General features: G+C 71.1%; 214 protein-coding genes, 7 tRNA genes and 2 pseudogenes (2 of these 223 only partly in view). 94 read left to right on the top strand and 129 right to left on the bottom strand.

What is annotated here, in order from left to right; genetic code table 11:
• Window positions 1–580 carry the 3' portion of a hypothetical protein gene (locus ACIHFE_RS02445; RefSeq protein WP_400103728.1) on the top strand. 104 nt of this gene lie to the left of the window's left edge, so the window shows 580 of its 684 coding nt (coding positions 105–684); the start codon falls outside the window, past its left edge; its stop codon occupies window positions 578–580.
• Window positions 581–652: 72 nt separating this feature from the next.
• Here ACIHFE_RS02445 and ACIHFE_RS02440 read toward each other — a convergent pair whose 3' ends face one another.
• The gene (locus ACIHFE_RS02440) at window positions 653–2722 is read right to left on the bottom strand and encodes a bifunctional glycosyltransferase 87/phosphatase PAP2 family protein (RefSeq protein ID WP_400103726.1); all 2070 of its coding nucleotides are present in this window, start codon (window positions 2720–2722) and stop codon (window positions 653–655) included.
• A gap of 304 nt (window positions 2723–3026) precedes the next feature.
• Here ACIHFE_RS02440 and ACIHFE_RS02435 point away from each other — a divergent pair, with 304 nt between their 5' ends.
• Window positions 3027–3353, top strand: a complete 327-nt coding sequence (locus ACIHFE_RS02435; RefSeq protein ID WP_400103724.1) for an antibiotic biosynthesis monooxygenase family protein — start codon at window positions 3027–3029, stop codon at window positions 3351–3353.
• Between the two features lie 140 nt (window positions 3354–3493).
• Window positions 3494–4096 (top strand): GNAT family N-acetyltransferase, encoded by a 603-nt coding sequence (locus tag ACIHFE_RS02430; RefSeq protein ID WP_400103722.1) that lies wholly within the window; start codon window positions 3494–3496, stop codon window positions 4094–4096.
• On the opposite strand, the gene ACIHFE_RS02425 is transcribed toward ACIHFE_RS02430, so the two are convergent.
• Window positions 4087–6153: a DHA2 family efflux MFS transporter permease subunit gene (locus ACIHFE_RS02425; protein WP_400103720.1), complete on the bottom strand. Its 2067-nt coding sequence runs from the start codon at window positions 6151–6153 to the stop codon at window positions 4087–4089. The genes ACIHFE_RS02430 and ACIHFE_RS02425 overlap by 10 nt on opposite strands.
• A 306-nt stretch (window positions 6154–6459) precedes the next feature.
• Here ACIHFE_RS02425 and ACIHFE_RS02420 point away from each other — a divergent pair, with 306 nt between their 5' ends.
• Entirely contained in the window at window positions 6460–7035 is a 576-nt protein-coding gene (locus ACIHFE_RS02420) for a hypothetical protein (protein ID WP_400103718.1), read from the top strand.
• A gap of 206 nt (window positions 7036–7241) precedes the next feature.
• On the top strand, window positions 7242–7526 hold the full coding sequence (locus ACIHFE_RS02415; RefSeq protein ID WP_400103716.1) for a winged helix-turn-helix transcriptional regulator: 285 nt from the start codon (window positions 7242–7244) through the stop codon (window positions 7524–7526).
• On the opposite strand, the gene ACIHFE_RS02410 is transcribed toward ACIHFE_RS02415, so the two are convergent.
• The gene (locus tag ACIHFE_RS02410) at window positions 7520–8896 is read right to left on the bottom strand and encodes an SMI1/KNR4 family protein (protein WP_400103714.1); all 1377 of its coding nucleotides are present in this window, start codon (window positions 8894–8896) and stop codon (window positions 7520–7522) included. The two genes, ACIHFE_RS02415 and ACIHFE_RS02410, sit on opposite strands and share 7 nt — an antisense overlap.
• Window positions 8897–9045: 149 nt before the next feature.
• Window positions 9046–10494, bottom strand: coding sequence for an MFS transporter (locus ACIHFE_RS02405; RefSeq protein ID WP_400103712.1), 1449 nt, complete (start codon window positions 10492–10494; stop codon window positions 9046–9048).
• A gap of 146 nt (window positions 10495–10640) precedes the next feature.
• Here ACIHFE_RS02405 and ACIHFE_RS02400 point away from each other — a divergent pair, with 146 nt between their 5' ends.
• Both ACIHFE_RS02400 and ACIHFE_RS02395 read left to right on the top strand, forming a co-directional pair.
• Window positions 10641–11477: a helix-turn-helix transcriptional regulator gene (locus ACIHFE_RS02400; RefSeq protein ID WP_400103710.1), complete on the top strand. Its 837-nt coding sequence runs from the start codon at window positions 10641–10643 to the stop codon at window positions 11475–11477.
• Window positions 11478–11605: 128 nt separating this feature from the next.
• Complete coding sequence (locus ACIHFE_RS02395; protein ID WP_400104395.1) at window positions 11606–12253, top strand: HAD-IA family hydrolase; 648 nt, start codon at window positions 11606–11608, stop codon at window positions 12251–12253.
• A gap of 14 nt (window positions 12254–12267) precedes the next feature.
• Here the strand turns inward: ACIHFE_RS02395 and ACIHFE_RS02390 are convergent, their stop codons facing one another.
• Window positions 12268–12849 (bottom strand): TMEM165/GDT1 family protein, encoded by a 582-nt coding sequence (locus ACIHFE_RS02390; RefSeq protein WP_400103708.1) that lies wholly within the window; start codon window positions 12847–12849, stop codon window positions 12268–12270.
• Window positions 12850–13030: 181 nt separating this feature from the next.
• Window positions 13031–13855 carry an ABC transporter permease gene (locus ACIHFE_RS02385; RefSeq protein ID WP_400103706.1) on the bottom strand — a complete coding sequence of 275 codons (825 nt, stop codon included), beginning with the start codon at window positions 13853–13855 and terminating at the stop codon, window positions 13031–13033.
• A gap of 156 nt (window positions 13856–14011) precedes the next feature.
• Here ACIHFE_RS02385 and ACIHFE_RS02380 point away from each other — a divergent pair, with 156 nt between their 5' ends.
• Window positions 14012–14485, top strand: coding sequence for a DoxX family protein (locus ACIHFE_RS02380; protein ID WP_400103704.1), 474 nt, complete (start codon window positions 14012–14014; stop codon window positions 14483–14485).
• A 160-nt stretch (window positions 14486–14645) separates the two neighbouring features.
• Window positions 14646–15266 carry a DedA family protein gene (locus ACIHFE_RS02375; RefSeq protein WP_400103702.1) on the top strand — a complete coding sequence of 207 codons (621 nt, stop codon included), beginning with the start codon at window positions 14646–14648 and terminating at the stop codon, window positions 15264–15266.
• 119 nt (window positions 15267–15385) lie between these two features.
• On the opposite strand, the gene snpA is transcribed toward ACIHFE_RS02375, so the two are convergent.
• Window positions 15386–16084, bottom strand: coding sequence for a snapalysin (gene snpA, locus ACIHFE_RS02370; RefSeq protein WP_400103700.1), 699 nt, complete (start codon window positions 16082–16084; stop codon window positions 15386–15388).
• Between the two features lie 204 nt (window positions 16085–16288).
• Between snpA and ACIHFE_RS02365 the strand changes: the two genes are divergently transcribed.
• The 5 genes from ACIHFE_RS02365 (at window position 16289) to ACIHFE_RS02345 (ending at window position 21375) form a co-directional block, all read left to right on the top strand.
• Window positions 16289–17359, top strand: a complete 1071-nt coding sequence (locus ACIHFE_RS02365; protein ID WP_400103698.1) for a LysR family transcriptional regulator — start codon at window positions 16289–16291, stop codon at window positions 17357–17359.
• Window positions 17360–17793: 434 nt separating this feature from the next.
• The gene (locus tag ACIHFE_RS02360) at window positions 17794–18435 is read left to right on the top strand and encodes a GntR family transcriptional regulator (RefSeq protein WP_400103696.1); all 642 of its coding nucleotides are present in this window, start codon (window positions 17794–17796) and stop codon (window positions 18433–18435) included.
• Window positions 18436–18559: 124 nt separating this feature from the next.
• Entirely contained in the window at window positions 18560–19315 is a 756-nt protein-coding gene (locus ACIHFE_RS02355; protein ID WP_400103694.1) for an SDR family oxidoreductase, read from the top strand.
• A 174-nt stretch (window positions 19316–19489) separates the two neighbouring features.
• On the top strand, window positions 19490–20599 hold the full coding sequence (locus ACIHFE_RS02350; protein ID WP_400103691.1) for a glycosyl hydrolase family 18 protein: 1110 nt from the start codon (window positions 19490–19492) through the stop codon (window positions 20597–20599).
• 35 nt (window positions 20600–20634) lie between these two features.
• Window positions 20635–21375 (top strand): 3-keto-5-aminohexanoate cleavage protein, encoded by a 741-nt coding sequence (locus ACIHFE_RS02345; RefSeq protein ID WP_400103689.1) that lies wholly within the window; start codon window positions 20635–20637, stop codon window positions 21373–21375.
• Here ACIHFE_RS02345 and ACIHFE_RS02340 read toward each other — a convergent pair.
• Window positions 21354–21962, bottom strand: coding sequence for a GTP-binding protein (locus tag ACIHFE_RS02340; RefSeq protein WP_400103687.1), 609 nt, complete (start codon window positions 21960–21962; stop codon window positions 21354–21356). The two genes, ACIHFE_RS02345 and ACIHFE_RS02340, sit on opposite strands and share 22 nt — an antisense overlap.
• A 118-nt stretch (window positions 21963–22080) precedes the next feature.
• Between ACIHFE_RS02340 and ACIHFE_RS02335 the strand changes: the two genes are divergently transcribed.
• Window positions 22081–22551, top strand: coding sequence for a hypothetical protein (locus tag ACIHFE_RS02335; protein WP_400103686.1), 471 nt, complete (start codon window positions 22081–22083; stop codon window positions 22549–22551).
• Between the two features lie 224 nt (window positions 22552–22775).
• Here the strand turns inward: ACIHFE_RS02335 and ACIHFE_RS02330 are convergent, their stop codons facing one another.
• From ACIHFE_RS02330 to ACIHFE_RS02315, 4 genes are all read right to left on the bottom strand, one after another.
• Window positions 22776–23093: a hypothetical protein gene (locus tag ACIHFE_RS02330; protein WP_400103684.1), complete on the bottom strand. Its 318-nt coding sequence runs from the start codon at window positions 23091–23093 to the stop codon at window positions 22776–22778.
• Between the two features lie 531 nt (window positions 23094–23624).
• A tRNA-OTHER gene (locus ACIHFE_RS02325) sits at window positions 23625–23687 on the bottom strand.
• Between the two features lie 119 nt (window positions 23688–23806).
• Window positions 23807–24493 carry a class I SAM-dependent methyltransferase gene (locus ACIHFE_RS02320; protein ID WP_400103682.1) on the bottom strand — a complete coding sequence of 229 codons (687 nt, stop codon included), beginning with the start codon at window positions 24491–24493 and terminating at the stop codon, window positions 23807–23809.
• A gap of 73 nt (window positions 24494–24566) precedes the next feature.
• Window positions 24567–25043, bottom strand: coding sequence for a glycine-rich domain-containing protein (locus ACIHFE_RS02315; RefSeq protein WP_400103680.1), 477 nt, complete (start codon window positions 25041–25043; stop codon window positions 24567–24569).
• 619 nt (window positions 25044–25662) lie between these two features.
• On the opposite strand from ACIHFE_RS02315, the gene ACIHFE_RS02310 reads away from it, so the two are divergent.
• Window positions 25663–26013, top strand: a complete 351-nt coding sequence (locus ACIHFE_RS02310) for a hypothetical protein (protein ID WP_400103678.1) — start codon at window positions 25663–25665, stop codon at window positions 26011–26013.
• A gap of 1223 nt (window positions 26014–27236) precedes the next feature.
• On the opposite strand, the gene ACIHFE_RS02305 is transcribed toward ACIHFE_RS02310, so the two are convergent.
• Together ACIHFE_RS02305 and ACIHFE_RS02300 are read right to left on the bottom strand one after the other, a co-directional pair.
• A complete protein-coding gene (locus ACIHFE_RS02305) occupies window positions 27237–27659 on the bottom strand; it encodes an ATP-binding protein (RefSeq protein WP_400103676.1) in 423 nt (140 codons plus the stop codon).
• Window positions 27660–27705: 46 nt separating this feature from the next.
• On the bottom strand, window positions 27706–28113 hold the full coding sequence (locus ACIHFE_RS02300; protein WP_400104394.1) for an NUDIX hydrolase: 408 nt from the start codon (window positions 28111–28113) through the stop codon (window positions 27706–27708).
• 112 nt (window positions 28114–28225) lie between these two features.
• Here ACIHFE_RS02300 and ACIHFE_RS02295 point away from each other — a divergent pair, with 112 nt between their 5' ends.
• Entirely contained in the window at window positions 28226–29014 is a 789-nt protein-coding gene (locus tag ACIHFE_RS02295; protein ID WP_400103674.1) for a GntR family transcriptional regulator, read from the top strand.
• Between the two features lie 70 nt (window positions 29015–29084).
• On the opposite strand, the gene ACIHFE_RS02290 is transcribed toward ACIHFE_RS02295, so the two are convergent.
• A tRNA-Val gene (locus tag ACIHFE_RS02290) sits at window positions 29085–29156 on the bottom strand.
• Window positions 29157–29340: 184 nt separating this feature from the next.
• Here ACIHFE_RS02290 and ACIHFE_RS02285 point away from each other — a divergent pair.
• From ACIHFE_RS02285 to ACIHFE_RS02275, 3 genes are all read left to right on the top strand, one after another.
• Window positions 29341–30105 (top strand): DUF4097 family beta strand repeat-containing protein, encoded by a 765-nt coding sequence (locus ACIHFE_RS02285; protein ID WP_400103672.1) that lies wholly within the window; start codon window positions 29341–29343, stop codon window positions 30103–30105.
• Window positions 30106–30264: 159 nt separating this feature from the next.
• Window positions 30265–31536 carry a hypothetical protein gene (locus ACIHFE_RS02280; RefSeq protein ID WP_400104393.1) on the top strand — a complete coding sequence of 424 codons (1272 nt, stop codon included), beginning with the start codon at window positions 30265–30267 and terminating at the stop codon, window positions 31534–31536.
• 109 nt (window positions 31537–31645) lie between these two features.
• Entirely contained in the window at window positions 31646–31855 is a 210-nt protein-coding gene (locus tag ACIHFE_RS02275; protein ID WP_400103670.1) for a zinc ribbon domain-containing protein, read from the top strand.
• Between the two features lie 2 nt (window positions 31856–31857).
• Here the strand turns inward: ACIHFE_RS02275 and ACIHFE_RS02270 are convergent, their stop codons facing one another.
• The 4 genes from ACIHFE_RS02270 to ACIHFE_RS02255 are packed head-to-tail and all read right to left on the bottom strand — an operon-like array spanning window position 31858 to window position 37018.
• Window positions 31858–32523 (bottom strand): O-methyltransferase, encoded by a 666-nt coding sequence (locus ACIHFE_RS02270; protein ID WP_400103668.1) that lies wholly within the window; start codon window positions 32521–32523, stop codon window positions 31858–31860.
• 24 nt (window positions 32524–32547) lie between these two features.
• Complete coding sequence (locus ACIHFE_RS02265) at window positions 32548–33375, bottom strand: HAD family hydrolase (RefSeq protein ID WP_400103666.1); 828 nt, start codon at window positions 33373–33375, stop codon at window positions 32548–32550.
• On the bottom strand, window positions 33372–35837 hold the full coding sequence (locus ACIHFE_RS02260) for a phosphoribosyltransferase (protein WP_400103664.1): 2466 nt from the start codon (window positions 35835–35837) through the stop codon (window positions 33372–33374). Before ACIHFE_RS02260 ends, ACIHFE_RS02265 begins: the two co-directional genes overlap by 4 nt.
• Window positions 35838–35851: 14 nt before the next feature.
• Complete coding sequence (locus ACIHFE_RS02255) at window positions 35852–37018, bottom strand: HpcH/HpaI aldolase/citrate lyase family protein (protein WP_400103662.1); 1167 nt, start codon at window positions 37016–37018, stop codon at window positions 35852–35854.
• A 190-nt stretch (window positions 37019–37208) separates the two neighbouring features.
• Here ACIHFE_RS02255 and ACIHFE_RS02250 point away from each other — a divergent pair, with 190 nt between their 5' ends.
• Entirely contained in the window at window positions 37209–38045 is an 837-nt protein-coding gene (locus tag ACIHFE_RS02250) for a TerD family protein (RefSeq protein ID WP_400103660.1), read from the top strand.
• A 64-nt stretch (window positions 38046–38109) separates the two neighbouring features.
• On the opposite strand, the gene ACIHFE_RS02245 is transcribed toward ACIHFE_RS02250, so the two are convergent.
• The 6 genes from ACIHFE_RS02245 to ACIHFE_RS02220 all read right to left on the bottom strand — a co-directional run bounded on the left by ACIHFE_RS02245 (window position 38110) and on the right by ACIHFE_RS02220 (window position 42661).
• Window positions 38110–38850, bottom strand: coding sequence for a Tellurium resistance (locus ACIHFE_RS02245; protein ID WP_400103658.1), 741 nt, complete (start codon window positions 38848–38850; stop codon window positions 38110–38112).
• Window positions 38851–38952: 102 nt separating this feature from the next.
• On the bottom strand, window positions 38953–40080 hold the full coding sequence (locus ACIHFE_RS02240; protein ID WP_400103656.1) for a DUF475 domain-containing protein: 1128 nt from the start codon (window positions 40078–40080) through the stop codon (window positions 38953–38955).
• 56 nt (window positions 40081–40136) lie between these two features.
• On the bottom strand, window positions 40137–40712 hold the full coding sequence (locus tag ACIHFE_RS02235; RefSeq protein WP_400103654.1) for a TerD family protein: 576 nt from the start codon (window positions 40710–40712) through the stop codon (window positions 40137–40139).
• Between the two features lie 144 nt (window positions 40713–40856).
• A complete protein-coding gene (locus ACIHFE_RS02230) occupies window positions 40857–41432 on the bottom strand; it encodes a TerD family protein (RefSeq protein ID WP_400103653.1) in 576 nt (191 codons plus the stop codon).
• Window positions 41433–41602: 170 nt separating this feature from the next.
• Window positions 41603–42061, bottom strand: coding sequence for a peroxiredoxin (locus tag ACIHFE_RS02225; protein ID WP_400103651.1), 459 nt, complete (start codon window positions 42059–42061; stop codon window positions 41603–41605).
• 177 nt (window positions 42062–42238) lie between these two features.
• Window positions 42239–42661 carry a DUF3052 domain-containing protein gene (locus ACIHFE_RS02220; protein ID WP_400103649.1) on the bottom strand — a complete coding sequence of 141 codons (423 nt, stop codon included), beginning with the start codon at window positions 42659–42661 and terminating at the stop codon, window positions 42239–42241.
• Between the two features lie 467 nt (window positions 42662–43128).
• On the opposite strand from ACIHFE_RS02220, the gene aceE reads away from it, so the two are divergent.
• Window positions 43129–45861, top strand: coding sequence for a pyruvate dehydrogenase (acetyl-transferring), homodimeric type (gene aceE, locus ACIHFE_RS02215; RefSeq protein ID WP_400103646.1), 2733 nt, complete (start codon window positions 43129–43131; stop codon window positions 45859–45861).
• 57 nt (window positions 45862–45918) lie between these two features.
• On the opposite strand, the gene ACIHFE_RS02210 is transcribed toward aceE, so the two are convergent.
• Window positions 45919–47511 (bottom strand): MFS transporter, encoded by a 1593-nt coding sequence (locus tag ACIHFE_RS02210; RefSeq protein WP_400103644.1) that lies wholly within the window; start codon window positions 47509–47511, stop codon window positions 45919–45921.
• Window positions 47512–47625: 114 nt separating this feature from the next.
• Between ACIHFE_RS02210 and ACIHFE_RS02205 the strand changes: the two genes are divergently transcribed.
• From ACIHFE_RS02205 to ACIHFE_RS02185, 5 genes are all read left to right on the top strand, one after another.
• On the top strand, window positions 47626–48291 hold the full coding sequence (locus ACIHFE_RS02205) for a TetR family transcriptional regulator (RefSeq protein ID WP_400103642.1): 666 nt from the start codon (window positions 47626–47628) through the stop codon (window positions 48289–48291).
• Between the two features lie 96 nt (window positions 48292–48387).
• The gene (locus tag ACIHFE_RS02200; protein ID WP_400103640.1) at window positions 48388–49617 is read left to right on the top strand and encodes an alpha/beta hydrolase; all 1230 of its coding nucleotides are present in this window, start codon (window positions 48388–48390) and stop codon (window positions 49615–49617) included.
• 56 nt (window positions 49618–49673) lie between these two features.
• Complete coding sequence (locus ACIHFE_RS02195; RefSeq protein WP_400103638.1) at window positions 49674–50531, top strand: DUF4429 domain-containing protein; 858 nt, start codon at window positions 49674–49676, stop codon at window positions 50529–50531.
• A 174-nt stretch (window positions 50532–50705) separates the two neighbouring features.
• Window positions 50706–52010, top strand: a complete 1305-nt coding sequence (locus ACIHFE_RS02190) for a sensor histidine kinase (protein WP_400103636.1) — start codon at window positions 50706–50708, stop codon at window positions 52008–52010.
• Window positions 52007–52684, top strand: a complete 678-nt coding sequence (locus tag ACIHFE_RS02185; protein WP_400103634.1) for a response regulator — start codon at window positions 52007–52009, stop codon at window positions 52682–52684. Before ACIHFE_RS02190 ends, ACIHFE_RS02185 begins: the two co-directional genes overlap by 4 nt.
• A gap of 7 nt (window positions 52685–52691) precedes the next feature.
• Here the strand turns inward: ACIHFE_RS02185 and ACIHFE_RS02180 are convergent, their stop codons facing one another.
• Window positions 52692–53711 carry an aldo/keto reductase gene (locus tag ACIHFE_RS02180; RefSeq protein ID WP_400103632.1) on the bottom strand — a complete coding sequence of 340 codons (1020 nt, stop codon included), beginning with the start codon at window positions 53709–53711 and terminating at the stop codon, window positions 52692–52694.
• A 5-nt stretch (window positions 53712–53716) separates the two neighbouring features.
• Complete coding sequence (locus ACIHFE_RS02175) at window positions 53717–54175, bottom strand: MerR family transcriptional regulator (RefSeq protein ID WP_400103630.1); 459 nt, start codon at window positions 54173–54175, stop codon at window positions 53717–53719.
• 137 nt (window positions 54176–54312) lie between these two features.
• Between ACIHFE_RS02175 and ACIHFE_RS02170 the strand changes: the two genes are divergently transcribed.
• Window positions 54313–55125, top strand: a complete 813-nt coding sequence (locus tag ACIHFE_RS02170; RefSeq protein WP_400103628.1) for a serine hydrolase domain-containing protein — start codon at window positions 54313–54315, stop codon at window positions 55123–55125.
• A 24-nt stretch (window positions 55126–55149) separates the two neighbouring features.
• On the opposite strand, the gene ACIHFE_RS02165 is transcribed toward ACIHFE_RS02170, so the two are convergent.
• A complete protein-coding gene (locus tag ACIHFE_RS02165) occupies window positions 55150–55824 on the bottom strand; it encodes a pirin family protein (protein ID WP_400103626.1) in 675 nt (224 codons plus the stop codon).
• 56 nt (window positions 55825–55880) lie between these two features.
• On the opposite strand from ACIHFE_RS02165, the gene ACIHFE_RS02160 reads away from it, so the two are divergent.
• The 5 genes from ACIHFE_RS02160 (at window position 55881) to fabF (ending at window position 60828) form a co-directional block, all read left to right on the top strand.
• Window positions 55881–57056 (top strand): PucR family transcriptional regulator, encoded by a 1176-nt coding sequence (locus ACIHFE_RS02160; RefSeq protein WP_400103624.1) that lies wholly within the window; start codon window positions 55881–55883, stop codon window positions 57054–57056.
• 98 nt (window positions 57057–57154) lie between these two features.
• Window positions 57155–58117: an ACP S-malonyltransferase gene (locus ACIHFE_RS02155; RefSeq protein ID WP_400103622.1), complete on the top strand. Its 963-nt coding sequence runs from the start codon at window positions 57155–57157 to the stop codon at window positions 58115–58117.
• 13 nt (window positions 58118–58130) lie between these two features.
• Entirely contained in the window at window positions 58131–59135 is a 1005-nt protein-coding gene (locus ACIHFE_RS02150) for a ketoacyl-ACP synthase III (RefSeq protein ID WP_400103620.1), read from the top strand.
• Between the two features lie 114 nt (window positions 59136–59249).
• Window positions 59250–59498, top strand: a complete 249-nt coding sequence (locus ACIHFE_RS02145; RefSeq protein ID WP_400103618.1) for an acyl carrier protein — start codon at window positions 59250–59252, stop codon at window positions 59496–59498.
• 67 nt (window positions 59499–59565) lie between these two features.
• Window positions 59566–60828: a beta-ketoacyl-ACP synthase II gene (gene fabF, locus ACIHFE_RS02140; RefSeq protein WP_400103616.1), complete on the top strand. Its 1263-nt coding sequence runs from the start codon at window positions 59566–59568 to the stop codon at window positions 60826–60828.
• A 101-nt stretch (window positions 60829–60929) separates the two neighbouring features.
• Here the strand turns inward: fabF and ACIHFE_RS02135 are convergent, their stop codons facing one another.
• Together ACIHFE_RS02135 and ACIHFE_RS02130 are read right to left on the bottom strand one after the other, a co-directional pair.
• Entirely contained in the window at window positions 60930–61814 is an 885-nt protein-coding gene (locus tag ACIHFE_RS02135; protein ID WP_400103615.1) for an NAD(P)-dependent oxidoreductase, read from the bottom strand.
• A gap of 54 nt (window positions 61815–61868) precedes the next feature.
• Complete coding sequence (locus ACIHFE_RS02130; protein ID WP_400103613.1) at window positions 61869–62363, bottom strand: DUF3145 domain-containing protein; 495 nt, start codon at window positions 62361–62363, stop codon at window positions 61869–61871.
• A gap of 288 nt (window positions 62364–62651) precedes the next feature.
• Here ACIHFE_RS02130 and ACIHFE_RS02125 point away from each other — a divergent pair, with 288 nt between their 5' ends.
• Window positions 62652–63518 carry an SGNH/GDSL hydrolase family protein gene (locus tag ACIHFE_RS02125; RefSeq protein ID WP_400103611.1) on the top strand — a complete coding sequence of 289 codons (867 nt, stop codon included), beginning with the start codon at window positions 62652–62654 and terminating at the stop codon, window positions 63516–63518.
• Between the two features lie 147 nt (window positions 63519–63665).
• Here ACIHFE_RS02125 and ACIHFE_RS02120 read toward each other — a convergent pair whose 3' ends face one another.
• Window positions 63666–64418: an MgtC/SapB family protein gene (locus ACIHFE_RS02120; RefSeq protein ID WP_400103609.1), complete on the bottom strand. Its 753-nt coding sequence runs from the start codon at window positions 64416–64418 to the stop codon at window positions 63666–63668.
• An 89-nt stretch (window positions 64419–64507) separates the two neighbouring features.
• Here ACIHFE_RS02120 and ACIHFE_RS02115 point away from each other — a divergent pair, with 89 nt between their 5' ends.
• Both ACIHFE_RS02115 and ACIHFE_RS02110 read left to right on the top strand, forming a co-directional pair.
• Window positions 64508–65812: a pyroglutamyl peptidase gene (locus ACIHFE_RS02115; RefSeq protein WP_400103607.1), complete on the top strand. Its 1305-nt coding sequence runs from the start codon at window positions 64508–64510 to the stop codon at window positions 65810–65812.
• A gap of 10 nt (window positions 65813–65822) precedes the next feature.
• On the top strand, window positions 65823–66533 hold the full coding sequence (locus ACIHFE_RS02110) for a carbon-nitrogen hydrolase family protein (RefSeq protein WP_400103605.1): 711 nt from the start codon (window positions 65823–65825) through the stop codon (window positions 66531–66533).
• Between the two features lie 102 nt (window positions 66534–66635).
• On the opposite strand, the gene ACIHFE_RS02105 is transcribed toward ACIHFE_RS02110, so the two are convergent.
• Window positions 66636–67064 carry an organic hydroperoxide resistance protein gene (locus tag ACIHFE_RS02105; RefSeq protein WP_400103603.1) on the bottom strand — a complete coding sequence of 143 codons (429 nt, stop codon included), beginning with the start codon at window positions 67062–67064 and terminating at the stop codon, window positions 66636–66638.
• Complete coding sequence (locus ACIHFE_RS02100) at window positions 67064–68086, bottom strand: NADP-dependent oxidoreductase (protein ID WP_400103600.1); 1023 nt, start codon at window positions 68084–68086, stop codon at window positions 67064–67066. Before ACIHFE_RS02100 ends, ACIHFE_RS02105 begins: the two co-directional genes overlap by 1 nt.
• Window positions 68087–68174: 88 nt before the next feature.
• On the opposite strand from ACIHFE_RS02100, the gene ACIHFE_RS02095 reads away from it, so the two are divergent.
• The 3 genes from ACIHFE_RS02095 to ACIHFE_RS02085 all read left to right on the top strand — a co-directional run bounded on the left by ACIHFE_RS02095 (window position 68175) and on the right by ACIHFE_RS02085 (window position 69922).
• Window positions 68175–68621, top strand: a complete 447-nt coding sequence (locus ACIHFE_RS02095; protein ID WP_400103599.1) for a MarR family winged helix-turn-helix transcriptional regulator — start codon at window positions 68175–68177, stop codon at window positions 68619–68621.
• 30 nt (window positions 68622–68651) lie between these two features.
• Window positions 68652–69248, top strand: a complete 597-nt coding sequence (locus ACIHFE_RS02090) for a hypothetical protein (RefSeq protein WP_400103597.1) — start codon at window positions 68652–68654, stop codon at window positions 69246–69248.
• A gap of 110 nt (window positions 69249–69358) precedes the next feature.
• Window positions 69359–69922 (top strand): sortase domain-bontaining protein, encoded by a 564-nt coding sequence (locus tag ACIHFE_RS02085; RefSeq protein WP_400103595.1) that lies wholly within the window; start codon window positions 69359–69361, stop codon window positions 69920–69922.
• A gap of 7 nt (window positions 69923–69929) precedes the next feature.
• On the opposite strand, the gene ACIHFE_RS02080 is transcribed toward ACIHFE_RS02085, so the two are convergent.
• Window positions 69930–70355, bottom strand: coding sequence for an OsmC family peroxiredoxin (locus ACIHFE_RS02080; RefSeq protein WP_400103593.1), 426 nt, complete (start codon window positions 70353–70355; stop codon window positions 69930–69932).
• 110 nt (window positions 70356–70465) lie between these two features.
• The gene (gene trxA, locus ACIHFE_RS02075; RefSeq protein WP_400103591.1) at window positions 70466–70861 is read right to left on the bottom strand and encodes a thioredoxin; all 396 of its coding nucleotides are present in this window, start codon (window positions 70859–70861) and stop codon (window positions 70466–70468) included.
• 208 nt (window positions 70862–71069) lie between these two features.
• Here trxA and ACIHFE_RS02070 point away from each other — a divergent pair, with 208 nt between their 5' ends.
• The gene (locus tag ACIHFE_RS02070) at window positions 71070–72077 is read left to right on the top strand and encodes a DUF1259 domain-containing protein (protein WP_400103589.1); all 1008 of its coding nucleotides are present in this window, start codon (window positions 71070–71072) and stop codon (window positions 72075–72077) included.
• Between the two features lie 46 nt (window positions 72078–72123).
• On the opposite strand, the gene ACIHFE_RS02065 is transcribed toward ACIHFE_RS02070, so the two are convergent.
• The 6 genes from ACIHFE_RS02065 to ACIHFE_RS02040 form a co-directional block, all read right to left on the bottom strand.
• Complete coding sequence (locus ACIHFE_RS02065; RefSeq protein ID WP_400103587.1) at window positions 72124–73488, bottom strand: nitrate/sulfonate/bicarbonate ABC transporter ATP-binding protein; 1365 nt, start codon at window positions 73486–73488, stop codon at window positions 72124–72126.
• Between the two features lie 13 nt (window positions 73489–73501).
• A complete protein-coding gene (locus ACIHFE_RS02060; RefSeq protein WP_400103585.1) occupies window positions 73502–75265 on the bottom strand; it encodes an ABC transporter permease in 1764 nt (587 codons plus the stop codon).
• Window positions 75266–75323: 58 nt separating this feature from the next.
• A complete protein-coding gene (locus ACIHFE_RS02055; RefSeq protein WP_400103583.1) occupies window positions 75324–75767 on the bottom strand; it encodes a hypothetical protein in 444 nt (147 codons plus the stop codon).
• Between the two features lie 168 nt (window positions 75768–75935).
• Window positions 75936–76009: transfer RNA gene (locus ACIHFE_RS02050), tRNA-Ile, on the bottom strand.
• A gap of 178 nt (window positions 76010–76187) precedes the next feature.
• Window positions 76188–76260: transfer RNA gene (locus ACIHFE_RS02045), tRNA-Asn, on the bottom strand.
• Window positions 76261–76265: 5 nt separating this feature from the next.
• Window positions 76266–76338, bottom strand: a tRNA-Asn gene (locus ACIHFE_RS02040).
• A 171-nt stretch (window positions 76339–76509) separates the two neighbouring features.
• Here ACIHFE_RS02040 and ACIHFE_RS02035 point away from each other — a divergent pair.
• On the top strand, window positions 76510–76797 hold the full coding sequence (locus ACIHFE_RS02035; RefSeq protein WP_400103581.1) for a YtxH domain-containing protein: 288 nt from the start codon (window positions 76510–76512) through the stop codon (window positions 76795–76797).
• A 24-nt stretch (window positions 76798–76821) separates the two neighbouring features.
• Window positions 76822–78261 (top strand): FGGY family carbohydrate kinase, encoded by a 1440-nt coding sequence (locus ACIHFE_RS02030; protein ID WP_400103579.1) that lies wholly within the window; start codon window positions 76822–76824, stop codon window positions 78259–78261.
• Window positions 78262–78268: 7 nt separating this feature from the next.
• Here the strand turns inward: ACIHFE_RS02030 and ACIHFE_RS02025 are convergent, their stop codons facing one another.
• The 4 genes from ACIHFE_RS02025 to ACIHFE_RS02010 form a co-directional block, all read right to left on the bottom strand.
• Window positions 78269–79318 (bottom strand): RNA polymerase sigma factor, encoded by a 1050-nt coding sequence (locus tag ACIHFE_RS02025; protein WP_400103577.1) that lies wholly within the window; start codon window positions 79316–79318, stop codon window positions 78269–78271.
• A 277-nt stretch (window positions 79319–79595) separates the two neighbouring features.
• Complete coding sequence (dnaG, locus tag ACIHFE_RS02020; RefSeq protein ID WP_400103575.1) at window positions 79596–81497, bottom strand: DNA primase; 1902 nt, start codon at window positions 81495–81497, stop codon at window positions 79596–79598.
• 32 nt (window positions 81498–81529) lie between these two features.
• Window positions 81530–82792 carry an NAD(P)/FAD-dependent oxidoreductase gene (locus ACIHFE_RS02015; protein WP_400103573.1) on the bottom strand — a complete coding sequence of 421 codons (1263 nt, stop codon included), beginning with the start codon at window positions 82790–82792 and terminating at the stop codon, window positions 81530–81532.
• A 161-nt stretch (window positions 82793–82953) separates the two neighbouring features.
• A complete protein-coding gene (locus ACIHFE_RS02010) occupies window positions 82954–84282 on the bottom strand; it encodes a deoxyguanosinetriphosphate triphosphohydrolase (protein ID WP_400103571.1) in 1329 nt (442 codons plus the stop codon).
• A gap of 107 nt (window positions 84283–84389) precedes the next feature.
• On the opposite strand from ACIHFE_RS02010, the gene ACIHFE_RS02005 reads away from it, so the two are divergent.
• Window positions 84390–85049, top strand: coding sequence for a vancomycin high temperature exclusion protein (locus ACIHFE_RS02005; protein ID WP_400103569.1), 660 nt, complete (start codon window positions 84390–84392; stop codon window positions 85047–85049).
• Window positions 85050–85056: 7 nt separating this feature from the next.
• Here ACIHFE_RS02005 and ACIHFE_RS02000 read toward each other — a convergent pair whose 3' ends face one another.
• The 3 genes from ACIHFE_RS02000 to ACIHFE_RS01990 all read right to left on the bottom strand — a co-directional run bounded on the left by ACIHFE_RS02000 (window position 85057) and on the right by ACIHFE_RS01990 (window position 87774).
• A complete protein-coding gene (locus tag ACIHFE_RS02000; RefSeq protein ID WP_400103568.1) occupies window positions 85057–85977 on the bottom strand; it encodes a trypsin-like serine peptidase in 921 nt (306 codons plus the stop codon).
• A 286-nt stretch (window positions 85978–86263) separates the two neighbouring features.
• On the bottom strand, window positions 86264–87052 hold the full coding sequence (locus tag ACIHFE_RS01995; RefSeq protein ID WP_400103566.1) for a sulfite exporter TauE/SafE family protein: 789 nt from the start codon (window positions 87050–87052) through the stop codon (window positions 86264–86266).
• Between the two features lie 62 nt (window positions 87053–87114).
• Window positions 87115–87774, bottom strand: coding sequence for a maleylpyruvate isomerase N-terminal domain-containing protein (locus tag ACIHFE_RS01990; RefSeq protein WP_400103564.1), 660 nt, complete (start codon window positions 87772–87774; stop codon window positions 87115–87117).
• A gap of 188 nt (window positions 87775–87962) precedes the next feature.
• Between ACIHFE_RS01990 and ACIHFE_RS01985 the strand changes: the two genes are divergently transcribed.
• A complete protein-coding gene (locus ACIHFE_RS01985) occupies window positions 87963–88895 on the top strand; it encodes an oxidoreductase (protein WP_400103562.1) in 933 nt (310 codons plus the stop codon).
• Between the two features lie 49 nt (window positions 88896–88944).
• On the opposite strand, the gene ACIHFE_RS01980 is transcribed toward ACIHFE_RS01985, so the two are convergent.
• A complete protein-coding gene (locus tag ACIHFE_RS01980) occupies window positions 88945–89556 on the bottom strand; it encodes a hypothetical protein (RefSeq protein ID WP_400103561.1) in 612 nt (203 codons plus the stop codon).
• Between the two features lie 245 nt (window positions 89557–89801).
• Here ACIHFE_RS01980 and ACIHFE_RS01975 point away from each other — a divergent pair, with 245 nt between their 5' ends.
• From ACIHFE_RS01975 to ACIHFE_RS01965, 3 genes are all read left to right on the top strand, one after another.
• A complete protein-coding gene (locus ACIHFE_RS01975) occupies window positions 89802–91679 on the top strand; it encodes an APC family permease (RefSeq protein WP_400103558.1) in 1878 nt (625 codons plus the stop codon).
• A 106-nt stretch (window positions 91680–91785) separates the two neighbouring features.
• Entirely contained in the window at window positions 91786–92271 is a 486-nt protein-coding gene (locus ACIHFE_RS01970; RefSeq protein WP_400103556.1) for a hypothetical protein, read from the top strand.
• A 752-nt stretch (window positions 92272–93023) separates the two neighbouring features.
• Window positions 93024–93608 (top strand): XRE family transcriptional regulator, encoded by a 585-nt coding sequence (locus ACIHFE_RS01965; protein WP_400103555.1) that lies wholly within the window; start codon window positions 93024–93026, stop codon window positions 93606–93608.
• Here ACIHFE_RS01965 and ACIHFE_RS01960 read toward each other — a convergent pair.
• The 3 genes from ACIHFE_RS01960 to ACIHFE_RS01950 all read right to left on the bottom strand — a co-directional run bounded on the left by ACIHFE_RS01960 (window position 93605) and on the right by ACIHFE_RS01950 (window position 97757).
• On the bottom strand, window positions 93605–94906 hold the full coding sequence (locus ACIHFE_RS01960) for a cytochrome P450 (RefSeq protein ID WP_400103553.1): 1302 nt from the start codon (window positions 94904–94906) through the stop codon (window positions 93605–93607). The two genes, ACIHFE_RS01965 and ACIHFE_RS01960, sit on opposite strands and share 4 nt — an antisense overlap.
• On the bottom strand, window positions 94903–95658 hold the full coding sequence (locus tag ACIHFE_RS01955; RefSeq protein ID WP_400103551.1) for an alpha/beta fold hydrolase: 756 nt from the start codon (window positions 95656–95658) through the stop codon (window positions 94903–94905). Before ACIHFE_RS01955 ends, ACIHFE_RS01960 begins: the two co-directional genes overlap by 4 nt.
• Before the next feature lie 92 nt (window positions 95659–95750).
• Complete coding sequence (locus tag ACIHFE_RS01950; protein ID WP_400103549.1) at window positions 95751–97757, bottom strand: glycosyltransferase family 2 protein; 2007 nt, start codon at window positions 97755–97757, stop codon at window positions 95751–95753.
• Between the two features lie 212 nt (window positions 97758–97969).
• On the opposite strand from ACIHFE_RS01950, the gene ACIHFE_RS01945 reads away from it, so the two are divergent.
• From ACIHFE_RS01945 to ACIHFE_RS01935, 3 genes are read left to right on the top strand one after another with little or no spacing between them, the layout of a single operon-like run.
• Window positions 97970–99244, top strand: coding sequence for an ABC transporter substrate-binding protein (locus ACIHFE_RS01945; protein ID WP_400103547.1), 1275 nt, complete (start codon window positions 97970–97972; stop codon window positions 99242–99244).
• Window positions 99245–100162, top strand: a complete 918-nt coding sequence (locus tag ACIHFE_RS01940; RefSeq protein WP_400103544.1) for a carbohydrate ABC transporter permease — start codon at window positions 99245–99247, stop codon at window positions 100160–100162.
• Between the two features lie 4 nt (window positions 100163–100166).
• Complete coding sequence (locus ACIHFE_RS01935) at window positions 100167–101003, top strand: carbohydrate ABC transporter permease (RefSeq protein ID WP_400103542.1); 837 nt, start codon at window positions 100167–100169, stop codon at window positions 101001–101003.
• A gap of 20 nt (window positions 101004–101023) precedes the next feature.
• Here ACIHFE_RS01935 and ACIHFE_RS01930 read toward each other — a convergent pair whose 3' ends face one another.
• From ACIHFE_RS01930 to ACIHFE_RS01915, 4 genes are all read right to left on the bottom strand, one after another.
• Window positions 101024–102052, bottom strand: a complete 1029-nt coding sequence (locus tag ACIHFE_RS01930) for an ArsR/SmtB family transcription factor (protein WP_400103540.1) — start codon at window positions 102050–102052, stop codon at window positions 101024–101026.
• A 402-nt stretch (window positions 102053–102454) separates the two neighbouring features.
• The gene (gene ppdK / locus ACIHFE_RS01925) at window positions 102455–105319 is read right to left on the bottom strand and encodes a pyruvate, phosphate dikinase (protein WP_400103538.1); all 2865 of its coding nucleotides are present in this window, start codon (window positions 105317–105319) and stop codon (window positions 102455–102457) included.
• Between the two features lie 253 nt (window positions 105320–105572).
• The gene (gene dusB / locus ACIHFE_RS01920; protein WP_400103536.1) at window positions 105573–106721 is read right to left on the bottom strand and encodes a tRNA dihydrouridine synthase DusB; all 1149 of its coding nucleotides are present in this window, start codon (window positions 106719–106721) and stop codon (window positions 105573–105575) included.
• A gap of 80 nt (window positions 106722–106801) precedes the next feature.
• Complete coding sequence (locus ACIHFE_RS01915; RefSeq protein WP_400103533.1) at window positions 106802–107764, bottom strand: helix-turn-helix transcriptional regulator; 963 nt, start codon at window positions 107762–107764, stop codon at window positions 106802–106804.
• Window positions 107765–108018: 254 nt separating this feature from the next.
• Between ACIHFE_RS01915 and ACIHFE_RS01910 the strand changes: the two genes are divergently transcribed.
• The 3 genes from ACIHFE_RS01910 to ACIHFE_RS01900 all read left to right on the top strand — a co-directional run bounded on the left by ACIHFE_RS01910 (window position 108019) and on the right by ACIHFE_RS01900 (window position 111155).
• Window positions 108019–109344 carry an MFS transporter gene (locus ACIHFE_RS01910; RefSeq protein ID WP_400104392.1) on the top strand — a complete coding sequence of 442 codons (1326 nt, stop codon included), beginning with the start codon at window positions 108019–108021 and terminating at the stop codon, window positions 109342–109344.
• 110 nt (window positions 109345–109454) lie between these two features.
• Window positions 109455–110456 carry an aldo/keto reductase gene (locus ACIHFE_RS01905; protein ID WP_400103531.1) on the top strand — a complete coding sequence of 334 codons (1002 nt, stop codon included), beginning with the start codon at window positions 109455–109457 and terminating at the stop codon, window positions 110454–110456.
• Window positions 110457–110573: 117 nt separating this feature from the next.
• Window positions 110574–111155, top strand: coding sequence for a TetR family transcriptional regulator (locus ACIHFE_RS01900; protein WP_400103529.1), 582 nt, complete (start codon window positions 110574–110576; stop codon window positions 111153–111155).
• Window positions 111156–111316: 161 nt separating this feature from the next.
• On the opposite strand, the gene ACIHFE_RS01895 is transcribed toward ACIHFE_RS01900, so the two are convergent.
• Both ACIHFE_RS01895 and ACIHFE_RS01890 read right to left on the bottom strand, forming a co-directional pair.
• Window positions 111317–111961 (bottom strand): response regulator, encoded by a 645-nt coding sequence (locus ACIHFE_RS01895; RefSeq protein WP_400103528.1) that lies wholly within the window; start codon window positions 111959–111961, stop codon window positions 111317–111319.
• Entirely contained in the window at window positions 111949–113208 is a 1260-nt protein-coding gene (locus ACIHFE_RS01890) for a histidine kinase (RefSeq protein WP_400103526.1), read from the bottom strand. The genes ACIHFE_RS01895 and ACIHFE_RS01890 overlap by 13 nt, the downstream gene beginning before the upstream one ends.
• Before the next feature lie 163 nt (window positions 113209–113371).
• Between ACIHFE_RS01890 and ACIHFE_RS01885 the strand changes: the two genes are divergently transcribed.
• Window positions 113372–113836: a hypothetical protein gene (locus ACIHFE_RS01885; protein ID WP_400103524.1), complete on the top strand. Its 465-nt coding sequence runs from the start codon at window positions 113372–113374 to the stop codon at window positions 113834–113836.
• Window positions 113837–113896: 60 nt separating this feature from the next.
• A complete protein-coding gene (locus ACIHFE_RS01880; RefSeq protein WP_400103523.1) occupies window positions 113897–114499 on the top strand; it encodes a Uma2 family endonuclease in 603 nt (200 codons plus the stop codon).
• 71 nt (window positions 114500–114570) lie between these two features.
• Here the strand turns inward: ACIHFE_RS01880 and ACIHFE_RS01875 are convergent, their stop codons facing one another.
• Window positions 114571–115953, bottom strand: a complete 1383-nt coding sequence (locus ACIHFE_RS01875) for a glycine--tRNA ligase (RefSeq protein ID WP_400103521.1) — start codon at window positions 115951–115953, stop codon at window positions 114571–114573.
• A gap of 209 nt (window positions 115954–116162) precedes the next feature.
• Between ACIHFE_RS01875 and ACIHFE_RS01870 the strand changes: the two genes are divergently transcribed.
• The 4 genes from ACIHFE_RS01870 (at window position 116163) to ACIHFE_RS01855 (ending at window position 119322) form a co-directional block, all read left to right on the top strand.
• Window positions 116163–117140, top strand: a complete 978-nt coding sequence (locus ACIHFE_RS01870) for a metal ABC transporter substrate-binding protein (protein ID WP_400103519.1) — start codon at window positions 116163–116165, stop codon at window positions 117138–117140.
• A 26-nt stretch (window positions 117141–117166) separates the two neighbouring features.
• The gene (locus ACIHFE_RS01865) at window positions 117167–117934 is read left to right on the top strand and encodes a metal ABC transporter ATP-binding protein (protein WP_400103517.1); all 768 of its coding nucleotides are present in this window, start codon (window positions 117167–117169) and stop codon (window positions 117932–117934) included.
• On the top strand, window positions 117934–118809 hold the full coding sequence (locus ACIHFE_RS01860) for a metal ABC transporter permease (protein WP_400103515.1): 876 nt from the start codon (window positions 117934–117936) through the stop codon (window positions 118807–118809). The genes ACIHFE_RS01865 and ACIHFE_RS01860 overlap by 1 nt, the downstream gene beginning before the upstream one ends.
• 102 nt (window positions 118810–118911) lie before the next feature.
• On the top strand, window positions 118912–119322 hold the full coding sequence (locus tag ACIHFE_RS01855) for a Fur family transcriptional regulator (RefSeq protein ID WP_400103513.1): 411 nt from the start codon (window positions 118912–118914) through the stop codon (window positions 119320–119322).
• Between the two features lie 71 nt (window positions 119323–119393).
• Here ACIHFE_RS01855 and ACIHFE_RS01850 read toward each other — a convergent pair whose 3' ends face one another.
• The 5 genes from ACIHFE_RS01850 to leuA all read right to left on the bottom strand — a co-directional run bounded on the left by ACIHFE_RS01850 (window position 119394) and on the right by leuA (window position 124242).
• Window positions 119394–119915, bottom strand: a complete 522-nt coding sequence (locus ACIHFE_RS01850) for a YcxB family protein (RefSeq protein WP_400103511.1) — start codon at window positions 119913–119915, stop codon at window positions 119394–119396.
• A complete protein-coding gene (locus tag ACIHFE_RS01845; protein WP_400103509.1) occupies window positions 119912–120733 on the bottom strand; it encodes an isoprenyl transferase in 822 nt (273 codons plus the stop codon). The genes ACIHFE_RS01850 and ACIHFE_RS01845 overlap by 4 nt, the downstream gene beginning before the upstream one ends.
• A 14-nt stretch (window positions 120734–120747) precedes the next feature.
• Window positions 120748–121500 carry a DNA repair protein RecO gene (recO, locus tag ACIHFE_RS01840; RefSeq protein WP_400103507.1) on the bottom strand — a complete coding sequence of 251 codons (753 nt, stop codon included), beginning with the start codon at window positions 121498–121500 and terminating at the stop codon, window positions 120748–120750.
• A gap of 43 nt (window positions 121501–121543) precedes the next feature.
• Window positions 121544–122221, bottom strand: coding sequence for a TerB family tellurite resistance protein (locus tag ACIHFE_RS01835; RefSeq protein ID WP_400104391.1), 678 nt, complete (start codon window positions 122219–122221; stop codon window positions 121544–121546).
• A gap of 233 nt (window positions 122222–122454) precedes the next feature.
• The gene (leuA, locus tag ACIHFE_RS01830; RefSeq protein WP_400103505.1) at window positions 122455–124242 is read right to left on the bottom strand and encodes a 2-isopropylmalate synthase; all 1788 of its coding nucleotides are present in this window, start codon (window positions 124240–124242) and stop codon (window positions 122455–122457) included.
• A gap of 291 nt (window positions 124243–124533) precedes the next feature.
• Between leuA and ACIHFE_RS01825 the strand changes: the two genes are divergently transcribed.
• The 3 genes from ACIHFE_RS01825 to ACIHFE_RS01815 are packed head-to-tail and all read left to right on the top strand — an operon-like array spanning window position 124534 to window position 126536.
• Window positions 124534–125589 (top strand): M4 family metallopeptidase, encoded by a 1056-nt coding sequence (locus ACIHFE_RS01825; protein WP_400103503.1) that lies wholly within the window; start codon window positions 124534–124536, stop codon window positions 125587–125589.
• 29 nt (window positions 125590–125618) lie between these two features.
• Window positions 125619–125888 carry a protealysin inhibitor emfourin gene (locus tag ACIHFE_RS01820; protein WP_400103501.1) on the top strand — a complete coding sequence of 90 codons (270 nt, stop codon included), beginning with the start codon at window positions 125619–125621 and terminating at the stop codon, window positions 125886–125888.
• Window positions 125889–125945: 57 nt separating this feature from the next.
• Window positions 125946–126536, top strand: a complete 591-nt coding sequence (locus tag ACIHFE_RS01815) for a hypothetical protein (protein WP_400103499.1) — start codon at window positions 125946–125948, stop codon at window positions 126534–126536.
• Between the two features lie 17 nt (window positions 126537–126553).
• On the opposite strand, the gene ACIHFE_RS01810 is transcribed toward ACIHFE_RS01815, so the two are convergent.
• Window positions 126554–127408, bottom strand: coding sequence for a hypothetical protein (locus tag ACIHFE_RS01810; protein WP_400103497.1), 855 nt, complete (start codon window positions 127406–127408; stop codon window positions 126554–126556).
• 360 nt (window positions 127409–127768) lie between these two features.
• Here ACIHFE_RS01810 and ACIHFE_RS01805 point away from each other — a divergent pair, with 360 nt between their 5' ends.
• The 7 genes from ACIHFE_RS01805 to ACIHFE_RS01775 are packed head-to-tail and all read left to right on the top strand — an operon-like array spanning window position 127769 to window position 130924.
• Window positions 127769–127960: a hypothetical protein gene (locus ACIHFE_RS01805; RefSeq protein WP_400104390.1), complete on the top strand. Its 192-nt coding sequence runs from the start codon at window positions 127769–127771 to the stop codon at window positions 127958–127960.
• Window positions 127944–128468: a DUF6879 family protein gene (locus ACIHFE_RS01800; RefSeq protein WP_400103495.1), complete on the top strand. Its 525-nt coding sequence runs from the start codon at window positions 127944–127946 to the stop codon at window positions 128466–128468. Before ACIHFE_RS01805 ends, ACIHFE_RS01800 begins: the two co-directional genes overlap by 17 nt.
• The gene (locus ACIHFE_RS01795) at window positions 128465–129295 is read left to right on the top strand and encodes a helix-turn-helix domain-containing protein (protein WP_400103493.1); all 831 of its coding nucleotides are present in this window, start codon (window positions 128465–128467) and stop codon (window positions 129293–129295) included. Before ACIHFE_RS01800 ends, ACIHFE_RS01795 begins: the two co-directional genes overlap by 4 nt.
• A gap of 32 nt (window positions 129296–129327) precedes the next feature.
• The gene (locus tag ACIHFE_RS01790; protein WP_400103491.1) at window positions 129328–129597 is read left to right on the top strand and encodes a hypothetical protein; all 270 of its coding nucleotides are present in this window, start codon (window positions 129328–129330) and stop codon (window positions 129595–129597) included.
• 42 nt (window positions 129598–129639) lie between these two features.
• Window positions 129640–129864 (top strand): DUF397 domain-containing protein, encoded by a 225-nt coding sequence (locus tag ACIHFE_RS01785; RefSeq protein WP_400103489.1) that lies wholly within the window; start codon window positions 129640–129642, stop codon window positions 129862–129864.
• A 58-nt stretch (window positions 129865–129922) separates the two neighbouring features.
• Entirely contained in the window at window positions 129923–130384 is a 462-nt protein-coding gene (locus ACIHFE_RS01780) for a hypothetical protein (RefSeq protein WP_400103487.1), read from the top strand.
• 21 nt (window positions 130385–130405) lie between these two features.
• Window positions 130406–130924 carry a DUF6879 family protein gene (locus ACIHFE_RS01775; protein ID WP_400103485.1) on the top strand — a complete coding sequence of 173 codons (519 nt, stop codon included), beginning with the start codon at window positions 130406–130408 and terminating at the stop codon, window positions 130922–130924.
• Window positions 130925–130945: 21 nt separating this feature from the next.
• Here the strand turns inward: ACIHFE_RS01775 and ACIHFE_RS01770 are convergent, their stop codons facing one another.
• The 4 genes from ACIHFE_RS01770 to ACIHFE_RS01755 form a co-directional block, all read right to left on the bottom strand.
• Window positions 130946–131755, bottom strand: a complete 810-nt coding sequence (locus ACIHFE_RS01770) for an SDR family oxidoreductase (RefSeq protein WP_400103483.1) — start codon at window positions 131753–131755, stop codon at window positions 130946–130948.
• Between the two features lie 79 nt (window positions 131756–131834).
• A complete protein-coding gene (locus tag ACIHFE_RS01765) occupies window positions 131835–132230 on the bottom strand; it encodes a hypothetical protein (RefSeq protein ID WP_400103481.1) in 396 nt (131 codons plus the stop codon).
• Window positions 132227–132511 carry a hypothetical protein gene (locus ACIHFE_RS01760; RefSeq protein WP_400103479.1) on the bottom strand — a complete coding sequence of 95 codons (285 nt, stop codon included), beginning with the start codon at window positions 132509–132511 and terminating at the stop codon, window positions 132227–132229. The genes ACIHFE_RS01765 and ACIHFE_RS01760 overlap by 4 nt, the downstream gene beginning before the upstream one ends.
• 7 nt (window positions 132512–132518) lie before the next feature.
• Window positions 132519–133376 (bottom strand): helix-turn-helix transcriptional regulator, encoded by an 858-nt coding sequence (locus ACIHFE_RS01755; RefSeq protein WP_400103477.1) that lies wholly within the window; start codon window positions 133374–133376, stop codon window positions 132519–132521.
• A gap of 147 nt (window positions 133377–133523) precedes the next feature.
• On the opposite strand from ACIHFE_RS01755, the gene ACIHFE_RS01750 reads away from it, so the two are divergent.
• On the top strand, window positions 133524–134324 hold the full coding sequence (locus tag ACIHFE_RS01750; protein ID WP_400103475.1) for an alpha/beta fold hydrolase: 801 nt from the start codon (window positions 133524–133526) through the stop codon (window positions 134322–134324).
• A gap of 45 nt (window positions 134325–134369) precedes the next feature.
• Here ACIHFE_RS01750 and era read toward each other — a convergent pair whose 3' ends face one another.
• From era to ACIHFE_RS01735, 3 genes are all read right to left on the bottom strand, one after another.
• The gene (gene era, locus ACIHFE_RS01745; RefSeq protein WP_400103473.1) at window positions 134370–135311 is read right to left on the bottom strand and encodes a GTPase Era; all 942 of its coding nucleotides are present in this window, start codon (window positions 135309–135311) and stop codon (window positions 134370–134372) included.
• Between the two features lie 81 nt (window positions 135312–135392).
• Window positions 135393–135746: a cytidine deaminase gene (locus ACIHFE_RS01740; RefSeq protein ID WP_400103471.1), complete on the bottom strand. Its 354-nt coding sequence runs from the start codon at window positions 135744–135746 to the stop codon at window positions 135393–135395.
• A gap of 26 nt (window positions 135747–135772) precedes the next feature.
• Window positions 135773–136594 carry a helix-turn-helix transcriptional regulator gene (locus ACIHFE_RS01735; protein ID WP_400104389.1) on the bottom strand — a complete coding sequence of 274 codons (822 nt, stop codon included), beginning with the start codon at window positions 136592–136594 and terminating at the stop codon, window positions 135773–135775.
• 186 nt (window positions 136595–136780) lie between these two features.
• Here ACIHFE_RS01735 and ACIHFE_RS01730 point away from each other — a divergent pair, with 186 nt between their 5' ends.
• A complete protein-coding gene (locus ACIHFE_RS01730; protein ID WP_400103469.1) occupies window positions 136781–138217 on the top strand; it encodes an MFS transporter in 1437 nt (478 codons plus the stop codon).
• Window positions 138218–138242: 25 nt separating this feature from the next.
• Here ACIHFE_RS01730 and ACIHFE_RS01725 read toward each other — a convergent pair whose 3' ends face one another.
• The 6 genes from ACIHFE_RS01725 to ACIHFE_RS01700 all read right to left on the bottom strand — a co-directional run bounded on the left by ACIHFE_RS01725 (window position 138243) and on the right by ACIHFE_RS01700 (window position 143351).
• Window positions 138243–138662: an SRPBCC family protein gene (locus ACIHFE_RS01725; protein ID WP_400103467.1), complete on the bottom strand. Its 420-nt coding sequence runs from the start codon at window positions 138660–138662 to the stop codon at window positions 138243–138245.
• On the bottom strand, window positions 138659–139135 hold the full coding sequence (locus ACIHFE_RS01720; protein ID WP_400103465.1) for a DoxX family protein: 477 nt from the start codon (window positions 139133–139135) through the stop codon (window positions 138659–138661). The genes ACIHFE_RS01725 and ACIHFE_RS01720 overlap by 4 nt, the downstream gene beginning before the upstream one ends.
• Before the next feature lie 169 nt (window positions 139136–139304).
• Window positions 139305–140597 carry a hemolysin family protein gene (locus tag ACIHFE_RS01715; RefSeq protein WP_400103463.1) on the bottom strand — a complete coding sequence of 431 codons (1293 nt, stop codon included), beginning with the start codon at window positions 140595–140597 and terminating at the stop codon, window positions 139305–139307.
• Entirely contained in the window at window positions 140594–141091 is a 498-nt protein-coding gene (gene ybeY / locus ACIHFE_RS01710; protein WP_400103461.1) for an rRNA maturation RNase YbeY, read from the bottom strand. Before ybeY ends, ACIHFE_RS01715 begins: the two co-directional genes overlap by 4 nt.
• A gap of 12 nt (window positions 141092–141103) precedes the next feature.
• Window positions 141104–142096: a PhoH family protein gene (locus tag ACIHFE_RS01705; RefSeq protein WP_400103459.1), complete on the bottom strand. Its 993-nt coding sequence runs from the start codon at window positions 142094–142096 to the stop codon at window positions 141104–141106.
• A gap of 94 nt (window positions 142097–142190) precedes the next feature.
• Window positions 142191–143351 carry a PfkB family carbohydrate kinase gene (locus ACIHFE_RS01700; protein WP_400103457.1) on the bottom strand — a complete coding sequence of 387 codons (1161 nt, stop codon included), beginning with the start codon at window positions 143349–143351 and terminating at the stop codon, window positions 142191–142193.
• Between the two features lie 69 nt (window positions 143352–143420).
• On the opposite strand from ACIHFE_RS01700, the gene ACIHFE_RS01695 reads away from it, so the two are divergent.
• Window positions 143421–144743 (top strand): 6-phospho-beta-glucosidase, encoded by a 1323-nt coding sequence (locus ACIHFE_RS01695; RefSeq protein ID WP_400103455.1) that lies wholly within the window; start codon window positions 143421–143423, stop codon window positions 144741–144743.
• Window positions 144744–144843: 100 nt separating this feature from the next.
• Entirely contained in the window at window positions 144844–145620 is a 777-nt protein-coding gene (locus ACIHFE_RS01690) for an HAD family acid phosphatase (protein ID WP_400103453.1), read from the top strand.
• Between the two features lie 28 nt (window positions 145621–145648).
• Here the strand turns inward: ACIHFE_RS01690 and ACIHFE_RS01685 are convergent, their stop codons facing one another.
• Window positions 145649–146557 carry a ribonuclease Z gene (locus tag ACIHFE_RS01685; RefSeq protein ID WP_400103451.1) on the bottom strand — a complete coding sequence of 303 codons (909 nt, stop codon included), beginning with the start codon at window positions 146555–146557 and terminating at the stop codon, window positions 145649–145651.
• 4 nt (window positions 146558–146561) lie between these two features.
• Window positions 146562–146921: a histidine triad nucleotide-binding protein gene (locus ACIHFE_RS01680; protein WP_400103449.1), complete on the bottom strand. Its 360-nt coding sequence runs from the start codon at window positions 146919–146921 to the stop codon at window positions 146562–146564.
• Between the two features lie 212 nt (window positions 146922–147133).
• Between ACIHFE_RS01680 and ACIHFE_RS01675 the strand changes: the two genes are divergently transcribed.
• The 4 genes and pseudogenes from ACIHFE_RS01675 (at window position 147134) to ACIHFE_RS01660 (ending at window position 152995) form a co-directional block, all read left to right on the top strand.
• Window positions 147134–148390, top strand: coding sequence for a glycosyltransferase (locus ACIHFE_RS01675; RefSeq protein WP_400103447.1), 1257 nt, complete (start codon window positions 147134–147136; stop codon window positions 148388–148390).
• The gene (locus ACIHFE_RS01670; RefSeq protein WP_400103445.1) at window positions 148387–150081 is read left to right on the top strand and encodes an ArnT family glycosyltransferase; all 1695 of its coding nucleotides are present in this window, start codon (window positions 148387–148389) and stop codon (window positions 150079–150081) included. Before ACIHFE_RS01675 ends, ACIHFE_RS01670 begins: the two co-directional genes overlap by 4 nt.
• Before the next feature lie 65 nt (window positions 150082–150146).
• Window positions 150147–150578, top strand: a pseudogene (locus ACIHFE_RS01665) (GtrA family protein); the annotation flags it as partial.
• Complete coding sequence (locus tag ACIHFE_RS01660) at window positions 150578–152995, top strand: galactose oxidase-like domain-containing protein (protein ID WP_400103443.1); 2418 nt, start codon at window positions 150578–150580, stop codon at window positions 152993–152995. The pseudogene ACIHFE_RS01665 and the gene ACIHFE_RS01660, both read left to right, overlap by 1 nt.
• Before the next feature lie 38 nt (window positions 152996–153033).
• Here ACIHFE_RS01660 and ACIHFE_RS01655 read toward each other — a convergent pair whose 3' ends face one another.
• Window positions 153034–153621 (bottom strand): TetR/AcrR family transcriptional regulator, encoded by a 588-nt coding sequence (locus ACIHFE_RS01655; protein ID WP_400103440.1) that lies wholly within the window; start codon window positions 153619–153621, stop codon window positions 153034–153036.
• Between the two features lie 68 nt (window positions 153622–153689).
• Here ACIHFE_RS01655 and ACIHFE_RS01650 point away from each other — a divergent pair, with 68 nt between their 5' ends.
• From ACIHFE_RS01650 to ACIHFE_RS01640, 3 genes are all read left to right on the top strand, one after another.
• Window positions 153690–154187 (top strand): FBP domain-containing protein, encoded by a 498-nt coding sequence (locus ACIHFE_RS01650; protein ID WP_400103438.1) that lies wholly within the window; start codon window positions 153690–153692, stop codon window positions 154185–154187.
• Between the two features lie 74 nt (window positions 154188–154261).
• The gene (locus ACIHFE_RS01645) at window positions 154262–154537 is read left to right on the top strand and encodes a DUF6191 domain-containing protein (protein ID WP_400104388.1); all 276 of its coding nucleotides are present in this window, start codon (window positions 154262–154264) and stop codon (window positions 154535–154537) included.
• Window positions 154538–154567: 30 nt separating this feature from the next.
• Window positions 154568–155092, top strand: a complete 525-nt coding sequence (locus ACIHFE_RS01640) for an NUDIX hydrolase (RefSeq protein WP_400103436.1) — start codon at window positions 154568–154570, stop codon at window positions 155090–155092.
• On the opposite strand, the gene ACIHFE_RS01635 is transcribed toward ACIHFE_RS01640, so the two are convergent.
• Window positions 155043–155654 (bottom strand): TetR/AcrR family transcriptional regulator, encoded by a 612-nt coding sequence (locus tag ACIHFE_RS01635; RefSeq protein WP_400103434.1) that lies wholly within the window; start codon window positions 155652–155654, stop codon window positions 155043–155045. The genes ACIHFE_RS01640 and ACIHFE_RS01635 overlap by 50 nt on opposite strands.
• A gap of 74 nt (window positions 155655–155728) precedes the next feature.
• On the opposite strand from ACIHFE_RS01635, the gene ACIHFE_RS01630 reads away from it, so the two are divergent.
• A complete protein-coding gene (locus ACIHFE_RS01630) occupies window positions 155729–156475 on the top strand; it encodes an SDR family oxidoreductase (RefSeq protein WP_400103432.1) in 747 nt (248 codons plus the stop codon).
• A 168-nt stretch (window positions 156476–156643) separates the two neighbouring features.
• Here the strand turns inward: ACIHFE_RS01630 and ACIHFE_RS01625 are convergent, their stop codons facing one another.
• Window positions 156644–157225: a TetR/AcrR family transcriptional regulator gene (locus ACIHFE_RS01625; protein WP_400103431.1), complete on the bottom strand. Its 582-nt coding sequence runs from the start codon at window positions 157223–157225 to the stop codon at window positions 156644–156646.
• Between the two features lie 65 nt (window positions 157226–157290).
• On the opposite strand from ACIHFE_RS01625, the gene ACIHFE_RS01620 reads away from it, so the two are divergent.
• From ACIHFE_RS01620 to ACIHFE_RS01610, 3 genes are all read left to right on the top strand, one after another.
• Window positions 157291–157782, top strand: a complete 492-nt coding sequence (locus tag ACIHFE_RS01620) for an SRPBCC family protein (RefSeq protein WP_400103429.1) — start codon at window positions 157291–157293, stop codon at window positions 157780–157782.
• A gap of 95 nt (window positions 157783–157877) precedes the next feature.
• Window positions 157878–158300, top strand: a complete 423-nt coding sequence (locus ACIHFE_RS01615; protein ID WP_400103427.1) for a hypothetical protein — start codon at window positions 157878–157880, stop codon at window positions 158298–158300.
• Complete coding sequence (locus tag ACIHFE_RS01610; protein ID WP_400103426.1) at window positions 158260–158919, top strand: helix-turn-helix domain-containing protein; 660 nt, start codon at window positions 158260–158262, stop codon at window positions 158917–158919. The genes ACIHFE_RS01615 and ACIHFE_RS01610 overlap by 41 nt, the downstream gene beginning before the upstream one ends.
• A gap of 7 nt (window positions 158920–158926) precedes the next feature.
• On the opposite strand, the gene ACIHFE_RS01605 is transcribed toward ACIHFE_RS01610, so the two are convergent.
• From ACIHFE_RS01605 to hrcA, 4 genes are all read right to left on the bottom strand, one after another.
• The gene (locus ACIHFE_RS01605) at window positions 158927–159676 is read right to left on the bottom strand and encodes a 16S rRNA (uracil(1498)-N(3))-methyltransferase (protein WP_400103424.1); all 750 of its coding nucleotides are present in this window, start codon (window positions 159674–159676) and stop codon (window positions 158927–158929) included.
• Complete coding sequence (locus ACIHFE_RS01600) at window positions 159673–160773, bottom strand: nitronate monooxygenase (RefSeq protein WP_400103422.1); 1101 nt, start codon at window positions 160771–160773, stop codon at window positions 159673–159675. Before ACIHFE_RS01600 ends, ACIHFE_RS01605 begins: the two co-directional genes overlap by 4 nt.
• Before the next feature lie 104 nt (window positions 160774–160877).
• Window positions 160878–162014 (bottom strand): molecular chaperone DnaJ, encoded by a 1137-nt coding sequence (gene dnaJ, locus ACIHFE_RS01595; protein ID WP_400103420.1) that lies wholly within the window; start codon window positions 162012–162014, stop codon window positions 160878–160880.
• Entirely contained in the window at window positions 162015–163031 is a 1017-nt protein-coding gene (gene hrcA / locus ACIHFE_RS01590) for a heat-inducible transcriptional repressor HrcA (RefSeq protein ID WP_400103418.1), read from the bottom strand. It abuts the gene before it with no gap.
• Window positions 163032–163228: 197 nt separating this feature from the next.
• On the opposite strand from hrcA, the gene ACIHFE_RS01585 reads away from it, so the two are divergent.
• The gene (locus ACIHFE_RS01585) at window positions 163229–163978 is read left to right on the top strand and encodes an MBL fold metallo-hydrolase (RefSeq protein ID WP_400103416.1); all 750 of its coding nucleotides are present in this window, start codon (window positions 163229–163231) and stop codon (window positions 163976–163978) included.
• A 27-nt stretch (window positions 163979–164005) separates the two neighbouring features.
• Window positions 164006–164833: a DUF3097 domain-containing protein gene (locus ACIHFE_RS01580; protein ID WP_400103414.1), complete on the top strand. Its 828-nt coding sequence runs from the start codon at window positions 164006–164008 to the stop codon at window positions 164831–164833.
• On the opposite strand, the gene ACIHFE_RS01575 is transcribed toward ACIHFE_RS01580, so the two are convergent.
• The 4 genes from ACIHFE_RS01575 to lepA form a co-directional block, all read right to left on the bottom strand.
• The gene (locus ACIHFE_RS01575) at window positions 164827–165402 is read right to left on the bottom strand and encodes a Uma2 family endonuclease (RefSeq protein WP_400103412.1); all 576 of its coding nucleotides are present in this window, start codon (window positions 165400–165402) and stop codon (window positions 164827–164829) included. The genes ACIHFE_RS01580 and ACIHFE_RS01575 overlap by 7 nt on opposite strands.
• Window positions 165403–165502: 100 nt before the next feature.
• A complete protein-coding gene (gene hemW, locus ACIHFE_RS01570) occupies window positions 165503–166735 on the bottom strand; it encodes a radical SAM family heme chaperone HemW (protein WP_400103410.1) in 1233 nt (410 codons plus the stop codon).
• Between the two features lie 46 nt (window positions 166736–166781).
• Window positions 166782–168671 (bottom strand): AMP-dependent synthetase/ligase, encoded by a 1890-nt coding sequence (locus tag ACIHFE_RS01565; RefSeq protein ID WP_400103408.1) that lies wholly within the window; start codon window positions 168669–168671, stop codon window positions 166782–166784.
• A 163-nt stretch (window positions 168672–168834) separates the two neighbouring features.
• Entirely contained in the window at window positions 168835–170718 is a 1884-nt protein-coding gene (gene lepA, locus ACIHFE_RS01560) for a translation elongation factor 4 (protein ID WP_400103406.1), read from the bottom strand.
• A 206-nt stretch (window positions 170719–170924) separates the two neighbouring features.
• On the opposite strand from lepA, the gene rpsT reads away from it, so the two are divergent.
• On the top strand, window positions 170925–171185 hold the full coding sequence (gene rpsT, locus ACIHFE_RS01555) for a 30S ribosomal protein S20 (protein ID WP_400103404.1): 261 nt from the start codon (window positions 170925–170927) through the stop codon (window positions 171183–171185).
• A 303-nt stretch (window positions 171186–171488) separates the two neighbouring features.
• Here the strand turns inward: rpsT and holA are convergent, their stop codons facing one another.
• The gene (gene holA / locus ACIHFE_RS01550; RefSeq protein WP_400103402.1) at window positions 171489–172475 is read right to left on the bottom strand and encodes a DNA polymerase III subunit delta; all 987 of its coding nucleotides are present in this window, start codon (window positions 172473–172475) and stop codon (window positions 171489–171491) included.
• 100 nt (window positions 172476–172575) lie between these two features.
• Here holA and ACIHFE_RS01545 point away from each other — a divergent pair, with 100 nt between their 5' ends.
• Window positions 172576–172818 (top strand): hypothetical protein, encoded by a 243-nt coding sequence (locus tag ACIHFE_RS01545; protein ID WP_109281928.1) that lies wholly within the window; start codon window positions 172576–172578, stop codon window positions 172816–172818.
• Between the two features lie 13 nt (window positions 172819–172831).
• Here the strand turns inward: ACIHFE_RS01545 and ACIHFE_RS01540 are convergent.
• The 3 genes and pseudogenes from ACIHFE_RS01540 to ACIHFE_RS01530 all read right to left on the bottom strand — a co-directional run.
• Window positions 172832–175291, bottom strand: a pseudogene (locus ACIHFE_RS01540) (ComEC/Rec2 family competence protein); the annotation flags it as partial.
• Entirely contained in the window at window positions 175288–176040 is a 753-nt protein-coding gene (locus tag ACIHFE_RS01535) for a helix-hairpin-helix domain-containing protein (protein WP_400103400.1), read from the bottom strand. The pseudogene ACIHFE_RS01540 and the gene ACIHFE_RS01535, both read right to left, overlap by 4 nt.
• A gap of 494 nt (window positions 176041–176534) precedes the next feature.
• Window positions 176535–177800 (bottom strand): MFS transporter, encoded by a 1266-nt coding sequence (locus tag ACIHFE_RS01530; protein WP_400103398.1) that lies wholly within the window; start codon window positions 177798–177800, stop codon window positions 176535–176537.
• A 98-nt stretch (window positions 177801–177898) separates the two neighbouring features.
• On the opposite strand from ACIHFE_RS01530, the gene ACIHFE_RS01525 reads away from it, so the two are divergent.
• Window positions 177899–178276 (top strand): ArsR/SmtB family transcription factor, encoded by a 378-nt coding sequence (locus tag ACIHFE_RS01525; protein WP_400103396.1) that lies wholly within the window; start codon window positions 177899–177901, stop codon window positions 178274–178276.
• 30 nt (window positions 178277–178306) lie between these two features.
• Here ACIHFE_RS01525 and ACIHFE_RS01520 read toward each other — a convergent pair whose 3' ends face one another.
• The 4 genes from ACIHFE_RS01520 to ACIHFE_RS01505 form a co-directional block, all read right to left on the bottom strand.
• The gene (locus ACIHFE_RS01520) at window positions 178307–179152 is read right to left on the bottom strand and encodes a DegV family protein (RefSeq protein WP_400103394.1); all 846 of its coding nucleotides are present in this window, start codon (window positions 179150–179152) and stop codon (window positions 178307–178309) included.
• A 47-nt stretch (window positions 179153–179199) separates the two neighbouring features.
• Window positions 179200–179916, bottom strand: coding sequence for a hypothetical protein (locus tag ACIHFE_RS01515; RefSeq protein WP_400103392.1), 717 nt, complete (start codon window positions 179914–179916; stop codon window positions 179200–179202).
• A 152-nt stretch (window positions 179917–180068) separates the two neighbouring features.
• The gene (gene leuS / locus ACIHFE_RS01510; protein WP_400103390.1) at window positions 180069–182945 is read right to left on the bottom strand and encodes a leucine--tRNA ligase; all 2877 of its coding nucleotides are present in this window, start codon (window positions 182943–182945) and stop codon (window positions 180069–180071) included.
• A 228-nt stretch (window positions 182946–183173) separates the two neighbouring features.
• The gene (locus tag ACIHFE_RS01505; RefSeq protein ID WP_400103388.1) at window positions 183174–185141 is read right to left on the bottom strand and encodes a protease pro-enzyme activation domain-containing protein; all 1968 of its coding nucleotides are present in this window, start codon (window positions 185139–185141) and stop codon (window positions 183174–183176) included.
• Between the two features lie 306 nt (window positions 185142–185447).
• Between ACIHFE_RS01505 and ACIHFE_RS01500 the strand changes: the two genes are divergently transcribed.
• Together ACIHFE_RS01500 and ACIHFE_RS01495 are read left to right on the top strand one after the other, a co-directional pair.
• A complete protein-coding gene (locus ACIHFE_RS01500) occupies window positions 185448–186257 on the top strand; it encodes a hypothetical protein (RefSeq protein WP_400103386.1) in 810 nt (269 codons plus the stop codon).
• Window positions 186254–187822 (top strand): NADH-ubiquinone oxidoreductase-F iron-sulfur binding region domain-containing protein, encoded by a 1569-nt coding sequence (locus ACIHFE_RS01495; RefSeq protein WP_400103384.1) that lies wholly within the window; start codon window positions 186254–186256, stop codon window positions 187820–187822. Before ACIHFE_RS01500 ends, ACIHFE_RS01495 begins: the two co-directional genes overlap by 4 nt.
• Before the next feature lie 39 nt (window positions 187823–187861).
• Here the strand turns inward: ACIHFE_RS01495 and ACIHFE_RS01490 are convergent.
• The 3 genes from ACIHFE_RS01490 to ACIHFE_RS01480 all read right to left on the bottom strand — a co-directional run bounded on the left by ACIHFE_RS01490 (window position 187862) and on the right by ACIHFE_RS01480 (window position 190035).
• Window positions 187862–187934 (bottom strand) — tRNA-Ala (locus ACIHFE_RS01490).
• Between the two features lie 162 nt (window positions 187935–188096).
• Window positions 188097–188330, bottom strand: a complete 234-nt coding sequence (locus tag ACIHFE_RS01485) for a hypothetical protein (protein ID WP_109281115.1) — start codon at window positions 188328–188330, stop codon at window positions 188097–188099.
• A 226-nt stretch (window positions 188331–188556) separates the two neighbouring features.
• The gene (locus ACIHFE_RS01480) at window positions 188557–190035 is read right to left on the bottom strand and encodes an MFS transporter (RefSeq protein WP_400103382.1); all 1479 of its coding nucleotides are present in this window, start codon (window positions 190033–190035) and stop codon (window positions 188557–188559) included.
• Between the two features lie 111 nt (window positions 190036–190146).
• On the opposite strand from ACIHFE_RS01480, the gene ACIHFE_RS01475 reads away from it, so the two are divergent.
• Window positions 190147–191073 carry a helix-turn-helix transcriptional regulator gene (locus ACIHFE_RS01475; protein ID WP_400104387.1) on the top strand — a complete coding sequence of 309 codons (927 nt, stop codon included), beginning with the start codon at window positions 190147–190149 and terminating at the stop codon, window positions 191071–191073.
• Between the two features lie 81 nt (window positions 191074–191154).
• Here the strand turns inward: ACIHFE_RS01475 and ACIHFE_RS01470 are convergent.
• From ACIHFE_RS01470 to ACIHFE_RS01440, 7 genes are all read right to left on the bottom strand, one after another.
• A tRNA-Ala gene (locus ACIHFE_RS01470) sits at window positions 191155–191227 on the bottom strand.
• A 111-nt stretch (window positions 191228–191338) separates the two neighbouring features.
• On the bottom strand, window positions 191339–191992 hold the full coding sequence (locus ACIHFE_RS01465; protein WP_400104386.1) for a histidine phosphatase family protein: 654 nt from the start codon (window positions 191990–191992) through the stop codon (window positions 191339–191341).
• A complete protein-coding gene (gene rsfS / locus ACIHFE_RS01460) occupies window positions 191989–192420 on the bottom strand; it encodes a ribosome silencing factor (protein ID WP_400103380.1) in 432 nt (143 codons plus the stop codon). The genes ACIHFE_RS01465 and rsfS overlap by 4 nt, the downstream gene beginning before the upstream one ends.
• A 110-nt stretch (window positions 192421–192530) precedes the next feature.
• Complete coding sequence (locus ACIHFE_RS01455; protein ID WP_400103378.1) at window positions 192531–194192, bottom strand: LytR C-terminal domain-containing protein; 1662 nt, start codon at window positions 194190–194192, stop codon at window positions 192531–192533.
• 42 nt (window positions 194193–194234) lie between these two features.
• Window positions 194235–194846 (bottom strand): nicotinate-nucleotide adenylyltransferase, encoded by a 612-nt coding sequence (nadD, locus tag ACIHFE_RS01450; RefSeq protein WP_400103376.1) that lies wholly within the window; start codon window positions 194844–194846, stop codon window positions 194235–194237.
• Between the two features lie 56 nt (window positions 194847–194902).
• Entirely contained in the window at window positions 194903–195064 is a 162-nt protein-coding gene (locus ACIHFE_RS01445; RefSeq protein WP_400103374.1) for a hypothetical protein, read from the bottom strand.
• Between the two features lie 105 nt (window positions 195065–195169).
• Complete coding sequence (locus tag ACIHFE_RS01440) at window positions 195170–195334, bottom strand: hypothetical protein (RefSeq protein ID WP_400103372.1); 165 nt, start codon at window positions 195332–195334, stop codon at window positions 195170–195172.
• An 81-nt stretch (window positions 195335–195415) separates the two neighbouring features.
• Between ACIHFE_RS01440 and ACIHFE_RS01435 the strand changes: the two genes are divergently transcribed.
• Window positions 195416–196510: a M48 family metallopeptidase gene (locus tag ACIHFE_RS01435; RefSeq protein ID WP_400103370.1), complete on the top strand. Its 1095-nt coding sequence runs from the start codon at window positions 195416–195418 to the stop codon at window positions 196508–196510.
• A 36-nt stretch (window positions 196511–196546) separates the two neighbouring features.
• Here ACIHFE_RS01435 and ACIHFE_RS01430 read toward each other — a convergent pair whose 3' ends face one another.
• The 5 genes from ACIHFE_RS01430 to proB form a co-directional block, all read right to left on the bottom strand.
• Window positions 196547–197620, bottom strand: coding sequence for a hypothetical protein (locus ACIHFE_RS01430; RefSeq protein ID WP_400103368.1), 1074 nt, complete (start codon window positions 197618–197620; stop codon window positions 196547–196549).
• 71 nt (window positions 197621–197691) lie between these two features.
• The gene (locus tag ACIHFE_RS01425; protein ID WP_400103366.1) at window positions 197692–198291 is read right to left on the bottom strand and encodes a hypothetical protein; all 600 of its coding nucleotides are present in this window, start codon (window positions 198289–198291) and stop codon (window positions 197692–197694) included.
• 73 nt (window positions 198292–198364) lie between these two features.
• Window positions 198365–199666 carry a glutamate-5-semialdehyde dehydrogenase gene (locus ACIHFE_RS01420; protein ID WP_400103364.1) on the bottom strand — a complete coding sequence of 434 codons (1302 nt, stop codon included), beginning with the start codon at window positions 199664–199666 and terminating at the stop codon, window positions 198365–198367.
• Between the two features lie 149 nt (window positions 199667–199815).
• Complete coding sequence (locus ACIHFE_RS01415; RefSeq protein ID WP_400103362.1) at window positions 199816–200277, bottom strand: hypothetical protein; 462 nt, start codon at window positions 200275–200277, stop codon at window positions 199816–199818.
• Window positions 200278–200484: 207 nt separating this feature from the next.
• Window positions 200485–201576: a glutamate 5-kinase gene (gene proB / locus ACIHFE_RS01410; RefSeq protein WP_400104385.1), complete on the bottom strand. Its 1092-nt coding sequence runs from the start codon at window positions 201574–201576 to the stop codon at window positions 200485–200487.
• A 314-nt stretch (window positions 201577–201890) separates the two neighbouring features.
• Here proB and ACIHFE_RS01405 point away from each other — a divergent pair, with 314 nt between their 5' ends.
• Window positions 201891–203936: a hypothetical protein gene (locus tag ACIHFE_RS01405; RefSeq protein ID WP_400103360.1), complete on the top strand. Its 2046-nt coding sequence runs from the start codon at window positions 201891–201893 to the stop codon at window positions 203934–203936.
• Window positions 203937–204011: 75 nt separating this feature from the next.
• Here ACIHFE_RS01405 and obgE read toward each other — a convergent pair whose 3' ends face one another.
• The 14 genes from obgE to ACIHFE_RS01335 form a co-directional block, all read right to left on the bottom strand.
• A complete protein-coding gene (gene obgE / locus ACIHFE_RS01400) occupies window positions 204012–205451 on the bottom strand; it encodes a GTPase ObgE (protein WP_400103358.1) in 1440 nt (479 codons plus the stop codon).
• 126 nt (window positions 205452–205577) lie between these two features.
• Complete coding sequence (gene rpmA / locus ACIHFE_RS01395; protein ID WP_400103356.1) at window positions 205578–205832, bottom strand: 50S ribosomal protein L27; 255 nt, start codon at window positions 205830–205832, stop codon at window positions 205578–205580.
• Between the two features lie 14 nt (window positions 205833–205846).
• Window positions 205847–206167, bottom strand: coding sequence for a 50S ribosomal protein L21 (gene rplU / locus ACIHFE_RS01390; protein ID WP_351476150.1), 321 nt, complete (start codon window positions 206165–206167; stop codon window positions 205847–205849).
• Between the two features lie 234 nt (window positions 206168–206401).
• Complete coding sequence (locus tag ACIHFE_RS01385) at window positions 206402–210262, bottom strand: ribonuclease E/G (RefSeq protein ID WP_400103353.1); 3861 nt, start codon at window positions 210260–210262, stop codon at window positions 206402–206404.
• Between the two features lie 219 nt (window positions 210263–210481).
• Window positions 210482–211252: a TIGR03936 family radical SAM-associated protein gene (locus ACIHFE_RS01380; RefSeq protein WP_400103351.1), complete on the bottom strand. Its 771-nt coding sequence runs from the start codon at window positions 211250–211252 to the stop codon at window positions 210482–210484.
• A gap of 167 nt (window positions 211253–211419) precedes the next feature.
• The gene (locus ACIHFE_RS01375) at window positions 211420–212844 is read right to left on the bottom strand and encodes a tyrosinase family protein (protein WP_400103349.1); all 1425 of its coding nucleotides are present in this window, start codon (window positions 212842–212844) and stop codon (window positions 211420–211422) included.
• A 204-nt stretch (window positions 212845–213048) separates the two neighbouring features.
• Window positions 213049–213804 carry a hypothetical protein gene (locus ACIHFE_RS01370; protein ID WP_400103347.1) on the bottom strand — a complete coding sequence of 252 codons (756 nt, stop codon included), beginning with the start codon at window positions 213802–213804 and terminating at the stop codon, window positions 213049–213051.
• Between the two features lie 370 nt (window positions 213805–214174).
• On the bottom strand, window positions 214175–216100 hold the full coding sequence (locus ACIHFE_RS01365; RefSeq protein WP_400103345.1) for a TIGR03960 family B12-binding radical SAM protein: 1926 nt from the start codon (window positions 216098–216100) through the stop codon (window positions 214175–214177).
• 94 nt (window positions 216101–216194) lie between these two features.
• Window positions 216195–217712, bottom strand: a complete 1518-nt coding sequence (locus tag ACIHFE_RS01360; RefSeq protein WP_400103343.1) for a CHAD domain-containing protein — start codon at window positions 217710–217712, stop codon at window positions 216195–216197.
• Between the two features lie 68 nt (window positions 217713–217780).
• A complete protein-coding gene (rodA, locus tag ACIHFE_RS01355; RefSeq protein WP_400103341.1) occupies window positions 217781–218983 on the bottom strand; it encodes a rod shape-determining protein RodA in 1203 nt (400 codons plus the stop codon).
• Window positions 218980–221124 carry a penicillin-binding protein 2 gene (mrdA, locus tag ACIHFE_RS01350; RefSeq protein ID WP_400103339.1) on the bottom strand — a complete coding sequence of 715 codons (2145 nt, stop codon included), beginning with the start codon at window positions 221122–221124 and terminating at the stop codon, window positions 218980–218982. The genes rodA and mrdA overlap by 4 nt, the downstream gene beginning before the upstream one ends.
• A complete protein-coding gene (gene mreD, locus ACIHFE_RS01345) occupies window positions 221121–221795 on the bottom strand; it encodes a rod shape-determining protein MreD (protein ID WP_400104384.1) in 675 nt (224 codons plus the stop codon). Before mreD ends, mrdA begins: the two co-directional genes overlap by 4 nt.
• Window positions 221796–221804: 9 nt before the next feature.
• On the bottom strand, window positions 221805–222743 hold the full coding sequence (gene mreC, locus ACIHFE_RS01340) for a rod shape-determining protein MreC (RefSeq protein WP_400103337.1): 939 nt from the start codon (window positions 222741–222743) through the stop codon (window positions 221805–221807).
• Between the two features lie 91 nt (window positions 222744–222834).
• Window positions 222835–223454 carry the 3' portion of a rod shape-determining protein gene (locus ACIHFE_RS01335; protein WP_004950903.1) on the bottom strand. It continues 400 nt past the right edge of the window, so only the last 620 of its 1020 coding nucleotides appear in the window; its start codon lies beyond the right edge, outside the window; its stop codon occupies window positions 222835–222837.

Raw genomic sequence — 223454 nt, 5'->3', positions numbered from 1 at the left:
GGACGCCCCTTCGACCACCGTGGGGCCGGCCGGGCACTCCTTCGCGGCCACCCTCAACGGCAGCGCCACCTTCACCGCCGGGAGCGTCACCGTCACCTGCAACACCTCCAGCACCGCGCCGGTCAGCGGCAGCAGCAACAACCAGATACCGGCGGCACCGGGCAATGCCAACCCGGCCGGGCCGGTGGCCAGTGCGCTCAACCCGCCGGTCTACTCGGACTGTTCGACCAATGTGCCCGGCGTGGACGCCTCGGTGACCACCTCCGGCACCTGGGGCATCTCCGTGCAGAACGGCTCCTCGATCACCGCGTCCTTCACCATGCCGGCCGGCAGCTTCGTCCTGCAGACCACCGGCCTGGCCACCTGCACGGTGACCGCGGCGCCCAATGGACCGGCGACCTTCGACTCGACGTTCACCAATGGCACGCCCTCGCAGATCAGCGTCGCCAACGCCAGTATCCCGGTGATTGTCACCGGCGGCTTCGGCTGCCCGACGGCCGCCACCACATCGACCTTCAACGCGGTGTATGACGTCACGGACGTCACGGACCCCGCACAGCAGATCACCGTCGGCAGCTGATCGGCACCCAACTGCCGTCGCCTGGGCCCCGGTTAGCCGTTCGCGGCGGGACCGGGGCCGTCACCTACGCGGTCAGCTCCCGACCCGCTCCGTTCGCACCGGCTCCGCGGACTCCCCCGGCTCCGGAGGCCCCGCCTCACCCGCCTCACCCGCTTCACGCGCCCCCGGAATCCTGGCCAGCGCCTGCCGGCCCGGCCCGGTGAGGACGTACTGGATGGCGAAGCCGCAGGCGACCACCGTGGCGCCGCCCAGCGCGTCCAGCACATAGTGGTTGGCGGTGCCGACGATCACCGTGAAGGTGAACACCGGGTAGAGCATGCCCAGTGCCTTCATCCACAGCTTGGGCGCCACCATGGCGATCACCACGCCGCACCACAGTGACCAGCCGATGTGCAGCGAGGGCATGGCGGCGTACTGGTTGGACAGCTCGGTCAGCGCGCCATAGTCCGGATTGTCCAGGTCCTGCGGCCCGTTGGCGGTGTCGATAAAGCCATGGCCCGGCATCAGGCGCGGCGGCGCCAGCGGGTAGGCCCAGAAGCCGATCAGCGCCAGCAGGGTGGTCAGGGCCAGGGCCGTGCGCGCCCAGCGGTAGGTGGCCGGGCGGCGCAGATAGAGGAAGCCCAGCAGCGACAGCGGCACCAGGAAGTGGAAGGTGCCGTAGTAGTAGTTCATGGCATCGGCGAGCCAGTCCATGCCGGCCACAAAGTGGTTGAAGCCATGCTCGATGTCGATGTGCAGAAAACCCTCGATGCCGAGGATCTGCCGGCCGTGGTGTTCGGCGGGGCTCCGTTCGTCGGGGGCGTTGCCGCGGATATACGAGTAGACGAAGTAGCCCACTCGTATCAGCATCAACTCCAGCAGTAGATTGGGCCGGTTGAGCGGGCGGCGCCAGAAGCCCAGCAGCGGCACCCAGGAGAAGCGGCCGCGCTGTGACTCGGACAGCGGGGTGGGTGTGGGGCGGTCCCAGGCGGCCGAGGAGCGGGAGAGGAAGGGCACCAGACAGGCCGCGGCCAGTGCCGCCAGCAGCGGGGCGTTGTCGCCGACCGGGCCCAGCACCGGGTTGTCCGGCACCAGTACCCGGCTGGTCAGGGTCATCACCAGGACCACCAGCACCGGCCACACCATCCGGTCCGCCCGGCGCTTGCCCACCCGGCCGCAGACCGCCAGCAGGATCCACAGTTGCTGGTGCTGCCAGGCGGTGGGCGAGACCGCCACCGCCACACAGCCGGTGATGGCGGTGGCCAGCAGCGGCTGACCGTCCTGGGCGTAGCGCACCGCCCGGCGCAGGCCGGCCACCGCGACAGCGGCGGCGAGCAGCAGATAGAGCACGATCTCCACCGGGCCGTGCAGCCCGATGCGCAGCAGCAGCCCGTGCAGCGACTGGTTGGCCAGCGCGTCGGCCTTGTCGCCCAGCCCGGCGCCGGCCAGGTGGTGCACCCAGTAGGTCCAGGAGTCGTCCGGCACGGCGGCCCAGGCCAGCACGGTGAGCGCGGCGAAGGTGCCACCGGTGGTGGCGGCGGCGCGGCGGCGGCCGGTGAGCCAGAGCAGTGGGACGAACAGCAGTACGGCGGGCTGCAGCGCCGCCGCGATACCGGTCAGGACCCCGCTGCCGTGCCCGGAGCCGTTCGCCAGGCGCGGCAGACAGCAGGCGAGCAGTACCAGCAGCACCGGAATGATGCTGGTCTGGCCCAAGTTGAAGGTGCTGCGTACGGGCAGCGAGAGCACCGCCAGGATCACCGCGACGGGGGCGGCGACCAGGCCGGTGCGCCGGGACACCGGCCCGGGCAGGGCGCGGGCGGCGACCAGGGCGAGGGCGACCACCAGCGATAAGGTGCCGAAGGTCCAGACGATGCCCAGGCTGTGCTCGGCGGCCGCGGTGAGTGGTTTGAGCACCAGGCCGGCGAAGGGGGTGCCGGTGAACTGGTCGGTGTCGTAGAAGGACCCGCGTGCCCGCAGGACGCCGTGGTCCCCTATCCAGGTCGCGAGGTCGGTGAACCGGCGGTCCGGCGGCCGCCGCAGTACCACCGCGGCCTGACGGGCGGCCAGCAGCCCGGCGACGAGCCACAGCGCGCCCAGCGCCAAGACGGTTCGGGAGCCCGCCCTCGGCGGACTCGCCAGCCCGCCCTGTTCTGCATTCGCCACGCCCCGCTGCTCCTCCAGTCGCCCACCTCGGTCACCCTCGTGGGGCTCTACGAGCCTTACAGGACCTTACTGAGTCCTGGGGGACAGACGCAGGTCACCCCCCGGTCACCTGAAGCCGTTCGGCGGCGTGGCCGGAAGTCGATGCCCCAGCGCGCAGGGCGCTCAGCGCCCCTTACCCACCGGTCACCTGCGGCGCGTTCACGCCCCGGCTCACCCGGGCGTCGGAGGGGCGACGTTGACGTTGGCCGATTGTGATCCCTGGGTGGGCTCGGAGGACTTCCGGCTCTGCGGCAGGATGGGTCTTATGAGCATCGTCAAGATCAATGTGCTGACCGTTCCGGCCGAGCAGCGGGAGGTTCTGGAGCAGCGCTTCGCCTCCCGGGCCGGCGCCGTGGAGAACTCGGACGGCTTCGAGTGGTTTGAGCTGCTGCGTCCGGTGGAGGGCACCGACCAGTACCTGGTCTACACCCGCTGGCGCAGCGAGGAGGACTTCCAGGCCTGGATGGAGGGCCCGATGAAGGCCGCCCACCAGGGCGGCGGCGAGGGTGCGCCCCAGCAGCGGCCGGCCGCCTCGGGTTCCACCCTGTGGTCCTTCGAGGTAGTGCAGCAGGCGGCGCCCAAGCGGGGCTGAGGGCGCGCTGGGGTGGAGGGGCGCCGACGCCGGACGCCGGAACGCCCTTCTCTCCCCGGGGGTCCCGGAAGCCCGGCAAGCCCAGGAAGCCCTGGGGAAATCCCTGGCCCGGCAGGGGGCGCCATGTGAGCATGCACCGCATGACGCCGACCTCGCCCACCTCTCCCATCTCACCCGCCTCGCCGAACTCGCCTGCCTCGCCGGCCACTTGGACCGTCACCCGCCGCCCCGTGCACGACCCCGCGTCCGCCGCCCTGCTGCGGGACTACCTGGTGGACGTGGCCGACCGCTGGTACGTCCTGCATCACGGTCGTACCTGCACGCCCGAGGAGATCGAGCGGCACCTGGCCGAGGACCCCAGCGACGATCTCGACCCGCCGAGGGGCGTACTGCTGGTCGCCGAGTACGAGGGCCGGGCGGCGGGCTGCGCCGGGCTGCGGTGGCTGGATCCGGAGACGTCCGAGGCGCCGGAGACCGCCGAGGTCAAGCGGATGTTCATCCGGCCGGAGTGGCGCGGGCTGGGTGGCGGTACGGCGCTGCTGGACGCGCTGGAGGCGGTGGCCCGGGGCTGGCGGGCGCGACGGCTGGTGCTGGACACCAGGCAGGACCTGGTGCAGGCCCGGGCGCTCTACGCCCGGCATGGCTTCATGGACATCCCGCCGTACCGGACCGGCCGCTACAGCGAGGTCTGGCTGGGCAAGGAGCTGGACCTGGACAAGGGGCTGGACACCGCTCAGGGATGACGGTGGTTGGCCTGGGGCCCGCCCTCGTCCTCCTCATGCGGCTGTTCCGCGTCGGAACCGGACAGTTCCTGGCACAGCTCCTTGACCAGTGCGTCCAGGTCCTGCGGCCGGTCCGCCGTCCACCAGTCGCCGAGCAGCTCGGCCAGCGACTCCTCCCGGGCCCGCAGCAGGAGTTCGGCCTGGCGGGCGCCCTCCTCGGTGAGGCTGATCTGCAACCCCTCACGGATGACCAGCCCCCGGCTCTCCAGCTGCCGGTCGGCCTCGGTGATGGCCCGTAGGGGTACGTCCACCCGCTCGGCGAGCAGGGCGGGTTCCACCGCTCCATAGCGCCTGATGCGCACCAGCATCCAGCCGGCGGCGGGCAGCAGGTCCAGCCGGGCGCGCTCGATGATGTCCTGGTAGATCTTCTTGCGGCCCTCCCGGCTGCTGAGCAGCGACAGGGCCCGGGCGACCTCGTCGCGCGAGGAGCGCTGCACCGGGTTGCTGGAGACCACCTCGCTGGCGTCGGGGGCGGTGACGCTGGCCCGCAGCGGCTCCTCGCGGAGCAGCCAGGCGAGCAGGAAGGCCAGTAGTCCGACCGGCGCGGCGTAGAGGAAGACATCGGTGATCGAGGTGGAGTACGCGTCGAGCACCGCGGCCTTGGCGGTGGGCGGCAGCTTGGCGACGGCGCGCGGGTCGGCGCTGAGGCTGCCGGGGGTGACGCCCGGCGGCAGCCGCACCCCGGCCAGGGCGTCGGCGATGCGCGGCCCCAGCTTGTTGCTGAAGATCGTGCCGAAGATGGACACCCCGAAGGAGGCACCGATGGACCGGAAGAAGGTGGCGCCCGAGGTGGCCACGCCGAGGTTCTCGTACCCCACCGAGTTCTGCACGATCAGCACCAGCACCTGCATCACCAGGCCCAGCCCGAAGCCGAACACAAAGAAGTAGACGCTCATCATGGCGGTGCTGGTGGAGGGGGTGAGCTGGTGCAGCAGAAGCAGTCCGACGACCATCACCCCGGTGCCGGCGATGGGGAAGACCTTGTACCGGCCGGTGCGGCTGACCAGTTGGCCCGAGGCGGTGGAGGAGATCAGCATGCCGGCCACCATGGGCAGCATATGCACGCCGGACAGGGTCGGGCTGACGCCATGGACCACCTGCAGGAAGGTCGGCAGATAGGTCATCGCCCCGAACATGGCGAAGCCGACGATAAAGCCGATCACCGAGCAGAGGGTGAAGGTGTGGATCCGGAACAGGGTCAGTGGCAACACCGGCTCGGCGGCGCGGTGTTCGACTGCCACAAAGGGTGCCAGCAGCAGTACGCCCAGCACTCCCAGCAGCACGATCTGCCAGGACGACCAGGGGTAGCTCACCCCGCCCAGTGAGGTCATCAGCACCAGGCAGACGGCCACCACGGCGATCAGGAAGGTGCCCAGGTAGTCGATGCGGTGCGGGGTGCGGCGGCTGGGTATGTGCAGTACGGCGGCGATCACGGCCAGCGCTATCACGCCCACCGGCAGGTTGATGTAGAACACCCAGCGCCAGCTGAGGTGGTCCACGAAAAGCCCGCCGAGCAGCGGCCCCAGCACACTGGTGCCGCCGAACACGGCGCCGAACAGGCCCTGGTAGCGCCCCCGGTCCCGGGGCGGGACGATATCGCCGACGATCGCCATGGACAGCACGATCAACCCGCCGCCGCCCAGGCCCTGGAGCGCCCGGAACCCGATCAACTCCGGCATGTTCCGGGCCAGTCCGCACAACACCGAGCCGATCAGGAAGATCACGATGGCGGTCTGGAAGAGCTTCTTGCGCCCGTACTGGTCGCCCAGCTTGCCCCACAGCGGGGTGGCGGCGGTGGAGGCGAGCAGATAGGCGGTGACCACCCAGGAGAGGTGGGACAGTCCGCCCAGGTCGCTGACGATGGTGGGCAGCGCGGTGGAGACGATCGTCTGGTCCAGCGCGGCCAGCAGCATCCCGAGCAGCAGGGCACTGATGGCGACCCACACCCCGCCCTGGGCCTGCCCCGCACCGGGCGCGGCCCGCGCCGCCACCGCGCGGTCGGGGGTGTCCTTCGCCATGGGACCTCCTCAGGTGCGGCTGGAGTGCGGCCGGGGGCGCACGGCGCCCGGCGCACGAACGAACCGTGCGCGAACTGTGCGCGAACCGTGCGACACCTCAGATCCATCCTGAGTCGCTCGCCTGCCCTCGGCCCGCCGAGATAGGCCATCGGATGCCCCTCCGGCTCCGGAAAACCGGCGGTGACCTGGGGCGTTGGCGTGGAGCCCCGGATTTTTTGTATCGTTGAGAAACAAAGTGGCCCCGCCCGCACTCCCTGACCGGCGGTCGGGGCCGCTTGTTCTCTTTTTGGTGAAAAGCTAATGGCCATGACAAGAGATCAGGTCGGCAGGCTCATCGGCGGCATCTTCGGCACCGTCTTCATCCAGATGAACGCCGGTGCCCTGCCGAAGGGCGTCGGCATCGCCCTGCGCGTGCTCGCGCTCGTCGCCCTCCTCGGACTGCTGATCGTGCGGCGGCGCGGCGGCGGCACGGTCGAGCGGAGCGCGGAATCCGGGCCGGGGACGAGCACAGGCTTCGGGCGCCGCTACTGGTATGTGGCGGCCGTCGAGGCCGTGGCACTGGTGGCCGGACTGTTCGTGATCAACGGGGTGCTGCACGCCCAGCACGCCACGGTGGGCTGGATCGCCCTGGTGGTCGGCGTGCACTTCTTCGGCCTCGCGGCCGTCTGGCGCAGGCCGTCGCTGAACACCCTCGCCGGCGGGATGACCCTCTGCGGCCTCGGCGCCCTGGCACTGGCGGCCTGCGGCGCCTCCGCCGCCGTCATCGCCACCGTCGGCGGAATCGCTCCCGGCGTACTGCTGCTCGGCTCCATCTGGTGGGGCGCCCGGACCGGATCCGCGCCGGCCGCCGGGGCGGATCCGGTCCGGAACGGTACGGCCTGAGTACGGGATGGGTGCGGGCTGAGTACGCACTGCGGTACGCGTACGGGCCGGCGAGGACCGCATGGGCCTCAAGTGCAGCCGCCCGCCGCCGAGTTACCGCTCACATCGACAAGCGAGACGGAGGGTTACGACGACAGCCAGGACCGGCCACCGACCCGGCAGTCCTAGCCCCTGAGGACAGCAAGGCGAGCAAACTCCCACGGGTCGTGTGCGCTGAAGACCGTGACCGCATCCGCGCGGTCGCGGTGAAGGGCGCGCAGCCGGTCGCGAGCCACCACGCGAGCCACGGCATCGGTCTGTGCTCCTTGCTGGACCGGCTCGCCCAGTTGACCGGTGCAGGCGTCATCGAACGCCATCGCCAACCCGGTTGGCCTCCCCGAGTCCGCTATGTTCTGACCAGCCAGGGCCAGGCGCTGGAGCCGGTGGTGCGGAGCCTTTGGGAGTGGGGTACGGCACAACAGGACGCCCTCGCCCCGAACCCCACCTACTGATCACCGACCGTCGGCCGTGCCCGCCGGGGCATCGAGAGGAACTCCCGCCCCCGCTCCTCTGTGAGCATCTCGGCGAAGACCGGCTCGGCCAGCAGCGACACCGGGGCTATGTGGTCCTCGGTCAGCGGACGCCACAGCCGTAGCGCCGCTCTCAACTCCGGCCAGGCGGCGTCCAGCAGGAGACGTCTGTCCTCCTCGGACGGCTGGTCATCGCCGGTGCCGCCCGCGACCAGCGTGGCCTGGACGCTCACGGTGAGCATCAGCCGTTCCGGGTCCCGGACCGGTGCGGCCGGCTCCGGCACCTGGAACGCCGGGTCCACGGTGAGCCGGTCGAGGAGGCGATGTACGGCGGCGTCGAACTCGGGGTTGCCGAAGCACGTCCGGAAGCCGGAGGCGCGGCGGCGGGTCTCGTAATCGGCCAGCGTCAACCGCAGCGGCTCCGGCCGGAGTTCGGCGAGATGGTCGCTGATCTCCTCGGCGGCAAGCAGGGGGAGCAGCTCGGCGGCGAACAGGGGGTTGCGCAGCAACAGCCCGTCCTGGTCATGGTCGGTCAGCCGGCCCAGCGGCAGGGTGTGCCGGTCACCGAGCATGGCCAGGGCCTGGAAGCGCAGCAACTCGGCCCGGTCATGGCCGAATCGGGACGCCTGCTCCAGCACCGCCAGCGGCTCGTCGGTCTCACCGCCGAGCAGGGCGAGGCGGGCCGCTTCCACCTTGGCGTCCCACTCGTCCCGGGTCTCGCCCGGCGGGTGGCGGAGGGCATGGAAACCGGCGAACTTGTCGTACATCAGGTCACGGAAGGAGTCATGGCGCTCCGGCCCGCTCCCGGACCAGGAGCAGAGCCAGTAGGCGGCCCACTCGCCGTGCTCGTCCACGTCCTCGGGATCGAGGAGGACGACTCCGGCATCGGCTTCGAGGGAGAGGCGGAGGGAGCGGCGGACGATGGCCGCCTCGTTGATTGCGTCCAGGTCGTCGCCGAGGTCGTCGATGTCGTCCGCGTCATCGAGTTCGTCGTCGTCCTCGTCGTCGAGCTCGTCGTCCTCCCCCGCCAGCTCCTCATAGATCTCGATCCAGTGGGCGTCATCCGTATCGGCCAGCCACGCCAGCTCATCCGCCCCCGCGAGCCGGTAGACAAAGCAGCCCGCGTCCCGCCAGCCGTCGGTGACCGCGAGGAACTCGCGCAAGGAGGGCGGCAGCGGGCGGCCCAGGCGGGTCTCGGCGGCGGTGAGCTGGGCCTCGCCCGCCGGGGCGAAACCGAGCCAGCGGTCCCGGACCACCGCCTCGTCCAGGGGCGCGTCCTTCTCCGGGTCATGGCCACGGATCCACTCCTCGCTCCAGCGCTTGAGGAACGGTTGCCACTGTGTTCGGTTCATGGGGTCAGACTGCCCTACGGCACTGACAATGCGGTCAGGTGTGCGCTCTCCTGCCGGTACGCCCCTGGCCGCCCCGGCGGCGCCGGTCCGTCGTGCGGTCACGATGTACGACGGGCTTCCGGCCCCCGGCAACAGCAGACGAACAGGCGCTAGCGGGACGCGCCACCACGGCGCCCCCTGGACAGCAGCGGCAACAGCAGCAACATCGCGGCGCACAGCGCCAGATGGAAGCCGAGTGCCACCGCCAGCGCGTGACCGTAGGCGCCCGCGTCACCGTGCCGGGCGCCGCCCAGCGTTCCGTAGTAGAGGACGCCGACCACCGCCACGCCCACCGCGCCGCCGACCTGCTGGCCGGTGGACAGTACGCCGGAGGCCATGCCCGCTTCGGCGGGCGGGACGCGGGAGAGCACGGTGTTGATCAGAGGGGTGACCAGCAGACCGTTGCCGGCGCCGATCAGGACGAAGGAGGGGGCCAGGTCCCAGGCGGCCAGGGACGGTCCCTGGTGGACGCTCACCGCGATGGCCAGGGCGTAGCCCAGGGCGGCGAGCAGGGCGCCGGCCTGGAGGATCCGCGCGCCGTGGCGGGTCAGCCGGCCGGCGGCCAGGCTGCCGGTGAAGAAGGCCACCGCGAACGGGATGTAGATCAGTCCGGCTCCCATGGTGTCCAGGCCCAGGCCGTCCTGCTCGGTGAGGGAGAGGACGAGGAAGAAGGAGTTGATGCCGAAGTAGGCGAGCAGCACCAGGGCCATACCCACCACAAAGGAGCGCCGGCGCAGCAGACCCGGACGGATCAGGGGGGTGCCGCCCCGTGCTTCCACGCGCCGCTCCACCAGGAGGAAACCGGCCAGGGCGAGCACGGCGGCGGCCAGGCTGAGCCAGGTCCACAGCGGCCAGCCGGCCTGGCGGCCCTCCACCAGCGGGACCACCAGCAGCAGGAGGGCGACGGTCAGCACGGCGGCGCCGGCCAGGTCCAGCCGCTGGGCGCCGGGGGCGCGGGACTCGGGTACAAAGGCGGCGGCCAGCGCCAGGGTGAGCAGGCCGACCGGGACGTTGACCCAGAAGATGGGCCGCCAGGAGGTGCCGAAGAGGTCGGCGGAGACCAGGACGCCGCCGAGCAACTGCCCGGCCACTCCGGCCAGTCCGATGACGGCGCCCAGCACGCCGAAGGCGCGGGCCCGCCGTTCCGGGGGCAGCAGTACCTGGATCATGGAGAAGATCTGCGGGAACATGGCGGCCGCGCCCAGCCCCTGCACCACCCGGGCGGCGATCAGCGCGGCGGGCCCGGGGGCGGCGGCACAGGCCGCCGAGGCCAGGGTGAACAGGGCCAGCCCGGAGAGGAACATCCGCCGGCGGCCCACCAGGTCGCCCAGCCGGGCGCTGGTGATCAGGGCCACGGCGTAGGCCAGTTGGTAGCCGGCCAGCACCAACTGCACGTCCGCGTCGGTGGCGTTGAGGTCGCGCTGGATGGCGGGGGTGGCCACCAGCACGATGAAGGTGTCCAGTACGGCCATGAAGACTCCGGCCAGGACGACGGACAGCGCGCGCCAGGGTGCGGCGGTGGGCGGCGCTGGGGCCACGGGGAACTGCGTCTGGGTCATGGATCGAGAGGGCATGGATAGAGGTTCGGGCCGGGCGCGGGGGCTATACAGGGGGCACTTATGCTGGTGGCCTCGGTACCCCCCTGGGGCGAGCAGGGCCCGTACCGTTCTGCCGTCCAACCGCCCACCGCCTGCCGAGGAGCCCCGTGGCCGACCTGGAACACCGGCGCGCCCTCGCGGAGTTCCTGCGTTCGCGGCGGGAGCGCGTCACCCCGCACCAGGCCGGGATCCCGGCGGGACCCCGGCGGCGCACGCCGGGGCTGCGGCGGGAGGAGGTGGCCCAGCTCTCGGGTGTCAGTGTCACCTGGTACACCTGGCTGGAGCAGGCGCGGGACATCACCGTCAGCCGGCAGGTGCTGCACAGCCTGGCCCGGGTGCTGATGCTGTCCCCGGTGGAGGCCCGGCATCTGTTCACGCTGGCGGGTGAGGGGGCGCCGCCGGTGCCGGCGGTGCGGCGGGAGCCTGGGCCGGCCCTGCAGCGGCTGGTGGACGCGCTGGATCCGCATCCGGCGTATCTGGTGGCGCCCAACTGGGACCTGGTGGCGTGGAACCGGGCGGAGGCGGGGCTGATCGGTGACCCGGAGCGCTGGCCGGAGGGTGAGCGCAATCTGGTCCGGCAGGTTTTTCTGGACGCCGGGCTGCGGGAGCTGCTGGTGGACTGGCCGGGACAGGCGCGGGCGCTGCTGGAGCAGTACCGGGCGGAGGCCGACCGGCACCTGGGGGATGCCTCCTTCGCCGCGCTGACCGAGGAGTTGTGCACCCGCAGCGCGGAGTTCCGGGCCTGGTGGGACACCCATGACGTGGCCGAATTCCGGTCCGCCCGGCGGGAGTTCGCGCATCCCGGGGTGGGCCGGCTGGCCTTCGACTACCTCAAGCTGGCGGCGGTGGACGCACCGGGGCTGAGCCTGATCGCCTGTATGCCGGCGGACGCGGAGACGGCGGCGCGGCTGCCGGAGCTGGCGGGGCGCGCCGCCGCCCGCTGAGCGCCCCCTTGAGTGCCCGGGCCGCGCGCGGACTGCCTTGGCCCGGGGCCCCGCTCTTTGTATCGTGGATGAACAAAGTGCCCACGGTCCAGGACCGCGTGCCCACCCTCGACCCCGGGAGTACCGATATGCCCACCCTCGCCTGCCAGGCCGTACTCCTCGACATGGACGGCACCATCGTCAACTCCGACGCGGTGGTGGAGCGCTGCTGGCGCGGCTGGGCCGCCGAGCACGGCCTGGACGGCGACAAGGTGATGAAGGTCGTCCATGGGCGCCAGGGCTACGCCACCATGGCCGTCCTGCTGCCGGACCGCCCGATGGAGCTCAACCACGCCGACAACCGGCGCATGCTGGCGGCCGAGACCGCCGATGTCGACGGAGTGGTGCCGGTGACCGGCGCTCCCGCCTTTATGGACGCCCTGGCCCAGCTGCCGCACGCCCTGGTCACCTCGGCCGACGGCAAGCTGGCCGGGGCCCGGATGAACGCCGCCGGGCTGCCCATGCCGCCTGTCATGATCACCGCGGAGTGCGTCAGCGCCAGCAAGCCGGACCCGGAGGGCTTCCTCAAGGGCGCCGCCGAGCTGGGCTTCACTCCCCAGGACTGTGTGGTCTTCGAGGACTCCGAGGCGGGCATCGCGGCCGGCAAGGCGGCCGGGATGCGGGTGGTGGGCGTGGGCCCGCGCGCCGCCGCGCATGCCCCGGACGTCCACGTCATGGACCTGGCCGGGGTGCGGGTGGCAGCCGCCGCGGACGGCGGCCTGCTGCTGCACCTCTGACCGCTGGACGGGCCTCAGCCCATCGCCGCCTCATAGAGGCTGAACCCGGCCAGCGCCAGCATCACCAGCGCCGCCACCTTGGTGATCAGCGCCAGCGGTACATGCTTCATCAGGGTGCGCCCGCCCACGATGCCCAGGCCCGCGACCGCCCACAGGCCCAGCACCGCGCCCACCCCGACCGCGACCGGGTCGTTGTAGCGGGCGGCCAGGTTGGCGGTCATGATCTGGGTGAGGTCGCCGAACTCGGCCACCAGGATCAGCATGAAGCCCGCCCCGGACACCTTCCAGAAGGACTGGTCGGCGGGCTTGGTGATCTCTTCCTCGTCGTCGTCCTTCTTCAGCAGCAGCATGGCCGCGCCCAGCAGGAAGGCGGCGCCGACGATCGCCTGCAGCAGCCGGTGCGGCAGCAGGGTCAGCAGGCTGCCCGCCGCGATGGCCAGCGCCACATGGACGGCGAAGGCCGCGGCGACACCGGCGAACACATAGGAGGCGCGGTAGCGGGTGCCGAGCATCAGGGAGGCGAGCGCGGTCTTGTCCGGCAGTTCGGCCAGGAAAATCACGCCGAAGACCAGCGCGGCGACGGTGAAGCTGAACACGGGTTCCCTCTGTCGGTGGGGGCCGCCGCACCGAGTGTCCCGCGTGGATCAGGGGTCGCTTCGGCACGGCAGCGTCATGGACACTGCGGCCGAAGGTCTCGCTGGCGCACGGCCATGAGCCGGGTGCCTCCGGGCGCCGGCCGAGCGGGGCTCGGCAGTATGTCGACGGTCCGGCGAAGAGCTACTCCCCTTCTGCTCCCCTCAGGGTACGTGACCGCCGGGACGGCCGCCGCCGGGAAGCGTCCCGGTGCAGCCGCCCCCGGGCGATCAGCTCCAGCACCACGGCCACCGCCACCGCCTGCACCGCCAACAACGCCACCAGCACAAACAGCTGGACCGCGCCCGCCTGCACCGGCGAGGCCCCGCCCAGCAGCATGCCCACAAAGGCGCCGGGCAGGGTGACCAAGCCCACCGTCCTGGTCTGGTCCAGCCCCGGCAGCAGGGCGTCCGAGGCGGCGGGCCGGGCGACCTCCAGCCGGGCGTCCCGCTCCAGCAGGCCCAGCGCCAGGCCCGCCTCCACCTCGCCCCGGCGGGTGCGCAGTTCGTCCAGGGCCCGCCGGCCGGCCAGCACGGTGGCGGTCAGCCCACCGCCGATGAGGATCCCGGCCACCGGGATCAGCGCCACCCCGCGGAACGGCACCAGCCCGGTGAGCAGCAGCACCGCCACCACCGGGCCCACCCCGGCGGCGATCGGCAGCGCCGCCCACACCCAGGTGCGGTTGTCGGTGATCCGGCGCCCGGCGGTCCATGCCGCCACCCCGAACATCAGCAGGACAAAGCCCACCAGGGAAGCCGCCCGGTGCACCACCCAGCCGATCAGCGTCGAGACCACCGCCAGCTGGACGGCCGCCCGCAGCCCGGCCAGGGCCACCGCCCGGGCGTAGCCGCGCTCCCGGTGGTCGGCCAGCCGGGCCAGCGCGGTCACCGTCACGGCGGTGACCAGCAGCAGGGCCAGCACCACGGCCAGCGTGCGGTTGACCGGGAGCAGGGTGGCGGCGGCAAGCACGGCGCCACCCTAGCGTCGCACTCCGTCACCGCGAAGGTGCCGAGAACGGAAGGACCAGGGAAAACGGTCAAGAAGCTTGAACTTGCAAGTACTCTGAGGGATACCTAACCTGTGAGACCGCTCGTTGTTTCCCGTCCCTGCCACGAGGAGCCAGGCATGTCCCCCACCACCACCGGTACCACCACGGCCGCCGCCTCCCCCACCGCCGCGGCCGGCCCGCTGGGCGAGCGGCTGGACGCCGCCCGTCCCTATGTCCTGTCCGCCTTCCGGATCGTGGTCGGCCTGCTCTTCGCCTGCCATGGCGCGGCCTCGCTGTTCGGCGTCCTGGGCGGCGCGGTGGGCGGCGGCAGCATCCCGGCGGGCACCTGGCCGGGCTGGTACGCGGCGGTGATCCAGCTGGTCGGCGGCGTACTGGTGCTGCTCGGCGCGGGCACCCGCGGCGCCGCCTTCATCTCCTCGGGCTCCATGGCCTACGCGTACTTCAATGTCCACCAGAGCCACGCCCTGTGGCCGATACAGAACGGCGGCGAGGCCTCCGTGATGTTCTGCTGGGCCTTCCTGCTGCTGGTCTTCACCGGCGCCGGCCCGCTCTCCGTGGACCGTCTGGCGGCCCGCTCCCGCCAGAGCTGACGCCCGGCGCACGCAACCCATGGGGCAGGTGATGCAGCTCGCATCCCATGCCCCATGCACATTTCGCAGCAGCCCCAGGCGTACTGTGTACGGTTGTGAAGGCCGCTCCTGCCGCTCCCCTGCGACATCGCGGCGGGGGACCGTACCAGGAGATCGGGTCGTGCTGGAGCAGTTGGGGGCGTTGGCCAACACGCCCTGGATATACGTCGTGGTGGGACTCTCCGTCCTGCTCGATGTCTTTCTGCCGGTGCTGCCCAGCGGCGTACTGGTCATCACCGCGGCGACCGCCGCGGCCGGTTCGGCGGTCGGCGGCGACCACCCCCGCCCCGATCTGGCGGAGATGTTCGCGCTGGTGCTCTGCGCCGCCACCGCCTCGGTCGCGGGTGACCTGGTCGCCTACCGGCTGGCCTGGCGCGGCGGCGACCGCTTCGACCGCGCCATCGCCCGCTCCCGCCGGCTGACCGCCGCCCAGGAGAAGCTGGGCACCGCGCTGCTGCGCGGCGGCGGCGCCCTGGTGGTAGTGGCCCGCTTCGCGCCGGCCGGACGCTCGGTGGTCAGCCTGGGCGCCGGAGTGATGCACCGCCGGGTCCGCGACTTCCTGCCCTGGTCCGCGCTGGCCGGACTGACCTGGGCCTCGTACAGCGTGAGCCTGGGCTACTTCGGCGGCCGCTGGCTGGGCGCCACCTGGATCGGCACGGCCGTCTCGGTGCTGGCGCTGTTCCTGGCCGGTGCCGGGGCGGCGTTCCTGATACGGCGCCCACGGGAGGCCGAGGCGAGCTAGGCGCTCGCGCCGGTGCCCCGCGTCTCCGACGAGGCGCGGGGCACATCTGTCATCGGGCCCGGTCAGCTCAGTGAGCTCAGTGGCTCAGTGAGCTCAGTGGCTCAGTGAGCCCGGTGGGCTCAATGAGCCTTGGCCCGCAGCCCCTTGTCGGCTCCGGCGCTCAGCCCGTTCGCCCAGAGCGTGTCAACCCGCCGCCGCTCATTGGAGTTGGGGTACGGGTTGGTGCAGGACGGGCCGGGACCGCCACCCGACATCAGCTCGCTGCACGGCCCGGAGTAGTGGTCCGGCAGGCCCAGCACATGGCCGGTCTCATGGGCGGTGACCCGGGTGGAGTCGAACTCCTGATTCTGCTGGTAGTCCAGGAACACATAGCCGTGCCCATGGCCGTCGGTGCTGGCGTAGGAGCCATTGGCGTCATTGCCCTCGTAGTAGCTGAAGTCGGCGTTGCCGCCCTCCTGCAGCCGGACGTTGTGCACCGAACCGTTCCAGATCCGGGCCGCGTTGGCTATCTCGCCGGCGAAGCTCGGCGCCTGGCTGGGGTCATAGGTGACGGTCACGGTACGCAGCCCGGGCTGGGCCTTCTGCTTGGCCAGCGCGGACTTCATCACCGCATCGAAGAACGCCTTGTTGTTGACCGCCTCGGCCCGGGATCCGGCGTACGCCGCTCTGGACTTCGCCGTGGAGACCTGCTGGTGGCTACTTGCCGCCTGGGCCGGTACCGCCGCGACGGCGGCCGCCAGACCAAGGCCCAGGGCGGCGGTCAGTACCATGGAGGAGCGCTTGAGCGCAGGGTGGAACGTGCTCATGGAGCGGTTCATGTGGGGGACTCCATCCATACGGAGGTCCCGGTGACCGCCGGGTGGGACAGCGGTCCGGGACGCACCGGAACTTTCGGTTTCGCAGAGTGTCCGCCACACACCGCCGTTGCGGATGATGCCAGTTGGCGATAGCTCCGTCCCATCACCCCGGACCGGCCGCACGGTTGCCCGAGATGTGCCTGGTGTGGCCAACGAGGCGCGGATATGCTCCCGTCTGTGGAGCTTGAGGTCAGACACCTCCGAGCGCTTTGTGCCATTGCCGACACGGGCAGCGTACGGAAGGCCGCGGTGCGGCTCGGCATGACCCAGCCCTCGCTCACCACCCAGCTGCGCCGCATCGAAACCGCCATCGGCGGGCCGCTGTTCACCCGTGGACGGGCCGGCAGCCAGCCCACTCCGCTGGGCCAGACCGTGCTCTCCCGGGCCCGTCCCATCGTGGCCGAGATGACCGCCCTGGTGGCGGCCGCCCGGGACGCGGCGGCGGCCGGTCTGGGCGGCCTTCGGCTGCGCATCGGCGGCATCGGCAGCCGGGCGGTGGCCGGTTGGCTGCTACGCATCCACAAGAGGCTGCCGGAAGTGGACACCACCGTTCACATAGATGTCTCGTCCACCACTCTGGTGCAACTGCTCTGCGCCGGCCGGCTCGACCTGGCCCTGCTCCATGAGCCGGCCGGATTCCCCCTACACCTTCCCGACGGCCTGCAACGACTGGTGGTCGTCCCCCTCGAACCACGCTTTATCGCCCTGTCAGCCGCCCATCCGGCGGCGGAGCAGTCCTCGGTGCCACTGGCCCAACTGGCCGAGGACGCCTGGATCGTGGACCCGGCGGCGGACCATGACTGCGCCGCGCTGCGCCATGCCTTCACCCTGGCCGGGCTCAGCCCCCGGCTGCTGAACATACGCGACCACTTCATCGCGGGCGATCTGGTGGCCGCCGCCGAGGCGGTCCGCCCCTGCCAGCCGCTGGACGAGCCGGCCGCCGGCACGGTCGTACGCCCGCTGCGGGACGACCCGCTGACCGGACGGCTGCTCCTGGCAGCCCGGCCCGGCGCGCTCTCCCGCACCGAACTGGACGAGCTCTGCGGGGACTTACGCGAGGCGTACGGCGAACTGGTGGCCGCGAACGCGACCTATCAGGGATGGCTGGAACGCCATGGCTCCACACTCTTCGATGAGGTGTGGCCTTGGCCGACGGGAACCGGCCATACCTGCCGCACTACTGTCCCCAAGTCCCCCATCTGTGGCGGCTCCAGCCCGCGGATCAGCGCGCCATAGTCGGTGAACCGCCGCACCCCACAGGCCCGGCAGCTCTCGGCGCCGCGCCCCTCCATGACCCAACCCGCCACTTCATGGCGGCAGTTCACCCGGGATGGGACCACCGCAGATGCCGCCCCATCGCGGCGATCGCCAACTCCCCCGCCCGGACGTCCCTCCGCCGCACGGCTGCGCCGAACTCGCGCCTGAGTTCCCCGCAGCGTCCACAGGGAGCCGGCCGGTTTTCCGCCCGTTCGCCCTGGCCGTCCCGGCCGGCGGCCGGTTCGCGCGCGGCCCGACCGCACGCTGTCGCCGCCTGTTTGCGCAATGCCCCTCACCACGCCCCCACAGTGTCTAGAGCCACGAGTAAATTGAAGCAGTCTGTCTCTATACATGGCAAGAGGCATCGCGACTTCCCTCTACGCTGTTCTCCTCCAGAGAGAGGTGATCGCTTTATGGCCAACCCGGGCACCAGCCGCCGCCCCAAGTACCAGCGGATCGCGGCCGATTTGCGGCAGGCGGTCCAGGCGGGCGAGTACCGCCCCGGCGATCGCCTGCCCGGCGAGAACGACCTGATGGCCGCCTACCAGGTGGCCCGGATGACGGCCCGCCAGGCGCTGGGTGTGCTGCAGACCGAGGGCCTCGCCGAGGCGCGCAAGGGCGCCGGCGTCTTCGTCCGCTCATTCCGGCCACTGCGCCGCCGCGGCGGCCCCGATGGCATCGACACCCATGCGGTGGCCCTCGACGGTGCCGTCGAGGAGCAGCGCACTCCCCCGCCCACCGTGGCCGACGCCCTGGCCCTGTCGCCGGCCGCGGTCATCCCGGTGCGCGATCACCGCTTTGTACGGGACGGCAAGCCGGTGCTGCTCTCCACCTCGTACCGGCCCCAGCCCGGGCTGGTGGCGGTGCGCTTCCGGGAGGAGATCCACTGCCGGATGCCGTCCTCCGAGGAGGCGCAGCAGCTCCGGCTGCCGCCGGGCACGCCGGTGATCCAGATCCGTCGTACCGGGTTCGCGCCCGACGGGCGGGCCATCGAGGTCAACGAGCTGACTCTGGACGCCAGTTCCTACCTCCTTGAATACGAGTTCGACGTCTGACTCACGGCATACCGGCCACCAACTCCCCCTTGGGGACAGCCGGCACTTCCCGGTCCATTTGCGAGTGCGCGCCCGCCGGGCGACCGTGGAGGGGATGGTGTCCTTCGAGCGCCCGGGAGTTCCCATGCCCACTCGCACCCTCAAGGACAAGGTCGTCGTCATCGGCGGCGCCTCCCGCAATCTCGGCAGCCTGATCGCCCGGGAGATCGCACCGGACGGCCCCAAGCTGGTGGTCCACTACAACAGCGACTCCTCACGCGACAAGGCGGAGGACACGGTCGCCCAGTGCGAGGCCGCCGGGGCCGAAGCGATCAGCCACCAGGGCGACCTCACCGAGGTCGCGGAGGTGGAGCGGCTCTTCGACGCCGCACACAAGGAGTTCGGCAAGGTGGACTGCCTGGTCAACACGGCCGGCATGGTGATCAAAAAGCCGATGGTGGAGACCTCGGAAGAGGAGTTCGACCGGATGTTCGCCGTCAACACCAAGGCGGCCTACTTTATGATGCGCGAGGCCGCCAAGCGGCTGGAGGACGGCGGCAAGATCATCACCGTGGTGACCTCGCTGCTGGCCGCCTACACCGGCCTCTACTCCGTCTACGCGGGCAGCAAGGCACCGGTCGAGCACTTCACCCGCGCCCTGTCCAAGGAACTCTTCGGCCGCAGGATCTCGGTCAACAACATCGCCCCCGGGCCGATGGACACCCCCTTCTTCTACCCGGCCGAGACCGATGACTCCATCGCTTACCACAAGTCCTCTGCCATGAACGGCGAGTTGACGAAGATCGAGGACATCGCGCCCTGCGTGAAGTTCCTGCTGACCGACGGCTGGTGGCTCAACGGCCAGACGCTCTTCATCAACGGCGGCTACACCACGCGTTGAGCGCGGCCCGTAAGGGTCGCGGGGCAGCCCAGCCGCGTCATGCGGCTCCGCCGCGTGGGCGCGACCTGTCACGGCCGGCCCGCACCCGGCGGTGACACGCCGCCCCGCCCACCGGTCTACCGTTGATCGCCCGCAGTCCCGCCCCGCCGCAGAGAGCCCGCAGAGACCCCGAAGATGCCCCGCACCCCCACCCCCCACCGCGCCATGCGCGCCGCCATAGCCCTCGCCATGACCGCCGCGGGACTCGCCGCCTGCGGCCATGGCCCCTCAGCGCACCACGCGGCGAAATCCGCTACCACCCCGGCCCTGCAGGCCTGGGTCCATCCCGGTTCCGCCGGTGACCCCGCCTGTACCGCTCCCGCCGAGTACCGGGACGGGCGCCTGCGCGAGGGCACCCTGAAAGCCGAGTACTGGCAGGTGGACGCGGACGGCGCACTGGTTCTGCAATCCGCCGATGAACTGCCCTGCAACGGCTTCAGCGAGGCCAACGCCGCCGAGATGAAGCGGAATTCGGCGCACCAGTACACCACCGTCTCCGCCATGGACCACACCATGGTCGCCGCCCTGGTCAATGACCCGGCCCGCCGAACCAAGGCCGTCGGTCAACTCACCGACCTGGCCAAGCGGATCGGCTTCACCGGAGTGGACATCGACTTCGAGGACTTCTGGAGCTGGTCCGCGCAGGACGAGCGGGGCTTCACGGCCTTCCTGGCCGAACTGGCCCGCACCCTCCACTCCGCCGGACTCAAACTCCAGGTCGACGCCCCCGCCGAACTCCACGACCACGACTCCCCGTTCGACTTCAAGCACGTACTCGGCGCCGGCACCGACCAGCTGGTGGTCATGGCCTACGGCCGGGTCTTCAACTCCCCCGGCAACGACCGCTGCCTGCCCATCGCCCCGGACGACTGGGTACGGGACGCGGTCGGCTACGCCCGCTCACAGGTCCCCGACCCGGACCGGCTGGTCATCGGACTGCCCTCGTACGGCATCAGCGCACCCGACCCCTGCGACCCCAAGCACATCCAGGACAGCCAGGCGATGTCGGTGACGCGCCGGCAGCCCGGCTACTCCGAGGATCCCCAAGTGGTGCGCCGCCGCCGCGACCCCGGCTCGGGCGAGGTGCGCTGGGTCGACCACAACACCCTCTACGACTACGCGGACCAGTCCACCATGGACGCCCGGCTGGCTCAGCTGACCCGGCTCGGGGTGCGCCATGTCTCGGTCTGGGTGCTGGGCGGCGGCAACCCCTGGTTCTCGGCGAAGGCGCTGACCGGGCGCTAGGCATCACCGCTCAACCCCTCTGCCAGCATGGGCTCATGCTCCAGGTATGCCTCAATGGCCCGCACACCCCCGCCGGTCACAACCGTATCCCTGTCATCCCTGTCACCCCCGTCACCCCGGACGAACTGGCCGCGGCCGCCCGGGAGGCAGTGGCGGCCGGAGCGGAGGACGTCCACCCCCACCCCAAGGACGCCCAGGGCCGCGACTCCCTGGCCCCCGCCGAGGTCGCGGCGGCGGTGACGGCCGTACAGTCCGCCGTCCCCGGAATCCGGGTCGGGGTCACCACCGGGGCCTGGGCCGTACCGGATCCGGTGGAGCGGGAGCGGCTCGTCCGGTCCTGGACCGTGCTGCCCGACCACGCCTCGGTCAACTGGCATAAGGACGGCGCCGCATCGGTGACCGATGCCCTGCTGGAGCACGGCGTGGGCATCGAGGCCGGAATCTTCTCCGGCACGGACGCGGCCCGCCGCTTCCTGGCCTGGCCCCGCGCGCACCGTGTGCTGCGCGTCCTGGCCGAGGTGATGGACGAGGACCCGCACACCGCCCCGGCCACCGCCGCCGCACTCCTCCGACAGCTCACTCCCGCCGCCGAGTTGGGGATCCTGCTGCACGGCCAGGGCGCGGCGGCCTGGCCTGTGCTGCGGATGGCGCTGGCGCGCGGGCTGCACACCCGGATCGGGCTGGAGGACGCCTCACAGCTGCCGGACGGTGCGCCCGCGCCGGACAACGCGGAGCTGGTGCGTGCCGCGCGGCGCTACGCCCCGTCGGGCACGTAGGAGTCCAGGGCGGCCGCGAGCTGGAGGACGGCGGCCCGGTCCTCATCCTCCTCCAGCGCCCTGAGCGCCGACCCCACCAGCACGGGTGCCTGGTCACCGGGGTATCCGGCCTCCGTGAGAGCCGTCCGGATCTCCGCCTCCACCACGTCCAGCATTCCCTCGTCCGCCAGGTCGCTCTTGTTGAGGAAGGCCACCACCCGGCGGATGCCGATCTCATGGGCGAGCCGCAGATGGTCCCGGCCCTGGGCGGTCACCCCGTCCGGGGCGGCGACCACCAGAATGGCGGCGTCCAGCCGGGCACCGCCCTCGGCCAGGCCCTTGAGGTCCTCGGGCTTGGGGCAGTCGATGTGCACATAGTGGCGGGCCGCGGTGTCGTACTCGACATGGCTGGCATCCACGGCGCCCTCACGCGCCTGCTCGTCCGGCGCCCGGTCCACCGCCTGGAAGTGGCTGTGCCGCCCCCCGTACTCCTTGGCCAGCACGCGGGCGAGAGCCACGGTCACCGTGGTCTTGCCATGGTCCACATGGCCAAGGGTGCACACATGCACGGTGCTGGGCTGGGCGCGTTCGGGCTGCTGCTCGGCCATGGGGTGCCTCGATTCCTCTGCTGCGGCGACTGGTCCTTGGCCAACGATGCAAAGCCGGGCCGGGTCACGTAGGCCCCTTGGGCCACAGGGCTTTGGCACCAGCGGCTAGGGTCCTGTCATGGACTGGGGGACTCTGGTGGGCACCGGATTCGGCGCCGTGGTAGGCGTCGGCTCCACCTTGCTCTCCGACCGGGTGCGCTGGCGGCGCGACCACGCCGCCCGGCAGCAGGATGTGAAGCGGCAGCTCTACGGCGAGTACCTGGCCGCCCTCACCCGGACGCGGACCGATCTCAAGGAGGTGGTCCGCACCACGGCCTCCGCCGGGGAGGAACGCGCCCGCAGGGCCGGGGACGCCTACCGGGACGGCGGCGCCTATGAACTCCGCTACCAGATGGCGATCATCGCGCCGGGGCGGGTCGTCGATCCCTCCGAGACCGCGCTGCGTCTGCTGCGCGACGTCCGCGACCACATCCGCGACGGCGCCGACCAGGCCCGGCTGGACAGCGAGTTCGGCAGACTCACCGCTGCCGTCAAGGAACTCCGTGATGCGATGCGGGCGGATCTGGGGGCGGATGAGTGGGCGGGGTGAGGGCGGACACCGGCGTCGATGCCGCCGGGGGAGCTGGGAGCCGAGATCATGGTGCGGCGTGCCCCATCAGCCGGCCGGCGAGCGGCCCCATATGGGCAGTTGCGCCTGCGGTTGTTGTGGTGAGGATACGGACGGGATGGCGGGAAGGCCGGCGAGGTCCCGACAAAGCGAGCCCCGCCGTCTGCGATTTGGCAATGCCCCCTCATGAGAGCGGACAATGTGGGCTACTTGGCGCGTACCTTACGGCCCTTTGGCGGCTCGCATTCCTTCGCGGCCGCGATGAAGGGCTTGAGCGCGTCATGGAGCTTGTTCAGTGAGTCGGGCCCAAGCTCGATCTGGTAATACTGGACAGAGGGCACCAACCTGGTTTCGAATTCGCCGCTTCCGTCCTCATCATTCTTCGCCGCCCCTACCCGCACCTCCATACCGGGGACTGCGAAGGTGTGCAGATGGACGTCCCCCGTCACGGTCGGATCGAGGTCATCGTAAGCCTCAACCTTCACCCAGGTCTCCTGGGTGAAGGACTGGTCTCCCACCGTCAATGTTCTGCCTCCCTTCCGCACACCCGGCTCACCTCGCCGCGATTCGTCTACCTCAATGAATCTGGTACCCATCAGCGCCCCTTCCCAGGAAAGACCAAAGCGTAGCCGCTGTTGGGGAGTTGCACTCAATCGGGAAGACGTCAGGATGCCTCTGCTGTTCCCGGACACCCTTTTACCGCCGTTGTGCAGGTTCGCGCCGGAATCGCCGATGAAGGCGTTCCGGCAGCCATTACTGCCTCGCCGGGCGGTGGCCGAGCGGGAGGAACAGCACTGGTGGCAAAGTCCAGTTGAGCTGCATGCCGCCTCGGGTCACGGAGCGGGCGCAGGAGTTCGGCGGTCACCGTATGCCCCTCTTCGTTCCGGCCGGGCCGCCAGGCGGGTCGCGAGGACTACGACCAGGGCGAGGCCGCGCTTACCGGCCGCCGGCCACCTGGCGGGACCCGGTCACCAGGGCCGGCCGTTCCGGTGTGACGCGCCCCCCTGAAGAGGGAAAGGCCCCCAGCCGATCAGGACTGGATGCCTCCGCACCGGTGGGCGCAGCTGGGATCGAACCAGCCACATCTGCTTTGTAAGAGTCTTCTGGGACCTGCGCCCCACCTGCGGATACGCATCCATAGGCCCCCTGGTCTGCGGAAATGGCATCACTGGCTATCACCCGGAATCCCGGCCGATCAGGGGGGCATATGTACCGAATGTGTACGGCATGCTGCGGCTCAGGAGGGGCCGGCCGGAGCCATGGCTCGGACCAGGAGTGTCCCGGTCGTCCACCCCTCGGGGGCCGGAATCTCGATGGCCAGTGGGTCACGGAACCCATGCTGATCCAGTTGGGCGACCCACTTTTCGGCGGTGTAGTCCCAGCGCTTGACGACCAGGGGGTTCGGATCGTCAGCCTGATTGATATAGGACGCCTGACAGCCGTAGCAGCCTTCCACGGGCGGCCGCTGGGAGAAGGCCAGGACTCCACCGGGTCTGAGTACGTCGCGCACGGCGGGGAGCATCTGCTCCGGATCAGTGAACCAGACCGCTCCGAACACGGAGAACACCGCGTCGAACCGCTCCTCGGTATCGCTCATGAAGTCGAGCGCCTCCCGCTGGTGGAGTTCGAGCCCGGTGAGTTCACCCCACCGTTCCCGGGCCGCATCGAGCTGCACGGGGGAGACATCCAGCCCGACCGCGCGATGACCGATGGTGGCGAGGTGGGCGAGGTTACCGCCCGTGCCGCACCCCAACTCCAGAATGGGGCTGCTCCGCTCCGCCCCGAGGACTTCAGCGCCCGGGCCGTGGTCGGGGTACTGAGTCCAGTTGAACCAGGTCGTCTCGCCCTTGGCGTTCGTCAACCGACGGCCACCCGGCTTCTTGCGAGCGTAGGTGTCCCATGCGGTGGTGGTCGTGTCGGTCACATGCTCTCCCGTCGTTGGCCAAGGGTGGCCAGCCGCCCCTCCCGGGGACGGCTGGCTTCAACGTCTGCCGTGCTCAACCAGCCTGGGCGATGTTCTGCACCGGGCTGTTGTGGCAGTTGGCGTGGCACTGCGAACAGTCGGCGATCTCCAGCTCAGGCCAGAACTCCAGATCCACCGCGTACCCGGCCGCCATGATGGCCTCCACGGTCCGGGCGCGAAGTGCCTTTCCGCCACCGTGTTCCTCGCGGCTGAGGAACCCAGGCTGGTGGTGAACGAACTTGCCGAATGCCGCTTGACAGAAGTCGGCGTAGTCCTTGGTGCGCAGGACGAACGCGTGCCAGAAGTCGTCTACCAAGGGAGACGGACTGAGCGGCTTGTCGGTGGCGGCGCTGGCGGCGAGGAACGCCAGCATCTGTCCCACGCCCCGGCCGGCCACATCAGCCGTGATGTGTCCGTACTTGGCCCGGACGTCAGACGCGATGGTCTCCCGCAGTTCGTCACTGACCAGTGTTCCTGCATCAAGGACGGGTCGTTCGCGAACGGTTGTCACGCCTTGCCTCCTCTGTCGGATAGTGCTCGGACGTGAGCCCGCTTCGGCCGCCGACCCGGGAATGGGTGAGACGACGGCCGAAGCGCGCGGTTACTGGCCGGCAACGACGGCCGGCCGCCGTTGGCCAACCGCACTTCCCTTGCTTCCACTCGCCCACTGTCAACCCCCGGTAGTCCAGCGCCACCTGTCGACAACCAGCGTGCGTGGCCGTGCAGTCGTAGCCGAGGGCGCATGGCAGGCGGCATCCGGGCCCCACGCGTACGCGGTCAGTACATCCGGAGCATCTCTTCGATGTGCACGCTTTCCAAGTCTGTTGGTGAAGAAGCAGGGTGCGGCCGTGGCCGTTCACCTGCGTTCATGGCGAACGAGGGCTGGGCTGGTCGCTGGCGACGGGCCCGTCTGTATGGCGGTGAACGTAGCTGGATGAGACGGAAACTGAGACGACCTGGCACAGGGCCAGACTGTCTCTACCTGGCGCGACCTTCTGATCCGTAGCTCTAAAGAGATCGGTCACGGACGGTCATACAGGTCGCCCTTCGGCTGCACTGGGACGCTACGGAGTGGGGCCGGTTGCTGTGGTTGCTTTATCCGGCTGCTGTACAGCAGGATCCTGGTGGGGGTGGGCGGCGTGGAGCGGGAAGTACTCGAACGGCTGCTGGTTGGCGACGACGAGGCGTCCGTGGCCGCTCTGGCTGCGCTCCGCTGCAGCGGTTCCCACGTGCTCTGGGAGGGGACTGCGTCTGCTGAGTCGCTAGCCCTTGTCTATGGACGCCGGCTGCGGCACACGCGCCGCCGGGGAATCGAGACCAAGAACCTGGCATGCGCCGTGGAACTGCTCGGCCGGCATCCACAGCCGGTTCGTCTGGGGCAGATCAGGGCTACCGATGGCTCCTGGACCTTCATGCTGTTTCTGACCGAAGACGGCGGGAGGCTGATCGCGTGCACCGGCGTTCGGCGGACCCGTGCCTGAACCTCAGCTGACGAAAGTCAGCCACGATGGCGGGTGCGCCGACCGATCAGGCGCGCGCATGTCTCGCTGTACCCCACGGGGCTCAGCCACGCTGCTGATGCCGTCGACCAGAGCAATCCACGACAGCCGATGCGTGGCCGCGGCGCCGGAGTCCTCAGCTTGAGAAGCTGCGATCACTTGGGTCGGTGCGGTCGTTGACCTGGGTGTACGGTCCGAGCGTGGCCCCGTCTCGGCTGGTCGCTTTCATCGTGATTTCCCGCTGTTCCTCGCTCGATCTGGTGCGCTTGTGGTGCAGAGGCAGATGGCGTGCCTGCGACTGTGACGGGGGCGGATGGTCAGATGACCAGTGGACTTTCAGGCTCAGCGGCAAGGCGAAGACGCTCAAAAAACTGAAGAGCACCCTCTTTAGGGATGAGTTGCGGCGATCGCCGGTGCTTGATCTGGAAAAACTCGGGCACGCGGGCTTGGGCGCAGAGTGAGGTCGGCGTAGCGGCTTTGGGGGTGGCGCTGCTTCGGCGCGAGTGATCACGGCCCCGTAAGCTTGCGGCGCGTCGGGCAGTCTGTGGACCTGCCCGGTAAAGCACGACGTTAGGGCCATGATCTTCGAGGCTCGCGCCAAAGTGACTCCGAAAGCCGTGGAGCCGACCCAGCCACGATGTACCCCTTCTCTGGCCTCAGGCGGCTGATTGCTGTGCGCGCGGCACGGGCGCTGGCCGGGCTGGGGCGGGGTGGAGACATGAGCGCAGGCCCGGCCGGGGGCCGGGCCGCGCGCGGTGAGCGGAGCGAGCCGCCTTGAACTCGTAGAGAAGGTTGTTACTCAACTCCCCGACAGACGGCGGGCGGTGAGAAGAGGTACGTGGCGAGGGGGGCGGAGCATGATGGGGTGTTGCGCCTCGGGCCGTGGGCGAGTGGGAGGAACAGCACTGGCCGCAAGGTCCAGTTGACTCGCATGTCACCTCGGGTCACGGTGTAGGCGCAGGCGTGTCCGCCGATGAGTGAGTGCGTGGCCAGGGCCCTGTCGAACGAAGCCCGTGCCGCTTCGGCTTGCTCCGCGGCAGAGTCGGGCATCAGCCTCTGCATCGCCACAATGACACCGACGACTGCCTCCGAGGCACTGCCGGCGCCGAAAGCCGTGACGGCCATGGGGCCTTGCTCGCTGTCGATGGTGGAGACCGTGCATTCGCACCAGTAGCCGGTCTGCAAGCGGGCTCCGGAGGGGTTCTTCATCGGGCGTCTCCCTGGGTGCTCGTCGGCAGGAGAAGTTCGGCGGTCACCGTGTGCCCTTCTTCGTTCCGGCGGACCGCCAGGCGGGTCGCGAGGTCGGCGACCAGGGCGAGGCCGCGCCCGTTGGTGGCTGTCGGTTCCGCGCGCTCAGCGATTGGTGCGTCTGCGGCTCCGCCCGAGTCCATGACGGAGACGGCGACCACCCGCTCCGAGAGGGTCAGGACTACGTGGAAGTACCCCTCGCCGCTGTCGGTGTGCATGACGGCGTTGGTGCTCAGCTCGCTCACGATCACGGCGACGTCATCGACGCAGGCGCAGTGCCGCAGGACGTCACGGGCCCAGCGCCGGACGCGGCCAACTTCTTCTGCCGAACCTGGGCAAGTGAGCCCCCAGAATCGCGGACAGCTCGTATACTCATCCATACAAGTTCCTTTGCGCTGGTGGGACGCTATGGACAGTGGGATTCGGTTAGACGAGTTTCACGCCGTCGTGGGCCCGGACGGCCGGCGGGGTTGCTGCGTCAAGGGCGTCCAGGACGCGTATGGCGTATGCCTCGTCGGCGAGCTCTATGACCTCGTCGCGCGTCACCCAGCGCAGTTCGCGGGTCTCGGCGCCCGTGGTCGGGTTCCCGTCGATCGCTTCGCAGCGGAAGACGAGGGCGATGATCAGGCCGGTCATGTTCTTGTACACGCCGGTCAGGACCGCCGGGGTAGCGATCTTGATTCCGGTCTCTTCGAGCACTTCGCGCTCAAGAGCATCGGGGATGGTCTCGCCAGCCTCCAGTACGCCGCCGGGCGGCTCCCAGCGGCCGTTGTCCCGCCGCTTGATCAGCAGCGCGCGGCCCTGGTCGTCCACGATGATCCCGGCGACGCTCACGGAATGGGGGCGCTCTGTGCTCACGTTCCTCGGTCCCCTTTGGCTGACTAGGCTCTCCACCGTAGCAACCGGACTCAACTACTCGTCTAGACACTCAAAGGAGTGCATGCTCATGGCCGCCCTTCCCTCCGGTTTGCTCGGAGCGTTGGATCCCACCAGCGATCGCGCGGTGTTCCGCCAGATCGCCGACCAACTGCGGGAAGCCATCTGCAAGGGCCAACTTCAAGCAGGCGAAAAGCTACCTTCGGAGGCCGAGTTGGTGGAGCACTACTCCGTCTCACGGATGACGGTGCGCAACTCGCTGTCCACCCTTCAGGGTGAAGGGCTGGTACTGGCCGAGCACGGCAAGGGTGTCTTCGTCCGGTCGCGGCCACCCGTGCGTCGTCTGGCATCCGACCGGTTTGCCCGGCGGCATCGGGAACAGGGTAAGTCCGCCTTTACCGTGGAGGCGGAGACTGCGGGCAGCCACCCCGAGGTGGACCGGTTGGAGGTGCGGGAAGAGCGCGCGTCAGCTGATGTCGCCGCCCGACTTGGTGGAGCGCGCAGGGTGTTGGCCCGTCGGCGCCGTTATCTGCTCGACCGACGGCCGATCGAGATTGCTATCTCGTACATCCCTCTCGACATCGCGCGCGGGACACCGATCGCCGAACCGAACCCGGGGCCCGGCGGGATCTACGCACGACTTGAGGAACTCGGGCACCGGCTGGACCACTTCGACGAGGAGCTTCGCGCAACGATGCCAACTCCGGCGGAGGTCAAGGAGCTCCAGCTCGCCTCCGGCGTACCCGTCATCCGCCTGATCCGCACCGCGTACGACACCGAGGACCGGGCCGTCGAAATCTGTGACACGGTCATGTCTGCTGACGCATATGTACTGGCCTACCGACTACCTGCCACCTAGCAACTGAATGGGCGCGCCCCTGAAAAGGGAAAGGCCCCCAGCCGATCAAGACTGGAGGCCTCCGCACCGGTGGGCGCAGCTGGGATCGAACCAGCGACATCTGCTTTGTAAGAGCAGCGCTCTACCGCTGAGCTATGCACCCGGGTGGAGAGGACAGCCTACATGGCCCCGCCCGCCTCCCCGCAAACCGATACGGGTACCGATACAGAAACCGGTACCGGGGGTTATCCCTACCCCCAAGGCGGTAGCGGGCAGGATCGCGGGGGGCTTGATCAACTCCATACAGTGAGGGACGTAACGAAGTCCCGCCGAAGACGGAGATGACCATGCCTCGCCTCGCCCGTGCCGCCCGACTGACGCTGCTGGCCGGTGGTGTCGCTCTCGCGGCGGTAGCCGTTGCCGGATGTGGGTCGGCGGATCTGGACAAGGCCAAGGCGGAGCACCGGGCGTTCGCGCTCAGTGGGCGGACGCTCACCGTGGACTCGGACAACTCGGAGCTTCAGCTGGTGCCGGGGAGCGGCAAGGATGTGCAGGTCACCCGGTGGTTCGCCGGGTGGTCGATGGGCGGGGAGACCAAGGCGGCCTGGGAGATGGACCAGGGGACGCTCAAGCTGCGGGAGCACTGCGGCGGGATCAGCCATGACTGCCAGAGCCGGCACCGGATCGAGGTGCCGCGTGGGGTGGCGGTCGTGGTGAAGGACGACAACGGCAAGGTCACGGTGCGGAACCTGGCCGGCGATGTGCGGGTGACCTCGCACAATGGGCGGATCGTGGCCCAGGACATCAAGGGCGGTGTGGACCTGCGGTCCGGCAATGGCGAGGTGACGGGCGAGGGGCTGGACGCCCGGCAGGTGCGGGCGGAGTCCGACAACGGGCGGATCCGGCTGACGCTGAACCGGGCGGCGGACCGGGTCACGGCGAGCAGCCACAACGGCGAGGTCAAGGTCACCCTGCCGGAGGGCAAGTACCAGGTGGACGCGGGCAGCCACAACGGCAGGGTGAAGATCGGCGTCAAGCGGGACGACGACAGCCCGCACGCGGTGTCCGTGCACACCGACAATGGCGCGGTCACCCTGGACAGCGCCGGCTGACCGGCCCTCGGGCTCTCGCCGGGCGGATGGGAGAATGGCTCCGGGCCTGGGGAGAGCAACGGGAGAGGCAGGCGGCGCGTGACGGCTACCTTGGCGCGGTCGGTACGAGCGGTACGGGAGACCCTCGCCCTGGTGGTGCTGCCGTTGCCGCTGCTGGCGATGGCCTCCTCGGCCGCCTTCGCCGGCGGCGGGACGCGCCGCTGGGGCTGGGGGCGCGGCGAGGGCCAGCGGGCCGAGGCACAGGCGGCCAAGGACGCGGCGGCCGCGGCCTTCTACGAGCTGGACACCGCCCAGCGGGAGCTGCGGATCTCCATCGAGACCATCACCGCGGTGGACGGTTCGCCGGCGGCCCGCAAGGCCGCGGCCGACTTCGAGGCTTATGGGGCGCGGATCGATCAGGTCTCGGGCGCGTATATCGACACGGTGGACGCCCATGATCTGGAGCGGGAGGACCTGGACGGGGCCGCCGCCGCACGGGCGCGCGCCGAGCTGAGCCGGGCCCGGGACGAGCTGCTGGGCGTCAAGGCCGATCTGGAGCGGTTCGGGCAGGGGCTGGGTCCGCTGCTGGCCCGGGCCGAGCAGGAGCTGGCCCGGGTGGCTCCGGCGGTGGAGCGGGCCCGGCAGGGGCTGCTGGCGGCGAGCAACGCGCTGGACGCGGTGCGGGCTTCGGGGCTGCGGGCCGATGAGCTCGCGGCCCGGCTGGCCGCGCTGGGACCGGAGCTGACCAGGCTCAACCAGGGGGCCGGGCAGCACGGGGTGCGGCAGACCGTCGCCCGCGCCGAGCAGGTGCTGCGCGAGGCGGAGGCCATCGGTGCCGAGGCGGAGCAACTGCCGCAGCGGGCCGCCGAGATCGACAAGCGGCTGGTGTCCCTGGCCACCCGGGCCCAGGCGATCAGCACCCGGGCCGCGGGCGTCGCCCCGGTGCTCAGCGAGCTGCGCCGCCGCTACAGCCTGGCCTGCTGGCAGGACCTCCAGCAGGTGCCGGAGCAGGCCGAGCGGGCGGTGCGCCGGGCGGAGGAGACGCTGCGCGAGGCCCGTACGGCCCGGCAGGAGCAGCGCTGGGCGGATGCCACCTCGCTGCTGGCCACGGTGCGTACGCTGCTGGCCGACACCGATACCGCGGTGTCGGCGGCCGGTGACCGGCTGCGGCAGCTGGACGCGGTGTCGGCCGACCACCGGCAGGAGGTGGAGCGGACCCGGTTCGCGCTGCGGGACGCCCAGCGGCTGGCGATGGCGGGCCGCAGCACCCCCGATCCGCGCGATGCGGGCCCGCTGGACGAGGCGGTGGCCCGGCTGGAGGCGGCGGTGACGGCCCTGGAGGGGCGGCATCCGGACTGGTGGCGCTTCCTCACCGAGCTGGAGGCGGTGCGGGCGGCTGCCGCCGGGGTGGTGCAGCGGATCCGGGAAGAGCGTGGGGGCTCCGCCCGTTAGGCCATGTCTTCTGGGTGCGGGCCGTCGGTGGCTGGTCGCGCCCACGCGGCGGAGCCGCATTGAGCATCGGCCCCGCGCCCCTTACGGGGCGGCGGTTATGCTGCCCGGCATGCCTCGTTACGAATACCGCTGCAAGGCCTGTGGTGACACCTTTGAGCTCAACCGGCCGATGGCCGAGTCCTCGGCGCCCGCCGTGTGCCCCGAAGGGCACACGGACACCGTGAAGCTGCTCTCCACGGTCGCGGTCACCGGCACCGCGGGACCGGCCAAGTCGGCTCCGTCCGGCGGGGGTTGCTGCGGGGGCGGCTGCTGCGGCTGAGTTCAGCCGCGCTTGCGGGCCAGGGTCAGGCCGTCCGCGACGGGGAGCAGGACGCTCTCCATCCGGCCGTCGGCCCTGACATGTGCGTTGAAGGCCCGGACGGCGGCGCCCATCGGGTCGCCGCCCGAGGGGTCCAGGACGGTGCCGTGGAACAGGACGTTGTCCACCACCAGCAGTCCGCCGGGCCGCAGTCTGGGCACCAGCTCCTCCCAGTAGCCGATATAGCCGTCCTTGTTAGCGTCCAGGAAGGCCAGGTCGATATGCGGCTCGGCGGGCATGACGCGCAGGGAGTCCAGGGCGGGGCCGATCCGCAGTTCGATGCGGTCGGCCACCCCGGCCTTGGCCCAGGCGTCATGGGCGGGCCCGGTCCATTCCTCGGATATGTCCAGGGTGATCAACTTGCCGTCGGCGGGCAGCGCCTGGGCCATGGCCAGGGCGGACAGTCCGGTGAAGGTGCCCACCTCGACCAGGTGCCGGGCACCGGTGAGCCGTACCAACAGGGCCAGCAGCGGCCCCTGTTCCACCGGGATCTGCTTGCCCGCTACGCCGGGGAAGCGGGCCCGGGTGGTGTCGATCAGCTCGCGCTGCACCGGGTCCGGCTCCGGGTTGTGGGCGAGTACATAGGCGTACAGCTCGGGGTCGAGCCAGTGGCTCTTTCCTGCGGCCATCGGGCCTCCTCGGTTCCCAACTGCTCAGTGACCCTTTGAGGTTACGTCCCGGCGGGCCGCCGCCAGGAACGATCTGAGGATCTCCTCGCCCGCCAGTACCCCGCCGGTCTCCAGCGCGGTGACCCGGGGCGCCGTCCAGCCGGTGGCCGCCAGTTCGCCGTGTCCGGGCCGCCAGCCCTGGTCCGCGGCCAGCAGCAGCTCCGCGTCCAGCAGGGAGTCGCCGGCCGCCAGCAGCCGGGTGGCCCCGGTGCGGCGGACCACCTCGGCCACGGCGGCGCTCTTGGTGAGCGGCCGGGGCACCGCATAGACCTTGCGGCCCTGGAGGGACACCTTCCAGCCGCGTTCACCGGCCCAGTGGACAAGCTCCGCCAGCCAGGCGGCGGGCAGCCGTTCCCGGTCGACCACCAGATAGGCGAAGAGGCCGTCGGCGGTGCGCTCCTTGAGCAGCCAGGAGGGGTCCGCGCCGTGCAGCAGCCGGGCGCGCATCTCGGCCAGCGGGGCGCAGCCCTCGGCCAGTGCGCCGTTTACCCCGGCCCGCCAGGCGGGGTCCGGTTCGCCGTGCACCAGCAGTTCCCCGCCGTTGGCGCAGACCGCGTACTCGGGGACGGGGCCGGGCAGCCGGATGCGGGCGTACTGCTCGCGGGTGCGGGTGGTGGCGGGTACGAAGCGTGCGGTGCGGGCCAGTTGGGCCAGCAGGACGGCGGCGGTCTCGGTGAGGTAGGACAGCGGCCGCTGCCGGTAGGTCTCCACACAGAGCAGGCGGGGGGCCTGGGTGTCGGGCATGGTCAGGCCCAGGGCGGCGGCGGAGTAGACCAGGGTGCGGTCCAGGTCGCTGGCGACGAGTACGCTCACCGGTCGCGCACCGCCTGGCCGTCGGCGCCGGTGGCGCCCCTGGTGTAGCGGGGGTGGATCAGGCCCACGCAGTTGTACGGGAGACCGTCCACCTCGGCCACCGGGACGCCCCGCTGTTCCGCGAGCAGCCGGATATGGCCGAGTTCGGTCCCGGCGCCGCGCCGGGCCAGGATCTTCCAGGGGACCCGGCGCAGCAGGACCCGGGTGGTCTCCCCGACGCCGGGCTTGACCAGGTTGGTGTCGCCGATGCCGTACTCCTCGCTGATCCGCTCCACGGCGGCCCAGCCGCTCCAGGTGGGGGTGCGGTCGGCGGCGGCCAGCTTCTTGACGGCCAGGGTGACCTCCTCGTGGACGTCCGGGAAGCGGGCGGTGACGGTCTCCAGGAAGGAGCGGGAGACATCGGCTCCGGCCAGTTCCCGGTAGAACTTGGCGCCGTGGAAGTCATCCGGGCCGACCAGGTCGGGCCGGAGCACGGTGCGCGATATCAGGCCGGAGACGGTGGAGTTGAGGCAGGCGGAGGGGATCAGGAAGTCGTCCCGGGTGCCATAGGTCTCCACACAGTGGCCCGGGTCGGCGAGCACGGCCGGCCGTGGGTCGAAGGGGGTGCCGCGCAGGGCCTGGGCCAGTTCGCGGGTGATGGCGCCCTTGCCGGTCCAGCCGTCCACGAAGACCACATCGGCGGGGTCGTGGTGGCCGGCCAGCCAGCGCAGGGCGGCGGTGTCGATGCCGCGGCCGCGGACGATGGAGACGGCGTAGTGCGGCAGGTCCAGGCCGTGGGCGTGCCGGGCCCAGCGGCGCATCAGGATGCCGACCGGGGTGCCGGCCCGGGCCAGGGAGACCAGGACGGGCCGCCGGGACCGTTCGGCGAGCACGGTTTCGGTGACGGTGCCCACGGCTTGGGCGACGCGGGTGGCCGAGGCGTCCAGTGCCTCGCGGTAGAGCGCCTGGTAGCGCTCGCTGGGCTGGTACTCCATGGGCAGCGACTCGGCGTAGTGGGCGCCGCCGCTCTGGATGGCCTCCTCCCGTTCCTCGGTGGGTGCCTCCAGGGTCAGCCGGGAGAGGTCCTGGAGCAGCCAGCCGACGTCCTCGGGGTCATAGGAGGAGAAGGCCGGGCCACGCAGGGGTTCGGGGCGTGGGCGCGGGCGGTACGAGGGGATCACGGCGAGCAGCACCTTTGCGGTATGTGCGGCGAGGGTGGTCAGGAGGCCGCCGGGGGCGTGCAGTCGGGGGGTGTCGGCGGTGTCGTCGACCAGGGTGACGATGGCGTCGAAACGGGTGTCCGGGTCCGCGATGTTGTAGGCGTAGCGCTCGCCTTCGGAGCCGTCATGGGCGGGGAAGGTGAGGCGGGAGCGGATGGCGTAGCCGGGGTGGCCGATGGGCACGACCGGTGAGCGGGTGGTGGTGGAGAACCGTATCTCCGCCTGGGGGAGCCGGTGTTGGAGCTCCTCCGCCAGGCGGAGGGGGGTGTACATCAGCTCTTCGGTGCCGAGCAGGAGGATGCGGTGGGGCTGCGCGCCGTCGCCGTTCGCGGGTGCGGGTTCCCGGTCTTCGGCCGGGCCCCCGAGCGCGGTTGCCAGCTGTCGCGCCAGGTCCGGCAGCGCGGCTTCCAGCAGCTCGCGGTGAGCGGGGGTGAAGCCATGGCGGCCGCCGTCGGGGAGACCGGCGGGCCAGTCGAGCTCTACGCGTGGGGCGGTCGCGTCCTCGGTCCCGCCCCTTCCCGGAACCGGGGGCGCCGGCGCGTCCCCGGACGGCGACGGCGCGCGATGGGCACGCTCCTGCTCGGAGACCAGCGCGCTGCCGCGCTCCAGCACATCGTCCGGCAGGGCGACCTCACCCGTGGCTAGCGCCACCACATCCACCCGCGCGCCCAGCTCCGCCGCGAACGCGGCCAGTTCGGCGCGGTCGGCCGCGTCCCGTACGTCCACCAGCGCGGCGACCACATACCGCTCCCGTGGCGCCCCGGCATGCAGTGCCGCGATGGTGTTGCGCACCGTACGCCCCGTGGAGAGCTCGTCGTCCACCAGCACCAATGGCCCGGCGCCGGTCAGCAGACCCGGGTCGGACGGCAGCAGCAGATGCGAGGTGGCATGACTGTGCTCCTCCTCGAAACCGCCGACCGGTGTCATCCCCGGCACCGCCCGCCGGGTGGAGTGCAGATACCGGGCGGAACCCAGGCCGTCCGCCACACAGTGGCCCAGCCCCGTCGCGGTCTCCGCGTAGCCCAGCACCACGGCATCGGCGGCCGGACCGAGCAACTCGCCCACCCGGGCGCCCAGTTCCAGGCCGGCCCGCCGGATGACGTCCGGGCGTTGCGGTACATGCTTGCCCAGCACCGTGGAGACCAGCAGATGGGCCCGCCGGGGATTGCGCCGCAGGGCGAGGCCCAGCAGCTCCGGCAGCCGGGCGTCGCCGGTCAGCCGCACTCCGAGCCGGTCCGCCACCCACTGACCCGGCCACACCATGCCGTCGCCCCTCCTCATGCCGGCTGTCCGACGCTCGCCGCCAGCAGTTCCACAAAGCCCACGTCCTCGCGCGCCACGCCGAAGACCTCGGCGCGCAGCAGGGTGCGCTCGGCCCAAGCCCGGTGCGGCTTGGCCTCGTTCATCTTGTTGGTGTAGGCGGAACGCAGCACTCCGCCGCCGTCCCGCGCCGAGCGCAGGATGTCCCGCGCATCGCTGAACTCCTCATGGCTGACCACCGACAGCGCATGGACCGGTGCCACATGCGAGGGATGGATACAGGTCTTGCCCTGCAGGCCGTTGGCGCGGTCGAGCTCCAGCTCACGGAGCAGGCCGTCCAGGTCATGGGCGATCAGGGCGGTGCGCAGCGCGTCGGCGGGCCCGGCGAAGGGGCTGCGGCGCAGCTGGGGTTTGAACATCCGCTCATGGGGGCGGAAGTACTCCCACACCGGTCCGGTGATGGTCAGGCCGCTGCCGTCCGCGCGGCCCAGCACATTGACCACATCGGCGATCACCGAGGCCACCAACTGGACGTCATAGGCGGTCATATCGGGCGCCCGGCGCAGTCCATAGGCGGCACAGAAGTCGGTCACCCCCAGCCGTAGCGCCAGCACCCGCTCGCGGTACTTCGCTACGGCACGGGCGATGCCGGCCAGGGTCTCGGCGCGGGTCTCCAGGTGGAGCAGTTCGGGTGATTCCAGGACGGGCATGGCCAACAGCCGCTGCCCATGGGCGGCTTCGGCCTCGGTGAGCGCCTCCAGGAAGGGCAGGCCACGGTCCTCGGTGAACTTCGGCAGGACGAAGCCGGACAACAGCCCCAGTGCGGGGCCGAGCCGGCGCGCCAGGTCGCCTATCTGCTCCGGTTCGCGGACCCGTATGAAGAGCAGGGGCGGGGCGGCCGGGGCGGTGGCCAGCTCGGTGAGCTGGCGGACCAGATTGTGCTCCGCCTCGGCCACTTCCCGGTCGGAGATGGAGTCCTCCAGGCACAGCACCATGGACACCACCCCGCCCGCCGCCCGCCGCAGGATGTCCTGGGCCAGACCGGGGCGGGTGGCGGGGCTGTAGAGCGTGGCACCCAGAGCGACGGCCAGGGTGGGCAGCGCGGAGTGCGGGCCGAACTCCCCGGGTTCGCTATGGAATAGATCCTTCCGCACCCCGGGTGCGAGATGGTCGAAGTGCCGCACTGTTCTCCCCGTTTCACCGCGACGCGGCCTCGCGGACCCGCCGGGACACCAAAGTGGCCGTTCATCGTACGCTCGGCGACCGGTCAAGAGTTCCCCAAGGAGTGGAAAAGCAGCGGCGCGGTTGAGTTGTCTTCGCTACGGGCCGGGCCCCGCGTTGTCCGGGACCGGGCCGGGAGGGCAGGATTGCGGCATGACGCACGCCATGCAGAAGGGGTCCAACATCCCGCTCACGGCCCGGGCGGTACGGGCCGTACTGCGCTGGACCCCCGGCCCGGGCATCCCGGACGTGGACGCCTCCGCCCTGCTGCTGGCCGAGGACGGCCGGGTGCGCTCGGACGAGGACTTTGTGTTCTACAACCAGCCCCGGCACCCCTCCGGCCTGGTCCGCCATCTGCCCAAGGCACGGCTGACCGAGGGGCTGACCGACTCCCTGGAGGCCGATCTGTCGGCCCTGGACGGGTCGGTACGCCGGGTGGTGCTGGCCGCCTCGGCGGACGGCGGCTCGTTCGGGCTGGTCAAGGACCTGTGCGTACTGCTCTATGACACGGCCCGGGCGGGTGCCGGGGACGAGCCGGTGGCCCGCTTCGAGGTGCGCGCGGAGACCGGTGAGGAGACCGCCATGATCTGTGGCGAGCTCTACCGGCGGGGCGAGGGCTGGAAGTTCCGGGCGCTGGGGCAGGGCTATGCGTCGGGGCTGGAGGGGCTGGCCACGGAGTTCGGGATCTCGGTGGAGGACTCGGCGTCGGCCCCTGCGGCGGAGCCGGGCCCGGACGCCGGGCAGCCGGCTCAGGCGCCCGCGCCGGCCGCACCGTCCGCGTCAGCCGTGACCCAGCCGGGCACGCCGGTGTACCCGCCCCCGCCGGCCGTACCGCCGGCCGTGCCCGCACAGAACGCCCCGGCCGGGTACGGGTATCCGCAGCCGGCTTACGGTTACCCGCAGCCCGCCTATGGCTACCCGCACCAGCGCACCGCGCCGGACCCGGCGTTCCGGCTGCCGCCGCAGGGGCCGCAGTTCCTGCCGGGGTGAGCGGCTGCGTCCCACGCGGCGGAGCCGCATAAGGCAGCCGTCCCGCGCCCCTGCCGGGGCGCCCCTAAACGTTGCTCTTGTAGCCCCTCCCCCACTGCAGACCCCAGCCATAGAGCCGGTCCAACTCGGCCTGGAAGCCGTAGACATACTTCATCTCACGGCGGAGGACGATCTCCTTCTTATTGTTCTCGATCATCACCACCGCGCAGGAGCGCGCCTCCGGGGCCCGTTCGTGCAGCGGGATCTCTATCCGCGGGCCGTTGCCGGGATAGAGGGTGACCGTGGCATGGGTACGGTCGAAGGCCGGGGTGCCGTCATAGATATAGACGAAGATCAGCAGTCGCTTGATCTCATCCCGGTGGTCCATGTTGATGTAGATGTCCTCACCGGCCCCGGACCCGAACCGGTCGTCCCCGCTGAGCTGGACATACGGTGGAGCGTTGATGCTGCCCAGTATGTTTCCCAGCGGCTGCACCACGCCCTTTGACCCGTCCCACAGCTCATACATGCAGGCGAGGTCGAGGTCCACCGACACCATGGCGGTGCCCTGCGCCTGCACCACATCGGGGGTGAACTTGCGGAACAGGCCGCGCGCCCCGGGCTGCCGGGGCTTCTCACCGAAGTCCGAAGTGCGCATCCGCCAGGACAGGTTGACCCGCAGGTTGCCGGTGACGGCGCCCTGCTTGGTCAGCGAGTACACCGAGTGACGCTTCGTCAGCTCGATGGCGCCGCTCATATGCGGGCTGTCGAACTGCCAGCCCGCTCCGCGCCCCCAGTTGCCGAACAGCCTCTCCCACGCGGTCATCTGCGGATCCCCACCCTCTTGTCGTGGCCCAACTGCCGCGGGGCGGCCGCGAGCTGATGCCCATGGCCGCCCCGATCAGAGGGTTCCGCAAATGTGCCGGGGTCACACCCCGGATGTGACCTCCTGCTTCGCCGCCCCGTCCGGGTCCGTCGCCGCCAGCTTGTTGCGCCGCACCGAGGACAGGAAGGACAGGCCGATCAGCACCACACCCACGAGGCCGGTGATGACCTCGTTGATCTCGTACTTGATGGTGGCGAGCAGGATGACGGCCAGCGCACCGATCGCATAGTGCGCGCCATGCTCCAGATAGACGTAGTCGTCCAGGGTGCCCTTGCGGACCAGGAAGACCGTCAGCGAGCGGATGTACATCGCGCCGATGCCCAGACCCAGGGCCATCACAAAGATGTCATTGGTGATGGCGAAGGCCCCGATGACGCCGTCGAAGGAGAACGAGGCGTCGATGACCTCCAGATAGAGGAAGGTGAAGAAGGCGGCCTTGCCGGCCAGCCCCAGGGCCGCGCCGGTGCCGTTCTTCGGCCGCGCCGCCTCGTCCTCCTCCTCGTCGCCTTCCAGCCGCTCCTCGAAGAAGCCGGAGACACCGCCGACGACCAGGTAGGTGACCAGACCGCCGATGCCGGCCAGCAGCACCGTGGCCGCCTTGTCGACCGTCCCCGAACCGTCGTGCACCGGAACCGAGGTGGCCACGGTGGTGGCCGCGACGATCAGCACCACCAGGGAGACGATCACCGAGAGGGCGTCCACCTTGCCCAGCTTGGCCATGGCACGCTCCAGCGGGCCCAGCCACTGGATCTCCCGCTCCTCGAAGAGGAAGTCGAGGAAGATCATCAGCAGGAACATCCCGCCGAAGGCGGCGATGGCGGGGTGGGCGCTGGTGACCAAGTGCTCATAGCGGTCATGGTCGTTGAGTGCGACCCGGACCGCCTCGATCGGTCCCAGCTTGGCGGTGATGGCCACAATGACCACCGGGAAGACCAGCCGCATGCCGAAGACCGCGATCAGGATGCCCACCGAGAGGAACATCCGCTGCCAGAAGGTGTTGAGCTTGCGCAGGATTCCGGCGTTGATCACCGCGTTGTCGAACGAGAGGGATATCTCCAGGACCGACAGGATCGCGACGATCGCCAGCCCCTGCCACCCCCAGAGCAGGCCGGCGGCGGCAAGGCCCATCGCCGTGATGGCGAACGACCAGCCGAAAGTTTTCAGGAGCACGGGCTAAACCAATCCTTCACTGTCCGAGGGGCTTTTACCCTGAACAGTATCGGGCTTTAGGAAACGTTGACCCCGAAGTCCAGGGCGATACCCCGGAGTCCGGACGCATACCCCTGGCCCACGGCGCGGAACTTCCACTCGCCGCCATAGCGGTAGACCTCACCGAAGATCATCGCCGTCTCGCTGGAGGCGTCCTCACTGAGGTCGTACCGGGCCAGTTCGCTGCCGTCGGCCTGGTTGACCACCCGGATATAGGCGTTGCTGACCTGGCCGAAGTTCTGTCCGCGGAGGTCGGCCTCATGGATGGAGACCGGGAACACGATCTTGTCGCAGGCGGGCGGCACCCTGGTGAGGTCAACCAGGATGGTCTCGTCATCACCCTCGCCCTCACCGGTCAAGTTGTCACCGGTGTGCTCCACCGAACCCTCCGGGCTCCGGAGGTTGTTGTAGAAGACGAAGTACTGGTCGCCCAGCACCCGGCCCGAGGCACAGAGCAGCGCGCTGGCGTCCAGGTCGAAGTCCGCACCGGTGGTGGTGCGGGCGTCCCAGCCGAGGGCGACCACAATGGCGGTCAGGTTCGGCGCGGACTTGGAGAGGGAGACATTGCCTCCCTTGGCGAGCGTGACGCCCATGGTCTTGTTCCTCCCCGGGGTTGATGACGGTGCGGCGGCCGGTGGCCGCCATGCGCCCGGCGCCGCGCCTCCGGGCATACGGAGGCGCGGCGCCGGACCCGGACCGTCAGGAACCCTGACGATCCGTCAGGCAAACGGGCGTCCTCAGACGTTGACCCCGAAGTCCTGGGCGATGCCGCGCAGGCCGGAGGCGTAGCCCTGGCCGATGGCCCGGAACTTCCACTCGCCGTTGTTGCGGTAGAGCTCACCGAAGACCATGGCGGTCTCGGTGGAGGCGTCCTCGCTGAGGTCGTAACGGGCCAGCTCGGTGTTGTCGGCCTGGTTGACCACCCGGATATAGGCGTTGCGCACCTGGCCGAAGCTCTGCTGGCGAGCCTCGGCGTCATAGATGGAGACCGGGAACACGATCTTCTGCACCTCGGCCGGCACGGCCGCCAGGTTGACCTTGATGACCTCGTCGTCACCCTCGCCGTCACCGGTGAGGTTGTCACCGGTGTGCTCCACCGAGCCGTCGGGGCTCTTGAGGTTGTTGAAGAAGACGAAGTGCTGGTCGGACACGACCTTGCCCTGCTCGCCGGTCAGCAGCGCGCTGGCGTCCAGGTCGAAGTCCGCACCGGTGGTGGTGCGCGCGTCCCAGCCGAGAGCAACTATGACGGCGGTCAGGTTGGGGGCGCTCTTGGTCAGCGAGACGTTGCCGCCCTTGCTGAGACTGACTCCCACGGATCCTCCACTGATTCGAAGAGGGCGGACGGGAACCGCGCCCCCTGTTGTTGCGATGGCCTCCGATCAACGTGCGGAGGCCGGGACGGGGTTCCCGCCGGTACCGAACGTCGTGCTTCCAGGGGGGTTGTGCGAGGCGTCGGACGCGCTCGACGGTCCCCCGGGCGCGTTCAGAGCGCGCCGAGCGCCCGTACGTACTCGTTCAGGTCACGCGCGTCGGGCAGGCCGTTGACGACCGTCCAGCGCACCACCCCGTCCTTGTCGATGATGAAGGTGCCACGCAGCGCGCAGCCCTTCTCCTCGTCGAAGACGCCATAGGCACGGCTGACCTCGCCATGCGGCCAGAAGTCGGAGAGCAGCGGGTACTCCAGGCGCTCCTGCTCGCTGAAGACGCGCAGCGAGAAGGGCGCGTCATTGGAGACCGCGAGCAGCTGGACGTCGTCATTGACGAAGGCGGGCAACTCATCGCGCAGCGCGCAGAGTTCGCCGGTGCACACACCGGTGAAGGCGAAGGGGTAGAAGAGCAGCACAACGGCCTTCTCCCCACGGAAGTCGGAGAGCCGGACGGTCTCGCCGTGCTGGTTCCTCAGCGCGAAGTCCGGTGCCTTTTCACCTACGGCGACAGCCATGGGAAACACCCTCTCTGGTCATGGAGCCTGTCGGCGCGCCCCAGTCTGTCACTGCCCGCGGGGCCGTCCGGCGGCGGGCACCGGCCGGACGCGACGCACTGCGCCCCCCGCGGGGCCCGGTGAGGGCCGCGGGGGGCGCGGAGAAGTACCGCCGGCCGGCGCCGGCCGTGACTGCGATCAGCGCTTGCCCGACTTCAGGCGGGTGCCGCTCCAGTCCTTGGCGACGCTGATGCTCTTGGCCGGGCTGAGCCCCGCGGTCTGCGCCGCGTCCTGGACGTCACTCGGCTCGACGTAGCCGTCACGCCCGGTCTTGGGCGTCAGCAGCCAGACGGTGCCGGCGTCCTCGAGCAGACCGATGGCATCCACCAGCGCGTCCGTGAGGTCTCCGTCCTCGTCCCGGAACCACAAGACGACGACGTCGGCCACGTCGTCGTAGTCCTCGTCAACGAGGTCCTGGCCGATGAGGGACTCGATGCCTTCACGGAGATCCTGATCGACGTCGTCGTCGTAGCCGATCTCCTGGACCACCTGTCCGGGCTCGAAACCCAGCCTTGCGGCGGGATTGGTCCGATCCTCCGCGTGGTCCGCGGTCGCGCTCACTGAGTGCCTCCTGTCATCTTTCGAGAAGTGCCTTGCCGCCCCGCGTACGCGAGGCATGGAGCGTAGTCCACACGTGACGGACGGATCGCGCAAGTACCCGCTCAGCGATCCCGCCCAAACGTTGACGTCTCATGGCATCTCCAACCACGGAACAGGGGCGGCCAGTGATTCACAACACAGCGTTTGCCTGCTTTATGAAGTTACTCCCTGGGATTACCGCCCCCGGGGCCGAACGGCCGTACGCGAGGGACCCCCATAGGGGGCGTAAGGTTGCGATTTGGCCGCCGCAAGGAGGCCGCTCTCCGGTACTTCATCTCACGAGTGGTGGTTACCGCCCAGTAGAGATGACGTTTGCGTCGCCGCGGTCCACGATGGGAGCCGGTGCGACATCAGCGGAGACGTTTTGACCGCGTGCGCAGCAACATTCGCGTGCAGAGCACGACACGACCGAACAGCGAAGGAACAGCGTGGCTTCCGGATCCGATCGCAACCCGATCATCATTGGCGGCCTTCCCAGCCAGGTCCCGGACTTCGATCCCGAAGAGACCCAGGAATGGCTCGACTCGCTCGACGCAGCCGTCGATGAGCGAGGCCGGGAACGTGCTCGCTACCTCATGCTTCGCCTGATCGAGCGGGCCCGCGAGAAGCGCGTCGCCGTTCCCGAGATGCGCAGCACGGACTACGTCAACACCATCGCGACCAAGGACGAGCCGTTCTTCCCCGGCAACGAGGAGATCGAGCGCAAGATCCTCAACGCGACCCGGTGGAACGCCGCCGTGATGGTCTCGCGCGCCCAGCGCCCGGGCATCGGCGTCGGCGGTCACATCGCCACCTTCGCCTCCTCCGCCTCGCTGTACGACGTGGGCTTCAACCACTTCTTCCGCGGCAAGGACGGCGGCGACGGCGGCGACCAGATCTTCTTCCAGGGCCACGCCTCCCCGGGTGTCTACGCGCGCGCCTTCCTGCTGGACCGACTGTCCGAGCAGCAGCTGGACGCCTTCCGCCAGGAGAAGTCCAAGGCTCCCTACGGCCTGTCCAGCTACCCGCACCCGCGGCTGATGCCGGACTTCTGGGAGTTCCCCACCGTCTCCATGGGCCTTGGCCCGCTCGGTGCGATCTACCAGGCCCGGATGAACCGCTACATGGAGTCCCGCGGCATCGCCGACACCTCCAAGTCGCACGTCTGGGCGTTCCTGGGCGACGGCGAGATGGACGAGCCGGAGTCGCTCGGCCAGCTGTCCCTGGCCGCCCGTGAGGGCCTGGACAACCTGACCTTCGTGGTCAACTGCAACCTGCAGCGCCTGGACGGCCCGGTGCGCGGCAACGGCAAGATCATGCAGGAGCTGGAGTCGCAGTTCCGCGGCGCCGGCTGGAACGTGATCAAGCTGGTGTGGGACCGCTCCTGGGACCCGCTGCTGGCCCAGGACCGCGACGGCGTCCTGGTCAACAAGCTCAACAGCACGCCGGACGGCCAGTTCCAGACGTACGCCACCGAGACCGGCGCGTACATCCGCGAGCACTTCTTCGGCGACGACCAGCGCCTGCGCAAGATGGTCGAGAACATGACCGACGACCAGATCCTGCACCTGGGCCGTGGCGGTCACGACCACCGCAAGATCTTCGCGGCCTATGCGGCGGCCAAGGCGCACAAGGGCCAGCCGACGGTGATCCTGGCGCAGACGGTCAAGGGCTGGACGCTCGGCCCCAACTTCGAGGGCCGCAACGCGACCCACCAGATGAAGAAGCTGACCGTCGAGGACCTCAAGCGCTTCCGCGACCGGCTGCACATCCCGATCGCCGACAAGGAGCTGGAGTCCGGTCTGCCGCCGTACTACCACCCGGGCCGGAACTCGGAAGAGATCCAGTACATGCACGACCGGCGCAAGTCGCTGGACGGCTATGTACCGACCCGCGTGGTGCGCGCCAAGCCGCTGAACCTGCCGGGCGACAAGGCCTACGCGCCGATCAAGAAGGGCTCCGGCCAGCAGTCGATCGCCACCACCATGGCCTTCGTCCGCCTGCTGAAGGACCTGATGCGGGACAAGGAGATCGGCAAGCGCTTCGTCCCGATCGCCCCGGACGAGTACCGCACCTTCGGCATGGACTCGCTGTTCCCCTCGGCGAAGATCTACAACCCGCTGGGCCAGCAGTACGAGGCCGTGGACCGCGAGCTGCTGCTGGCGTACAAGGAGTCGCCGACCGGTCAGATGCTGCACGACGGCATCTCCGAGGCGGGCTGCACCGCCTCGCTGATCGCCGCGGGTTCCGCCTATGCCACGCATGGCGAGCCGCTGATCCCGATCTATGTCTTCTACTCGATGTTCGGGTTCCAGCGCACCGGTGACCAGTTCTGGCAGATGGCCGACCAGCTGGCGCGCGGTTTTGTCCTGGGCGCCACCGCGGGTCGCACCACCCTGACGGGTGAGGGCCTCCAGCACGCCGACGGTCACTCGCACCTGCTGGCCTCCACCAACCCGGCGGTCGTGGCGTACGACCCGGCGTTCGGCTACGAGATCGCGCACATCGTGCAGGACGGTCTGCGCCGGATGTACGGCGAGAACGCGGAAGACATCTTCTACTACCTCACCGTCTACAACGAGCCGATCCAGCACCCGGCCGAGCCGGAGAACGTGGACGCCGACGGCATCCTCAAGGGTCTGTACCGCTACCGGGCGGGCGACAAGGGCGCCATCCCGGCGCAGATCCTCGCCTCCGGTGTGGCCGTGCCGTGGGCCCTGGAGGCCCAGCGGATGCTGGCCGAGGAGTGGAACGTCAAGGCCGACGTCTGGTCGGCGACCTCCTGGAACGAGCTGCGCCGGGACGCCATCGCGGTGGAGGAGCACAACCTGCTCCACCCGGAGGAGGAGCAGCAGGTTCCGTATGTCACCAAGAAGCTCGCCGGTGCCGAGGGCCCGAAGGTGGCCGTGTCCGACTGGATGCGGGCGGTTCCGGACCAGATCGCGCGCTGGGTGCCGGGTACGTACCAGTCGCTGGGTGCGGACGGCTTCGGCTTCGCGGACACCCGTGGCGCGGCGCGGCGCTTCTTCCACATCGACGCCCAGTCGATCGTGGTGGCGGTGCTGACCGAGCTGGCCAAGGAGGGGAAGGTCGACCGCTCCGTGCTGAAGCAGGCGATCGACCGGTACCAGCTGCTGGATGTCGCGGCCGCCGACCCCGGTGCGGCCGGTGGCGACGCGTAATCGCTCGCACTGACAGGCATGGACGCCCGGGCCCCTTGGGGCCCGGGCGTTTGTCGTTCAGAGGTGGGCGCCGCCCGGGGCCGCGCCCGCGTGTGCGCCGCGTTTGGTGAGGAGGGCCACCAGGGCGGCGCCCACGGCGACCCAGCCGGCCACAAAGAACGAGGTGCTCATCGCGGAGACAAAGGTGTGGTGGGCCACGTCGGTGATCTTGTCGGCCACCTGTGGCGGGGTGTGGGGCGGGATGGGGGCCACGCCCAGTTCGGTCACCTTGGCGCCCTTGTCCATGGTCTCCGGGGGCAGCGGCGGCAGGCCGGCCGCCGCCCAGCGGCCGGGCAGCAGATGGCTGACCCGGGAGGCCACCACCGCGCCCAGCACGGCCGTGCCCAGTGAGCCGCCCACCTGCATGGCGCCCTGCTGGAGGCCGCCGGCCAGGCCGGCGTGTTCCAGCGGGGCGTTGCCGACGATCACATCGGTGGCGCCGACCAGCACCGGGGCCAGCCCCAGTCCGAACAGGGCGAACCACAGGGACACCAGTGGGGTACCGGTGTCCGTCGTCAGGGTGGACATGCCGAAGCAGGCGGCGGCGGTGCAGGCCATGCCCAGCACCAGCGGTATCCGGGGCCCGAACCGGGTGATGGCCACCCCGGCCAGCGGCGAGCCGACGATCATCATGCAGGTGAGCGGCAGCAGGTGCAGACCGGCGTTGACCGGCGACATCCCGTGGACGTTCTGCAGGTAGAAGGTGACATAGAAGATCCCGCCCATAAAGGCGAAGGCCATCAGCACCATCAGCACCGTGCCGGCCGACAGCGGCACCGAGCGGAACAGCCGCAGTGGCAGCAGCGGCTCGCGGACCCTGATCTGCCAGAGGACGAAGGCCACGAAGCACAGCAGCGCGGCACCCAGGAAACCCAGGGTGCGGGGGCTGCCCCAGTGCCAGTCGGGCACCTTGATCAGCGCCCAGATCAGGCAGAACATCCCGCCGGAGAGCAGCACGATGCCCAGCAGGTCGAAGGAGCGCGGGGCGTTCGAGCTGCGCGGGTCCTTGAGGAACAGCAACGAGAGGACCACGGCCAGCGCGCCGACCGGCACATTGATGTAGAAGACGGACTGCCAGTTGACATGCTCCACCAGCAGACCGCCGATGATCGGGCCGCCCGCGGTGGAGGCGCCGATGACCATGCTCCACAGGCCGAGCGCCATATTGAGCTTCTCGGCCGGGAAGGTGGCGCGCAGCAGCCCCAGCGCGGAGGGCATCAGCAGCGCCCCGCACAGGCCCTGCAGCACCCGGAAGCCGATGACCACCGACACCTGGCCGGACAGCGCGATCAATCCCGAGGAGGCGGCGAAGCCGGTGGTGCCGATAAGGAAGACCAGCCGGTATCCAAAGCGGTCGCCCAGCTTCCCGGCGGTGATCAGAACGACGGCGAGGGCCAGCAGATAGGCGTTGGTGATCCATTGGACATCGGCGAGCGAGGCGCCCAGGTCCTTCTGGATGGCGGGGTTGGCGATGGCGACGATGGTGCCGTCGAGCGCGACCATCATCACGCCGATAGCGACGGTGAGCAGGGTGAGCCAGGGGTGGCCCCGGAGGCCCTTCCGGGGCGCCAGTTCCGGTGTCGCGTCCGCGACGGTGCTCTCAGGCGTCATGGACCGAGATTATGGCAGTCGCTGACAATTGACAAAGGGATTCATGAGGCATTACCTGACAAGTTGCGCCCAACTATTCTGAGCCGCGAGATCACTTGCGAAAGGCACCCCACCATGGCCATCGACAGCGCGACGGGACCCGCCGCACCCCCGGGGCTGCGCGAACGCAAAAAGCAGCGGACCCGCAACACCCTGATCCGCTGCGCCCTGGAGCTGTTCACGGCCAAGGGATACGAGGCCGCCACCGTGGACGAGATCGCCGCGGCGGCCGATGTGTCCCAGCGCACCTTCTTCCGCTACTTCGCCAATAAGGAGGAGGTCGCGCTGTCGCTGCAGGCCGTGGAGGAGGAGCACGCGCTGGCCGCGCTGCTCGCCCGGCCGGCCGGGGAGGGGCCGCTGACCGCGGTGCGCAACGGGGCCGCCGCCTCCTGGGGGCCGATCTGCCGGGCCATCGCCGAGGTGGTCCCGGTCGCATTGCATCTGCGTATGCAGCGCACCATCGAGTCCACCCCGCAGCTGCTCGCCGCCCGGCTGCGCCGCCTGGGGGCACTGGAGGAGCGGCTGGCCGCCGAGCTCGCCCGCCGGGAGGGCCTGGACCCGGCCCTCGACCCCCGGCCCCGGGTGCTGGTGGCGGCCTGCTGCGGAGTGATGCGGGCGGCCGCCCGGGTCTGGAGCGAGGACGAGAACGCCGGCCTGGACGACCTGGTGGAGCTGATGACCCGCCATCTCGACCAGCTGGCACCGGCGTTGGCGGACGACTGGCGCGGCGGACGCCAGTAGACGCGCCGTACACGTGTCCGGTATCACGCCCGATCAAACGTGAGTTGTGTCACCGCTTTGGCGGACGCGCCCGGGTTTCTCCTAGGGTGGTCGGCGGTGACTTCCTTCTCGGAGCTCGACTCCCCCTCCCTGCCGTGGACGAACTGGACCACGGTCTGGCGCGCACTGCTCGCGCTGGCCGTGGTCCTCGTCATGCTCGCCACCACCGGCTGGACGGCCGTCCGGGGGCAGAAGGCGGCCGACGACCCGTACACCGCCACGGTGGCCGCCTGGAATCACGGCAGCCTGGCGGGCCGGCCGCTGCCCTCGCCGTATGCGGCGCCCACGGTGCTGGCCGGCTACTTCGCCTCGCTGACCGGTGCCGAGCGCACCGGCCTGGCCCAGCGCTATCCGCTGGTCGTCGGCAACCTCCCGGGCGCCCCGGTCGATCTGCGCTACCGCGCCAACCGGATCGCCCTGACCCAGGCCCGGGCCATGGAGCAGCACCGTGGCAAGGACGCCGGGCTCACCCCGGCCGGCCGCTATGAGGCCATCCGCCGGATGCACCGCCTGGACTCACTGCTCTCCGACGACCGGCAGATCCTCGCCTTCGACCCCCGTGGCGACGGCCGGGTGGCCGAGGTCTTCGGCGACCTCGACCGGGCCCGGCGGGTCTCGGTGGTGGTGCCGGGCGTCGACACCACCCTGCTCACCTTCGAGAAGACCAATCGCGCCTACACCGCGCCGGTCGGCATGGCGGAGTCCCTCTACGACGCCGAGCGGAAGGCGGACCCCGGCACCCGTACCGCCGTCATCGCCTGGGCCGACTACACCTCGCCTGCGGGCGTGGGGCTGGACGCCGCCACCGGCCGGCTGGCCGCCGAGGGCGCGCTGCGCCTGCGCACCCTGGTCAAGGGGCTGCCCGGCGACTCCCAGGTCTCGCTGTTCTGCCACAGCTATGGCTCGGTGGTCTGCGGGGTCGCCGCCCGCGACCTGGATTCCCGGGTGAGCGACGTGGCCGTGGCAGGCAGCCCGGGCATGCGCGCGGAGCACGTCTCCGAGCTGCACACCAGCGCCCGGATATGGGCCATGCGCGACCCCGGCGACTGGATCCACACCGTGCCCCACCTGGAGGTCGGCGGCCTCGGCCACGGTGCCGACCCGGTCTCCGGGGACTTCGGGGCACGGGTGCTGTCCTCCGCCGGCGCGCAGGGACACACCGGCTACTTCGCCCCGGGCACCACCAGCCTCGCCAACTTCGCGGACATCGGCGTCGGCCGCCCCGCCCAGGTCCGCTGCGCGGACTCCGACACCCGGTGCGCCGACAACACCACCCCGGTCGCGTGACGCGCGTAGCTCCTTGAGGGGGGACGCGGAAGCGGCCGCCGCATACGATGAGCCGCATGGGTGATGTGCTGACGGGTTTCCACACCGTCTGGGAGTTCGACACCGACTCCGTGCTCATCCGCTTCGAACGGGGGATCCGCACTCCGAAGCTGCTCCAGACGCTCGGTGAACGGCGCATCCCCTACGAGGCGCTGGCGGCCGTCGAGCAGCTGCCGGGCAGACGGGGCACGGTGGTGCTGCGTGCCGTGCCCAGACCCGGCGCCGACCCGCTGATGGACGCGGCCGACGGGCAGCTGCGCGAGGGCACCGACCCGTACCGGCTGGTGCTGCCCGCCGAGCGGGAGGAACTGGCCGCGTACTACGCCGAGGAGATACGCGCGGCCCTGGGCCCACGGACCGGCGAGCCGGCCGAGCGGTACCTGGTGACCGCGCCGGAGCCGCCGCTGGCCTTCAAGGCCTTTGACGGCAAGGCGTCCTTCGACGGCCGGGTGGTCTCCTTCCGCTGGTCCTGGACGGGCGCCTCGTCCGCCAAGTGGAAGGGCGGGGACCGGCGGTTCGCCGTGGAGGAGCTGTCCGGGGTGGAGTGGCGCTCGCCGGAGTCCTCCGACGGCCATCTGCGGCTGCTGCCGCGCTCCGGCGACGGCCCGCCCGGCGAGGCGGACCAGAACCCGGCGGCGGTGGTCTTCGGCATGGGGTACGGGCTGGTGCACGAGTCACTGCCGTTCGCGGCGGCGGTGCTGGCCGCGGTGCGAGCGGCTTCCCCGGTCTTCGCGGCGACCGCCGGCGCGGTCGCCCGCCCCGATCCCGGCGCCATCGCCGAACGCATCCGGCACCTGGGCGAGCTGCACTCGGCGGGGCTGCTGACCGATGACGAGTTCGGCGCCAAGAAGGCGGAGCTGCTGGCCGAGTTGTAGGCCGCGTCGCATTCGGGTGCGGGTTGTAGGTGGCGGGTCGCGCCCCCGCGGCGGAGCCGCATGACGCAGCCGCCCCGCGCCCCTGCCGGGCGCCCTCGTACCCCCGTAGGGGTTGGCGCTGGATACCCCGGTATGACGCCAAGGCGGGCACCGCGCCCCTACCCTGAACCGATCATGTTCCACGCACTGCGCAGACCGCCCACCAAGGCATTCACCCCGGCCACACCGCCGGTGCCGCTGCTCGGCACGGCCAAGCGGCCCTTCGTCCGCAAGCTGCCGTACGCGGTGGCGCTGGTGCTGATCGCGGCGCTGCTGCCGTCCTCGGCCCATGTGCTGTCCACCAACTACCACCTCAAGCCCGGCCTCGCCTTTGTGCTCGCCCTCGGGCAGGCCGGGCCGCTGCTGCTGGCGGTGCGCAGACCACTGCCGGCCTGGGGCATCTCCTTCTCGGCCGCCGTCCTGGGCGCCTGGGCGAGTGGCTTCCAGCCCCTCCTGCGGAACACGCCCTGGCCCTGGACCGCCCCGGTGATCATCGAGCTGGTGGTTCTGATGCTGGCGCTGGGGCTGCGCGAACGGATCCGGGTCCTGGTCCAGGTCTGGCTGGGCACCGCCGCGGCGAACATCTACTTCCAGACCGGGGTGCACCCGGCCGGCAACAGCAGCTCGGTGGTGGTGCTGGTCCTCGGCGGCCTGCTGATGGTGCTGGGCGTGGCGATGCGCGACCGGGCCGTGGCCCGGCAGGCGCTGGCCGAGCAGGAGACCATCAGCGAGGCCGAACGGGCCCAGCGCACCCTGCTGGAGGAACGCACCCGGATCGCCCGCGAGCTGCACGATGTGGTCGCCCACCATATGTCCGTGATCACGGTGCAGGCGGACAGCGCCCCGTACCGCATCGCCGGCCTGCCGCCCGAGGCGAGCGAGGAGTTCGGCGCCATCGCCGCCACCGCCCGTGAGTCGCTGAGCGAGATGCGCCGGCTGCTCGGCGTGCTGCGCAGCGACGGCACCGGGTCCTCGGACGCGGAACGGGCACCGCAGCCGGGCCTGGACCGGGTGCAGCAGCTGGTGGAGGCCACGGTACGGGCCGGGCTGCCGGTGGAGCTGTCGCTGTCCGCCGAGGCGCTCTCGGCGGATCTGCCCCAGGCGGTGGACCTGTCGGCCTACCGCATCGTCCAGGAGGCGCTGGCCAATGTGGTCCGGCACGCCCCGGGCGCCACCACCCGGGTCTCCGTCTCCACCGACGGCACCGGCCTGACCGTCCTGGTCGTCAACGGTCCCGCCGACCGCACCCAGGCCCCGCTGGAGACCTCCGGCACCGGGCATGGACTGGTGGGGATGCGCGAACGGGTCCGGCTGGTGGGCGGCACCCTGGACACCGGTCCACTGCCGGACGGCGGCTTCCGGGTCGCCGCCCGGCTGCCGTTCGATACCCCGTCCCCGCATAGGGATACGCACACAGACAAGGAACCCCCCGCCGCATGACCATCAAGGTGATCATCGTCGACGACCAGGCCATGGTGCGGGCGGGCTTCGCCGCGCTGCTGGCCGCGCAGAGCGATATCGATGTCGTCGGCGATGCCCCGGACGGGCGGCAGGGCGTGGAACTGAGCCGCCGCACCCACCCCGATGTGGTGCTGATGGACGTGCGGATGCCGGAGATGGACGGACTGGAGGCCGCCCGCCGGCTGCTGGACCCGCCCAAGGGGGTGGTGCACCGGCCCAAGGTGCTGATGCTGACCACCTTCGATGTGGACGACTACGTCTATGAGGCCCTGCGGGCCGGTGCCTCCGGCTTTCTGCTCAAGGACGCGCCGCCCGCCGACCTGATCTCCGCGGTGCGGGTGGTGGCGGCCGGCGAGGCCCTGCTGGCCCCCTCGGTCACCCGCCGGCTGATCGCCGACTTCGCCCGGCAGCGGCCGGCGCCGCGCCGCGACCGCTCGCTGCGTCTGCACGGGCTGACGCCCCGGGAGACCGAGGTGCTGGAGCTGATCGCACGCGGCCTGTCCAACCAGGAGATCGCGGCCACCCTGGTGCTGGCCGAGCAGACGGTCAAGACGCACATCGGCCGCGTTCTGGCCAAGCTCAGCCTGCGCGACCGGGCCCAGGCGGTGATCTTCGCCTATGAGTCGGGCCTGGTCACGCCGGGCGACGGCTGAGCCCTGGCTACTCCCGGCCGGCCGAGGTGAAGGCCATGTCCGCGTACCGGGTACCGGCCACCTGACCGGCGATCGGCTCCAGCGCCGCCAGTTCCTCGGTGCTGAGCACCAGCCGGGTGGCGCCCACGTTCTCCGCCAGCCGCGAACGCTTGCGGGTGCCCGGGATCGGCACCACGGGCAGCCGGTGCACCTCGGCCCGCTGCTGCACCCAGGCCAGCGCCACCTGCGCCAGGGTGACGCCATGCCGCTCGGCGATCACCCGGAGCGGCTCCAGCAGCGCCGCGTTGGCGGCCGCGTTCTCACCGGTGAACCGGGGGTGGGTGCTGCGCCAGTCGCCCTCGCCGAGCTCCTTCTTGGCGTCCACGAAGGCACCGGTCAGGAAGCCACGGCCGAGCGGCGAGTACGGCACCAGGGTCACGCCCAACTCCCGCGCCGCGGGCACCACATGGGCCTCGATGTCCCGGCTGAACAGCGACCACTCGGACTGCACCGCCGCGATCGGGTGCACCGCGTGCCCCGCACGCAGCTCATCGGCGGTCACCTCGCTCAGCCCCAGCTGCTTGACCTTGCCCTCGGCCACCAGCTCGGCCATCGCGCCCACCGTCTCCTCGACGGGCACGCCCGCCTGCGGCCGGTGCATGTAGTACAGGTCGATCACCTCGACGCCCAGCCGCCGCAGGCTGTTCTCCACGGCCTGGCGGAGGTACGGCCGGTCGTTGCGGATTTGCCGCTTCCATGGGTCCTCGGGGTCGACCCTGATCCCGAACTTGGTGGCGATCACCAGCTCCTCGCGGTGCGCCTGGATGAACGGCGCGATGAACTTCTCGTTCTCGCCATCGGCATAGGAGTCGGCGGTGTCGAAGAGCGTCACCCCCAGCTCCAGGGCCCGCTCCAGGGTGGCCAGCGCCTCTCCGGTGTCGGTGGTCGGACCGTAGGCGAAGCTCATGCCCATGCAGCCCAGGCCCTGGACTCCGACCTGGGGACCGTTCTCGCCGAGCCGGGCGGTGGCTATCTTGTCGTTGCTCATCAGCGTCAGGCCCCTTCGGACGCCCTGATCCGGGCGCCATAGATATCGATCTTGTAGTCGAGCACCTCGAGCGTGCCCTGCAGCTCGGCGATCCGCCGGCGCACCTCCTCGCGGTGGCGGCTCAGCAGCCGCTCGCGCTCGGCGAGGGTGTGGTCGCCCTCGCGCACCAGCTGGGCGTAACGGACCATGTCCGCCACCGGCATGCCGGTCAGCCGCAGCTTGCCCACCAGGTCCAGCCAGTCCAGATCGCGGTTGGTGTAGCGGCGCTGGCCGGTGTGCGAACGGTCCACATGGGGCATCAGCCCGATCCGCTCGTACCAGCGCAGGGTGTGCGCCGAAAGCCCCGCGTAGTCCGCCACTTCACCGATCGTGTAGCGGTCCCGGCCCTCGGGACGGCGCCGGCGCACCTGCTCCAGCGAGACGCAGCCCTCCGTCCGCACCGGTACGGCATCCAGCACGCTCATGTGAATCCCCCTGTGGCAGCCCTTGGCGATGGCGCCCACGCTAGTGACTTGGAGTGCACTCCAAGCAAGCGGATACCTGCGGATACCCGGGATACCTGGAATACCTGACGCGATCCCGGCCGGGATAGGCTCGCCGCATGCAGAGCCTGCGGATGATCGAGAACTGGCCGGTGACCACCGCGGCCGCGGCGGTGGTGCGCGCGGACGGAACGTATGCGGGATCGTACGGCCCGACCGGGCACCGCTTCCCGCTGGCTTCCGTGACCAAACCGCTGGCCGCCTATGCCGCGCTGATCGCGGTCGAGGAAGGCGCGATCGAGCTGGACGAGCCGGCCGGCCCGCCCGGTTCGACGGTCCGTCACCTACTGGCGCACACCTCCGGACTGGCCTTCGACGAGCCCCGGCCGATGGCCGAACCGGGCACCCGGCGGCTGTACTCCAACGCCGGGTTCGAGGTGCTGGGCGACCATCTGACCAAGGCCACCGACATCCCCTTCGCCGAGTACCTGCGCCAGGCGGTGCTGGAGCCGCTGGGCATGACGGCGACCGAACTGCCGGGCTCGCCCGCGAAGGACGGCATCTCCACCGTCGAGGACCTGGCCCGCTTCGCCGCCGAACTCCAGGCGCCCCGGCTGCTGTCCCGCGCCACGCTGGACGAGGCGACCACGGTGGCCTTCCCCGGCCTGACCGGAGTGCTGCCCGGGTACGGGCATCAGCGCCCCAACGACTGGGGCCTGGGCTTCGAACTCCGCGACGCCAAGTCCCCGCACTGGACGGGGAGTTCGTCCTCGGCCCGGACCTTCGGGCACTTCGGCCAGTCCGGCACGTTCCTGTGGGTGGACCCGGAGGCGGGTGCGGCTTGTGTGGCCCTCGCGGACCGGGCGTTCGGACCCTGGGCGATCGAGGCATGGCCCCTGCTCACGGACGCGATCCTCGCCGAACTCGGCTGACCGCGGGGCCCTTCCGGCACTCCGTCAGGGAAAACGCGGCTCGGCGTGCATCTCCCACGCCAGCAACTCCGCTTCCTCCACGGCCTCCACGGCCACATCCACCGCGTCGAGCACCCGGGCGGCGTCCCCTTCCGACAGCACCTCGTCGCCGAGCCGCACCGCGCCCCGCACCACATGCACATACAGCCAGGGCGCCCCCGGCAGGGCGGCCCGCTGACCCTCCGGCAGGCGCCGGACGTGCAGAAACGCATCCGCCCGGGACAGCGGGTACGACACCGGGTCGGCGACCCCTCGCACCACCTCATAGGCGGGCGAGCCCCCGGGCTCCTGGGGGGTCACCCACATCTGAACAAACCGCAGCGGACCGGCCCCCGCATTGCGCTCCACATGCCGCACCCCCTCCCCCGCGCTCAGCCGCTGCACATCCCCCGGCCGCACCACCGCCGTATGCCCCGTGGAGTCCTCGTGGGTCAGCTCGCCCTCGATCACCCAGGTGACGATCTCCACATCCCGGTGCGGGTGTTCCGCGAACCCCGCCCCCGGCGCCAGCCGCTCCTCGTTGCACGCCGCCAGCGGTCCGAACCGCACATTGTCGGGGTCGTAGAACCCGGAGAAGGAGAACGCGTGCCAGGTCTCGATCCCGGCCGCCGGGTCCCCGCCGCGGAAGCGCTGCCCGGAGCGCTGCACGTACGTCGTCACCGGGCTACCGTAGCCCGCCGACCCCGTACCGCACCCGGATAGGGCAGGCTTGTCCCGTGCCTGAACCCGCCGCTCACACCCCGCACCCGCACCGCGCCACCCTGCGCAACCTGGAGAAGTCGTCCGGGACCCTGGCCGCCGCAGCCATCGCCCGGATGGACGCCCAGCTGCCGTGGTACCGGGCGATGCCGCCGGAGAACCGGTCCTGGATCGGCCTGGTCGCCCAGGCCGGTATCGCCGCGTTCACCGAGTGGTTCCGGCACCCGGAGACGCCCCAGGCGATCAGCACCGATGTCTTCGGCACCGCGCCGCGCGAGCTGACCCGGGCCATCACCCTGCGCCAGACCGTGGAGATGGTCCGTACCACCATCGAGGTAATGGAGTCGGCCATCGACGAGGTGGCCGCGCCGGGTGATGAGCGGGCACTCCGGGAGGCGCTGCTGGTCTACGCCCGGGAGATCGCCTTCGCCACCGCCCAGGTCTACGCCCAGGCCGCCGAGGCACGCGGCGCCTGGGACGCCCGGCTGGAGTCGCTGGTGGTCAACGCGGTGCTGTCCGGCGAGGCGGACGAGGGCGCGCTGTCCCGGGCAGCCGCCCTGGGCTGGAACTCGCCCTCGCATGTCTGTGTGGTGCTGGGCACCGCCCCCGACGGGGACAGCGAACTGACCGTGGAGGCCATCCGCCGCGCCTCCCGGCACGCCAAGCTCCAGGTGCTCACCGGGGTGCTGGGCAAGCGGCTGGTGGTCATCGCGGGCGGCGCCGAGCAGCCGCTGCAGGCGGCCAAGGCGCTGATCGGCCCGTTCGCGGCCGGACCGGTGGTGGCCGGACCGGTGGTGGGCGACCTGCTGGCCGCCACCCGGTCCGCACAGGCCGCGGCCGCCGGGCTGCGGGCCTGCGCGGCCTGGCCGGACGCGCCCCGGCCGGTGCTGGCGGACGACCTGCTGCCGGAGCGGGCCATGGCCGGTGACCCGGCGGCTCGGGAACAGTTGGTGGAGGAGATCTACAGACCTCTGGAGGAGGCCGGTTCCGCGCTGCTGGAGACACTGAGCGTGTATCTGGAACAGGCGAGCAGCCTGGAGGGCGCGGCACGGATGTTGTTCGTCCACCCCAATACCGTGCGGTACCGGCTCCGACGTGTGACGGACGTCACCGGATGGTCACCGTCCGATGTGCGGTCGGCCTTCACCCTGCGCATCGCACTGATCCTGGGGCGTCTGGCCGAGGCCGACTGACCGACGTAGGCTTTTGTGGAACGTAAACAATTCCCCTGACGGTTCTTGGTCCCTGTCCCCACGGGTGGGCCAAGCCGTCCACGAGAGAGAGTGTGAGGGTGCTCGTACTCGTCGCTCCCGGCCAGGGCGCTCAGACGCCCGGCTTCCTGACCCCCTGGCTCGACCTCCCCGGCGTGGAGGACTGTCTCCGCCGCTGGTCGGAGGCCATCGACCTGGACCTGGTCCATTACGGCACCAAGGCCGACGCGGATGAGATCCGCGACACCGCGGTGGCCCAGCCGCTGCTGGTCGCCTCCGCCCTGCTGTCGGCCGGACAGCTTTTCGACGGCTCGGAGGAGTTCGCCCGCCTGGTGGGCGCCACGGCCGGCCACAGCGTCGGCGAGCTGGCCGCCGCCGCGCTGACCGGGGTGCTCACCGAAGAGGCCGCCATGGAACTGGTCCGCAAGCGCGGCCTGGCCATGGCCGAGGCCGCGGCGGTCACCCCCACCGGGATGTCCGCGCTGCTCGGCGGCGAGGCCGAGGTGGTCCTGCCGCACCTTGAGCGGCTCGGCCTGACCCCGGCCAATGTCAATGGCGCCGGGCAGATCGTGGCCGCGGGCACGCTGGAGCAGCTGGCCGCGCTGGCCGAGGACAAGCCCGAGGGCACCCGCCGGGTGGTACCGCTGAAGGTGGCCGGTGCCTTCCACACCACGCATATGGCCCCGGCGGTCGCCGCCCTGCGGGCCGCGGCCGGCGAGCTCGCCGTGCGCGACGCGCACACCCGCTTTGTCTCCAACCGGGACGGCGCGGTGGTCACCCATGGCGCGGACGTGGTCGAGCGGCTGGTCGGCCAGGTGGCCAACCCGGTCCGCTGGGACAAGTGCATGGAGACCTTCCAGGAGCTGGGGGTCACCGCGATCATCGAGGCCGCGCCGGGCGGCACCCTGACGGGCATCGCCAAGCGCGCCCTGCCGGGTGTCAAGACCCTCGCCCTCAAGACGCCGGACGATCTGGCGGCCGCCCGCGAGCTCATCGCCGAGCACGCCGGTGACACCGTCTCCCCGGCCTCCCAGGCCGAATAAGGAGCCCGAGACCATGACTGCGAAGATCAGGCCCGGCAGGGGCGCGTCCCATGCCCGGATCCTGGGCGTCGGCGGCTACCGCCCCACCCGGGTGGTGCCCAACGAGGAGATCCTCAAGCGGATCGACTCCTCGGACGAGTGGATCCGTTCCCGCTCGGGCATCGCCACCCGGCACTGGGCCGGCCCGGAGGAGACCGTGGCCGCCATGTCCGTGGAGGCCGCGGGCAAGGCCATCGCGGCGGCCGGCATCGCACCGGAGCAGATCGGCGCCGTCCTTGTCTCGACGGTGTCGCACTTCAAGCAGACCCCGGCGATCGCCACCGAGATCGCCTACAAGGTGGGCGCCGGTAAGCCCGCCGCCTTCGACATCTCCGCGGGCTGTGCCGGCTTCGGCTACGGCCTGACCCTGGCCAAGGGCATGGTGACCGATGGCTCGGCGGAGTATGTCCTGGTCATCGGCGTGGAGCGGCTCTCGGACCTGACGGACCTGGACGACCGGTCCACCGCCTTCCTGTTCGGCGACGGCGCGGGCGCCGTGGTCGTCGGCCCGTCCGAGGAGCCCCACATCGGCCCCACCGTGTGGGGTTCGGAGGGCGACAAGGCCGAGCACATCAAGCAGACGCTGGCCTGGGACGTCTACCGCGAGGAGACCGAGGTACGCTTCCCGGCCATCACCCAGGAGGGTCAGGCGGTCTTCCGCTGGGCCGTCTTCGAGATGGCCAAGGTCGCCCAGCAGGCGCTGGACGCGGCCGGGGTGGCGCCCGAGGATCTGGACGTCTTCGTCCCGCACCAGGCCAACATGCGGATCATCGACTCGATGGTCAAGACCCTTAAGCTGCCGGAGAGCGTCGTGGTCGCCCGCGACGTGGAGACCACGGGAAACACCTCCGCGGCCTCCATTCCGCTGGCCATGGAGCGGCTTCTGGCCACCGGAGCGGCCAAGAGCGGTGACACCGCGCTCATCATCGGGTTCGGGGCGGGTCTCGCTTACGCAGCGACGGTCGTTACCCTCCCCTAGGCGAGTTCCCCGTACGGTCCGGCAGCCACGCAGCACGGGTGCCGTCGTCCGGGAGCTCACCACATCAGCAGTTTCCTTACTCCAGTTCCACCGCAATATCGAAGGAGCGCCGCAATGGCCTTCACCCAGGAAGAGATCGTCGAGGGTCTCGCCGAGATCGTCAACGAGATCGCCGGCATCCCCGTCGAGGACGTCCAGCTGGACAAGTCCTTCACCGATGACCTGGACGTCGACTCGCTGTCCATGGTCGAGGTCGTCGTCGCCGCCGAGGAGCGCTTCGACGTCAAGATCCCCGACGAGGACGTCAAGAACCTCAAGACCGTGGGCGACGCCGCGAGCTACATCCTCAAGCACCAGAGCTGACCCCGGCGTTTGTCGCCACCCAAGCGGTGGCGGTACCAGCACCTCTACACGTGGAGACAGAATTCCTGTGAACTCGACCAATCGCACCGTGGTCGTCACCGGTATCGGCGCAACCACACCGCTGGGTGGCGACAGCGCAAGCACCTGGGAAGGGCTGCTCGCCGGGCGTTCCGGTGTCAAGCCCTTGGAGGACGAGCGGTTCGCCGACCTCCCGGTCCGTATCGCCGCCGTGGCGGCGGTGGACCCCGAAGACGTTCTGCCCCGTCCGCTGGCCCGCAAGCTGGACCGCTCGGCGCAGTTCGCGCTGATCGCGGCCCGCGAGGCCTGGGCGGACGCGGGCTTCACCGCCAAGGCCGGCGACGACGCCGGTGTCGCCCCCGAGCGGCTGGGCAGCGTCATCGCCTCCGGCATCGGCGGCGTGCAGACCCTGCTCGACCAGTACGACGTGCTCAAGGAGAAGGGCTCGCGCCGCGTCTCCCCGCACACCGTGCCGATGCTGATGCCCAACAGCCCGTCCGCCAACGTCGGCCTGGAGGTGAACGCCCAGGCGGGCGTGCACACCCCGGTCAGCGCCTGTGCGTCCGGCGCCGAGGCCATCGGCTACGCGGTCGAGATGATCCGCACCGGCCGGGCCGATGTGGTCGTCGCCGGCGGCACCGAGGCGGCCATCCACCCGCTGCCGGTGGTGGCCTTCGCCAACATGATGGCGATGTCCAAGAACAACGAGGAGCCCGAGAAGGCATCCCGTCCCTACGACAAGAAGCGTGACGGCTTCGTCCTGGGCGAGGGCGCCGGCGTGGTCGTGCTGGAGTCGGCGGAGCACGCCGCCAAGCGCGGCGCCCGGGTCTACTGCGAGGTGCTGGGCCAGGGCCTGTCCGCGGACAGCCACCACATCGCCCAGCCGGAGCCCACCGGCCGTGGCATCGCCGCCGCCATGCAGAACCTGCTGGACTCCAGCGACCTCAAGCCCGCCGAGATCGTGCACCTCAACGCGCACGCCACCTCCACCCCGCAGGGCGACCTCGCCGAGGTCAAGGCGCTGCGCAAGGTGCTGGGCGAGGACCTGGACCATGTCGCCATCTCCGCCACCAAGTCGATGACCGGTCATCTGCTGGGCGGCGCGGGCGGCATCGAGACGGTCGCCACCGTGCTGGCCCTGCACCACCGGACGGCACCGCCGACCATCAATGTCGACGAGCTCGACGATGAGATCGACGCCGATATCGTGGTGGGTGAGCCGCGTCGGCTGCCGGAGGGCACCATCGCCGCGGTCAACAACTCCTTCGGCTTCGGCGGCCACAATGTGGTGCTCGCCTTCCGGACGATCTGATCAGATCCGAGTTGAACCGAGTTGAGCTGATCTGATCTCAACTCACCGCACTGCCCGGTCACTTGGTGGCCGGGCAGTCGCTTTTTTTTCCGGCCCCGCTCTCAGTCCGTGCCGTCGAAGCTGGCGAAGTACGAGGCCGCCATGTCCTCGCCCCCGTGCCCCTGGCCGACCGCCCGCCGGAACCGCTCCAGCCCCGCCGCCGCCATATCCAGCCGCACTCCGGCCCGTTCCCCGGCCGCCACGATCAGTTCGGTGTCCTTGGCGGCGGTGGCGGTGGCAAAGCTCGGCGGGGTGAGCGATCCGCCGAGCAGCAGTTGGGACTTGGCCTTGAGATAGCCCATGTCCAGCGGGCCGCCCTCGACCACCGCCAGGAAGTCCTCGGGGTCCGTACCCAGCCCCTCGGCCAGCGCCAGCGCCTCGGCCACCCCATGAGTGACGGTCAGCACCCAGCTGTTGACCACCAGCTTCAGCCGGGTGGCGGCGCCGGAGGCGGCGTCCTCGCCCACCCACCGGGTCCGGCTGCCGATCGCCTCGAAGACCGGTGCGATCCGCTCCCGCACCTCCGGCGGCCCGGCCGCCAGCACCACCAGGGTGCCCTGCTCGGCGGGCTGTCTGGTGCCGGAGACCGGGGCGTCCACCAGCACCAGCTCCCGCTCGCGGGCGAACGCGGCCAGCTCGGCCAGGCCGTCCAGGCCCGCGGTGGAGGACTGGATCCACACCGTGCCCGGCGCCAGCCCCGCCGCGGCCCGCTCCATCACCTCCAGCGCGGCCGGGGCGTCATGCAGCATGGTCAGCACGGCGTCGGCGCCGCGTACCGCGTCGGCGGGCGTACCGGCGACGGCCACCCCGTTGGCGGCCAGCGGCTCGGCCTTCTCCCGGCTGCGGTTCCAGGCGCGGACGTCCAGTCCGGCGCGGGCGAGGTTACGGGCCATCGGGGCCCCTATGGTCCCCGTTCCGAGGACGGCTACTGAGAAGGTGTCAGGCATGGCGGTGACGGTAGGCGCTGGAGCGCACTCCAGGGCAAGTGCCGCGCCCGGCGGCTACACCACCTGGTGCAGCCAGCGGACCGGGGCGCCCTCGCCCGCGTAGCGGAACGGCTCCAGCTCGTCGTCCCATGGCTTGCCCAGCAGCTTGGCGACCTCGGCCGCCAGGTCGGTCTCGCCCCGGGCCGCCCGGGCCAGGGCCGCCCGCAGCCGGTCCTCCGGGATGAGGATGTCACCGTGAATGCCGGTCACCGCATGGAAGATGCCCAGGTCTGGGGTGGAGCTGTAGCGCTCGCCCTCGGCCGTGGCGCAGGGCTCGGCGGTCACCTCGAAGCGCAGCAGATGCCAGCCCCGTAGCGCGGAGGCCAGCTTGGAGGCGGTGCCGGGGCGGCCCTGCCAGGAGAACTCGCACCGCCAGGTGCCGGGCGCGGCCGGCTGCCGGATCCAGTCCAGGGTCACCCGCCCGCCCATGACGCCGGCCACGGCCCATTCGACGTGCGGGCACAGCGCACGCGGCGCGGAGTGCACATACAGAACTCCACGTGTCGTCACCGGGACCTCCCGTGCGGTTCGAGGTTCGCCTTCCCCAGCGGCCTCGCACCCGTACATTCTGCCCCAATGGCCACTCACGCACTAGCTTGCGAGGTTACCAACAGTAAACACCATCGGGAGCAAATCTCCCGAAAAGGGACAGGTCTCATGTCCTGTGAGCTGACGGTACGGCATGCGAACGCTGCCCGGACCGGTTCGGCCGTTCCGGAAAGCTATCGTGCAACGGATTCCCCGGAGTGACGTACCGTCGGTCCCGGACCGATATCACCCGGCCGGAGGGGGAAGTCCATGCACATCACTCGGTGGCGGCGGTCAGCCGCCCGGGCCGCCGTCGCGGCACTGTCGGCGGCCGTACTGCTGGCCGGCTGTGACGACCGTACGGCCGCCACCCATGAGCCCCAGGCCAAACCCAAGCCCAAGCCAGGGCCGGTCTGGAACACCCACCCCCAGTCGATCGCCTCCCTGGGCGACTCCATCACCCGCGGCTATGACGCCTGCTCGCTGCTCTCCGACTGCCCCGAGGCCTCCTGGTCCACCGGCACCGAGGTGGACAGCCTGGCCGTACGGCTGCTGCCGTCCCCTCAGGGGCACACCTGGAACCACGCCCGCACCGGCGCCCGGATGGCCGACCTGCCCGGCCAGATGCGCGCGGCCGTCGCCCACCGGCCCCAGTTGGTGACCGTGCTGCTGGGCGCCAATGACGCCTGCCGGACCGAAGTGGACCATATGACGCCGGTGGCGGACTACCGCCGCGACTTCGAGCGCTCCCTGGCCGAACTGCGCCGCACCCTGCCCGGCACCCAGGTCTATGTGGCCGGCGTGCCCGACCTCAAACGGCTGTGGTCCCAGGGCAGCCGCAATCCGCTGGGCCGGCAGATCTGGAAGCTGGGCATCTGCCCGTCCATGCTGCGGGACGCCGAGTCACAGGATCCGGCGGCCCAGCAGCGGCGGGACCAGGTCGACCGGCGGGTCGGCGAGTACAACGCGGTGCTCCGGCAGGTCTGTGAGCGGGACCGGCTGTGCCGCTATGACGGCTCGGTGCATGAATTCGCGTTCGGGGACGATGAGTTGAGCCAGTGGGACTGGTTCCACCCCAACAAGCGGGGACAGCGGGAGCTGGCCGATCTCGCCTACCGCCGTATCACCGCGAGCTGAGTGCGGCCGGGCGGAACAGAACACGAACAGGGCAGGGGGAACAGGGCACGGCAGGGCAGGGGAAGGGCCCGTCAGGTGGCCCCGCCCCTGCCCACCGCACGCTATCGGATGAACCCGCCGGTCTCCCAAGCGAGTTCATCCGGCGTCTCACTCCGTACTGTCGCGGTGGGCGTGCAGGCCCACGCCCAGGATGCCGTCCCAGTCGGTCAGTTCCTCCACCAGCGGATGGGCGGAGGCTCTGCCCTCCAGGCTGAGCACCACATCCGCCTCTCGTACCTTCCCCTTCTCCTGGGCCTCGGACTCGATATGCACCCCGGTCACCTGGAACCCGCTGGAGGTGCACAGTTCCAGCACCCGGCCCAGCAGTCCGCGCCGGGTCCGGTAGGACAGCCGCAGCTCTATGCGTTCCACGGCCGGGGTACTGGCCAGCCGGCGGGTTATCACCGGGAAGCCGCGCACCACCAGGAAGTGCACCAGCGCCGCCGCCACGCCCAGCAGCGGCAGCCCGCCTCCGCAGGCCATACCGACCGCGCAGGTCAGCCAGATGGTCGCGGCCGTGGTCAGGCCGCGTACCGCGTCCCGGCGGACGAATATCAGGCCGCCGCCGATGAAGCCGATGCCGGAGACGATCTGGGCCGCCACCCGTGAGGGGTCCAGGTCCGTCCCCGGCTCCCCCACCACGGCCCCGAAGCCATGGATGGAGACCTCCATGAACAGCGCGCTGCCCACCCCGACCAGGGTGTGGGTGCGCAGCCCCGCGCTCTTCTGCCGCCACTCGCGTTCCAGGCCGATCAGCGAGGACAGCAGCAGGGCGAGGCCCAACTCGGTGAACTGACGGACTCCTTGACCGCTCCCCGGGGTGAAGAGCGGCGGTGCAGACACCAACTCCACTGTAGCCATACGGCCATTGTGGCCGAAAACCGATGGCTGCCACAGGGCGCCTCCGGCGGCCTACCGTTTGCCCCGTCGCGGTGATTTCATGCAGCCCCATGAGAATCATCATGCGCACACCCGGCCTGCGGGGCGCCGTCCTCGCCGCCGCCGTCCTGATGCTCTCCCCCCTCGCCGCACCGGCCCAGGCGGCGCCCCGGACGCCCTCGCTCACCGTGGAGGAGCAGCGGCTGAGCGGCCGGGTCCCCCAGGAGATCCTGCGGCGCAGCGGCTTCGACCGGGTCGGCGCCGAGTTCGCCCGTGCCCTGGCCGGCACCCACAGCCTGACCCGGGCCGACCGGCTGGCCACCGAGCAGGGGCGCCGGCTGTGGCGGCGGGCGGTGGACCGGGTCCAGGGGCGCGGGCCGGCCAATGGCGACCTGAGCCGGGACGACGACCGTCCGCTGTACTGGGCCCGTCTCGACCTGACCGCTCAACTGCGCCGCTGGCAGCCGGAGTTCGCGCTGGACGAGCGGCAGCGCAGCGCGCTGGTCCAGCGGGTGGAGCGTGCCTCCCGGGGCCAGGACTCCCTCGCCTTCCCGGCCGGCCACCGGGTCAAGCGGATCCTGGTCACCGGCTTCGACCCCTTCCAACTGGACGACGACATAAGGCGGTCCAACCCCTCCGGCGCCGCCGCGCTGGCGCTGGACGGCACCACGGTCAACACCCCCTCGGGCCCGGCCCGGATCGAGACCGCGCTGTTCCCGGTGCGCTGGGACGACTTCGCGGCCGGCACGGTGGAGCACACCCTGCTGCCCTGCTTCCGTCCCGGGCCACTGGGGGCACCTCCCGGCGGTAGCCGGGGGAAGGTGGACATGTTCACCACCATCAGCCAGGGCCGCCCCGGCCGCTTCGATGTGGAGCGCACCAACGGCGCCTGGCGGGGCGGCTTCGACGACAACGCCCGGGTCTCCCGGGAGGGCACGGTGCCGGTGCCGCCCAGGGTGCCCAGCGTCCACCCGCAGCCGCAGTGGACGGTGACCACCCTGCCGTACGCGGCCATCACGGCCGCCCGGACCGGCCCGTTCCCGGTGTACGACCACACCGCGGTCACCGAGATCCCGGCGGGCGGTACGGATCCCGTGAACCGGCCGGACGGACCGACGCCCGGTTCCACCGCCCGGGCCGGGGGCGGTGGCGACTACCTCTCCAATGAGATCGCCTACCGGGCGACCCTGCTGCGGGACGCGGTACGGGCGCGGGTGCCGGGCGGCCATCTGCACACCCCGGTACTGGACTTCGGCGCGGACAACACCTCACCGGACGGGGCGGTGACCGACCCGGAGTTCATCCGCAACCGGGTGACCATCGTCTCCCAGGTCAGGGCGGTGCTCACGGTGGCAGCGGGCACGCTGGGCAGGTGATGATAGGCGAATGATCATCGCAGCCGCACAGTTCACCGCCCGTCCCCTGGACATCGAGGCCAATGTGGCCACCATGACCGGGCTGCTCACCGAGGCCGCGGGACGCGGTGCCTCGCTGGTGGTCTTTCCGGAGCTGGCGGTGAGCGGTTACGAGCTGGCGGCGATCGCCGCCGACCCGGACCGGCTGACCCTGGAACCGGACGACGCCCGGCTGCGCCCGCTGCGTGCGGCCTGCCGGGAGACGGGGGTCACCGCGGTGGTCAACTGCGCGGGGCGCGGACCGGTGATCTCGTCCCTGGTCTACGGGCCGGACGGGGAGCTGCTCACCCGCTATGACAAGCAGTGCGTCACTCCGACCGAGCAGTCGGCGTGCTTTGTGGCCGGTACCGGGGACGGCCGGTTCACCGTCGACGGTGTCCGGGTGGGTCTGCTGATCTGCTTCGACGCCCACTTCCCGGAGCTGACCGCGCGGGCGGTGGCGGACGGCTGCTCACTGGTCGTGGCGAGTTCGCTGTACGGGCGGAGCGGGGGCGTCGAGGAACGGGCCGAGATCTTCCCCGCGCTGGCCAAGGGCAGCGGGGTGCCGGTGCTGCTGGCCAACCATGTGGGGCCGGCCGGTGGGTACACCGGCTGCGGGCTGAGCGCGGTGTGGGCACCGGACGGGTCCCTGCTGGCGGAGGCGCCCGAGGACGCGGCGGGGCTGGCGCTGGCGGAGATCTGACCGTTCACGGGGCTCCCACCCGCCCGCCCGTTGCTCTCCGGGTAAATCGGGCGGGCGGGTGGGCGAAATACGCCCCGAAGGGCCGTGCCCATCCCCCGGCGGTCAGCCGACGACGCTCAGCGCCACCTCCACATTCCCCCGCACCGCCCGCGAATACGGGCACACCTGGTGCGCCTTCTCCACCAGCGCGGTGGCAACCGCCTGGTCCACACCGGGGATCCGGACAGAGACCGCCACCGACAGCCCATACCCGCCATCGTCCGTCTTCCCGAGCCCGACGGACGCGGTCACCAAGGACCCGGAAAGGTCCGCCCCCTCCCGCCGGGCGACCACCCCCAGCGCACTCTGGAAGCAGGCCGCGTACCCCGCGGCGAACAACTGCTCAGGGTTGGTCCCGGCCCCGCTGCCGCCCAGCTCCTTCGGCGGGTTGACGACCACATCGAGCCGGCCGTCGTCACTGGCGACCCGGCCGTCCCGGCCGTTCTCGGCGGTGGCCACCGCGGTGTACAGCACATCCACGGACACGGACATCACTTGGCTCCCAGGTTCACGATCATCTTGCCGGTGTTCTCGCCGCGCAGCAGGCCCAGGAACGCGTCGGTGGCGTTCTCGATTCCGTCCACCACGGTCTCGTCGTACTTCAGCTCGCCGGACCGGATCCAGCCGCCGACCTCCTCGACAAACCGCTGCCGCAGATGTCCGTGGTCGGTGACGATCATGCCCTGCAGCCGCAGCCGCTTGCCGATGGCCAGGGCCAGATTGCGCGGGCCGGGCGTCGGCTCGGTGGCGTTGTACTGGGCGATGGCCCCGCACAGGGTGACCCGGCCATGGACGTTGAGGGCCCCGATCGCGGCCTCCAGGTGCTCCCCGCCGACATTGTCGAAGTAGACGTCGATGCCCTCGGGCGCGGCCTCGGCCAGCTGTTCGGCGACCGGGCCGGCCTTGTAGTTGAAGGCGGCGTTAAAGCCGTACTCCTCGACCAGGCGGCGCACCTTGTCGTCCGAGCCGGCGCTGCCAATCACCCGGGAGGCGCCCTTGAGCCGGGCCATCTGCCCGACCTGGCTGCCGACCGCGCCGGCCGCTCCGGAGACGAACACCGCGTCGCCCTCCTTGAAGGAGGCGACCTCGAACAGGCCCGCGTAGGCGGTCATCCCGGGCATGCCCAGCGCGCCCAGGTAGGCGGAGAGCGGCGCGGCACCGGCGTCCACCTTGACGGCCCGTGCGGCGTCCAGCGCCGCGTACTCGCGCCAGCCGAGGTCGTGCAGCACATGGTCGCCGGGCGCGAAGCCCGCCGCCTCGGAGGCGATGACCTCGCCGACGGCGCCGCCGTCCATCGGCCGGTCCAGCTGGAACGGCGGGACATAGGACTTGGTCTCGTTCATCCTGCCCCGCATATACGGGTCCACGGACATGCAGAGGTTGCGGACCAGGATCTGGCCCTCGCGGGGTGTGGGCACCGGCGCCTCGCGCAGCGCGAAGTCCTCCGGCTTGGGCCAGCCCTGCGGGCGGGCGACGAGGTGCCAGGCGCGGCCGGTGGCGGGCGTTGCGGACATGGTTCAGGACCTCTCTGATGATTCAGTACCTGAAACAACCCTGCACCTAGATATTTTATGTTGTCAAGTAACCGGGTAGGCTGTTCGCATGTCCCGATCCGTGCCCAGCCCCGATCCGCTGACCGTCGAGGTGGTCGAACTCATCGCGACCGTCGTGGCGCGCTATCACGAGGAGTACGAGGCGGTGGCCGCCCAGCACTCGCTGACCGGCGCCCAGGCCCGTCTGCTGGCGCTGCTGTCCCGGGAGTCGCTGCCCATGCGCAAGATCGCCGAGCGGCTGAAGTGCGAACCGTCCAATGTCACCGGCATCGTCGACCGGCTGGAGTCCCGGGGCCTGGTGGAGCGCCACCCGGCCGCGGACGACCGCCGGGTCAAGCTTGCCGCGGTGACCGAGGCGGGCCGTGAGACGGCCCAACTCCTGCGCGCCGAGCTGGACTTCGCCCGGGAGCCGTTGGCCGCGCTGTCCCATGAGGAGCGCACCGCACTGCGGGACCTGCTCCGTCGGATGGTGGGCGATTCCCCGGAGTCGGACTGAGCGGGGCCCGGGTACGCGACCATGTCCGGCATGAGTTCCGTCTCCGGCCCCGGCCCCGCGCCCTTCGGCCCCGATGACTTCCAGCTCGTCCTGCTGCGCAGGATGGCCGACTTCCAGCCCCAGCTGGTGGCGGACGCCCTGCGCCGGCTGGGCACGGGCCGGTCGGAGCTGCGCGAGGCCAACCGCCGCTGGCAGGCCATGGTGCGCTCGCCCCGCTCACGCGCGGCCGGGGCCCGCTACCGTTCGGTGCTCGGCCCGCCGGAGAGCACGGGCAGCCGCCGGATCGGCGATCTGACCTTCCAGGTGGCCGCCTGGCCGGTGCCGCTCTGGCCCGGCCTGCGCTTCGAGGTGCTCACCGCGCCGGGCGGCGTGGTCTTCAACGAGTGGCTGGTCCGGGCGCCCGGTGCGGCCTCGCCCGCGCCGCGCACGGTGGAGGAGCTGACGCCCTGGTCCTGCACGGTGGACGAGGTGGCCCGTGCCTTCCCCCCGGCCCGTCCCATGGAGGGCACGGCGCCGACGCGCTGGCGGCTGGCCTTCTCGGCACCGGACGCCGCCGGCGGGACCGGGGCGTATGTGGCCGACTTCACCTGGGGTTTGTTGCAGGAGGTGACGTCCAGCACCGGCTGACCGCCGGTCGGGAGGACCGGGTCTCTCCTCCTTTAGGCTGACCCCGTGCCGACCGCAACCGACCGTTTGCCCGATGAGCGGCCCCGGACACCGCCCCTACGGTGAACAGCATGACCCGCACCCGTGCCATCGGCTTCGCCCTGACCGCCCTCGCGGCGCTGGCGGCGCTGGCCCTGCCCGCGGTCCTGGTAGCCGGCCAGAGCGACGCCGACACCGCCAAAGCCATCGGCACCCCCGCCTCCGCCGACGAACCGCAGCGGGTCACCATCCCCTCCATCGGCGTGGACAGCCCACTGCTCCGGCTCGCTCGGGACCAGGCGCCCCCGCCCGAGAAGGGCATGACCGCCGGCTGGTACACCGCCAGCGCCATGCCCGGCCGGCCCGGTGCGGCCGTGATCACCGGCCATGAGGCCGCCGACGGCCGGGCGGTCTTCCGGGACCTGCGCAAGCTGGCGGCGGGCGACACCATCGAGGTCAAGCGCGGTGACGGCAAGCTCTTGCGCTTCACCGTCACCGCCACCGAAACCGTCGGCAGGGCCGCCGCCTTCCCCACCGGCAAGGTCTTCGGCACCACCGGGGAACGGGCACTGCGCCTGGTCACCTGCACCGGCGACCGGGACGCCCGGGGCCACCCGGTCCGCAACCTGATCGTCTACGCCACGCTGCGGGCCTGACGAAGCCTCAGGCCAGCTCGGCCGACAGCGTAATGGTCGTGCCGCTCAGCGCCTGGCTGACCGGGCAGTTCTTCTTGGCCTCCTCCGCGGCCGCGGCAAAGCCCTCCTCGTCCAGGCCGGGCACCTCACCACGCACGCTGAGATGGATGCCGGTGATGCCCTCGCCCGGCTGGAAGGTGACCTCGGCCTTGGTCTCCAGGCGGGTGGGCGGGGTGCCCGCGCCGGCCAGGCCGTGCGAGAGCGCCATGGAGAAGCAGCTGGAGTGGGCGCCCGCGATCAACTCCTCCGGGCTGGTCTTGCCATTGGCCTGCTCGGCCCGGGACGGCCAGCTGACCGACTGGCTGGGAATGCCGGACGAGTCGAAGGTGACGGTGCCGCTGCCCTTGAGCAGGTCGCCTTCCCAGACGGTGTGCGCGATGCGGTTGGTTGCCACGATGGTCCTTCCAAGAGCCGGTGTCAGTGAAGACCGGGAACGCTCCCGACCCCCGGTTCCGTTCCCGCGCGGAGCGCCTCCCCAACCCCGTCCGGCGCCCCGGCCCCGTTTCAGGCGGGCCCGCCGTCCCCGTCCCCATCCCCGGCGGCCCGGGCGACCGAGGCCCGTACCTCGTCCATGTCCAGCGCCCGCGCCTGCTTGATCACGTCCTCCAGGGCCGGCTCGGGCAGCGCCCCGGGCTGGGCGTACACCGCGATGTTGTCCCGCACGATCATCAGCGTGGGAATGGAGCGGATCTCGAAGGCGGCGGCCAGCTCCGGCTGCGCCTCGGTGTCCACCTTGGCGAACACCAGGTCCTCATGGCGCCCGGCCGCGCTCTCGAAGACCGGCGCGAACCGCCGGCAGGGGCCGCACCACTCGGCCCAGAAGTCGATCAGGACAAACGGGCTGTCCGCCACGACCGCGTCGAAGTTGTCCTTGGTGAGTTCCACGGTGCTGCCGCCCATGCCAGCCGCCTCGCTTCCGCTTCTCGTCGCTCCCCGTCGCTGTTCGCCGGGTGCGCCCACGTTCTCATCAGGTGAGGTCACGTGCGGCAACCGGGCTGCGGCGACCGGTATTCCGGCTCCGGCCGGGCAGGCACCCGATGGCCTACACGCCCTTCCCGGCCCGGCGAATGTGACCGTGGTTACATGACCTCCATGGAGGTGATCTTGTATGACCGGTGACAGACAGCCGGACAGGGAAAAGCAGGCGAACTCCTCGCGGCGGCGGCTGGTGACCGTCGCCGCACTCACCCCGGTGCTGGCCGGCGCCGGGACCATGGGCTTCCGGGCGGCACGCGGGCCCGAACCGGGCGAACGGCCGCTGATCAAGCCGGTCTCCACCACCCCGGCCGACTGGCAGGAGGTCGACCAGGCACTCGCCGCCAAGGGCCGGGTGGCCGGCAAGAGCGTCTACCGGGTGGGCTTCCCCCGCCACGACCTGAAGGTGACCTCACAGGGGGTGGCCGTCGATCCCAATATCGGCATCGGGTCCTACCTCTCCTTCATCCGCTACTCCGACGACCGCACCATGCTGATGGGCGACATGGCCGTCACCGACGGCGAGCTGGAGTGCCTGATCGACACCCTGCAGGAGCACGGGATCGGCCAGACCGCCATCCACAAGCATCTGCTCGCCCATGAGCCCGCGGTGTGGTGGACGCATGTGCACGCCATCGGCTCCCACACCGCACTGGCCCGGGGGGTCCGGGCGGCACTCAAGACCACCGGCACCCCCGCCTGGTCCCAGCTCAAGCGGAAGACCCCCGGCGACCTGGACACCGCGGGCATCAGTGAGGCGATGGGCGTCCGGGGCGGCAACGAGGGCAAGATCTTCAAGTTCACCTTCGCCCGGCGGGAGACCATCGTCGACCACGACCGGCTGCTGCCCAAGGGGTCCGGCGCCACCACCGCCATCTCCTTCCAGCCGCTGGGCAACAAGCGGGCCGCCGTCAACGGGGACTTCGTACTGATCGCCGACGAGGTGCAGCACGTCATCCGGGCGCTGCGGCGCGGCGGCATCGACGTGGTCTCCCTGCACAGCCACATGCTGCATGAGAACCCCCGGCTGTTCTATCTGCACTACTGGGGCGTGGGAGACGGGGTAAAGCTCGCCCGGGGCCTGCGCGCCGCCGTCAAGGTCACCAATGTGGCCGCCTCCGGCCTGTCCGATCCCTCCTGAACCCGCCGCCCCATGACCGCTGGGCGGGGGCGGGACCGACGCCGGCTCAGCCCAGCGCGGCCCCGCCCTCGTCCAGCGCGTACTCCTCGGGTGCGGCCTCATAGGAGTAGAGCTCGGCGTAGCGGCCCCAGTCGGTAGCGGTCTCCAGCTGCTGGGCGGCCTGTTCGCTGGTGTAGTGGTGGGCCAGCAGGTCCCGGAAGAAGCCGGCCCGCAGGGTGCCGCCGGTACGCCGCAGGCTGGTGACGATCAGCTTGACCAGCGGCGCGGACCGCAGCACCGCATCGGCGAAGATCTTCTTGGACTCCTGGACATCGGCCCGGGAGAAGGCGGTGCCGCGCTCGGTGAGCACCAGGTCGCCGTCCCGGATGACCGCGAAGCCCAGCAGGTCCAGGGCGTCCACCTGGGGCAGCAGATCGTCCACCTCCAGGCCGAGCTCCTCGGCCAGGTCGGCCAGGTCGCAGCGGTCGCCGTGCTGGGCGATGATCTCGGCCAGGCCGGACAGGCCGTCCACACTGGCCTCCGGCAGCGGGGTGTTGGCGATGGTCCACTTGGCGAGGTCGGTGGGCTGCGCGGCGCCCCGCCCGGTCGCCGGGGTGACGCCCTCCTTCTCCCGTCCGGTCATCACCTGGTAGATGGCGTCGATCAGGGCGTCGAACTCCAGGGCGTTACGGTCCCGGGGACGGGCGAAGGGCACCTCGAAGGCGGCCTTGAGGGTGCCGGGACGCGAGCCCAGCACCACCACCCGGTCCGCCATCAGCACCGCCTCCTCGATGTTGTGGGTCACCAGCACCACGGCCCTGGTGGGGAACTGGCCCGAGGCCCACAGCTCCAGCAGCTCACCGCGCAGGTTCTCGGCGGTGAGCACATCCAGCGCGGAGAACGGCTCGTCCATCAGCAGCACATCGGGCTCCACCACCAACGCCCGGGCGAAACCCACCCGTTGGCGCATCCCGCCGGAGAGCTCCTTGGGATAGGCGGACTCGAAGCCGTCCAGACCGATCAGGTCAATGGCGCCGATGGCCGCCTCGGCGCGCTGGGCGGCGGGCATCCCCCGTGCCTCCAGGCCGAGTTCCACATTCTGCTGGACGGTCAGCCAGGGCAGCAGGGCAAAGGTCTGGAAGACCATGGCGGTGCCCCGGTTGGCGCCGGTCAGCGGTGCGCCCCGGTAGCTGACCGTGCCCGAACTGGGCGGGATCAGCCCGGCGAGGCAGCGCAGCAGGGTGGACTTGCCGGAGCCGGACCGGCCCAGCAGGGCGACGATCTCCCCGGCCCGGATCTCCAGGTCGATCCCGGCGAGCACCGGCAGCGCGCGGTCGGCGCCGGCGTAGGACTTGGTGACCCCCCGGGCGTCCAGCAGCACCTCGCCACCGGCGGAACGGGCCGGCGGAGCGGGCGCGGGGCTCGGTGTCATCGTGGGCCTCCGGCTAGGTGCTCTGCAGGGAGTAGCGGGTCTCGGCCAAGCGGTAGAGCCGGCGCCAGAACAGCCGGTTGAGGGCGACCACATAGCAGGCCATCACCGCGATCCCGGCGATCAGATGCGGATAGTCGCCGTGCGAGGTGGCCCGGGCGATATAGGCGCCCAGGCCGGTGGCGGTCAGGGTGGTCCCGCCGAAGGTCACCACCTCGGAGACGATGGAGGCGTTCCAGGCGCCGCCGGAGGCGGTGATCCCGCCGGTGACATAGGCCGGGAAGATGCCGGGGATGATCAGGCGCCGCCACCGCTGCAGGCCGCGCACCCCCAGGTCGTCCATGGCCTCCCGCAGATCGGTGGGGACGGCCGCGGCCCCGGCGATGGTGTTGAACAGGATGTACCACTGGGCACCCAGCGCCATCAGCAGAATGCCGCCGATGTTCAGCGACAGACCGCTCCACAGGAAGAACCAAGTGGCCAGCGGGAACAGGAAGTTGGCCGGGAAGCTGGCCAGCAGCTGCACCAGGGGCTGGGCGATCCGGGCCAGCCGGGGCGAGAAGCCGATCCGCACCCCCACCGGGACCCACACCACGGTCGCCACGGCGACCAGCACCACCACCCGGGCCAGGGTGGCCAGGCCCAGCAGCAGCGGTTCCCCGAAGACGCCCAGCCCGGTGTGCCGGTGCAGATAGCCCAGCAGGTCGAACAGGCCCCAGACGGTCAGCCCGCCGGCCACCAGCGCGAAGGCCAGGTCGCCGGTGCGGCGGCGGGCCGGGCTGACGGTCAGCGGCCGGTCGTCGGTACCCAGCACCCGGGCCGCCCGGCCCAGCAGTTCGCCGGCCGGGCGGGCCGGCCGGCCCAGCAACCGCGGCCAGGAGGAGCGGCGCAGAAAGTCCAGCACCAGGGACCGCTGGATGTCGGCCGCCTCGGACTGCTCGTTCTTGAACCGCTCGGTCCAGGCGGTCAGCGGCCGCCAGAAGACAAAGTTCACCGCGAGGACCAGCACCGCCATGGTGGCCACCGCCCATCCGACCTTGCCCAGGTCGCCCTCGGCGATGGCGGTGCCCGCGTACGATCCCAGGCCCGGCAGCGCGTACTGGTGGCCGCCCACGCTGATCGCCTCGGAGGCCACCAGGAAGAACCAGCCGCCGCCGAAGCTCATCATCCCGTTCCAGACCAGGCCGATGGCGCCGTTGGGCAGTTCCACCTTCCAGAACCGCATCCAACGGGTGAAGCCGAAGGACCGGGAGATCTCGTCCAGCTCCCGGGGCAGTGTGATCAGCGAGTGGTAGAAGCCAAAGGTCATGTTCCAGGCCTGGGAGGTGAAAATCGCGAAGACGGCGGCGAGTTCGAGTCCCAGGAGGGAGCCGGGGAACAGCGCGATGAACCAGGTCACCGCCACGGTGAGGAAGCCCAGCACCGGGACCGACTGCAGGATGTCCAGCGCCGGGATCAGCACCCGTTCCAGCCGTCTGCCACGGGCCGCCGCATAGGCGTAGCCCAGGGTGAAGACCACCGAGGCGGCCAGCGCCACAAACATCCGCAGCAGGCTGCGGGCCGCGTAGTAGGGCAGCTTGGCCGGGTCGGTGTCCACCTTGACCACCTGGGCCGGGTCGAAGGAGACCGTGGCCCCCTTGCCCACCCTCAGCAGCAGATACATCCCCACCAGTACGGCGGCGGCCACCACCAGGTCCACCCAGGACAGCCGGGACAGCCGCCCGGTGACCCGGGCGGGCAGCGGCACCCGCGAGGCGGCTGATCGGGAGGGGTAGACCATGGACGGCTCCTGGTTCCCCAGTCGACCACACCGGAGCCCGCTGCGCCCGGGGGGGTGCCTACGGACGTGCGTGCGCGGCCTCGCTCAGCAGCCGGGTCAGTTCCAGCGACAGCCCGAGGTGGCGGGCGATCCAGGCCGGCTCATGGCCGTGCCGGGCCAGCACCCAGGCCGTACAGACCTCGCCCTGGCTGGGCGCGCCGGGCCCCTCCAGCAGCGGACGGACCGCCTCGGCCGGAAACCCGTCCATGGTCTCCTCGGTGAACCAGCTGTCGTCCACCTGACCGGCCAGGGTGGCGTGCTCCACCCGGAGCCTGGCCCGGTGCCGGTGGGCCGAGAGGGCCAGCAGGGTGAGCGCCAGGGCGGCGGCGCCGGCCAGCGCACCGGCGGCCACCGGCTGGTCCTGCCGGGCGGCGGCCTTGACGGCCACCACCGCCAGCACGCCGATGGCCACGGCGGCCACCGCCGCCAGTCCCTCGCCGGGGTGCGGGTGCGGCGCTCTCACCGGACAACCTCCCTGCGTTCCTTTCGGGCCCCCGGTCCCATCGTGTCCCACCCGGTCCCCATCCTGCGAGCACCGGGCGGGCCGCCGGGCACAGCAAAACGCCCCGGCCGGTACGGAACCGATCGGGGCGTCGCATAAGCAGAACGTTTCTGCACTGCTGCCGCAAAGTGGGGCGGGTGGGACTCGAACCCACGGCCGACGGATTATGAGTCCGCTGCTCTAACCGGCTGAGCTACCGCCCCGTTCACGGCGCGTCGCGCACATCTGTGCGCGCCGTCTGCCGCAGCATAGCCGCTCATACGATCTGCTGCCCCGGTGGGGGCACATCGTGTGACCAGCCTGACCTTGAGGACTTCGATCACGGGGCGGTTGGTTCCCACCGGGCATAAAAAAGGACCCCCGAGGGGGTCCTTCTCTCTGCTCCTCCGACTGGACTCGAACCAGTAACCTGCCGGTTAACAGCCGGCTGCTCTGCCAATTGAGCTACAGAGGATCGCGCTCCCCCGACTGGACTCGAACCAGTAACCTGCCGGTTAACAGCCGGCTGCTCTGCCAATTGAGCTACAGGGGATTGACCTGTGCCTCGAATGCCTCTTCGCCCGGGCTTCCGGGCGGCGTGCGCTCGCTGCGAGACATACATTAGCGCAAGCAGGGGGGTGCTCCGCCAATCGGTATCCCGGGAGTGACCTTCCGGGCCGCCGGGTAGGCGCCGAGCAGGGGTTTCGACGGAAGGATGGGCGCGATGCGCTACCGGCTGACGTTCATCGCCGGACTGGCTGTCGGGTACGTACTCGGCACCCGGGCCGGCCGGGAGCGGTACGAGGAGTTGCGCAAGGGCGCACAGCGCATCGCGCAGAACCCTGCGGTGCGCAATACCGCCGAGTCCGCCGCGCAGAACGCCCGGGCGCTGGCCGGGCGGGGACTGGACCGGCTGGGCCACCGCATCCCGGCCCCGGTCGCCGAGCGGGTGCGCTCGCTGCGCGAGCAGCGGGTGGCGGACGAGGACGACTGGGGTACGACCAATACCTGAGCTGGGATTTGGCATCATCTCCACATGGGGATAGTCGCCGGGCTGGACAGTTCAGCCGAGAGCACACGGATCGTCGTCTGTGACGCACAGACGGGCGCCGTACTCCGCCAGGGGTACGCGCCGCACCCGCCGTCGGCCGCCGAGGGCGATCCGCAGGGGTGGCTGATCTCGCTGGGCGAGGCGGCCGCCGGCGGGGTGCTGGAGGGCGTGCAGGCCATCGGCGTCTCCGCACAGCAGCACGGGCTGCTGACACTGGACGCCGGCGGGGTGCTGGTACGGCCCGCGCTGCTGGGCAACGACAAGCGGATGCAGGCCGCGGCGGCCGATCTCACCGATGCGCTGGGCGGCCGGGCCGCCTGGGCGGAGGCGGTCGGCTCGGTGCCGCAGGCCGCGCTGGCGGTGGCCAAGCTGCGCTGGCTGGCCCGTAACGAGCCGGAGTCCGCGAACCGGGTGGCGGCGCTGATCCAGCCGCACGACTGGCTGGTCTGGCAGCTGCTGGGCCGGCCGCTGCGCCGTACCACCGACCGGGGCGACGCCTCCGGCACCGGCTTCTGGTCGGCGGCCACCGGCGCCTGGCGGCCGGACCTGGTGGAGCTGGCGCTGGGCCGGCAGGCGGTGCTGCCGGATGTACTCGGTCCGGCCGAGCCCGCCGGGCACACCCCCGAGGGCCTGCTGATCTCGGCGGGAACGGGCGAGACCATGGCCGCCGCCTTCGGCCTGGGGGTCGGCCCGGGCGACGCGGTGATCTCGCTGGGCGCCTCCGGTTCGGTGTTCGCCGTCCACCACCAGGCGCTCACCGACCCCAGCGGCACCATCACCTCGTTCGCCGACGCCACCGGGATGCACCTGCCGGTGGTGCACACCCTCAACGCGGTGCGGGTGCTGCGCGGCACCGCCGAGCTGCTGGGCACCGATCTGGCGGGGCTGTCCGAACTGGCGCTGCGCTCCACCCCGGGCTCCTACGGGCTGGTGCTGCTGCCCTATCTGGAGGGCGAGCGGACCCCGCACCTGCCGCACACCGCCGGCACCCTGACCGGGCTGCGGCGGGAGAGCATGAAGCCGGAGCACCTGGCCCGGGCCGCCTTCGAGGGGATGCTGTGCGGGCTGGCGGACGCGCTGGACGTGCTGCGCGGGCGCGGTGTGGCGGTGCGGCGGGTGTTCCTGCTGGGCGCGGCGGCGGAGCTGCCCGCGGTGCAGGCGATGGCGCCCCAGCTGTTCGGCACCCGGATCGTGGTGCCGCAGCCCGCCGACTACGCGGCGCTGGGCGCGGCCCGGCAGGCCGCCTGGGCGCTGGGGGTGCAGCACGGCACGCTGTCCCCGCAGGAGCCGCCGCACTGGCCGGCCGCGGCCGGCCAGGACTTCGAGCCGGGCGAGGAGCTGGCTGCGGGTCAGGCGGTACGGCAGCAGTACGCGACGGTGCGTGAGCAGACCCACCCCGGGGCGTTCCAGGGCGGCGCCCAGTGAGGCGGGCTCAGTCCAGGTAGCCCCGCAGCTGGTCCGCGAAGGCGTGGTCGCGGAGCTTGTTGAGGGTCTTGGACTCGATCTGCCGGATGCGTTCGCGGGTGACACCGAATATCCGGCCGATCTCCTCCAGGGTGCGGGCCCGGCCGTCCACCAGCCCGTAGCGCAGCTGCACCACCTTGCGTTCGCGCTCGCCCAGGGTGGAGAGGACGGCCTCCAGGTGTTCGCGCAGCAGCAGAAAGGCGGCGGACTCCACCGGGGAGGCGGCGTCGCCGTCCTCGATGAGGTCGCCGAGGGCCACATCGTCCTCCTCGCCGACCGGTGCGTGCAGCGACACCGGTTCCTGGGCCAGCCGCAGCACCTCGCTGACCCGCTCCTCGGACAGGTCGAGGTAGGCGGCGACCTCCTCGGCGGTGGGTTCGGTGCCGCGTTCCTGGAGCATCCGGCGCTGCACCCGCACCACCCGGTTGATCAACTCCACTACATGGACCGGGACTCGGATGGTGCGCGCCTGGTCGGCCAGGGCGCGGGACATGGCCTGGCGGATCCACCAGGTCGCATAGGTGGAGAACTTGTAGCCGCGGGCGTAGTCGAACTTCTCAACTGCCCTGATCAGGCCCAGATTTCCCTCCTGGACCAGGTCGAGCATGGTCAGTCCGCGGCCGATGTAGCGCTTGGCGACGGAGACCACCAGCCGCAGATTGGCCTCGATCAGCCGGCGTTTGGCCATCCGGCCGAACACCACCAACCGGTCCAGGTCCAGGGCGAGTTGGGTGTCCAGGTCGGGGGTGCGGGCCAGCTTCTCCTCGGCGAACAGCCCGGCCTCCACCCGCCGGGCCAGCTCCACCTCCTCCTCGGCCGAGAGCAGGGGGATACGGCCGATCTCCCGGAGGTACTGGCGGAAGAGGTCGGAGGACGGGCTGCCGGCCTCCGAGCGCCGGTCGTCCTCGCGGACCGGCTCATCGGGGAGGTTCTCGGCGGCCGGCGGCCCGGGCTGGTGCGGCACGGCCGGGGCGGGGACGGCCGGGTCGTGCTGGAGGATGGGGGTCCGGGTCTGCACGGGGGCGACCTCCAGGTGATCGCTGCTGGGGCAGAGAACACGGGCGCGACGGCGGACGGTCCGCCGTCCGTCCCGGCATCAGGAGCACGGAGAGCATCGTGAGCGTCGAGAGCGGCTTCGCGGAGGGTTCCCGGCCCTGCCACGCTCCGGAGGACTCAGGCACCGCCCACCAGTGTGGGGCACGACGCGGGCCCGCCACGAGGGGCTTGCGGCCACTTTCTGCGGTCGGGCAGTGACCGGCTGGTTACGGATCCCGACCGCCGGGCCTGTTACGGCGTCACAGCGCCGCGGCGCCCCGGTCCTTCAGCGACCGGCCGTACTGCTCCAGCACCCACAGCTCGTTCTGCACGGCGGTCAGATGGTCCGGCGCGGCCTGCGCGCCCAGCCGCACCAGGCTCGCCTGCACCTGGCTCACCCGGCGTTCCACGGCCCGCAGCCGCACCTGGACCAGCTGGGTGCCGGCGTACACCTCGTCGACGGTACGGGCGTGCAGGGGCTCCACGGCCAGCTCGGTGACCAGCGAGCGGACGGTGTCGTCGGGGGCGGCCTCCCGGACCCGGGTCAGATAGGCGTCATCGGCCTGGGTGACGCCGCCCGCCTCGTCGATGGCCCGGCGGACCACCGCGTAGGGCGCCGCGGTGAACTCGTCCTCGCCATAGGCGTCAAAGGCGGGGGCCACCAACTCGGGCCGCTGCAGGGCGAGTTTGAGCAGTTCGCGCTCGGTGCGATGGGCCGGGCTGCGCAGGTTGAGCGCCGGGCCGCGGGGGCCGGCGGGCCGCTCGACGGGCGCGGCGGCGGCCTGGCGGGCCGCGGCGGGGCGGTTGCGGGAGTCGGGGCGCTCGGCGCGCTCCCGGGCCCAGCGGGCCAGCTGGCTGACCCGCATCACCACGAACTGGGTGTCCAGGATGCCCAGCAGCCCGGCCAGCCGCACCGCGTACTGGTGGCGGATGGAGCTGTCCTTGATGCCGGCCACGATGGGCGCGGCCTCCTCCAGGGCCGCCGCCTGGCCCTCGGGGGTGTCCACCTCATGCCGGCCGACCAGCGAGCGGATGGCGAACTCGAACAGCGGGGTGCTGGTCTCGATCAGCCCGCGCACCGCCTCGTCACCCCGGTCCAGGCGCAGCTCGCAGGGGTCCATACCGCCGGGGCTGACCGCGATATTGGTGTGCGCGGCGAACTTCTGGTCGTCCTCGAAGGCGCGCAGGGCGGCCCGCTGGCCGGCGGCGTCCCCGTCGAAGGTGAAGATCACCTTGGCCCGGGAGTTGTCCATCAGCAGCCGGCGCAGGATCTTGATGTGGTCGACGGCGAAGGCGGTGCCACAGGTGGCGATGGCGGTGGTGACCCCGGCCAGGTGGCAGGCCATGACGTCGGTGTAGCCCTCGACGACCACCGCGCGGTTGCCCTTGGCGATGTCCTTCTTGGCCAGGTCGATGCCGTAGAGCACCTGGGACTTGCGGTAGATGGGCGTCTCGGGGGTGTTGAGGTACTTGGGGCCGTTGTCGTCCTCGCGCAGTTTGCGGGCGCCGAAGCCGATGACATCGCCGGTGATGTCGCGGATGGGCCACATCAGGCGGCCGCGGAAGCGGTCGATGGGGCCCCGGCGGCCGTCCTGGGAGAGGCCGGAGAGAATCAGCTCCTTGTCGGTGAAGCCGCGCCCGCGCAGAAAGCGGGTGAGATGGTCCCAGCCGGCCGGGCTGTAGCCGACGCCGAAGTGCGCGGCGGCGGCCTGGTCGAAGCCCCGCCCGGCCAGGAAGGCCCGGGCGATCTCGGCCTCGGCGCTCTGCAGCTGCTCCGCGTAGAACTGCGCCGCGGCCTTGTGCGCCTCCACCAGGCGGGTGCGCTCGCCCTGCTGGCGGCCCGGGGTGTAGCCGCCCTCCTCGTAGCGCAGGGTGATCCCGGCCTGGGAGGCCAGGCGCTCGATGGTCTCGGCGAAGGACAGGTGGTCGAGCTTCATGATGAAGTCGACGACATCGCCGCCCGCCTGGCAGCCGAAGCAGTGGTACAGGCCCTTGGCCGGGCTGACGTGGAAGGACGGCGACTTCTCGTCATGGAAGGGGCACAGCCCCTTGAGGTTGCCCCCTCCGGCGTTGCGCAGCTGGAGGTACTCGGATACGACGGCGTCGATCGGGACGGCGTCCCGGACCGCCTTTACATCGTCATCGTTGATCCTGCCTGCCACGGGTGAATTCTACGGGGGTGCGCGGACACCCTTCAGCCGGCCAGTGATCCCAGCGGCACCGCGGGGTCGGCCAGGGTGGCCGGGTCGACCACCGCGCCCGCCCGGATCAGGTGCTGCACGGGCTCGGCGACGTCCCACACATTGACGTTCATCCCGGCCAGCACCCGGCCCTGGCGCAGCCAGAAGGCGATGAACTCCCGCTTGCCCACATCGCCCCGGCAGACCACCTGGTCATAGCTGCCGGGCGGGGCGTAGCCGTGGTACTCCAGGCCCACGTCGTACTGGTCGGAGAAGAAGTAGGGCACCCGGTCGTAGGAGACGGGGCGGCCGAGCATGGCCCGGGCCGCGGCGGGGCCGCTGTGCAGGGCGTTGGCCCAGTGCTCCACCCGCAGCCGGGTGCCCAGCCAGGGGTGCTCGGCGGCGGCGACATCGCCGGCCGCGAAGATGTCGGGGTCGGAGGTGCGCAGCGAGTCGTCGACCGCGATGCCTCCGCCGTCGGCGCGGTCGACCAGGGCCAGGCCGGCGGCCTCGGCGAGGGCGGTGCGCGGGGCGGCGCCGATGGCGGCCAGCACGGCGTGTGCCGGGTGCTCCTCGCCGTCGTCGGTGCGCACCGCCAGCACCATGCCGTCCTGGCCGGTGATCTCGGTGAGCCGGGCGCCGAAATGGAAGCGGACGCCGTGCTCGAGGTGCAGATCGGTGAAGAGCTGGCCCAGCTCCGGGCCCATCACCGCGTGCAGCGGGGTGGGCAGGGGTTCGACCACGGTGACCTCGGCGCCGTAGCCGCGGGCGGCGGCGGCCACCTCCAGGCCGATCCAGCCCGCCCCGGCGATCACCAGGTGGCCGTTGTCCCGGCCGAGGGCGGCCAGCACCTGGCGCAGCCGCTCGGCGTGGGCGAGCCGGCGCAGGTGGTGGACGCCGGCCAGGGCGGTGCCGGGGATGTCCAGGCGGCGCGGCTCGGCGCCGGTGGCCAGCAGCAGGCGGTCGTAGTGGATGCGGGTGCCGTCGCCCAGCCGGACGGACTTGGCGGCCCGGTCCAGCTGGACGGCGGGCAGGCCGAGGTGCAGTTCGATGTCGGCCTGGGCGTACCAGGCCGGCTTGTGGATGAAGACGCTGTCCCGTTCGTCGCTGCCGGTGAGGAACCCCTTGGACAGCGGCGGCCGCTCATAGGGGTGGTCCCGCTCGTCGCAGATGAGGATCACCCGGCCGGTGAAGCCCTCCGCGCGAAGGGTCTCGGCGGCCTTGGCACCGGCCAGCCCCCCTCCGACGATGACGAACGTCTGGTCTGCGTCCACCACTTGCTGCCTCCTCGCTGCGGTACGGGTGTGTGCCCGGTCGGATCGCCAGTGCCGAGCGTCCCGCACGCGGCCTGCCGCCGAAAGGGGGACTGCCCCGGACGGGTCAGCTACCCGGACCGGGCCCGGCGACTCCTCCCGGTGCCGGGGCGCGGGCTCATGGTTCAGGCCCGGGGCGCGCGCCGGGCCCCGGTGAGCCGGGTGTGCAGGGAACGGGCCGAGGCGTCGGTGAGCGCGGCTATCTGGTCGATCACCGCGCGCAGCCGCCCGGCGTCGTCGGTGGCCGCGGCGAACAGCGAGCGGAACTGCGGGTCCAGCCCGTCGGGGGCGCGGGCGATCAGCGCCTGGGCCAACTCCCTTATGATGACGCGCTGTTCGGCACGGATCTTCTCCTGGTCGGGGCGCTGCATCACATAGCGGTCGGCCACCGCCTTGAGCACCGCGCACTCCAGTCTGGTCGGGGGCGGCACCACCAGCTCGGCCCGGTAGCGGGTGAGCCGGCCGGGGCCGTAGCGCTCACGGGTGGCGTTCTCGGCGGCCAGGCAGAACCGGCCGATGAGCTGGCTGGTGGCGTCCTTGAGCCGGGCCTGGGCGACGGCGGAGCCGTCATAGCCATGCGGCCACCACTCCTGGTCCAGCAGCCGGTCCAGGGCCGCGGCCAGTTCGGCGGGGTCGGCGCCGGGGGCGTAGCGGCCGGCGGCCACCGCGAAGACCTCCCGCCGCTCGGGCTCGGCCAGCAGCACATTGGGGTCCAGGTGGCCGGCGTGCAGGCCGTCCTCCACATCGTGCACCGAGTAGGCCACATCGTCGGACCAGTCCATCACCTGGGCCTCGAAGCTCTGCCGGTGCTCCGGCGCGCCCTGCCGGGACCAGCGGTGCACGGCCATGTCGTCGGGGTAGACGCCGAACTTGCGGGAGGCCGGGTCGGTGGGATGGCCGCCGCGCGGCCAGGGGTACTTGGTGGCGGCGTCCAGTGCGGCCCGGGTGAGGTTGAGGCCGACGCTGACGGGCTCGCCGCCCTCCGGGCCGGGGACGAAGCGCTTGGGCTCCAGGCGGGCCAGCAGCCGCAGGGACTGGGCGTTGCCCTCGAACCCGCCGCAGGGCGCGGCCAGTTCGTCCAGTACCTGCTCGCCGTTGTGCCCGAAGGGCGGGTGGCCGAGGTCATGCGCCAGGCAGGCGGTCTCCACCAGGTCGGGGTCGCAGCCGAGGGCGGCGCCCAGCTCCCGGCCGACCTGGGCGCACTCCAGGGAGTGGGTGAGCCGGGTGCGCGGGGTGGCGTCCCAGCCGTGGTCGCTGGAGCCCGGCGTGACCACCTGGGTCTTGCCGGCCAGCCGGCGCAGCGCGGCGGAGTGCAGCACCCGGGCGCGGTCGCGCTGGAAGGCGGTGCGGCCCGGGCGCTTGTCGGGCTCGGCGGCCCAGCGTTCCAAGTCCGGGGCCGTATATCCGGCGATGACGGGGCGTTCTCCGGGTGCGGTGCCTGCGGTGCCGTTCATACCCCGACGGTAACCGGCGGGTGTGACAGCGGCAGGGGGTCGGTCAGGATCGCTGGAACCATGACCCCCGGCCAGAGCGTGACTCACTGCAACAACGAGGGGGGACCATGAGACTGCCGACCACCCGGCGCGGCAAACGGCGCCTGCTCTGGGCCGTGATGACCGCCTGTGTACTGGCCCTGCTGCCCGCCACCTGGGTGTACGCGACCACGGGCGACCGGCTGCGGACGGTGGCCGACGCCCCGAAGGCTCCGGTGGCGATGGTCTTCGGCGCCGGGCTGTGGCACGGCAAGCCCTCCCCCTATCTGGCCGACCGCCTGGACACCGCCGTCGATCTCTACCGCCAGGGCAAGGTCCGGGCGCTGCTGGTGACCGGCGACAACAGCCGGGAGTCCTATGACGAACCGGACGCCATGCACGACTACCTGGTGGCGCACGGCGTTCCGGACCGGCGCATCGTCCGGGACTACGCCGGCTTTGACACCTGGGACTCCTGCGCCCGCGCCGAGCGCGTTTTCGGGGTGCACCGCGCCCTCCTGGTCAGCCAGGACTTCCATATTCGCCGGGCGGTGGCCCTGTGCCGGGCGGCGGGCATCGACTCCTATGGCGTGGCCGCCGCCGTCCCGCACGATCTGACCTGGCTGTCGGGCGGCGTCCGGGAGGTGCCGGCCGCCGCCAAGGCGGCCTTCAACGCGGCCCTCCGGCCCGGCCCCACCTTCCTGGGCCCGCACGAGCCGGGCGTGGAACAGGCCCTGGCCGACCGGTGAGGGGGCGTCAGCGCTTGGGGTCGCGGTTGTTGATGGCGTCCAGATAGAGCCTGAAGATCTCGTCGTCGTTGACCGGGCTGTAGGAGACATCGGCCGACTTGTCCCCGTCCGGGCCGCCGCCGTTGAGCCCGCCGAGCACACCCACCAGGTCGCCGGTCCTGGTCTTCTCGTTGAAGTGGACCAGCCAGGGGCTGCCGGAGGTGCCGGAGAAGAAGCCGTCGCAGCGCATCTTCAGCTGGTTGTAGTCCTCGAGCCGGCTGGTCATGGCGGTGCAGCGGATGGCCTCGTCGGCCGGGTCCTCATCCGCGCTGGGGTAGCCGATGACGGTGACCCGGTTGACGAAGCCGGGGGTGCGGATGAGCCGGTTGGCGCCGGTCACCTGCTCGATCTGCCGTCCCTTGGCATCGGGCTTGACGGTGGCGAAGGCGAAGTCCAGGTCCGACCCCTTGCCGGTGTCGGTGCGCCGCGGGTCGGTGAAGGTGCGGGTCAGCGGCCACACTCCATAGGGCTGCTGGTCGGCGCCCTGCTGGTAGCCGGGGACGAAGGCGGCGTCGTCGCCTATCGAGCAGTGCCCGGCCGTGACGATCAGGTTGCCCTTGGGGCTGTGCACCACGCTGGCGGTGCAGTGGTGGCTCTTCATGTCGTCGCCGGTGTAGAAGATCACGCCCACCGGGGGGACGCCCCCGAAGTGCCGGGCGCTGCCGGTGATCCGCTGGGCCTCGCTCTTCGCGTCCGCGTCGTCGTCCTGGGACTCCGCGGTCCGGGTGGGGCCCCAGAAGCGCTGCGCCTGTGCGCTGGACCAGCTGCGGTCCTTGTGGTGCCCGCCGGCCCCCCGGGGAACGACCGCGGCGAGGCCCACCACATACAGCCCCGCGAGCACGGCCCGGGCCCACCGGGCCCGGCTCCACCGGGAGAAACGCACAGGCACCCCCACCACGTTCAGGAAGGTCGTCGACAGGCTAACCGCATCATCCGGGACCGGGACCACTCCGGAGTGTTCTCCGTACAGTCCGACGACGGACGCCTTGGCGTATGACCAGCGTACGAATGCTCAACAAACCCTCGCCGAATTTGGCATCCGGCGTGGCGTGAGGGTGCCCGGACCACGGTCCGCCCGCCCGGACGATTCCGCGAATGCCGAGGTTAACCGGGTTGTGAGCTCCTGTGCACCCCTGTGCCGGACCCGGGCCGGACGCCGTGCCGGACGCCGTCCGTCAGCCGCCCCACTGGTCATAGGCCAGCTTGCAGACCAGGCAGACGACGACCACCACCAGCACCCCGCGGACAAAGCCCGTACCGCGCTTGAGCGCCATCCGCGCCCCGGTCGCCCCGCCCGCCAGATTGAACACCGCCATGGGGAGGGCGACCTGCCACAGCACGGTGCCCTGCACGGTGAAGGTCACCAGGGCCCCCACATTGGTGCAGGTGTTGACGATCTTCGAGGTGCCGGAGGCCGACACCAGGTCCATGCGCAGGATCCCGGCCAGCGCCAGCACCAGGAAGGTGCCGGTGCCGGGCCCGATGAGGCCGTCGTAGAAGCCGATGCCCAGGCCGGCGACCCCGATCGCGGCCAGCACCCGCCGCCGGGAGGGCGGCAGCGCCGGAACGGTGGTGGCGGCGCCGAAGGACGGCCGGAACAGGACAAAGGCCAGCACCGCCAGCAGCACGGCCATGATCAGCGGACGGAGCACCGAGCTGTCGATGCCGGCCGCGAACAGCGCCCCGCCCAGCGAACCGGCCATCGCCGCCAGGCCGATGCGCACCGCGGTGCGCAGGTCCAGCGCGGCCCGGCGGGTGTAGGCGACGGCCGCCGCACTGGTGCCACAGATGGCCACCGCCTTATTGGTGCCCAGCACATAGGCGGGCGCCACCTGTGGCAGGGCGACCAGCAGGGCCGGGAGTTGCAGCAGCCCACCGCCTCCCACCACGGCATCGATCCACCCGGCCGCCGCGGCGGCGACACAGAGCACCAGCAGAGTTGTCAGGGATATGTCGTGTGTCACCGGGCGATCGTACGGACCCGGCGGCAGGTAACAGCCGTACCGCTGTTCTTCGCCGTTCCCCGCTATTCCCCCTCTTGGTTCCCTGGATTGCCGTCCCAGTGCCAGGAGTTGAGCCGCTCCCGGCCCGGCAGCTCCACCCGCCCGGTGCACCACAGCAGCGCCGGCCAGGGCTCGGCCTCCGGCGGCGCGTCCGGGAACAGCCGGGCCAGTGCCCGCTCGCACAGCCCGGCGGGCGGAGTGAACTCCACCCCCAGCCCGGCGGCTATGTCGTACCCGTGCACCAGGGTCTCCACCACACCCATGGCCCCGAAACCTTCCGGATCCGCCACCCCGGAAGGGTGGTAGGCCCTGACCTCCGCCGGCGCCGTCCGCACCATGGCCGCCAGCAGCGCTCCCCCGGCCTCCACCGCCTGCAGCAGCCCGGCGGGGCCCGCCTCCCGGTCCGCGAAGACCGCGTTGCGCGGACCGCCCGGCCGCCTGCCCAGCCAGAGGAAGGGGACATACCGGTCCAATGGCGGCTTGCGCGGCCCCAGTTGGGCGGCATAGCCGAACAGGTCGTCGGCCAGGTGCTCGGCGGTCTCCCAGCAGTCCCAGTCCAGCCCGGCAGCGGGCCTGCCCCACCGCTCCTCGGAGACCCCGCTCAGCGCGTCCACCACCAGATGCACCGCCGTCCGCACGTCCTCGGCGGTCACCGATCCGGCCGGCGTTTGTGAATTCGACATGGCGGGACGGTATCAACGACCACTGGCAACGCGGTGAGTTGAGGCCCGGGCACGACCGGTTACCGGAATGCGTCCTTCCGTAGGGCTGCGCGTCTCTCCCGTGCGTCACCTACGCTGAAGGCATCACCGAAGGCATCACCGGCTGCCCACGCGTGAAGCGTGCGGCGATCGCTAAGGAGCACGGCGAAGTGAACGGCTGGACTGCGCACGACATCCCCGACCAGAGCGGCCGCACCGCCGTGGTGACCGGCGCCAACAGCGGCATCGGCTATGTCACCGCCCGCGAGCTGGCCCGGCGGGGCGCCCGGGTGGTACTGGCCTGCCGGGACGAGACCCGCGGCCGGGCCGCCGAGGAGCTGCTGCGCACTCAGGTTCCGGGCGCCGAGGTGGAGTTGGCCCGGCTGGACCTGGCCGACCTGTCCTCGGTGCGCACCTTCGCCACGGAGCTCAAGGCCGACCGGATCGACCTGCTGGTCAACAACGCGGGCGTGATGGCGCTGCCTCAGCTGCGCACCGTGGACGGCTTCGAGATGCAGCTCGGCACCAACCACCTGGGGCACTTCGCGCTCACCGGGCTGCTGATGCCCCGGATCCGGGAGGCGGGGGACGGGGCGCGGGTGATCAGTGTTTCCAGCGGGCTGCACTACCTGGGCACGGTCGACCCGCGCGACCTCAATATGGAGCACCGCTACCGGCGTTGGATCGCCTACGGCCGCTCCAAGAGCGCCAATCTGCTGTTCATCCATGAGCTGGCGCGCCGGCTGGCGGCGGACGGTTCGCCGGTGGTGGCCGCCGCCGCGCACCCCGGCTACGCGGCGACCAATCTGCAGACCGCCGGCGCGCGCATGGAGGAACGGCCGGTGGCGGAGCGCCTCGCCGAGCTGGCCAACCGTCTGGTCGCCCAGAGCGCCGAGGACGGCGCGCTGCCCACCCTGTACGCCGCCACCGCGCCGGACGTCCGCCAGGACGATTTCTTCGGCCCCCGGGTGCAGCTTTGGCGCGGTGCGCCTCAGCGCTCGGTACGGGCCGCGTGGACCCGGGATGACCGGGCGAGTGCGGGGTTGTGGCGGGTGTCGGAGCGGCTGACCGGGGTCACCTACGCCTGGCCTCCTCGGGTCTGACCGTCTGCCCCGCCTCGCCCCTGATGGGGCGCCCCCTGGCGGGGCGCCCTTACTCCAGCCCCGATACCTCGAAGATCCGCCGGGCCCCGTCCACGTCGATGCGTTCGGCCAGGGCGGTCAGTACGCCGGCTCCCTCGTGCAGGGAACCCTGCTCGCGGGAGCGTCGTGCGCCGGTCTCCAGCCGGTGCCAGAGCAGCGGGTTGGCACAGAGCACCTCGGGGTCCACCTCGATCCGGACGCCGGCCGCGTCCCGTAACACCAGTCGCGCGGACACCCCGTCCAGCCGGCGCAGCCGGGTGAGCCGGTCGGTGCGTACCCTGCGTTCCCGCAGCAGTCCGCGTACCGCCAGCCAGTCCTCGCCCGCGCTCACCCGGGCCGGGCGCAGCACCAGCAGCAGGGTGCCGCCGAGCACCAGCCAGCAGCAGCCCCGGGGCCAGTCCAGGGTGGAGCGGGCGGCGTCCGCGCCCAGCAGCACTCCGGTGAGGCCCAGCCCGAAGCACCAGGCGGATCTGGCCTCCCGCCGCCACCCCCGGTCCCAGGCGACCGTGCGGGCACCGGGCGGCGGATGCGCCCTGGCTCTCCGGCCATGTGCCGCCGCACGCCCGCGCGCCCTTGCGCGGACCCGTACCGCCAGTCCTCGCCGTCCGGTGGGCCGTCCCATGGTGGTGACGGTAGAACCGGTACTTCCCGATCCCGTGGCACATTGACGCCACACTGACGCAAAGTCAGTGAAATATGTCGCGCTCCTGATGTCCGGGCACCCCACCGCGCCCCCACAGAACCGATCAGGCGTCAAGAACGCGCGAAGATACGGCGAATTCCCGCCAAGAGAGCGCCAACACCGGGCACTGACCGGTCAGCGCGGACGCAGTCTGGCCCTCCCACGTCACGGAGGTACGACAAGAGATGTCCATGCTGGCCAATACGGACGACCGGACCGGCGGGCACGCCGAGGAACCGCCGGATACCGGGGCCGCGGAGACCGCCGCCGAGGACCGGCACCGGCTCACGGCCACCCAGGGGCTGGCCGCCCTGTCCCTGGACGCCATGGCCTCGGTCGCCTATGGACCCGAGTCGATCGTGCTGGTGCTGGCCGCGGCCGGTGCGCACGGCCTGGGCTTCACCCTGCCGGTGACGCTGGCCATCGCCGCCCTGCTGGCCGTGCTGACCGCCTCCTACCGGCAGGTCATCGCCGCCTTCCCGGACGGCGGCGGGTCCTATGCGGTCGCCAAACGGCATCTGGGGCGGCGCACCAGCCTGGTCACCGCGGCCTCGCTGATCCTGGACTATGTACTGAATGTGGCGGTCTCGGTCACCGCCGGGGTGGCGGCCCTGACCTCCGCCTTCCCCTCGCTCTACCCGCAGCGGGTGTGGCTCTGCCTGGCCGTGCTCGTCCTGGTCACGGGCGTCAATCTGCGCGGCATCGTCGAGTCGGCGAAGGCGCTCATCGTGCCCACCGTCGTCTTCATCGGCTCGATCTTCGCCCTGATCGTGGTGGGCCTCTTCCGTGACGGGCCGGTGAGCACCGCGGCCGCCCATGGACACGCCTCGGTGGTGGCGAGCAACGCCACTTCCGTCGGTGCGCTGTTGCTGCTGAAGGCGTTCGCCTCCGGCTGCTCCGCGCTGACCGGTGTCGAGGCGGTGGCCAACGCCGTCCCCTCCTTCCGCGCCCCGCGCGCCAGGCGTGCCCAGCACACCGAGGTCGCCCTCGGCGCGTTGCTCGGCCTCATGCTGATCGGCCTCTCCGTCCTCATCGGCCGCTTCCACCTCCAGCCGGTGGACGGGGTCACCGTCCTCGCCCAGCTCGCCGACGCCTCGCTCGGCCACAACTGGGCGTTCTATGTCGTCCAGTTCGCGACCATGATCCTGCTGGCGCTCGCCGCCAACACCTCCTTCGGCGGTCTGCCCGTCCTGATGAGCCTGCTCGCGCGCGACAACTATCTGCCGCATGTCTTCGCGCTCAAGGCCGACCGCCAGGTCCACCGCCATGGCGTCCTGGCGCTCGCCCTGGTCTCCGCGGTGCTGCTCGTCTACTCCGGCGGTGATGTCAACACCCTGGTGCCGCTGTTCTCCATCGGCGTCTTCGTGGGCTTCACCGTCTGCCAGGTGGGCATGGTGCGCCACTGGCGGCAGGAACGTTCGGCCGGATGGCGGGGCAAGACGCTGCTCAACGGCTTCGGCGCGGTGCTCACCGGCGTGGCGGCGGTGGTCGTCACGGCGACCAAGTTCAGCGAGGGCGCCTGGCTGATCGTGCTGGCTCTCCCGGTGCTGGTGGCCGCCTTCGAGATCGTCCACCGGGCGTACACCCGGATCGGCGAGCATCTGGAGCTGGGCCGGGTCCCCGAGACCCCGCGCCGCTGCCACTCGGTGGTCGTCGTCCCCGTCTCCACCCTCTCCCGGCTGACCAGCAAGGCGCTGACCGCGGCGGTCTCCCTCGGTGACGAGGTGGTCGCGGTGACCGTGACCCCCTCGGACGGCGAGGGCCGGCGGCAGGCCGAATCGCTGCGCCGCGACTGGGAGTTGTGGAACCCGGGCGTGGACCTGGTGGAACTCCCCTCCCCCACCCGGGCGTTGGGCCGCCCCATCGTCGACTATGTCCGCGACCTGTCCGACCGGCACCCGGACAACCGGGTCACCGTGCTGATACCGGAGGTCGAACCCGCCCACTTCTGGCAGCGCCTGCTGCAGAACCAGCGCGGCGCGGTGATGGCACACGCGGTGCGCCGGGACACCGACGCGGTGATCTGCCGGCTGCGGTTCCGGCTGGGGGCGCGGGCGGTCTGAGGCGGGCCGCCCGGCGTGGCGGCCACCTCACTGTCGGAGCCCGGCGCCTATGGCACCCTCTCCCTGGCAAAAGCAGTGGCCAAAGGGCCACAGACGGGGGGACCCAATGAACGACAGCACCCGCATAGCCCTGGCCCTGGCCATCGTGGCCCTGATCATCCGCCGCCAGCTGCGCACCCGGCCGGTCCGGGAGACCGCCTCCCTGATCGGGCTGGGTGTCCTGGCCGTACTCGGGGCCTTCGCCGTCGCCTTCGGCGTCATGTCGGTGACCAAGTACCACCCGGTGCCGGCCACCGCCTGGCTGCTGATCACCCTCAGCCTGGCCATCGGCATCGCCTTCGGCCTCGCCCGCGCCCGGACCGTCCGCGTCTGGCGGGACACCGCCACCGGCACGGTGCTGCGCAAGGGCTCGGCCTGGACGGTGGGCCTGTGGCTGGTCTCGCTGGCCGTCCACTTCGGGATGGACGCCTGGATCGACCAGGTGACCAAGGCCGGTTTCCTGGGCGTCTCCACGATCTACGCCTATGTGGCGGTGACCCTGGGCGCCCAGTTCTGGTCGGTCCGCCGCCGGGCGGCGGCGCCGGCGGGCTGACGAGGTCAGGGGTGCGCCACTCGAAGGTGGACTCCCATGGCCTCGGTCATCTCAACGGCTACGCGCCGGTCGCCCGCGTCCAGCGCATCGGCCCTCCTGCGCTTGATGGCTTGACACTCCTGACAGCGGGGGCGCGGGGCCCGCGGCTCGTCACTGGTCACAGGAGTCGTCAACGTCCACGCCCCCGCATGCTCATGCCGTTGGCGTCGGCTACTCGAGCGCGCAATGTCTCGTGGGCGGTGGCCGGACGGACATCACATGGATATGCCTCCCAAGCGTCCCCACCCCGAGGAGGCCGCAGCCGCAGCCGCCCGTCCGTGGCCTCGACGACCCGACCAATGCGGTCCAGCCTGGCGTCCACCACCAACTCGCCTTGCTCAAGGCCTGGCTGGCACCCCATCCGCTCTCCCATGTCCATCCGCTCCTCCCGAAAGCTGGGTTCGCCGCCCCACGGTGACCGGGCGGCCTGCCCCAGAGCATGGCGGCCCATCAAGGACATGGCAGGCCCTGTTGAACGGACAGCGGGGCCGTTCGGACGCTACCGTTGAAGAACGCCCAAACGTCCGCTGGGGGGACCCTTGAACTCGGCTCTACGATCGGCTATGGCCTCCGCTGGCCTGTCGCCCAGACAGCTCGCTCTCCGCGTGGGGGTTTCCGGCAAGACCGTAGAACGGTGGGTTGCGGATGAAGAGTTGATCCCGCATGCCAGAAACCGAGAAGACACCTCCACGGCGTTGGGAGTGGAAGCCGAGATGCTGTGGCCGAAAGCGGTCAAGGGCCGACTGAAGACCGGTACCGATCAGGAGATCGTCCAGAGCTACCCCTACCGCTCGGCGTGCCCGTCCACGCTATGGGGCGAACTGATCGCCGAGTCCGCCGAAGAGCTGTTCTTCGGCGGCTACACCTCGTACTTCCTATGGACTCAGGTGCCCGCGATGTCCGAAACGCTCCGGCGAAAGGCCATGCGGGGATGCCGTGTTCGCTTCTTGCTGGGTGATCCCCGGGGGGCGGCCACCCGTCAGCGGGAAGAGATCGAGGACGTGGCCCTGACGGTGTCCACCCGCATCAGGACGACCCTGCAACAACTCGACAAGCTGGGCGAAGTCGAGGGGCTCGAAGCACGGTTCTCCTCGGTCTCCGATGCCGCCAACCACATTTCGTTGTCCGTCTTCCGTTTCGACGACGAGGCGCTGGTCACCCCGCACCTGGCCAGGCAGGCCGGCCATGACTCGCCACTGCTCCACCTCCGCAGGCGCAGCGAGGGAGGCATGTTCGCCCGCTTCGCCGAGCATGCCGAGGAGCTCTGGTCGCGAGGCGTTCCCCTCACCTCCGCCTAGCACCCCCACCGCACCGGCAAGTGCTTGACCCCGTTCTGGAAGTTCGACCTCAACCTGTCCGGCTCCCCTGCGAGTTCAAGCTCACCCAGCCCCTCCAGCACCGCCGCGAACAGCTCCCGCATCTGCACCCGCGCCAGCTGGGCGCCCAGGCAGAAGTGCGGACCATGGCCAAAGGAGAGGTGAGGGCCGGCGGGGCGGGTGATGTCAAAGGTGTCGGGATCACGGAAGACGCGCTCATCGCGGTTGGCCGAGGCGAAGAAGACCACCACCTTCTCGCCGGGCGCGATCCGGACGCCGCCCAGTTCGGTGGCGGCCATGGCGGTGCGCCGGAAATGTGTCACCGGGGTCCACCAGCGGAGCATCTCCTCCACCGCACCCGGCAACAGGGAAGGGTCCGCGCGCAGGGCACGGTACTGGGCGGGGTGGGTGAGCAGGGCAAGCATGCCGCCGGGAATCCCATTACGCAACGTCTCATTCCCGGCCACCGCCAGCAACCAGAAAAGCTGCCCGAACTCTTCGTCACTTACCCGCCCTTCGGGCTGGTGCAGCAGCGGGAAAACGACGTCCGCCTCGTCCCCGGCCGGCTGGGCCCTTTTGGCGGCGGCCAGTTCGCGGGCGTAGGCGAAGAGGTCCGGCATGCCGTTGCGGGAGCGGGGGTTTGGCATCCGGCCCGCCGCGTCGGGGCGCGGGCGCAGCGCCAGCGCACGCCGGGCGGGCCCGCTCACCTTGGCCGGGTCGACGGTGTCGCAGGCGGCGTACTCCGGGTCCTGGTGGCCGATGACGCGGTTGGACCAGTCGAACAGCAGGCCCCGGTCGCGGGCGGGCACCCCCAGCAGTTCGGCCAGGGTGGCCACCGGCAGGTCGGCGGCGAGGCCGGTGACAAAGTCGCAGCCGCCGCGCCCGGCGACATCGGCGACCAGGGCCCGGGCGCGGGCCCGGATGCGTTCGGTGAGGGCGGCCACCGCGCGTGGGGTGAAGCCGGCCGTCAGCAGGGACCGCAGCCGGGTGTGGTCCGGCGGGTCCATATTGAGCATCATGCGCCGCACCGCGGCCAAGTCGGCCGGTGTGGCAGGGTCGTTGATCTGGGTGCCGCCCAAGTGGGAGGAGAACATCCCCGGCGCGCGCAGCACCTGCCGCGCCTCCGCATGGCGCAGCACGGCCGTCACTCCGCCGGGCAGCCGGACCACGGCGCCCCGTGCCCGCAGGCGGGCGAATGCCTGGTGGGGCACGCCCCGTACATAGGTGTCGGGGTCCAGGACCAGGGCCCCGTCCGCCGCCGGACCCGCCGGGCCGGTCATCGGCGCAGGAATGCCTCTACCGCGGTGAGCAGCACAACGGGTGCCTCTTCCATGGGGTAGTGGCCGCAGTTGGGGATGGTCTCCAGCTCGGCGTTGGGGTAACTGGCCAGCCAGGTGGAGCGCATCAGCTCGGCGGAGATGGCCGGATCGTGCTCGCCGATCAGCACCTTCGCCGGTACCGGGTTGTCCTTGACCAGGCTCGCCAGGTCGGCGCCGGCCCACTGCGGGAGATAGGCGGCGAAGGCGGAGCGCCGGGAGCGTTCCAGGGAACGGGCGGTCATCGCGCTCAGCCAGGCGGCGGAGAGCCGGGAGCCGGTGGTGATGTCGATGATCGCCCGGCGGTTGGCCGCCTTGTCGGCCGCGCCGGAGAACAGCGCCCACCCCTCCTCGTCGAAGGGCACTCCGGAGGCCGGGACCGGGTTCAGTCCCACCAGCTTCCGTACCCGTTGCGGCGCTTGCACCAGCACCTGCTGGATGGCCGCCCCGCCCATGGAGTGCCCCACCAGGCTGAATTCCGGCCAGTCCAGCTGATCGGCGAGGGCAAGCACATCCATGGCGATCTCGGCGAGGGTGAACTCGCCCGGCACCTCCATGGCTTCGCCATAGCCACGGCAGTCCATAAAGGCGTAGCTGAACGTCTTCCCGTCCAGGTACGGCCAGAGCGGCTGGTAGCCGGTGCGGTCGGAGAGCCAGCCGTGCAGGGCCACGACCTTGTGCTCGCCTTCGCCGAGGAGCGTGTGCGCGATCGCCATGGCGGTTGACGGTAGTGGGGGCCGGGCCTTGGGCGCCAGAGGGCGGACGGGCTCCCCTGGCCCGTCAGCCCCGCCCCGTCAGCCCCGTCTCATCAGCCCCGCCCCGTCAGCCTCCCCCGCACCGCCTTCAGCAGCTCGACCCGTCCCACCCGCAGGGTCAGCGCGTCCCGTCCGGTGACCGGCTTGGCGTACCAGGGCATGCCCAGGCGCTGCCAGCGGGTGACGGGGAGGGCGGGCTGCGGCGGGACCGGGATGGTCCACTTCCCGTTTCCGGCGGCCAGGCGCAGCGAGAGCTGCCATTCGCCGGCCGTGGTGCAGGGCAGCAGGGCGGTGAAGGTGCCGTCCTTGGCGTCGGGCCGCACGGGGGTGGTGGTTTCCGTGCCGTCGGGGGCGGTGGCGTGGACGGAGAGCGAGCCGGTCGGCCAATCGGCCAGGGTGCAGCGGCCGTTGACGGCCAGGGTGGCGGGGGCGTCCGGGGACCAGCCGGCGCCGGTGACCTTCAGGTGCGGGAGCACCCGGTGCCGGGTCTCGCCCAGGTCGAGGGTGAGGTTGCCATAGGGCTTGGTGGTGTAGAGGGCGGCGGCGGTGCCGTCGCCGGTGACCAGGGTGGTGGTCCTGGTGCTCACGGACTCGGCGCGGCGGCTGCCCAGCCGGGCCTCCTTGGTGATGCCCTGGGCGCCCACGGCGAGGGTGAGGTCCCACAGGCCGGGCGAGAGCGGCGCCAGGTCGGCGGTGACCTCGAAGCCGGCCAGGGAGTAGTCGAACTGGCCGCCGTCCTCGTCGGCGCCCAGGCCGGGGGTGGGCAGGTGCCGTACCGGCAGCCGGTGTTCGTCCGCCGAGCCACGGCGGCGCAGGATCAGCTCGGTGGTGACCTCGCGGGTGGCTATTCGGTGGACATAGGCGTGGCCGGTGAGGCGGAGGCCGGCCGAGGTGAGTTCGGCGGACTCCACCAGGTGGCGGGCGCGCAGCTCGCCGGTGATGTCGTAGCAGTCGTCGGGGAGCTTGAGGGTGGAGTCCCGGAAGTAGGGGTACTCGGCGTAGGCCCGGCCGTTCTCGGCCAGGATCTCGGGGCCGGAGGCGCCGGAGGCGGCCAGGGTGGTGATGCCGTAGCTGGCGGCGCCCTGGTCCAGCTCCCAGCGGACCAGGGTGAGCAGTTCGTCCAGCAGTCCGCGCCGGATGAGCTCGCAGCGCAGCCGGACCACGGCGGGCAGCCTGGCCGCCAGGCCCGGGTGGTAGTGCGGTGCGATCAGGTCGCCCAGCTCGCTGAGGTACTTGTCCTGGACGTCACGGTGCGGCTCGCGGAACAACTGCAGCACGGCGTCGCGGAGTTCGACGGCGTAGTGCCGGTGCAGCAGGGTGTCGCGGTTCTCCCCCGGCGGCACCTGCGCGGCGACCAGCTCGGTCATCATCCGGAAGAGATCCATCCGCATCCGGGTGCCATGCGGCTGGGCGGTGATGTTGTTGCCGTCCTCGCGGGCCACCCAGTACAGGCAGTCATAGTCGGCGACCACCGAGATCGCCGCGGCCTCCAGATAGGCGGTGGCGGTGAAGGGCTGGTCCTCGCCGATGGACAGCCCGGTGTCGAAGCGCAGGCCCAGCCGGTCGATCAGCTCCCGCCGGAAGAGCTTCATGGGGTTGAGCGTCCAGTAGACGCGGGAGGCGAAGACATCGGTGGCCGGCTGGTTGCGGCCGAACATCGACTTGGGCGCCCGGCGCCCGCCCTCGCCGACGATCCGGCCCAGGACCACATCGGAGCCATTGTCGTCCGCGGCGGCGACCATACGGGCCAGCGCCTCGGGCCCCAGGTGATCATCGGCGTCCAGGAAGAAGACATGGCGGCCGGTGGCCAGGTCCAGGCCGCGGTTGCGCGGTCCGGCCGGCCCGCCGGAGTTCGGCTGGTGGATCACCCACATCAGCGGCGCCCCGGCCGCCAGGCGGTCCAGCTCCTCGGCCGTGCCGTCGGTGGAGCCGTCGTCCACCACGATCAGCTCGATCCGCTCCGCGCCCAGGGTCTGCTCCAGGACGGAGGTGACACTGCGGGTCACATACGGCATGGCGTTGTACGCGGCGATGATCACCGTGACATCCGGGCCGGGCATGGCGCACTCCGTTCCTGCGGTCCAGGGTGGGTCGGTGTGGTGTCCGGGAACCCGGCACAGTTCATTTCAGGATATACGAGCATCGCGCAGCGGACTCGAACCGATGTTCGCGAACAGGGGGTCCGCTGCCGGAATCCCCCTCCCCCGCTCCTGGTTGATCCGTACGATCACAGACGACCGGAAACCGCCAACCCAGGCAAGGGGGCAGCGACATGCCGATCAACCGCAGAGGACTCCTGAGGGCCGCGGGAGCAGCAGGAGCCACCGGGGCCAGTATGGCCGCACTGGCCGCATGCGGCTCCAACACCGGCCGGGCCGGGGGAAGTTCCTCCCGGACCGCACATCTCTCCCACTGGTATCACCAGTACGGCGAACCCGGCACCGAGAAGGCCGTACGCCGCTATGCCGAGGCCTACTCCAAGGCCGACGTCCGGGTGCAGTGGCGCCCGGGCAACTACGACCAGCAGACCGCCGCCGCGCTGCTCACCGACTCCGGACCGGATGTCTTCGAGGTCAACGGCCCCACCCTGGACCAGATCCGGGGCGGCCAGGTGCTCGACCTGACCGATCTGATCAAGGACGTCCAGGCGGACTTCAACCAGGCGGTACTGGCCCCCAAGATCTACCAGGGCCGGGTCTGGGGCATCCCCCAGACCATCGACACCCAGCTGCTCTACTACCGCAAGAGCCTGCTGGACGCGGCCGGCGTACGGCCGCCGCAGACCCTCGACGAACTGGTGGACGCGGCCCGCCGGCTCACCGGCAAGAAGATCAAGGGACTGTTCCTGGGCAATGACGGCGGGGCCGGGGTGCTGGGCGGGACGCCCCTGTACGCGGCCGGGCTGTCCCTGATCACCCCGGACGGCAAGGTGGGCTTCGACGACCCCACCGCCGCCCGCACCCTGGCCAAGGTGCGCCAGCTGTACGCGGACAAGTCACTGCTGCTGGGCGCCCCCAGCGACTGGGCCGACCCGGCCGCCTTCATCCAGGGCCTTACCGCCATGCAGTGGTCGGGGCTCTGGGCCCTGCCGCAGATCCACAAGGCCCTGGGCGAGGACTTCGGGGTGCTGCCCTTCCCGGCGGACGGGCCGGGCGGCAAGCCCGCCGTGCCGGTGGGCGCCTATGCGGCGGCGATCAGCTCCCGCAGCGGCAACAAGGCGGCCGCCCGGGACTATGTCCGCTGGCTGTGGGTCGAACGCACCGACTTCCAGCAGGACTTCGCGCTCTCCTACGGATTCCATATCCCGGCCCGCACCTCGCTGGCCGCCAAGGCCGACCGGCTCAAGGACGGGCCGGCGGCCGACGCGGTGCGCTTCGCCGGCCAACACGGCTATGCCCAGCCCCTGTTGTGGACCGACGCCGGCCGGGTCGCCTACCAGGACGCGCTCAGCCGGATCATCAAGGACGGCGCCAACCCGGAGAGCGAGCTCAAGGCGGCGGTGCGCAGGACGCGCGCCGAGCTGGACCGCGTACGGAAGAAGCCCTGAGTGCCCTCCGCCGCCGGCCGCCGGCAGCGTCACCGCACCTTCTGGTTCTGGGTGTTCACCGGGCCGTTCATGGCCGGGCTGATGCTGTTCACCTATGTCCCGCTGGGCTGGAGCGTCTTCCTCAGCTTCTATGACGCCCACAACACCGTCACCCCCAGCCACTTCACCGGACTGGTCAACTACCGCCAGGTACTGGGCGATCCGGCCTTCCGCTCCGCGCTGACCACCTTCGCGGTGTTCACCGCGTTTATCGTGCCCGCCACCTATGCGCTCTCCCTGGGCCTGGCCCTGGCCGTCAACCGGCTGCGCTTCGCCCGGGCCTTCTTCCGGTCCGTCTTCTTCCTGCCGACCGCCTGCTCCTATGTGGTCGCATCCCTGATCTGGAAGCTCTCCCTGTTCAACGGGGTGCGCTTCGGACTGGCCAACACCGTACTCGGCTGGTTCGGCGCCGAGCCGGTGGCCTGGCTGTCGACCACCCACCCACCCTGGTACTGGCTGGTCATCGTCACCGTACGGCTGTGGCTGCAGACCGGCTTCTATCTGATCCTCTTCCTGGCCGGACTTCAGCGCATCCCCGCCCGGCTCTATGAGGCCGCCGCCCTGGACGGCGCCCGGCCCGGCTGGCAGACCTTCCGCCACATCACCTTCCCCGCCCTGCGCGGCACCTCGGTGGCGGTGGTGCTGCTCCTGGTGATCAACGCCTTCCAGGCCTTCGACGAGTTCTTCAACCTGCTGTCGGACGCCCGGGGTTACCCGCCCTACGCCCGCCCGCCGCTGGTCTACCTCTACTACACGGCACTCGGCCAGGGGCAGGACCTGGGCCTGGGCAGCGCCGGGGCGGTGGTGCTGGCACTGGTCATCGCCGTGGTGACGGTGGTGCAGGGGCGCTGGTTCGGGCTCGGGCGCAAGGAGGAGTGAGCATATGCATGACGCGCTGGCCCGGCTGGGCCGGGCCCTGAGACTGGTGCTGCTGAGCGCCCTGGCCGTACTGTTCCTGGTCCCCTTCTATCTGCTGCTGCGCAACGGCCTGGCCGACGAGGCCGATATCACCGCGCCCGACTGGACCTTCTTCCCCCGCCGGCTGCACTGGTCCAACCTGCGGGAACTGTTCAGCGACCCCGAGGTGCCGATGGCGCACGCGCTGCTGAACTCGGCGCTGATCGCGGTGCTCACCACGGCCGGCACCCTGCTGCTGGCCTCGCTGGCCGGCTATGGCCTGGCCCGGATCCCCTACCGGCACGCCAATGCCGTCTTCTACGCCATCCTGGGCACCCTGATGGTCCCGGCCGCGGTCACCTTCGTCCCCTCCTTTGTCCTGGTCTCCTCCCTGGGCTGGGTCTCCAGCCTGCGCGGCCTGATCGTGCCCACCCTGTTCAGCGCCTTCGCCTGCTTTGTCTTCCGGCAGTACTTCCTGGGCTTTCCACAGGAGTTGGAGGACGCGGCCCAGGTGGACGGGCTGGGCTACTGGCGCACCTACTGGCGGGTGGTGGTGCCCAACTCCCGGCCGGTGTTCGCGGCGGTGGCCACCATCGTCTTCATCGGCGCCTGGAACGCCTTCCTCTGGCCGCTGGTCATCGGGCAGGACCAGAGCGCCTGGACGGTCCAGGTGGCGCTGTCGGCGTTCAACACGGCGCAGAAGGTCAATCTGCATGAGCTGTTCATCGCGGCGGCCGTCTCGGTCCTTCCGCTGCTGCTGGTGTTCCTGCTGCTCCAGCGGTACATCGTGGCGGGGGTGGAGCGTTCGGGCATCGACGACTGAGTTCTGGCCGGGTCCCGGCGCTACCGGGACGCCGAGGCGGAGTGCCCGGGCAGCGATGACGGGGCACGGCGGGACTGCGGACCCCGGTGGCCGCCGCGCAGCAAGGCGGCGCCCAGCGGGGTCAGGGTGTGCATCACCGCGCTGCCATGGCGCAGGGTGAGCACCAGCCCCGCCTCGCGCAGCACCCCCGCGTGCTGGCTGGCCGAGGCCGCCGACACCCCTACCCGGCGGGCGAGTTCACTGGTGGTGCAGCCGCCGCCGATGGAGCCCAGCACCGCCGAGCGGGTCTGGCCCACCAGCCTGCCCAGCGAGCGCGGCGCCTCCTGCACCGGCGGCGCCGACTCCGAGGTGTGCCGGGCCGGGTAGACCAGCACCGGGGTGAGTTCGGGGTTCTGCAGGGCCACCGGGTTGCCACGGCAGAAGAACGACGGGACCAGCAGCAGGCCGCGGCCGTTGAGATACAGATCGCGGTCCACCGGGTAGTCGGCCTCCAGCACCGGTGCGTTCCAGCGCATGGTGGGCGGCAGCGAGGACAGCAGCGCGTCCGCGCCGCCGTCCAGTAACGCCCGTCCCCGCACCGCGCGGTCCGCCTCGATCTGGGCCTGGATATGCGCCCAGTACGGCGCTATGGCCGCCTCGTGGTACGCGTGCAGCGCGCCGATCAGCTTGCCGAAGGCCCGGGCGTCCCCCTCGGCCAGCGATCGTATCCAAGCCGGGAGCGTACGCACCGTGGACAGCCGGCCCAGCTCCTGGTGCACCCGGGCGGGCGGGGTGGCCCGCAGCGCCTGCACCCCGGACTCGAGTCCGAGTACGCCTTCGGGCGGAGTCAGGAAGTCCGGGAAATAGCCCCGGGGCGGAACCAGCGGCGCCAGCAGCCGAGTTTCACTATTCAACCGAGTACGGGTTTCCGAGCGCCAATCACCGAAGATCGACTCCCCTTGTTTGTCCCGCAGTCGATGCAGACTCAATACGGTTTCCCAGAGCACGTCCGGGTCTCCGGCCAGGCGCAACCGGGCCAGATCGAGTCCAGTGAAATGGACACGCAGCACCAAACCCCCACATGAGACATCCGCCGTACCCCCCGCCCACTGAGTATGCACACCGATACGTGCTGTTACCACGCCCTTTTGGCCACAGTTGAAAGGACTCGCGACGAACACCCCCGAAGCGAAATCCTATTCAGGCACTCAGGGCCGCCCGGGCTCGTTCCCGTGGGGGGTGGCGAGCGGAAAAGCGGCCGCTGAGTATGCGAGTTGCCGCCCGAGCCGATGCGGGCGGCAACAACTCCCGGTGGGGGAGTAAAGAGGGGCGGCGCTCCCGCACGGGCGCCGCCCCTTCGCCGGTTTCCCGGTGCCGGAGCCGCCCCGCGGGCTGAGGGCTGAGGTCCCGCGAGGACCGCTCCGGTGACTGCTGGATGGACCTTGTGTTACGTCCGGGTTACCGGCCGGGCCTCAGCGGCTGTCGCTTCCGGTGGCCAGCGCGGCCGCCCGGCCCGCCTCCAGCCGCGCCACCGGGACGCGGAACGGGGAGCAGGAGACGTAGTCCAGACCCACCTCATGGAAGAAGTGCACCGACTCCGGGTCACCGCCGTGCTCACCGCAGACGCCCAGCTTGAGGTCGGGCCGGGTGGCCCGGCCGGCCTCGGCGGCCGCCCGCACCAGCGAGCCCACGCCGTCCCGGTCGATGGTCTCGAAGGGGCTGACGCCGAAGATGCCCTTCTCCAGGTACGCGGTGAAGAAGCTGGCCTCCACATCGTCCCGGGAGAAGCCCCAGACGGTCTGGGTGAGGTCATTGGTGCCGAAGGAGAAGAACTCGGCGGCCTCCGCGATCTGACCTGCCGTCAGTGCGGCCCGGGGCAGCTCGATCATGGTGCCCAGGGTCAGTCCCAGCCGGACGCCATGGGCCTGCTCCACCTCGGCGATGACCCGCTCCGCCTCCTCGCGGACGATCTCCAGCTCCTGGACCGTGCCCACCAGCGGGATCATGATCTCGGCGCGGGGGTCGCCCTTGGCGTTGCGGCGCTCGGCCGCGGCCTCGGCGATGGCCCGTACCTGCATGGCGAACAGGCCGGGGATCACCAGGCCGAGACGCACCCCGCGCAGACCCAGCATCGGGTTCTGCTCATGCAGCTTGTGCACCGCCTGCAGCAGCCGGAGGTCGTTCTCATGCGGCTCCTGACGGGACTCGGCGAGCGCCACCCGCACCGACAACTCGGTGATGTCCGGCAGGAACTCATGCAGCGGCGGGTCCAACAGGCGGACGGTGACCGGCAGTCCGTCCATCGCCTCGAAGAGCTCCACGAAGTCGGTCTTCTGCAGCGGCATCAGGGCGCCCAGCGCCTGGTCCCGCTCGCTCGCGGTGTCGGCCAGGATCAGCCGCTCCACCAACTCCCGCCGCTCGCCCAGGAACATGTGCTCGGTGCGGCACAGCCCGATGCCCTGGGCGCCGAACCGGCGGGCGCGGGAGGCGTCCTCGGCGTTGTCGGCGTTGGCCCGCACCCGGAGCCGGCGCATCCGGTCGGCGAAGGCCATCATCCGGTGCACCGCCTGCACCAGGCCGTCGGCGTCATCGGCGCCGGCGTGCATCCGGCCCTCGAAGTACTCCACCACCGGGGACGGGACGACCGGGACCTCGCCCAGGTAGACCTTGCCGGAGGAGCCGTCGATGGAGATGACGTCACCCTCCTCGATCACCGTGCCGTCCGGGGCCACCATCCGCCGCCGCTTGGTGTCCACGTCCAGTTCCTCGGCGCCGCAGACACAGGTCTTGCCCATGCCGCGCGCCACCACGGCGGCGTGCGAGGTCTTGCCGCCACGGGAGGTGAGGATGCCCTCGGCGGCGATCATGCCATTGAGGTCGTCGGGGTTGGTCTCCCGGCGGACCAGGATGACCTTCTCCCCGGAGCGCGACCACTTGACGGCGGTGTAGGAGTCGAAGACCGCCTTGCCCACCGCGGCGCCCGGCGAGGCGGCGATGCCCCGGCCCAGCATCTCCGCCTTGGCCTTCTCGTCGAAGCGCGGGAACATCAGCTGGGCCAGCTGCGCACCGGTCACCCGCTGCAGCGCCTCGGCCTCGCTGATCAGGCCCTGGTCCACCAGCTGGGTGGCGATACGGAAGGCGGCACCGGCGGTGCGCTTGCCCACCCGGGTCTGCAGCATCCACAACTTGCCGCGCTCAATGGTGAATTCGATGTCGCACAGATCGCGGTAGTGCGTCTCCAGCGTCTCCATGATCTGCATCAGCTGGTCGTAGGACGCCTTGTCCAGCTCCTCCAGCTCGGCCAGCGGAACGGTGTTGCGGATGCCCGCCACCACGTCCTCGCCCTGGGCATTCTGCAGGTAGTCGCCGTAGACGCCCTGGTGGCCGCTGGCCGGGTCACGGGTGAAGGCGACACCGGTGCCGGAGTCCGGGCCCAGGTTGCCAAAGACCATCGAGCAGATGTTGACCGCGGTGCCCAGGTCGCCGGGGATGCGCTCCTGGCGGCGGTAGAGCTTGGCGCGCTCGCCGTTCCAGGAGTCGAAGACCGCCCTTATCGCCAGGTCCATCTGCTCACGGGGGTCCTGCGGGAAGTCCCGGCCGGTCTCCCGGGCCACGATGGACTTGAACTCCTCGACCAGACCGCGCAGATCGGCGGCGTCCAGCTCCACATCGGTGATGACGCCCTTGGCGTGCTTGGTCTCCTCCAGCGCCTCCTCGAAGAGCTCGCCGTCCACGCCCAGCACGGTCTTGCCGAACATCTGGATGAGCCGGCGGTAGGAGTCCCAGGCGAACCGCTCGTCACCGGCCTGGGCGGCCAGCCCGGTCACCGAGTCATCGGAGAGGCCGATGTTGAGGACGGTGTCCATCATCCCGGGCATGGAGAACTTGGCACCCGAACGGACCGACACCAGCAGCGGGTCGTCGGTCTGGCCGAGCTTCTTGCCCATCCGCCGCTCCAGCGCGTCAAGGTGCCCCGACACCTCGTCGCGCAGGGCCGGGGGCTCCTGCCCCTCGGCGAGGTAGACCTTGCACGCCTCGGTGGTGATGGTGAAGCCCGGAGGGACGGGCAGACCGAGGTTGGTCATCTCGGCGAGGTTCGCACCCTTTCCACCGAGAAGGTCCTTGAGGTCCTTATTGCCCTCGGTGAAGTCGTAGACGAACTTCTGGCGATCTTCGTTTACCGGCACGGGACTCGACTCCTCACTGGGGCCTCCCGGACGCAGGTGGGGAGGGCTGCCCTGACGGCGGGGAGCGTACCCAGATCGAAGGCTTCTGAGGAGGTCCACTCCATCGTCATAGGGCCTTAACCGCCTGTCTGCCAACAGATCGAAAGTCATCGGCAGAACAGGGCCCTGGACAGGGGTCGTTCACTTCTTGAACGCGACCGCACGGAGCCCATCCGGACCGTTACGGACCGTCGAGAAAATGGCACCCCTGTCGTCACCTTTTGAACCCACAAAGAGTGGCACCCAGTGCCACCCTTTGAAAGGTGCACCCCTCTGGAGATCGCTCATCTGAGCAGACCCCTTATCAGAGGTGGCGAGAATCACGCCGCCGGGAGTCCCCCGAACGGCCCAATGAAGGCGCCGCTCAGCCCCCGGAGGTGTCCAGCTCCGCATCGGCGCTCACCGCCGCACAGTCGTAGGGATCGTCCAGCCAACCGTCCGGCAGCACCACCCGGTTGCGGCCGGAGGTACGGCCGCGCGGGCCGTCGGCACCCACCGGCCAGGGCTGGTCCAGGTCGAGCTCGCTCAGAAGAGCGTCCAACTCGGCCAGCGTGGAGGCCACGGCCAGCTTCTTGCGCGCCTCCGAGCCCACCGAGAAGCCCTTGGTGTACCAGGCCACATGCTTACGGAAGTCGATGACGCCGCGCTCCTCGTTCTCCAGCCACTGGCCCAGCAGCTCGGCATGGCGCAGCATCACCCGGGCCACCTCGCGCAGGGTGGGCGCGGCGGGACCGGTGCCATCCGGCTCGAACGCGGCCACCAGATCGCCGAACAGCCAGGGCCTGCCCAGGCAGCCGCGGCCGACCACCACTCCGTCACAGCCGGTCTGCCGCATCATCCGCACCGCGTCCTCGGCCGACCAGATATCGCCATTTCCGAGCACCGGGATCTCCGGGACGGCCTCCTTCAGCCGGGCGATGGCCTCCCAGTCGGCGGTGCCGCCGTAGTGCTGGGCGGCGGTGCGACCGTGCAGGGCGATGGCGGTGACGCCCTCCGCCACCGCGATCCGGCCGGCGTCGAGGTAGGTGAGGTGGTCGTCGTCGATGCCCTTGCGCATCTTCATGGTCACCGGCAGCTGCCCGGCATTGCCCACCGCCTGGCGGAGGATGGAGCGCAGCAGGTTGCGCTTGAAGGGCAGGGCGGAGCCGCCGCCCTTGCGGGTCACCTTGGGAACGGGGCAGCCGAAGTTGAGGTCGATATGGTCGGCCAGATCCTCGTCCACGATCATGCGGACGGCCTTGCCGACGGTCACCGGGTCGACGCCGTAGAGCTGGATGGAGCGCGGCTTCTCGGTGTCATCGAAATGGATCAGCCGCATGGTCTTGGCGTCCCGCTCCACCAGCGCCCTGGTGGTGATCATCTCGCTGACGAACAGCCCCTTGCCGCCGGAGAACTCCCGGCACAGTGTGCGGAAGGGCGCGTTGGTGATGCCGGCCATCGGGGCCAGCACCACCGGCGGCTGCACCGAGTGCGGGCCGATCCTCAGCTGTGCGGGCCGCGTCGGCTGCGTCATGCTCGGCTGCTTCATCAAGGGGCTTCCTCGGTCATGCGGGCGGGATCCATATGGACGGGGGGACGACCCTCAATTGTCCCTCATCCGGCGGAGGCGGCGGCCGGCCGTCTGCTCAGCGCCAGCCGGTGCAGCCGCTCCAGGCGCTCGCGGGTCTCCTGGTCCACCGGGGTGTAGGTGCTCAGCCGGGGGCCGTGGTTGGGGCCCAGCCACAGGCTGTTGTGGCACACCTCGACCACCCCGACCTCGGGATGCTGGAAGGCCTTGGTGCGGTTGGTGACATCGTGCACCACCTCATGCCGCGCCCATATCTCCCGGAACTCCGGCGATGCCTCGTGCAGCCGCTTGACCAGGCACTTCCAGGCCGGCTCGGCCACATGCTCGGCCATCGCGGCACGGAATTTGGCGGTCATCAGCCGGATGGTCTCCTCGCGCTGCACCAGCCTGGCCCGCCAGTCGGGATTGGTGAAGGCCAGCCACATGCAGTTGCGGTCGGCGGCCGGCAGGGCGTCCAGGTCGCAGAGCAGCTGACCGTAGGAGCGGTTGTAGGCCAGGATGTCGTAGCGGGCGTTCTGCACACAGGCCGGGAAGGGCTCCAGCTGCTCCAGCATCTGCAGCAGCGCCTCGGGCACCCCCGTGCAGGCGGTGTCCGGCATCGGGTCGGCGACATTGGCCAGGGCGAACAGATGGGAGCGCTCGCCGCGGTCGAGCATCAGGGCGCGGGCCACCGAGTCCAGCACCTGGACGGATGCCTGGATGTCGCGGGCCTGCTCCATCCACGTGTACCAGGTGACCCCCACCGCGGCGAGCTGGGCGACCTCCTCCCGGCGCAGGCCGGGGGTGCGGCGCCGGGCCCCGCGCGGCAGGCCCACCTGCTCCGGCGTTATCCGCTCCCGGCGGCTGCGCAGGAAGGCGGCCAGCTCGCCGCGCCGGATGCTGTCGGCGGCGGCGCCGGCCGGGCCCGTCGCGCCGGTCGCGCGGGCCTCGCCGGGGAGGCCGGGGGCGCCGGGGGAGAGGGCCGGGGATTCGGGGGCCATGGTGGTCATGCCTCCAGGGTGCGGGACGGTTCAGCGGGTTGCCAGGTACTGCTGGTACCAGGATAAGGAGACTCTGGTACCAGGCTGTGGCGTGCGGGATCGTCGTATCCGTGAGCGAAATCCATACCGCCCCCGCACCCGCCCCACAACGGCCGGCCCCGACGCCCTCCGACGCTTCCCCCCGCACCGCCTCTCCCGCTGCCGGCTCCCCCGCGCTGACCGCGCTGGGCCTGCTGACGGTGCTGCTCGGCGCCGCGCTGCCGATGCTGGACGCCTTTATCGTCAATGTCGCCCTGCCCACCATCGAGCACGACCTGAACGCCGGCCCGGCGATGCTGGAGATGGTGGTCGGCGGCTATGGCGTCGCCTACGCGGTGCTGCTGGTGCTGGGCGGCCGCCTCGGTGACATGTTCGGCCGCCGGCGGCTGTTCCTGTGGGGCACGGCCGCCTTCGGCATCACCTCGGTGGCCTGTGGCCTGGCTCCCGACGCCTGGACCCTGGTGGCCGCCCGGGTGGCCCAGGGCGCGGCCTCGGCCCTGATGATGCCGCAGGTGCTGGCCACCATCCAGGCCACCACCAGCGGTGCCAAGCGGGTCCGGGCGATGAGCTACTACAGCTCCACGGCCGGAGTGGCCAGCGCGCTCGGCCAGATACTGGGCGGAGTGCTGGTCTCGCTGGACATAGCCGGCACCGGCTGGCGGTCGATCTTCCTGGTGAACGCCCCGGTGGCGGTGGCCGCCCTGGTGCTGGCGCTGCGCACGGTGCCGGAGACCCGTTCCGAGCAGCCGACCCGGGTGGACGGGCCGGGCACGGCACTGCTGTCGCTGTCCCTGGTCTCGCTGCTGCTGCCGCTGACCGAGGGCCGGGCCACCGGCTGGCCGCTGTGGTCCTGGCTGCTGCTGGCGGTGTTCCCGCTGGCCACGGTGGGCTTTGTCCTCGTCGAGCGCCGCGCCGAGCGGCAGGGGCGCACTCCGCTGGTGCCGCCCTCCCTGCTGCGGATCCCCTCGATGCGCAGCGGGCTGCTGGTGCTGATCCCGTTCTGCCTCGGCTGGGGCGGCTTTATGTTCGTGATGGCGGTGGCCCTGCAGGAGGGGCTGCGGCTGGGCCCGATGGCGGCCGGGCTGGCGCTGGTGCCGCTGTGCGTGGCCTTCTTCGCCGCTTCGATGGCCGGTCCGCGGCTGGCGGCGCGCCATGGCCGCCGGGTGGTGACCACCGGTGCGCTGCTCCAGGCGGTCGGCCTGCTGGCCGGGATAGCCACCTTCCACTGGGGCTGGGACGGGCTCAACGCCTGGGGCATAGCGCCCGCGCTCGCCATCCAGGGTGCGGGCCAGGGCCTGCTGTTCCCGCTGACCATGCGCACCATGCTGAGCGAGGTGCCGGTCACCCAGGCCGGTGTCGGCGGCGGGGTCACGGTCACCGCGCAGCAGTCCTTTATGGCCCTGGGTGTGGCCACGCTGGGCACTCTCTTCCTGTCGCTGGTGCCCTCGGTGGGCATGGGCGACGCCCTGACGGCCACGCTCGGGGTGCAGTTGGCTGCCTCGGCGGTGACGGTGGGGCTGAGCCTGCTGCTCCCGCGCCGGATGCGGTGAGGGGACGAGGTGGCCACCCCTGACGCACATGGAATGACAGATATTGAAATCTGTCATTCCATGTGTCACTCTGATGGGCGCCGTCGTTCCCCGCGAGATGAGGAGTTCCCATGCAGCACCGCACCCTTGGCACCACCGGCCCCCAGGTCTCCGCCCTCGGCCTCGGTTGCATGGGCATGTCCGCCCTCTATGGGGAGGCCGACCGTGCCGAGTCCATCGCCACCATCCATGCCGCCCTGGACGCCGGCATCACCCTGCTGGACACCGGTGACTTCTACGGCATGGGCCACAACGAGCTGCTGATCGGCGAGGCCCTGCGGTCCGCCGGCGCCAACCGGGAGAAGGCGCTCACCAGCGTGAAGTTCGGCGCCCTGCGCGGCCCCGACGGCGGCTGGGGCGGCTATGACGGGCGCCCCGCCGCGGTGAAGAACTTCGCCGCCTACTCCCTGCAGCGCCTGGGCACCGAGCACATCGACGTCTACCGCATCGCCCGTCTCGACCCCGCCGTTCCCATCGAGGAGACGGTGGGCGCCATCGCCGAGCTGGTCCAGGCCGGGTATGTCCGGCACATCGGTCTCTCCGAGGTGGGTGCGGAGACCATCCGCCGGGCGGCCGCGGTGGCCCCCATCGCCGATCTGCAGATCGAGTACTCGCTGATCTCCCGCGGTATCGAGCAGGAGATCCTGCCCGTCTGCCGGGAGCTGGGCATCGCCGTCACCGCCTATGGGGTGCTCTCCCGCGGCCTGATCAGCGGCCACTGGAGCCGCGACCCCAAGCTGGCCCCCACTGACTTCCGGGGTATGAGCCCGCGCTTCAGCGGCGAGAACCTCCAGCACAACCTCGATCTGGTCGACGCGCTGCGCAAGGTCGCCGAGGCCAAGGGCGTCAGCGTGGCGCAGATCGCCATCGCCTGGGTGCTCTCCCAGGGCGAGGAGATCGTCCCGCTGATCGGCGCCCGCCGCCGGGACCGGCTGGCCGAGGCGCTGGGCGCGCTGGATGTCGCCCTGAGCCCGGCGGACCTGGCCGCCATCGAGGAGGCGGTGCCCGCCGGGGCGGCCGCCGGCGAGCGCTACCCCGCCGCACAGATGTCCAGCCTGGACAGCGAGCGGTAACCGGACGGGTGGGGCGCACTCCCCCGGGGCCGGGCCCCATCGGCGGCCGTCCGCCGGGTACGGTCCGTAGAGGCGTCCTCAGCACGCCCACCGAGCAGGAAAGGACCCCGCACCGCCATGCCGCCCGAGACCCTGACCCCCGACCGCATCCTCGAGGCCACCGAGGATGTCCTGCGCCGCTTCGGCCCGGCCAAGGCCACCGTGGTGGATGTGGCCCGGGCGCTGGGCGTCAGCCATGGCAGTGTCTACCGGCACTTCGGCAGCAAGGCCGCCCTGCGGGAGGCCGTCACCGACCGCTGGCTGGACCAGTCGCACACCCGGCTGTCCGCCATCGCCCGGTCCGAGGGCCCGGCCGGCCCCCGGCTGCGCGAGTGGCTCACCGCCCTGTTCGCCGCCAAGCGCCACAAGGCCGGTGATGACCCCGAGCTGTTCGCCACCTATCTGGTGCTGGCCGGCGAGAACAGCGCCACGGTCGAGCGGCATATCGCGATTATGCTGGACCAGCTCGCCGGGATCGTCCAAAGTGGCGTGGCCCAGGGCGAGTTCGCCTCCGCGGATCCGGTGGCCACGGCGCGGGCGGTCTGGGATGCGACGGGTCGCTTCCATGATCCCGGGCATGCGGCGGAGTGGGGCCGGCCGGAGATCGACGCGGCCTTTGCGGAGGTTTGCGAGCTGGTGCTGCGGGGTTTGCGGCCCTGAGGGCGCGCGTCGTGTTTGGGGTGCGGGCTGTCTGTGGCTGATCGCGCGGTTCCCCGCGCCCCTGTTGGGGCCCGCCCCTGGGCATCATGCGGCTCCGCCGCGGGGTGCGAGCAGCCATCGGCTGCCCGCACCCAACAGGAAATCCCGACAGTGAACGGGGCCTAGCCCACACCCAGGAATCGCAGTACCGCCAGCACCCTGCGGTGGTCCGCGTCCGCCTTGGGCAGGTCCAGCTTGGCCAGAATGCTGTTGATGTGCTTGGCCACCGCGCTCTCGCTGACCACCAGCCGCTCGGCGATTCCCGCGTTGGAGCGCCCTCCCGCCATCAGCTCCAGCACCTCGCGCTCCCGCGCGGTGAGCCGTTCCAGCGGGTCGCTGTGCCGGCGGACCAGCAGCTGGGAGACCACCTGCGGGTCCAGCGCGGTGCCGCCGGCGGCCACCCGGCGCAGGACCTCGATGAACTCCTCGACGTCCGCGACCCGTTGCTTGAGCAGATAGCCCACCCCACGGGTGTCACCGGTCAGCAGGTCGGTGGCGTAGCGCTCCTCCACATACTGGGACAGCAGCAGCACCGCCGTGCCGGGCCACTGCCGGCGGATGAGGAGCGCGGCCCGCACCCCCTCGTCGGCGAAGCCCGGCGGCATCCGTACATCGCTGACCACCAGGTCGGGCCGGTGTTCCTCAACCGCCGTCAGCAGGCCCTGGGCATCGTCCGCTTCGGCCGTCACCTCGAAGCCGGCGGCCTCCAGGACTTTCACCAGCCCCACCCTCAGCAGTACGGAATCCTCGGCGATCACGGCGCGCACGGTAGCTCCACAGTCACAACGGTCGGGCCCCCCACGGGGCTGCTGATCGAGAAAGTGCCGTCCACCGAGGCGACGCGCTTGGTCAGCCCGACGAGTCCGGTGCCGCCCGACGGGTCGGCCCCGCCGACTCCGTCGTCGGAGACGACGACCAGCAGTATCCCCCCGAACCGTTCGACCGTGACCTCCACCCTGGACGCCTGGGCATGCTTGACCACATTGGCCAGCGCCTCGGAGACCACAAAGTAGGCGACCGCCTCCACCGCCGGGACGGGCCGGGACTCCAGATCCACCCGGACCCGCACCGGCAGCGGCATCCGCTCGGCCAGGCCGGACAGTGCCGCGTCCAGCCCCCGGTCCTCCAGCACCGCCGGGTGCAGCCCGCGCACCAGATTGCTGAGTTCCTCGATGGCCTCCTTGGCCTCCCGGTGCGCCTCGTCGATCACCTTGCGGGCGTCCGGCGGCAGATCGCCCAGGGTGGCCTTGGCCAGGCCCAGGTTGACGGCCATGGAGACCAGTCGCTGCTGGGCCCCGTCGTGCAAGTCCCGTTCGATCCGGCGGCGTTCGGCGTCCGCCGCGTCCACCATGGCGGCCCGGCTCTCGGTGACCTCGGCCACCCGCTGGGTCAACTGCTCGGCGCGGCTGGGGCCCAGGCGGTTGGCCGCGGTGCGGGTTTCCAGCCGGGCCAGGGCGGTGGAGAGCCAGGCGGCGGCAACCAGACCGCACACCCCGAGGGCGGTGACAAATCCGGCTTGCAGGGCATAGCGGGCGAACTTTACTCGGTCCTCAACCGGCACCGCCCACATCCAGATGCAGATGGTGGTCGCCCAGATCGAGGCGGCCCACAGCAGCAGGACGCCCACCGCGGCCAGCGCGCACAGGGGCCCGACCACCAGGTGGTAGGCCACCTGCCGCCAAGCGGCCTCGCCGCGCAGCCAGTTGGCCACCCGCTCGCGGCTGGTGGCGCCCGCGACAGGCGCCAGGCGGGGGATCTCGACGCCCAGCCGGGCCCGGAAGCGGGCCCGCTGCAGCGCCGTGAACAGCGGCGCCGCCGCCACCAGTGCGGCCAGCGGCAGGAAGATCGCCGCCAGTACGCTCAGCACCTGGGTGGGCCCGCCGGGCAGCCAGGGCAGCGCCAGCACCAGCAGCGCGGCCAGTTGCACCAGGACTCCGGTGGTATGGAAGGCGACCGCTCGTCCGGCGTTGCGGAAGGGGCGCAGCAGGGGCTGCAGGGCAGTGGGAATGTGCATGGCTACACCGTAATTCCGCTGGTCAGCGCCGACCATGCCGCTGCTGCCCGACCTGGGGGTATAGCCAGCACCACCCAGGTCCGGACACCCGCGCTACCGACTTCCGCGCTCCTGGCGGCGATTCTGAATGGGTCGCATTCGCCCGTCCATCAAGGAGCATCCGATGACCGTCGTCCACCTCCCGTGCCGCGCCGAGGAGTTTGGCCAGCGCGAGGAACTGGCCGAGGTCATCCCGCTGTTCGGCGAGCTGCCGCCCGCCCCCGCCCCGCGCCCCCTGCTGGGCTGGGTCCTCCTCGGCAGCGGGCTGGCCCTGCTCCCCTGGCTGTGTCTGCTGGCGGCGGGGCTCACCGGCCCGGCCAACTCCCCGGAGGTATGGGTGGGCCTGGACCTCCTGGAGGCCGCCGCCCTGATCGCCACCGGCCTGCTGGTGATCCGCCGCGACCCCCGCCATGTCCTGACCGCCGCCGCGACGGCCCCGCTGCTGGTGGTGGACGCCTGGTTCGACGTGCTCACGGCGGCGCAGGGCGCGGACCTCATCTCGGCCGTGGTGCTGGCCTGTTGCGCGGAGCTGCCGATGGCGGCGGTGTGCGGGCTGATGGCGGTGCGGGGGTTCGCGCGGCGGGGGTGAGTGTCAGTGGGGGTCGCTACGTTCTGTGCCACCACGCTCACCCAACTGATGGGAGGCCCCATGTGTGAACCCCGCCAACTGCCCTTGCTGGCCTGCGACGGCGAGCCGGAGCTGCCGTTCGACATGCTGTGCAGTGACCTGGAACTGACCAACGAGGCCATGCCGGACGGCTATCGCGCGGAGATCATCGGCGGGAAGATCGTCTGCTCGCCCTGGACCCTGCCCCGTTACGGGCCGATCCTCGATTCCCTGGTGGACCAGTTGTCGCTCCATGAGCCGGCGGGCCACAGCACCATGGGGTCGCCGCACCTCTATGTCTTTCCACGACTGGCGCGGGGCTACGGCCCCGATGTGCATGTCGCGGACGACGACGCCTGCCACGTCCAGGGCATCCTGCTGCCCGGCTCGGCGCTGTCGCTGGCGGCCGAAGTGACCTCGCCGGCCACGCGGTTCATCGACCTCACGGACAAGCTGGATGTCTACGGCAGGGCCGGGGTACCGGTGTACGTCCTGGTGGACACGGCTCGCCGTGCCGTCACGGTCTACTCGGACCCCTCGCCGGATCGCGGCTACCGCGCCCACACCCAGATCAAGTTCGGCGACAAGGTCGCCATCCCCGCCCCCTTCAACTGCGAACTGGACACGGTGGACTGGGAGTTCTGACGCACAGCCAAGGGCCCCGGCCCCGCCGGGATCGGCGGAACCGGGGCCCAGGCCCAGGCCGGAGAACCGGATCAGCAGCCCAGCAGGCGGCCGCCCAGGTAGGACTCGATGCGGTCCAGGGACACCCGCTCCTGCTTCATGGTGTCGCGCTCGCGCACGGTCACCGCGTTGTCCTCAAGGGTGTCGAAGTCGACGGTGACGCAGAACGGCGTGCCGATCTCGTCCTGGCGGCGGTAGCGGCGGCCGATGGCGCCCGCGTCGTCGAACTCGATGTTCCAGTGCTTGCGCAGGTCCGTCGCCAGGCCCTTGGCCTTGGGGGAGAGCTGCGGGTTGCGGGACAGCGGCAGGACGGCGACCTTGACCGGGGCCAGGCGCGGGTCGAGGCGCATCACGGTGCGCTTCTCCATGACGCCCTTGGCGTTGGGCGCCTCGTCCTCGTTGTAGGCGTCGAGCATAAAGGCGAGCATGGCGCGGTTGAGGCCGGCCGCCGGCTCGATGACATAGGGGAACCAGCGCTCGCCGGCCTCCTGGTCAAAGAAGGACAGGTCCTGGCCGGAGCCCTTGGAGTGCGCCTTCAGGTCGTAGTCCGTGCGGTTGGCGATGCCCTCCAGCTCGGAGAACTCGGTGCCGCCGAAGTTGAAGCGGTACTCGATGTCAACGGTGCGCTTGGAGTAGTGGGAGAGCTTCTCCGCCGCGTGCTCGTACCACCGCATGTTCTCCTCGCGCATACCGAGGTCGGTGTACCAGCTCCAGCGCTGCTCCATCCAGTACTCGTGCCACGTCTCGTCCTCGCCCGGCTTGACGAAGAACTCCATCTCCATCTGCTCGAACTCGCGGGTACGGAAGATGAAGTTGCCCGGCGTGATCTCGTTACGGAAGGACTTGCCGGTCTGGGCGATGCCGAACGGCGGCTTCTTCCGCGAAGTCTGCTGCACCTGGGCGAAGTTGGTGAAGATGCCCTGCGCGGTCTCGGGGCGCAGGTAGGTCACCGAGCCGGTGTCCTGGGTGGGGCCGAGGTGGGTGGAGAGCAGGCCGGAGAACTGCTTGGGCTCGGTGAAGCCGCCCTTGTTGCCGCAGTGCGGGCAGTTGACGTCGGCCAGGCCGTTCTCGGGGAGCTTGCCGTGCTTGGCCTCGTACGCCTCTTCCAGGTGGTCCGCGCGGAAGCGCTTGTGGCAGGAGGTGCACTCGGTCAGCGGGTCGGTGAAGGTGGCGACGTGGCCGGACGCCTCCCAGACCTCACGGGCCAGGATGACCGACGAGTCGAGACCGACCACGTCGTCGCGCGAGGTGACCATGGAACGCCACCACTGACGCTTGATGTTCTCCTTGAGCTCCACGCCGAGCGGACCGTAGTCCCAGGCGGCACGCTGACCGCCGTAGATCTCACTGCACGGATACACAAAGCCACGGCGCTTGCTCAGGCTGACGATGGTGTCGATCTTGTCGGCGGCCACGGTGCTCTCTTCATTGCGACGACGAACAAATGGACAGGGTGGCGCGGAGCGCCTCGATGGGGGGTGGTGGTCGGGAGACGGGCGGGCGAATGCTTCAGGTTACCGGCGCGGATACCCCCTTAATCAAATCGGTTCCGGTGGAGGCCGGGCACCCTCCGGCCACCTCGACTTGTTGACAATCGTTTCCAGTTTTGTTGAAAATGACTGTCATGAACGTCTGTCCGTCCCGCGCCTTCCGAATAACCACGCCCGCCGTCGCCGCGGCCCTCGCGTTGGGCCTGGCCACCCTCACGGCCTGCTCCCCCGACAGCCCGGCGAAGTGGGACAAGGACGGCAAACTCAAGGTCACGGCATCGTTCTATCCCCTGGAGTTCCTGGCCGAGCGAATAGGCGGGGACCACGTCCATGTCACCGGCCTCACCAAGCCGGGCCAGGAACCGCACGATCTGGAACTCAAGCCCCGGCAGATCACCGAGCTCGGCAAGAGCGGCGCGGTCGTCTATCTCAAGGGTCTGCAGCCCGCGGTGGACGACGCGGTCAAGCAGTCCGGCGTCTCGCACATCGTCGACGCGGCCTCCCTCACCGGCCAGGAAGTCCATGGCACCGAGGTCGACGGCCGCCACCACACCACCGGCGACAACAGCTCCCACTCGGAGTCCGAACACGGCGCCGACCCGCACATCTGGCTGGATCCGGTGCGTTACGCCGAGGTCGCCAAGGGCGTGGGCAAGACCCTCGCCGAGGCCGACCCCGGCCACCGGGCCGACTACCAGAAGAACACCGACGCCCTGGTCGAGCAGCTGGGCCGGCTCAACCAGAAGTTCGCCGACGGGCTGAAGAACCGCGCCTCGGACACCTTCATCACCACCCACGCCGCCTTTGGCTACCTCGCCGAGCGCTACGGCCTGACGGAGGAGGCCATCAGCGGGGTGGACCCGGAGTCCGAGCCCAGCGCCGCCCGGATCAAGGACCTGCACAGGCTGGCCGAGGAGCACCATGTCAGCACGGTCTTCTTCGAGACCCTCGCCAGCCCCGCCGCCGCCCGGACCCTCGCCGGCGACCTGCATCTGAAGACCGATGTCCTGGACCCGCTGGAAGGCATCACCGACAAGTCCAGGGGCCGGGACTACATCGAGGTCATGAACGCCAATCTGGCCGCCCTGCAGAAGGCGCTGGGCAGCAAGTGACAGAGAACACAGCGACGGAGACAGTCATGGAGCAGCCCGTCATATCCCTCCGGGGTGCCACCGCCTCGCTGGGCTCGCGCCCCGTCCTGCGCGGCATCGACCTGACCGTGGGCCGCGGCGAGGTGGTGGCCCTGCTCGGCGCCAATGGCTCCGGCAAGTCCACCGCGGTACGCGCCATCGTGGGCCAGGTCCCGCTGACCGGCGGCGAGTTGGAGCTGTTCGGCGTCCCCCGGCGGCGCTTCAGGCAGTGGGCGCGGGTGGGCTATGTCCCGCAGCGCACCACCGCCGCCGGCGGGGTGCCCGCCACGGTGCGCGAGGTGGTCTCCGCCGGGCGGCTGGCCCGCACCCGGCTGGGCCCGGTGCGCAAGGCGGACCGGAAGGCCGTGGTCCGGGCGCTGGACCTGGTCGGCATGGCCGACCGGATCAAGGACTCGGTGAACGCGCTCTCCGGTGGCCAGCACCAGCGGGTGCTGATCGCCCGGGCGCTGGCCGGCGAACCCGAGCTGCTGATCATGGACGAGCCGATGGCCGGGGTGGACCTGGCCAGCCAGGAGGTCCTCGCCCATGCCCTGCGCGCCCAGGTGGACCTGGGCGCCACGGTGCTGCTCGTGCTGCATGAACTGGGTCCGCTGGAGCCGCTGATCGACCGCGCGGTGGTGCTCCGCGACGGCTGTGTGGTCCATGACGGACCGCCGCCCGAGGCCGTGGGCCAGCACGCCCTCCCCGGCCATGACCATGTACACCCGCACGCCGATCCGGCCGCGGAACCCACTCGGACGGGACTGCTGAGCTGATGGACATCCTCGACGCCGCCTTTATGCAACGGGCGCTGCTCGCCGCCCTGCTGGTCGGCATCACCGCCCCCGCGATCGGCATCTACCTGGTCCAGCGCCACCAGGCGCTGATGGGCGACGGCATCGGCCATGTCGCCCTCACCGGCGTGGGCCTGGGCTTCCTGCTCAACACCAGCCCGGTGTGGGTGGCGGCCGCGGTCTGCGTCGGCGGTGCGGTGGCCATGGAACTGATCCGCTCTTATGGCAAGGCACGCGGCGACATCGCCCTGGCCATGCTCTTCTACGGCGGTATGGCCGGCGGAGTGATGCTGATCAACCTCTCCTCCTCCGGCTCCAACGCCAACCTGGTCAGCTATCTCTTCGGCTCCCTGACCACCGTCTCCCAGCAGGACATCGTGGCCATCTGCCTGCTGGCCGGCTTTGTGGTGGTGGCCACCCTGGGCCTGCGCCGGCAGCTGTTCGCCATCTGCCAGGACGAGGAGTTCGCCCGGGTCACCGGACTGCCGGTACGGCTGCTGAACCTGCTGGTGGCCATCACCGCCGCGCTGACCGTCACGGTCGCCATGCGCGTGGTGGGCCTGCTGCTGGTCAGCGCGCTGATGGTGATCCCGGTGGCCGCCTCGCAGCAGATCGCCCGCAGCTTCGCCACCACCCTGGCGCTGTCCGTCACCATCGGTGTCCTGGTCACCCTGTCGGGCACCGCCACCTCGTACTACGTGGACGTCCCGCCGGGCGCCACCATTGTGCTGATGGCCATCGGCGTCTTCCTGGTGCTCACCGCGCTGGCCGCCCCGCTGGCCCGGAAGCGGGCGCTCAGAACCGCCGACGAGGAGCGCTGCACGCTCGCCGACACCGCGGACGAGGTGGGAGTGTAAGGACCCCAGCCCCTCCGCGGCGAGTACTGGCCCCTCCCCGGGGCCTGGCACAATTGGCCAGGTACGTGCGTTGGGTGTGCAGCCGAGTTTGAGGAGGCAACTGTGGCGACCGCCGGTCCCCCGGTACGCGGCCGATCCACCAAGCAGAGAGCCGCGGTGGCGGCCGCGCTGGACGAGGTGGATGAGTTCCGCAGCGCGCAGGAGCTCCACGACATGCTCAAGCACCGCGGCGCCTCGGTCGGCCTGACCACCGTCTACCGCACCCTGCAGTCGCTCGCCGACGCGGGTGAGGTGGATGTGCTGCGCACCAGCGACGGTGAGGCGGTCTACCGCCGTTGCTCCAGCGGGCACCACCACCATCTGGTGTGCCGGGTGTGCGGCAAGGCGGTCGAGGTCGAAGGCCCCGCCGTGGAGACCTGGGCCGATGCCATCGCCCAGGAACACGGCTTTGTGGACATCGCCCACACCGTGGAGATCTTCGGCACCTGCGGGGACTGCGCGGTCAAGGGCTGACGCCCCCATAGCGAAACCGCCCCGGGCAGCGCCCGGGGCGGTTTGTTCTACGCGTTGTTCTACGCGTTGTGCTACGCGCGGGGCAGCCGCGACTCCAGCAGTGCCCGCAGCCGGTCCTCGTCACCGGCGGCGGTGAGTCCGCGCTTGGGCAGGATCACCATGCACTGCCGGTCCGTGGACAGCAGGACGAACAGGTTCCGGCGCTCCAGATAGCAGCCGAACTGCATCCACGCCTGCCGGGTCGTGGACTCGGCACCGGCGCAGACCACCGCATGGTCGTCCACCGTCACCCGGCGCGGGCCGTGCCGGCGCAGCCGGCCCCGGTGGAACAGGGCCTGGTAGCCCAGGACTTGCAGGGCGAAGAAGTAGCAGGCGGCAACGAGCAGCGCCCACTCCCTGAGGCCCACCGCGCCCACGCCGCTCCGGTGGATGTGCAGCGCCAGCCCCGCCGGGGCCAGCACCAGCAGCAGCCACGCCGCCACATTGGTCAGCCGGGCCTTGGTGACCACCCGGTTCCGGGCGCGGATCGCGGCCCGGAAGTCGTCGACGGTCAGCTGGAACTCCAGCGAGACGGCCGCCGTGGAAACGCTCACTTCCCGTCCGCCTGCGCCTCGTTGGGCAGCGCCCCGCCGAAGCGCCGGTCGCGCTGGGCGAATTCCAGGCAGGCCCGCCACAGGTCGCGCCGGTCGAAGTCCGGCCAGAGCACATCCTGGAAGACCATCTCGGCGTAAGCGCTCTGCCAGATCAGGTAGTTGGAGGTGCGCTGCTCACCGGAGGGACGCAGGAACAGGTCCACATCCGGCATGTCCGGGTAGTACATGTACTTGGCGAGGGTCTTCTCGCTGACCTTCGACGCGTCCAGCCGGCCCGCCGCCACCTCGCGGGCGATGGCGGCCGCCGCGTCCGCGATCTCGGCGCGCCCGCCGTAGTTCATGCAGAAGTAGAGGGTGAGCCCGTCATTGTCCTTGGTCTGCTCCTGGGCGATCTGGAGCTCCTTGGCCACCGACTTCCACAGCTTGGGCATCCGGCCCACCCAGCGCACCCGGATGCCCAGCTCATCGAGCTGGTCCCGGGTCTTGCGGATGAAGTCGCGGTTGAAGTTCATCAGGAACCGCACCTCGTCCGGCGAACGGCGCCAGTTCTCGGTGGAGAAGGCGTACAGCGAGATGTTCCCCACGCCCATCTCGATGGCGCCCTGCAGCACATCCAGGACGCGTTCGGCGCCCACCTTGTGCCCCTCGGTGCGCGGCAGGCCCCGCTCCTTGGCCCAGCGGCCGTTGCCGTCCATGACGATCGCCACATGCTCGGGCACCAGCTCACCGGGGATCTTCGGCGGCCTGGCCCCGGACGGATGCGGCTCGGGGGTGCGGTACTCGCGTCGGGGACGGCCCAGAATCCCGCGTCGTGCCATGGGTGCCACTTCTCCTAGTTGCTGTTCTCGACATAACGAAGGGAGCGCAGCCCCCGTTCCAGGTGCCAGTGCAGATACGCCGCCACCAGACCGCTGCCCTCCCGGACGTAGCGCGGCTCGCACGCGTCCGCTGTCGCCCAGTCCCCGGTGAGCAGGGCACCGAGGAGCTCGATCGACTCCGAGGAGGGTACGACGCTTCCGGGCACCCGGCACTCCCCGCAGACCACCCCGCCGGCGGCGGTGGAGAAGAACCGGTTCGGCCCGGGCATGCCGCAGCGGGCGCAGGCGTCAAAGCTGGGCGCGTAGCCGTTGACCGCCAGCGAGCGCAGCAGGAAGGCGTCCAGGATCAGGCCGGGCGCGTGCTCCCCCGCGGCCAGCGTGCGCAGCCCGCCGACCAGCAGCAGGTACTGCTGTACGGCCGGTTCGCCCTCGTGGTCGGTGAACCGCTCGGCGGTCTCCAGCATGGCGGTGCCGGCGGTGTAGCGGGCGTAGTCGGTGACGATGCCGCTGCCGTAGGCGGCGATGGTCTCGGTCTGGGTGCACAGCGGCAGCCCGCGGCCGACCAGCTCCCCGCCACGGGCGAAGAACTGCACATCCACATGGGAGAAGGGCTCCAGCCGGGCGCCGAACTTCGACTTGGTCCGCCGTACGCCACGGGCCACGGCGCGCACCCGGCCATGGCCCCGGGTCAGCAGGGTGATGATCCGGTCCGCCTCGCCCAGCTTCTGGGTGCGCAGCACGATGCCGTCGTCGCGGAACAGAGTCATGCCACTCATTGTCCCGCACGGGTTCCGTCCGGGCGGGACGGCCCTAGGACGGAGTCCGCGTCGCCGCCGCCAGCAGCCGCTCGGTCTCCTCCGGGCACAGGGACAGCGCCCGCCCCACCGTGCCCAGTACCTCCCGCTCCGCGGGCCGGTAAGGGCCATCGGCCAGGGCGATCCGCGCCCCTTGCAGCAGAATCGACTCCCGCCCGGCCGGGGCGAGGTGCGGAGCCAGCGGCTCCAGTGCCTCGTGCAGCTCGATGGCCAGCGCGGTACCCCGGGCGTCGAAGCCGGTCCCGGCGGGCGGCCGCAGGCCCGGCAGGCGCCCGGTGTCCGCCGCCAGCGCCTCGATCAGGGTGACCAGCTGCTCCTCGCTGCAGTCCGCGAACCCGGCGGCCCGTACCGCGCCGACCGCGGCCCGGCGCACCGTACGTGCCTCGGTGCCCCCGGCCGCCAGCACGGCCAGCGCCACCGTGTGCACCGCGTCCCGCAGCATCGCGGAGAAGCGGGTGGTGGTGGGGTGGTCCAGGGTGTCCATGCCATAGCGGGCGCCGCAGGCGGTGCACTCCACGACCGGCCCGGCCGGCCCGCGCGAGAGCAGCGGCAGCCCGAACACCACCAGGCGCCGGCGGCCGACCCGGCGGTGGTAGTTGCGGTCCCCACCGCAGCCGGGGCAGAAGAACTCGCCGTCACCGACGGTGCGCCACACGGTGCGTACGCCCAGCACACACCGGTCGGGGCTGCGTCGGCCTTGCGCGTGCTTCACCGGGCACCTCCATAACGCCACGGCAGTGTCGCCGCGTTGACGTGATGTTAGCCACATCGGCAATGTGCCGTCAGTACCCCGTGCGCAGAGTTGCCCGGAGTTCGGAGCGGCACCCCTCGAACACGCCACCGACCCCACCGGATCCGGTGGTTTCGGTGGCGCACTCTTGACAACTCCCTTACAAGGAAAGGGACTCAGCCCCGGTAGGCCCGGTTGACCGCGGACACCAGGGCCTTCAGCGAGGCCCGGGTGGTGTTGCCGTCCACGCCGATGCCCCACAGCACCCGGCCGTCGATCACGCACTCGATGTACGAGGCGGCCTGGGCGCTGGCACCCTCGCTCATGGTGTGCTCGGTGTAGTCCAGCACCCGGGCGTCCACGCCAATGGCGGCCAGCGCGTCCACAAACGCGGAGATCGGGCCGTTGCCGGTACCAGTGAGCACCGTAGGCGTCCCGTCCACCACGGCCTCCACGGTCAGCGCGTCGGTGCCCTCCCCGCCGGTGGTGGTCTGCGCCGAGCGCAGCTGGATCCGGCCCCAGGGCCGCTCCCCGTCCGGCAGGTACTCGTCCCGGAACACCGCCCAGATCTCCTGCGGGCTGACCTCGCCGCCCTCGGCGTCGGTGCGGGCCTGGATGATCCGGGAGAACTCGATCTGCATCCGGCGCGGCAGATCCAGCTTGTGGTCGTTCTTCAGCACATAGGCGATTCCGCCCTTGCCCGACTGGGAGTTGACGCGGATGACCGCCTCATAGGACCGTCCGACGTCCTTGGGGTCGATGGGCAGGTACGGCACCGCCCACTCCATCTCGTCCACGCCCTTGCCGGCCGCCCGGGCCCCGGCCTCCATGGCCTCGAAGCCCTTCTTGATGGCGTCCTGGTGGGAGCCGGAGAAGGCGGTATAGACCAGATCGCCGGCGTAGGGGTGGCGCGGGTGCACCTCCATCTGGGTGCAGTACTCCACCGTCCGCCGCACCTCGTCGATCTGCGAGAAGTCGATCTGCGGATCGACGCCCTGGGAGAACAGGTTCATGCCCAGCGTCACCAGGTCCACATTGCCGGTGCGCTCGCCCTGCCCGAACAGGCAGCCCTCCACCCGGTCCGCCCCGGCCATCACCGCCAGCTCGGCGGCGGCCACCGCGGTGCCCCGGTCGTTGTGCGGATGCGCCGACAGACACACCCACTGCCGCCGGGACAGGTTCCGCGACATCCACTCGAAGCGGTCGGCGTGCGTGCTGGGCGTCGAACGCTCCACGGTGGCGGGCAGGTTGAGGATGATCTCGCGGCCGTCCTCCGGCTGCCAGACGTCCATCACCCCCTCGCAGACCTCCAGCGCGAAGTCCAGCTCGGTGTCGGTGAAGATCTCCGGGCTGTACTGGTAGCCGAAGACCGTCTCCTGGCCCAGCAGCTTCTCCGCGTACTCCACCACCAGCCGGGTCCCGTCCACCGCGATCTGCTTCACCTGCTCGCGCGAGCCCCGGAAGACCACCCGCCGGAACAGCGGGGCGGTGGCGTTGTAGAGGTGGACGGTGGCCCGGTGCGCCCCGCGCAGCGACTCCACGGTCCGGGCGATCAGCTCCTCCCGGGCCTGGGTCAGCACGGAGATGGTCACATCCTCCGGGATGGCGTCCTCTTCGATGATCGACCGGACGAAGTCGAAGTCGGTCTGGCCCGAGGACGGAAAGCCGACCTCGATCTCCTTGTAGCCCATCCGCACCAGGAGATCGAACATCTCCCGCTTCCGGGCCGGGGACATCGGATCGATCAGCGCCTGGTTGCCGTCCCGCAGGTCGGTGGAGAGCCAGCGCGGCGCGGCGGTGATCCGCCGCTCCGGCCAGGTACGGCCGGGCAGATCCACGGCCTCGTAGCGGCCGTAGCGGTGGATGGGCATGCCGGACGGGCGCTGGGTCACGGTGGCGGCGGTGATGGGGGTGGGACGGCCCATGGACTCGGCGATCCCGTGCTTCTCGGGCTTCTCGGGCATGATGCGCGGTTCTCCTCGGATATCCGCTGCTGGAGAGGGCCGACGGGGCGGTTTCGCCGCAACACCGAACTCCGCGGGGAGGGGGTCGGCCTCGACTACAGGCCCTCGCCGCGGCAGCTAAGGAGGAGCATCCCGAAACGCATGGTGCGCAGCACATTAACCGAGTCCCATGACCGCCGCCCGACCGTTCCACCATGCGGGACGGGCCCCCGACCGGAGGCCCGCCACCCATCTTTATGAATCCCCGCCGGACTCGCTGACAGCCCCGTGTCCCGGTGCGACATTGCGTCCATGAACCCCACCGAGTGCGCGTCCTTCCGTGGCATCGTCCCCCCACACCTGCTCGACCGGCTGGCCCAGTCCGAGGACTCCCGGCACCATGAGCCCGCCCGCCGCACCCTGGAGCACGACTCGGTGCTGCGCACCCGCCGCCGGCTGACCGCGCTGCGCACCGAGGCCGCCATCGCCACCGCCCCGGCCGACCACCCGCAGCGCACCATCTACGACTCCGGCCACCAGCAGGACCTGCCCGGCCGGCAGGTACTCGCCGAGACCGACACTCCCTGCAAGGACGCCACCGCCAACCGGGCCTACGCGGCCCTGGGCGCCACCTACACCTACTACCGGGACGTACACGGCCGGCACTCCATCGACGACGCCGGGCTGCCGCTGATCGCCTCGGTGCACTACGGCGAGAACTATGACAACGCCTTCTGGGACGGCCAGCAGATGGTCTTCGGCGACGGTGACGGTGTGGTCTTCGGGGACTTCACCGTCTCCGTGGACGTCATCGGCCATGAGCTCACCCACGGTGTCACCCAGCACACCGCCAACCTGGAGTACTACGGCCAGTCCGGGGCGCTCAATGAGTCCCTCTCCGATGTCTTCGGCTCGCTGATCAAGCAGTACTCGCTGGGCCAGACCGCCGAGCAGGCCGACTGGCTGATCGGCGCCGGCCTGCTCGGCCCGGACATCCACGGCGTCGCCCTGCGCTCCATGAAGGCCCCCGGCACCGCCTATGACGACCCGCGCCTGGGCCGCGACCCCCAGCCCGCCACCATGGACGACTATCTGAACACCCCCCGGGACAACGGCGGGGTGCACCTCAACTCCGGCATCCCCAACCATGCCTTCTACCTGCTGGCCTCGGCCCTGGGCGGCCACTCCTGGGAGCGCGCCGGCAAGATCTGGTACGCCACCCTCACCGGCGGTGAGCTGGCCTCCGACGCCGACTTCGCCACCTTCGCCCGGCTGACCGCGACGGTGGCCCGCTCGCTGTACGGCGATGGCACCGAAACCCAGGCGGTTCTCAAGGCGTGGTCCCAGGTGGGCGTCCCCACCTCGTAACGCGGCCCCCGCCGGGCAACAATGTGGCCATGCGCATCGTCATCACCCGGACCGGGGGTTTCGCCGGAATCGAGCGCCGGGCCGAGCTGGACACCTCCGGCCGGCCCGACGCCACTCATCTGGAAGCCCTGGCCCACCGTGCCCTGGCTCCCGGCCGGGACGCGCCCGGGGGCCGGGGCGTGCCGGACGGCTTCCACTACGAAATCACCGTGGACAACCGCAAGGTGCACCTGGCCGATCCCCATCTCACCGACGACCAGCGGGAGTTGATTCGCGCCGTGTTGCGCGAAGGGGCGTAGAACACACACTCGGCCGAGTAGGGTCCAGCTACGCCCCTACATCAAGGCAGGTGTGACATGGAAGAGTTGGGCTCCCCCATCCCCCGCACGCGAAGACTCGCCGGCGCGATATCCGCGCTCTTCACCGCGGTTGCGCTGGTCGCCTCCGTCCTCACCGTCCTCCTGGGCACGAGCGCGGCCCCGGCCGATGCCGCCGGGCACAGGTCCGGCGGATGGTCCTGTTCCGGGGCGCCCGTCCCCGCCGGGTATGTCATCACCGGGTACGACCGCAACGGCTGCCAGGGCCGGGGCTCCTGGTTCCAGCAGCCGGTCCGCGACGGCATCTGGACCTGCTCTGGTTCACCCATCGTCCCCGGCTATGTCATCACCAACTACAACCGCAACGGCTGCACCGGCATCGGCGCCTGGTACCACCAGCTCGTCCGCAACGGCATCTGGACCTGCGGCGGTTCGCCGATCGTCCCCGGTTACGTCATCACCAACTACATCCGCAACGGTTGCAACGGCATCGGCGCCTGGTACCACCAACTGGTCCGCAACGGCCTCTGGACCTGCTCCGGCTCACCCATCCCGCCCGGCTACCGCAGCATCTCCTTCAACCTCAATGGCTGCAACGGCATCGGCTCCTGGTACATGGTCCGCGCCTGATCCGGACGCACCGCACGTCACCGGCGACCAACCCCTCCTGCCGTGCGGCGTTCCCGGATCGCCGCACGCAGCCCGTCCACCCGGCGATGCACCGCCGCCGCATGCGCCGGGTCGACGGCCGATGGCTCGCCGCCATGGCAGATGCGGCACAGCCCACCGGGGAGGGCCTGGGGCGTGCCGGGGATGCCACAGCCCGTGCACTCCAGAATGCGGGTCCGGCTGACCGGCACGCTCACGCTCAGCTCCGGCGGCAGCTTGTCCACCAGCCGCCTGCGGACGAACGCCCCCGGGCAGTGAATCGGCTCGCTCGGCAGCCCGGCGATGAGCATCCGCGTGAACTCGCCCTCGCTCACCCCTCGTTGGAACCATTGCTCGGCTAGGGATGCCAGGGCCGCGCACTCGGCGGCGGAGAGGGCCAGGCGCGGCTGGGTACGCCCGAGCAGGGCGAGCGCGCGATACGCCCGCGACGGCGGCGCGGCTTGCGGCTCGGCCGCCTCTTCCTCTTTCGGGGTGTCCCCGGTCAGGAAGGTTGACCACCAGTCGTCATCGCGCGGCGTCCGGCTGAAGTAGGTGCGCGTCACCCACTGGGTACGGCCTTCTCCGGCGCCCTCCTGGACACGCCGCAAGTGCCCGGCCCGGGACAGGTTGTTGAGCGCACTGCGCACCGCCTGCTGACCGTACGCCGCGATCTGCTTCGCCAGCGTCTTGGCGTCCATGGCCGCACCGTCCGGCAGCCGGTCGATATACGCGGCGATGGCCGCCTCCCGGGCAGGCAGGTGCGCGAAGTCGCGGGCGGTGCGGGGGGCTTGGCCGGGGGCGGAGCGTTTGCCGTAGCCGGGGGCGGCCATGGGGGTACTCTGGGCGACAGCCATGAGATCGTCCTTACAGGGTTGTGGATCTTGTGGTCAGGCCCTCGGAGGTGTTGCTGCACCGACCGGGGGCCGTTTGCTTTCTCCGGACGCTATACGGCCTCGGCGGCCTCGCCGCCACCCATTCCGAAAAGTCATCCGTTCGAGTGCGCACGGCAGTTGGGTGGGTGGGCGGGTCAAGCCCGCCACCCATTCCTTGGAAAGAGGGTTCGGGGTCCGGGGGCCGGGGCTCGGGCGGCTCCAACCGGCGCCTGACGTCGGTTTCCCGTTCTCTCAACTGCCATGCCTTGACCCAGGGGGCACGGTGTCGGAAGCATGGATCTCGACGCGCTCAACAGCATGTTCGAGAAGGGCCTGATGGCGATGAAGGTCACCAAACTGGTCAGTACCTGCGACATCACGGACTGCCCCACGCTGTACGCAACAGACCGTGAAACCCTTCTGGTACAGGGGGTAAAACCGACCGACCACGGGCTACGGATCCCCGCCCATGAAACGCTGGTGGAAATCCCCATGGATCTGATCAGGAAGGCCATTCGTGACCGGCTCATCTAGGACCCTCGGCGCCCTGTTCGACTCCTTCGAGCAAGAAGCGTTCCGGCTGGAAACCCTGGACGATTACAGCCGATCCGGAAACGTCGAGGGCTTTCGGGCCTTCATGGCCGGGGAGCAGCAGCCGGAGAACTACAACGCTCAGTGGGTCGAAGAGGTCCGCTCGCACACCACCCGGGGCAAACGCGTCTACCGCGTGCACATCCTGGCCCGCCCACTGACGGACTACCTCAAGTACGAACTCGGCTGGGGGTACGCAACGAACATGACCGGTGGTGAGGAGTTCTTCATCCTCGACACCACCGATAAGGCCAACCCTCTGCCGGGCGTGCCAGATTTCTGGCTCTTCGATTCACAGCATGTAGCCTCCATGCGCTATGACGGCCATGGAGCCTTTCTCGGCGCGGATGTACTGCCGTCAGACGGCACCGCCGAGTTCGCTCGCTATCGGGACATCGCAATCGCTCACGCGGAGCCGTTCCCTGACTGGTGGGCGAAACACGGCGTGTGAACAGAGCACAGCTCGGGGCTGCACTGCGGGCACTGCGAGTGGCATCCGGCAAGGAGGCCAAAGCGGTTGCCCGCAGCGCCGTCATGTCTCCGTCCAAGCTGTCCAAGATTGAGAACGCCAAACTCTCGCCCAGCGCCACGGACGTAGAGCGGATCCTCACCGCCATCGGGGTATCGGAAGAGATCAAGGCGGAGTACACGGAGGCAGCACGGGCAGCGGCAACAGAGGCGACAGCCTGGCGGTTGTTGAAACGGGCAGGTGTACACAAAGGGCAACAGACCCTCAAGGCACTCGAATCCCAGATGTCGGTGCTGCGATTGTTCCAACCGGCTCTGATTCCTGGTCTACTTCAAACACCCGAGTACATGCGAGCCATCTTGCAACGTCACGGCCTGACCGAAGAAACGCTCTCTCGGACCATCAGTGGCAGAATTGACCGCCAAGGAGTTCTGTACGACAACTCCAAGTCGCTGAGGTTCGTCATCACCGAGCCGGCGCTCCGGTGGCGGATTGTATCGGCACAGATGATGGCTGCCCAACTGGACCGGATCGTCTCAATTTCTCGGCTCCCTCACGTCGACATTCGAGTGGTCCCGTTGGCAGCACGACAGCACGACATCGCCAATCATGCGTTCGTGATCCGGGATGAGCACGTGGTCACCGTGGAAACGGTACATGCTGAAGTAGTTGCAACCGACCCGCGAGATGTTCAGCTGTACATCGCCAAGTTCGAAGGATTCGAGCAAGTTGCCCTGGCCGGGGAGGACATGCGGAGCCTGGCCGAGGAAATCCGTGACGGATTCTTGCGAGAACAGGAAACAGGATAGAAACCCCGTCACCATGGCCCCACGATATCCACATGACCTCGGACACCGAATCCGCCGTACACCAGGCCGACGCCTTCCTCACCGGCAAGCGCAAATCCGACGACGCCGCGTTCATGCTTGAGCGCGTCCTGGCGGAAATGGGCATCCGCGTGGGCGACAGCGATTCCTGGCCCCAGTTGACCGGCCGGGCCTCGCTCTCGGGCGAGCCCTCCGTGTTCCTCGGGACGGTGCCCCTGCCGACCGTACGGAAGCTGATCGACGCCCTGGTCTACGCACAGTCCAGGCAGCGTGCACTCAGCTAAGCCAACGGATACGGCGTCCGGCCAACTCCAAGGAGGTTCAGCATGGTTGACCTGTACGACCTCTCACTCAGCGACGCCAAGTTCGTCCGCCTCTGCGGTGGCAACACGCACCCGGACGGCGAGGCGTGCGTAACCCTCGCCCGCATCGGCGATGACGCCTGGGCCCTGGGCGACAGCAAGCGCCCGCAAGCAGCACCCCTGCGATTCACCACAGCCGAACTCAACGCGGCGGGGACCGACCCGGCCCGCTTCGGCCTCTCGGCCTGACCGACAACGGCTCCCGCCCTCCCGTACTCCAGGGCGGGAGCCCTTCACTTACAACTGGATGGGAACCGTGCACTTCCACGGCTACCTATGGGTCGGCGACAAGGCCGTCTTCGACAAGGAGAGCCTGCGACGCCCGCCGCCGGCGGACGAGCCGCCGGCAACCTGCCCACCAGACGTCATCCAGCGCTACCGCGAAGCCGTCGCGCAATGGCGCACGACCGATGTACCACCGCTCCAAACCGCCCACTTGTTGCTGAAGCCGGCCAAAGCGATCCGGGGAACCTGGAACGATCCGGCGCAAGCCACCCAGTGGCTGAGCGGTCAACTCGCCCACTACGCAAGGCGCGTCGAGAGCGACCACAACCGTCATGCGGTCGCTTCCGCCTACGCCGCCGAAACCCTCGGCCGAGGCGGCGACGTCTCGTTCGGGTTCTACCTCGGACGTCCCCTGTTCCTCAGCATCGCCGTGGTGACATGCTCGCCGAACCGGTCGGCACCAGAGCTCCCCTGCCCCGTATGACGTCCCTCAAGGAGGCTGAACATGTTCTTGGACGACGAAGAGTGGGATGCCAAGTTCCAAGACTTCCAGGTCGAGGTATGGAGGCTTAAGACGCTGCCTCACTACCTCGTACCCGAAGAGACGGAAGATTTCGCCCGCTTCCTCGCGGGGGAGATCCCCGCCGCCCCATACGACGAGGACTGGTTCAGTCTCATCCGGTCACACACAGCATCCGGCCGCGCCATGGGCCGGGTACATATCGTCACGCGCCCACTCTCGGACTACCTCCGCTTCGCGTTCCAGTACTACGCATACAGCGTGAAGGCAGGCGAAGACGTCCGCGTCCTCGATGTGACGGACCGGGAAAACCCACTCCCGGACTTCCAGGATTTCTGGATCTTCGACCAGTCAACGATCGTGCTCATGCACTTCGATCCGGACGGCAGGCCGGTCAGCCGCGAACTGTTCGAGGGCGACCCGGAACCCTTCCGGCAGGCCCAGCGCATTGCCCTGGCCGAGTCCATGCCCCTCTCCGACTACGTGAAAACGCTTGGGCGTTGAGCCCAGCCGGTGTTTGCCCGCCTAGCGAGCACTCAGCGAGTCGACGACGCCCCCCGCCCGCCTCCGATAAAGCCCCCGCATCCGCCGCGCCATCACCCCCGGCGCATGCCTCTGCACCCACTCCCCCACCCGGTCGCGGGCCGGAAAGACGATGACGGGACGGTTGCGCGCAACCCCGGAAAGGATGATGGCCGCCGCCCGGTCGGCGGGGACCGCACCGGGCGGAGCGGGGGCCTCGCGCTTGCGTTCACCCAGGATCGGTACACCGAAGATGCCGGTGTCCACCATTCCGGGGCACACCACCGACACCCGCACCCCATGGGCGGCGGCCTCCGGCCGTAGCGAGGTGGACAGGCCCACCACCGCGTACTTGGTGGTGTTGTAGAGCGTCTGCATCGGCACCGGGATCAGGCCGGAGATGGACGCGGTGTTGACGATGTGCCCAAAGCCCTGGCGGCGCATGTGTTCGTACGCGGCACGGGTGCCATGGATCGCGCTCCAGAGGTTGACCGAGACGATCCGCTCCCAGTGCGCGGTGGTGGCCCGGTCGAAGGGCAGAGTGCCGCCGATTCCCGCGTTGTTGAACATATAGTCCAGGCGCCCATGCCGCTCCACGGCTCCGTTCACCAGGGCGGTGACCTCCGGCTCCCGGGTCACGTCGACGGTCACGGGATCGGCCGACTCGCCGAGTTCCAAGGCCAGTTGGGCGACCCGCTCGCCGTCGATGTCGGCCATCACCACCGTGGCCCCCGCCGCGATGAGCCTCCGGCTGAGCGCGAGGCCCATTCCGGAGGCGGCGCCGGTCACTATCGCCACCCGGTTATGAAACATGTGCCGGTTTTCCTTCCCGTAATCCGCCTTCCCGGTACGGGATTCTGACCGCTGTCGGGCGGCGTAAGCGCCCGCCGGGCTAGAAGCCCAACATCCCGGGCGAATCGATATCCACGGTGACCACACCCGGCGGATAGGCGTTCTCGTCGCCGGTCAGCAGGATCGACATGCCGGTGAACTCCGCACGCGGCAAGGCGCAGTACAAGGCATGACAGGTGTCCGCGCCACCGTAACCGTCACGGATCATGGTGCCCACGCTCACGGCGGCAACCGCGTCAAAGGGGTCGACTTCGACGCACGACAGAGCGAGCAGGCTGCCGGAGATACCCTGCCCCTCCGACTCGGCCCGCATCAGGCACAGGGCGGGAACGGACAGCCGTTCACCGGCTGTGGCGGCCATGTTGCCCGCCAGGAGATTCAGCGACTTGTGCCCGCGAACAAGCGCTTTCACGGCACTGGTGTCGAGGATGATCACGCGGCGTTGCCTCGGGCCGCCCGAGCCTTCTCAGCGGCGATCTTGTAGATGTTGCCCAGCACATCGGGCGCCCCTTCGAACTCCTCATCGCTGATGTCGACGCCGATCACCCGTCGGACGACCTCACGGTCAGCGGCGAGCCGCTCGGCGCGCTGCGCCGCCGTCAGCTGCTCTGCGGCCAAGTCCGCAACCAGCTGGCCGATGCTCACACCGCGCTCCTTCGCGAGCTCGGCCAAGTGATCGCGAGTCTCCCGGGGCACCTGAATGGTGGTAGTCGCCATAGTTGGACTATAGCGCTGCCACAGGAGACGGCGCGGACACTCGCCCCGCCCCCACCAACGCCAGCCGCTCCCCCGTATCCGACCCCGGCGGCGGGGTCAGGATGATGACGCGCTGGTCGCCGGAGGGGGCGAAGAGGACCTGGCAGTCCAGGGTCAGCAGGCCGGTCTCCGGGTGCAGGACCCGCATCCGGGCCTGGCGGCGGACGGCCACCTCGTGGAGTTCCCAGAGGCGGGTGAACTCGGCGCCGGTGGAGTGGAGTCGGGCCAGGAGACGGGACGCGGCCGGGTCGTCGGGGCGGTGGGCCATTGCGGCGCGCAGGTCGGCGACATGCAGGCGGCTGTAGTGGTCGTGTTCCTCGGGCGGGTAGGCGGCGCGCACCGCCGGGTCGGTGAACCAGCGCCAGACCACATTGCGGCCGTGTTCGGAGACGGTGCAGACGCCGCCCAGCAGGGCCTCGGCGATGGGGTTCTGGGCCAGGACGTCGCCCAGGGCGCTGAGGATCTGGACGGGGGTGGTGGGCAGCTGCTCCAGCAGGTGCAGCAGGCCCGGGGCGATGTGGTCGCCGGAGGCGGGGCCGGCGGGGGGCTGGTGGCCGGCCAGCAGGTGGAGGTGGTCGCGTTCGTCGGCGGACAGCCGCAGGGCGCGGGCCAGGGCGGCGAGCAGCTGCGGGGAGGGCTGCGGGCCGCGGGCCTGTTCCAGGCGGATGTAGTAGTCCGCCGACATGCCCGCGAGCTGGGCGACCTCCTCGCGCCGCAGGCCGGGGGTGCGGCGCCGGGTCCCGGCGGGCAGGCCCGCGTCCTGGGGGCGTATCCGGTCCCTGGAGCGGCGCAGGAAGTCGGCGAGTTCGGGGCGGTTGATCGTCATGGCGACATCCTGCCCAGTCCGGCCGCCCAACCAGGGATCGGCGGTCCCAGGTTGATCAGGTCTCTGCCGGGCGGGGACGGGCGGCGGCAGTGTGGGTGAGGCCGGGCCGGGTGGCCCGGAGATCCGCTACCGCAGAGGAGAACCACCATGGCCACCGTTACCGTCGCCGACGCCCGGGTGCACTACGAGCGCACGGGGCAGGGGGACTCGCGGCCCGCCCTGGTGCTGGTCCATGGCACCGGCTCCGGCGGGGCCGACGTCAACTGGTCGCAGACCGTGCCGGCGTTCGCCGGGGACCGTACCGTGATCACCCCGGACCTGTCCGGCACGGAACGCACCACCGACGCCGGGGCCCCGCTGACCGTGGAGGGGCTGGCCGCCCAGGTGATCGCGGTCATCGAGGACGCCGAGGGCGGGCGGCCGGTGGACCTGCTGGGCTTCTCGCTGGGCGCCCCGGTGGCCATGGCCGTGGCCGCCCTGCGGCCCGGCCTGGTGCGGCGGCTGATCCTTCTGGCCGGGTGGGCCCACACCGACGGCGATGAGTATCTGCGCAACAGCTTCCGGCTCTGGCGGGAGTTGGGCGAGCACGCCCCCGCCGCAGCCTTCGGCCGGTTCGTCACCCTGACCGGATTCAGCCGGGGCTTCCTCAACGCCATCGGCCGGGAGCAGGTGGAGCAGCTGTTCGCCAATATGCCGCCCACCGAGGGCACCTTGCGCCATGTCGACCTCGACCTGCGGGTCGATGTGCGCGCGCTGCTGCCGCGGATCCAGGCCAGGACCCTGGTCATCGGCGCCGTCCAGGACGTCTGTGTGCCCGTGGAGCACAGCCGCGCCCTGCACGCCGCCATCGCGGGCAGCGAGTACGCCGAACTCGACGCCGGGCATGTGGCGTTCGCCGAGCGGCCGGGGGAATTCGCCAAGCTGATGGACGAGTTCACCGCCGGCTGACCCGGCGGTGAACTCAGAAGCAGATGACGTCAGAAGCGGATGAACTCAGAAGCCCAGCCGGCGCAGCTGCTTGGGGTCCCGCTGCCAGTCCTTGGCGACCTTGACATGCAGGTCGAGGTAGACCGGCGTGCCCAGCAGCGCCTCGATGTGCTTGCGGGACTTCATACCGACCTCCTTCAGCCGGGCGCCCTTGGGACCGATGATGATCCCCTTCTGGCTGGGACGCTCGATGAACAGGTTGGCGTGGATGTCCAGGAGCGGCTTGTCCGCCGGGCGCCCCTCGCGCGGCAGCATCTCCTCGACCACCACGGCGATGGAGTGCGGCAGCTCGTCGCGGACGCCCTCCAGCGCGGCCTCGCGGATCAGCTCGGCGACCATCACCTGCTCGGGCTCGTCGGTGAGCTCGCCCTCGGGGTAGAGCGGGGGGCTCTCCGGGAGGAGGTCCACCAGCAGGTCGGCGATCAGCGAGACCTGCTTGCCGGCGGTCGCCGAGACGGGCACGATCTGCGCCCACTCGATACCCAGCTCCTGGCCCAGCTTCTGCACGGCCAGCAGCTGCTCGGCCAGGGTCTTGGAGTCCACCAGGTCGGTCTTGGTGACCACGGCGACCTTGGGGGTCTTCCTGACCTCCGCCAGCTCACCGGCGATAAAGCGGTCACCGGGGCCGATCTTCTGGTCGGCGGGCAGGCAGAAGCCGATCACATCGACCTCGGCCCAGGTGGCGCGGACCACATCATTGAGCCGCTCGCCCAGCAGGGTGCGCGGCTTGTGCAGACCGGGGGTGTCCACCAGGACCAGCTGGGAGTCCGGGCGGTGCACAATGCCGCGCACCGTGTGCCGGGTGGTCTGCGGACGGTTGGAGGTGATCGCGACCTTCGTCCCCACCAGTGCGTTGGTCAGGGTCGACTTGCCCGCGTTGGGGCGGCCGACGAAGCACGCGAAGCCCGCGCGGAAGGGCTGCTGGGAGGGAGAGGGAGCCTTGTCCATGTCACATATTCTCCCTGATCGCCCCGGCGGCGCAGACCAGCGGGGCGGCCTGGAAGATCAACTTTGCCGGGATCGCGGGCGTCAGCCGGCGGCGACGGCGGCGAGCGGGGTGCCGTCCGGCCCGGCCAGCAGCACCGGGGTCGCCGGTCCGCCCAGGTCCCGTACCGCCGCCCGGTCGGCCTCCGGCACCTCGGCGGCCTCGGAGACCACCGCCGCCGCCTCCAGGGACTTGGCACCGCCGGCCACGGCCATGGCCACCGCGGTCTGCAGGGCGCTCAGCCGGAGCGAGGACAGGGCGACGGTCCCGGCGACATAGGTCCGCCCGGTCTCGTCCCGCACCGCCGCACCCTCGGGGACGGCGTTACGGGCCCGGGTGGTACGGGCGAGCGTGATCAGCTTGCGGTCTTCGGGGCCGAGCGCGGCGATGTCCGTCATGGGGTGAGGATAGTGAAGGGGTCCCGTCAACCCGCTACCGAGTACATCCCGCCCCGGCGCCCCTCCGGGCTGGTGAGCCATTCCAGCTTGGCGGCGGTGCCGGTGTCCGGGACCGGGTTATGGAAGACGATCACCAGGTCCGGGCGGGCCGGGATGCGGAGCTGGGTGGCCTCCAGGTGCAGGACGCCGACCAGCGGATGGGTGTACTCCTTGATCAGCTGGCCGGCGGGGCGGATGTCATTGCGGGCCCACAGCTCGGTGAATTCCGCGCTGGCGGCGGAAAGTTCGGCGATGACCTCGGCGAAGCCCTCGTCGTCGGGGCGCTCGGAGCAGGCGGCGCGGTACTGGGCCACCACGACGACGGCGTTCTCCTGCCAGTTGTTGGCACGCGAGCGGTAGAAGGGGTCGGTGAAGAAGTCGATCAGGCAGTTCTGCCGGATCTCCGGACGGAAGCCCATCACCAGACCGGCCGCCTCGTTATAGGCGATGGTGTTCCAGTAGGGGTCCATGATGTGCGCGGGGAAGGGCATCCAGCCGTCGATCAGCCGGTGCAGGCCGTCGCAGAGGTAGTCCTGCGGATAGCCGGAGTCCGGCAGCGGGGGGTTGAGCCCGGCCAGGACATAGAGGTGGCGGCGCTCGGTGTGGTCCAGCCTGAGCACCCGGGCCACCGAGTCCAGCACCTGCGGGGAGACGGTGATGTCCCGGCCCTGCTCCAGCCACTGGTACCAGCTGGCGCCCACTCCGGCGAGCACCGCGACCTCCTCCCGGCGCAGGCCGGGGGTGCGGCGGCGGGCCCCGCCGTCCGGGAGGCCGGCCTGGGCCGGGGAGACCCTGGCCCGGCGGCTCATCAGGAACTCGCGCAACTCGGGCCGCCGGCGCGGCTGGTGCGCGGACACGGCGGACGGAGCGGTGGGCGGAGCGGTCGAGGACGGAGAGGACGGAGTGGTCAAGGCTTCCCCCTGCTGCCTGGTGGTGCGGCCACCACCATAAGCGCCCTCTCCCCATGGCTATTCCGGACACCGGAGGGTGGGGGCATGGCGATCGACACCTCCCCCGCCCCGGCAGTTGTGGCGGAACCCTCTCTCCGGACTCGCGCGAAACTGATTCTGCTGGTGCTGTGCGCGGCCCAGTTCATCGTCGCGCTCGACTTCTCCATCCTCAATGTCGCGCTGCCGGTGCTGGGTTCGGACCTGGGCATGGGCCAGGCCGACCTCCAATGGGCGGTGACCGCCTTCGCCCTGCCCTCCGGCGGCTTCCTGCTGCTGTCCGGCCGGATCGGCGATCTCCTCGGCCGCAAGCGGCTGTTCCTGGCCGGGCTCGCCCTGTTCACGGTCGCCTCGGCACTGGCCACGCTGGCCTGGGACCCGGCCTCCTTCCTGGCCGGACGGGCGCTGCAGGGGCTGGGCGCGGCGGTGATCGTGCCGACCGGGATGTCCCTGCTGACCACCACCTTCGCCGAAGGGCCGCAGCGGGAACGGGCGTTGGGCATCAGCGGCACCCTGCTGTCGCTGGGCTTCACCGTCGGCATGGTGCTGGGCGGAGTGATGACCGACTCCCTGGGCTGGCGCTCCACCATGGGGCTGCTCGCGGTGGCCGGGGTGGCGGTGCTGGTGCTGGCGCCGGGACTGCTGCCGGAGTCACGGAACACGGAGCGTCCCCGGATCGACGTGCCGGGCGCGGTGACCGTGACCGGTGGCCTGCTGGCGCTGATCTACGCCCTGTCGACCGCCGCCCAGCGCGGCTTCGGCGGCGCGGACGTCCTGGTCACCCTGGTGGCCGGGGTGCTGCTGCTGGCCGCGTTCGTGGCCGTGGAGTCGCGGGCCGCACAGCCGCTGGTCTCGCTGCCGATGCTGCGGCGGCGGACGGTCGCCTGGGGGAACCTGGGCGGGCTGGTCACCTTCTCGATGATGAGCACCGTGGTCTTCCTGCTCACCCTGTACCTCCAGGAGGTGCTCAAGCTCTCGGCCTTCCGCACCGGGCTGCTGTTCGGGGTGCAGGGGGTGTTCGCGGCGGTGGCCGGGATCACCGCGCCCAGGGTGATCGCCCGGATCGGGGCCCGCAACACGCTGGTGACCGGGCTGGCGGTGCAGGCGGTGTGCACGGCAGGACTGCTGGGGCTGGGGGCGCACTCCGGTGCGTGGCTGGCCCTGGCCGCGGCGGCCACGGCCTGCGTCGGCCATCTGTGGGCCATCGTCGCCTATGGCGTCACCGCCACCTCCGGGGTGCCGGACAGTGAGCAGGGCCTGGCCACCGGGCTGGTGACCAGCTCCCAGCAGATCGGCATCACCATTGGCATCCCGCTGCTGAGCGCGGTCGTCTCGGCCCGGGCCACCACCCTCGAGGACGGTGGGGCCTCCTTCGCCGAGGCCACGCTGGGCGGCATCCGGCTCGGCCTGGGGGTGGACGCCGCGGTGGTGGCCGGGGTGGCGGTACTGGTGGCGCTGGGGCTGCGGGGACGCGCGGGGCGCTGAAAGCGCCGGGGAGGACGCGGCCGGGTCAGCCCGGCCCCTCCGGTGCCTCGCCCCGCATCCGGACCTGCTCCTCCAGCCGGGCCAGGCTCTGGTCCAGTGCCTTCTCGATGGCGGCGGGCTCGGGCGCGTGCGACTCGTCGAAGAAGGTCAGATGCACCGTCACCGCGCTGGTGCCGCCGTTGACCGCGCTCACCTGGAGCCAGCCGTGGTAGCGGCCGGCCTCCTTGGTGCCCCACTCCATCCGCAGGCTGTCCTGCTCGGTGCGCACCAGGGCGGCGGAGTCCTCGCCGGTACGGTCCTCGTGGACGGTGACCGAGGGCGGGCTCTGTGGGTGGACATGCAGATCGCTGGGCAGCCAGCTGGCCAGGTGCCCCAGGTCGCAGGCCTCGTTGAAGACCATCTCGGGCAGTGCGGGCATGTCACGGGACCGTTCGAACTCGCTCATCGATGGCTGCCCTGCGGCCGGCGGAGCGGACAGCACCTGGTGCGCTGACCGGCCCGGTGGCGGTGCCGGTGCCGGGTGTTCCCGGCCGTCGCGGCGGTGATCAGCAGACCGCCCATGATGGAGGCGTTCTTCATGAAGTGGATCTTCTGCTGCATCCGTTTGAACTGGTCCTCCTCCCGCCAGAAGGCGTGGCCGGCCAGCGTGGTGGGGACCAGGCTGGCCGCCAGCGTCAGCGCGGCGGTCCGGGGGACCCTGCCGAGGGCCAGCAGGGCGCCGGCGGCGACATGCACGGCGCCGTTGAGACGGACGAGGGTACGGGCGTCCCGTGGCAGGCCGGGTACGCGCTCGGCGATGGCCAGGGCCACGGGGGCGGCGGACTGGACCAGCGGTTCCGGCGGATCCAGGGTTTGCAGGCCACTGGAGACAAAGGAGGCTGCGAGCAGCGGGCGGGCGAGGGCTTTGAGCAGGACCATTGCCCCCGGGTAACCGGGGCGGCGCATGGTATGCGCCCTATATACCGGATTGCTCCGGTCGGGGGTGCGCCCCTCAGGGGCGCGGGGCGGCTTCGTTATGCGGCTCCGCCGCGTGGGCGCGACCAGCCACAGAACAGCCCGCACCCGGCGACGAACGCCCCCCACAGAATCAAACGCTCCGCACCGGCTCCACCAGCACCGTCACGATCCGGTTCCGCCGCCCCGCCGCCGCCTCCGCCGTCAGGCGAAGCGCCGTCAGCAGGGGATCCGGTCCCGCCGAGATGAGCGGAACCTCCGCCACCGCCCCCGCGATCGGCACCCGGCCCAGCCGCTTGGCCAGCAGGCCGCCCACCGTCTCCACGTCCTCGTCGTCCAGCTCCAGACCGTAGAGCTCGCCGAGGTCGCCGATGTCCAGCCGGGCGGTCACCCGGTAGCGCTCGTCGCCCAGTTCCTCCACCGGCGGCAGTTCCCGGTCGTACTCGTCGGTGATCTCACCGACGATCTCCTCCAGGATGTCCTCGATGGTGACGATGCCGGCCGTGCCGCCGTACTCGTCGATCACCACCGCGCAGTGGTTGCGCTCCTGCTGCATCTCGCGCAGCAGGTCGCCGGCGTTCTTGGTGTCCGGGACGAACACCGCCGGCCGCATGGCCGTGGAGACCAGCTCGCTCTCCGCGTCCCGGCTGATGTGTGTCTTCCGGGCCAGGTCCTTGAGGTAGACGATGCCGACGATGTCGTCCTCGTTCTCCCCGGTGACCGGGATCCGGGAGAAGCCGGAGCGCAGCGCCAGGGTGAGCGCCTGCCGGATGGTCTTGCCGCGCTCGATGACCACCAGGTCGGTGCGCGGCACCATCACCTCGCGCACCAGGGTGTCCCCCAGCTCGAAGACCGAGTGCACCATGCGGCGTTCGTCGTCCTCGATCAGCGACTCCCGCTCCGCCAGGTCCACCATGGCCCGCAGCTCCGCCTCGGAGGCGAAGGGGCCCATCCGGAAGCCCTTGCCGGGGGTGAGGGCGTTGCCCAGCAGGATCAGCAGCCGGGGCACCGGGCCCATGATCCGGGCCAGCGGCAGCAGGACATAGGCGGCGGCGATGGCGGTGCCCAGCGGGTGCTGGCGGCCGATGGTGCGCGGCGAGACGCCGACGGCCACATAGGAGACCAGCACCATCACCACGACCGCGGTCAGCAGCGCCTGCCAGGTCTGGGCGAAGGAGTGCAGACAGACATAGGTGACCAGCACCCCGGCCGCCATCTCACAGGTGATGCGGAGCAGCAGCGCCACATTGAGATAGCGGGTGGGGTCGGCGGCCACCGCCATCAGCTTGGCGCCGCCGCGCCGTCCCGAGCGCAGCACCTCCTCGGCGCCATAGCGGGTGGTGACGGTCAGTCCGGTCTCGGCGCAGGCGGCGAGCCAGGCGACGACCAGGAGCAGGACCGCGGCGGCGATCAGTTGACCGGTCACGTGATCGTCGGAGCCGGGGAGGCCCCTTCGATGCCGCGCTCGGCACGCCAGCCGTCGATGATCGCGGCCTGCAGGCCGAACATCTCGGCCTTCTCGTCGGGTTCCTCGTGGTCATAGCCGAGCAGGTGCAGCACCCCGTGCACGGTGAGCAGCTGGAGCTCCTCGTCCATGGAGTGCCCGGTCGGCGCCGCCTCGCCCTGCTGCTTGGCGACCTCCGGGCAGAGCACGATGTCGCCGAGCAGGCCCTGCGGGGGCTCCTCGTCGTCCTTGGCCGGCGGACGCAGCTCGTCCATCGGGAAGGACATCACATCGGTCGGCCCGGGCAGGTCCATCCACTGGATGTGCAGCTGTTCCATGGCCTCGGTGTCGACCACGATGACCGACAGCTCGGAGAGCGGGTGGATGCGCATCCGGGCCAGGGCGTAGCGGGCGACGTCCAGGATCGCCTGCTCGTCCACCTCGGTGCCGGATTCGTTGTTGACGTCGATCGCCATGGTGCTCAGTGGCTACTTTCCTTCGCGGCTGCTGTCGTACCTGTCGTACGCGTCGACAATACGGCCCACCAGCTTGTGCCTCACCACGTCATTGCTGGTGAGCAGGGAGAAGTGGACGTCCTCCACGCCCTGGAGGATCTCCCTGACCTGGCGCAGGCCGCTGGTGCCGCCCGGAAGGTCGATCTGGGTGATGTCACCCGTGATCACGATCTTGGAGTCGAAGCCCAGCCGGGTGAGGAACATCTTCATCTGCTCGGGGCTGGTGTTCTGGGCCTCGTCGAGGATGATGAAGGCGTCGTTGAGCGTCCGGCCGCGCATATAGGCCAGCGGCGCCACCTCGATCGTCCCGGCGGCCATCAGCCGTGGGATGGAGTCGGGGTCCAGCATGTCGTGCAGGGCGTCGTAGAGCGGCCGCAGATAGGGGTCGATCTTCTCGTAGAGGGTGCCGGGCAGGAAGCCCAGCCGCTCCCCCGCCTCGACCGCGGGCCGGGTCAGGATGATCCGGTTGACCTGCTTGGACTGCAGCGCCTGCACCGCCTTGGCCATGGCCAGATAGGTCTTGCCGGTACCGGCGGGGCCGATGCCGAAGACCACGGTGTGCTTGTCGATGGCGTCCACATAGCGCTTCTGGTTGAGCGTCTTGGGACGGATGGTGCGGCCCCGGCTGGAGAGGATGTTCTGGGTGAGCACCTCGGCAGGCGTCTCGGTCTGGCTCTCCTCGTCGCGCAGCATGGCGATCGAGCGTTCCACCGCGTCCTCCGTCATCGGCGCACCGGTCCGGAGCACCAGCATCATCTCGTCGAACAGGCGCTGAACGAGGGCGACTTCACGCTGCTCCCCGGTAGCGCTGACCTCATTGCCACGGACATGGATGTCGGTGGCCGGAAAAGCCTTCTCGATCACGCGCAGCAGGCGGTCGCCGGAGCCCAGTACGGTCACCATGGGGTGCTTGGCCGGGACGGTGAAGCGGGCCTGTGCCTGCGGTCGTGTGGGTGTCTGAGTCATGGGCCGGCTCTCTGGCCTGCTCAACCCCTCTTTCTCTGTCGAGAAACCTTGGTGACTCCAGGGTACGACGGTGTCCGGACCGCTCCGAGGGGTTTTACCGGCCCTGGGCCGAGCGGGCCCGGAAGCCCAGGGTGGGCACCGCCCGGCGCAGTGGCCAGGGCCGGGCGGCGCTGGGCAGCACCCCGTCCAGGAAGGAGTAGCGGCGCAGCGCGTCCGCGGTCTGGTCGTCATAGGAGCGCAGGTGCTGCCACCAGGCGGCGATCTCCACCCAGCCGGGGGCGGAGAGCGAGCCGCCGAACTCCTGGACGGACAGGGCCGAGGTCAGGCAGGCGAAGGCCAGCCGGTCGGCCAGCGGCCAGTCGGCCAGGGTGCCGGTGACAAAGCCGGCCACGAAGACATCCCCGGCGCCGGTGGGGTCCAGGGCCTCCACCGCGATCGCCGGGACCTCGGCGGTCTCCCCGGTGCGGCCGTCGGCCGCGTACGCCCCGCGCTCGCCCATGGTCACCACGGCCAGCGGCACCCGCTCGGCCAGCGCCCGGGCGGCGGCGCGCGGGCAGTCGGTGCGGGTGTAGCGCATGGCCTCCTCGGCGTTGGGCAGGAAGGCCTCGCAGTGCTCCAGGTCGGCGAGGTCGCCCGGGTCCCAGCGGCCGCTGTCGTCCCAGCCCACATCGGCGAAGACCCGGCTGCCGCGGCGGGCGGCGTTGGCGATCCACTCCTCGCGCTTGCCGGGCACCAGCAGGGCCACCGCGGCCCGGGCCGGCCCGGGGCACTCGGGCTTGGGCGTCTCGGGCGCCTCGTGCCCGTGCGAGACCATGGTCCGTTCGCCCTCGTAGGCCATGGAGACGGTGACCGGGGAGTGCCAGCCGGGCACCACCCGGGACTTGCTCAGGTCGATGCCCTCGCCCCGGGAGAGCGCCTCCCAGCAGTACTCGCCGTACATATCGTCACCGAAGGCGGCGGCCAGCGAGGTGCGCAGGCCCAGCCGGGCCAGCGCGGTGGCCATATTGGCGATGCCGCCGGGGCTGGAGCCCATGCCGCGGGCCCAGGACTCGGTGCCGCGCACCGGGGCGGAGTCCAGGCCGGTGAAGATGATGTCCAGGAAGACGGTGCCGGTCAGGAAGACATCGGTGGCCGGATCGTCCCCGGAACGGACCTCGGCCAGCGGATCGAGGACCGGTGCCGGGCCCTCGAAGGCGGCCTGGGGCGCCTGGGGGCACGCGGCGGAAGCGGAAGCGGAAGAGGACGAATTCGGCATACGGGCTCGCTGCTCCTCTCGCAGGGGCGGTTCCGGACAGTCTGCCCGATGCTGCGGTACGTTCCGGCCATGAGGCTGACAATTCTCGGCGGCGGTGGTTTCCGGGTGCCTTTGGTGCACCGGGCTCTTCTGGAGGACGCGCGGCGCGATGCGCCGGGCCGCGTCACCGAACTCGTGCTCTACGACACGGATTCGACCCGCGCGGGGGTGATCTCCGCGGTGCTGGCGGCGCAGGAGCAAGGGGTGCCGGGCGCCCCCTCGGTGCGGATCGCCCCGACCCTCCAAGAGGCCCTGGACGGGGCCGACTTCGTGTTCTCGGCGATCAGAGTGGGCGGTACCGCGGGCCGGGCCCGTGATGAGCGGATCGCCCTGGCCGAGGGGGTGTTGGGACAGGAGACGGTCGGCGCCGGGGGTGTGCTCTACGGGCTGCGGACCGTCCCGGTGGCCATGGAGATCGCCGAACTGGTGGCGGAATGGGCACCGGACGCATGGGTCATCAACTTCACCAACCCGGCCGGCATGGTGACCGAGGCGATGTCCTCGGTGCTGGGTGACCGGGTGATCGGGATCTGCGACTCCCCGGTGGGCCTGGTGCGCCGGGCCGCCCGGGCGCTCGGCGTCAACGCCGAGCTGGCCGAGTACGACTATGTGGGTCTCAACCACCTCGGCTGGCTGCGGTCGTTGCGCAGCGAAGGCCGGGAACTGCTGCCCGGCCTGCTGGCGGACGACGCGGCGCTGGCCGGCATCGAGGAGGGCAGGCTGTTCGGCGGCCGCTGGCTGCGGGCACTGGGCTCGCTGCCCAACGAGTATCTGCACTACTACTACTTCCGCCGGGAGACCCTCCAGGCGGTACGTCAGGCCGCGCAGACCCGGGGGGAGTTCCTCCAGGAGCAGCAGGGCGGCTTCTTCGCCAAGGCGGCGGCCGATCCCCGGCGGGCCTTCGAGCTGTGGGAGCGCACCTGGCGGCAGCGCGAGGAGACCTATATGGCCGACAGCCGGGCGGCCAGCGGGGGCTGGCAGCGCGACTCCTGCGATCTGGCGGGCGGGGGCTATGACCGGGTGGCGCTGGCGCTGATGCGGGCGGTGTCCCGGGACGAGCGCACCCGGCTGATCCTCAATGTGCGCAATGGCGGCACCGTCCCGGAGCTGGACCATGAGGCGATCATCGAGACGGTCTGCGAGGTGAGCGCCAAGGGTGCCCAGCCGCTGCCCTGTGCCCCGTTGCGGGAGGACCAGCTGGGGCTGATGTTCCAGCTCAAGGCGGTGGAACGGGCCGCGATCGAGGCGGCGCTGGGCCGGGACGGGGATCTGGCGCTGCGCGCCCTGGCCCTGCATCCGCTGGTGGACTCCCCGGCGGTGGCGGCCCGCATCCTGGACCTGGCGGCGGCCTGACCCCGGCCTGACCCCGGCGTGATCAGGGCGACATTGACCGGGTGCGGCGCCAGGCCCTAGCTTCGCGCTGCACCCGTCCTTGTTTAACAGGAGTTAACACGTGTCTACGCGCGTCCGTATCGCCGCAGCCACCGCCGCCCTTGCCGTCGGCGCCGGACTGTACGCCGCCGGGGCGGCCACCGCCGGCCACTCGGTTCCGGTCACCGACAAGGAGATCCCGAACCTCACCCAGGTCCAGGACAAGATCAAGGCGTACTACGGCGACACCGTGGACGCCAAGGGTCAGCACTGGGCCTCGGCCAAGAGCAACTACGCCAAGCAGGTCGCGGGCATCGAGGCCACGGCCAAGCAGCAGCTGGAGCAGGTGGTCAGGAACGCCAAGCACAACAAGGTCAAGCCGGCCATCGTGCTGGACGTGGACGACACCACCCTGCTCACCTACAACTACGAGCTCCAGCAGGGCTTCGCCTTCACGCCGCAGTCCCAGGACGCGTACCTGAAGTCCACCGACATGCCGGCCGTCTTCGGCATGCCCAAGCTGGTCAACTGGGCGCAGTCCAAGGGCATCACGGTCTTCTATGTCACCGGCCGGGACGAGCACCAGCGGGCCTGGAGCGTGCGCAACCTGAAGACCGCGGGCTACAAGCCGGTGGCCGACCGGGCCCACTTCTTCCTGAAGAACAAGAAGACCCCGCCGGCGTACCTGTCCTGCGGCGCCAAGTGCACCACCATCGAGTACAAGTCGGGCACCCGCAAGCACATCGAGTCCGAGGGCTACCGCATCGTCGCCAACTTCGGCGACCAGTACAGCGACCTCAAGGGCGGCTACAGCGAGCGCACCTACAAGCTGCCGAACCCGATGTACTTCCTGCCGTAAGCGCCTGAGCGCCTGAACGCCCGAGCGGCTAGGCCCGCTTGGGCACCGGCACCCGCGTCAGGTCCCGGGCGACGGTGAGTTCACCCTCGAAGCCCGCCGCCCGGGCCTGCCGTTCGAAGACCGCCGGGTCGTCATAGCGCTGGGAGAAGTGCGTCAGCACCAGGTGCCGCACCCCGGACTCGGCGGCCACCCGGGCCGCCTGGCCCGCGGTGAGATGGCCGTGCTCGGTGGCCAGCACCTGGTCCTCGTCGGTGAAGGTGGACTCGATCACCAACAGGTCGCAGCCCTCGGCCAGTTCATGGACCCCCGCGCAGAGCCGGGTGTCCATGATGAAGGCGAAGCGCTGGCCGCGCCGGAACTCGCTCACCTCGTCCAGGGTGACGCCGTTGAACGACCCCTCGCGCTGCAGCCGGCCGATGTCCGGCCCGGCGATGCCGTGTTCGGCCAGCCGCCCGGGCAGTATCCGCCGGCCGTCCGGCTCCACCAGGCGGTAGCCATAGGACTCCACCGGATGCGACAGCCGGCGCGCGGTGAGCTCGTACCCCTTGGTACGGGCCAGCACCTGGCGCGCGCCGGAGACCGGCTCCGGCGCCAGCTTGACGGTCTCCTTGTACGCGGTGGCGTACCGCAGCCGTTCGAAGAACCGCTGCCCGCTGGCCGGGTAGTGGGCGGTGACCGGGTGCGGCACCCGGTCCAGGTTGATCCGCTGGATCACCCCGGCCAGGCCCAGCGAGTGGTCGCCATGGAAGTGGGTGACACAGATCCGGGTGAGGTCATGGGCCGCCACCCCGGCGCGCAGCATCTGCCGCTGGGTGCCCTCGCCGGGGTCGAACAGCAGGCCCTCGCCGTCCCAGAGCAGCACATAGCCATTGTGGTTGCGGTGTCGGGTGGGCACCTGGCTGGCGGTGCCCAGGATCACCAGTTCGCGGACGGACAACGGACTACCCGGGCGGCCAGTTGAGCCCGCGCCCGCCGAGGACGTGCAGATGGGCGTGGAAGACGGTCTGGCCGGCGCCGGAACCGGTGTTGAAGACGACCCGGTAGCCCTTGTCCGCCACGCCCTCCTCGGCCGCGATCTCGCCGGACTCCCGCAGTATGTCGACGATGACCTGGGGCTCGGCGGCGGCCAGCGAGGCGGCGTCCGGGTAGTGCACCTTGGGGATCACCAGGACATGGGTGGGCGCCTGGGGGTTGATGTCCCGGAACGCGACGGTGGTCTCGGTCTCCCGGACGACGGTCGCCGGCACCTCCCCCGCGACGATCTTGCAAAACAGGCAGTCCGCCTGCGGTTCTCCCGCCACCGCTCAGCTCCTTGGAGGTCGTTTGCTCACTGTGGTGCGGATGTTACCGGGCGGGGCGGCGGACCCCGGCAGAGATATTTGTGAAACAAGGTTTTATCGGTTCCGCACCCGGACTTCACCTTCCCCCCTTACTCTCTCCATGTGCAGAACACACGTACTGGGGAGTGCATGTGTGATGCCACGGCAGACCATGGCAGTTCCAAGGGGGGCATTTGTTCATTTCCGCCGTTGTCTGCCTGATCTCGCTGGCCCTGTTCTGGATGGCGGCCTTCACCCTGTGGTGGCAGATGCACGCCTGGCGCACACCGGAGACGCTGGCCGCCACCCGCTTCCACCCGCCCAGCGGCGAGGGTGCGTTGTCCTTCTCGCTGCTGGTGCCGGCCCGCCATGAACAGGCCGTACTGGAGCACACCGTCACCCGGCTACTGGAGTCCACCCATGGGGACTTCGAGGTGCTGGTGATCGTCGGTCATGACGACCCGGAGACCGCCGAGGTCGCCGGGCGGGTGGCCGCCACCGCGCCGGAGCGGGTACGGGTGATCGTGGACACCCATGAGAAGAAGAACAAGCCCAAGGCGCTCAACACCGCGCTGCCGCACTGCCGGGGCCAGGTGGTGGGCGTCTTCGACGCCGAGGACCAGGTCCACCCGGAGCTGCTCAGCCATGTCGACCACGCCTTCCGCGCCACCGGGGCGGATGTGGTGCAGGGCGGCGTCCAGCTGATCAACTTCCACTCCAGCTGGTACAGCCTGCGCAACTGCCTGGAGTACTTCTTCTGGTTCCGCAGCCGGCTGCATCTGCATGCGGCGAAGGGCTTTATTCCGCTGGGCGGCAACACCGTCTTTGTCCGCACCGAGGTGCTGCGCGAGGCCGACGGCTGGGATCCCAACTGCCTTGCCGAGGACTGCGATCTGGGGGTGCGGCTGTCCAGCCGGGGCAAGCGGGTGGTGGTCGCCTATGACTCGGAGATGGTCACCCGGGAGGAGACCCCCGGCTCCCTGATGAGCCTGCTCAAACAGCGAACCCGCTGGAACCAGGGCTTCCTTCAGGTCTACCGCAAGGGGGACTGGCGCCAACTGCCCACCCTGGCCCAGCGCCTGCTGGCCCGCTACACCCTGATGACGCCGTTTATGCAGGCGTTCACCGGCGTGATCATCCCCATTGACATCGGTATCGCGCTGCTGCCCGACGTCCCGGTGGGCGTCACCATCGTGGCCTTCCTGCCCGCGATCACCGCCTTTGTCACCTTCGCCTTCGAGGTCGTCGGACTGCATGACTTCGGCGTCCAGTACGGGCTCCGGGTCCGGCTGGTGCACTACGCCAAGCTGGTGGCCGGCGGCCCGTTCTACCAGCTTCTGCTCGCCGGGGCCGCGATCCGCGCGGTCTGGCGGGAGCAGCGCGGCCGCAGCGACTGGGAGCTCACCAGTCATGTCGGCGCGCACCTCACCGGAGAAAACGTGCCCGCATGACCACCACCCTGCCCACCGCACCGAGCCGGGAGCGGCTGCCGCTCGCCATGCCCCCCGCACCGGTGCCCGGACTGCGCGCCTCCCGCCCCGATCTGCTGGTCTGCGCGGCGGTGCTGACCGTGATCGTCTGCGTCCAGGGCTGGAACACCACCGGCTTCCCGGCGTTGAGCGACGACGAGGGGACCTATCTCGCCCAGGCCTGGGCCGTCCAGCAGGGCAAGGGCCTGGCGCACTACACCTACTGGTACGACCATCCGCCGCTGGGCTGGCTGCAGTTGGCGGTGGTCTCCTGGCTGCCCTCGGAGCTCGCCCCGCACACCCTCTCGGTGGCCCCGATGCGGCTGGTCATGCTGCTGGTGACGGCGGTGAGCGCGGTGCTGCTCCATGTCCTGGCCCGGCGGCTGGGCCTGCCGCGCTGGGCGGCCGCCCTGGCGATGGCCCTGTTCGGGCTGTCCCCGCTGGCGGTGGTCCTCCAGCGGGAGATCTTCCTGGACAACATCGCCGTGCTGTGGATGCTGCTGGCCTTCTGCCTGGCCGCCTCCCCCAGACGTCACCTCTGGCACCACTTCGGGGCCGGGCTGGCGGCCGCGGTCTCGGTGCTGTCCAAGGAGACCATGCTGGTGGTGCTGCCCGCGCTGCTGGTCACCATGTGGCGGCACAGCCACCGCGACACCCGTAAATTCGCGGTGACCGGAGCGGTCACCGCCTGCGGCCTGATCGGCCTGACCTATCCGCTCTACGCACTGCTCAACAATGAGCTGTTCCCCGGGCCCGGCCATGTCTCGCTGACCGACGGCATCAAGTACCAGATGAGCCGGGCCGGTTCGGGCTTCATCCTGGACCCGCACTCCGGCGCGCACGCCGCCCTGCACTCCTGGCTCTACTACGACGCGGTGCTGCCGCTGGGCGGCCTGGTGGCCACGATGCTGGTGCTGGCCTCGGCCCGCTGGTCGGTCACCGGCCGCGCCCTGGCCGGCCCCGCCCTGGCCGCCGCCATCCTGGCCCTGGTCGCCCTGCGCCCCTCCGGCTATCTGCCGGCCATGTACATCATCCAGGCCCTGCCCTTCCTGGCGCTGTCCCTGGCGGGGGTGGCGGCCTCGCTGACCCATGCGGTGCTGCGGGGACGCCTGCCGATGCGGAGACCGGCGACACCGGGGGCCTGCCTGCCGGACGTCGCCGCAGGCGGGTTGGCGACACCACGCCTCACGCCCATCCCACGCGCCCCCGGCGCCCCCGCACGCCGTATCGCCGTCGCCGCCCTCGCCGCCGGCTGCGCCCTGCTCGTCGTCCCCCGCTGGTACCACGGCGACCGGATCGCACTGACCACCGACGCCAACGCGCCCTACCGGCAGGCCGCTTCCTGGCTGGGCGACCCCGCCCGGGTGCCGGAGCCGGCCCGCACCCGGGTGCTCGCCGACGATGCCATCTGGCTGGACCTGGTGCACTCCGGCTACCGGCCCGGCACCGGGGTGATCTGGTTCTACAAGGCCGACCTCGACCCGGCGGTCGGCAGCACCCTGCCGCGCGGCTGGCGCGACCTGGACTATGTGGTCGCCTCGCCGACCGTGCGCCGGGACGCCGTCAGCCTCCCGCTGGTGCAGGCCGCCCTGCGCAACTCCCGGCCCGTGGCCGTCTTCGGTGACGGCGAGGGCCGGATAGAGATCCGCCGGGTCACCAAGGCCGGCCGATGACCGTACCCGACACCCTGCGCGCCTCGGCCGGCCCGGACGCCCCGCCCACCGGCCCGCCGCGCAAACGGCTTGGGCTCCCGCTGGCCCGGCTGGTCACCTTCGGCCTGATCGGCCTCACCGGCTTCCTGCCCAACCTCCTCGGCCTCAAGCTGCTGATCTCGGCCGGGATGTACTACCTCCCGGCCGAGATCGTCGCCAACCAGTTCGGCGTGCTGTGGAACTTCCTCCTCACCGAGGTACTGCTCTTCCGCAACCGCCGCGGCCACCGCCACTGGGCGGACCGGGTGCTGCGCTTCACCCTGCTGGCCAATGCCGATCTGCTGCTGCGCATTCCGCTGATCGCCCTCCTGGTCGGTGTGCTGCACATGGGAGTGCTGGCCGCCACCACGCTCGCCCTGTTCACCACCTTTGTGCTGCGCTTTGTGGCCACGGAGGCCCTGGTCTATCTCCCCCGCACCCGCCCCGGGCGCCACCGTCGACGCAGAAGGGATCATTAGTGGCCCTACGCACCACGTTCCTCAGAGCCAGACGCACCAGGGCCGCCGGAGCCCTCCTCCTGGCCACCGGAGCCTCCTTCGGCCTGCTGCTGGCCACTCCCGGCCCGGCCCGGGCCGGCTCCAATCTGGTGGTCAACCCCGGCTTTGAGTCCATGGGTTCGGACTCCCTGCCCACCTGCTGGGAGAAGTCGGGCTGGGGCGACAATGACTTCACGGTCAGCGTCACCGGCCCCGATCAGGCACACAGCGGCAACAAGGCACTCTCCCTCACCATGACCCGCCGGGTGAGCGGCGACCGCAAGGCGATGATGCTGGAGTCCGCCTCCTGCGCCCCCGATGTGACGCCGTCCCGTCAGTACGACCTGTCGCTCTGGTACAAGTCCACCACTCCGGACGCGGCCATCACCGTCTTCCGGCATGACGTCAAGGACGGCTGGCAGTACTGGACCGATCTCAAGTCCCTGACGGCCAGTGAGGGTTACACCCAGGCGTCGGTCCGCACCCCGGTGGTCCCGCCCAACACCGACCAGCTCACCTGGGGCATCTCGCTTTACGGGCCGGGCACCGTGGTCTCCGACGACTACGACATGGAGGACGCCACCCAGCCCGCCACCGGGGTGGTGTGCACCGCGGGAGACGCCTGTACCAAGGGCAGTTGGCAGGTGATGCCGTTCCGCAACCCGGTGCGCAGCATGCACTCGGTGGTCCTGCACAACGGCAAGGTGCTGCTGGTGGCCGGCTCCGGCAACAATCCGGACCTGTTCAAGGCGGGCACCTTCTCCTCCGCCGTCTACGACCCGAGGACCGGCTCGTTCAAGACCATTCCCACCCCGGTGGACATGTTCTGCGGCGGCCATGTCCAGTTGTCCGACGGGCGCGTGCTGATCATGAGCGGCAACAAGTCCTATCCGGCGGCCGACGGCAGCCACGGCTATGAGGGGCTCAGGGACAGCTATCTCTTCGACCCGGACACCGAGTCATACCTCAAGGTCAACGACCTGGACGACGGCCACTGGTATCCCTCCGCGACCATCCTCGGCAATGGTGATGTGATCACCTTCGGCGGCCTCAAGCAGGACTCCACCGGCAATGTGACCGCCCAGAAGTTCTCCGCCGCCCAGCAGAAGTGGCTGCCCGCCAACCAGGTCAACCAGACCTGGTCGTACTGGGGCCTGTACCCCTCGATGATCCTGATGCAGGACGGGCGGCTCTTCTACTCGGGCAGCCATGTGTTCGGCAACGGCACTCCCGGCACCGGCTCCTCCGTCTATGACTACAACGCCAACACCATCACCGATGTCCCCGGTCTCCAGGACAAGGACCACCGCGACCAGTCGATGAGCGTCCTGCTGCCGCCCGCCCAGGACCAGCGGGTGCTGACCATGGGCGGCGGCAATGTCAACTCCAACCCGGAGGCGAGCCGGCTCACCGACCTGATCGACCTCAAGCAGGCCAACCCCCGTTATCTGCCGGGCCCGTTGCTGCCGCAGGGCACCGTGGACATGGGCCAGGGCCCCAGGCCGGAGACCGGCGCCCAGGGCAAGATGTATGTCTCCGCGGTGCTGATGCCGGACGGCAAGGTGCTGGAGACCGGCGGCGGGCTGCACGACCGGGCCGATCCGGTCTATGAGGCGTCCATGTTCAACCCGGCGAGCAACACCTTCCAGCCGGGCATGGCCACCGACCCGATCCCGCGGACGTACCACTCCTCGGCCTTCCTGCTGCCGGACGGCCGGGTGATGGCGGTCGGTGACAACCCCGGCAACGGCACCTTTGACGACCATGTCTCCATCTACACCCCGCCCTATCTCTTCAAGGGGGCCCGGCCGCAGATCACTTCGGTGGCCGGTGACACGTGGCAATACGCCAGCACCCAGCGCATCACGGTGGACCGCCCGGTGGTCAAGGCCGAGCTGATCCGCCCGGCGGCGGTCACCCACTCCTCCGACCCCAACCAGCGCTTTGTCGACCTGCCGATGACGGTGGGCGCCGATGGCACCACCATCGACCTCAATGTCACCAGCAACCCCAATCTGGCGCCGCCCGGCTGGTACATGCTGTTCGCGGTGGACGCCTCCGGGGTGCCCTCGGTCGCCTCCTGGGTCCATCTCGGCGGTCCGGAGGCGCTGGCCTCGCCCATGGTGCACGACTTCGCCCACCGGATGACCCATGACGCCAAGTCGCCCATGAAGCAGCGTGGTTCACAGCCGGTCTCCCCGCAGATCTCCGGCTGCGACCGCCACTACGGCACCGCCGATGTCTGCGTTCCCACCGTCTTCCCGCAGTCGGTGGCCGCCACCACCCAGGCCCGGTGCACCTGGCTGAAGTCCCATGGCTACGGGACCCTGCGGGTCAACGGCACCGCCGACCCGCTCCGGCTGGATCCCCGGCGGACCGGGCGGGCCTGCGCCACCTGACCGCCTGACCGTCTCCGGCCGCCGGGTATGCCCTCTGCCTACTCGGCGGCCGGCTCCTTATCCCCCGGCCAGTTCTCCAGCGCGATATGCAGGGCGTCCACGATCCGCCGCCAGGACTGCTCCGGCGGGCGGGTGTGCCCGAACCCGCCGTCGGCCTCCAGGCTGATAAAGCCATGGAAGGTGCTGCGCAGCAGCCGCACCGCATCGGTGAGATCCGGCTCCGCCAGCCCATAGGCGCGCAGCATGCCGTAGGTGATCTCGGCGGTCCGGGCGAAGGCGGTGGACTCGGCCACCACCGCCGGGTCCATCCGGATCTGGGTCGCGGCGTACCGGCCGGGGTGGGCCAGGGCGTACGCCCGGTAGGCATCGGCGAACGCCACCAGGGCATCCTTGCCCGCCCGGCCCGCGACGGCGGCCCCGATCCGGTCGATCAGCTCACCGCCGGCCAGCAGGGCCAGGCGCACCCGCAGGTCCTGAAGGTTCTTGACGTGGGAGTACAGGCTGGCGTCCTTGACCCCGAAGCCCCGCGCCAGCGCGGAGATGGTGACCTTCTCCAGGCCGACCTCGTCTGCCAGGTCGGCCGCCGCTCTGGTGAGGCGGTCGGCGGAGAGTCCCGCACGTGCCATGATTACCTCGCTTCCTAGACCATTTAATTGTTTGCCTAATTAGTTTAGGCGTGATTGGCTCCGGGACCATGAAGCCCGTGACCGAGAAGGACATCCGTACGTCCTTCATCAACTGCTCCAAGGGCGAGGCCAATCGCCTCGCCCTGCCCCGCGACCTGACCGAACGCCCCTGGGAGGACCTGGACTTCCTGGGCTGGCGCGACCCCGCCGCGCCCAACCGCAGCTATCTGGTCATGGAGCGCGAGGACCGCTTCATCGGCATCGCCCTGCGCTTCCCCGCCCAGCAGCGCGGCTTTCTGCACCGCAGCATGTGCTCGCTGTGCATGACCACCCACCCCGGCAATGGCGTCTCCCTGCTCACCGCCCGCAAGGCGGGCGCATCCGGCCGCGAGGGCAACTCGGCCGGCGCCTATATCTGCACCGACCTGGCCTGCTCGCTCTATCTGCGCGGCCTGAAGACGGTGGACGGCATAGGCGCCCGGCTCCCCGAGTCGCTGACGCTGGAGGAGCAGACGGCGCGGATGATGGGACGGCTGTCGGAGTTCGTCGACAAGCTGTACGCGTGACGGGGCGGAGTGGGCCCACTCCCATCACCCGATCCGGGAACTGCCTTCGCTCGCGGGCACGTTGACCGGATGTGATGATGCTGACGAGCCTGCTGCTGATGACGGTTCTGGTGATTGTCCCCTTCACCGTGGCCTCGGCACGGTACCTCCTGCGGCGCCCCGGCCGCACCGGCCTCGGCCCGGGCGCGGCCGCCACCGAGGAGCTGCACGCCTTCTTCAACGCCAACAAGCGGGTGCAGCAGGAACAGCGCCGGGTTGATCTCCTGCGCCGCGACAACACCGAGGACGGCGCACCGCCCCGGATGGGCATCGACCTCGAAGCGGGCACCGCGCGCATCCGGCGCGGCTGAGCCGTCTCCGCCCTCTGCCATGCTGTGCGCATGCGGTGGAAGACCTATGGCGAGCGCGAGATCTACACCAACCCCTGGGTCAACCTCTGCCTGGTGGACGTCGAACAGCCCGACGGCTACCGCGAGGAACATCATGTGCTGCGGCTGCGCCACCTGGCGGTCGGCGCCGTGGTCAACGACCGCCGCGAGATTCTGATGATGTGGCGGCACCGCTTCATCACCGACGCCTGGGCCTGGGAGCTGCCCATGGGCCTGATCGAGCCCGGCGAGACACCGGGCGAGACAGCCGCCCGTGAGGTCGAGGAGGAGACCGGCTGGCGCCCGGGCCCCATGCGGCCGCTGATCTACGCCGAGCCGGCCAATGGCATCACCGACTCCCAGCACTTTGTCTTCCGCGCGGACGACGCCACCCATATCGGCCCGCCCACCGAGAAGAACGAGTCCGACCGGATCGAGTGGATTCCGCTGGACCGGGTGCGCGGCATGATCGACCGCCGGGAGATCGTCAGCAGTGGGTCGCTGGTGGGGTTGTTGTATGTCCTGCTGGAGGGATGAGTGAGTCGGTGAGCCGCTCGGCGGTCTCCTCCGTCAACGGGGCGTGCCCCAGCAGGAAGCGGTACCAGAAGACCCCATAGATCTGATCCACCATCAGGTCGAGGTCACGGTCTGCGGCCAGCTCGCCACGCTCCTGGCCGCGGGCCAGCACGCCCCGCAGGCTGTCCCGCCGGGCAGCGGTGAACTCCCGCATCAGCTCGGCGAGGTGGGGATCGGCGGCCGCCTCACGGGCCAGCGTGCGCAGGGCCGGGGCGGTGGACGAGTGCTGGGCGCCCGAGAATGTGGCGGCGATCGCCGCGCGCAGATCGGCACGGAGGCTGCCGGTGTCGGGCACCGGCACCGCCTCCCTGGCGCGCCAGGTCAACGCCTCCAGCAGTACCGCGCCCTTGGAGGGCCACCAGCGGTAGATGGTCTGCTTCCCCACCCCGGCCTCCTGGGCGATGGCCGCCACGCCGATGTGCTCGCCCTGCGCGGAGGCGAGCAGCCGCAGCGCGGCGTCCAGGATCGCCTGGCGGACATGCTCATTGCGGCGTCGGCCGGTATGGGGGCGTCGCTCGTCCATGACTCGCTCCTCGATCACTTGCGACTTGATCATAAACCCTTGACGAGACCAATGGTCTCGACAAGACTTCCGGCATGGCTGAGAACGGATCAACGGAACTGAATGGACAGCGAGTTGTCGTCATGGGCGGCAGCTCCGGAGTCGGCGAGGCGACAGCGGCCCTGTTCGCCGCCGACGGCGCCGAGGTGACCATCACCGGGCGCGACCAGGAGCGGCTGGACCAGGCCGCCAAGCGCATCGGCGGCAACATCACGGCGTACCGGATGGACGGCGCCGACCAGACGGACATCGATGGCTTCTTCGCCCGGTCCGGCCCGGTCGACCACCTGGTGCTGGCGCTCAGCGGCGCGGCGGGCAGCGGCCCGTTCGCCCAGCTGGACCTGGCCGATCTGGCCACCGGCTTCAACGCCAAGTTCTGGCCGTATGTGCGCATCCTGCAGGCCGCCCTGCCCCTGCTGCGCAAGGACGGTTCGGTGACCATGGTCAGCGCCGCCTCGGCGCACAGCGCCATACCCGAGACGGCGGGGCTCGCCGCGATCAACGGCGCGCTGGAGTCCATGGTGCCGCCGCTGGCCGCGGAGCTGGCCCCGCTCCGGGTCAACGCGGTGTCCCCGGGGGTCATCGACACCCAGTGGTGGGACCGCGTTCCGGCCGAGCGACGCAAGGCGCTCTTCGACGGGCTGGCCGCCATCACACCGGTGGGCCGGGTCGGCCGGCCCGAGGAGGTGGCACGCGCCATCCGGATGCTCGCCGGGAACGGATTCATCACCGGAGTCGTGCTGGACTGCACCGGCGGCGCCACGCTCCCCATGGGCCGCTGACCTCAGCGGAGCCCACAGACCACCACATCGGCGGTGGCCCCGGCCACCAACGGCACGATGGCCGCCTCCACTTCGGCCCATTCCAGCCCGCCGAGCCCCGCCGCTATCCGTGGCATCGCGATCCGCCGTACGTTGAATCACCCACCACTGACAGCGGCCTCCCGCCGCTCACCCGAGCAGTGCCGCGGCGCACTCCTCCGCCAGCTCCTCGGCATGTGGCGGCAGTGGCTCGTCGGCCCGGAGATGACGGCGGACCAGGGAGAGCGGCAGGTCGACAAGAGCGAGCCTGACTCGCTCGGCGGCCCGGGGACCTGTCGCGCCGAGCGCCTCGGCGAGGGCGGTGACGGCGCCGAGGATGCGGCGATTGCCCTCGGCGGCCCGGGCGGCGTACTCCTCGGACCAGTCGGCGCGGCCGAACTGTTCGGCACCGTAGAGCAGCAGCGCGGCCTCGTCCGGGTGCGCCCGGCACCAGGCGACAACATGCCGGGCGGCCGCCCGGCCTGCCCGGCGGGGGTCGCTCTCGGTGGCGAGAACGGCGTAGTAGCCCTCCTGGAAGCGTTCGACCGTCCGCAGCCACACCTCGGCCAGCAGCGCCGTCCGGCTCGGAAAGCGGTGGTAGACCGAGCCGCTCGGGGCGCCGGTCTCCTTGGCCACGGCGGACATGGTCACCCCGAGGGGGCCGGCCGTGGCGGCCAGCCGTACGGCGGCGTCGAGGAGGAGCGGGGTATCGAAGCGGGCTGGCCTAGGCATGTAATGGAGAGTACTCTCTACAGAGTTAGAGAGCACTCTCCATAACGAGGGAGCGAGTGCGTCCCATGAGCGTCTTTAATGTGCACGAGCGCGTCCTGATGGCCGATGCGGGCCGGGTCGGCGCGCTGATCGACACCCTGGGCAGCCACGAGGACCTGCTGTGGCCACACCGCGACTGGCCGCCGATGACCTTCGACCGGCCGCTGTCACCCGGCGCCATGGGCAACCACGGCCCGGTGCGCTACACCGTCACCGCATATGTCCCCGCCACCTGGGTGCGCTTCACCTTCCGCGCGCCGCACGGCTTCGGCGGATTCCACGAGTTCACCGCGCTTCCGCTGGACGAGGAGCGGACGGTGCTACGCCATACCCTCGCCATGAACGTCCGGCGCACGGCCCGCCTCACCTGGCCACTCGCCTGGCGGCCACTGCATGACGCCTGCCTGGAGGACAGCCTCGACCGGGCAGAGCTGGCCTGCACAGGGGCAGTTGAGCGGCCGGCACGGCGGAGTCCGTACACACGGCTGCTGCGGGGTCTCGTCCATGGCCTGAGCTGAGCGGGGGGGGCGCCGGTTGAACGGGGGTACCGGCGCCTCCCGTCCACTGGTCAGCCGGCCGGGGGGGCCTTCGCGCTGACCTAAGCTGTGCGCTCGTGTCCGCGAGTACCACCAAGGACGGCACCAAGCCGTCCGCCATCACCCGCCTGATAGTGGATGGCGCGACCCAACTCGGTGTCGTTCCCGCCAAGTACGCCCATCTGCTGGGCCTGGCCCCCGAGCATCTGCATGACGACCTCTACCGGACGCCCGCCTCCTCGGCGATCCACATCCTGGAACTGCTGACCGTCAACGCCCCCTGGGCCGAGGTGGCTCAGCTCCTGGCCCGGCGCTCCCGGCTGGGCGTCCTCGGGATCTGGGACTATCTGCTCACCTGTGCTCCCACCCCGCTGGCGGGGATCCGGGATGCCGCGACCCACCTGGCCGCCGTGACCGATGCCGGCCGAGGCCGTCGAAGTGGTGGAGGACGGACAACAGGTGACCATCCGTCGGATGATGGCGGCCGACGCCTCTTATGAGGTCGCGTCCGCCGCTCACTCCTTCGCCCTGGGCCTCTACCAGCGGCGGCTCAGTGAGGCCACCCGCCGGCCGCTGGTCCCGGTCCGCGTCAGCCTGTCCGCCGAGGCGCCGCGGCGGCATGACGCCCTGGTCGAGTTGTACGGCACCCGGTTTATCGACTTCGGGGCGCCGGTCAGCTCGATCACCTTCCTCGCCGCCGACCTGAACACCCCGTCGGATTATGCGCAGCCCGGCCTGTCCGAGGTGCTGCGACGCCATGCCGAGCAGGCCATCGACGAATCCATCCCCTTGCGCGGCTGGCTGGACGCCTTCCGGGTCGCGCTCACGGCCGCCGAGGCGGACGGCACTCCATCCCTGTCCTCGGTGGCCCAGCGGCTGGCGGTCGGTCCGCGCACCCTCCAGCGCCGCCTGGAGGAACACGGCACCACCTGGACGGAACAGCTCGAGACGGTACGCCGGGAGCAGATCACCGACCTGCTCCGGAACACGGAGCTGAGCATCGAGTCCATCGCCGCCCGGACCGGTTACGCCAACGCACGCGCCCTGCGGCGGGCGGTCCAGCGCTGGTACGGCAAGCCCCCGGGGGCCATGCGGAAGGCCCTCGGGGCGCCGGACTGACGGGCGCTCAGCCCCACCGCCCCGTCCGCCCCAGCAGCAGCGCGGCCGCCGCCGTGCCTGCCGTGGAGGTGCGCAGCACGCTCGGGCCCAGGCGGTACGGCTTGGCGCCGGCCTCCTCGAAGGCGGTCAACTCCTCGGGGGAGACGCCGCCTTCGGGGCCGACGATCAGCACGATGTCGCCGGTCTCGGGGAGGGGGGCGGTGGCCAGCGGGGTGCTGCCCTCCTCATGGAGGACGGCGGCGAAGGCGGCGGAGGAGAGCAGGGGGAGCAACTGTCCGGTGGTGGCCAGGTCGGCCACCGCGGGGAAGCGGAGGCGGCGGGACTGCTTGCCCGCCTCGCGGGCGGTGGAACGCCACTTGGTGAGGGACTTCTGGCCGCGGTCGCCCTTCCACTGGGTGACACAACGGGAGGCCGCCCAGGGGACGATGGCATCCACCCCGGTCTCGGTCATGGTTTCCACGGCGAGTTCACCGCGGTCGCCCTTGGGCAGGGCCTGGACGACGGTGATGCGCGGCTGGGGCTCCGGCTCGGAGCGGATGGAGGTGACCGCGACATCGAGCCGGTCCTTGCCCTCGACCGCGGCGACGGTACCGAAGGCGCCGGTGCCGGCGCCGTCCGTCAGCACGATCTCCTCGCCGACGCGCAGCCGGCGGACCGAGACCGCGTGGCGGCCCTCGGGGCCGTCCAGGGGGAAGACCGTGCCGGGGAACACACCTGTGAGGGAGTTCTCTTCGACCAGGAAGACCGGGGCTGTCATGATTCGCTCCCTCGGGTGGGGTGGTGCAACGACGCACGGGCGGCGTCGAGTTCGGCGGCCAGGACCGCCACCAGGCGGGCCGCCGGAAGTTCCCGGGCCAGCCGGTGGCCCTGTCCCGCCCACAGGCTGAGGCCCTGTGGGTCACCCGCGGCGGCGGCTGCCCTGCGCAACGGGGCGGTGAGGTAGTGGAGTTGGGGGTACGCGGCCGGGGCGTGGCGGCCGTGCTCCCGCATAAAACGGTTCAGCAGCCCGCGGGCCGGGCGTCCGGAGAAGACCCGGGTCAGTTCGGTGCGGGTGAACAGGGGGTCGGTCAGGGCCGCCTTGTGCAGGGGGTGCGCGCCGGACTCGGGGCAGGGCAGGAAGGCGGTGCCCAGCTGGGCGGCGACGGCGCCGGCGGCCAGCACGGCCGCTATCTGAGCGCCCCGCATCAGCCCGCCGGCCGCGAGAACAGGCAGGTCCACGGCTTCCAGGACCTCGGTGAGCAGGGCCAGCAGCCCGGAGCCGGCCTGGTCCGCACCGGGGTCGTCATGGTGGGTGCCCTGGTGGCCGCCGGCCTCCACGCCCTGGACGCACACCGCGTCCGCGCCCGCCGCCCGCGCGGCCCGCGCCTCGTCGGCCGAGGTCACGGTCACCACGGTGAACGAGCCGGCCGCGGCCAGGGCGGCAGTGGTCTCGGCGGCCGGGCAGCCGAAGGTGAAGGAGACCACCGGCACCGGGTCCTGGAGCAGGATGGCCAGCTTGGCCTGGTAGGCATCGTCGGCGGGCCGGTGCCGGTCGCCCAGCGGGGTCCGGTACCGGGCGGACTCGCCCGCCAGTCGCTCCGCGTAGACCTCCACCGCGGCCGGGTCGGCGGCGGGCGGCTGCGGCATAAAGAGATTGACGCCAAAGGGCCGGGAGGTGGCGGCGCGCAGCTGCTTGATCTCCTCGTACATGGCGGCCGGGGTCCGGTAGCCGGCGGCCAGGAAGCCCAGCCCCCCGGCATCGGAGACGGCCGCGGCCAGGGCCGGGCAGGAGGCGCCGCCCGCCATCGGGGCCTGCACGATCGGGTGCCGGAGCAGGCCGGTCAGCGCGGCCGCCCGCCGGGGGTCAGAAGCCATGGCCACATCGTGGCACGGGTGACGCCGGGTGCCGAATCGGGCAACCGGGGTACGGGCCGGCGCTGCGGCCCGTACCACCGTTCAGCAGGCGAACAGCGGGTCGGCTAGCGGCCGTTGAACGCGTCCTTCAGCCGGGAGAACAGCCCTTGCTGCCCCGGCTTGAACTCGCCCAGCGGACGCTCCTCGCCCCTCATCTTGGCCAGCTGGCGCAGCAGTTCCTCCTGCTGCGGGTCCAGCTTGGTGGGCGTGGTCACCTCGACATGCACGATCAGGTCACCCCGGCCGCCGCCGCGCAGATGCGTCACACCGCGCTGGTGCAGCGGGATGGACTGGCCGGACTGGGTGCCCGGGCGGATGTCGATCTCCTCGACGCCGTCCAGGGTTTCCAGCGGCACCTTGGTGCCCAGCGCGGCCGCGGTCATCGGGATGGTGACCGTGCAGTGCAGGTCGTCGCCGCGGCGCTGGAAGACCGGGTGCTTCGTCTCGTGGATCTCCACATAGAGGTCGCCGGCCGGGCCACCGCCGGGGCCGACCTCGCCCTCGCCGGCCAGCTGGATGCGGTTGCCGTTGTCCACACCGGCCGGGATCTTCACGGTCAGGGTGCGGCGGGAGCGCACCCGGCCGTCGCCCGCGCACTCCGGGCAGGGGGTGGGGACCACGGTGCCGAAGCCCTGGCACTGGGGGCAGGGCCGGGAGGTCATGACCTGGCCCAGGAAGGAGCGGGTGACCTGGGAGACCTCGCCACGGCCCCGGCACATGTCACAGGTCTGCGCGGAGGTGCCGGGGGCGGCACCCTCACCGCTGCACGTGGTGCAGACCACGGCGGTGTCGACCTGGATCTCCTTGGTGGTGCCGAAGGCGGCCTCGTCCAGGGTGACCTCGATCCGGATCATGGCGTCCTGGCCGCGGCGGGTGCGCGAGCGGGGCCCGCGCTGGGCCGCCTGGCCGAAGAAGGCATCCATGATGTCGGAGAAGTTGCCGAAGCCCGCGCCGCCGAAGCCGGCTCCCGCACCGCCGCCGGAGGCGGACAGCGGGTCGCCGCCGAGGTCGTAGACCTGCTTCTTCTGCGGGTCGGAGAGCACCTCGTAGGCGGCGTTGATCTCCTTGAACCGCTCCTGCGTCTTGGGGTCCGGGTTCACATCCGGGTGCAGCTCGCGCGCGAGACGGCGGAAGGCCTTCTTGATCTCGTCCTGCGAGGCATCACGCCGTACGCCCAGGACCGCGTAGTAGTCCGTGGCCACTTACGACTCCGCCAGGATCTGTCCGACGTAACGTGCCACTGCGCGTACCGCTCCCATCGTTCCGGGGTAATCCATGCGGGTCGGTCCGACCACGCCGAGTTTGGCGACGGCCTCGCCGCCCGAACCGTAGCCGACCGCGACGACCGATGTGGAGTTCAGCCCCTCGTGGTCGTTCTCATGACCGATGCGCACCGTCATCCGGGAGTCGGTGGCCTCGCCGAGCAGCTTCAACAGCACCACCTGCTCCTCCAGCGCCTCCAGCACCGGCCGGATGGTCAGTGAGAAGTCATGGCCGAAGCGGGTGAGATTGGCGGTGCCGCCGATGACCAGCCGCTCCTCGGTCTCCTCCACCAGCGTCTCCAGGAGCGTGGACAGGACCGTAGAAACGGTTCCGCGATCATCCGGCTCAAAGGACTCGGGGAGGTCCTGCACCAGGAGCGGCACCTCGGTGAAGCGCCGGCCCACCACCCGGCTGTTGAGCCGGGCACGCAGGTCCGCCAGGGTGGTCTCGCCGACCGGGGCCGGACAGTCGACCATGCGCTGCTCGACCCGGCCGGTGTCGGTGATCAGCACCAGCATCACCCGGGCCGGGGCCAGCGCGAGCAGTTCCACATGGCGGACGGTGGAGCGGGTCAGCGACGGATACTGCACCACCGCGACCTGCCGGGTCAGCTGCGCCAGCAGCCGCACCGTACGTCCCACCACGTCGTCGAGGTCGACCGCGCCGTCCAGGAAGCTCTGGATGGCCCGGCGCTCGGCGCCGGTCAGCGGCTTGACGCCGGCCAGCTTGTCGACGAACAGCCGGTAGCCCTTGTCGGTGGGGATGCGGCCCGCGCTGGTGTGCGGCTGAGCGATAAAGCCCTCGTCCTCCAGGGCGGCCATGTCATTGCGCACCGTGGCCGGGGAGACCCCCAGCCGGTGCCGCTCGGTCAGCGCCTTGGAGCCAACCGGCTCCTCGGTGCCCACATAGTCCTGGACGATGGCGCGCAGTACCTCGAGCCTGCGTTCGCTCAGCATCTCGCGCACCTCCAGTCCAGCGACCTGCAGCCGTCTTACGGGTCTTGCCGGGGCTCCTTGCCTTGGCACTCAATGGTCACGAGTGCCAGAACCCTTCCGCAAGTGTACGGCCGGGCACCACGGCCACGGCAAGGGCCGCCCATTGTGACGTGGGCTCCGGGCGGGCAACCGTACCGCGACACCACTAGGTTCCTGCCATGGAAACCAGTGGGGAAGAACCCCAGGAGCAGCGCGCGGGGGCGCGCTGGGAGCAGCTGGCGCCAGGCGTCGTGCGCCGCAGGATGCCTGGCTGGGACGCCACCGTCGGGGCCATCGCGGGTGAGGCCGGGGTGCTGGTGGTGGACACCGGGTCCACCCTGCGCGAGGGGGCGGAGATCCGCGAAGAGGTGACGGCGCTGTTCGCGCTGCCCGTGACGCATATCGCACTCACCCACTCGCATTTCGATCACGTCCTGGGCACGGCGGCCTTTCCCGGGGCGCAGGTGTATGGGGCGGTGGGGCTGGCCGAGTTGCTGCGGCACTCGCCCGGCGAGCTGCGGGAGGACGCCACGCGTCATGGAGTGCCCGCCGGTGAGGCGGCCGAGGCGGTGGCGGCGCTGGTGGCCCCCCGGCACCCGGTCTCCGGCGAACTGACCGTGGACCTGGGCGGCGGGCGGCGAGTGCTGCTGGCCAACGTCGGGCCCGGGCACTCGCCGCATGACCTGGCGGTGCTGGTGCCCGGTACTCCCGAGGTGGTGTTCTGCGGCGATCTGGTGGAGGAGTCCGGCGAGCCCCAGGCCGGGAGGGACGCGCTGCCGCATGCCTGGCCCGCGGCGCTGGACCGGCTGCTGGCGCTGGGCGGCGAGGAGGCGGTGTATGTCCCGGGGCATGGCGCGGTGGTTGATGCCCGGTTTGTCCGTGAGCAGCGCAATGCGCTGGCGCTGCGCTTCGGCGTGTCGCCTTTGTAGCGGGCCCGCTTTTCCTATCGTCTCCGGGTGCGCAGCAGACAGTACGGCCCCGATCTGACCCCGCCGTGGAAGCGGAGCGCTCCGGTTCCGGAAGTGCCCGCCGAGGTGGACCTGGTGGTGGAGGAGGTCTCAACGGGCTTCTGCGGCGCGGTGATCCGCTGCGAGAAGACCGCTCAGGGCCCGACCGTCACCCTGGAGGACCGGTTTGGCAAGCACCGGGTCTTCCCCATGGAGCCGCGCGGCTTCCTGCTGGAGGGCCGCGTCGTCACCCTGGTACGTCCCCAGGGACCGGCCGCCACCGCTCCCCGGCGCACCGCCTCCGGCTCGATCGCGGTGCCGGGAGCGCGAGCCCGGGTGGCCCGGGCCGGCCGCATCTATGTGGAGGGCCGGCACGACGCGGAGCTGGTGGAGCGGGTCTGGGGGGACGACCTGCGGATCGAGGGCGTGGTGGTGGAGTACCTGGAGGGCATCGACGACCTCCCCGCCATCGTCCGCTCCTTCGCCCCGGGGCCGGACGCGCGGCTGGGCGTGCTGGTGGACCACCTGGTGCCGGGATCGAAGGAGTCACGGATCGCGGCGGAGGTGACGGGCGAGCATGTGCTGGTGGTGGGCCACCCGTTCATCGATGTGTGGGAGGCCGTGAAGCCGTCCTCGCTGGGGATCGCGGGGTGGCCGCGCGTACCGCGTGGACAGGACTGGAAGACGGGGGTCTGCCGGGCGCTGGCCTGGCCGGCGAACACGGGGGCCGCCTGGCAGCGGATTCTGGGGGCGGTGTCCTCTTACAAGGACCTGGAGCCGGAACTCCTCGGGCGGGTCGAGGAGTTGATTGATTTTGTGACGGCGGGGGATCAGTAGAGGGGTTTGCCGGGAATGGTCCGGAACTCGGAGGTGTCCAGGGCCAGTTCCAGAGCCTCGATCTGCACGGGGTCGCCGAACTTGCTGACATGCTGATTCGCATAGTCGGCGTCCTCGCCGGCTCCGACCGGCTCGGTCAGCAGCATGCAGGTGGCGGCAAACGGATCCACGATCAGATAAGCGGGCACCCGCCCTGCCGCGTAAACCGAACGCTTGACGCGATAGTCCCGAGTGGCGCTCGTCTTGGATACAACCTCCAGCAAGAAACTGATGACCTCGGCAGGTACCAAGCCCGGGCCGTCAAACGCCTCCCGCTCAACGACTACGAGGTCGGGTACCGGCTCGCTCGCCTCGCCCGGGATGGCGATGTCCTGCGTTTGCTTCCGCTGCCAGCGACTGAACGGAATCTGCTCCGCGATGCGTTCCACGATGTCGTTGTGCACCCAGTCGGGCGCCGCCATCATCACGATTTCCCCCCGCAGCAGCTCCGCCCGGTAGCCCTCGGGAACCTCCAGGTTCGCGAAGAACTCCGAGACGTCGGACGTCAGCCGGTCATCCACAGCGGTCATCTCCGTGGTCCTCCACATCCGCCGCTCGTGTTTGGCAGCAGCCTATGGACAAGGTAGGCAGGCACTCAGCGTATGCGCAGCAGTTCACTCGAACAGGTAATCAGTCCACCAGATCCCTGACCACCGCATCCGCCAGCAACCGCCCCCGCAGCGTCAGCACCGCGCGCCCGGCCGCGTAGGGCTCGGGCTGGAGCAGACCATCCGCCAAGGCCCGCTCGGCGGCCGCCGCACCGGCCGGCCGCAGCAGCGACAGCGGGCAGCCGTCGATCAGCCGCAGCTCCAGCAGGATCCGCTCCACCCGGCGGTCCTCCTCCGGCAGCACCTCGCGGCCCGCGCCCGGGGAGCGGCCCTCGGTCAGGGCCTGGGCGTAGGCGCCGGGGTGCTTGACGTTCCACCAGCGCACTCCGCCGACATGGGAGTGCGCCCCGGGACCCGCGCCCCACCAGTCGGCGCCGCGCCAGTAGAGCTCGTTGTGGCGGCAGCGGGCCTCCGGCGTGGTGGCCCAGTTGGAGACCTCGTACCAGTGGAAGCCGGCCGCGGTCAGCCGTTCCTCGGCGATCAGATAGCGGTCGGCGTGGACATCGTCGTCGGTCATCGGGACCTCGCCGCGCCGGATGCGGCGGGCCAGCTGGGTGCCCTCCTCGACGATCAGGGCGTAGGCCGAGACATGGTCCGGGCCGGCGCCCAGGGCGGCGTCCAGCGAGGCGCGCCAGTCGTCGTCGCTCTCGCCGGGGGTGCCGTAGATCAGGTCCAGGTTGATGTGCTCGAAGCCGGCCGCGCGGGCCTCGGCGACGCATGCCTCCGGGCGGCCGGGGGTGTGGGTGCGGTCCAGGATCTTCAGTACATGCTGCCGGGCGCTCTGCATCCCGAAGGAGATCCGGTTGAAGCCGGCGTCCCTCAGCTCGGCCAGATAGCGCGGATCGACGGACTCCGGGTTGGCCTCCGTGGTGACCTCGGCGCCGGGGGCCAGGCCGAACTCCTCGCGGATCGCGGCCAGCATCCGGCCGAGGTCGGCGGCGGGCAGCAGGGTGGGGGTGCCGCCGCCGATGAAGACCGTCTCCACCGGGCGCGGATCCTCGCCGAGGACCTTGCGCGCCAGACGGACCTCCTCGGCGAGGGTGTCGGCGTAGTTCTCCCGGGAGGCCAGCGCCCCGCCGGAACCGCGCAGCTCACTGGCGGTGTAGGTGTTGAAGTCGCAGTAGCCGCAGCGGGTGGCGCAGTAGGGCACATGCAGGTAGAAGCCGAGCGGCCGCTGCCCGGAGCCGGCCAGGGCGTGCGGGGGCAGCGCCCCGTCCTCGGGCATGGGCTCACCATCGGGCAGTACGGAAGGCATGCCCCCCATTGTCCGGCATCGGCGCCGAAGCCGGACCCCGGTGCCGCTATGCCTCCCGGGTGCCCTCGTACATGGCCTCGATCAGGTCCTTGTACTCGCGCTCCACCACCGGCCGCTTGAGCTTGAGGCTGGGGGTGAGCTCCCCGTGCTCCACATCCAGGTCACGCGGCAGCAGCCGGAACTTCTTGATCGTCTGCCAGCGCTGGAGCCCCTCGTTGAGCCGCCGCACATAGCCGTCGATCAGCTCCACGGTGCGCGGGTCGGCCACCACCTCGGCGTACTCCTTGCCCTCCAGCCCGTGTTCGGCGGCCCATTTGAGGATGGCGGGCTCGTCCAGGGCGATCAGGGCGGTGCAGTAGTTGCGGTCCGCGCCGTGCACCAGGATGTTGGAGACAAAGGGACAGATGCCCTTGAAGCCGCCCTCGATCTCGGCGGGCGAGATGTACTTGCCGCCGGAGGTCTTGATCAGGTCCTTCTTGCGGTCGGTGATACGCAGGAAGCCGTCGGGGGACAGCTCGCCGATGTCACCGGTGTGGAACCAGCCGTCCGGCTCCAGGACCTCGGCGGTGCGCTCGGGCTGGCCGTGGTAGCCGGCCATCACGCCGGGGCTGCGCAGCAGGATCTCCCCGTCGTCCGCGATCCGCACCTCGGTGCCGGGCAGCGGCTTGCCCACCGTGCCGGTGCGGTATGCCTCGCCGGGGTTGACGAAGTTGGCGGCGCTGGTCTCGGTGAGGCCATAGCCCTCCAGGATGTGGATCCCGGCGCCGGAGAAGAAGTAGCCGATCTCGGGGGCGAGCGCGGAGGCGCCGGAGACGCAGGCGCGCAGTCGGCCGCCGAACGCCTCCCGGATCTTGCCGTAGACCAGGACGTCGGCGGCCTTGTGCTTGAGGGCCAGCTTGAGGGGCACCGAACGGCTGCCGGTACGGCGGTAGTTGTCCTGGGCCGTCCTGGCGTACTCGCGGGCGATATCGGCCGCCCACCGGAAGATCCGGTACTTGGCCGCGCCGCCCTCGCGTGCCTTGGCCGCGACGCCGTTGTAGACCTTCTCGAAGATACGGGGCACCGCGGCCATATAAGTGGGCCGCACCACCGCCAGGTTCTCCACGATCTTGTCCACCCGCCCGTCCACGGCGGTGACATGGCCGATGCTGATGTGCCCGGTGGTGAGCACCTTGCCGAAGACATGGGCCAATGGCAGCCAGAGGTACTGGACATCGTCGGCGCGCACCAGCTCGGTCGCCGCTATGGCGCGGGACATATACGCCCAGGAGTCGTGCAGCAGCCGGACTCCCTTGGGGCGCCCGGTGGTTCCCGAGGTGTAGATCAGCGTGGCGAGCTGGTCGGAGCGCAGCGCGCGCACCCGGTCGCGGACCACCTCGGGGGTCTTCTCCAGGCGCTCGGCGCCGCGCTGTTCCAGGTCGGCCAGGGAGATCACCCAGCCCTCGGGGTCGCCCTCGGCGGCCTGGGCGTCGGCCGCGTCGATCACCACCACATGGGCCAGCGCGGGGAGTTCCGCCCGGCGCTCACGGGCCTTGGCCAGCTGGGCGGCGTTCTCGGCGATCAGCACCCGGCTCTCGGAGTCGGCCAGGACGAACGCGGTCTCATCGGCGTTGGTGCTGGGGTAGACGGGGGTGGTGGCGGCGCCGGAGCACATGATGCCGAGGTCGGCGAGGATCCAGTCCAGCCGGGTGCCGGAGGCCAGGGCGACCCGCTGTTCGGGCTCGACGCCCAGGTCGACCAGGCCGGCCGCGATGGCGAACACCCGCTGGGCCGCCTCCCGCCAGGTCAGCGAGGCCCAGTCATCGGGACCCTGACCGGAGGCGGGCGGCACGGGATAGCGGTACGCCTCCGCGTCCGGTGTCGCCTCCACCCGCTCGAGAAAGAGGGTCGCCACGGAGGGCGGCCGGCTCTCGATCAAGGTCTGCGTCTCGCTCACGGCATCCTCCGGGGCCCGCCTCGTTGCTGGTGACTCGCGAGTAACCTTCCAAGCAGTGATCAGGGTAGAGCCGATGAGCCCTTCGCGTAAGAGCACCAGAGCACCGAAAAGGTGCCCAGCTCGCCATGGAGTGGACACCTTTCGGTAACGGGCCGTATCCGGGCTACTTCTTGCCCTTCTCGCCCCCGCTGTCGTCGGTGGACAGCACCGCGATAAAGGCGTCCTGCGGGACCTCCACGCTGCCGACCATCTTCATCCGCTTCTTGCCTTCCTTCTGCTTCTCCAGCAGCTTCCGCTTACGGGAGATGTCACCGCCGTAGCACTTGGCGAGGACGTCCTTGCGGATGGCGCGGACGGTCTCCCGGGCGATGACCCGGGAGCCGATGGCGGCCTGGATGGGCACCTCGAAGTTCTGCCGGGGGATGAGCTCGCGCAGCTTGGCGACCAGCCGCACGCCATAGGCGTAGGCCTTGTCCTTGTGGGTGATCGCGGAGAAGGCGTCCACCTTGTCGCCGTGCAGCAGGATGTCCACCTTGACCAGGTCGGAGATCTGCTCGCCGGTGGGCTCGTAGTCCAGCGAGGCATAGCCGCGGGTCTTGGACTTCAGCTGGTCGAAGAAGTCGAAGACCACCTCGGCCAGCGGCAGGGTGTAGCGGATCTCCACCCGGTCCTCGGAGAGGTAGTCCATGCCCATCAGGACGCCGCGCCGGGTCTGGCAGAGCTCCATGATGGCGCCGATGAACTCGCTGGGCGCCAGGATGGTGGCCCGCACCACCGGCTCATGCACCTCGGCGATCTTGCCGGTGGGGAACTCGCTGGGGTTGGTGACCTCGTGCTCGGTCCCGTCCTCCATCAGCACCCGGTAGATCACATTGGGTGCGGTGGCGATCAGGTCCAGGCCGAACTCGCGCTCCAGGCGCTCCCGGATGACCTCCAGGTGCAGCAGGCCCAGGAAGCCCACCCGGAAGCCGAAGCCCAGCGCTGCGGAGGTCTCCGGCTCGTAGACCAGCGCGGCGTCGTTGAGCTGGAGCTTGTCCAGGGCCTCGCGCAGCTCCGGGTAGTCCGAGCCGTCCAGCGGGTACAGGCCGGAGAACACCATCGGCTTGGGGTCCTTGTAGCCGCCGAGCGCCTCGGTGGCACCGCCGTGGTACTGGGTGATGGTGTCGCCGACCTTGGACTGGCGGACGTCCTTCACACCGGTGATCAGGTAGCCCACCTCGCCGACCGACAGGCCGTCGGCCGGGAGCATCTCCGGCGAGTTGGTGCCGATCTCCAGCAGCTCATGGGCGGCGCCGGTGGACATCATCTTGATGCGCTCGCGCCTGGAAAGGGTGCCGTCGACGACCTTGACGTAGGTCACCACGCCCCGGTAGGCGTCATAGACCGAGTCGAAGATCATCGCGCGCGCGGGGGCGTCCTTGACGCCGACCGGCGCCGGGACATCGCGCACCACGCGGTCCAGCAGCTCGGGGACGCCCATACCGGTCTTGGCGGAGACCCGCAGCACATCCTCCGGGTCACAGCCGACCAGGTTCGCCAGCTCGGCGGCGAACTTCTCCGGCTGGGCGGCCGGCAGGTCGATCTTGTTGAGCACCGGGATGATGGTGAGGTCGTTCTCCATGGCCAGGTAGAGGTTGGCCAGGGTCTGCGCCTCGATGCCCTGGGCGGCGTCCACCAGCAGGACGCAGCCCTCGCAGGCGGCCAGCGACCGGGAGACCTCATAGGTGAAGTCGACGTGGCCCGGGGTGTCGATCATGTTGAGGATGTGGGTGTTCCCGCCCACTCCCGAATTGACCGCTTCCTCGGTGGGCGCCCAGGGCAGCCGGACCGCCTGGGACTTGATCGTGATGCCGCGCTCGCGCTCGATGTCCATCCGGTCGAGGTACTGCGCGCGCATCTGCCGCTGGTCGACCACGCCGGTCAGCTGAAGCATCCGGTCGGCGAGCGTCGACTTGCCATGGTCGATGTGCGCGATGATGCAGAAGTTACGGATCAGAGCCGGGTCGGTACGGCTCGGCTCGGGCACGTTGGTAGGGGTCGCGGGCACGCAGGATCCATTCGGTGACTTCGGCGTTTGCACGCCAGTCTCGGCGGGAGTCGGGTATACGACCCCTCCATGGTCCCATGAGCGGCGGGTGAGGTCCGGTTTGGGCGGGCTGAGCTGCTACTGGTAGCCTGGTCCACTGTGCTTCGCGACCCTCTCATGCGCGGGCACACACTTCAGCAAACCAACGAACCTGAAAAGGCTCTTTCGTGGCGAACATCAAGTCCCAGATGAAGCGGAACAAGACCAACGAGAAGGCGCGCCTGCGTAACAAGGCCGTCAAGTCCTCGGTCAAGACCGCCATCCGCTCGGCTCGCGAGGCCATCGCTGCCGGTGACGCCGAGAAGGCCGTCGCCGCCGTCCGCCTGGCCGGCAAGAAGCTCGACAAGGCCGCCAGCAAGGGTGTCCTGCACAAGAACGCCGCCGCCAACAAGAAGTCGGCGCTGGCCAAGCTGGTCGCCGCCAAGTAAGGCGGAATCCGCCGGTACGGGTTCAGCGGACCCTCTCAACCGCTCCGTCCCGGCACCTCTCGCCGCACGCGGCCGTTCGCCACGCGGGTGCGGCATGAGCCTTATGGCTCGCTGAACGTCTCAAGGGCCCCGTTGCCCGTCCTTCCCCAGGACGGCACGGGGCCTTTGTGCTGCGCCATTGCCGGGCCGGGGCGCCTCCGGCATGTTTCAGGTGCGGGCCGTCAGTGGGCTGGTCGCGCCCACGCGGCGAAGCCGCATAGTGCAGCCGCCCCGCGCCCCTCATGGGGCGCCCCCCGGCGCGGCCTAGCGGCCGCTGCGGGCCGCCCGGGCCACCGTGACCACGGCCTTCTCCAGCGCGTACTCGGGATCGTCGCCGCCGCCCTTGACCCCGGCGTCCGCCTCGGCGATCGCCCGCAGGGCCAGGGCCACCCCATCGGCGGACCAGCCGCGCATCTGCTGCCGCACCCGGTCGATCTTCCAGGGCGGCATGCCCAGATCGCGGGCCAGATCGCCGGGACGGGCGCCGCGGGGGGCGGAGGCCAGCTTGCCGATGGACCGCACTCCCTGGGCCAGCGCACTGGTGATCAGCACCGGGGCCACGCCGGTGGACAGCGCCCAGCGCAGCGCCTCCAGCGCCTCGGCGGCCCGGCCCTCCACGGCACGGTCGGCCACCGTGAAGCTGGATGCCTCGGCACGGCCGGTGTAGTAGCGGGAGACCACGGCCTCGTCGATGACGCCCTCGATGTCGGCCATCAGCTGGGCGCAGGCACTGGCCAGCTCACGCAGATCGCTGCCGATGGCGTCGACCAGCGCCTGGCATGCCTCGGGCGTGGCGGAGCGGCGGCCGGTGCGGAACTCGGCGCGGACGAAGGCCAGCCGGTCGGCGGGCTTGGTCATCTTGGGGCAGGCGACCTCCCGGGCCCCGGCCTTGCGGGCCGCGTCCAGCAGGCCCTTGCCCTTGGCGCCGCCCGCGTGCAGCAGCACCAGGGTGATCTCCTCGGCGGGGGCGCCGAGGTAGCCCTTGACGTCCTTGACCGTGTCCGCCGACAGGTCCTGGGCGTTGCGGACCACCACCACCTTGCGCTCCGCGAACAGCGAGGGGCTGGTGAGCTCGGCGAGCGTGCCGGGCTGCAGGGCGTCCGGGGTGAGGTCGCGGACATCGGTGTCCGGGTCGGCGGCGCGGGCCGCCGCGACCACCTCCTGCACGGCGCGGTCCAGCAGGAGTTCCTCCTGGCCGACGGCGAGCGTCACGGGGGCGAGGAGGTCGTCGGAAGCAGTCTTTCTGGCCATCGCGTCCAGCATCCCATGCGCTACCGACACCCCCGTTCCGGCCGCCGGAGGCGTGACGCACAATATGCGGGTGACCAGTGTTTTCCGTCCTTCGACTCCTATGCGCCACCTGTTGGTGCTGCCCGACCGCGAGACCGCCGAGGAGGTGGCCGAGGAAGCCGGGCAGCGCTTCGTCCTGGATGACGACCCGCAGGTCGTACGGGAGGCGCTGGCCGGGGAGGATGACGCCGAGGACGCCCAGTGGCTGGTGGTCCTGGAGGACCCGGACGGTGAGCTGAACGCCCGGGCGCTGCGCGAGCTCGCCGAGGAGTACGACGGCTGGCTGGAGACCGAGAGCGAGTGACCCGCCGGCGCCCGGCGGTGACGGCGGTGGCCGCACCGGTCACCGCGATCGGCCCGTCGGTGTCGGTGCGCAGCACCATCGCGCCCTGGGCGCGCAGCGCCGCGACGGTGCCCGGGGCGGGGTGCCCGTAGGGGTTGTGGGCGCCTGCCGAGATCAGCGCCAGCCGGGGGCTGAGCCGGTGCAGCAACTCCGGTTCCTGGTAGGCGGATCCATGGTGGGCGACCTTGAGGACGTCCACCGCGGAGAGTTCCGGGTGTTCGAGCAACAGCTCGCGCTGGGCGGGCGGTTCGAGGTCGCCGGGCAGCAACAGGGTGATTCCGCCGGTGTGTACCAGCAGGGTGACGCTGGCGTCGTTGGGTCCGTCCTCGGCCGCCGCGGTGCCGCCGTCCGGTGGCCACAGCACCTCCCAGGACAGCGGGCCCAGGTGTCCGCGCTCGCCCTGCCGGGCGGTGACCAGCGGAACGCCCGCCCGGGCGGCCTGCTGCCGGACGAAGGCGACCCGGCCCGGCGGGCTGGCGAGCGGGGTGGTCTCCACCGCCCCCACCGAGCGGCCGCGCAGTACTCCGGGCAGCCCGTCGACATGGTCGGCGTGGAAGTGGCTCAGCATCAGCAACGGCACCCGTTCCACTCCGAGGCCGTGCAGACAGCGGTCGACGGCCCGGGGCTCCGGTCCGGCATCCACCACCACCGCGGTGCCCTCCCCCGCCGCCAGCACCAGGGCATCACCCTGCCCCACATCACAGGCCACCAGCCGCCAGCCGGGCGGCGGCCAGCCGGTGACCGCCCGGGTGAGCGGGGCCGGGCGGACCACGGCCACCAGCAGGAGCAGGGCGCAGGCCGCGCAGGCCCAGGGGTGGCGGACCAGGCGGCGGGCGGCCACCACCGCGGCCAGTGTGACCACGGCGAGCAGCAGCGCCCCCGGCGGGCCGGCGGGCCAGCCCAGTTGTGCGCCGGGCAGGGCGGCGCCGGTCCGGGCCACGGCGGCCGTCCAGACGGCGGGCCAGCCGGCCAGCCAGGCCAGGCCATGCGCGGCCCAGGGCGCGAGCGGGGCCACGGCCAGGGCGGCGAACCCCAGGACGGTGGCCGGGCCGATGGCCAGCTCGGCGAAGAGGTTGCAGGGGACGCCGACCAGGCTCACCCGCGCCGACAGCAGCACGATCACCGGTGAGCACACCGCCTGGGCGGCCGCGGCCGCCGCGATGGTCTCGGCGGCCCTGGCCGGCACCCCGCGCCGGCGCAGGGCGTCGCCCCAGCCCGGGGCGATGGTCAGCAGTGCTCCGGTGGCCAGCACGGACAGCAGAAAGCCATAACTGCGCGCCAGCCAGGGGTCGTAGAGCACCAGGACCAGGACCGCGGCGGCCAGGGCGGGCAGCAGGCTGCGGCGGCGGCCGGTGCCGATGGCCAGCAGGGTGATCAGGCCGCAGGCGGCCGCCCGCAGCACACTGGGATCCGGTCGGCACACCGCCACAAAGGCCAGCACCAGCGTGGCGCCCAGGACCGCGGTGAGCCGCAGCGGAATCCCCAGCCAGGCGGCCAGCCCGCGGCGTTCGGCGCGCGCGGCCAGGTGCGGCGGGCCGATGAGGACCGCCAGCAGGATGGTGAGGTTGCTGCCGCTGACCGCGAGCAGATGGGTCAAGTCGGTGGCACGGAAGGCCTCTTCGAGGTCGGGCGGGACGCGGGAGGTGTCGCCGACGACCAGGCCGGGCAGCAGGGCCCGGGCGTCCGGGTGCAGACCGTCGGTGGCGGTGCGCAGACCGGCGCGGAGCCGGGCGGCGGCCCGCTGCCACCAGGACGGCGGTTCGATGACCCTGGGCGGCCCCCGGTCGTCGATCCGGACCACGGCTGCCACGCTGCCGTCGTCCTGGTGCGGTGGGGCCAGTCGGCCGGTCACCCGCAGCCGGGTGGAGGGCAGCAGGCCCAGCCACTTCTCATGGGCCATCAGCAGTACCGGGGTGCGCAGGTCCGTCACGCCCCGGCGGTCGGTGAGCCGGGTGACCTCCGCCTCGGCCACCACCAACGGCGGGGCCGGGACGGCACCTTGGGCCCGGGGCCGGGTGGCCCGTGGGTCCTTGGTGAGGGTGACCTCCAGGGTCACCGTGGCGAACCGTCCGGCCAGCGCGGGCAGTGGTCCGCCCCGGGCCTCGGCGGCGCTCAGCGCGCCGGAGGCGGTTCCGGCCGCGCCGCAGAGGAGCACGGCCGCGGCAGCGGCGGCGGTGCGGCGCCGGCCGCCGCCGGGCGGGCCGGAAGCCGGCGGACCGGAGCCGGTTGGCGCGGATGGCCCCTGGCGGGCGAGCAGGGCCAGCGCACCGGCCAGGAGCACCGCCAGGACACCGGCCACGGCGCTGACCGTGCCGTCCGCCGTCAGGGCGGTGGCGGCCCCGGCCCAGACGGCCAGCGCCGGGCCCACCAGCCGCAGGTCCAGGGGGCCTTGGGCCGGGTGCGCGTCCTCGGGCTGTGGCGGGGCGGCGGTCATGGCTGTACCAGGGAGCGCAGTTCGCCGAAGCGGCGGGCGCCGATGCCATGGACCTGGCGCAGCTCGTCCACGGAGCGGAAACCGCCGTGTTCGGTGCGGTAGTCGACGATATGCCGGGCGAGCGCCGGTCCGATGCCGGGCAGGGTGACCAGTTGTTCGGCGGTGGCGGTGTTGAGGCTGACCGGAGCGGCCGGCAGGGCCTTTCCGCGCCCCGCCGCGGCGCCCGGTGCGCCGGGCGGCGCCGGTACGCCGCCCGGACCGCCCGGGGCGGGCGGCCCGTTGGGGGCGGTCGTGGGCTGTGGGGCGCCCACCACGATCTGTTCGCCGTCGGTGAGGATCCTGGCCCGGTTGAGGCCGGTGAGGTCGACGCCCGGCCGGGGCCCCCCGGCCGCCTCCAGGGCGTCGGCGACCCGGGAACCGGGCGGCAGACGCTGCACGCCCGGATGCCAGACCTTGCCGCTGACGTCCACCACCACGGTCCCGGCCGCGCCCCCGGGGCGTACGGCGGCCGGTGCGGCGCCCGGTGCGGCGGCGGGCGGCGGCAGCCCCGCCGGGGCACGGACCGGGGCCGGGGAGGCGGCCGCCGGGGTCTCCCGCTCGGGGGCCCGCACCGCCGACGGCCGTCCCGCCCAGAAGTGCCAGACCGCGAGGAGCACGGCGAGCACCAGGGCGATGCCGATCGCGGCCAGGGTTCTGGGCTCCATTCCGCAGCGGAGCCGCACCCACACCGGCAGTTGCTCGCTCACCATTCGCCGCCAACCAGCGGGCGCGGCGGGCGGATTGGCGGTTTCCGGACGCTCGCGGGTATCGGAGGCGGGGCGGCGGGAAGGCTCGGCAGGAGCCGGGCCGCCGTACCCCTCGGCGCGAGCCGGGCCGTGGGGCGCGAGGCGGAGCAGTGTCTCGGACCGCCGCGCCGGGCCGTCAGCCGCGGGCCGCCAGGCGGCGCGTCCCGGCCCGGTCCCCGCGCGGCAGCCGCCACGGACGCGGCGGCCGGGCCCGCCCGGGGGCCGTCCGCGCACCGGTGAACCGGAGCGCCCGGCGGAGGTTTCGCCGGACGCCCCCGGGGTTTCACCCAGCAATGTGGCGGCGCGGGTCTGCGCGGGAGTACCGGCCACTGTCAGTAGTTCTTCCGTCATGGAAGGTGACGGTAGCCGCGTCCGGCCCAGCTTGCTGATCTTGCTCAAATCCCGTGGATGACCGGGAAGTTGTGGATAACTCCACCACTCCAACGAGGGAACGGCCGTCAGGAGGTTTCCGCGACCCGGCGGCCGAGGGTGGCGACCACCAGTCCGCCGGCGATGGCCAGCGCCGCCAGCACTCCGGCGAAGACCGTCGCCCCGGTCGTGAGGCCGGCGGCGTCGCTGAGGAATCCGGCGGCCACCGGCAGCGAGCCGGCCAGCAGGTAACCACCCATATTGAGCGCGGAATTGGCCTCGGCCAGCCGGTTCGGCGCCACGGTGGCGCTGAGCAGCGAAAGGCCGCCCAGCTGGCCCATCCCCTGCCCCGCGCCCGCCAGCACCGCGGAGGCCAGCAGGGCGACCACCGACGAGGCGTGCACCGCATAGACCAGCGCCGCGGTCGCGGCGGCCGTACTCGCCGCCCCCGCCAGCAGAATGGTGCGCCGGCGCAGCGCTCGCACCGCGAACTGGACGCCGGTGGCGGCCAGGAACATCACCAGAGCCATGCTGCCGGCGACCACCCGGCTGGTGGTGCCCAGCAGTCCGGACAGCAGCGAGGGGCCCAGCGAGAGCACAAAGGAGGTCCCGGTGATGCCGGGCCCGAACACCGCGATGCCCATGATGAGTTGAGCACGGCTCTCGCGCGGCACGCCGGGCAGCCGCACCCAGGATCCCTGGCCGGCCGTCGCCGGGCGGGTCACCGGCATCCGCACCACGACCAGCAACGCGGACGCCAGCAGGGCCATTTCCACCAGGAAGACGGTGACGGTGGGCGCGGGAAGCGTCTCGGACAGCAAGCCCGAGAGGAACGGCCCCAGGCCCGCGCCCAGGACCATCGCGCAGGAGGCGAGCAGGGAACCCAGCCGCCGGCGCCGCTCCCCCGCCACATCGGTCACGGCCGCCATGCCCGCGGAGACGGCCGCGCCGACCGCCACACCGGTCAGCAGCCGGGCCACGATCAGGGCGGCCACCGAGGAGGCGGTGGCGAAGACCACACAGGCCGCCAGGGCCAGGCCGAGCGCGGGCAGCAGCACCGGCTTGCGCCCCAGCCGGTCGGAGAGCACCCCCGACACCAGCAACGAGCCCAGCAGGCCCACGATATAGAAGGCGAACACCACGGTGAGCGCGCCCTTGGAGAAGCCGATGTCCCGCTGCCAGAGCACATAGAGCGGGGTGGCCGCGTTGGAGAGCATAAAGACCGCGGTGACCGGCCAGGCCGCCAGCCACACCCACCACAGGGGAGCCTCGGCGGCGGGCGGCGGGACCACCCGGGCCGGTGCGGTGCGCCGCTCAAGCACCGTTCCCCTGACCTCTGTTCGACCTGCGGGCATGACGGTTTCCTTTCCACCGACCCAGTACGAGTTGAGTCGAACATAGCAGTAGTACGATGTAATTCGTAGTGGCGTTGACCATGTGAAAGGAGCCATCCATGGCATCCACCCCGCCGCCGGTGCTGTCCATCACCGTGCTGCCCCAACCGCCCGGCCTGCCGGAGCCCCTGTCGGAACCGGCCATCCAGGACCTTCGGCTGGAGACCGTACTGGGGGCGCTGAGCGATCCCCTGCGGCTGTTCATCGTGCGCAAACTCCTGCTGGAGCGCGAGGAGTTCGACCACCCCTGTGGCTGGTTCGGGCTGGACCGCCCCAAGTCCTCGCTCACCCATCACTTCCGCGCACTGCGCGAGGCGGGCGTCATCCGGCAGCGCCAGTACGGGCTGGAGCGCCGCAGCGAGGTGCGCATCGACGACCTTCGGGACCGGTTCCCCGGTCTGCTGGAGCTGGTCGCCGCCTGGACCCCGGAGTCCTGACCGGAAGGAACGGGAACGGGCCGGCCGGGGCTACCGGGGAGAGATCACCACTCCCAGCAGCCCCGGCCCGGTGTGTGCCCCGATCACCGCGCCGACCTCGCTGACATGCAGCTCCCCCAGCTCGGGGACGCGGTCACGGAGGCGGTCGGCGAGCAGGGTGGCGCGCTCGGGGGCGGCCAGATGGTGCACCGCGATATCCACGGGCGCGGTACCGGCCCGCTCCACGGCGATCTCCTCCAGGCGGGCGATGGCCTTGGCCGCGGTACGGACCTTCTCCCGCAACTCAATGCGCCCGCCGTCCAGTTGAAGCAGCGGTTTGACGGCGAGGGCCGAGCCGAGCAGGGCCTGGGCGGCGCCGATCCGGCCGCCCCGGCGCAGGTAGTCGAGGGTGTCCACATAGAAGTAGGCGGCGGTGGCCTCGGCCCGCTTCTCGGCGGCGGCCACCGCCTCGTCCAGGGTGCCGCCGGCCTCGGCGGTCTCCGCGGCGGCCAGGGCGCAGAAGCCCAGGGCCATCGCGACCATGCCGGTGTCCACCACCCGGACCGGGACGGGCGCCTCGCGGGCCGCGAGCACCGCGGCGTCATAGGTGCCGGAGAACTCGGCGGAGAGGTGGAGCGAGACGATGCCCTCGGCGCCCTCCTCGGCAGCCGCCCGGTAGGCGGCCGCGAAGACCTCGGGGCCGGGCCGGGAGGTGGTCACCGGCTTGCGCTTCTGCAGGGCCTGGGCGACCGAGCGGGCCGAGATCTCGGTGCCCTCCTCCAGGGCCTGGTCGCCCAGGACGACCGTCAGCGGCACCGCGGTGATCCGATGCCGCTCCATCGCCCGAGGTGGCAGATAGGCCGTGGAATCGGTGACGATCGCGACATGGCGGGACATGCCCCGGAGGTTACCCGCCGGGGCCCGGGGGCGGCAGCCCGGCCCCGTCAGCTGGCGCTCTCCGGGCGGCGGGCGGTCTGCTGCCGTTTCTCCCAGGGCAGGTCGGACAGCCAGGCCGGGCGGCCGGGTATCCCGGGCCGCTGTGGAGCGGTCTGCTCAGAGCGGCCCGTCGCGGAGGAGGACGCCGGAGCGCCAGGGGCCTCGGCGCCGTCCTCCTCCACCGCCGTCCAGTGCCGCAGCGCGCTGGCCTCCATCCGGATCTGCTCGCCCAGGTCCGCCAGGTCCTCGTGGCGGAACTGGCGGGCACGGTCCTGGGCGGCCCAGCGCAGCGCGTCGGCCGACTCCCGGATGGCGTCGGTGCGCTTGCGCAGCTCCGGCAGGCTCTCCGCGATCCGGCTCTGGCTGGGCTCGCTCTCCAGGCGCCGGAGCTCCTCGTCCAGCTCCCGGCCATGGGCGCTGAGCCGCTGGAAGAGGGCCATCGACTCGGAGAGCGAGGCGTCCTCGGTGGCGCGCTCGTGCAGTGCCTCCTGGGTGGTGCGCATCGAGGTGCGCAGCGCCAGCCGCAGCTGGGCGACCTCACCGGCCGGACCGGGCCGGGCGAACTGCATCGCCTTGAGGCGGGTGTCCTCCACGGTGCGCCGGGCCTGGGTGACGGTGTGGTCCACCCGGCGCTTGACGGCCTTGACGGCCTTGACCGTGGCCACCACCGCGAGCACGACAAACAGCACGACGGTGAGGGCGACTATCACGGCCACGGCTTCCATGGGGCGCTCCTCGGGCAGTTCGGTCCGGCGATGTTGTCCCCTCCACGGTAAACGGGAAGGGCAGGCCGTGGGTTCCTTTGGAACCCCCAACCTGCCCTTAGGGGAGATACCGGGGGCGGCGCCCCCGGGATCCGTACCCGGACCCGACTCGCTTACGCCGGAACGATGTTGACCAGCTTGGGCGCCCGCACGATGACCTTGCGGATGCCCGCGCCGTCCAGCGCGGCCACCACCGCCGGGTCGGCCAGCGCGACCTGCTCCAGCTCCTCCCCGGAGATGGCCGGCGGCACCTCCAGACGCGCCTTGACCTTGCCCTTGACCTGGACCACACAGGTCACGGTCTCGTCCACCACATAGGCCGGGTCGGCCACCGGGAAGGACCGGTGCACCACGGAGTCCTGGTGGCCCAGGCGGCGCCACAGCTCCTCGGCGATATGCGGGGCCAGCGGCGCGATCAGCAGCACCAGCGTCTCGGCCACCGGGCGGGGCACCTCACGCAGCTTGACCACGTGGTTGTTCAGCTCGGTGATCTTGGCGATGGCGGTGTTGAAGCGCATGTTCGCCAGGTCCTGGGTGACGCCGTCGACCGCCTTGTGCAGGGCGCGCAGCGTCTCCTCATCGGCCTCGGCGTCGACCACGGTGACCTCACCGGTCGCCTCGTCCACCACATTGCGCCACAGCCGCTGCAGCAGCCGGTACTGGCCGACCACGGCGCGGGTGTCCCAGGGGCGGGAGACGTCCAGCGGGCCCATGGCCATCTCGTACAGGCGCAGGGTGTCGGCGCCGTACTCGGCGCAGATCTCGTCCGGAGTGACCGCGTTCTTCAGGGACTTGCCCATCTTGCCCAGCAGCCGGGAGACCTTCCCGCCCTCGTAGTAGAAGACGTTGTCGTGCTCCTCCACCTCGGCGGCGGGCACCGCGATGCCCCGGGCGTCCCGGTAGACATAGGCCTGGATCATGCCCTGGTTGAACAGCTTGTGGAAGGGCTCGGCCGAGGAGATATGGCCCAGGTCGAACAGCACCTTGGACCAGAAGCGGGCGTACAGCAGGTGCAGCACCGCGTGCTCGGCGCCGCCCACATACAGGTCCACACCGCCGTGCGGCTTGTCCTCACGCGGGCCCATCCAGTAGCGCTCGGCCTCGGGGGAGACCAGCCGCTGGTCGTTGTGCGGGTCCAGGTAGCGCAGCTCGTACCAGCAGGAACCGGCCCAGTTGGGCATGGTGTTGGTCTCGCGGCGGTAGCGCTTGGGGCCGTCACCCAGGTCCAGTTCGACATTGACCCAGTCCTCGTTGCGGGACAGCGGGGTCTCCGGCTCGGTGTCGGCGTCGTCCGGGTCGAAGGTGCGCGGCGAGTAGTCCTCGACCTCGGGCAGCTCCAGCGGCAGCATCGACTCGGGCAGCGGGTGGGCCACGCCGTTCTCGTCGTAGACGATCGGGAAGGGCTCGCCCCAGTAGCGCTGGCGGCTGAACAGCCAGTCGCGCAGGCGGAAGTTGACGGTGCCCTCACCGATGCCGCGCTCGGCCAGCCAGTCGATGACGGTGCGCTTGGCCTCGTCAACGCCCATGCCATTGATGTCCAGTTGGTCATTGGCGGAGTTGATCGCCGGGCCCTGGCCGCCGTACGCCTCGCCCTCCCAGCCCTCGGGGGGCTGGACGGTGCGGACGATGGGCAGCTCGAAGGCGGTGGCGAACTCCCAGTCCCGCTCGTCCTGTCCGGGCACCGCCATGATGGCGCCGGTGCCATAGCCCATCAGCACGTAGTCGCCGACGAACACCGGGATCCGCTCGCCGGTGACCGGGTTGACGGCGTACGCGCCGGTGAAGACGCCGGTCTTGTCCTTGCCCTCGGTCTGCCGCTCGACATCGGTCTTGGACTGGGCCTGCTTGCGGTAGGCGGCAATGGCGTCGGCCGGGGTGGCGGCGCCGCCGGTCCAGCGCTCCTTGGTGCCCTCGGGCCAGGCGGCCGGGACGATGGCGTCCACCAGGCCGTGCTCCGGGGCCAGCACCATGTAGGTGGCACCGAACAGGGTGTCGGGGCGGGTGGTGAAGACGGTGATCTTCTCGTCGTGGCCGTCCACGGCGAAGTCGACCCGGGCACCCTCGCTGCGGCCGATCCAGTTGCGCTGCTGCAGCTTGATGGCCTCCGGCCAGTCCAGCGCGTCCAGGTCGTCCAGCAGCCGGTCGCCATAGGCGGTGATCCGCATGTTCCACTGGCGCAGCTTGGACTTGAAGACCGGGAAGTTGCCGCGCTCGGAGCGGCTGTCGGCGGTGACCTCCTCATTGGCCAGCACCGTGCCCAGGCCGGGGCACCAGTTGACGGGCGAGTCGGAGGCGTAGGCCAGGCGGTACTCGCCCAGGACCGCGTCCCGCTCGGCGGCGCTCAGCTCGCTCCAGGGGCGGCCGTCGGGGGTGGCACGCTCACCGCTCTCGAACCGGGCGACCAGCTCGGAGATCGGCCGGGCCTTGCCCGCCTGCTCGTCGAACCAGGAGTTGAAGATCTGCAGGAAGATCCACTGGGTCCACTTGTAGTAGTCCGGGTCGATGGTGGCGAAGGAGCGGCGCTTGTCATGGCCCAGGCCCAGCCGGCGCAGCTGGGCCTTCATGTTCTCCATGTTGGCCTCGGTGGACACCCGGGGGTGGGTGCCGGTCTGCACCGCGTACTGCTCGGCGGGCAGGCCGAAGGCGTCGAAGCCCAGGGTGTGCAGGACGTTGTGGCCGGTCATCCGGTGGAAGCGGGCGGTGACATCGGTGGCGATATAGCCCAGCGGGTGACCGACATGCAGGCCCGCGCCCGAGGGGTACGGGAACATGTCCATGATGAACTTGGTGGGCCGGGCGACCACCTCGGGGTCGCCCCCCAGATCGCCGTCGGGGTTGGGTGCCTCATAGGTGCCCTCGGCGTCCCAGACGTCCTGCCAGCGTGCCTCGATGTCCGCGGCCAGCGCGGCCGTGTAGCGGTGCGGGGCAGCCACCTCGGCCGGGGGCACCCCCTGGCCGGAGGCCTTGGGGGAGTTAGTGGTCTCGCTCATCGTCCTCGAAGCTCCATCGATCGTCGTCTCTGCCTGCGTCGCATGCGTTCCGGGCGGGCCCGGAAATGAAAAAGCCCCTCGCACAGGAGGGGTCGCCGCGCCGATGCCGGTCTCAGGGACCGGGACTGATCAGCGCGGCTAGCTAAGCAGGAGGCGTACGGCACGCATGCGGTCAGGTTACCGCAGGGGTGCCGGGGCCCGCACCGAGGTACGGGCCCCGGCGCGGGCTCAGTGCTGGTGACCGGGGATGTACGAGGTCACATAGTTGGCGCCGGGCGAGCCGACACCGGTGACGTTGTCGTAGCCGACGGTCGCGGAGAGCGAGCTGTCACTGCCGAAGGTGCGCAGCGAGGTCAACACGCCGTCCTTGGCGTCCACACCGTTGGCGAAGTCCATCCGCACCACACCGATGCCCTGGCCCTTGCCCAGCGGGTGGTCGGTGACGTCGTGGTAGGCGGAGGTGCCGTAGCGGTCGTAGATGGCCGGGTTGGCGAAGCCGAGCGGCACACCGTGGCGGGCCTGCTGGGCCAGCGTCTGGATGGCGGCGATCACCGGGCAGGAGAGCGAGGTGCCGCCGATGCGGTACTCGCCGTACTTCACCGACTTGTCGGGGAAGGCCTGGGTCTGACCGACCAGGAAGCCGGTGTTGGGGTCACCGATGGCGGAGATGTCCGGGGCGACACGCATCGGCTTGGCCGTGCCGTTGATCTTGGAGAGCGCGTCCGGGACCACGCCACGCTGGTAGAAGGGCTGCTCGACGAGGGTGCTGGTGCCGCCACCCGCGCCGCCGTTGAAGGTGCCGGGGAAGTTCTCCCAGTTCTGGCCGTCCTTGGAGAGGCTGGCCTTGCGGGTGCCCCAGCCGGTCTCCCACAGGTACTTGTCGCCCTTGCCGACGGCCAGCGAGGTGCCGCCGACGGAGGTGGCCCAGGCGGAGTTGGCCGGCGAGTCGATGGTCTTCTGGCCGTACTTGGCGGCGTTGTCGCCGTCGTCACCGGAGGAGAAGTAGAAGCCGATGCCCTCGACCGCGCCGGTCTGGAAGAGGTGGTCGTAGGCGGCGGCCGCGTCCGGGGTCTCCTGGGACTCGATGCTGCTCCAGGAGTTGGAGACGACGTCCGCGAGCCGGTTGTCGACGACCTTGTTGAGCGCGTCCATCAGGTCGGGGTCCTGGCAGGAGGCGCCGCCGACGTAGACGATGTTGGCATCCGGGGCCACCGCGTGCGCGGCCTCGATGTCCAGGGTCTCCTCGCCGTACCAGCCGGAGGCGTCACAGCCGTCGGGGCCGGTCTGGGTGTAGTCGCTCGGCAGCACCTGGCTGAACTGGCCCTTGCGGTAGGGCTTGTCGCCGTTGCGCTTGGCGTACTCCGCGATGTCGCCGGTGATCGTCGGCGAGGCGTAGGCGTCGGTGATGGCGATGGTGGCGCCCTTGCCGGTGAAGCTCTTGGCACCGTAGGCGGCCCGCAGCTGCTTGCCGGTGTAGCCGCGGATGGCGTACGGGGCCTGGCCGCCGTAGGCCGGGGGAAGGCTCTTGTTGACCTTGGAGCCGTAGTAGGTGGAGAACGGCCCGGAGTTGACGAAGGCCTTGCCGGGGCCGGGCAGGGCGTCGGCGGGGCGGTTCAGCTTGGGGGCGTTGTTCAGGCCGGTGACCGTGAGCACCGCGCCGTCCAGGGAGGTGGGGACGGAGGCGGTCTTGGCGGGGGCGACGAGGGTCTTGCCGTCCTTGGCGAACTGGTGCAGCTCGGTGCCGAACGCCTTCTTGACCGCGGCGGCGTCACCGGTGACCGAGATGTAGTGGTCGTTGGAGCCGGTCACCTTCAGGCCGGAGGACTTCAGCCAGGCGGTGACCTTGGCTATCTGGCCCTTGGTGGGGGCAAACCGCTGCTGCGCCTGCTTGGCGGTCAGGTACTTGCCGTAGTGGGGCGACTTGGGGTCGGAGACGGCCTGCGCGTACTCGGCCAGTCCCTTGGCGTCCCGGCCGGCCAGGTAGACCCGGGCGCTGACCCGCTTGGAGTCGGGCGTGCTGCCGCGGTCGGCCTTGGCGGTGGCCCAGGTCGGCTTGGTGCCGGCCAGGGACTCCCGGCCGTGCGGGCCGCTGTCGGCGCCGGCGGTGGGCGCGGCGAGCGCGAGCGCCCCGGCCACCAGCGGCAACGCCGCCGCCAGGGACAGTCCGGCGCGCGTTCTGGAACGTCCTGCTCTCATGAAACCCCCTGCGATGCGCATGGTCGCGATTGGTCGCGTGGTCGCCTATGCGGGGGCGGTGAACGCCGTCCGCATATGGGACGTCACCCTTTCGATGAACTGTTCATATGTGGGGCATGAGTTCGCCAAGAAGAGACCAAAGAAATCTCATGTTCCGCATGAGCAAGGGGCGTTGAGGGAGCAATAGCGCAAAACCGGCGCCGGCAGAGGTCAAACGAACCGACGGTAGCAGCGGTGCTGCCGGTCAGGGGTGGGGTTGTGTGAATCGGTCAAGTGCGCCCCGGTCGCTGCCTAACGTCGCGCAGCATGAGCCCGCACCCCTTTCTTGACCGCACCGCAGGCGTCCTGGCCCTGGTCACCCTCACCGCCGCCGTCGTCTGGGGGCTGATCGCGGCCGGCTGCCTGATCGGGGTGCCGCTCACCGCGCGCGCCCGGCTGCTGGCCCAGGCGGTCCACCGGGCGCTGGGCGTGGGCGCGTTGGGCTTCCTGGCCGTGCATATCGCGGTGAAGACCGCCGAGGGGCACGCGGCGGTGACGGCCTCACTGCTGCCGTTCTCCTCCGGGGCGCTGCTCGGGCTGGGGGCGCTGGCCGGATATCTGCTGGTGCTCGCCGCGGCAACTGGAGCGCTGCGTTCCGCATTTGTCGGGCGCGGCCGGCTGGCCCGGCACTGGCGCGCCCTGCACTCCTGCGCCTATCCGGCCTGGTGTGCCGCTCTCCCCCACGGCCTCAACGCGGGCCGCGCTCCGGCGGCTTGGGTGCCGGCCTGCTACGCCCTGTGCCTGGCGGCGGTGGCGGCGGCCCTGACCTTCCGGGTACTGGCCGGCTCCCCGGGCGCGGGATGGCTGCGGGCCCGGGTGCAGGCGGCCATGGGCGGCGGTGCGCACACCGGCCGACGGAGGCGGACCGGCGCGGACCGCGGCGGGGCGCACGCCGGACCGGCGCGGACCGGACGCGGCGGGGGGCGGGGACAGGAGAGCGCCAGGGGGCACGATCGGGAGGAGGCCGGGTGGCACGGCCGGGAGGAAGCCGGGCACCACGACCGGGACGGGACCGGACAGGCATACGCCCGCGGTGGGGCGTCCACGCTGCTGTCGCGCCCGGAGGGCCGGGGATGAACGAGCCGCTGCCGGAACTGCCACCGGTGACCGCGCTGGGCCCGGCACGGGTGACGGCCGGACTGGCCGGGGCGCCGGGCGGAGCACTGCCCGTAGCGCCGGGCGGGGCATTCACCGGAGCCGAACGGCTGGACCACCGGGCGCACTTGGCGGTGCACGGGACGCTGCCCCGGCTCACCGAGTCACAGCTGACGCTGCTGGCACAGACCATCGCGCTGCGCGGGCGCGGCGGGGCGGGATTCCCGTTCGCGCGCAAGCTGCGCGCGGTGGGGGACGCGGCCCGGCGGCGCGGGATGCGGCCGGCGGTGGTGGTCAACGGCTGCGAAGGGGAACCGGCCTGCCGCAAGGACACCGTGCTGCTGGCCCGCGCCCCGCACCTGGCCCTGGACGGCGCGCTGCTGGCGGCCGGAGCGCTGGGGGCGCGGACCGTGGTGGTCGCGGTCACCCGGGCCCGTACCGAGTCCTCGGTACGGGCCGCGCTGGCCGAGCGGGGGCTGTCCGACCGGCGGGGACGGGCGGTACGCGCCCGGGTGGTGCGCCTTCCGGAGCGGCTGGTCTCCGGGGAGTCCGCCGCCGTACTGCGGGCCGCCGGCGGCGGACCGGCCCGGCCGCCCGGCCGGCACGCCCGGGCCAGCGAGGTCGGGCTGGCGGGGGCACCCACCCTGCTGTCCAACGCCGAGACCTATGCCCAGCTCGCCCTGGCGGCCCGGCTGGGCGCCCCCGGCTATGCCGCTACCGGCACCGGCCGGGAACCGGGCACCCTGCTGCTCACAGTCTCGGGCGCGGCGCCCGCCCCCTGGGTGGTGGAGGCACCCGTCGGGATGCCGCTGCCCGAGGTGCTGCGGCGGTGCGGTGTGCCCGGACCCGTGCAGGGCGTGCTGGTGGGCGGCTACCACGGGGCCTGGCTGGACGCCGCGACGGCCGCCACCGCCGTACTGGACCGGGAGGCACTGGCCGCCCGGGGCTGCACCCTGGGCGCCGGGGCGCTGCTGCCGCTGCCCGCGGACAGCTGCCCGCTGGGCGAGACGGTACGGGTGGCGCACTGGCTGGCCGGAGAGTCGGCCGGGCAGTGCGGACCCTGCCGACTGGGGCTGCCGGCCCTGGCCGGAGCGCTGGCGGAGCTGACCGGCGGTGGCGGGGCGGCCGCCCTGGACACCCTGTGGCAAGCGGCGGGGGCGGTGCGCGGGCGCGGCGCCTGCGCACACCCGGACGGGGCGTCCCGCCTGGTGCTCAGCGCCCTGGACGCCTTCCCGGACGACCTGGCCGCACACCTCGGCGGCACCGGGTGCGGGCGGCCGACGGCCGGGGTGCTGCCGCTGCCCGCCACCGGGACCCGCCCGGACGGAACCGACGGGGCCGAGGAGCGGCTGACGGTGGACTGGACGCTGTGCGAGGGCCATGGTCTGTGCGCCGGGCTGCTGCCGGAGCTGGTGCGGATGGACACCGACGGCTACCCGACGCCGGCGGCCGCCGCCGTACCCCGGCGGCTGCGCGGCCGGGCCCAGCGGGCGGTGAGCCGCTGCCCGGCCCTGGCCCTGCGGCTGGAACGGGCCCAAATACGCTGAGCGGGCCGCCCTTTACCGGACGACCCGCTCAACTCACTGTGGAGCTAAGGAGAATTGAACTCCTGACCTCCTGCATGCCATGCAGGCGCTCTACCAACTGAGCTATAGCCCCTTGTTTTGTTTTCCGCCCGGTTCCCCCGGCGACATCGACTACATTACACGGACCCCCCCGCCATCTGCCAAATCGAGGGCCCGCTCGATCAACAGCAGCAACCTTTGCCCGATTTGCCCCCATATCGGGGGCCGTATCGAGACGGCTGAGGCCGACCGGACCTCAGGCCGTGGCAAAGGAATAGAACCGCTTGAGCGCGCAGTGCTCATCGAGCAGCCGACCGTAGATCGGCTCGCCCTCCAGCTCCCGATATGTCTCGATCGGGTCGCCCTTTATGATCAACGCCCGCGCGCACTCGACACACCAGTACTGGTAGTCGGGATTGATCGGTTCCATATCGCGAACGATCGGCGTCCCACTGCCGCACCAGTCGCATTTCCGGCTGTGTGCACCCATTCACTCAGCTCCAGCTGTGGCCGCAGGCGGTACAGACGTAGGAAACACCGCCGTTGTCGCCGAGCACCTGGGCCACATGAGCGGATCCGCATGCCGGACACTGAATCGACGCCGTCAGAGGGAGGGCATCGAATTCCGCGAGGACGCGCATCGGCATATCGCCTTCCCTCCCCTTCGGCCCCGTCCGCTCCCGGCTGTCCGATTCTGCCATGCGGCGGGCGCCAGGTCAGCGCCGCGGCCGCACCAGGCCCGTACCCACCGCGGCCAACGCCGTACCTCCCAGGGCGAGGCAGGTGACCCAGACCGAGTGCGCCGCCTGATGCGCCCCTGCGCCCCCGTCACCGCCCAGGTACACCGCCCCGAACACGGCGATGCCGGTGAGCATGCCGATCTGCGAGGTGGTGGCCAGCAGCCCGCTGGCATCCGCGGCGTGCTCCGGGGCCACCGTGGCCAGCGCCCGGGTCAGCGTCGGGCTGAAGGCCATGCTCACCCCGGCCCCACAGGCGGCCGTCAGCACATAGAGCGCGGCACCACCATCGCCACCGCCCCGCAGCAGCAGCCCCAGCCCCAGATAGCCGGCCGCCGCCAGCACCAGGCCCACCGGCGCCAGCGCGCCATGCCAGCGGGCGGGCAGCCGCTGCCAGTTGAGCCCTATGACACCGAACAGCGCGGCCATGGGCACAAACGCCAGCCCCGTCTGCTGGGCGCTGAACCCCAGGGCACTCTGCAGATGCAGCGAAAGCACCAGCAGGAAGGCGCCGTTGACCGCCATGGACAGCCCGATCCGGGTCACCGCCCTGGGCACCCCGGGCGCCCGCAGCACCACCGGCGATATCAGCGGCGCTCCCCCGCGCCGGGCCAGCCGGGACTCATACACTCCGAACACCACGGCCAGCACCGCGCTCAGCGCGAACGACACCCAGCACCACACCGGCCAGTTCTGGTCCTGGCCGAGCACCATCGGCACGGTGAACAGGGTGACCGCCGCCGCCAGCAACAGCAGGCCGGGCAGATCCAGGCCACGGGAGCCCTCGCCGGCCTCCCGCTCGTCGTGCGGCATCAGCCGCAGGCCCAGCACCAGGAGCAGCACGCCTATCGGCACATTCACCAGGAAGACCGGCCGCCAGCTCAGCCCATAGAGATCGGCGCTGACCAGCACCCCGCCCACGATCATGCCCGCCGCCGCGCCGGAGGCCAGCACCGCGGAGTAGGCGCCCAGCGCCCGAGTGCGCGAACTGCCCGTGTAGGTACGCTGGATGAGGCTGAGTACCTGGGGCAGCATCATCGCCGACCCGGCGCCCTGAACGAACCGGAACGCTATCAACTGGCCGGTGTCGGCGGCGAGTCCGCAGCTGAGCGAGGCCAGCGTGAACAGCGCGACACCCAGCAGGAACATCCTCCGGTGGCCATGCCGGGCGCCCAGCCGCGCGCCGGTGATCAGCAGCACCGCATAGGCGATGGTGTAGCCCGCCACTATCAGCTGCATCCCGGCCCCCGAGGCGTGCAGCTCGGTGCGCATGGTGGGGGCGGCCACATTGACGATGAACACATCGAGCAGCGCCATGAATTGGCCGGTGAGCACGATCGCCAGCAGCCAGGCCGGTCTGGGTGGCCGGCCCCGGACACCCTGGCGGGCGGCGTTGTCGGTGGCACCCGCTTTACTGGCGGGACGAGTGGGGGTGGCTTCGGTGAGGATCTCGGTCATGGCAACCAGCCTGAGGCAGGTACCGCACGGGTACCGAGAGCCCACGGATGCTGGTACTGACAGCACCTGGCAACCCCCCGGAATGACGATGACGATGGGGGAATGACCACGATGGCGACGACCAACGGACGCAAACGCCCGGAGCTGGCCGCCTTTCTGCGCAGCAGACGGGCCCGGGTGACCCCGGCCGACGTCGGCATGCCCGAGGGGCTGCGGCGCCGTACGCCCGGGCTGCGCCGTGAGGAGGTCGCCCAGCTCTCCGGCGTCGGCGTCACCTGGTACACCTGGCTGGAGCAGGGCCGCCCGATCAACGCCAGTGTGCAGGTGCTGGACGCCATCGCCCGCACCCTGCGGCTGGACCAGGCCGAGCGTGAGCACCTCTACCACCTCGCCGAAGTCCCCTACGCCCCGGAGCGGGTGGCCGACGCCGAGTGTGTCGGCCCGGAGGTGCGGGGCATCGTCGACGGCCTCCATCCGCTGCCGGCCGTGGTCTACAACGCCCGTTACGACCTGCTGTCCGCCAATGCCGCCTACCGGGCGATGTTCCCGTTCGTCCACTACGCGCCGGAGGGCAAGTGCAATGTGCTGTGGCAGCTGTTCACCATGCCCGTCTGCTGCAACCCCTTCATCGACCGCGATGCCGAAATGCCCCTGCTGGTGGCGGCGTTCCGCGGCGCGTACGGCCGTCATGTCGGCGAGCCGGCCTGGGAGACCTTTATCGAGCGCCTCTCAGCGGCCAGCGAGGACTTCCGCCGGCTGTGGGCCGCGGGGGATGTGCTGCCGCCCGGGCACCGGATAAAGCACGTCCACCATGTCTCGGTGGGCGAGCTGCGGCTGACCTCCACCTCGCTGGCGGTGGGCGGCGTTCCGGAGACCCGGATCGTGGTCTACACACCCAATGACGAGGAGAGCCGGGCGCGGATAGAGCTGCTGTGCGCCGCCGAGGACCCGGTGATCGGCTGCTGTGTGCACGCCCGCCGCCTCTCGGAGATACGCGCCCTGCGGGCGGAGGTCCGGGAGCTGGAGCAGGTGGGCTGAGGCGCGGCGGTCCGGGCGGGCCGGGGCGGAAATGCCACGATCCCGCCCCTCTCGGCGAGAGGGACGGGATCGTGCGGGCTGTGGAGCTAAGGAGAATTGAACTCCTGACCTCCTGCATGCCATGCAGGCGCTCTACCAACTGAGCTATAGCCCCGCTGTTCCCGGTTCTTCCGGAGGTTTCCTCCGCGTTCCCCGCGAACAAGAAGAACTTTAGCCTGCGACCTGGCCGAATGTGAAATCGGGCGGTGGCCGGCCCCGGCGGCGCTCAGTCGTCGTCGCCGAGGACCGGCTCCGGCAGGGTGCCGGCGTTGTGCTCCAGCAGCCGCCAGCCGCGGGCACCCTCGCCCAGCACCGACCAGCAGCAGTTGGTGAGGCCGCCGAGCGCCTCCCAGGAGTGCGGCGCCAGGCCCAGCAGCCGGCCGATGGTGGTGCGGATGGTGCCGCCATGGCTGACCACCACCAGAGTGCCGCCGTCCGGCAGCTTCTCCGCGCCGGCCAGCACCACTGGGGCGGCCCGGTCGGCGACCTCGGTCTCCAGCTCGCCGCCGCCGCGCCGCACCGGCTCACCGCGCTTCCAGGCCGCGTACTGCTCCCCGTAGCGCTCGATGATCTCCTCATGGGTGAGCCCCTGCCAGACGCCCGCATAGGTCTCCCGCAGCCCGGCGTCGGCGGCCACCGGCAGGCCGGTGAGCGAGGACAGCTCGGCGGCGGTGGCGGCGGCCCGTTGGAGGTCGGAGGCGAGGATGGCGTCGGGCTTCATGGCGGCCAGCAGCCGGGCCGCCCGGCGGGCCTGGGCCACGCCGGTCTCGGTCAGCTCGATGTCCGTGGAGCCCTGGAAGCGGCGTTCCACGTTCCAGGCCGTCTGGCCGTGCCGCCACAGGACGATGCGACGGCCCCGGCCGCCCCCGCCGCCGTTCAGCTCAGCTCTCCGTCCACACCTGCCTGGGTGCGGGCGTACTCCGCGGCCTTGCCCCGGGTGGCCACCGCGTCGTCGGGCAGCTGGATCTCGGGGCAGTCCTTCCACAGCCGCTCCAGGGCGTAGAAGACGCGCTCCTCGCTGTGCTGGACGTGCACCACGATGTCCACGTAGTCCAGCAGCACCCAGCGGGCGTCGCGGTCGCCCTCGCGCCGCACCGGCTTGGCGCCCAGCTCCTTCAGCAGCCGCTCCTCGATCTCGTCGACGATCGACTTGACCTGGCGGTCGTTGGGGGCCGAGGCCAGCAGGAAGGCGTCGGTGATCGACAGTACGTCGCTGACGTCGTACGCGATGATGTCGTGCGCGAGCTTGTCGGCGGCCGCCTGGGCGGCGGCCTGGATGAGCTCGATGGAGCGGTCAGTGGCGGTCACAAGCCATGCTTTCGCTAGGGGTCGGTACGCCTCAAGGGTCTCACGACCCGCCGGTGCCCTTCCCTGGCTTTTCCGGCCGCTGCCCGGCCCGCCGCACGCACCCGCCCCGGTCAGCTCCTGAAGTCCTTGCCGAGCACCACGGTGATGTCGGCGTTGGCCGCGCCCTGTCCCTTCCGTACCGCGCTCACCGGCAGCCCCAGGGTCTTGGCGACCTCCCTGGCGTCATCGGCCCGCTTGTCATCGGTGTACACCACCGCGGAGGCGCCCTGGCCATGGGCGGTGCCGCCGTCGAGGTAGGTGTAGCCGCCGTTGACCAGCGCCACCTGGGCCGACTGGGCGGCGGCCGGGCCTCCGGTGGCGTTCTTCACACTCACCCGGGGCGTGCTGTCCCGGCCCGCGCTCTTCACCGCACCGCCCAGCACCTCCCTGACCACCTGGTCGGCGGCGGTCCCGTCCAGGGTGCCGTCCGCCCGTACCGGCAGCAGCGTGGTGGTGTACGCACCGGCCCGGGCCCGCGTGGCCAGCCCGGCCAGCGAGGCGCCCAGGTCCTTGACCGACAGCGAGGGGTCGGGGATCTGGGCCAGCTGCTCCACGGTGTTGGTGGCCGCGCCGCTGTCGGTGGACAGCTTCTTCAGCACCGCCTGCATCACCTGGCCGAAGCGGGCCAGCTGCCGGGTCTGGTCCTCCCGGGCGGCCCGGTAGGTGGCATAGGCGACCGCCGTCTGCCCGTTGAGGCTCTGGCCGCTGCCCCGGTGCACCAGCGGGTCGTCGCCGGGCTTGGCGCCGGGCACATCGGTGTCCGCGTCCAGGGTGATGCCGCCGGCCAGCTGGACCAGGTTCTCCAGGTAGGGGGTGTCCAGCCGCCAGCTGCCCTTGATCTGCGAGCCCAGCAGGGTGTTGAGGGCGTCCCGGGTGGCACCGGTGCCGGCATCGGTGACCGACTTGCCCAGGGTGGTGGCGCCGCCGCCCTCCTTGGCCACGGCCAGTGAGTTGGGCAGCAGGACGGTGGTGGCCTTCCCGGTGGTCCGGTTGTCCACCAGCAGGGCGGTGGAGCTGCCGCCGCCCCTGATCTGGCGCAGATGGACCACGATCACATCGCGCTGCTGGGCGCCGCCGGCCCCGGCGCCCTTCTTCTGGTCCGAACCGGCCAGGAAGAACCAGGCCAGGCCGCCGGCCAGGACCAGCACCAGCGCCACGCCCAGCGCGACATAGCGGTTGCGGCCCTTGCGCTTGCGCTCGTCACGGCGTTCGCTGCGGCTCTCGCTGAACTTCAGCCAGTCGATGACGTCCTCGGACTCCTCGTCCGGGGTCTCGACGAAGGAGAACTGCTCGGTGCGGTAGACGGGGGCTTCCGGGCCGCCCGCCCCCTCCCCACCGGCTACCTCGCCACCGGCGGCCTCGTCCGGGGCCTGCCGGGGTTCGGGGATCTGCGGCTCCGCCGGGGCGGCCGGCCCGTCCTGCCACTCGGCCTGCCGCGGGATCCGCTCCTGCTGCCGGGTCTGCGGCTGGGTGTACGGCTGAGCGTGGGGCTGCGGCTGGTGGGCCGCGGCGTCAGCGGGGTCATAGGGCTGCTGCGGCCGGCCGGCGGCATAGGGGTCGTAGCCATGGCCCTGTTCCGGGGCGGGGAACTGCTGGAGGGGCTGGCCGTAGACGTCATAGACCCGCTCCGGCGCGTCCGGCTGGTACACCGGCCGGCCATAGGCGTCGTAGCCGTACACCTGCGGCTGGTACGCGTAGGGATCGTGCGCGTACGGGTCCTGGCGGTCGTTCAACGGTGCCCCTCGAGTGGCCCTCGGGCCGGGATCGGCCGGATGTCAGCCGTCGTGACGGTACAGCTTGCGCTTGTGGATGTAGCGCACCACACCGTCCGGGACCAGGTACCAGACCGGCTCCCCGGCGGCCACCCGCGCGCGGCAGTCGGAGGAGGAGATGGCCAGGGCCGGGACCTCGACAAAGGAGACCCGGTCGTCGGGCAGCCCGGGGTTGGCCAGTATGTGGCCGGGCCGGGTCACCCCGATGAAGTGGGCGAGCTGGAAGAGCTCGTCGGTGTCCCGCCAGGTGAGGATCTGGGAGAGCGCGTCGGCGCCGGTGATGAAGAACAGATCCGTGTCGGCGTTGAGGTCCCGCAGCTCACGCAGGGTGTCCGTGGTGTAGGTGGGGCCGCCGCGGTCGATGTCGATCCGGCTGACCGAGAACTGCGGGTTGGACGCGGTGGCGATCACCGTCATCAGATAGCGGTCCTCGGCGGGCGAAACCTGGCGGTGGCTCTTCTGCCAGGGCTGCCCGGTCGGCACAAAGACCACCTCGTCGAGGTGGAACTGCGAGGCCACTTCGCTCGCGGCGACCAGGTGGCCGTGGTGGACCGGGTCGAAGGTCCCGCCCATCACGCCGAGCCGCCGCTTGACGGGCTCTGTCTGCTCTCCCATGCGTGCAGACCCTACTGGGCGCGGTGCGGCACCGGCCGTTCGGGGACGCTCCCGGCTCAGCGGTCCCGGTTGAAACGGGTGGTGATCCAGAGCAGGAGGAGCAGGATGACCAGCGCACCGCCACCGGTCATATAGGGGCTGATGCTCTTGTGGGTGTCCACATGCTCGCCCTCGGAGGCGAGGGAGACCAGGGCGGCGTGGGCAGTGGTGAGGTTCACGTCGGCAGGACCTATCCGGGAGGGATCGGGTGGAGACTTCGGCCACATCGTATGCAAGGACTTACGCGGAGCTCACGCCGACTCCTGGCACGGGTGCCGCGACGGTCACTTCCGGTAGCCGCGCAGCAGCAGCCAGGCGGTGAGCGGGACGCCCACCAGAAGGACCAGCAGGACGGTGCGCAGCAGCGCGCCGGGGCCCTGGTCATGGGCGTTGACGGCGAGGACCTCGGTGGCGGCGGGGTGGGCGGCGAATTCATGGATGACGGGCATGTCTCCACGGTAGCCATGTCGGTGGCACGGCCTAGGGTGGGGTCCATCAGCCGGGGGACGGGCGAGTCGAGGGGGTTTTCGATGAGTGACGACACGGTGGCCGGCGACCGGCTGCCCAGCCGCGACCGCAGGCGGTTCCCGGACATCTCATCCCGGGCCTATGAGCACCCGGCGGACCGCTCGGCGCTGGTGGCGCTGCGCAAGCTCAGCGGCTTCGACACGGTGTTCAAGGCGCTCAGCGGGCTGCTGCCGGAGCGCAGCCTGCGGCTGCTGTTCCTGTCGGACTCAGTGCGGGTGAGCGAGCGGCAGTTCCCGCATCTGCACACCATGCTGCTGGACGCCTGCCACATCCTGGACCTGCCCAAGGTCCCGCCGATGTACGTCACCCAGGACCCGCAGCCCAACGCCATGTGCGTCGGTCTGGACGAGCCCGTCCTGGTGCTCACCACCGGGCTGGTGGAGCTGCTGGACGAGGAGGAGATGCGGGCGGTCGTGGGCCATGAGGTGGGCCATGCGCTCTCCGGGCACGCGGTGTACCGCACCATCCTGCTGTTCCTGACCAATGTGGCGGTCAAGGTGGCCTGGATCCCGCTGGGGAACATAGCGGTGATGGCCATTGTGACCGCGCTGCGGGAGTGGTTCCGCAAGTCGGAGCTGTCGGCGGACCGGGCCGGGCTGCTGGTGGGGCAGGATCCGCAGGCCTCGCTGCGCGGCCTGATGAAGATCGCCGGCGGTAACCATCTGCACGAGATGAATGTGGACGCGTTCCTGGCCCAGGCCGAGGAGTACGAGGCGGGGGGCGACCTCCGGGACTCGGTGCTCAAGATCATGAATCTGCTGCCGCGCAGCCATCCCTTCGCGGTGGTCCGGGCGGCCGAGCTCAAGCGCTGGTCGGAGAGCCGGGACTTCCAGCGGATCATGGACGGGCACTATCCGCGGCGCACCGAGGACAAGGACACCTCGGTCTCCGACTCCTTCCGCCAGTCGGCCGGCCACTACGCGGAGTCGGTGCGCTCCAGCAAGGACCCGCTGATGGGGCTGGTGCGCGATATCGCGGGCGGGGCGGGGGACCTGGGCAGCAAGCTGCGGGACACCTTCACCGGGCGGGGCGGGGGCGGTCCGAAGGGCCCCTCGGACGGCCCGTCGGACGAGCCGGGCAAGAAGGGTGCCCCGTAAGGGTTTTGGGAGCCGCGCCGCGCCGCCGGCGGAGTGCTACGGCGGGGTCGGCTGGGCCGAGGGGGCCAGCACCCCGCACAGCGCGGTGGCGGAGGCGCCGGTGGAGTAGGGGTCCGTGCCCGGGCGGCGGTCCTCGCCGGGGCGCTGGCCGGCCAGCAGCGGGTGCAGATAGGCCGCGTCATCGGCGGAGCAGGTCTCCGGCCCGGCCTGGACGTAACTCTGCAGCACCTGCAGCCGGTTGTCCTGGAGGTCGTCCCGGTCGAAGCGGAAGCGCATCACCCGGCGCACGGTGAACAGCGAGGACCGCGCCGAGTCGGGGGCCTTCGCCGGGCGCACGGCGTAGACGAAGGTGTGGTCCGCGGAGACCTCCAGGGCCGCGGGTGACACCTCGTTGACCGTGAAGGCCCCGCCGACGCGCACCACGGTGTCCGCCAGCGCGATCTGGGCGGGATCGAAGCGCACCACCCAACCGGTCGCGGCATGCTGCCCGTCGGCGGCCGGCCGGGCCAAACTCCGGTCGAACTGGTCAAGTTGGGACGGCGCCAGCAGCAGCCGCACACCGCGCGCCGCGCCGCCCAGCAACACCGCCCGGTCCAGGGCCGATTTGCGGGTGTACTCCTTGGCGGTGGCCAGGGCGGCCATCACCAGGCCCTCGGAGAAGTTCTGGGTGCGGCGTACCGCCGGAAGGTTGATGCCCTCCGCGCCGTCCCGCAGATGCGCCGCCGGGCTGTCGGCGAACAGCTCGGCGGACGGGCCCCCGGGCACCGGTCCGCGCGGCACCAGCGGGACCACAGTGCTGCGCAGCGGCTCGGCCGAGGGCGGCCGGGGCTCCTGGTAGGGGTTGCGCAGGCCCATATAGACGGCCGTGCCAAAGGCCATGGTGATCAGCAGCACCAGCAGCAACAGCTGGCGGGAGGCGCTCAGCCGGGCCCAGGCATGGCGGGTGCGAACGGCGGGCGCATGGTCGGTCATCCGCTCCTGGGCGGAGGATTCCTGGAGCCGGGCAGCACGGATGAACGATTCGTCGAAGACGACGGATCGGTACTCTTCGTCGCCACCTCCCGGGACGCCTTCGGGGGTCCCCTCAGGTGGGTCGCCAGGCCCGCCCATACCTCAAGGGTAGGTCTCCCGGCCCTTCGGTAAACGCACTGGTACACGACAACTTCCCCGGGTGGAGGAGGTCAGCCCCGGTGTGGTGCGGCGGAGGCGGCGGGGGCTCCGGTGCCGTCCGGGACCGTCGGCAGCGGGCCCGGCTGCCCGGTGGCCGCGGTGTCCACCCCGGTGGTGGCGGGCGGCGGGGAGGGGTCGCGCCGCTCCCCGGAGGAGGCGCTGCGGTAGACCGCCGCGAAGGCCAGGGCGATCACCCCGATGCCCATCACCATGGCCAGCACCCAGGCCACCGGGCGGTGCCAGCGGGCCCGGCCGCGGTAGGGGCGGCGCCAGGAGCCGTATCTGCCGTAGGGGCCATAGGCGTCGTCGGGGTCGAGCCCGTCCGTCAGACCGGGCAACTCGCCCGGGCCCAGGGGGGCTTGGCGCGGCCCGTCGTAGGGATCGTCCTCGGCGGAGCCGGCGGCCGGGCGGGGCCGGGCGGCATCCGCCTCGGCACGGGCCCGGTCGGCGGCCAGCAGCCGCTCGGCCGCGCTGGGTTCGTGGATCACGGCGGACCGCACGAACTCCTCGTCGAAGACCACGGAGGCGAACGGGTCGTCCGCGCCCCCGTGGCCGTGGCTCTCGGGCTCCTCGCCGTCCGGGAACGGCTTGCCCCCCACGTCGTCCGGCACCCGTCCAGCGTAAACCCGAAGCAGTCAATCCGCGCGCGGGGGACGGGAATTCGGGCTGCCGCCCGGGCCGGAGCTAGCGGCGGATGTGGCCGTCGCCGGTGACGATGTACTTGGTCGAGGTGAGTTCGGGCAGGCCCATCGGTCCCCGGGCGTGCAACTTCTGGGTGGAGATGCCGATTTCGGCGCCGAAGCCGAACTGACTGCCGTCGGTGAACCGGGTGGAGGCGTTGACGGCCACCGTGGTGGAGTCCACCAGCTGGGTGAAGCGGCGGGCAGCCGCCTGGGAGGTGGTGACGATCGCCTCGGTGTGCCCGGAGGACCACAGCCGGATGTGCGCCACCGCCGCGTCCAGCGAGTCCACCACGGCCGCCGCGATGTCATACGAGAGGTACTCGGTCTCCCAGTCCTCGACCACGGCCGGGACCACGGTGGCCGGGCCGCCCTTGGCGAGCTCCTGCACCCGCTCGTCGCCGTGCACCGTCACCCCGGCCTGGGCCAGCGCGGCCAGCGCCCGGGGCAGGAAGCGCTCCGCGATGTCCTGGTGCACCAGCAGCGTCTCGGCGGCGTTGCAGACACTGGGGCGCTGTGCCTTGGAGTTGAGCAGGATCTCCACCGCCATGTCCAGGTCCGCCTCGGCGTCCACATAGACATGGCAGTTGCCGGTGCCGGTCTCGATCACCGGGACGGTGGACTCCTGGACCACGGTGCGGATCAGGTCGGCGCCGCCGCGCGGGATCAGCACATCCACCATGCCGCGGGCGCGCATCAGCTCGCGGACCGACTCCCGGCTCTCACCGGGCACCAGCTGGACGGCGTCGGCGGGCAGCCCGGCGCCGCCCACCGCGTCCCGGATCACCCGCACCAGGGCGGTGTTGGAGGCGTACGCGGAGGACGAGCCGCGCAGCAGCACGGCGTTGCCGGACTTCAGGCAGAGTGCGGCCGCGTCCACGGTCACATTGGGCCGGGCCTCGTAGATGATGCCAACCACGCCCAGCGGCACCCGGACCTGCCGCAGATCGATGCCATTGGGCAGGGTGGAGCCGCGTACCACCTCGCCCACCGGGTCGGGAAGCGCCACCACATTGCGGACGTCGGCGGCGATGGCCCGCACCCGCTCAGGGGTGAGGGTGAGCCGGTCGACGACGCTCTCGGCGGTGCCGGCGGCGCGGGCCTTGGCCACGTCCTCGGCGTTGGCCTCGATGATCTCCTTGGTGCGCACCTCCAGGGCGTCCGCGATGGCGAGCAGCGCGTCGTCCTTGACCGAGCGTGGCAGCGGCGCCAGGTCAGCGGCCGCGGCGCGGGCGCGGTAGGCGGCACGCAGGACGGCGGACTGGGGCATGGGGTCGGCCAGGGGAGAGGGGAACTCGCTGCTCATGGCGTGCAGCGTAGCCGCCCTGCGGGCGGCGGTTCACCACGTTTCGGGTGCTGGACATCGCGGTTCCGAGCGGGTCGGCAGGTGGCGGTCGCGCCCACGCGGCGGAGCCGCATGATGACACCGCCCCGCGCCTCTGGAGGGCGCCCCTCTCAGAAGGGGTGAACGCCCACCGGGGTGGCGGGCAGTGGTCCGTAACCCTGCGCCATGCGCTGTTGGTAGGTCTCCCGGTCGATGACCTCCAGGCCGACGATCTCCCAGGGCGGCAGCCGGGCCGTGGAGCGGTGTTCGCCCCACAGCCGCAGGGCGACGGCGGCGGCGTCATGGAGGTCGCGGGCTTCCTCCCAGTAGCGGATCTCGGCGTGGTCGCCCGCATAGCGGCTGGTCAGCAGGAAGGGGTGGTCATGGGCCAGCTGTTCCAAGGCCCGCCGGACCTCGGCCGGCGGGGCCTCGGCGCCGGAGACACTGAGGGTGATGTGCCACAGCCGGGAGGTCTCCCCGGCTTCCTCCCCGGCCGGCTGGGCCGGGCCCGTCTCCCCGACGCTGCTCAGTGTGCGCTCCTCCCCCGCAGCCCTGCGGGCGTGCGGCAGGGCCCCTGGGCGCCCTCGTCTCACCGGCGGCCTCCTGTGGTCACCGGCCCCGCGCGGCGCGCGGCGGAGCCGTGTCGTGCTGGTCTGGCCCTGCTCTCGGCACCGCCCGCCCGCGACGGCCCCGCACATCAAAGTTGACCAGCCCGACGGCGGCCGCGGGGCGGTTTTCCGGAAAGGTCCCGAGGAAAGCCTGGGCTTACCTCCGGCGGGGCCGACCTGGGTTGACGCCCGTCAGGAGTGCAGCACGACCAGGTCGTCCCGGTGCACGACCTCCCGCTCGTACTCCGGCCCCAGCTCCCGGGCCAGATCGCGGGTGGAGCGGCCGAGCAGCCGGGGGATCTCCCCGGCGTCGTAGGACACCAGACCACGGGCCACCGCCCGGCCGGCGGGGTCCCGCAGCTCCACCGGGTCGCCGGCCGAGAACTCGCCGTTGACCGCCGCGATGCCCGCGGGCAGCAGCGAGCCGGTGCCCTGGACCACGGCCCGTACCGCACCGTCGTCCAGGGTGAGCGAGCCGCGCGGGGTGGAGGCGTGGGCCAGCCACAGCAGGCGGCCGTCGGGGCGGCGGCCGGTGCGGTGGAAGAAGGTGCCGGTGGGGCGGCCCAGCAGGGCGTCGGCGGCCCGGCTGGCGGAGGTGAGGACCACCGGGATGCCCGCGGCGGCCGCGATCCTGGCGGCCTCCACCTTGGTGACCATGCCGCCGGTGCCCACCCCGGCCTTGCCCGCGCTGCCGATGGAGATGCCCTCCAGGTCCTGTGGGCCGGTGACCTCGGGGATGCGCGAGGTGCCGGGGGTGCTGGGGTCGCCGTCGTAGAGGCCGTCCACATCGGAGAGCAGCACCAGCAGATCGGCCCGGACCAGATGGGCGACCAGTGCGGCCAGCCGGTCGTTGTCGCCGAAGCGGATCTCGTCGGTGGCCACCGTGTCGTTCTCGTTGACCACCGGGACGGCGCCCATGGCCAGCAGCTGGTCCAGGGTGCGGCGGGCGTTGCGGTAGTGCGCCCGGCGGCTGGTGTCGTCGGTGGTCAGCAGCACCTGGCCGACCCGGCGGCCGTAGCGGGCGAAGGAGGCGGTGTAGCGGGCCACCAGCAGCCCCTGGCCGACGCTGGCGGCCGCCTGCTGGCGGGCCAGGTCGCGGGGGCGCCGCTCCAGTCCCAGCGGGGCCAGGCCGGCCGCGATGGCGCCGGAGGAGACCAGCACGATCTCCTTGTCCCGGGTGTCCCCGATCACTCTGGCGATCACGTCGACCAGGGCATCGACCCGGTCGGCGTCCAGCCCTCCGACCGCGGTGGTGAGCGAGGAGGAGCCCACCTTGACCACGATTCTGCGGGCCTCGGTGACCTCGCGCCGCTCCCCTGCCCCTGCCGCTCCTGCCGCCCCTGCCGCCCCTGCCGCCCCTGACAACGTTTACACTCCCCTGTCCTCGCCGGGCCTGTCGCGCATTCCGAAGCGGCCAATCTACCCTCTGTGGATTGCGGTCGTTCGACCCTATTTCGCAGCTATTGCCATGACGGAAGATTGCTCCTGGCCCAGCGGGCGGCATACGGTCGGTTGCGGCCGTTGTCCGAACGTTGCCTTTTGACGTGTCCACCACGGTCTCTCAGACCCCTCAGTTCCTCCTGCCAGGAGCCCGCCCAGTGCCTTCTGCCGGAAATGTCTCCCGCCGAGCCGTACAGGCCGCGGCGCTACTCGCGATGCTGGTGTTCTTCACCCTCCAGCTCGTGGGAGCGCTGCTGCCCAGTGCGCCGCTTCTGATCGCCACCTCGGCGGCGGGCCTCGCGCTCGATCTCTATCTGCAGCACCGCGACCCAGGTCTGCTGGCGCTGCTCGGCAAGATCCGCTTCGACGTCATGGTGCGCCAGTTGCTGCGCGACATGCTCGTCCTGGTCGGACTGCTGCGGCTGCACGGCGACGGCTCGCTGAGCGGCTACGCCCCGCTGTTCGTCGGCCTGGTGCTGTTCTACGGCGCCCACCTGGCCTGCCAGGCGGTGGCCATCCTGGTCCGGCGCACCCGCACCCTGCCCTTCGTCACCCGCAACATCGACGCCACCGGGCTGCGGCTGTCCGCCGCGCCGCCGCGCATCCTGGCCCGCCAGCACGGCCGGCGCCTGGTGCGCTTCGCGGTCCCGGTGACGGCCGGCCTGCTGGCCGCGGCCGGCACCGGCAAGGCGCGCTTCGGCACCATCGGCGTGGGCGTCGGACTGCTGCTGGCCCTGGGCGGCACCCTCTACCTGGCGAGCTGGCTGCGCCGCGGCAAGCGGGTCGCCAACGAGCAGCAGGCCATGGAGTGGCTGGACAAGTGGCTGGCCGACTACCAGCCCACTGTCGGCATGTACTTCTCCGGCGGCACCAGCTCGGCCTACCAGGCCAATATGTGGCTCTCCACCCTCGCCCAGCTGGACGGGCGGCCCATCATCGTGCTGCGCGAGCGCTTCATGGTGAAGAAGATCGAGGCCACCGATGTCCCGATCGTCTGCATCCCCAAGGTCCACCATCTGATGGCCCTGGAGAAGTCCACCCTCAAGCTGCTGCTGCACCCGGCGAACTCCGGCAAGACCTCGCAGGTGCTGCGGATGCCGTCGATCAAGCACGCCTTCATCAACCACGGCGAGAGCGACAAGCTCTCCAGCTGCAACCCCTACTCCAAGGCCTATGACGAGGTCTGGGTGGCCGGCCCGGCCGCGCGCGAGCGCTACCAGCTGGCCGACATCGGGGTGGAGGACAAGGACGTGGTGGAGGTCGGCCGCCCGCAGCTGGCCCCGATCAAGCCCTACGCCGGAGCCCCGGCCCGCTCGTACACCACCGTGCTCTACGCCCCCACCTGGGAGGGCTGGGACGGCAACCCGGGCAACACCTCGGTGATGCTGGCCGGCGAGAACATCGTCCGCGAGCTGCTGGCCGACCCGGCCGTCCGGCTGGTCTACAAGCCGCACCCGATGACCGGTTCGGTGGACCCGCGCGCCGGTGCCGCCAATGACCGCATCATGCGGATGATCCGCGAGGCCAACGAGCGGCGCGACGGCGCCCGCCCGGGCGCGGAGGCGCTGGCCGAGCTGGAGCGGCGCACCACGGAGCTGGACCGCCTCACCACCGCGGTCTTCCGCAACAGCGCGGACGAATCGGAGCGGATGCTGCTGCAGACCGCCCCGGAGCCGGGCCGCTCGGCGGCGGTCGACGCGGCCACCGCGGCCTGGGAGGCGGCCTACTGGGCCTCGCTGCCCGAGTGGGAGCACCAGATCATCACCGGGCCGCGCCCGGCGCTCTACAGCTGCTTCAACGAGGCCGACCTGCTGATCAGCGATGTCTCCAGCGTGGTCTCGGACTACCTGATCAGCGAGAAGCCCTATGCCGTGGCCAACACCAGCGGGATGAGCGAGGAGGAGTTCCTGGCGAACTTCCCGACCGTCACCGCGGCCACCATCCTCGACCCGGAGGCGTCCGGCGTGGCGGCGCTGCTGGCGGCGGTGCGCGATCCGCGCCTGGACAAGCTGGCCGCCGCCCGGGCGGAGCTCAAGGTCCAGCTGCTGGGTCCCTCGGACCCGCCGTCCCTGGTGCGCTTCAACCAGGCGGCGCTGGCGCTGGCCCGCGAGGCGGACGAGCGCAACGCGCGGGTGGCGGCCCGGATGGCCGCCTCCGAGATTCCCGGCCAGCGCGGCGACCTGTCCGAGGTCGCGGGGCGCTGAACCCGGACATAAGGAGAGAGGGGCGGCCTTCGGGCCGCCCCTCTCTCCTTATGTCACACGCTTGATGTCACACGCTTACGCGAACGGGTCGAAGCCCTGGTACTCCTGCTCCGCCTCGTCCCGCTCCGCCTGCCGGTCCCGGCGGCGCTGGGCCGCGGGGCGCGGGGCCTCCAGGCGGTGGTCCTCACCGCGGCGGCCCAGCATCTCCGCACCGGCGGCCATCGTCGGCTCCCAGTCGAAGACCACCGCGTCCTCCTCGGAGCCGATGGCCACGCCGTCGCCCGCCCGGGCACCGGCCTTCATCAGCTCGTCCTCGACACCGAGGCGGTTGAGGCGGTCGGCCAGGTAGCCCACGGCCTCGTCGTTGTTGAAGTCGGTCTGGCGCACCCAGCGCTCCGGCTTCTCGCCGCGCACCCGGTAGATGCCGTCCTGCTCCAGGGTGACCGTGAAGCCCGCGTCGTCCACCGCCTTGGGGCGGATGACGATCCGGGTGGCCTCCTCCTTGGGCTTGGCCGCACGGGCCTCGGCGACGATCCCGGCCAGGGCGAAGGAGAGTTCCTTGAGGCCCTCGCGGGAGACGGCCGACACCTCGAAGATCTGGTAGCCACGGGCCTGGAGGTCCGGGCGGATCATCTCCGCCAGGTCCTTGCCGTCGGGGATGTCCACCTTGTTGAGCACCACGATGCGCGGCCGGTCGTCCAGACCGCCGTACTCGCTGAGCTCGGCCTCGATCACATCGAGGTCCGTCAGCGGGTCGCGCTCGGACTCCAGGGTGGCGGTGTCCAGGACATGCACCAGCACCGAGCAGCGCTCCACATGCCGCAGGAACTCCAGGCCCAGGCCCTTGCCCTGGCTGGCGCCGGGGATCAGGCCGGGGACGTCGGCGATGGTGTAGACGGTCGAACCGGCCGTCACCACACCCAGGTTGGGCACCAGGGTGGTGAAGGGGTAGTCGGCGATCTTCGGCTTGGCGGCCGAGAGCACCGAGATCAGCGAGGACTTGCCCGCGCTGGGGTAGCCGACCAGCGCCACATCGGCGACCGTCTTCAGCTCCAGCACGATGTCCTGGACGTCACCGGGCTCGCCCAGCAGCGCGAAGCCGGGGGCCTTGCGGCGGGCCGAGGCCAGCGCCGCGTTGCCCAGGCCGCCGCGGCCGCCCTGGGCGGCGATGAAGCGGGTGCCGTTGCCGACCAGGTCGGCGAGGACATTGCCGCGCGCGTCCTGGACCACGGTGCCGTCCGGCACCGGCAGCACCAGGTCCGTACCGTCCTTGCCGGAGCGGTTGCCGCCCTCGCCGGGCTTGCCGTTGGTGGCCTTGCGGTGCGGGCTGTGGTGGTAGTCCAGAAGGGTGGTGACGGACTGGTCGACGACCAGGATCACATCGCCGCCACGGCCTCCATTGCCGCCGTCCGGGCCGCCCAGCGGCTTGAACTTCTCGCGGTGCACGGAGGCGCAGCCGTGGCCTCCGTTACCCGCGGCGACGTGCAGCTCGACGCGGTCCACGAAGGTGGTCATAGCGGTGTGCCTCCTGGTACTTACGGGATTGTCTCTGTTGTAACGCAGCGAGGGCGGCCCCGCTTCCCCGATCCGGGGAAGGGAGGTCCGCCCTCGCTATCGCTCTACGGCGCCTGGATCAGGTGATCAGGCAGCCGGAACGATGTTGACGACCTTGCGGCCACGGTGGGTGCCGAACTGCACCGCACCGGCGTTCAGCGCGAACAGGGTGTCGTCGCCACCGCGACCGACACCGGCGCCCGGGTGGAAGTGGGTGCCGCGCTGGCGGACCAGGATCTCACCGGCGTTGACGAGCTGACCGCCGAAGCGCTTCACGCCGAGCCGCTGGGCATTGGAGTCGCGACCGTTCCGAGTGGACGATGCGCCCTTCTTGTGTGCCATGTCTTCTCAGTCCCTTACTTCGCCGGAGCGTCGATGCCGGTGATCTTCAGCGCGGTGTGCAGCTGACGGTGGCCGATGCGCTTCTTGTAGCCGGTCTTGTTCTTGTACTTCTGGATCCGGATCTTGTCGCCCTTGTGGTGGTCGACAACCTCGGCCTGAACCTTCACGCCGGCCAGGACCCACGGGTCGCTGGTGACCGCGTCACCGTCGACGACCAGCAGCGTGGAGAGCTCGACGGTCTCGCCGACCTTGCTGGTGGAAATACGGTCAACCTCGATGACATCGCCGACAGCAACCTTCTGCTGGCGACCACCGGTGCGCACGATCGCGTACACGCGGAACTCTCTCTCGCTAGGAACGGGACCTCTGATGCCAGCCGCTCGCACGGGCGGGAAGCCCATGACGGTCCGAGTGGATGAGCGGCCTCTTCCGGCCGGGCCGGAAGGTATTTGCTCAGAAGGCAGGCGTACAGACGCCGAGGAACGAGCTTACGGGGCCTTGTCGAGGGGGTCAAACCGGGCCCCGTGGCGGGGCGCCGTGCGGACACGGCGCCCCCTGCGGAGCGACCCCTACTCGTCGGCCGCCGCCGGCGCCGCCTTCTTGGCGGCCGCCTTCTTGGTAGCGGTCTTCTTGGCCGTCGTCTTCTTGGCGGCGGCCTTCTTGGCGGTGGCGGTGGTCTTCTTCGCCGCCGTCTTCTTCGCCGCCGTCTTGGCCGGGGCCTTCTTGGCGGTGGCCTTCTTGGCCGCCGTCTTCTTGGCCGCGGTCTTCCTGACGGTCTTCTTGACCGGAGCCGCCTCCTCGGCCTCCCCGGCCTCCGCCGGCTCGGCAGCCTCAGCGGCCTCGGCCGGTGCGGCGGCCTCGGCGGGCGCCACCACAACCACCGCGGCCTCCGCGGCACCCGCCGGAGCGGACGCCTTCCGGGTCACCCGGCGGCGCGGACGGGCCGGCGGCGCCACCGGCGCCTCGGCCTCGACGGCCTCCACAACCTCGGCGGCCTCGGGAGCCGCCGGGGCCTCCACGGCCGGTGCGACCTCGGCGGCCGCCGGCTGCACCGGGGCCGGCGCCTCCAGCACGATCTCCGGCTCGACCTCGGCCGCCTTCGGCGGACCGGCCGGCGCGGACACCTTGCGGCTGACCCGGCGACGGGTCCGCCCGGCGCGCCCGGCGGCACGCATGGCCTCCGCCTCGGCCTCGCCCGGGCTGCCGAACCACTCCTCGCCGCTGCTGATCGCCGGCACCAGCTGGGCCTCGGTCACCGGGGCCGGCTCCAGCACCGGAGCCTCCTCGGCCTCGGGCGCCTGCGGGGCCTCCATGACCTCCGGAGCCTCGAACGCCTCCGGCGCCGCGCCCTTGCCCTTCTTCTTGCCGCGCTTGCCGCCGCCCCCGCCACCGACGGTGGACGCCTGGTCCATGTGCACCAGCACACCACGGCCGTTGCAGTGGACGCAGGACTCGGAGAAGGACTCCAGCAGGCCCTGGCCGACCCGCTTGCGGGTCATCTGGACCAGACCCAGCGAGGTCACCTCGGCGACCTGGTGCTTGGTGCGGTCCCGGCCCAGGCACTCCAGCAGGCGGCGCAGCACCAGGTCCCGGTTGGACTCCAGCACCATGTCGATGAAGTCGATCACGATGATGCCGCCGAGGTCGCGCAGCCGCAGCTGGCGCACGATCTCCTCGGCCGCCTCCAGGTTGTTCCTGGTGACCGTCTCCTCCAGGTTGCCGCCCTGGCCGGTGAACTTGCCGGTGTTGACGTCGATGACGACCATCGCCTCGGTCCGGTCGATCACCAGCGAACCGCCGCTGGGCAGCCAGACCTTGCGGTCCAGCGCCTTCATCAGCTGCTCGTCGATCCGGTAGGTGGCGAAGACATCGACGTCCGAGGTCCACTTCTGCAGCCGCTCGACCAGGTCGGGGGCGACATGCGAGACATAGCCGTGGATGGTCTCCCAGGCGTCGTCACCGCTCACGATGACCTTGGAGAAGTCCTCGTTGAAGATGTCGCGGACCACCCGGACGGTCATGTCCGGCTCGCCGTACAGCAGGCTCGGCGAGCTGGTGGAGATCTGCTTGGACTTCTTCTGGATCTCTTCCCACTGCGCCTGCAGGCGCTGGACGTCGCGCGCCAGCTCTTCCTCGCTGGCGCCCTCGGCCGCGGTGCGCACGATCACGCCCGCGTCCTCGGGGACGATCTTCTTCAGGATCTGCTTCAGACGCGCCCGCTCGGTGTCGGGCAGCTTGCGGCTGATACCGGTCATCGAGCCTTCGGGCACGTACACCAGGTAGCGGCCGGGCAGCGAAACCTGGCTGGTCAGCCGGGCGCCCTTGTGGCCGATCGGGTCCTTGGTGACCTGCACCAGCACCGACTGGCCGGACTTCAGCGCGGCCTCGATCCGGCGCGGGCCATTGCCCATGCCCAACGCATCGAAGTTGACCTCACCGGCGTAGAGCACGGCGTTGCGGCCCTTGCCGATGTCGACGAAGGCGGCCTCCATGGACGGCAGCACGTTCTGGACCTTGCCCAGGTACACATTGCCGACGTAGCTGGTGGCCTGCTCCTTGTTGACGAAGTGCTCGACGAGGACGTTGTCCTCCAGCACCCCGATCTGGGTGCGGTCGCCCTGCTGACGGACCACCATCACCCGCTCCACCGCCTCGCGGCGGGCCAGGAACTCGGCCTCGGTGATGATCGGCACCCGGCGACGGCCCTGCTCACGGCCCTCGCGGCGGCGCTGCTTCTTGGCCTCCATCCGGGTCGAGCCCTTGATGGACTGCACCTCGTCGAAGCCGGTGCCGCCCTCGGCCTTGCGCTCGCGCGGCTCACGGACCTTGACGACCGTACGCTCCGGCTCGTCGGCGCCCACCTCGGCCTCCAGCGGCTCCCCGCTGCGGCGGCGACGGCGGCGACGGCGACGGCTGCCGGCGGTGGAGACACCCTCCCCGGCACCCGCCTCGGCGGCCTCCTCCAGCTCCTCGGCCTCCTCGGCCTCCTCCGGCTGCTCCTCCTCGCCGGCCTCGGCCTCCGCGGCCTCGCCCCGACGGCGGCGACGTCCACCCCGGCGACGGCGGCGCGAGGGACGCTCGCCCTGCTCCTCCTCGGACACCAGGGCCTCGGCGGCCTCCGGCTCCTCCTCGGCCTCCTCGGTCTCCGGCTCCTCGGCGACCACGCCGGGCGCGGCCACGGCGGCCTCGGTGACCTCCGCGGCCTCGCCACGACGGCGACGGCGGCGACGGGCGGCGGGCTGCTCCTCGGCCTGCTCGGCGGGGCTGACCTCCTCCGCCGCGAAGGCGGCGGCGGCGGTCTCCGGCGTCTGGAACATCGGCTCGGTGAACACCGGCGCCTGGAACACGGCGGTGGGCGGCAGCTGAGCGGCACGGCGGCGGCCCCGGGCGGGCGCCTCCTCGACGGGCTGCTCGGCCGATGCGGCGGCCGCGGCCTCGGCACGGCGGCGGGTACGGCGCGGGCGGGCCTCCTCGGCGGGGGCCTGCTCCGGCTCGACGGCCGGGGCCTCGGCCTCGGCGGTGGCCTTGCGGGTGGCGCGGCGGCGGGTACGAGCGGGCTTGGCCGGCTCCGGCGCCTGCTCCGCGGCCTCCTCGATCTCTTCCTCTTCCGGCTCGGCCTCGACGGCCACCGGCTCGCTCACCGGAGTCTCAGCCTTACGGGTGACCCGACGGCGGGTACGCGCCGGCGCGGCCTCCTCGGCGGCGGGCTCCTCGGCGGTGGCCTCGGCCTGCGGGGCGCTCTCCGGCGCCGACACGGCACGGGTGGCCCGGCGACGCGGACGGGCGGGGGCCGCCTCTTCCACGGCCTCCGGCTCGCTCACCGGCGCCTCGGCCGCACGGACCGCCCGACGGCGGGTACGGGCCGGCGCGGCCTCCTCGGCAACGGCTTCCCCGGCGACGGCCTCGGGCGCCATGGCCTTGCGGGTGGCCCGGCGACGCGGGCGCGCCGGCGCGGCCTCCTCGGCAAGGGCTTCCTCGGCGGCGGGCTGCTCGGCGGTGGCCTCGGCCTGCGGGGCGCTCTCCGGCGCCGACACAGCACGGGTGGCCCGGCGACGCGAACGGGCCGGCGCGGCCTCCTCGGCCGCGGGCTCCTCGGCGGCAGGCTCCTCGGCGGCAGGCTGCTCGGCGACGGCCTCGGCGGCCTTGGGCGCACCGGTCGGAGCGCTCGCCCGGCGGGTGGCACGGCGCCGCGGGCGGGCCGGGGTCTCGGCGGCGGTCTCGGCGGCCGGCTCCGGCGCCGCGGTCCCGGCCGGCTCACCGGCGGGGTTGGGGTCGCTCGCCGGGGTCTCGGCCGCGGCGGCGGTCACCGGCGGTCCGGCCGGGCGCGAGGCCGCACGACGGCGGCGGCGCGGCGGCAGGGTGTCGCTCGGGCTGTTCTCGTTGTGGTTCCCGGCGGTGCCGGGCTCGCTGGGCTCAATGGATTCGAGCATGCGGGCGGTTCTCCCGTCACGCTCCCGGGCGCCGCGCCTGATTCCGGTCCGCCGTCCCGCGTCATGCGCGGGCCGTCGTCCGGGGCGCGGTCGCCGCACGGGAGCTGTCGTCTCGCTCGCCGGGTCCGTTGCATCGGCACCGGCGAAAGTCTCCTGGTCAGTGCGTCTGCCGGACCCGGGTGGCTCCCTGGCGCGGCGGCAGCGCGGCGACGGCCGTCCTTACGCCGATCCTCCCGGGACCGTGGCTGCCCCGGCGGCCGTTGATGTGGCGGCTGCGGTGGCGTCGCGATCGGGCGCGAGCGGGTCGGTCACCATTCCGGACTCCTCATCGAGCAGCCCCTGCGCCAGCCTGGTCACCGCTGCGGGGACCGGCGGCGCCAGGTCGGCCACAGCGCGGAGACCGGACAGGACGTCGTCGGGTCGAACGGCGGGTGTCTCATGCCGAACAACCAGCCGCAGTATCGCACAGGGTCCGTCGCCGGGCCTATCGGCCGGAGCCGCGGTGGCCTCGAGACGGAGCACCGCGCCCCGTGCGTCGAAGCTGCGCAACCCGTTTTTCGTCCGGCGCTCCACCTGCACGCTCTCCGCCGCCAGGAAGGCCGCCACGGCCTTCTCCGCCTCGGCGAGCGGTACGCCCTCCAGCAGCAGCTCCCAGACGGAGGCTTCCAGCCGGTCGGCGAATGAGGTGGTGCGGGCCTCCACCGCGTCGACGACATCCAGCCCGGCGGGCAGGGACTCGTCGAGCAGCTCGCGCAGCCGCGCGGGGTCGCGCACCTCCGCGAGCTGGATCTCCAGGTACTCGGCCTCGCTCCCGGTGCCGGTGGGTGCGGCATTGGCGTACGACACCTTGGGGTGCGGGGTGAAGCCCGCCGAGTAGGCCATCGGCACCTCGGCGCGGCGCAGGGCCCGCTCAAAGGCGCGCTGGAAGTCACGGTGGCTGGTGAACCGGAGGCGGCCGCGCTTGGTGTAGCGCAGTCGGATGCGCTGCACCGCCGGTGCGGGCGGCGGGCCTTCGGGCTGTCGCTTGCCCAGTGGTCTCGTCCTTCGTGAGTGCGGTCGTACTGCTACCAAGACTACGTGCCTCGGAAGGGTGCGCGCCCCGGCGGGTGGGCCCGGACCGGCGCGCACCCGGCCACCGCCGGCCGGGCCCCGGCCCCTCAGGTGGTGGTCAGGGACACGCTGCCGAAGCGTGGCCGTGACTCGGGATGGATCAGCGGCGGGGCCGCGGCCTCGGGGGCCTCGGGTGGCGGCGGGCCGAGCGGGGCGGGCGTCATATGGACCGGGGGGATGGCGTCGCCGCTCCACAGCCCTTGTGCGCGCAGCCTGGACAGGTGGTCGGTGATGTCGAACCGGAAGGTGAGCCCGGTACCGCCGTGATGCCGGGCGTCTTTGCCGGACGCGCCGAAGAAGTTGATGTGACCGATGAAGTAGGGGCCTTCCGGGTCGAGGTCCCCCCTGCTGTCCTCGGGGGCGCCGACGAAGACGCGGTAGCTGGTTCCCGGCGGGTTGTCGGCGCGTACGCCGTCGATGGTGAGGATGGCCCGTGGTTCGGTCTCCGGGAGAGCGGCCTCCGCCAGGGCGGCGACGGGGTCGCCGGGCTCCGGGGTCAGCCGGACGGCGAGCGCCTCCGTTCCCAGGCCGGAGGCGCCGGTGGTGGCCACCGGACGCTCCGGCGGGTTGGCGGCGGCCGCCAGCAGTGTGGCTCCGCGGGCGGCGGCTTCCGCTCCGGTCCCGTCGGTCAGCGACTCATAGGAGTATCCGAGCCCCTGCTCGGAGAGCAGGTCCTGGGAGGTGAACCGCACCGGATTGCCCTGCGCGTCCCGGAACGCATAGCCGAAGCCGAGCCAGTTGGTGTCCGCCGGGTTGGTGTGGGAGGAGTCGGCGAGCCAGGCCGCCCAGAGACGGTCGATGTTGGCGTGATGCAGCCAGAAGATGGGGTCCTGTGGGGAGATCATCTGCCCCATGACGCCGCCGACGTAGTTGTGCAGCAGATTGTGGGGCCGGTTCTCCAGCAGGCCCGACTGGCCGTTCAGATGGATCAGCTGGCTGTCGGTGTCCGCGCTGCCGAAGTACTGCACACCGGTGAAGAGCGCTGCCGCCATGGCCTCGCGGGGGTCGACCTCGGTCCAGCCGACGGGTCTTCCGTCGGCGGCACCCTGGCTGCGGCCGTCGGGCGGCGCCAGGTACAGCGGGTTGTTCCCGCTGCCGTCGGGCCAGTCCTGGCTCCGGAAGGACTTCGGCAGCCGACGGCACTCCTGCGATCCCGGGCTGTCCGGGTTGCCGTCCGTCACACGGGTGTAGTTCCAGTACGGCAGTGCCCAGTCGTCGGGGCCGTTCAGCTGGTCCTTGATGACACTGCGCACGATCTCCTCGAAGCAGTAGACATAGGCCCGGTGCCACGGCAGGAAGAACCAGCCGCCATGCGGGCAGTTGTCCCATTCCGGGTTGCTGCCGGGCCCGTCGGGCGAACCGTGGATATTGGCCTGGAACTGCCAGCTGGTCGGGTCGGTGTCCGGCTTGCTCCGCATCGTCGCCACCGCCCGGGCGTACCACAGGAGCGTTTCGTCCCAGGGGTCCGTCATCTTTGTGGTGTCACGACGCACGCGAACGGTTCCGGCCATGGGTCCGCCCTTCCGATGAGGGGGTGATCGCAACCGGCAGCCGGCTCTGCCCGCCGGGAGGACGCGACAACGGCAGGCTGGATGTTCCGGATATTCCGGTACGCGGGTATTTGCTCCAGAGTCGCATGGGCTCCCGGGCTCGCAACTCAGCCGCCGGGACCGAGGTCAGCGCAGCACCAGCACGGCCGCCGCGGTGACGACGACGGCCGAGCCGAGCGCGAGCAGCGCGGGCGACCCCGTACGGAGTCCGGGTCCGGACGGCCGCCCACGCCGGGCCAGGACCATGACCGTGCCGGCACCCCGCAGCAGCACCCCCGCGACCGCGGCCAGCAGCAGCACACGCACCCACTCCGGCACCGACGCCACGCCGGTGGCCCAGCCGCCGATCAGCGGACTCAGGCAGATGACGACCAGCCAGGGGGCCAGGCGCCGCCGGCCCCGCGCGTCAAGGACCGCCGTCAACGCCAGTCCCTCGCTGACGGAATGCACCACCAGCGCGGCCACAACGGGAACCGAGACCAGCAGGGCCACCGTCATACCCTCCACCAGCCGGTGCAGCACCAGGGCGACCGCCGTTCCGGCGCTGGGGATCCGGTCCGGCACACGCCGCCCACGCAGCAGGTGCCCGGCCGAGACCAGGACAAAGGACGTCACCACGGCAATGGGCACGCCCCAGACGGAAAGCCCCGCCGCGTGCGCCTCGTCCAGGGCGTGCGGCACGATGTCGGCCCCGGCCACCGCGAGCAGCACCCCGGACGCGGCCCCCAGCAGCACCGTCGAGCGATGCGACCACCGCCGCCCCGACCAGGCGCCGGCCAGCGTCCCCGCCACGATCAGCAGCAGTCCGAGATACGCTCCGAGGCCGGCTTCCCCCCAGGGCTGAGCGAACCGTGTCCCCGCGGCGACGACCACACGCACCACCGTTTGCCCTTCACGAACCGGTTCCCGTGACGCTGCCACGTCTCCGGCCCGCTCGCACCCGGGCGGCCGCTTTCCTGGCCCGACGGGGTGACGGACCCGCCGGGCGCGCCCTGTTCACCACAGGCCGCCGCCGGTTGCGGCCGTTTGTACGGGCCGCCGCCGGGGAGTTCACCGCCGCCCGCGACCGGCACACGGCGGCCGGACGAGGCGCACGCTGACGTCCTCGCCGGGCCCAGCAGTAGCCGCCCCACCCGCCGACGCTCGCCGGCACTCCCCCCGCCATACGCGGATGGCCCCCTACCCGAACCAGGCAAGGGGCCATCCAACGCTTCAGTGAGCTATGTCACATCCACTCGATCTCGCTACAACGCTACTTGACGACCGTCAGCGGCAGCAGCTTCTTACCGGTCGGACCGATTTGAATAGCGGTGTCCATCTGCGGACACACCCCACAGTCGAAGCACGGCGTCCACCGGCAGTCCTCGACCTCGGTCTCGTCCAGCGCGTCCTGCCAGTCCTCCCAGAGCCAGTCCTTGTCCAGGCCGGAGTCCAGGTGGTCCCAGGGCAGGACCTCCTCGTAGGAGCGCTCGCGGGTGGTGTACCAGTCGACGTCCACGCCCTGCGGCGGGAGCGTCTCGGCGGCGCACCGCATCCACTGGTCGTAGCTGAAGTGCTCGCGCCAGCCGTCGAAGCGGCCGCCGGACTCGTAGACGGCCCGGATCACCGCGCCCACCCGGCGGTCACCGCGGGAGAGCAGGCCCTCGACGATGCCCGGCTTGCCGTCGTGGTAGCGGAAGCCGATGGAGCGGCCGTACTTCTTGTCGCCGCGGATCTTGTCGCGCAGCTTCGCCAGCCGAGCGTCGGTCTCCTCGGCGGACAGCTGCGGCGCCCACTGGAAGGGGGTGTGCGGCTTGGGCACAAAACCGCCGATGGAGACCGTGCAGCGGATGTCGTTGGACTTCGACACCTCGCGGCCCTTGGCGATCACATTGACCGCCATGTCGCCGATCTGCAGCACATCCTCGTCGGTCTCGGTGGGCAGGCCGCACATGAAGTACAGCTTCACCTGGCGCCAGCCGTTGCCGTAGGCGGTGGCCACGGTACGGATCAGGTCCTCTTCCGAGACCATCTTGTTGATGACCTTGCGCATCCGCTCGGAGCCGCCCTCGGGGGCGAAGGTCAGACCGGAGCGGCGGCCGTTGCGGGTCAGCTCGTTGGCCAGGTCGACATTGAAGGCGTCCACCCGGGTCGACGGCAGGGAGAGGCCGATCTTGTCTTCCTCGTACCGGTCGGCCAGGCCCTTGGCGATGTCACCGATCTCGGTGTGGTCGGCGGAGGACAGCGACAGCAGGCCGACCTCCTCGAAGCCGGTGGCCTTCAGGCCCTTGTCGACCATCTCGCCGATGCCCGTGATGGAGCGCTCCCGGACCGGGCGGGTGATCATGCCCGCCTGGCAGAACCGGCAGCCACGGGTGCAGCCGCGGAAGATCTCCACGGACATCCGCTCATGGACGGTCTCGGCCAGCGGGACCAGCGGCTGCTTGGGGTAGGGCCACTCGTCGAGGTCCATCACGGTGTGCTTGGACACCCGCCACGGCACACCGGAGCGGTTGGGGACGACCCGGCCGATCCGGCCGTCGGCCAGGTACTCCACGTCGTAGAACCTGGGGACGTAGACCCCGCCGGTCCTCGCCAGGCGGAACAGCAGCTCGTCGCGGCCGCCCGGGCGGCCCTCGCTCTTCCACTCCCGGATGATCCGGGTGACCTCCAGCACGGCCTGCTCGCCGTCACCGATGACGGCGCAGTCGATGAAGTCGGCGATCGGCTCGGGGTTGAACGCGGCATGACCGCCCGCCATCACGATCGGGTGGTCCATCGTGCGGTCCTTGGCATCCAGCGGGATGCCCGCCAGGTCCAGGGCGGTGAGCATATTGGTGTAGCCGAGCTCGGTGGAGAAGCTCAGGCCGAACACATCGAAGGCGGACACCGGCCGGTGCGCGTCCACCGTGAACTGCGGCACGGCGTGCTCGCGCATCAGCGCTTCCAGGTCCGGCCAGACGCTGTAGGTGCGCTCGGCGAGCACACCCTCCTGCTCGTTGAGGACCTCATAGAGGATCATGACGCCCTGGTTGGGCAGGCCGACCTCATAGGCGTCGGGGTACATCAGCGCCCAGCGGACGTCTGTTTCGTCCCAGTTCTTAACGGTGGAGTTCAGCTCGCCACCGACGTACTGGATCGGCTTCTGAACGTGCGGAAGAAGGGCTTCCAGGCGCGGGAAGACCGATTCGACAGGCATGCGCGACGATGTCTCTCGTGAGCGGGCAAGGGGTGACCCTCAAGGGTAACGTGCCCGCGAGCCCACCCCGGCCGCCCGTTTCACGGGACCTGGCTCACACCGCCCACCCCTTGCGCCACCGCTCCTCCGAGGCCGCGGCCCACACCTGGGGCAGCTCTCGTTCGTCCCGCGCCGCGCACTGCTCCTCACGCCCGTAGAGCAGCCCATAGGTGAACCCAGGCTCGCCCGCCGCCTGGGCGGCGTCCGCCAGCTCGCGCAGGGCGGAGCGGGCCATCACGCTGTCCTGGTGGTCGCCGAGCAGGGTCTGGACGGCCTTCATCCGCTTGGCGAACCGGCCGGCGTCCCCGCCCAGCACCTCCGCGGAGTAGCGGACCCGCTTGGCCGCCTTACGGGCCTCATGCAGCGCCGTGTCCCGGCCGGGCCCGGGATCGGTGCCCAGCGCCTGCTCCACCCGCCCGGCCAGCCGCCGGTAGTCGCGCAGCACCGCCTTGGCCAGCACCTCCTCCGGCGGGCGGGCGGCGGCCTTGCGCAGCGGGGGGTCGGCGAGCAGGGCGTCCAGGCGGTCCAGCAGGGCGAGATAGCGCCCGCCGTTGAGGACGGCGGCCAGCTGCCGCCGGGAGCCGGTGCGCCGGGCCCCGGACCAGGAGCGCACCCGGGCCCGGACCGGGCCGCGGACCAGGGTGCGCGGCAGTTCGTCCAGCCGGTCGCGCAGCCGTTCCACCAGCACCTCCCGGTCGCGGTCCACGCCCAGTTCGCCGGCCAGCCACTTCAGTTCCGCGCCCAGCGGGTCGGTGGCCCGGCGGTCCAGGACCTTGCCGTAGGAGCGGAAGGCGCTGCGCAGCCGCCGGGTGGCGACCCGCATCTGGTGGACGGCGTCCTCGGTGCCCAGCCGCGCGCCCGGGTCCAGCTCCACCAGGGCGGCGGCCTGTTGCCGGAGGTGGTCCAGGACGGCCCGGCCCGCGGTGGGTCCGGCGGGCCGGTCCGGGCCGTCGGCGGTGGCCGGGCGGGGCTCCAACTCGGCTATGGCGCGGGCGAGTTTGGACGGTGACCGGGACGGGCGCAGCCCGGCGGCCAGCAGCCGGGGCTCCAGCTCGTCCAGCAGGGCGGGGTCGGTGCCCGGGGCCAGTTCCAGCTCGGCCTCGGTCCAGCGGGCGGTGCCCAGCGTGCCGTCCAGCCGGGTGGCGATGACGGTGTCCAGGGTGGCCTCGGCGAGCAGGGCGCCGTCCGCGTCCAGCAGGTGCGCCGGGTGGCGCCGGGAGGCGATGAGCATCAGCGGCACCAGGGCCGCGTCCCTGGTGCGGGAGCGGACCAGGGCGGACAGGGCGCGCGGCACCCGGCCGGTGGTCAGCGGGGCGCGGATCTCGTCCCGTACCCCGGGGGCGACCGGCAGCTTGAGGTGCCAGCCGGCGTCGGAGCCGCCGGTGCGGCGGCGCAGGGTGATGCCGGCCGCGTGCAGGCGGCGGTCGGCGGTGTCGTAGTAGACGGCGTCCAGTTCGACGGTCTCCCGCTGGACGGTCTCCGTCACCGGCCCGGCTCCGCTCAGCTCGGGGAGCGCCGGCGTTCCGCCGTCGGCTTCGTACTTCCGCTCGATCTCCCGCAGCGTGTCCGCCATGCCGCCGAATCTAGTCCGCGCCGGGCGCGGGCGGCAGTCCTAATGCCGCCACCGGCGGGCGCCGGGCGCTAGGCGGGGGCCAGTGGGCGCCGGGCCTTGATGGACTGGAGCAGGCCAATGGCGATCCAGGCGGCGAAGGTGGCGGAGCCGCCGTAGGAGACAAAGGGCAGCGGCAGCCCGGTGACCGGCATGATGCCCAGGGTCATGCCGATGTTCTCGAAGGACTGGAAGGCGAACCAGGCGATGATCCCGGCGGCCGTCACCGTGCCATAGAGGTCGGTCGCCTCCCGGGCGATCCGGCAGGCACGCCAGAGCACCACGCCCAGCAGCAGGATGATGGCGCCGGCGCCCAGGAATCCCAGCTCCTCGCCGGCCACGGTGAAGACGAAGTCGGTCTGCTGCTCGGGGACGAACTGTCCGGTGGTCTGCGGGCCGTGGAAGAGCCCGGCGCCGGTGAGGCCGCCGGAGCCGATGGCGATCCTGGCCTGCTTGGTGTTGTAGCCGATGCCGGAGGGGTCGAAGGCGGGGTTGGCGAAGGCGGCGAAACGATTGATCTGGTAGGTGTCGAGGATGCCGAGCTGCCAGATCAGTACGCAGCCCAGCGCACCCGCGCCGAGCAGGCCCAGGATCCAGCGCCGGGGGGCGCCGGAGGCCAGCAGGATGGCCAGCACGATCACCACCAGCACCATGATCGAGCCGAGGTCCGGCATCAGCAGGATGACCAGTACGGGCAGCGCGGCCACGCCCAGCGCCTGGACGACGGTGCGGTGGCCGGGATGGGGCCGCTCCCCGGTGTCCACCTGCCGGGCCAGCAGGATGGCCATGCCCAGGGTGATGGTGATCTTGGTGAACTCGGAGGGCTGGACGGAGAACCCGCCGCCCAGCTGGATCCAGGACCGGGCGCCGTTGATGGTGGCGCCCAGCGGGGTGAGCACCGCGGCGGTGGCCAGCACGGACAGCGCGTACATCACCGGCACCGCGCCGCGCAGCGCCCGGTGGCCGGCCCATACCGCCCCGGCGGCCAGGGCCACGCCGATCACGGTGTTGAGGATGTCGCGTTCCAGGAAGTAGTACGGGTCGCCATGGGTGAGCCCGGTGCGGCCCCGGGTGGCCGAGTACACCAGCACACAGCTGAGCGCGGACAGCGCCAGGGCGGCGAGGAGCATCGGCCAGTCCAGCCGGCGCAGCAGGCCGTCGCGGTCGGCCAGCCTGGCCCAGGCGGAGCGGGGCGGGGCGAAGCGGCGGACCGCGAGTCCCTGGGCGGCACTCACCGGGGCTGCTCCTCGTCTTCCCGCCGGGAGGCGGAGGGGGAGGGCGCCGGGTCGATGTGCGCCGCCTCGATGCTGCCATCCTTGTCGATCTTGGGCAGTCCGGCCTGGGGCGTGGGCAGCAGCGCCTTGGCGGGGTCGATCTTGCCGTTGCCGTCGACTCCATAGATGGCGTTGTAGATGTTGCGGACGGCGGGCCCGGAGGCGCCGGAGCCGGTGCCGCCCTGGGAGATGGTCATGACGACCGTGTAGTCCTTGGTGTAGGTGGCGAACCAGGAGGTCGTCTGCTTGCCGGCCACCTCGGCGGTGCCGGTCTTGGCGTGCATCGGGATCTCCTTCTGCGGCCAGCCGGTGAACCGCCAGGCCGCGCTGCCCTCGGTGGCCACTCCGGCCAGCGCGGCGTCCAGCTGGCTGTGGGTCTTGGCGTCGAACGGCAGCCGGCCGTGCGCCCGGGGCTTGATCTCCTGGATGTGCTTGCCGTCGGCGCTGACGATCGCCTTGCCCACGGTCGGGTTGTAGAGGGTGCCGCCGTTGCTGATGGCCGAGTAGATGGTGGCCATCTGGATGGGGGTGACCAGGGTGTCGCCCTGGCCGATGGAGTAGTTCACCGAGTCACCGGCGCGCATCCGGTAGAAGGACTCGCAGTTCTCCTTGGCGATCTGGGCCGCGTAGTCGCCGCCCTTGCCGCCCTGCTTGCACCAGGTGTCCTTGTTGGCGTCCCAGTACCGCTTCTTCCAGTCCCGGTCCGGCACCCGGCCGCGGACCTCGCCCGGCAGGTCGATGCCGGTCTCCTTGCCCAGGCCGAACTGGCGGGCGGTCCGGTAGAACCAGTCCTTGGGGTTCTTGGGGTTGTTGCCGCCGTCCTTCTGCCACTGCTTGTAGGCCAGGTCGTAGAAGACGGTGTCGCAGGAGACCTCCAGCGCCCGGCCCAGGTCGATGGGGCCATAGCCCTTGGACTCGAAGTTGGTGAAGACCTGGCGGCCGATGTTGTACGAGCTGGAGCAGTTGTATTTGTCGGTGAAGGAGTACCCGGCGTTGACCGAGGCGGTGGCCGAGATGACCTTGAAGATGGAGCCGGGCGCGGACTGGCCCTGGATCGCCCGGTTGAGCAGCGGGTAGTCGGAGTTGTCGCCGGTGAGCGCCTGGTAGTCCTTGCCGGAGATACCGCCCACCCAGACATTGGGGTCATAGCTGGGATTGGAGGCCATGGCCACCACCCGGCCGGTCTTGGACTCCATCACCACCACGGCACCCGCGTCGGCCTTGTAGGTGGTGCCGGTGTTCTTGTCGAGCTCCTGGCGGGCGTCCTTCATCGCCTGGTCCAGCTCGCGTTCCGCTATGGCCTGCACCCGGGCGTCGATGCTGGTGACGACGTTGGAGCCGGGCTCGGCCTTGTCGCTCTTGGCCTTGCCGATGACCCGGCCCAGGTTGTCCACCTCATAGCGGGTGACCCCGGCCTTGCCGCGCAGCTGGGCGTCGTACTGCCGCTCCAGACCGGAGCGGCCGACCTGGTCGGAGCGGACCAGCCGGGAATCGGACTGCTTGGCCTTCTGCACCTCCTCGTCGGTGACCGGCGACAGATAGCCCAGCACCTGGGCGGCGTTGGCACCGCCGGGGGCGCCATAGCGGCGCACCGCCTGGGGTTCGGCGGTGATGCCGGGGAAGTCCTCGGCGCGCTCGCGGATCTGCAGGGCCTGCTGCGGGGTGGCGGCGTCGGTGATGGGGATGGGCTGGTACGGGGAGCCGGACCAGCAGGGCTTGGGGGTCTTGGCGTCGCACAGCCGCACCTTGACCGCCACATCCTCGGGCTTCATGCCCAGCACCGAGGCCAGCCGGGCCAGCACGCTCCTGCCCTTGTCCTTTATCTTCATCAGGTCGGTGCGGTTGGCGGAGACCACCAGCCGGGTCTGGTTGTCGGCCAGCGGCACCCCGCGGGCATCCAGGATGGAGCCGCGGGTGGCGGGCGCGATCACCTGCTGGATGTGGTTGTTGGCGGCCTCGGCGGTGTACTGGTCGCCATTGCGGATCTGCAGGTACCACAGCCGGCCGCCCAGGGTGACCAGCAGCGAGACCACCAGGATCTGGATGACCACCAGCCGGATGTTCACCCGCGAAGTACGCCCGGTCTCCGGGATGTTGCTCATAGACGCTTGCTCCCCTTGCCCCAACCGCGGTTGCGCGCAACGCTCTTCACCAGCAGCCCGCCGCGCTGGCCGCCCAGCCGGCCGCCCCGGCCGCCGCGCATGCTGACGCTGGTGAGCCAGCCGTACGGGCCGTCGCCGCCCGCCACCGCGCTGCCCTCGGCCAGCGGGTCACTCTCACCGCGCCGGGCCAGCGCCATGACCAGCGGCACGGTGAACGGCGCCAGCAGCAGGTCATAGAGGGTGGCGGTGAACACCAGCCCGGTCAGGCCGACATGACGGGCGGCGGTGTCCCCGACCAGCGAACCCACCCCCGCGTACAGCAGGGTGGAGCCGATGGCCGCGCCCACCACCACCAGCATCGGCACCGTGGCCGAGCGCAGCCGGCCGGTCTCCGGCCGGGCCATCCCGACCGCGTAGCCCACCACGCACAGCACCAGGGCGTACCGCCCGGCGGCATGGTCGGCCGGCGGCGCCAGATCGGCCAGCAGCCCGGCCCCGAAACCGACCAGGGCGCCGCCGCTGTGCCCGTACACCAGGCCCAGCGCGACCACCACCAGCAGCAGCAGATCGGGCACCGCCCCCGGCAGATGCAGTCGCGCGAGCACGCACACCTGCAGCACCAGGGCGATCACCACCAGCGCGGTGGAGAGCAGAATCCGGTTGAGGCGCATGGGCATCGGTCAGTCCCTGGGGTTGGCGCTCGCGGAGGCTGAGGGGGTGACGGTGACGGTCACCGTGGGGGCCGGCTTGGGGGCGGCCGGCTTGGGCGGCAGCACGGTGTCCCGGGGCTCCTCACGGGGCGGCTGGACGACCACGCCGACCAGGTCGAGCTTGCTGAAGCCGACAAAGGGACGGACTTGAAGGGTGCGGGTCAGACGGCCGCCGGAGGGCTCCACCCGGACCACCTCGCCCACCGGGACGCCCGGTACGAAGGGCTTGTCCTTGGCGGAGCCAAAGGTGACCAGCCGGTCCCCGGGCTGCACGGCGGCCTTGCCGTTGAGCAGTTCCACCTTGAGCGTGCTGTCGCCCTGGCCGTTGGCGAAGCCGATCTCGCTGCTCTTCTCCAGCCGGGTGCCCACGGTGAACTTGGGGTCGCTGGCCAGCAGCACGGTGGCGGTGGACGGGCCGACGGTGGTCACCCGGCCCACCAAGCCGTCCCCGTTGAGCACGGTCATGTCCCGCTTGATGCCGTCATGGCTGCCCGCGTCGATGGTGACCGTCCAGGAGAAGCCCTGGGCCGCTCCTATGGCGATGACCTGGGCTCCCTTGATCCCGTACTGGCCCCGGCCGGCCGTCTTGAGCATGGTGTCCAGCTCACGGACCCGGGCCCGGTTGCGGTCGTCGCTGCCCAGGCGCTGCTTGAGCTCGGTGTTCTCGCGCTCCAGCTCGGTGATCTTCCTGCTGCGGTCACCGGAGTCCCGGACCGCGGCCACCGCGCCGGCCACCGGGTCCACGACCGCGGCGACACCCTCCTCCACCGGTCCGAAGGCGGAGGCTGCGGCGCGCCGCACGCCGTCCAGGGGGGACTGCTCGCCGCCGCGGATGTCGATGGTGATCAGCGCGAACGCGACGGCGACCAGCAGTACCAGTAGCAGCCGGCTCTCTCGTGTGTCCCTCACGTGCGGCGGCATGCCCTTCTCGTCGGACCGGCCGTGCTGCGCGCCCGGACCGGTCATCGGCAGCGTTGTGCCTGTATATCAGGCCGGGCCCCTAGCGGCGGGGTTGGGCGTCCAGCACCTGCTGGAGCGCCTCGAACTCCTCCACGCACTTGCCGGAGCCCAGTGCCACCGAGTCCAGCGGGTCCTCCGCGATATGGATGGGCATCCCGGTCTCCCGGCGCAGCCGCTCGTCCAGGCCGCGCAGCAGGGCGCCGCCGCCGGTGAGCACGATGCCACGGTCCATCACATCGCCGGAGAGCTCGGGCGGGCACTTGTCGAGGGTGGTCTTGACCGCGTCCACAATGGAGTTGACCGGTTCCTCGATGGCCTTGCGGACTTCGGCGGCCGAGATCACCACGGTCTTGGGCAGGCCGCTGACCAGGTCGCGGCCGCGGATCTCGGTGTGCTCGTCCTGTTCCAGGTCATATGCCGAGCCGATGGTGATCTTGATCTGCTCGGCGGTGCGCTCGCCCAGCAGCAGGCTGTACTCCTTCTTGATGTGCTGGATGATCGCGTTGTCCAGCTCATCGCCGGCCACCCGGATCGACTGCGCGGTGACGATTCCGCCCAGCGAGATCACGGCCACCTCGGTGGTGCCGCCGCCGATGTCCACCACCATGTTGCCGGTGGCCTCGTGGACCGGCAGGCCGGAGCCGATCGCCGCGGCCATGG

This window comes from Streptomyces sp. NPDC052396, from assembly GCF_044593195.1.
Classification (GTDB): domain Bacteria; phylum Actinomycetota; class Actinomycetes; order Streptomycetales; family Streptomycetaceae; genus Streptomyces.
This window is presented reverse-complemented; position numbering and strand designations above follow the sequence as displayed.

Excerpts from the sequence above, each read along its gene's own strand:
- ACIHFE_RS01480 (WP_400103382.1), bottom strand. The coding sequence starts at position 190,035 with ATGACCGAGATCCTCACCGAAGCCACCCCCACTCGTCCCGCCAGTAAA.
- ACIHFE_RS01750 (WP_400103475.1), top strand. The coding sequence starts at position 133,524 with ATGGCCACCGTTACCGTCGCCGACGCCCGGGTGCACTACGAGCGCACG.
- ACIHFE_RS02065 (WP_400103587.1), bottom strand. The coding sequence starts at position 73,488 with ATGACACCGAGCCCCGCGCCCGCTCCGCCGGCCCGTTCCGCCGGTGGC.
- ACIHFE_RS01870 (WP_400103519.1), top strand. The coding sequence starts at position 116,163 with ATGAACGTCTGTCCGTCCCGCGCCTTCCGAATAACCACGCCCGCCGTC.
- ACIHFE_RS01440 (WP_400103372.1), bottom strand. The coding sequence starts at position 195,334 with ATGCCCGTCATCCATGAATTCGCCGCCCACCCCGCCGCCACCGAGGTC.
- ACIHFE_RS02430 (WP_400103722.1), top strand. The coding sequence starts at position 3,494 with ATGACGCCGACCTCGCCCACCTCTCCCATCTCACCCGCCTCGCCGAAC.
- ACIHFE_RS02110 (WP_400103605.1), top strand. The coding sequence starts at position 65,823 with ATGATCATCGCAGCCGCACAGTTCACCGCCCGTCCCCTGGACATCGAG.
- ACIHFE_RS01820 (WP_400103501.1), top strand. The coding sequence starts at position 125,619 with ATGCGCATCGTCATCACCCGGACCGGGGGTTTCGCCGGAATCGAGCGC.
- ACIHFE_RS01885 (WP_400103524.1), top strand. The coding sequence starts at position 113,372 with ATGACCGTCGTCCACCTCCCGTGCCGCGCCGAGGAGTTTGGCCAGCGC.
- ACIHFE_RS02035 (WP_400103581.1), top strand. The coding sequence starts at position 76,510 with ATGCGCTACCGGCTGACGTTCATCGCCGGACTGGCTGTCGGGTACGTA.
- ACIHFE_RS01530 (WP_400103398.1), bottom strand. The coding sequence starts at position 177,800 with ATGCCCGCAGGTCGAACAGAGGTCAGGGGAACGGTGCTTGAGCGGCGC.
- ACIHFE_RS02275 (WP_400103670.1), top strand. The coding sequence starts at position 31,646 with ATGCCTCGTTACGAATACCGCTGCAAGGCCTGTGGTGACACCTTTGAG.
- ACIHFE_RS02295 (WP_400103674.1), top strand. The coding sequence starts at position 28,226 with ATGGCCGCCCTTCCCTCCGGTTTGCTCGGAGCGTTGGATCCCACCAGC.
- ACIHFE_RS01645 (WP_400104388.1), top strand. The coding sequence starts at position 154,262 with ATGATGCTGACGAGCCTGCTGCTGATGACGGTTCTGGTGATTGTCCCC.
- ACIHFE_RS01365 (WP_400103345.1), bottom strand. The coding sequence starts at position 216,100 with ATGCCTGTCGAATCGGTCTTCCCGCGCCTGGAAGCCCTTCTTCCGCAC.
- ACIHFE_RS02355 (WP_400103694.1), top strand. The coding sequence starts at position 18,560 with ATGCCCACTCGCACCCTCAAGGACAAGGTCGTCGTCATCGGCGGCGCC.
- ACIHFE_RS02380 (WP_400103704.1), top strand. The coding sequence starts at position 14,012 with ATGTCCCCCACCACCACCGGTACCACCACGGCCGCCGCCTCCCCCACC.
- ACIHFE_RS01725 (WP_400103467.1), bottom strand. The coding sequence starts at position 138,662 with ATGAGCGAGTTCGAACGGTCCCGTGACATGCCCGCACTGCCCGAGATG.
- ACIHFE_RS02090 (WP_400103597.1), top strand. The coding sequence starts at position 68,652 with ATGAGTTCCGTCTCCGGCCCCGGCCCCGCGCCCTTCGGCCCCGATGAC.
- ACIHFE_RS01910 (WP_400104392.1), top strand. The coding sequence starts at position 108,019 with ATGCTGGACGCCTTTATCGTCAATGTCGCCCTGCCCACCATCGAGCAC.
- ACIHFE_RS02100 (WP_400103600.1), bottom strand. The coding sequence starts at position 68,086 with ATGTCCGCAACGCCCGCCACCGGCCGCGCCTGGCACCTCGTCGCCCGC.
- ACIHFE_RS02185 (WP_400103634.1), top strand. The coding sequence starts at position 52,007 with ATGACCATCAAGGTGATCATCGTCGACGACCAGGCCATGGTGCGGGCG.
- ACIHFE_RS01635 (WP_400103434.1), bottom strand. The coding sequence starts at position 155,654 with ATGGACGAGCGACGCCCCCATACCGGCCGACGCCGCAATGAGCATGTC.
- mreD (WP_400104384.1), bottom strand. The coding sequence starts at position 221,795 with ATGCGCCTCAACCGGATTCTGCTCTCCACCGCGCTGGTGGTGATCGCC.
- snpA (WP_400103700.1), bottom strand. The coding sequence starts at position 16,084 with ATGAACCGCTCCATGAGCACGTTCCACCCTGCGCTCAAGCGCTCCTCC.
- ACIHFE_RS01600 (WP_400103422.1), bottom strand. The coding sequence starts at position 160,773 with ATGGCTTCTGACCCCCGGCGGGCGGCCGCGCTGACCGGCCTGCTCCGG.
- ACIHFE_RS02280 (WP_400104393.1), top strand. The coding sequence starts at position 30,265 with ATGGCCTCCTCGGCCGCCTTCGCCGGCGGCGGGACGCGCCGCTGGGGC.
- ACIHFE_RS01980 (WP_400103561.1), bottom strand. The coding sequence starts at position 89,556 with ATGGGACGGCCCACCGGACGGCGAGGACTGGCGGTACGGGTCCGCGCA.
- ACIHFE_RS02285 (WP_400103672.1), top strand. The coding sequence starts at position 29,341 with ATGCCTCGCCTCGCCCGTGCCGCCCGACTGACGCTGCTGGCCGGTGGT.
- ACIHFE_RS01955 (WP_400103551.1), bottom strand. The coding sequence starts at position 95,658 with ATGGCGATCGCGCACACGCTCCTCGGCGAAGGCGAGCACAAGGTCGTG.
- ACIHFE_RS01780 (WP_400103487.1), top strand. The coding sequence starts at position 129,923 with ATGGGAACCGTGCACTTCCACGGCTACCTATGGGTCGGCGACAAGGCC.
- ACIHFE_RS01515 (WP_400103392.1), bottom strand. The coding sequence starts at position 179,916 with ATGGAAGCCGTGGCCGTGATAGTCGCCCTCACCGTCGTGCTGTTTGTC.
- ACIHFE_RS01535 (WP_400103400.1), bottom strand. The coding sequence starts at position 176,040 with ATGGTGAGCGAGCAACTGCCGGTGTGGGTGCGGCTCCGCTGCGGAATG.
- ppdK (WP_400103538.1), bottom strand. The coding sequence starts at position 105,319 with ATGACTTTCGATCTGTTGGCAGACAGGCGGTTAAGGCCCTATGACGAT.
- ACIHFE_RS01655 (WP_400103440.1), bottom strand. The coding sequence starts at position 153,621 with ATGGCACGTGCGGGACTCTCCGCCGACCGCCTCACCAGAGCGGCGGCC.
- trxA (WP_400103591.1), bottom strand. The coding sequence starts at position 70,861 with ATGGGCGGCAGCACCGTGGAACTCACCAAGGACAACTTCGACGCGGTC.
- ACIHFE_RS01525 (WP_400103396.1), top strand. The coding sequence starts at position 177,899 with ATGGCATCCACCCCGCCGCCGGTGCTGTCCATCACCGTGCTGCCCCAA.
- ACIHFE_RS02365 (WP_400103698.1), top strand. The coding sequence starts at position 16,289 with ATGCTCCCGTCTGTGGAGCTTGAGGTCAGACACCTCCGAGCGCTTTGT.
- leuS (WP_400103390.1), bottom strand. The coding sequence starts at position 182,945 with ATGAGCGAGACCACTAACTCCCCCAAGGCCTCCGGCCAGGGGGTGCCC.
- era (WP_400103473.1), bottom strand. The coding sequence starts at position 135,311 with ATGGACAAGGCTCCCTCTCCCTCCCAGCAGCCCTTCCGCGCGGGCTTC.
- obgE (WP_400103358.1), bottom strand. The coding sequence starts at position 205,451 with ATGACCACCTTCGTGGACCGCGTCGAGCTGCACGTCGCCGCGGGTAAC.
- rpmA (WP_400103356.1), bottom strand. The coding sequence starts at position 205,832 with ATGGCACACAAGAAGGGCGCATCGTCCACTCGGAACGGTCGCGACTCC.
- ACIHFE_RS02270 (WP_400103668.1), bottom strand. The coding sequence starts at position 32,523 with ATGGCCGCAGGAAAGAGCCACTGGCTCGACCCCGAGCTGTACGCCTAT.
- ACIHFE_RS01945 (WP_400103547.1), top strand. The coding sequence starts at position 97,970 with ATGCCGATCAACCGCAGAGGACTCCTGAGGGCCGCGGGAGCAGCAGGA.
- ACIHFE_RS01385 (WP_400103353.1), bottom strand. The coding sequence starts at position 210,262 with ATGCTCGAATCCATTGAGCCCAGCGAGCCCGGCACCGCCGGGAACCAC.
- ACIHFE_RS02425 (WP_400103720.1), bottom strand. The coding sequence starts at position 6,153 with ATGGCGAAGGACACCCCCGACCGCGCGGTGGCGGCGCGGGCCGCGCCC.
- mrdA (WP_400103339.1), bottom strand. The coding sequence starts at position 221,124 with ATGAGCAACATCCCGGAGACCGGGCGTACTTCGCGGGTGAACATCCGG.
- ACIHFE_RS01785 (WP_400103489.1), top strand. The coding sequence starts at position 129,640 with ATGGTTGACCTGTACGACCTCTCACTCAGCGACGCCAAGTTCGTCCGC.
- ACIHFE_RS01970 (WP_400103556.1), top strand. The coding sequence starts at position 91,786 with ATGAACGACAGCACCCGCATAGCCCTGGCCCTGGCCATCGTGGCCCTG.
- ACIHFE_RS01865 (WP_400103517.1), top strand. The coding sequence starts at position 117,167 with ATGGAGCAGCCCGTCATATCCCTCCGGGGTGCCACCGCCTCGCTGGGC.
- ACIHFE_RS01815 (WP_400103499.1), top strand. The coding sequence starts at position 125,946 with ATGGAAGAGTTGGGCTCCCCCATCCCCCGCACGCGAAGACTCGCCGGC.
- ACIHFE_RS01825 (WP_400103503.1), top strand. The coding sequence starts at position 124,534 with ATGAACCCCACCGAGTGCGCGTCCTTCCGTGGCATCGTCCCCCCACAC.
- ACIHFE_RS01375 (WP_400103349.1), bottom strand. The coding sequence starts at position 212,844 with ATGACGGACCCCTGGGACGAAACGCTCCTGTGGTACGCCCGGGCGGTG.
- ACIHFE_RS02175 (WP_400103630.1), bottom strand. The coding sequence starts at position 54,175 with ATGAGCGTGCTGGATGCCGTACCGGTGCGGACGGAGGGCTGCGTCTCG.
- ACIHFE_RS01810 (WP_400103497.1), bottom strand. The coding sequence starts at position 127,408 with ATGGCTGTCGCCCAGAGTACCCCCATGGCCGCCCCCGGCTACGGCAAA.
- ACIHFE_RS02030 (WP_400103579.1), top strand. The coding sequence starts at position 76,822 with ATGGGGATAGTCGCCGGGCTGGACAGTTCAGCCGAGAGCACACGGATC.
- ACIHFE_RS02135 (WP_400103615.1), bottom strand. The coding sequence starts at position 61,814 with ATGCCTGACACCTTCTCAGTAGCCGTCCTCGGAACGGGGACCATAGGG.
- ACIHFE_RS01755 (WP_400103477.1), bottom strand. The coding sequence starts at position 133,376 with ATGACGATCAACCGCCCCGAACTCGCCGACTTCCTGCGCCGCTCCAGG.
- ybeY (WP_400103461.1), bottom strand. The coding sequence starts at position 141,091 with ATGGCGATCGACGTCAACAACGAATCCGGCACCGAGGTGGACGAGCAG.
- ACIHFE_RS02180 (WP_400103632.1), bottom strand. The coding sequence starts at position 53,711 with ATGAGCAACGACAAGATAGCCACCGCCCGGCTCGGCGAGAACGGTCCC.
- ACIHFE_RS01775 (WP_400103485.1), top strand. The coding sequence starts at position 130,406 with ATGTTCTTGGACGACGAAGAGTGGGATGCCAAGTTCCAAGACTTCCAG.
- ACIHFE_RS02345 (WP_400103689.1), top strand. The coding sequence starts at position 20,635 with ATGCTCCAGGTATGCCTCAATGGCCCGCACACCCCCGCCGGTCACAAC.
- ACIHFE_RS02120 (WP_400103609.1), bottom strand. The coding sequence starts at position 64,418 with ATGGCTACAGTGGAGTTGGTGTCTGCACCGCCGCTCTTCACCCCGGGG.
- ACIHFE_RS01475 (WP_400104387.1), top strand. The coding sequence starts at position 190,147 with ATGGCGACGACCAACGGACGCAAACGCCCGGAGCTGGCCGCCTTTCTG.
- ACIHFE_RS02060 (WP_400103585.1), bottom strand. The coding sequence starts at position 75,265 with ATGGTCTACCCCTCCCGATCAGCCGCCTCGCGGGTGCCGCTGCCCGCC.
- ACIHFE_RS01770 (WP_400103483.1), bottom strand. The coding sequence starts at position 131,755 with ATGTTTCATAACCGGGTGGCGATAGTGACCGGCGCCGCCTCCGGAATG.
- ACIHFE_RS02305 (WP_400103676.1), bottom strand. The coding sequence starts at position 27,659 with ATGGATGAGTATACGAGCTGTCCGCGATTCTGGGGGCTCACTTGCCCA.
- ACIHFE_RS01520 (WP_400103394.1), bottom strand. The coding sequence starts at position 179,152 with ATGTCCCGCCATGTCGCGATCGTCACCGATTCCACGGCCTATCTGCCA.
- ACIHFE_RS01915 (WP_400103533.1), bottom strand. The coding sequence starts at position 107,764 with ATGACCACCATGGCCCCCGAATCCCCGGCCCTCTCCCCCGGCGCCCCC.
- holA (WP_400103402.1), bottom strand. The coding sequence starts at position 172,475 with ATGGCCAGAAAGACTGCTTCCGACGACCTCCTCGCCCCCGTGACGCTC.
- ACIHFE_RS01695 (WP_400103455.1), top strand. The coding sequence starts at position 143,421 with ATGAGGCTGACAATTCTCGGCGGCGGTGGTTTCCGGGTGCCTTTGGTG.
- ACIHFE_RS01700 (WP_400103457.1), bottom strand. The coding sequence starts at position 143,351 with ATGCCGAATTCGTCCTCTTCCGCTTCCGCTTCCGCCGCGTGCCCCCAG.
- ACIHFE_RS02250 (WP_400103660.1), top strand. The coding sequence starts at position 37,209 with ATGACGCACGCCATGCAGAAGGGGTCCAACATCCCGCTCACGGCCCGG.
- ACIHFE_RS02105 (WP_400103603.1), bottom strand. The coding sequence starts at position 67,064 with ATGTCCGTGTCCGTGGATGTGCTGTACACCGCGGTGGCCACCGCCGAG.
- ACIHFE_RS01670 (WP_400103445.1), top strand. The coding sequence starts at position 148,387 with ATGACCACCACCCTGCCCACCGCACCGAGCCGGGAGCGGCTGCCGCTC.
- ACIHFE_RS02360 (WP_400103696.1), top strand. The coding sequence starts at position 17,794 with ATGGCCAACCCGGGCACCAGCCGCCGCCCCAAGTACCAGCGGATCGCG.
- ACIHFE_RS01900 (WP_400103529.1), top strand. The coding sequence starts at position 110,574 with ATGCCGCCCGAGACCCTGACCCCCGACCGCATCCTCGAGGCCACCGAG.
- ACIHFE_RS02395 (WP_400104395.1), top strand. The coding sequence starts at position 11,606 with ATGCCCACCCTCGCCTGCCAGGCCGTACTCCTCGACATGGACGGCACC.
- ACIHFE_RS02245 (WP_400103658.1), bottom strand. The coding sequence starts at position 38,850 with ATGACCGCGTGGGAGAGGCTGTTCGGCAACTGGGGGCGCGGAGCGGGC.
- ACIHFE_RS01860 (WP_400103515.1), top strand. The coding sequence starts at position 117,934 with ATGGACATCCTCGACGCCGCCTTTATGCAACGGGCGCTGCTCGCCGCC.
- ACIHFE_RS02010 (WP_400103571.1), bottom strand. The coding sequence starts at position 84,282 with ATGAACGGCACCGCAGGCACCGCACCCGGAGAACGCCCCGTCATCGCC.
- hemW (WP_400103410.1), bottom strand. The coding sequence starts at position 166,735 with ATGCCTTCCGTACTGCCCGATGGTGAGCCCATGCCCGAGGACGGGGCG.
- ACIHFE_RS02420 (WP_400103718.1), top strand. The coding sequence starts at position 6,460 with ATGACAAGAGATCAGGTCGGCAGGCTCATCGGCGGCATCTTCGGCACC.
- ACIHFE_RS01735 (WP_400104389.1), bottom strand. The coding sequence starts at position 136,594 with ATGAGCCGCCGGGCCAGGGTCTCCCCGGCCCAGGCCGGCCTCCCGGAC.
- ACIHFE_RS01640 (WP_400103436.1), top strand. The coding sequence starts at position 154,568 with ATGCGGTGGAAGACCTATGGCGAGCGCGAGATCTACACCAACCCCTGG.
- ACIHFE_RS02145 (WP_400103618.1), top strand. The coding sequence starts at position 59,250 with ATGGCCTTCACCCAGGAAGAGATCGTCGAGGGTCTCGCCGAGATCGTC.
- ACIHFE_RS02125 (WP_400103611.1), top strand. The coding sequence starts at position 62,652 with ATGCACATCACTCGGTGGCGGCGGTCAGCCGCCCGGGCCGCCGTCGCG.
- ACIHFE_RS01720 (WP_400103465.1), bottom strand. The coding sequence starts at position 139,135 with ATGGTCCTGCTCAAAGCCCTCGCCCGCCCGCTGCTCGCAGCCTCCTTT.
- ACIHFE_RS01430 (WP_400103368.1), bottom strand. The coding sequence starts at position 197,620 with ATGGGCGGGCCTGGCGACCCACCTGAGGGGACCCCCGAAGGCGTCCCG.
- ACIHFE_RS01740 (WP_400103471.1), bottom strand. The coding sequence starts at position 135,746 with ATGACGGACATCGCCGCGCTCGGCCCCGAAGACCGCAAGCTGATCACG.
- ACIHFE_RS01620 (WP_400103429.1), top strand. The coding sequence starts at position 157,291 with ATGAGCGTCTTTAATGTGCACGAGCGCGTCCTGATGGCCGATGCGGGC.
- ACIHFE_RS01975 (WP_400103558.1), top strand. The coding sequence starts at position 89,802 with ATGTCCATGCTGGCCAATACGGACGACCGGACCGGCGGGCACGCCGAG.
- ACIHFE_RS01435 (WP_400103370.1), top strand. The coding sequence starts at position 195,416 with ATGAGTGACGACACGGTGGCCGGCGACCGGCTGCCCAGCCGCGACCGC.
- ACIHFE_RS02115 (WP_400103607.1), top strand. The coding sequence starts at position 64,508 with ATGAGAATCATCATGCGCACACCCGGCCTGCGGGGCGCCGTCCTCGCC.
- hrcA (WP_400103418.1), bottom strand. The coding sequence starts at position 163,031 with ATGCTGAGCGAACGCAGGCTCGAGGTACTGCGCGCCATCGTCCAGGAC.
- ACIHFE_RS02405 (WP_400103712.1), bottom strand. The coding sequence starts at position 10,494 with ATGACCCAGACGCAGTTCCCCGTGGCCCCAGCGCCGCCCACCGCCGCA.
- ACIHFE_RS01625 (WP_400103431.1), bottom strand. The coding sequence starts at position 157,225 with ATGCCTAGGCCAGCCCGCTTCGATACCCCGCTCCTCCTCGACGCCGCC.
- ACIHFE_RS02150 (WP_400103620.1), top strand. The coding sequence starts at position 58,131 with ATGACTGCGAAGATCAGGCCCGGCAGGGGCGCGTCCCATGCCCGGATC.
- ACIHFE_RS01650 (WP_400103438.1), top strand. The coding sequence starts at position 153,690 with ATGAAGCCCGTGACCGAGAAGGACATCCGTACGTCCTTCATCAACTGC.
- ACIHFE_RS01505 (WP_400103388.1), bottom strand. The coding sequence starts at position 185,141 with ATGAGAGCAGGACGTTCCAGAACGCGCGCCGGACTGTCCCTGGCGGCG.
- ACIHFE_RS01950 (WP_400103549.1), bottom strand. The coding sequence starts at position 97,757 with ATGCCCGGCCCGGATGTCACGGTGATCATCGCCGCGTACAACGCCATG.
- ACIHFE_RS01990 (WP_400103564.1), bottom strand. The coding sequence starts at position 87,774 with ATGTCGAATTCACAAACGCCGGCCGGATCGGTGACCGCCGAGGACGTG.
- ACIHFE_RS02335 (WP_400103686.1), top strand. The coding sequence starts at position 22,081 with ATGGACTGGGGGACTCTGGTGGGCACCGGATTCGGCGCCGTGGTAGGC.
- dusB (WP_400103536.1), bottom strand. The coding sequence starts at position 106,721 with ATGACGCAGCCGACGCGGCCCGCACAGCTGAGGATCGGCCCGCACTCG.
- ACIHFE_RS01500 (WP_400103386.1), top strand. The coding sequence starts at position 185,448 with ATGAGCCCGCACCCCTTTCTTGACCGCACCGCAGGCGTCCTGGCCCTG.
- ACIHFE_RS01705 (WP_400103459.1), bottom strand. The coding sequence starts at position 142,096 with ATGACTCAGACACCCACACGACCGCAGGCACAGGCCCGCTTCACCGTC.
- ACIHFE_RS02170 (WP_400103628.1), top strand. The coding sequence starts at position 54,313 with ATGCAGAGCCTGCGGATGATCGAGAACTGGCCGGTGACCACCGCGGCC.
- ACIHFE_RS02085 (WP_400103595.1), top strand. The coding sequence starts at position 69,359 with ATGACCCGCACCCGTGCCATCGGCTTCGCCCTGACCGCCCTCGCGGCG.
- ACIHFE_RS02190 (WP_400103636.1), top strand. The coding sequence starts at position 50,706 with ATGTTCCACGCACTGCGCAGACCGCCCACCAAGGCATTCACCCCGGCC.
- ACIHFE_RS01890 (WP_400103526.1), bottom strand. The coding sequence starts at position 113,208 with ATGCACATTCCCACTGCCCTGCAGCCCCTGCTGCGCCCCTTCCGCAAC.
- ACIHFE_RS01360 (WP_400103343.1), bottom strand. The coding sequence starts at position 217,712 with ATGGCGGACACGCTGCGGGAGATCGAGCGGAAGTACGAAGCCGACGGC.
- ACIHFE_RS01630 (WP_400103432.1), top strand. The coding sequence starts at position 155,729 with ATGGCTGAGAACGGATCAACGGAACTGAATGGACAGCGAGTTGTCGTC.
- ACIHFE_RS01420 (WP_400103364.1), bottom strand. The coding sequence starts at position 199,666 with ATGAGCAGCGAGTTCCCCTCTCCCCTGGCCGACCCCATGCCCCAGTCC.
- ACIHFE_RS02435 (WP_400103724.1), top strand. The coding sequence starts at position 3,027 with ATGAGCATCGTCAAGATCAATGTGCTGACCGTTCCGGCCGAGCAGCGG.
- ACIHFE_RS02350 (WP_400103691.1), top strand. The coding sequence starts at position 19,490 with ATGCCCCGCACCCCCACCCCCCACCGCGCCATGCGCGCCGCCATAGCC.
- ACIHFE_RS01965 (WP_400103555.1), top strand. The coding sequence starts at position 93,024 with ATGCTGTGGCCGAAAGCGGTCAAGGGCCGACTGAAGACCGGTACCGAT.
- ACIHFE_RS01805 (WP_400104390.1), top strand. The coding sequence starts at position 127,769 with ATGAAGGTCACCAAACTGGTCAGTACCTGCGACATCACGGACTGCCCC.
- recO (WP_400103507.1), bottom strand. The coding sequence starts at position 121,500 with ATGACTCTGTTCCGCGACGACGGCATCGTGCTGCGCACCCAGAAGCTG.
- ACIHFE_RS01960 (WP_400103553.1), bottom strand. The coding sequence starts at position 94,906 with ATGACCGGCCCGGCGGGTCCGGCGGCGGACGGGGCCCTGGTCCTGGAC.
- ACIHFE_RS02235 (WP_400103654.1), bottom strand. The coding sequence starts at position 40,712 with ATGGGCGTCACGCTCGCCAAGGGAGGCAATGTCTCCCTCTCCAAGTCC.
- ACIHFE_RS02070 (WP_400103589.1), top strand. The coding sequence starts at position 71,070 with ATGACCGGTGACAGACAGCCGGACAGGGAAAAGCAGGCGAACTCCTCG.
- ACIHFE_RS01485 (WP_109281115.1), bottom strand. The coding sequence starts at position 188,330 with ATGGGTGCACACAGCCGGAAATGCGACTGGTGCGGCAGTGGGACGCCG.
- ACIHFE_RS02225 (WP_400103651.1), bottom strand. The coding sequence starts at position 42,061 with ATGGCTGTCGCCGTAGGTGAAAAGGCACCGGACTTCGCGCTGAGGAAC.
- ACIHFE_RS01935 (WP_400103542.1), top strand. The coding sequence starts at position 100,167 with ATGCATGACGCGCTGGCCCGGCTGGGCCGGGCCCTGAGACTGGTGCTG.
- ACIHFE_RS02095 (WP_400103599.1), top strand. The coding sequence starts at position 68,175 with ATGTCCCGATCCGTGCCCAGCCCCGATCCGCTGACCGTCGAGGTGGTC.
- ACIHFE_RS01495 (WP_400103384.1), top strand. The coding sequence starts at position 186,254 with ATGAACGAGCCGCTGCCGGAACTGCCACCGGTGACCGCGCTGGGCCCG.
- ACIHFE_RS01730 (WP_400103469.1), top strand. The coding sequence starts at position 136,781 with ATGGCGATCGACACCTCCCCCGCCCCGGCAGTTGTGGCGGAACCCTCT.
- ACIHFE_RS02005 (WP_400103569.1), top strand. The coding sequence starts at position 84,390 with ATGAGACTGCCGACCACCCGGCGCGGCAAACGGCGCCTGCTCTGGGCC.
- ACIHFE_RS01545 (WP_109281928.1), top strand. The coding sequence starts at position 172,576 with ATGCGCCACCTGTTGGTGCTGCCCGACCGCGAGACCGCCGAGGAGGTG.
- ACIHFE_RS01585 (WP_400103416.1), top strand. The coding sequence starts at position 163,229 with ATGGAAACCAGTGGGGAAGAACCCCAGGAGCAGCGCGCGGGGGCGCGC.
- nadD (WP_400103376.1), bottom strand. The coding sequence starts at position 194,846 with ATGGGAGAGCAGACAGAGCCCGTCAAGCGGCGGCTCGGCGTGATGGGC.
- ACIHFE_RS01905 (WP_400103531.1), top strand. The coding sequence starts at position 109,455 with ATGCAGCACCGCACCCTTGGCACCACCGGCCCCCAGGTCTCCGCCCTC.
- leuA (WP_400103505.1), bottom strand. The coding sequence starts at position 124,242 with ATGCCCGAGAAGCCCGAGAAGCACGGGATCGCCGAGTCCATGGGCCGT.
- ACIHFE_RS01760 (WP_400103479.1), bottom strand. The coding sequence starts at position 132,511 with ATGGCGACTACCACCATTCAGGTGCCCCGGGAGACTCGCGATCACTTG.
- ACIHFE_RS02260 (WP_400103664.1), bottom strand. The coding sequence starts at position 35,837 with ATGGTGTGGCCGGGTCAGTGGGTGGCGGACCGGCTCGGAGTGCGGCTG.
- ACIHFE_RS01845 (WP_400103509.1), bottom strand. The coding sequence starts at position 120,733 with ATGGCACGACGCGGGATTCTGGGCCGTCCCCGACGCGAGTACCGCACC.
- ACIHFE_RS01605 (WP_400103424.1), bottom strand. The coding sequence starts at position 159,676 with ATGACAGCCCCGGTCTTCCTGGTCGAAGAGAACTCCCTCACAGGTGTG.
- ACIHFE_RS01575 (WP_400103412.1), bottom strand. The coding sequence starts at position 165,402 with ATGACCGCTGTGGATGACCGGCTGACGTCCGACGTCTCGGAGTTCTTC.
- ACIHFE_RS02210 (WP_400103644.1), bottom strand. The coding sequence starts at position 47,511 with ATGACGCCTGAGAGCACCGTCGCGGACGCGACACCGGAACTGGCGCCC.
- ACIHFE_RS02340 (WP_400103687.1), bottom strand. The coding sequence starts at position 21,962 with ATGGCCGAGCAGCAGCCCGAACGCGCCCAGCCCAGCACCGTGCATGTG.
- ACIHFE_RS01880 (WP_400103523.1), top strand. The coding sequence starts at position 113,897 with ATGTGTGAACCCCGCCAACTGCCCTTGCTGGCCTGCGACGGCGAGCCG.
- ACIHFE_RS02410 (WP_400103714.1), bottom strand. The coding sequence starts at position 8,896 with ATGAACCGAACACAGTGGCAACCGTTCCTCAAGCGCTGGAGCGAGGAG.
- ACIHFE_RS02205 (WP_400103642.1), top strand. The coding sequence starts at position 47,626 with ATGGCCATCGACAGCGCGACGGGACCCGCCGCACCCCCGGGGCTGCGC.
- ACIHFE_RS01790 (WP_400103491.1), top strand. The coding sequence starts at position 129,328 with ATGACCTCGGACACCGAATCCGCCGTACACCAGGCCGACGCCTTCCTC.
- ACIHFE_RS02195 (WP_400103638.1), top strand. The coding sequence starts at position 49,674 with ATGGGTGATGTGCTGACGGGTTTCCACACCGTCTGGGAGTTCGACACC.